Below are 227,620 nucleotides of genomic sequence, written 5' to 3'. Positions count from 1 at the left end.
TCGTCCGCGTCCCCGACGGCCTGTCCCTGGACGTCGCCGCGCCCCTGCTGTGCGCCGGCATCACCACGTACTCCCCGCTGCGCCACTGGAACGCCGGCCCCGGCAAGAAGGTCGCGATCCTCGGCATGGGCGGCCTCGGGCACATGGGCGTGAAGATCGCGCACGCGCTCGGCGCCGAGGTGACGGTCCTGTCGCAGTCCCTGCGCAAGCGGGAGGACGGCCTGCGGCTGGGCGCCGACCACTACTACGCCACCAGCGACGACGCCACGTTCAAGGAGCTGCGGGGCACCTTCGACCTCATCCTGTCCACGGTGTCGGCGCCGCTGGACCTGGACCGGTTCCTGTCCCTGCTGCGGACGGACGGCGCCTTCGTGAACGTCGGCGCCCCCGAGGAGCCCGTCGCCCTGAACCTGTTCTCGGTCATAGGCGGCCGCAAGACGCTCGCGGGCTCCGGCATCGGCGGCATCCGCGAGACCCAGGAGATGCTGGACTTCTGCGCGGCGCACGGCATCGGCGCGGAGATCGAACTGATCGGCGCCGCCGAGATCAACGAGGCGTACGAGCGGGTGCTCGCCAGCGATGTGCGGTACCGCTTCGTGATCGACACGGCGACGATCTGACCGGCCCGGCCTCGATCCCGGTCGCGGGACGCAGGACCCTGGGAGGAGGACCGCCCCCGTCCGGGGACCGATGTGCCGGGACGGGGTGGCGGCCTAGCGTGGCTCGCGGAACGACCGAACCGGTCCCACGAGGAGGCAGCCCGATGACCGTCCGGCTCGACCACACCATCGTCGCCGCGCACGACCAGCAGGCGTCGGCCCGGTTTCTCGCCGACATCCTCGGCCTGGAGGTGGGCCCGCGCTACGGGCCCTTCGTCCCGGTCGCGATCCCGAACGGGGTGACCCTCGACTTCCTGGACTCCCCCGGCCCCGTCACACCGCAGCACTACGCGTTCCTCGTGTCGGACGACGAGTTCGACGCGATCTTCGGCCGGATACAGCGGGCCGGGCTGACCTACTGGGCCGACCCGCACCACCGCCGGCCCGGTGAGATCAACCGCAACGACGGCGGCCGGGGCGCCTACTTCGAGGACCCCGACGGCCACAACCTGGAGATCCTGACGGTCCCCTACGGCGGCGGCTGACACGCAACAGGGAACGGGGGGCGCCCAGCCATGGGCGCCCCCCGTTCCACTGCCGGGAGCTACTTGCCGTAGTAGGCGTTGTAGATCGAGATCGTCGCCTTGTTGCCCTTCTTGTCGGCGACCTTGCCGTGGAAGGAGATCCCCTTGCCCTTGCCGGGGTTCTTCACGGTGATCTTCCCGTTCCTGACGTCGAGCTTCTTCCAGGTCTGCCCGTAGTCGTACGACACGTAGACGTGCAGCGACTTCAGGTTGCGCCCGGCGGCGGCGCCGACGACGGTGACCGGGAAGGTGACCTTCCTGCCGGCCTCGGCCCGGCTGTCCAGCCCGGTCTTCGCGCCGAACCGCACGGTGGAGGCCGGGAGGGCCGCCTGGTCACCGGACGGCTTCTTGGAACGGAACGTCCAGCTCGCGTCGATCCGGGTGGAGGCGGCGGCGACCTTGACGCTCCGCTTCACCGAGGTCGTCAGCCGGTACTCGGCGTCCGCCGCGGGCACCTTGAACGACTCCCCGAGCAGCGGATCGGCGTTGGTGCCGATCCTGGTGCCGTTGCGGTAGAGGTTCGTGGTGACCGAGGTGACGTCGGACGACCCGGCGTGCTTGTTGGCGTCGGCGAACAGCGGCAGGAAGCCGTAGATCTCGTTGCCGGCGCGGAACAGGCCGTATTCCTTGTTGATGTGCGGGCCGAAGACGGCGGTGTTGAACGTCTTCGTGTAGCTCTTGTTTGCCTTGAAGGTCTGCGGGTCGCCGAGTGTGTAGAAGGCGTCGATGATCGGGAGGCCGTCGGCGTCCGTGCCGGAGTGCTGCTCCATGTCGAACGTCCACTGGATCCTGTCGGACGTCGACACGTACAGCGTCCGGGTGCCGGGCAGCTTCTGCTCGACCGGCGTCGCGATCACGACGTCGTCGGGGAGGAAGCCGACGGGCAGCAGCGCGCCGGTCTTGTTCGGCGCGGCGGCGCCGAGCCCGGTGGACACCTTGGCGAGTTCGCCCGCCGTGAAGTGGCGGACCTTGTGCCCCTGGATCTTCTTCACCTTCGCCGAGGTGGCGACGTCGTACTCGGTGGCCGCGCCCTTGGTGTACTGGGCGTTCCAGGTCTGCGTCAGACCGCTCGCGATCTCCGGGCCGAGGTGGGCCATGCGCAGGTCGGCGAAGGAGCCGGCGCCGGCGGCGATGCCGATGCCCGCCGTGTCGTACCAGTAGCTGGAGGCGGCGAAGACCGGCTTGGCCCGCGGGTCGGGCACGGTGATGTCGGCGGACTTCGTGGTGCGCGCGTCGATGGTCAGGGTGGTGTTCCGGGTGACGTTCAGCTTGGGCTGGACCACCCAGTCGAGGCCGCCCTCCACGGTCACCAGGTCCTTGGCGATCCAGGCGTCCATCAGGTAAGTGCCCTTGGGTACGCGCAGCTTGACCGTGCCGGAGGCGGCCGTGGGCACCTGGTAGTAGCGCTCGTTCGCCAGACCGGAGTAGCCGATCAGGGCCGTGTTGTACTCGGGCGCGGGCTTGCCGTCGCGGCCGATGTGCTTGACGGTGACGTCGTACGACTCCACCTCGCGCTGGACCGCGGCGGCCGTACGGACGCTCTGCCCGCCGCCCGTCGCCGTCACGTACGCGGAGTAGGCGCCGTCCAGGGTGCCGCCGAGCCGGGTGTCGACGGTGAAGCCGACCGTGGCCCTGCCGCCCGCCGGGACCGTGACCTGGGTCGCGCCGAGCTTGAAGAAGCCGGCCGGGGCCGCGTGGCCCTTGGGGTCGGTGGACTTCACGGCGAGCTGGAGCGTGACGTCCTTCGTGCCGAGGTTGCGGTACGTCAGCTTCCGGGCGTCCGGCTTGTCGTCGGTGTGCGGCCACTGCTGGGTGCCGAAGCTCACCGACACCGGGTCGGCGATCACGTTCTGCTTGATGGCCTTGTCGACCTGGACGCGGCCCGCGCCCTGCTCGAACGGCGTGTACGCGCCGCCCTTCGCGGAACCGGTCAGCGCGCCCTTCAGCTCGGCGTACGTCCAGTCCGGGTGCTGCTGCTTGAGGATCGCCGCCGCGCCCGCGACGTGCGGGGTCGCCATCGAGGTGCCCTCGATGGTCACATAGCCGGGCGGGTTCTCCCCGACCTCCTGCGCGATGGCGCTGCCCTTGGCGGAGGCGGCCGTGATGTCCACGCCGGGCGCGGTCACGTCCGGCTTGACCGCCCCGTCGCCGGCCCGGGGGCCGGTGCTGGACCAGGGGGCGAGGGCGTCCTTGTCGTCGACGGCGCCGACGGTGAGGGCGGCGTCCGCGCTGCCGGGCGAACCGACGGACTCGGGGCCCGCGTTGCCCGCCGCGATGGTGAACAGCACGCCCTTCTCGGCGGACAGCTTGTTCACCGCCGCCTCCAGCGGGTCCACCTCGGGGGTGTCGGTGCCGCCCAGGCTCATGTTGACGATCTGGGCGCCCTGGTCGGCGGCCCACTCCATGCCGGCGAGGATGCTGGAGTCGTCGCCGTAGCCGTCGTCGTCGAGGACCTTGCCGTTGAGGATGCCGGCGCCGGGCGCGACGCCCTTGTACTTCCCGCCGGACTTGGCGCCGGTGCCCGCCGCGATGGACGCGACATGGGTGCCGTGCCCGACCTTGTCGGTGGTGTCGGGGGCCGGGCTGAAGTTCTTGGCGGCGACCACCTGGCCCTTGAGGTCCGGGTGGGTCGCGTCGACCCCGGTGTCCAGGACGGCGATCTTGACGCCCTTGCCGTCGTAGCCGGCCGCCCACGCCTTGGGGGCGCCGATCTGCGCGACGGACTTGTCGAGGCTGGCCCTGCGGACGCCGTCGAGCCAGACGTGCGCGATACCCGAGGCGGTGCGGTCGCCGTCGGTGAGGGCGTCCCACAGACCGGGGGCGCCCTGGTCGGTGGCCTGCACGGCGTCCGCGTTGAGGGACTTCAGGGTGCGCCGCAGGGTGCCCGCGTCGCGGACGTCCGCCTTGGCGCCGGCGGCGGTCCCCCGGTAGCCGACGATGACCTTCGGGCCCTTGGCGCCGGCGGCGCCGGTGTGCGCCCTCGTCAGCTCGGTGACGTCGAACAGGCGCCGGTCGAGCGTGCCGTCGGCGACCAGCCCGGCCGCGTCGGCCGGTATCACGAGGGTGTGCCCGTGGATCCTGCGTATCTGGACGGGTATGTGGCCGCGCCCCTTCGCCCGCTCCAGGCCGACGACCCGGCCCTTGGCGTCGACCGCGACCCGGTCGCCCGTGATCAGGGTGACGCGGTGCGGGGACGGGGTGGAGGCGGCACCCGGGGGGCGCTGCTCGGGCCGGGCGGACGCGGGTCCGGTCGTTCCCGCGATGAGGGCGAGGGCGGCCGCCGAGGAGACGGCGGCCGCGCATGCTCGTCTGACGTGTCTGCGCAAGTTTCCCCCTTGCAGAAGAACCGGGTGAGTTCCCGGCTCACCCGTCCGGGGGTGGTCTCGTACGCATGCGCGTCGCCCCCCGGAGCACGCAGTATGCCGAGGGGTTGTCTCACGCCTCAAGGGAACGGGGGGAGTTGGCCGGCGTACCGGACGACTGTTACGTGACCGGCCGAACTCCGTTACGCAGTCGCGGGGTCAGGCCTTGGCGTTCTCCTTGACAGTGATGCGTCCCTTGCGGATGGTCGCCACGCGCGGGGCCTTCCGGGCGATCGCCGAGTCATGGGTGACCATGATGAACGTCAGCCCCAGCTCCTGCCACAGGCGTTCGAGCACCTCCATGATCTCGTCGCGCGTCGACTCGTCGAGATTTCCGGTGGGTTCGTCGGCGAGGAGCACCTTGGGCCGTTTCACGAGGGCGCGGGCGACGGCCACCCGCTGCTGCTGCCCGCCGGACATCTCGGACGGCAGATGGGCCAGCCGCTCGCCGAGCCCCACGGAGTCCAGCGCCTCGGCGGCCCGCTCCCGCCGCTCGCGGGCCTTCAGGCCGAGCGGGACCAGCGCGGTCTCGACGTTCTCCTGGGCGGTGAGGGTGGGGATGAGGTTGAAGGACTGGAAGACGAAGCCGATGTTCTCGCTGCGGACCCGGGTCAGCCGGGCCTCGGGCAGCCCCGCCAGATCGGTGCCGTCGAGGACGACCTCGCCGGAGGTCGGCCGGTCGAGGCCGCCGAGCATCTGCAGCAGCGTGGACTTGCCGCCGCCGGTGGGGCCCTGGATGACGAGCCGGTCGCCGTCGGGGACGGTGAGGTCGATCCCGTCGAGGGCGAGGACGGTGTCCTTGCCGCGGGTGTAGCGCTTGGTGACGTTCCTGAGTTCGTACATGGTGGCTCCTGGGTCGGGTTCGGGGTGGTGCGGGTCGTTCCCGTCCGCTACTCGACGCGGCGCAGGGCGTCCGCGGGGCGCAGGCGCGAGGCCCGCCAGCCGCCGAACGCGCCCGCGACCAGGCCGCCCGCCACCGCGAGGCCGACCGCCAGGCCCACCGTGGTGAGGCTGACCGGCGCGGTCAGGGCGACGTCGAGCGTCCGGGCCGCGCTCTCCCGTCCGGGGCCGCCGAAGCCGCCCATGCCGGGTCCGCCCGTGCCGCCGGGGCCGCCGGGGCCGCCGCCGAGCTCCGCCTGGAGCGTCGGGCTGATCGCGGTCACCGCGTAGGCGCCGGCGAGGCCCACCGCGATGCCCAGGACGCCGCCGAGCAGCCCGTTGACGACCGCCTCGCCGACGACCTGCCGGGTCACCCGGCCCGACTTCCAGCCGAGCGCCTTGAGGGTGCCGAACTCCCGCACCCGGCGCGAGACCGCCGAGGAGGTCAGCAGCCCGGCCACCAGGAACGCGGCCACGAGCACCACGACGGACAGCCAGGTGCCGACGCGGGTGGCGAGCGAGGACGCCGTCGACAGGGAGCCGGACACCGTGTCCGCGAGGTCGGCGGAGGTCGTCACCGTCGTACCGGAGACGTTCTTCTGGATGGCCGACTTCACGGAGTCGATGCGCTGGGAGTCGGTGGCCCGCACATAGATGGTGGTCACCTTGTCCTTGGCGTCGGCGAGCGTCTGCGCCCGCTTCAGCGGCATGTACAGGTTGGCGGCCGCGTCCCCGCTGTCGGGGGTGGCGATGCCGATCACCTTGAACTTGGTGCCCTTGACCGTGACGGTGGAGCCGGTCTTGAGCTTCTTCTCCTTGGCGTAGGAGGTGTCGGCGATCACGACCTTGGCGTCGGTCTCCGTCGCCTTGAACGTACGGCCGCTGGTGATCTTCGAGGTGGTCAGCGGGCCGAGGCCGGTCCGGGTGACGTCGGCGCCGTAGACGGAGTAGCTGTTGACGTCGAAGTCGGCGCCACCGCCGCGCACTTCGCCTCCCGGCTGCCCGGTGCCGCCCTGTCCGGGAGGCCCGCCGTTCCCGTCCTGCTGGAACCGGCCGCGGGTGAACTCGCCGCTGACCTTGAGGACTTGCAGGCTGAGCCCGCCGACCGCGTCGGAGACGCCGTCCTGTTCGCCGACCTCGCCGACGGTGGAGGCGGGCAGTGTCTGGAAGCCCTGGACCATGACGCGGTCGCTGGACTGCTCCTCCCCGGAGTCGTCGTCCCGGGCGTCGAAGCGGAAGCGGGGGCGCTCGGACGCGCTCGGCGCGGGCTCGGCGGCCTTGGTGACGGTCATGTCCGTGCCCAGGCCGTACAGGGACTCCAGGACCTTGTCCTGGGCCTTGCTCATGCCGGAGGACACCGAGGTGACCACGATGACCAGCGCGATGCCCAGCGCGAGCCCGGAGGCGATGACGAGGGCCGCCTTTCGGCGGCGGCGCAGCTCGCGCCTCAGGTAGGTGAAGAACATGCGCCGCAAGCTATGAGCGGCGCCTGATGAAGCGATAAGGCCGCGATAAGAGACGGATGAGAAGGCCCCCACGGCCCGTCCGGCACCCCGCACGCCCTCGCGCACGGCCCCCGGAAACGCCGATGCCGCCCCTGGGGGCGGCATCGGGTCGTGCGGGGACGGGGGTGGCTCAGACGGCGGAGCCGGCCTTCCACTGGGCCCAGTCGAGGTTCCAGCCGTTGAGGCCGTTGTCCGGGGCGATGGTCTTGTCGCCGGTGTTCTGGACGACGACGACGTCACCGACGATGGAGTTGTTGAAGAACCAGTAGCCGGCGGTGCCCTTGTCGTTGGCGCCCTTCGTGTCGGACAGGCCGACGCAGCCGTGGCTGGTGTTCACGCTGCCGAAGATCGACTTGGCGCCCCAGTAGTTGCCGTGGATGAAGGTGCCGGAGGTCGACAGGCGGATGGCGTGCGGCACGTCCTTGATGTCGTACTCGCCCTTGCCGTCGTCGTCGGTGAAGCCCACGGTCGCGCCGTTCATGCGCGTCTCCTTGAACTTCTCCGACATCACCATGACGCCTTCGTACGTCTTGTTGTCCGGGGAGCCGGCCGAGATCGGGATGGTCTTGATGACCTTGCCGTCCTGCGTGACGCGCATCTGCTTGGTCTTGGCGTCGACGTAGGAGACCTGGTTGCGGCCGATCGTGAAGTTGACCGTCTTCTGCTGGACGCCGTAGACGCCGTCGGCGCCCTCGACGCCGTCCAGGGCCATCTTCAGGGTGACCGTGGAGCCTTCCTTCCAGTAGTCCTGGGGGCGGCAGTCCATGCGCTTGTCGTTGAACCAGTGGCAGACGACTTCCTGACCGCTGGTGGAGTTGACGGAGACGGCCTTCTGCACGGCGGCCTTGTTGGTGATCGCCTTGTCGAAGTTGATCGAGACGGGCATCCCGACGCCGACGGTGGAGCCGTCCTCCGGCGTGAAGTAGCCGAGGAAGCTGTTGGCCGGGGAGACGGTGGTGAAGGAGCCGTTCTCGTGGGCCGCGAGGCCCTTGGCGTCCTCCGCGGTCACCTGGATCTTGTACGTGGTCGAGCGCTTCAGCGGGCCGCTGGGCTTCCAGCTCGTCTTGTCCGCGGATATCTGACCCTCGACGGCGGCGCCGTCGGCGGTCGTCATCTTCACCTCCGTGAGCGAGCCCTTGCTCACGGTGACGGCCGCGGAGTTGTTGATGGAGGCGTTGTCGGTGCCGTCCTTCGGCGTGATCTTGATCTGCGCCTCGGAGGTCTTCTTGGCGGCGGCCTCGTCGACCTTGGCCTGCGAGGTGTCGCCGCCACCGCCGGAGGCGTCGTCGTCGCCGCCCGAGCAGGCCGAGAGCACCAGGACACCGCCGAGCAGAGCGGACGCGGCCGCCAGGCCCTTGCGCCGCTTGCTTTTCGTCATCACACGCTTCTCCATCGTTCCCGAATCCCCATACGCCCGAGAGTCCCCGTCAAGGATCTTCAACGCTACGACCGGTCCGTCCCGTTCCACATCCCTGTCATGTGTGGGCCACACCACCTCGGCCGTGGCCGGTGGTGCTGATCGCGGTGCGCGCGCCCCATGAGACGACGGAACCCCGGGCGGCGGTTGCCGTCCGGGGTCACGAATTCCCCAAGACGCCTCAGCCGGCCCGCGTGGGCTCTTCGTCGTCGAAGTCCTCCTCGCCATCATCCTCGCCGAGGTCCCACTCGGGCGAATCCGGGTCGTAGTCGATCGACTCGGTCGACCAGGAGGCCTGGGTGAGCTCGATCCCCGGCACCTCACTGACCAGGTCGAACGGATCCACGAGATAGGCCAGCGCCTCCGCAGTGTCTTCCGTCACAGCGGTCTCGGCGTGGGCCCGCTCCTCCTCGGGCAGACCGCCCTCGGCGGCCTCGCCCTCGATGCGCCCCAGCGCGGCCTCCCGCACGGCACCCTCGTCGTCCACCTCCACGACGAGCTCCAGACGAAGACGTACAAAACGCGTGTTTTCCGGTGTACTCATACCCGGAGCGTACGGCTCATTTCTCCCGTGACTTTCCCGTGACCCGCGACTTTCACTACCATCGGCCCACACGGCCAATTCGCCGCTAGCGCAAGGGGATCGATATTCCGTGTCCGCCGCTCACCGATCGTCGTCCACCGCACGCCGATCGCTGCTGACCGCCACCGCCGCGGGAGCCCTGCTGGGCGCCCTGTGGTTCGTACCCTCCGCGAACGCCACGGGCGGGGAACCGGCGAGAACGGAACCCACGGCGACCCCCTCCGTCCAGGTCACCCAGCAGGCGCGCGCGGCCTCCACCAGCACCGACGGCACCGACGGGGCCGCGCAGGGCACCCGGCTCGCCGATACCGGAAGCTTCGACACCACCCCGTACATCGTGGGCGGAACCGCCTTCCTCGCGCTCGGCGCGGGATTCGTCGCCTACTCGGTGCGCCGCGAACATCTGGGTTTCTAAAAGATCTTGACGATTCTTTGACCCGGCCTTCATAGTCCGATCATGAAGAGATCATCGGGCGTGCGTGCAGCCGCCACGGTTGCCGTGAGCGCGCTGTCGCTCGCCCTTGTCACGGGCTGCGGTGGGGGGTCTGACGACGCGTCGAACGCGTCGGACGGACAGGCCGCGAAGACAGAGACGAAGGCCGCGAAGGCGCTCAGCGCCGCGGAATTGAAGAAGGCGATCATCGCCGACGGCGATGTCGAGGGCTACAAGGTGGACGCCTCCGCCAAGCAACTGCCGAAGTCCAAGGACCAGGTCAAGAGCGCCGACGAGAAGTGCGCGCCCATCGCCTACGCCATGGGGGGCATGGCGCCGGGCGACTCGGCCTCGACCGCGGCCGTCATGGTCCAGCAGGACAAGCAGAAGCCCACCGACAACGCCTCCAAGTCCCTGGAGGACCTGACGGAGGGTGAGATCGAGGACTCGCTCACCGACGCGATGAGCCTGGACATGACCGTCGTCGGCCTGTCCTCGTACGACGGTGACGGTGCCGAGCAGACCTTCAAGTCCGTGTCGGACGCGGTGGAGGGCTGCGCGGGCGGCTTCACCCTGACCATCCAGGGCACGGACCAGAAGCTCACCAAACTCACCTCCGAGAAGGCGTCCGGCGCGGGCGACGAGTCGGTCGCCTTCGCGGTGTCGAGCGACGCCGAGGGCGGTGACGTCGCCACGACCCACGTCGAGGTGGTGCGGCACGGTGCGACGATCGCGACGTACTACACGATGAACATCGGCCTGATGATCTCGGACAAGACGTACAGCGTCCCCGCCGCCGTCATAGAGGCGCAGGCGGCCAAGCTGAAGTAACCCTGTACGCCCACACGTCGAGGGGCCCTGTCGCGCGCGGCAGGGCCCCTCTCGCCGTCACGGGGACGGCCGGTGTCTCACTGGAGCGGGCCGGTGACCTTCTCCGCGGCCGCGACCAGCTGCCCGGTGCGCACGAAGGCGTCCGCCGCTTCGAGGTCGGGGGCGAGGAACCGGTCGGGCCCGGCGCCCTGGACGCCCGCCGCCCGCACGGCGCCGATGACCTCGCGGGAGGCCGGCGCCGGGGTGAGCCCGTCGCGCAGCTCTATCGCACGCGTGGCCGCGTACAGCTCGACGGCGAGCACACGCGCGAGGTTGCCGACGGCGGTGCGCAGCTTGCGGGCCGCCGACCAGCCCATCGAGACGTGGTCCTCCTGCATGGCGGACGACGGGATGGAGTCCACCGAGGCGGGTACGGCCAGCCGCTTCATCTCGCTGACCAGGGCGGCCTGCGTGTACTGGGCGATCATCAGGCCCGAGTCGACACCGGCGTCGTCGGCGAGGAACGGCGGCAGCCCGTGGCTGCGGTTCTTGTCGAGCAGCCGGTCGGTGCGGCGCTCGGCGATGGACGCGAGGTCGGCGGCGGCGATCGCGAGGAAGTCGAGCACGTAGGCGACGGGCGCCCCGTGGAAGTTGCCGTTGGACTCCACGCGCCCGTCGGGCAGGACGACGGGGTTGTCGACGGCGGAGGCGAGTTCGCGCTCGGCGACCAGCCGGGCGTGCGCGAGCGTGTCCCGTCCGGCGCCGGCGACCTGCGGGGCGCAGCGCACGGAGTAGGCGTCCTGGACGCGGGGCGCGTCGTCCTGGTGGTGCCCGGTGAGCTCCGAACCCTTCAGCACGGCGGCCATGTTGGCGGCGGAGGCGCCCTGCCCGGGGTGCGGGCGGATGGCGTGCAGCTCGGGCGCCAGCACCCGGTCGGTGCCGAGGAGGGCCTCCAGCGACAGGGCGGCGGTGACGTCGGCGGACTTGTAGAGGGTGTCGAGGTCGGCGAGGGCCATGACCAGCATGCCGAGCATGCCGTCGGTGCCGTTGAGGAGGGCGAGGCCCTCCTTCTCGCGCAGTTCGACGGGCTCGATGCCGTGCGCGGCGAGCAGGTCGCGGGCGGGCCGTACGACGCCGTCGGGGCCCTCGGCGTCGCCCTCGCCCATCAGTGTGAGGGCGCAGTGCGACAGCGGGGCGAGGTCGCCGGAGCAGCCGAGGGAGCCGTACTCGTGGACGACGGGGGTGATCCCGGCGTTGAGGACGTCTGCCATGGTCTGCGCGACCTCCGGCCGTACGCCCGTGTGGCCCGAGCAGACGGTCTTCAGGCGCAGGAACATCAGCGCCCGCACGACCTCCCGCTCCACGCGGGGGCCCATGCCCGCGGCGTGCGAGCGGACGATGTTGCGCTGCAGCTGGGCGCGCAGCTCCGGGCTGATGTGCCGGGTCGCGAGGGCGCCGAAGCCGGTGGAGACGCCGTAGACGGGCTCGGGCTTGGCCGCCAGCGCGTCCACGATCTCGCGCGCGGCGGCGAGGGCCGCGAGCGCCTGCGACGACAGCTCGACGCGGGCTCCGCCGCGTGCCACGGCGAGGACGTCGGACGCGGTGACCCCGGACGTCCCCACCACCACAGTGTGCATATCCATATTCAGGAGCGTACGCAGTGAAGACGAAGATGTCACTACTGGGTGGCCGCTCCACCCCTTACCGCTCCCCCTCGCCGGGCGGCCCCGGTCACGGCACCCGCCCGCGGAACCGCCGCCGCTCCACGGCACCCTCCCCCGAGGGCTCGGCGTCGGCGAGCCGTACCACCGGATCGTCCGGCCCCTCGCGCCCCGCGACGACGGGCCGCTCGGCCCGCACCGCCTTGGCACGGTACTGGGCGGCGTCCGCGAGCCGGAACAGCCGCCGCGCGCTGCGCACCTGGCCGATCGGGTCCTCGGTGGACGCGACCCCGCACGCCACACCCTCACCCAGCTCCAACTCGGCCGCGCGACGGCAGAGTTGGTCGGCGGCCTTCACCACGTCGTCCGCCGGGGAGCCGACGGCCAGCAGACAGAACTCGTCCCCGCCGAGGCGGGCGGCGAGCGCGCCCGGCAGCATGGCACCGCACAGCGACAGCACCGACCCGAACCGTTCCAGCAGCCGGTCGCCGACGGCGTGGCCCTGGGTGTCGTTGACCCGCTTGAGCCCGTTCAGGTCGCACACGACGAGCGAGACGACGACCCCGTCCACGCGATGCCGCTCCACGGCCTCCTCCAGCCGGACGTCGACGGCCCGGCGGTTGGCCAGCCCGGTGAGGGAGTCGGTGAACGCCAGCCGCCGGGCCTCCTCCAGCCGCTCGGTCTGCGCGAGCCCGGCGGCCACCACCGAGGCCAGCACGGTCGCGAAGTCGGCGTCGCCGCGCTCGAAGACGGGCACTCCGGCGGGGCGCGCCACATACAGCTCGCCCCACGCCCGCCCGTGCAGCACGATCGGCGCGACCACACAGCAGCCCCGGCCGCGCCGGCGCAGCGCGGCGACCCGCTGATGGCAGTAGCCGGGGTCGCCCGCGGCGGGCCCCTCGGCGGTCTCCACCCACGCGTCGGGCTCGCCGCCGGCCGCCCACCGCTCGTGCAGGAACTCGGTGATCTCCGGGAACTGGTGGACGGGATACGTCTCCTCGGCGGGGAACTCCTCCTCGCCCCGGGTGCGGTCCCCCACGTTCACGAGGACGCGCAGCCGCCCGAGCTCCCGCTCCCACACCGACAGCGCGGCGAAACTCCCCGCCAGCGCCCGGCACGCCCCGAGTGCCGCCGCCCGCCAGGACTCGCGCGGGGTGTGCGCCGCCGCCATCCCCTGGGCCAACGCGACCACGGCCGCGAGCCGTCTGTCCTCACCCATCACCCCAGGCTAGGGAGCTTTGCCCTTCTTTGGGACATTGGTGTGGCGAACGGGGCGCTCAGCGGTCCGTCGACGCGCCCGTCACTCGCCCGTCACTCGCCCGGCCACTGGGGCTTGCGCTTCTCGTTGAAGGCGGCCACGCCCTCCGCGCGGTCCCCCGAGAACGCCACCGACCGCCAGGCCGCGTCCTCGACCTCCAGCCCGGCCCGCAGATCCATCCCGAAGCCCAGGCGCAGCGCCTTCTTCGCGGCCCGCAGCCCCACCGGCGAGTTGGCGGCCATCCGGGCGCCCAGCGCCAGCGCCTCCTCGCGGTCGCGGCCCTCCTCGACGAGCACGTCGACCAGGCCCAGCTCACGGGCCTCCGGGGCCTCGACCCGGCGCGCGGTGAAGATCAGCTCGGCCGCGCGGGCGGCCCCGACCCGGCGCGGCAGCAACTGCGTGCCGCCGCCCCCGGGGATCACGCCGACCGACACCTCGGGCAGGCCCACCACGGCCGTCGGGTCGGCCACGATCACGTCGCAGGAGAGCGCCAGCTCGAAGCCGCCGCCCAGCGCGAAGCCGTGCACGGCCGCGACCGTCGGCACGGGCAGCTCCAGCACGCCCGTGTACGCGCCGCGCGCCACCGGGCGCTGCCGCACCAGGTCGGCGTCGCTGAAGGAGTTGCGCTCCTTCAGGTCCGCCCCGACGCAGAACGCGCGCTCGTGCGTGGAGGTGACCACCACGACCCGTACGTCACGGTCGGCGCCCAGCGCGGCGCAGGCCCCCGCGATCGACCGGGCCATCTCCGTCGAGACGGCGTTCATGGCCTTGGGCCGGTCGAGGGCCAGCTCCGCGACATGCCCGTCCCCGTGCCGCCGCACCAGGACGAACTCCCCGAACCGCTCCTCACTCATGACACCCTCCGGTTAACGCGGGTTAACAACACTCGCCCCGATCATCGCAGCCCCGCCCCTCCGGGGAAAGGCCCACCACGCACGGGTCCGCACCAGGTCCCGACACCCGTTCGAGTGACATCCCGCCCAAGTCCCGCGCCACCCCTCACAGCACCGCATAACGTGCCCGACACCACGGCGCCTCGGGGGCACAGGCGCGTGGGGGAGGGGTCGCGATGGGCAACACGACGGACAGACCGAAGGACCGGGCACCGGGCCGGATACCGGGGTCGCACGACGGGGAAGCGGGCAGCCCGCACCCGTCCCACGCCACGACCTACGGAACGGGCTCCCCCCGAACCACCCCGGACACCACCCCACCGGGCACCCCGAAGCCGGTCCCCCTGGCGAGGAGGGCACGCCCTTCGGACACGGCGGCTCCGGTCGGCGAGGCCACGGCACAGAACCCGACCGAATCCAAGCCGTCGGGAGCGCCAGAAGGCACGGCCACGACGACTCCGAGTCCGCCCCGGCCGACGCCCCCTGCCGCACCCGGCCGGCCTCCACGGCCCGCCAAGACCACGGCACCGACGCCGACGCGAGCCCAATGGCCGGCCGCAGCCAAGCCGTCGCAGCCGCCCGAGGACACGACCGCCACACCCGAGCGGCCCCGGCCCTCGAAGCCGGTCGCTGCCGGGCCCAGCCAGGAGCGGCCCCGCGCCAAGACTCCGGGACGATCCACAACCGAGGCCCGGCCCTCGCGGGCGCCTGGACACACGGGCACGACACCCGGGCCGCTCCAGCCCACGACGCCATCCGGTGCCGCTGCGGCCGAGCCCGGCCAGAACCCGCGGCCCGCCAACACCACGCCACCGACGCCGACCCCGGCCCCTGCGCGAGGCCAGGGGCCGGCCGCAGCCAAGCCGTCGCAGCCGCCCGAGGACACGACCGCCACACCCGAGCGGCCCCGGCCCTCGAAGCCGGTCGCTGCCGGGCCCAGCCAGGAGCGGCCCCCGGCCAAGACACCGGGTCGCTCCGCAGCAGCCGCCACGTCTCCCCGGCCTTCCAAGACACCCGCCACCGAACCCGCCGGACCGAACCGGGAGCGGCCGTCGGCCGGGACACCGGCTGGCTCCACCGCCGTAGCCATGGCACAGGGTCTGTCCGCAGCCGACGCCAAGCCCTCCCAGTCGCCCGAGGACACGACCGCCACAGCCGAGCCGCCCCGGCCCCCGAAACCGGCCCCTACTGCGGCCAACCGGAAGCAGCCCCCGACCGAGGCGCCCCAGCCGGCCGCCGCCGCAGCCGCCGCCGACGCGCAGCACCCCGCCACCACCGCCGACACCACCGCCGACACCCCTGACGAAGCCGACACGGACGCATACCCCCGGTTCTTCGGCCGTCGGGGGCGGCACCGGCGGCGGCCCCGGCGTGCGGCCCTGCTCGCGGCCGGGGGGCTGGCGCTGGCCGCCGGGGCGTTGAGTCTGGTGCGGCTGGCGCCCGAGACCGGGATTCCGGGGCTGGGGCCGGCGGACCCGACCGACGCGCCGGAGCTTGCCATCGGCGCCGGCGAGCCCGGCACGGACCGCTCCACGGAGGCCGCCGCCACGCTCGCCCCGTCGGCCCGTGCACACCCAAGCCCGTCCGCCACCTCCGCCATGGGCGGCCTGGGCACCACGCCCACCGCCGGCTCGATCCTCGTGCCCACCGCTACCGCTACCGCTGGCGCGACGGCAGGCGCGAGCGAGACGCGGTCCCCCGCGCCCGGCGCGACAGGTGACGCCCCGCCTCCTCAGGCCCCGCCCGCCGCCCAGGAGCCGTCCCGGCCCGCACCCACGACGCCGCAGCATCCCCCGGCGCCCGGCCGCCCCACCCCCTCTCCGACACCGACACCGGCTCCGCAACCGTCGGAGCCCGACGACCGCGGCGTCTGTGTGCCGGTCATCGGGCTCTGCATCGATCTGTTCGGTTCCAGCGGTGGGCGCTGAAGGGGGGTCGAGGAAGAGGCGCTCACTCCTCCCCGGGAGGCGTCCTCCGGGTCAGCAGCCACGGCTCGACGACCCCGAGGCCACGCACGGGGCGCTGCCACATCGGCTGGAGGGCGAACCGGTACGCCGGGGGCTCCTCGCCCTCCTTCTCGGCGGTGGCGGCCGCCTCCGCCGCCTCGGCCTCCGAGGCGGGGGCCTCGCCGGTCCGGATCAGCTCCTCCGCGAACGCGCTGTCCACGAGGACGGCGTCGCGGGGGGCTATGGAGGTCAGCCGGGAGGCGAGGTTCACGGTCGTGCCGAAGACATCGCCCATCCGGGTGGTCACGGTGCCGAAGGCGATGCCGACCCGCAGTTCGGGCATCGTCTCGTCGTGGGCCATCGTCTCGATGAGCCGCAGCGCGATCTCGGCGGCGACGCCCGCGTCGTCGGCGGCGTACAGCACCTCGTCGCCGAGCGTCTTGATCAGCCGTCCGCCGTTCGCGGCGACCAGGTCGGCCGCCGTGGTCTCGAAGGCCTCGACGAGCTCGCCGAGTTCCTCCTCCTCCATCCGGCGGGTCAGCCGCGTGAACCCGACGAGGTCGGCGAAGCCCACGGCCAGCCGCCGGTCGACCATCTCCTCGTCGTCGGCGGCCTGCACGACCCGGCCGGTCGCGGCGGCCAGCTGGCGCCGCCAGACATAGACGAGGAACTCCTCCAGTTCGGGCAGCAGCAGCTCGACCAGCGGATACGTGACCTCGGTACGGGTCATGCCGGGTTCCGGCGGCTCGGTCAGGCCCTCCAGGAAGGAGTCGATCTGCCACTCCGCGAGCCGGGCCGTGGTCTGCCCGGTGGACCGGGCCACCTGCACGGCCATGGCCTCGCTGAGCAGCCCCGCCTCGACCAGACCGGCCAGGCGCCGCAGCGCCAGCACGTCGGCCTCGGTGAGCGCCTTGGCCTGCCCGATGTCGGCGAAGCCCATGGCCCGCCAGAAGCGGGAGGCCAGTTCCATGGAGACCCCGGCGCTGCGGGCCGCCTGGAACGGGGTGTAGCGCCGCTCGGCGCCGAGGATGAGCTGTTCCAGGCGCAGGGCGAGGGGGTCCTCGCCCGGTTCGGCGGCGTGGGGGTCCACGCGGCCGTCCCCGCCGGAGCCCGTGTCGTCGACGGTCACGCCTGCTGCCCTTCCGATCTGCCGCGGTCGAGTAAGCGACCGGCCTTCACTTTACGGCAGGTGTGCGCCAGCTCACTCCGTCGGGGAAAGCCGGTCCTGCCGTACCGCCGCTGGTGGGGTACCCGGGCGGTCGTGTTCCGATCCGGCGCGCGCCGGCCCGTCCCGGCTTCCGCTTGGCGCCCGGGGCGCCCCGTGCGCCCGTACGGCCGCCGTCACGCCCGGCGCAGATGCACGATGTCGCCGGCGCCCACCGGCTCCTGCACGCCCTCCCCGGTCGCGATCACGAGCCGTCCGTCGCCGTCGAGCGCGACGGCCTCCCCGGTGATCGCCCGGTCGCCCGGCAGTTCGGCCCGTACCTGCTTCCCCAACGTCGCACACCCGGCCGCGTACGTCTCCTGGAGTCCGCTGGCCACCGGGTCGCCGTTCGCGGCCCGCCACCGCCCGTACCACTCCTCCAGGGACCGCAGCACGGCCCGCAGCAGGGGGTCCCGGTCGGTGCTGACGGCGCCCGCGAGCGCGAGCGAGCCCGCCTGGGGCACCGGGAGCTCGTCCGCGCGCAGGGTCACGTTGATGCCGACGCCGATGACCACGCCGTCGTCACCGGCCCGCTCGGCCAGGATGCCGCCGGCCTTGCGTTCCTCGCCGCCGACGGTCAGCAGCAGGTCGTTGGGCCACTTGAGTGCCGTGTCCACGCCCGCCGCGCGCGACAGCCCGGTGGCCACGGCGACGCCGGTGAGCAGCGGCAGCCACCCCCAGCGGGTCACCGGCACCCCGGCCGGGTTCAGCAGGACGGAGAAGAACAGCCCGGAGCGGGCCGGTGCCGTCCAGTCCCGGTCGAGGCGGCCCTTGCCGGCCGTCTGCTCCTCGGCGACGAGGACCGCGCCCTCGCCGGCCTCGCCCTTGGTGGCCAGCTCCACCAGGTCGGTGTTGGTGGAGCCGGTGCGCGCCACGATCCGCACGTCGCGCCAGAGTCCGCCCTCGCGGACGAGTCCCCGGCGCAGCGCGGCGGCGTTGAGCGGCGGACGGTCCAGGTCCGACCAACGGCTGTCGTCTGATGCATCTCGCGGCGTCATGCAAGCCACCCTAGGTGTGTGAAACGCCGCACTGCTGATCCCGAGACCCGCCACTACTCTACGGATGAGTAACCGTCCCCCCTTTTGAGCAGGCAGGGAGCCGCGATCCCGATGTCCGAGCCGGAAGAGCAGATCGACATCCACACCACCGCGGGCAAGCTCGCGGATCTCCAGCGCCGCATCGAGGAAGCGACGCACGCCGGCTCCGCACGTGCCGTCGAGAAGCAGCACGCCAAGGGCAAGCTGACGGCCCGTGAGCGCATCGAACTCCTCCTCGACGAGGGGTCGTTCGTCGAGCTCGACGAGTTCGCCCGGCACCGCTCGACCAACTTCGGGCTGGAGAGGAACCGCCCGTACGGCGACGGAGTCGTCACCGGCTACGGCACGGTCGACGGGCGTCCGGTGGCCGTGTTCTCGCAGGACTTCACCGTCTTCGGCGGCGCGCTCGGCGAGGTCTACGGCCAGAAGATCGTCAAGGTCATGGACTTCGCGCTGAAGACGGGCTGCCCGGTCATCGGCATCAACGACTCGGGCGGCGCCCGTATCCAGGAGGGTGTGGCCTCACTGGGCGCGTACGGCGAGATCTTCCGCCGCAACACGCACGCCTCGGGTGTCATCCCGCAGATCAGCCTGGTCGTCGGCCCGTGCGCGGGCGGCGCGGTCTACTCCCCGGCGATCACCGACTTCACGGTGATGGTCGACCAGACCTCGCACATGTTCATCACCGGCCCGGACGTCATCAAGACGGTCACCGGTGAGGACGTCGGCTTCGAGGAGCTGGGCGGCGCCCGCACCCACAACTCGGCGTCCGGCGTGGCCCATCACATGGCGGGCGACGAGAAGGACGCCATCGAGTACGTCAAGCAGCTGCTGTCGTACCTGCCGTCCAACAACCTGTCCGAGCCTCCGGCGTTCCCGGAGGAGGCTGACCTCGCGGTCACGGACGAGGACCGCGAGCTGGACACGATCGTGCCGGACAGCGCGAACCAGCCGTACGACATGCACGCGGTGATCGAGCACGTCCTGGACGACGGCGAGTTCTTCGAGACGCAGGCGCTGTTCGCCCCGAACATCGTCACGGGCTTCGGCCGGGTCGAGGGCCGTCCCGTCGGGATCGTCGCCAACCAGCCGATGCAGTTCGCGGGCTGCCTGGACATCGCCGCCTCGGAGAAGGCCGCGCGGTTCGTGCGCACCTGCGACGCCTTCAACGTGCCGGTGCTGACCTTCGTCGACGTGCCGGGCTTCCTGCCGGGCGTGGACCAGGAGCACGACGGCATCATCCGCCGCGGCGCCAAGCTGATCTACGCGTACGCCGAGGCGACCGTCCCGCTGATCACGGTCATCACCCGCAAGGCGTTCGGCGGCGCCTACGACGTCATGGGTTCCAAGCACCTGGGCGCCGACCTCAACCTGGCGTGGCCGACGGCCCAGATCGCCGTGATGGGCGCGCAGGGCGCGGTCAACATCCTGCACCGCCGCACGATCGCCGAGTCGGACGACCCGGAGGCGACCCGCGCGCGGCTGATGCGGGAGTACGAGGACACCCTGCTCAACCCGTACGTCGCGGCCGAACGCGGGTACGTCGACGCGGTGATCATGCCGTCCGACACCCGTCTGCACATCGTGCGCGGTCTGCGTCAGCTCCGGACGAAGCGGGAATCCCTGCCTCCGAAGAAGCACGGCAACATCCCCCTCTAGTCCCGCTGGGAGCCGTCATGAACATCAAGGTGCTCCGGGGCAACCCGACACCGGAGGAGCTGGCCGCCGCACTGGCGGTGGTCCGCGCCCGCGCCGCGGCGGCGGCAGCCGTGCCGCCCGGCGCACCCGAGCCGCGGGACGGGTGGTCGGACCCGTCCCGCATCGCCGCCCACCGGCTGCCCCAGCCGGGCCCGTCCACATGGGCCCGGACGTACTGGCCCGGTTAGACGGCCGCCGCGACGGCTTCGGCCATCACCTCGTACCCGGCGTCGTTCGGGTGCAGGTGATCGCCGAAGTCGTACGCGGGACGCAGCCGGTCCGGGTCCGCCGGGTCGGCCAGCGCCCGGTTCAGGTCCACGACCGTGTCGTACTCCCCCGAGCCGGCGATCCAGGCGTTCAGTTCGCCGCTGACCCCGGCCGCGTGCGGGCCCCAGTGGTCGGAGCCTCCGAACGGCAGCAGGGTGCAGCCGGCCACCCGCAGCCCGGCCGTCCGGGCCTGCCGCAGCACCTCCCGGTGCCCGGCGATCAGCTCGGCCGTCTCCACCACGGGCGCCGGCTTGTAGGTGGGCTGTTCATCGGTCTCGCTGAAGCCGATGTCGTTCAGCCCGAGCAGCACGACGAGGGTGTCCACGCCCGGCCGTTCCAGCACGTCCCGGCGCAGCCGGGCCACGCCCCGCTCGCCGTACCAGGCGGAGTCGTGGAGCAGCAGGTTCCCGCCGATGCCCGCGTTCAGGACGGGCCGTCCGGTGCGGGCGGCGAGCGCGTCGGACCAGCGCCGGTCGGCGCCCGGCGTGGAGCCGAACCCGTCGGTGATCGAGTCCCCGAAGAGCGCGACGGCGTCCGTGCGCCCGGCGTCGGTCTCCACCGCCGTCAGGAAGTACCAGGAGGCGCTGACCTCGTCGAAGCCCGCCGCTGCGGGGTCCGCCGTCAGATCGCCGGGGCCGCGATGGGCGTCGGCGAAGGCCTGGGCGTGGAACGTGGCGGGGCCGGTGGCCGCCTCGAAGTACAGGGTGACGGTCAGCGACTCCCCCGCGGTGACGGCGAGCGGGACGGCGTCGCTGACGAGTTCCCCGCGCGCCGGTACGGCCGCCTCGGGTGAGCCCCCGAAGGTGAGCCGGGTGAGCGTCCCGGGCCGTACGGCGCCCCCGGGTGCCGTACGGCCGGCGCTCGCGGCCGCGATCCGCACGGGCGAGCTGCCGTACGCGTGCCCGAGCCGTATCCGCAGCCGTTCCCCGCCCGCCGACAGCCGGACGGCCTGCCGCAGCGACTGGCGCCAAAAGCCCTCGCGGGACCAGTTGGGGGTGAAGCCCTCGCTGGGGAGCTGGGGCGCGGCACTCCAGGACGTGGTGAACACGCGAGCCTCCAAACGGAATCGCTGTGCCATTAGTTAATGGAACAGTAGCACCGTTAGCGGAAAGCTGAGTACGCGTACTCAGGCGCCGGGCCCGACGCCCGGCCGACGATGGAAGGCATGCTGTGGTCCGACCCCGAGAACGAGCCGCCCGAGGAACTGCGCGAGATGCAGGACAGGTTGCGGCGGCTGGGCGTTCTCATGGCACTGGCCATGGTCCTGACGATGATCGTGATCGGGCTGAGGTGAGCACGCCCCGGCCCGCCGATACGCTGACGGCATGACTGATCAGCCGCGCCGCCGACTCGTCCTCGCCTCCCAGTCCCCCGCCCGGCTCAACCTGCTGCGCCAGGCCGGGCTGGCCCCCGAGGTCCTCGTGAGCGGCGTCGACGAGGACGCCGTCACCGCCCCCACCCCCGCCGAGCTGGCCCTCGCGCTGGCCGAGGCGAAGGCGTCCGTCGTGGCGGCCAGGCCCGAGGTGCAGGGCGCGCTCGTCATCGGCTGCGACTCGGTCCTCGACCTCGACGGGCAGGCGCTCGGCAAGCCGGCCGACGCCGAGGAGGCCACCGCCCGCTGGAAGGCCATGCGCGGCCGCGCGGGCACCCTCCAGACCGGCCACTGCGTCTACGACACCGCCGCCGGCCGCTACGCCTCGGCGACCGCCTCCACGGTCGTCCGCTTCGGCGAGCCGACCGACGAGGAGATCGCCGCGTACGTGGCCTCCGGCGAACCGCTGCACGTCGCCGGGGCGTTCACCCTGGACGGCCGCTCGGCCCCGTTCATCGACGGCATCGAGGGCGACCACGGCAACGTCATCGGCATCAGCCTGCCCCTGGTGCGGCGGCTGCTCGGCCGGCTCGGCGTCGGGATCACGGAGTTGTGGGCGCCGGCGGAGGCGTGACCGGGGAGCCCCCGTCCGCGGAGCCGTCGCCGTCCCCTCCGGACGGGGCGCCGGCCGGCTTCGCGGGAGCGCCCTGACCGTCGTACGTCATCAGCACCAGCACGATCAGGGCGAACACGACGACCATGAAGAGGAACGCCGTCCAGCCCACCAGGCCCCACGCGAACGCGCCCAGCAGCGCGTGCACCACGGCGGCGCTGATCAGCAGGACACGCCCGAAGCCGGCGGGCGCGCGGTCGCGCAGGGCGACGAGCAGGGCCACCAGACCGCACAGCGCGAAGTAGGCGCCGAAGACGACCCCGCCCACCTTCGACGACACCGACATCACGTCAGGATCCAGACCGGCCAGGGACATGTCCTGGCGGTCGACGACGATGCCGAGGAACCAGTTCAGCGCCGCGACGCCGAGCGCCTCGACGAAGAGCACGACCGCCACGACCCATGCCACCGGCCTGCGCACCACCGGTCCCACCCACTTCCGAGCTCTCGCCGAGCGCCGCCCCGGCCCATCCGGGCGCGGCCGCTGTTACCCCAAGTACGTTTCGAGACATCGCGAACGCTACTAACGGGTAAACCTCGGGACAAGGGTTCGGACGGGGGCAAAGAATCATTGGGCCATTCGTAGGGATTCCACAAAGAAACCGAGTGGCCCGCAGCACGTGATGACAGAGACCTTGACCACAGCGGCGGGCTAGGGTTTTCCGGGAGAGACCTGCGTGCCGAGGCGCGACATGGGATTTCGCAGGGTGGACCGACCCGGAATCACGCTCCGTGTGGGCAAGGTCACCACTGGGGACGGGTCGAAGTGCCGTGTCGGCAGTCCCTAAACTCGGCTTGTTTCAAGGAGGGAGCCTCAATCGTGCGCAAGGTGCTCATCGCCAACCGTGGCGAAATCGCTGTCCGCGTGGCCCGGGCCTGCCGGGACGCCGGGATCGCGAGCGTGGCCGTCTACGCGGATCCGGACCGTGACGCGTTGCATGTCCGCGCCGCGGATGAGGCGTTCGCCCTGGGCGGTGACACCCCGGCCACCAGCTATCTGGACATCGACAAGGTCCTGAACGCCGCCCGCGAGGCCGGGGCGGACGCGATCCACCCCGGATACGGGTTCCTGTCGGAGAACGCCGACTTCGCCCAGGCCGTCCTGGACGCCGGGCTGATCTGGATCGGCCCGCCCCCGCAGGCCATCCGCGACCTCGGTGACAAGGTCGCCGCCCGGCACATCGCCCAGCGCGCCGGCGCCCCCCTCGTCGCCGGCACCCCCGACCCCGTGAGCGGCGCCGAGGAGGTCGTGGCCTTCGCCAAGGAGCACGGCCTGCCGATCGCGATCAAGGCGGCCTTCGGCGGCGGCGGACGCGGCCTGAAGGTGGCCCGCACCCTCGAAGAGGTCCCCGAGCTGTACGACTCCGCCGTGCGCGAGGCGGTCGCCGCGTTCGGCCGCGGCGAGTGCTTCGTCGAGCGCTACCTCGACAAGCCCCGCCACGTCGAGACCCAGTGCCTGGCCGACACCCACGGCAACGTCGTCGTGGTCTCCACCCGTGACTGCTCCCTGCAGCGCCGCCACCAGAAGCTGGTGGAGGAGGCCCCCGCCCCGTTCCTCTCCGACGCCCAGATCGACGAGCTGTACTCCTCGTCGAAGGCGATCCTGAAGGAAGCCGGCTACGTCGGCGCCGGCACCGTGGAGTTCCTCGTCGGCGCGGACGGCACGATCTCCTTCCTGGAGGTCAACACCCGTCTGCAGGTCGAGCACCCGGTCACCGAGGAAGTCGCCGGCATCGACCTCGTGCGCGAGATGTTCCGTATCGCCGACGGCGAGGAACTCGGCTACGGCGACCCGGTCCTGCGCGGTCACTCCTTCGAGTTCCGTATCAACGGCGAGGACCCCGGCCGCGGCTTCCTCCCCGCCCCCGGCACCGTCACCACCTTCGACCCGCCGTCGGGCCCAGGTGTCCGCCTGGACGCCGGCGTGGAGTCCGGCAGCGTGATCGGCCCGGCGTGGGACTCGCTGCTGGCGAAGCTGATCGTCACCGGCGCCACCCGCGAGCAGGCCCTCCAGCGCGCCGCCCGCGCCCTGGAGGAGTTCAAGGTCGAGGGCATGGCGACCGCGATCCCGTTCCACCGGGCCGTCGTCAAGGACCCCGCGTTCGCCCCCGAACTGACCGGATCGGCGGACCCGTTCACCGTCCACACCCGGTGGATCGAGACCGAGTTCGTCAACGACATCAAGCCCTTCACCTCCCCCACCGACACCGACCAGGACGAGGACACCAGCCGCGAGACGGTCGTCGTCGAGGTCGGCGGCAAGCGCCTGGAGGTCTCCCTCCCGGCCTCGCTCGGCATGTCGCTGGCCCGCACCGGCCTCGCCGCCGGAGCCAAGCCGAAGCGCCGCGCGGCCAAGAAGTCCGGCCCCGCCGCCTCCGGCGACACCCTCGCCTCCCCGATGCAGGGCACGATCGTCAAGGTCGCGGTCGAGGAGGGCCAGGAGGTCAAGGAGGGCGACCTGATCGTCGTCCTGGAGGCCATGAAGATGGAGCAGCCGCTGAACGCCCACAAGGCGGGCACGGTCAAGGGCCTGACCGCCGAGGTCGGCGCCTCCCTCACCTCGGGCGCGCCGATCTGCGAGATCAAGGACTGACGCCCCACGGCACCGGAGGCGCCCGGCGGACCCATGGACGGTCCGCCGGGCGCCTCCGCGTCGTACGGGTGGCATTCTTGAGGCACACCGGAGCCGGCGACCAGGAGGCAGGGTGGGCGCGACCTCACGTGAGCGAGCGGGGAGCGAGGACCTCGTGGTGCCCGCGCGCGCCATGCGCGCGGACGCCCGCCGCAATCACGAACGGCTGCTGACGGAGGCCCGCGCGGCCTTCGCCGAGCACGGCACCGACGCGTCCCTGGAGGACGTGGCCCGGCGGGCCGGCGTCGGCATCGGCACGCTGTACCGGCACTTCCCCAACCGGGACGCCCTGGTGAGCGCCGTCTTCGAGGACGCGGCCGGCGAGCTGCTGACCCGCTCGCGCCAGCTCCTCGACGCCCCGGAGCCCTGTGCGGCCCTGGTGACCTGGCTGCGGGAGATGGTGACGCACGCGGGCGAGTACCGCGGGCTGGCCCGCTCCCTGATGGCCGTCTCGGCGGACGGGTCCTCCGCGCTCGCCCGGTGCAGCGACCCGATCCGGCAGGCGGGCGGGGCGCTGCTCGCCCGCGCCCAGCAGGCCGGCTCCGTCCGCGCGGACGTGGCGATCGCCGACCTGCTCCAGCTGACGCACGCGATCGCCCTGGCGGCCGAGGAGACCCCGTCCGACCCGGACCTCGCGGACCGGCTGCTGAACCTGACCCTGCGGGGTCTGAAGCCCTGAGGGCTCAGCGCCGCCGCAGGTCGGCGACCCGGGCCCGCTCGCGCTCGGCGCCCTGCTCACCGAGCATCGTGGCGGCGGCGGGCCGCAGCCCCGGCGGAGCCTGACCCCGGCGCGGTCCCGGCAGCGCGCGCTGCTGCTGCCGGCGCGCCGGGACCTCGTCACCCCCCGACGCCCCGGCCGCCCCGGCCACGGCGATCTGCACCCCCTGGTCGGCGAGGGCCTGGAGCTCGGTGTGGGCCCGGTCGTCATGGGCCGGCGGCTCGTCGGTGACCAGCCGCGTGATGACGTCCGAGGGGACCGTCTGGAACATCGTGTCGGTGCCGAGCTTGGTGTGGTCGGCGAGGACGACGACCTCCGCGGCGGCCTGCACCAGCGCCCGGTCGACGGACGCCGACAGCATGTTGGACGTGGACAGCCCGCGTTCGGCGGTCAGCCCGCTCCCGGAGAGGAAGGCCCGCGACACCCGCAGCCCCTGGAGGGACTGCTCGGCTCCGCTGCCGACGAGGGCGTAGTTCGAACCACGCAGCGTGCCGCCGGTCATCACGACCTCGACCCGGTTGGCGTGGGCCAGCGCCTGCGCCACCAGCAGCGAGTTGGTGACGACGGTCAGCCCGGGCACCCGTGCGAGCCGGCGGGCCAGCTCCTGGGTGGTGGTCCCCGCTCCGACGACGATGGCCTCGCCCTCCTCCACGAAGTTCGCGGCGAGGTCGGCGATGGCGGTCTTCTCGGCGGTCGCGAGATGTGACTTCTGCGGAAAGCCGGACTCCCGCGTGAACCCGCCCGGCAATACCGCACCGCCATGCCGGCGGTCGAGGAGTCCTTCTGCCTCCAGTGCGCGCACGTCCCGCCGTACGGTCACTTCGGAGGTCTGGACGACGCGGGCGAGCTCACGGAGCGACACGGCCCCGTTCGCTCGCACCATTTCGAGGATCAATTGGCGACGTTCTGCAGCGAACACGAAACTGACAGTAACCCCAACGACCGTCTGCTTTCAGCAGTTTGCGCCGAATAACAGAAGTTGTTCGTACGCGGGTACGCGGAGTGGTATAAGGCCTAGTCCCGCCGCCTATGCCGCCCGCATGCCCGGCAACTCCCCGTGACCAGCGGGGAGTCGGATCCGGCCGTCAGAGGTCGGCGCCCGCCTTGCGCGTGTGCAGCTGCCGGGCGACCTCGGCGATCGACCCCGAAAGCGAGGGGTACACGGTGAAGGCGTTCGCGATCTGCTCGACCGTCAGATTGTTGTCGACGGCGATCGAGATGGGGTGGATCAGTTCCGAGGCGCGCGGGGCCACGACCACACCGCCGACCACGATGCCGGTGCCCGGCCGGCAGAAGATCTTGACGAACCCGTCCCGGATGCCCTGCATCTTGGCGCGAGGATTGCGCAGCAGCGGCAGCTTCACCACGCGCGCGTCGATCTTCCCGCCGTCCACGTCGGCCTGGCTGTACCCGACGGTGGCGATCTCGGGATCGGTGAAGACGTTCGAGGACACGGTCTTCAGATTGAGCGGAGCCACCGCGTCACCGAGGAAGTGGTACATGGCGATCCGCCCCTGCATCGCCGCGACCGAGGCGAGGGCGAAAACGCCCGTGACGTCACCAGCGGCATAGACGCCCGGAGCGGTCGTCCGCGACACCTTGTCGGTCCAGATGTGCCCGGACTCACGCACCTTCACGCCGGCCTCCTCCAGGCCGAGGCCCTCGGAGTTCGGGACGGCGCCGACGGCCATCAGGCAGTGGCTGCCGCTGATGACCCGGCCGTCGGCCAGCGTCACCTCCACCCGGTCGCCGACGCGCTTGGCGGCGGCGGCACGCGAGCGCGCCATGACGTTCATGCCACGACGCCGGAAGACGTCCTCCAGGACGGCGGCGGCGTCCGGGTCCTCCCCGGGCAGCACGCGGTCCCGCGACGAGACGAGTGTGACCCGCGACCCCAGCGCCTGATAGGCACCGGCGAACTCGGCACCGGTGACACCCGACCCGACCACGATGAGCTCCTCGGGCAGCTCGTCGAGGTCGTAGACCTGGGTCCAGTTCAGGATGCGCTCGCCGTCCGGCTGGGCGTCGGGCAGCTCGCGCGGGTGACCGCCGGTCGCGATGAGCACGGCGTCGGCGACCAGCGTCTCCTCGCTGCCGTCGGCGGTCCGCACGACGACCTTGCGCGACCCGTCGAGGGCCTGCATGCCCTCCAGCCGCCCGCGCCCGCGCATGACCCGGGCGCCGGCCCGCGTCACCGACGCGGTGATGTCGTGCGACTGGGCGAGCGCGAGCCGCTTCACACGCCGGTTGACCTTGCCCAGGTCTACGCCCACGACACGCGCGGGCGTGTCGATGTGCGGGGTGTCGTCGGCGACGATGATGCCCAGCTCCTCGTACGAGGAGTCGAAGGTGGTCATCACCTCGGCCGTGGCGATCAGAGTCTTGGACGGCACGCAGTCGGTCAGCACCGACGCCCCGCCCAGACCGTCGGAGTCGACGACGGTCACCTCCGCGCCGAGCTGAGCGGCCACCAGCGCCGCTTCGTATCCGCCGGGTCCGCCACCGATGATCACGATCCGAGTCACGTACTCCATTGTCCCGCACGCGATGGGGTGCGACCGCCTGGGGGGCCACCACGAGACACCACCGTTACGACAGTGGCACTGCCGTACCCTTCCCCCCATGTCGCTCTACGCCGCGTACGCCGGCAATCTCGACGCGCGGCTGATGACCCGCCGCGCCCCCCACTCGCCGCTGCGCGCCACCGGCTGGCTCAACGGGTGGCGGCTGACGTTCGGCGGCGAACAGCTCGGCTGGGAGGGCGCGCTGGCCACGCTCGTCGAGGACCCCCTGGAATCGGTCTTCGTCGCGCTCTACGACATCGCGCCGATGGACGAGGACTCCATGGACCGCTGGGAGGGCGTGGGCCTGGGCATTTACCGCCGCCTCCGCGTGCGCGTGCACACCCTGGAGGGCGAGGAACAGGCCTGGACGTACGTCCTGAACGCCTACGAGGGCGGCCTCCCCTCGGCCCGCTACCTGGGCGAGATCGCCGACGCGGCCGAATCGGCGGGAGCCCCCCACGACTACGTGATGGAACTGCGCAAGCGCCCCTGCTGAGAGCTCGGCCTTGTCGGATACGACAAGACAACGATCGCCATCCCGTGAGCTCCGTCATCTACGCGCGTAGGCCCAAACCGGCTACCCTCAGTCGCGTGAACGCATCTCTCCTTCCGGACGACATCCAGGGCGACCCGCACGCGGCCGCCGACGCCGCCGCCGCGCGCCTGCGCGAACTCACGGGCGCCGAGACCCACGACGTCGCCCTGGTGATGGGCTCCGGCTGGGCACCGGCCGTGGACGCCCTCGGCGCGCCCGAGGCCGAGTTCCCGGTCACCGAGCTGCCCGGCTTCCCGCCGCCGGCGGTCGAGGGGCACGGCGGCAAGATCCGCTCGTACCGCACGGGCGACAAGCGGGCCCTGGTCTTCCTGGGCCGTACGCACTACTACGAGGGCCGCGGCGTGGCCGCCGTCGCCCACGGCGTGCGCACCGCCGTCGCCGCGGGCTGCAAGACGATCGTGCTCACCAACGGCTGCGGCGGCCTCCGCGAGGGCATGCGCCCCGGCCAGCCGGTCCTCATCAGCGACCACATCAACCTCACGGCCACCTCCCCCATCGTCGGCGCCAACTTCGTCGACCTCACCGACCTCTACAGCCCGCGCCTGCGCGCCCTGTGCAAGGAGATCGACGCCACCCTCGAGGAGGGCGTCTACGCACAGTTCCCCGGCCCGCACTACGAGACGCCGGCCGAGATCCGCATGGCCCGCGTGATCGGCGCGGACCTCGTCGGCATGTCGACGGTCCTCGAGGCGATCGCCGCCCGCGAGGCCGGCGCCGAGGTCCTCGGCATCTCTCTGGTCACGAACCTGGCCGCCGGTATGACGGGCGAACCCCTCAACCACGAGGAGGTCCTCCAGGCGGGCCGCGACTCGGCCGCCCGCATGGGCTCCCTCCTCGCCCAGGTCCTCGGCCGCCTGTAAGCCGTACGCCCCACGAGCCGCACCCGGCCGTGTGCGCCGTACCCCCCACGGCGGGAGAGCCGCGCGCGGCGGGGAGGGCCCGGGGTGGGGGGTGTCCGCCCGCAGCGGCCGGCGTCAGGGAACAGCACATCCGTTCCCACAGAGCCGCCGGACCGAGGACGGACACCCCCCACCCCGGGCCCGCACCCTTCGAACGCCCCGGCGCTGCAGAAACCCCCACGAGGCGCAACGGGCCGCCGCAGGCACTGGACAGGCATGACGCAACCCGCACCACAAAGACCACGGACCACGAGAGGCTGACCGACGTGCAAGACGACGACCTCATCGCCCGCGCCCAGGCATGGCTCGCCGAGGACCCCGACCCGGAGACCCGCGCCGAGCTGGCCGCGCTCCTGGACGCCGGGAACACCGACGAGCTCGCCGCCCGCTTCGCCGGCACCCTCCAGTTCGGCACCGCGGGCCTGCGCGGCGAACTCGGCGCCGGCCCGCTCCGCATGAACCGCTCGGTCGTCATCCGCGCGGCCGCCGGCCTCGCCGCGTACCTGCGCGAGCAGGGCCACACCGACGGCCTGGTCGTGATCGGCTACGACGCCCGCCACAAGTCCGCGGACTTCGCCCGGGACACGGCCGCCGTCATGACCGGCGCCGGCCTCCGCGCCGCCGTCCTGCCCCGCCCCCTCCCCACCCCGGTCCTCGCGTACGCGATAAGGCACCTCGGCGCGGTGGCCGGCGTAGAGGTCACCGCCAGCCACAACCCGCCCCGCGACAACGGCTACAAGGTGTACCTCGGCGACGGCTCCCAGATCGTGCCGCCCGCCGACGCCGAGATCGCCGCGGAGATCGCCGCGATCGCGTCCCTCCACGACGTCCCGCGCCCCGAGTCCGGCTGGGAGACCCTGGACGACGGCGTCCTGGACGCCTACCTCGCCCGCACGGACGCGGTCCTCGCCGCGGACTCCCCCCGCACCGCCCGCACCGTCTACACGGCGATGCACGGCGTCGGCAAGGACGTCCTCCTGGCGGCCTTCGCGCGCGCGGGCTTCCCCGCCCCCGCCCTGGTCGCCGAGCAGGCCGAGCCCGACCCGGACTTCCCGACCGTCGCGTTCCCCAACCCGGAGGAGCCCGGCGCGATGGACCTGGCCTTCGCGAAGGCCCGCGAGGAGGACCCGGACCTCGTCATCGCCAACGACCCGGACGCCGACCGCTGCGCGGTGGCCGTGAAGGACGACGGCACGTGGCGCATGCTGCGCGGCGACGAGGTCGGCGCCCTGCTCGCCGCGCACCTGGTCGCCCGCGGAGCGCGGGGCACGTTCGCGGAGTCGATCGTGTCGTCCTCCCTCCTCGGCCGGATCGCCGAGAAGGCGAAGCTGCCGTACGAGGAGACCCTGACCGGCTTCAAGTGGATCGCCCGGGTGGACGGCCTGCGCTACGGCTACGAGGAGGCGCTCGGCTACTGCGTCGACCCGGACGGCGTACGCGACAAGGACGGCATCACCGCGGCCCTGCTGATCACGGAACTGGCCTCGGTGCTGAAGTCCGAGGGCCGCACGCTGACCGACCTCCTGGACGACCTGGCCGTGGAGCACGGCCTGCACGCCACGGACCAGCTCTCGGTCCGCGTCGAGGACCTGTCGGTCATCGCGGACGCGATGCGCCGCCTGCGCGAGCGGCAGCCGACCGAACTGGCGGGCCTGCCCGTGACGAACGCGGAGGACCTCACCAAGGGCACGGACAAGCTTCCGCCCACGGACGGCCTGCGCTACACGCTGGAGGGCGCGCGCGTCATCGTCCGCCCCAGCGGCACGGAGCCCAAGCTCAAGTGCTACCTGGAAGTGGTGGTCCCGGTGAAGGACCACGAGTCGCTGCCGGCAGCACGCGCGAAGGCGACGGCCCTCCTGACAGCGCTCAAGAACGACCTCTCCACCGCAGCGGGCCTCTGAGCAGAGCGGGGGTGCCTCGGCAGACCCGAGGCACCCCGCCGAGCCGCAGCACGGAACGGAACGGAACCCGCTCACCCCACGGCGAGCAGGATCACCAACAGCACAGCCCCCGCCACCGCCGGCGCGATGACCTCGTAGGCCCATCGCACACCGACCTCGCCCGCACTCGGCGCGTCACTGCGCGAGGCCCGGTCCTCCCAGCGCGCCAGCAGCTCCCGCAGCTCGTCCATGACCTTGTCGGTCTCGGCGCGCACGGGCCCGTCGGCGACGGCGCCCCGCCTGGTTGTCCCGAGGTCCAGCCCGAGCTCCCGGTCCCCGCCCCCGCCCCGGCGCGCACCGCGCGAGGCGCCGCGCTCGGCGGCCGCCGTCTGCCGGGCCGCCTTCTTGCGGGCGCGCAGCGACACGGGAATGGCCCAGAGCGCGAACTTGGCTCCGGACGCCGTGACGACCTCGTTGGAGTAGCCCGAGCGCAGGGACGCGACCTGGCTCCAGGGCAGTACGACGACCCGGAGAGGGTTGCGGATCCGCAGGCGTTCCTCGTTGGCGTACACGGCCGGGCGCAGCGTGAACGCGGTGATGACCGGCACGATCAGGATGAGCGAGGCGAGGGCCAGCCACGGAGTACGCCCCGTGCCGATGACCAGGGCGTCGATGCCGAGCCACAGGGCGATGGCCAGCACGAGGGCACCACCGAGCATGCCCAGGGGCGAGCGGTAGACCCGGTCCTTCGCGGCGGGGTCGGGGCTAGGAGCAGGGGTCGTCATGCTGCCGATTCTGCCGTACCCATGAAGAACTCAGCCGATCACCTGTTCCCCGGCCGTCCGCCCCCACCGATTCCGCCCCACGGGGTGTACAGCCGCTACGCGCGTAGATATGCTCGTCTGGTGACCATGCCCACCAATGCACCTGCCGCAGCTCACGCACTCAAGGACGTCGCCGCGTCCGACAGCACGCTGCGCCGCTTCCTCCACGGGCTGCCCGGCGTAGACGCGGTCGGCCTGGAGGCGCGGGCCGCGTCCCTCGGCACCCGTTCCATCAAGACGACCGCCAAGGCGTACGCCATCGACCTCGCGATCTCGATGGTCGACCTGACGACGCTGGAAGGCGCGGACACCCCGGGCAAGGTCCGGGCGCTCGGCGCCAAGGCGGTCCGCCCCGACCCGACCGACCGTACGACCCCGTCGACGGCGGCCGTCTGCGTCTACCCCGACATGGTGGCCACCGCGAAGGAGGCCGTCGCCGGCTCCTCCGTGAAGGTCGCCTCGGTCGCCACCGCCTTCCCCGCGGGCCGCGCCGCGCTGTCCGTGAAGCTCGCGGACGTGCGGGACGCCGTGGCGGCCGGCGCCGACGAGATCGACATGGTCATCGACCGCGGCGCGTTCCTCGCCGGCAACTACATGAAGGTGTACGACGAGATCACCGCCGTGAAGGAGGCCTGCGGGACCACCGCCCGCCTCAAGGTCATCTTCGAGACCGGCGAGCTCTCGACGTACGACAACATCCGGCGCGCGAGCTGGCTCGGCATGCTGGCCGGCGCGGACTTCATCAAGACGTCCACCGGCAAGGTCGCCGTCAACGCCACCCCCGCCAACACGCTTCTCATGCTGGAGGCGGTGCGCGACTTCCGCGCGCAGACCGGCATCCAGGTCGGCGTGAAGCCGGCCGGCGGGATCCGCACCTCCAAGGACGCCGTCAAGTTCCTCGTGCTGGTCAACGAGACCGCCGGCGAGGACTGGCTGGACAACCACTGGTTCCGCTTCGGCGCCTCCTCGCTTCTGAACGACCTGCTGATGCAGCGGCAGAAGCTGGCCACCGGCCGCTACTCCGGCCCCGACTACGTGACGGTGGACTGATCACCATGGCTTCCGCATTCGAATACGCCCCGGCCCCCGAGTCCCGCTCGATCGTCGACATCGCGCCGTCGTACGGCCTGTTCATCGACGGCGAGTTCACGGACGCGGCGGACGGCAAGGTCTTCAAGACCGTCTCGCCGTCGTCCGAGGAGGTCCTGTCCGAGATCGCCCAGGCCGGCGAGGCGGACGTGGACCGCGCGGTGAAGGCCGCCCGCAAGGCGTTCGAGAAGTGGTCCGCGCTGCCCGGCTCCGAGCGCGCCAAGTACCTCTTCCGCATCGCCCGCATCATCCAGGAGCGCAGCCGCGAGCTGGCCGTCCTGGAGACGCTGGACAACGGCAAGCCGATCAAGGAGACCCGCGACGCGGACCTCCCCCTGGTCGCCGCGCACTTCTTCTACTACGCGGGCTGGGCGGACAAGCTCGACCACGCCGGCTACGGCGCGAACCCGCGCCCGCTGGGCGTGGCCGGCCAGGTCATCCCGTGGAACTTCCCGCTGCTGATGCTGGCCTGGAAGATCGCCCCGGCGCTCGCGACGGGCAACACGGTCGTCCTGAAGCCCGCCGAGACGACCCCCCTCTCGGCACTGTTCTTCGCGGACATCTGCCGCCAGGCGGGCCTGCCCAAGGGCGTCGTCAACATCCTTCCCGGCTACGGCGACGCGGGCGCGGCGCTGGTCGCGCACCCGGACGTGAACAAGGTCGCCTTCACCGGCTCCACGGCCGTCGGCAAGCAGATCGCGCGCACGGTCGCGGGCACCCGCAAGAAGGTCACCCTGGAACTCGGCGGCAAGGGCGCCAACATCGTCTTCGACGACGCCCCGATCGACCAGGCCGTGGAGGGGATCGTCAACGGGATCTTCTTCAACCAGGGCCAGGTCTGCTGCGCGGGCAGCCGCCTGCTGGTGCAGGAGTCGATCCAGGACGAGCTGCTGGACTCCCTGAAGCGCCGTCTGTCGACGCTCCGTCTCGGCGACCCGCTGGACAAGAACACCGACATCGGGGCGATCAACTCCGAGGAGCAGCTGAGCCGTATCACCTCTCTCGTCGAGCGCGGCGAGGCGGAGGGCGCCGAGCGCTGGTCGCCGGCCTGTGACCTGCCGGAGAGCGGCTACTGGTTCGCGCCGACGCTGTTCACGAACGTCACGCAGGCGCACACCGTCGCCCGGGACGAGATCTTCGGCCCGGTGCTGTCGGTGCTGACCTTCCGCACCCCGGACGAGGCGGTCGCCAAGGCGAACAACACGCCGTACGGCCTGTCGGCCGGCATCTGGACGGAGAAGGGCTCGCGCATCCTCGCGGTCGCGAACAAGCTCCGGGCGGGCGTCGTCTGGTCCAACACGTTCAACAAGTTCGACCCGACCTCGCCGTTCGGCGGTTACAAGGAGTCGGGCTTCGGCCGCGAGGGCGGTCGCCACGGCCTGGAGGCGTACCTCGATGTCTGAGCGCTTGACTGTCCTGAAGACCTACAAGCTGTACGTCGGCGGGAAGTTCCCGCGTTCCGAGAGCGGCCGGGTGTACGAGGTGACGGACTCGAAGGGCAACTGGCTGGCGAACGCACCGCTGTCGTCCCGCAAGGACGCCCGTGACGCGGTGGTCGCCGCCCGCAGGGCCGTCGGCGGCTGGTCCGGCGCGACCGCGTACAACCGCGGCCAGGTCCTCTACCGCGTCGCCGAGATGCTGGAGGGCCGCCGGGCGCAGTTCGTCCACGAGGTCGCCGACGCCGAGGGCCTGTCGAAGTCGAAGGCCGCCGATCAGGTCGACGCGGCGATCGACCGCTGGGTCTGGTACGCGGGCTGGACCGACAAGATCGCCCAGGTGGTCGGCGGCGGCAACCCGGTCGCGGGCCCGTTCTTCAACCTGTCCTCGCCCGAGCCGACGGGTGTGGTGGCCGTCCTGGCGCCGCAGGAGTCGTCGTTCCTGGGCCTGGTCTCGGTCGTGGCCCCGGTGATCGCGACGGGCAACACGGCGGTCGTGGTGGCCTCGGAGAAGGCCCCGCTGCCCGCCCTCTCCCTGGCCGAGGTCCTGGCCACGTCCGACGTGCCGGGCGGAGTGGTGAACATCCTCTCCGGCCGTACGGCGGAGATCGCCGCGCCGCTCGCCGCGCACCAGGACGTCAACGCGATCGACCTCGCGGGCGCCGACGAGGTGCTGGCGAAGGAGCTGGAGATCGCCGCGGCGGACAACCTCAAGCGCGTCCTGCGTCCACAGCCTGTGGACGACTGGTCGGCCGCTCCCGGCACCGACCGGATGACGGCGTTCCTGGAGACCAAGACGGTCTGGCACCCGACGGGTTCGCTGGGCGCGTCCGGCTCCTCGTACTGAGGACCGAGGACGCCCTTCGACCGGAGAGCCGTATCTCCCCTCCGTCCGGGGGAGCCACGGCTCTTCGCCGTGCCGGCGTACGCCCGGCGTGCGGGCCCCGGGATGTGATGCGCGTTTCAACGGCGTCCGCCGGGTCGTCCCGGGGCCGGTGGATGCCTCAGACTGGTGTCCCGTGAGTTCCCCTGCGCCCATACCGACGCGAGTCGTGCTGCTCTGCGGCCCCTCCGGCTCCGGCAAGTCCCTCCTCGCGGCCCTCTCCGGTCTTCCGGTGCTGCGGCTCGACGACTTCTACAAGGAGGCCGGCGACCCGACCCTGCCGCTGGTCCCCGGGAGCTCCGACATCGACTGGGACCACCCCGAGTCCTGGGACGCCGACGCGGCCGTCGCCGCGATCGCCGACCTGTGCCGCACGCGCCGCACGGACATACCGGTCTACGACATCTCGCTGAGCGCCCGCACCGGGCACGAGAGCGTCGACATCGGGCAGACCCCGCTGTTCATCGCGGAGGGCATCTTCGCCGCCGAGATCGTGTCCCGCTGCCGGGAGCTCGGCCTGCTGGCGGACGCCCTGTGCCTGAGCCGCGGCCCGGTGAAGACGTTCCGCCGCCGCTTCCTGCGCGATCTGCGGGAGGGCCGCAAGTCGGTGCCGTTCCTGCTGCGCCGCGGCTGGCGCCTGATGCGCCTGGAACGCTCGATCGTCGCCCGCCAGACGGCCCTGGGCGCCCACGCCTGCGACCGCGACGAGGCCCTGACCCGCCTCACGGCGGCCGCCACGGCGACTCCGGCCCCGACGGCCTGAACGATCCCACCGCCTTCTCCGTCGTAGGCACGACGCGAAGAGCGACGGAGAGGGCGAACGATGAGGCGCGCGGTTCCGCTGGTGACGGTGGCGGTCCTGACGGCGGCCGGGTGCTCGGACGGGGGCGACGGGTCCGGCGACGCGTCCTGCTCGGGCCGGGTGGTCTACGACGGCCGTGACTACCTGCCCACGGACGAGTCCGGCTTCACCGTCGGGAAGCGGCTCGGCACCGCCACCATCCCGGCGTGCGGGGACGTCCCGGTCGACCCGGCGACGCTGCCGGAGGCCACGGCCGGCGTCTACGCGATCGAGGGGACCGACCCCACCGAGGCCGTGGCCGTCGGGGACGACCCCGCCGAGGCGAGGCGCATGACCGCCCGCTGACCGCACACGGAAACGGGGCCGGCGGACCCCCCGGCCCCGGCCCCGCACCGTCGTGCTCCACCGCTTCCCCCGTGGTGGAGCACCCCCCGTTCCCCCGTGGATCCCCCCGGTGGCCCCCCAGCCCCCGTGGGTCCCCCCACTGGTACCGCTCCCCCGAGCGGTCCCCCCTTCACCTTCAGGCGACGAGCTCCCCGAAGGCGTCCTCCTCGTCACGGCCGAAGCTGAGGACCTCGTCCTCGCGCAGCCGGCGGAGCGACCGCCAGATGCTCGACTTCACCGTGCCGACACTGATGCCGAGGATGTCCGCGATCTCCGGGTCGGTGCGGCCCTCGTAGTAGCGCAGGACCAGCATCGTCCGCTGGAGTTCGGGCAGCCGGGCCAGCGCCTGCCACAGGACCGCGCGCAGCTCGGTGCCGCGCATCGCGTCCGTGTCGCCGGGCGTCTCCGGCAGCTCCTCGGTCGGGTATTCGTTCAGCTTGCGGCGGCGCCACGCGCTGATGTGCAGGTTGGTCATGGTCCGCCGCAGGTAACCGCCGACGGCGGCCTTGTCGCTGATCCGGTCCCACGCCCGGTACGTCGAGAACAGCGCGCTCTGCAGCAGGTCCTCGGCCTCGAAGCGGTCACCGGTCAGGTGGTAGGCGGTGGCGTACAGGGAGGCGCGGCGCTCCTGGACGTAGGCGGTGAACTCCGCCTCCGACAGCGAGCGCCGGCTCTCCCCCGAGTCCTCCCCGTACGCGGTTCCCCCGTGCGCCTCCCCCGTGCGGCCGTCGACCACCGTCATGTAACCGGTGTGCTGACGCCCCGTGCCGCGAGCGCACCCCCGCCCCGTCGTCCCCCGGCCCCCGTTCACGTCGTGCAGACGCGTGATCACTGCGCTGGTGCTGGTGCCGTGCAGCGTGTTCATCTCGCGCCCCCCGTCGTGGACTTCCGGTGTTCTTCGGTGCTGTCTTGCCTGTGCCGAGAATCTTGCCGGGCCACTTTCATGGCGCTGTCCGCCGACTGTCACAGACCTGTCACAGGGGTCCGGGACACCCGGGCACTACGCGCGCGTAGCCGAACTGCTCGTACAGGTGTCGAAACACCACCCCCGCATGGGCCAGAATGTGCGGCGTGCCTTCCCTGTTGCTGATCGAGGACGACGACGCCATCCGTACGGCCCTGGAGCTCTCACTGACGCGCCAGGGACATCGGGTGGCCACCGCTGCCACCGGCGAGGACGGTCTGAAACTGCTGCGTGAGCAGCGGCCGGACCTGATCGTGCTGGATGTGATGCTGCCCGGCATCGACGGCTTCGAGGTGTGCCGGCGCATCCGGCGCACCGACCAGCTGCCGATCATCCTGCTCACGGCCCGCAGCGACGACATCGACGTCGTGGTCGGCCTGGAGTCCGGCGCGGACGACTACGTCGTCAAGCCCGTGCAGGGCCGGGTGCTGGACGCCCGGATCCGCGCGGTGCTGCGCCGCGGGGAGCGGGAGTCGAACGACGCCGCGACCTTCGGCAGCCTGGTCATCGACCGCGCCGCGATGACCGTCACGAAGAACGGCGAGGACCTCCAGCTCACCCCGACCGAGCTGCGCCTGCTGCTGGAACTGAGCCGCCGCCCCGGCCAGGCCCTGTCCCGGCAGCAACTCCTGCGCCTGGTCTGGGAACACGACTACCTGGGCGACTCGCGCCTGGTGGACGCGTGTGTGCAGCGGCTGCGCGCCAAGGTCGAGGACGTCCCGTCCTCGCCCACCCTGATCCGCACGGTCCGCGGGGTCGGCTACCGCCTGGACGCGCCTCAGTGACGGACACGCAGGCAGGTCTCCGCGGCTGGGCCGCGGCTCGCAAGGGAGTGTGGTCGAGGCTGCGTCTCACCAGTCTGCGGCTGCGACTGGTGGTCGTCTTCGGCCTGGTGGCGCTCACCGCCGCCGTCTCCGCCTCCGGGATCGCGTACTGGCTCAACCGGGAGGCGGTCCTCACCCGCACCCAGGACGCGGTGCTGCGCGACTTCCAGCAGGAGATGCAGAACCGGGCCGCGCTCCTGCCCGAGCGCCCGACGCAGGACGAACTCCAGCACACGGCGGGGCAGATGGCCAACAGCAGCCAGCGCTTCAGCGTGCTGCTGGCCGCCCAGGACGCCGACGGCAGGCCGCTGTACAGCAGTTCCGGCGCCCTGGACGGCTTCACCCTGGCCGACGTGCCCAAGTCCCTGCGTACGGCGGTCGACGACAAGGTCGGCTCCGGCAAGGCCGAGTACCACCTGTACTGGCAGCGGATCGTGAAGAACGACAAGCCGTACCTGATAGCCGGTACCAGGGTCATCGGCGGCGGCCCGACCGGCTACATGCTCAAGTCCCTGGAGCAGGAGGCCAAGGACCTCAACTCCCTGGCCTGGTCCCTGGGCATCGCCACGGGCCTCGCCCTGATCGGCTCCGCGCTCCTCGCGCAGGCCGCCGCCACGACCGTACTGAAGCCGGTGCACCGCCTGGGAGTCGCCGCCCGCCGCCTCGGCGAAGGCAAACTGGACACCCGCCTGCGGGTGTCCGGCACCGACGAACTGGCCGATCTGTCGCGGACGTTCAACAACGCGGCCGAGGCGCTGGAGAAACGGGTCGCCGACATGGCCGGCCGCGACGAGGCGTCCCGCCGCTTCGTGGCCGACATGTCCCACGAACTGCGCACCCCGCTCACCGCGATCACCGCCGTCACCGAGGTCCTGGAAGAGGAGCTGGAGGCGGGCACCGGCTCGGTCGACCCCATGATCGAGCCCGCGGTCCGCCTGGTCGTCAGCGAGACCCGCCGCCTGAACGATCTCGTGGAGAACCTCATGGAGGTCACCCGCTTCGACGCGGGCACGGCCCGTCTGGTCCTCGACGACGTCGACGTGGCCGACCAGATCACCGCCTGCATCGACGCCCGCGCCTGGCTGGACGCCGTCGAGCTGAACGCCGAACGCGGCATCATGGCCCGCCTCGACCCCCGCCGCCTCGACGTCATCCTCGCCAACCTGATCGGCAACGCCCTCAAGCACGGCGGCTCCCCGGTCCGTGTGACGGTCCGCGAGGAGGACGACGCGGTGGTCATCGACGTACGCGACCACGGCCCCGGCATCCCCGAGGACGTCCTCCCGCACGTCTTCGACCGCTTCTACAAGGCCAGCGCCTCCCGCCCCCGCTCGGAGGGCAGCGGCCTGGGCCTGTCCATCGCCCTGGAGAACGCCCACATCCACGGCGGCGAGATCACCGCCGCGAACTCCCCCGACGGCGGCGCCGTCTTCACGCTGCGCCTCCCCCGGGACGAACCGAAGACGGAGGACTGATGAAGCGTCTCCCGGCCCTCCTCTCCCTGGCCGCCATCATGCTGGCCGGCTGCGGCATACGGTCCACGGAGGTACCGACCAACTTCGGCCCGGCCCCCTCCCGCGTCCACTGCTCGCTCTCCGAACCGGACGCCTCCCCCCAGGCCGGCCGCGGCCTCCCGGTCCAGATCTTCCTGCTCTGCGGCTCCCAGCTGGTCGCGGTCGATCGCACGGTCCGCGTCCCCGACGGCACGGCCGACGCGGCCCGCCGCGTCCTGGTGGCGCAGGGCCTCCTGGACGAACTCCAGGCGCCCCCCTCCCCGACGGAGAAGGAGGCCGGCTACACCACGGACGTCCGAGGCGCCATGGGCGTCACCGGCCCCCGCCGGTCGGACCCGGACGAAACCCTGCGCCTGACGACGCCCCCGGCCGCCCTCACGTCCTACGCCCTGGCCCAGATCGTCTGCACGTTCTCGGACTCCGCGGCTGCCGAGGGCGACGGCTCGGTCATCCTGGGCGGCCCCGCGGACACCCCGCCCCGCCGCTACGAGTGCACGGACGAGGTCCGCACCCGCCCCGGCACCAACGAGCCCCCGTCGACGGAAGTCGCCACCACCTGACGGACGCGCACGGCCCCGTCCCCACCGTGTGGCGGACGACTCACCCCACCCCACCCCCACCCCCCGGAACCGATCCCACCGATAGTCGCGTCTTGGGGTTCGTGCAGCGTCAAGGCTCCATCGGCGACAACGCCGTGATCCGCGTCCGCGCGACAGGAGGCATCCTCCTGGTCGCCCACCTTGCGTTCGTCGCCTGGCTCACGCTGCGCCCCCTGGACGTCCCCTGGGTGATGCCCGCCAACCTCCAGCCCTTCGCCGGCCTTCGCGCCGACCTCGCCCTCGGCTGGCGCGAGGCCACCCGCTGCATCGTCGAGGGCCTCGCCCTTCTGGCCCCGCTCGGCGTCCTGCTGCCGATGGCGCACGGCAGGACGACGTCCTCCCCGCTCGGCTCCCTGGCCCGTACGACGGCCGCCGTGGCCCTGATCTCCCTCGCCATCGAACTGCTCCAGACCGGCGTCCCCGGCCAGATCGTCGACGTCGACTCCCTCCTGCTCAACACACTCGGCGCGGCGATCGCCCACACCGCCGTCGTCCCCGCGGCCCGGGCCCGCCTGCGCCGCGGCGGGCGCCGCGCGCCGGTACCCCAGGAGGAGCCGTCTCAGGGTCGTACCCCGACGATCCCCAGGGTCGGGATGGCCCCGTAGCACGACGCTTCACCCTGTTTGTCCTCGTAGCGTTGAGGTCAGTTGGAAGAGACGACCGACGCTCACGAAGGAGCCACACCATGACCGCGCTCGCCCGACCCACCCACGGCCGCATGATCGGCGGAGTGTGCGCCGCGCTGGCGCGCCGCTTCGGCACCTCCGCCACGACGATGCGCGTGATCTTCCTGCTCTCCTGCCTGCTGCCTGGCCCGCAGTTCCTGCTCTACCTCGCGCTCTGGCTGCTGCTGCCGTCGGAGAAGTCGCAGAGCACGGCCTGGTGACACGACGAACCCCCTGACCGACCAGCGGCCAGGGGGCTCTCTCCACGCGTCAAGCAGCCACCACGACATCCCCCCGCGCCCGAGCCGCCCGCGACCCCACCACGGTGATCGTCACGACACCCAGCACCGCCACCAGCCCGACCCCGACGGTCCCGCCCCACCCCCCGGCGTGGAAGGCGACGGCCCCGACCGTGCTCCCCGCGCTGGAGCCGATGTAGTAGGCCGACTGATACAGCGCGGCCGCCTGCGCCCGCCCGTGCGAGGCCGCCTTGCTGACCGCCGACGACGCCACGGCGTGCCCCGCGAAGAACCCGGCGGTGATCAGCACCAGCCCCAGCAGCACCAGCGGCAGCGCCCCCGCCAGGGACAGCAGCAGCCCCGACGCCGTCGTGGCACCGGCCGCGTACAGGGCGCCCCGCCGCCCGAGCCGGTCCACCAGCCGCCCCGCCGTGGACGCGGACACCGTGCCGACGAGGTACACGAGGAAGATCGAGCCGACGATGCCCTGCGGCAGCGAGAACGGCGCCCCGGTGAGCCGGTACCCGATCACGGTGTAGACCCCGCCGAACACCGTCATGAACAGCGCGCCGATCGCGTACAGCCGCCGCAGCAGCGGATCGGACAGATGGTCGCGCACGGTCCGCGCCAGCACCCGCGGCCGCAGCGACCCGGGCGAGAAGTGCCGCGGCGCCGGCAGCAGCAGCCGGAAGGCGACCGCGCAGGCCACCGCGACGGCGCCGATGACGCCGACCGCCACCCGCCAGCCCCACTCCTGGGCCACCCAGCCGGTGATGACACGGCCGCTCATGCCGCCCACGCTGTTCCCGGCGACGAACAGCCCGATCGCCGTGACGAGCGCCCTGGGCCGCACCTCCTCGGCGAGGTACGCGGTCGCCGAGGCCGGCAGGCCGGCCAGCGCGGCGCCCTGGACCGCGCGCAGGACGACGAGCGAGGTCAGGTTCGGCGCGAACGGCACCACTAGGCCGACGGTGACCGCGACGGCCAGGGACGCCGTCATGACGGTACGGCGGCCGTACCGCTCGGAGAGGGCGCTCATGGGGAGCACGAACAGGGCCAGTCCGCCGGTCGCGGCCGCCACCGTCCAGCTGGCCGCGCTCGCGGGCACGCCGAACTCACCGGAGATCAGCGGCAGGAGGGCCTGCGTGGAGTAGAGGAGGGCGAAGGTCGCGACACCGGCGAGAAAGAGGGCGAGGCTCATCCGGCGGTAACCGGGCCCGCCCGGGGCCATACGGGAGTCGTCGACAGGGGCTGCGGGTGCGGTGGCGGCGACCACGGACGTGGACGCCCCGGTACTGGCGGGAGACATGCTTCGACGCTACGAACACCCGCACTGATCCGTCCAATGCATGGATTCGCCATAATCGTTCCCATGGAGCATCAGCACAGCTCACGACGTCGGCTGTCACCGTCCGGTGACACAGAAGACATGGCCGACATGACACGCCTGCTCGCTCCCCGCCTCGCGTACTTCGCCGGTGTGGCCCGCACCGAGCACGTCACCCGGGCCGCGCACGAGATGGGGGTGCCGCAGTCCACGCTGTCGCGGGCCATGGTCCGCCTGGAGCAGGACCTCGGCGTGGACCTGTTCGCCCGGCACGGCCGCACGGTGTCGCTGACCCCCGCGGGCCGCACCTTCCTCGCCTCCGTCGAGCGCGCCCTCGCCGAGGTGGAGCGGGCCGCCGAGGAGGTCCGCGCCGACGCCGACCCGGCGACCGGCAAGGTCGCCTTCGGCTTTCTGCACACCATGGGCGCGGAGACGGTGCCGGGCCTGCTGCAGGCGTTCCGCGCCGATCATCCCCGGATCCGCTTCAGCCTGGTGCAGAACTACGGGGAGGCGATGCTGGAGGGCCTGCGGGCCGGCGAGCTGGACCTGTGCCTGACCTCGCCGGTCCCGGACGCCCCGGACCTGGTGGCCCGCCGCCTGGACGAGCAGAAACTGCGGCTGGTCGTCCCCGCCGACCACCGGCTCGCCGCCCGCCGGCGCATCCGGCTGGTGGAGGCGGCGGAGGAGAACTTCGTGACGCTGGAGCCGGGCTACGGGCTGCGCCGGATCACCGACGACCTGTGCCGGGAGGCCGGGTTCCGGCCGCGGATCGCCTTCGAGGGCGAGGAGGCGGAGACCCTGCGGGGCCTGGTGGCGGCGGGTCTGGGCGTGGCGCTGCTGCCGCCGCCCGCGGTGCCCCGGCCGGGGGTGAGCGAGCTGACGGTGACGGCTCCCCGGGCGGCGCGCGAGATCGGCGTGGCCTGGCTGGCGGACCGCCCGGACACGCCTCCGGTGGCGGCGTTCAAGAAGTTCCTGCTGTCCCGCAGGGGGACGCTGCTGCCGTGAGGGATCACGACGAGCCGGACGGCACGCCTACCGCCGCAGCGACTTCCCGAACCCCGAGGCGAGCGGCATCCGCAGTCCGAGCGGCGGCGGCGCGGCGAACGCGTCGGCGACCGGCCGGGAGTACACCGTCCCGAACAGCGAGCCCATGACGAAGTCCTCGGAGAGGGCCAGCACTTCGTCCCGGTGCTGGTGCAACCGGTGCCGGTCGGAGTGCACCTCGAACCGGCACACCTCCCGGTTGGCCTTCTTGGCCCGCGCCGCCAGCCGGAAGGACAGTTCGGGGTCGGTGCGTTCGTCGTTCGTGCCGTGCACGATCATCACGCGCCGCCCGGCGAGCTGCTTCACCGGTTCGGGCGAGTCGGCGGTGTCCTCCTCGGGCAGCCACGGGGCGATGGCGAGCACGGAGTTGACGGCCTCGTGGCCGCCCGCGCGCAGCGCCGCCCGTCCGCCCATGTCGAGGCCGGCGAGGCACACGGGCACGTCGCCGTAGAGCCGTACGGCCTCGTCGGCGGCCCACAGGGCGTCGCTGAGGAGGGCGGCCTCGTCGCCGTTCCAGCCGCGGTAGCGGTAGTGGACGACGTGGACGGCGAGCCCTTCCCCGCGCCCCGCCCGGTGGAGCCGGCGGCCGAGTCCCCGGACGAGCGAGGTGGCCAACAGCGGGGCAGGTCTGCGATATGAGGTGGCGTCACCTGGCGGGAGCAGCAGCGCCACGCCGCTCACCGCCGTCGGCTCCGGCCCCATCGCCCTGCCCAGCCGGACCCTGCGCCCCGGCGTCGCTTGCTGTGCCATGACAGAACAGTGGCAGAAGTGAGGGCGTCCGCGACCCGTCCGTGCGGTCACCGTTACGTATCGACGGATGTGTAAAGCGGCGATCCGGACGTGTGCGCGGAGACGCGCTCTCTACGCGCGTAGGCGTTAGAGTGCGGAAATGACGAGCCAGACTGCCCCGAAGGCGCACACCCCGAGCTCGGACCAGATCCGCCGGGCCCCGAAGGTTCTGCTGCACGACCACCTCGACGGCGGGCTCCGCCCCGGCACGATCGTCGAGCTCGCCCAGGAGTCGGGCTATTCCGGGCTCCCCGAGACCGATCCCGGCAAGCTCGGCCTCTGGTTCCAGGAGGCCGCCGACTCGGGCTCGCTGGAACGCTATCTGGAGACGTTCTCGCACACCGTGGCGGTCATGCAGACCCGCGACGCCCTGGTGCGCGTCGCCCGCGAGTGCGCCGAGGACCTCGCGGAGGACGGGGTCGTCTACGCCGAGGTGCGCTACGCCCCGGAGCAGCACCTGGAGGGCGGGCTCACCCTGGAGGAGGTCGTCGAGGCCGTCAACGAGGGCTTCCGGGAGGGTGAGCGGATCGCCCGGGACAACGGCCACCGCGTCCGGGTGGGCGCGCTGCTCACCGCGATGCGGCACGCGGCCCGCTCGCTGGAGATCGCCGAACTCGCCAACTCCTACCGCGACCTGGGGGTCGTCGGCTTCGACATCGCGGGCGCCGAGGCGGGCCACCCGCCGACCCGGCACCTCGACGCCTTCGAGTACCTCAAGCGCGAGAACAACCACTTCACGATCCACGCCGGCGAGGCGTTCGGGCTGCCGTCCATCTGGCAGGCCCTGCAGTGGTGCGGCGCCGACCGGCTGGGGCACGGAGTGCGCATCATCGACGACATCCGGGTGCGGGACGACGGCTCGGTGGAGCTCGGCCGGCTGGCGTCGTACGTGCGGGACAAGCGCATCCCGCTGGAGCTGTGCCCGAGCTCCAACCTGCAGACGGGCGCGGCCGACTCCTACGAGGCGCACCCCATCGGGCTGCTGCGCCGGCTGCACTTCCGCGCCACGGTGAACACGGACAACCGTCTGATGTCCCACACCAGCATGAGCCAGGAATTCGAGCATCTTGTCGAGGCGTTCGGTTACACGCTCGACGACATGCAGTGGTTCTCCGTCAATGCGATGAAATCATCGTTCATTCCTTTCGATGAACGGCTGGCCATGATCAATGACGTGATCAAGCCCGGATATGCCGAACTCAAGTCCGAGTGGCTTTTCCGACAGACGAGCTCCACCAGCGGTTCTCCCGACGAGGAGGACTGACCGACGGCCCTGCGCGCACAGGGACTTCGGACGCCATTCACAATCCGTCCGCAATTCGATGTTTGCGGCCGGACGGCGGGGGTGTTTACGGTCGAAGAACCGCTCACATCCCCGTTTCGAATTCCGAGGTTTTCCATGAAGCAGTCTGCCGCCAAGTCCCTCGGTGTCGCCGCGCTCGGTGCCGCCTTCGCCGCCACGGGCGCGGGTGCCGCGAACGCCGCGCCCGCCGTCCCCGACGCCGGCGCGGCGCTGGACACCGTGACCCGGACGCTCCCGGCCGAGAGCCTGACGCAGGCCGCCCCGAACGCCGCCGAGGGCCTGGCCGGCGGGCAGGAGGCGGTGGCCGCCGGACTGGCCGCCGCGCAGCCGACCGCCGAGCGGACGCTGGCGGGCGCCCCGGCGCTGGCCGCCGCCCCGACGGGCACCGCCACCGGGCTGCTCGGCGGGCTGCCGGTGCAGAGCCTGCCGGCGCAGGGCCTCCCGACGCAGGGCCTGCCCGTGAACGGCGTCCCGCTGGGCTGAGCCCGGAGCACGGCCGCACACCGTCGGGGCGCACCTGTGACATGGGGGTGCGCCCCGCTGCCGTGCCCCGTCCACCTGCGGGTTTCCCGACTCCGGGGGCCATTGTCAGTGGGCTGCGGTAGCTTCCGAAGTGGTGGGGCGCGACGAGGCGTTCCACAGGACGGCCACAGGGGTGGGTGGACGATGAGCGACGGTACGGCGACCACGACGACGGACCTCGACGTCAGGTTGGAGAAGCACCGCGTCGAGCTGACCGGGTACTGCTACCGCATGCTCGGTTCGTCCTTCGAGGCCGAGGACGCGGTGCAGGACACGATGGTGCGCGCCTGGCGCAGCTACGACAAGTTCGAGGGGCGCTCCAGCCTCCGCTCGTGGCTCTACCGCATCGCGACGAACGTCTGCCTGGACATGCTGACCGCGGGCAACAAGAGGGCCCGGCCCATGGACCTCACCGAGTCGACGCCACTCGCGCAGGCCGCGCTCGCCCCGCGCCCGGACCACACCTGGCTGGAGCCGGTTCCGGACAGCCGCGTGCTGCCCACGACGGACGACCCGGCGGAGGCGGCCGTAGCCAAGGAGTCGGTGCGGCTCGCCTTCATGGCCGCCCTCCAGCAGCTGCCGCCGAAGCAGCGGGCGGTGCTGATCCTGCGCGAGGTGCTGGCGTGGAAGGCGAGCGAGGCCGCCGAGCTGCTCGGCACCTCGGTCGCGTCGGTGAACAGCGCGCTCCAGCGGGCCCGGGCCACCCTCGCCGAGCAGCAGCAGCCGGGCGCCGACGCGGCGGTCGCCGATCCGCTGGACGAGGAGCAGCAGAAGCTCCTGGACCGCTATGTCGCCGCCTTCGAGGGGTACGACATGACGGCGCTGACCGCGCTGCTGCACGAGGACGCCATCATGACGATGCCGCCGTTCGACCTGTGGCTGACCGGCGCCGGGGACATCACCGGGTTCATCACGACGCTGGGCGCCCCGTGCGCGGGTTCCCGGCTGGTCCCCGTCCAGGTCAACGGGCTGCCGGGGTTCGCCCAGTACAAGCCGGACCCGGAGGCGGGCGGGTTCACGCCGTGGGCGATCCAGGTGCTGGAGATCTCAGGGGGGCGGATCACCGGGTTCCACTGCTTCCTCGACACGAAGCGCTGGTTCCCGCTCTTCGGGCTGCCGCTCCACCTCGAAGCGGAGACCGACGAGGTCGAGAAGGGCGTCTAGCGCGGGGTCCGGGTCCCGCAGCCGTATCCGGCCGCCGGCCCGCCGGGCGGTGAGCTGGAGCCGGGCCAGCAGATCGACGGTGCCCAGGCCCGGCGGGCCGAGCCCGCCGACGTCGCACACGACCACCCTCGACCGGCCGTCCTCCAGCCGCGCCCGGACGACCGCGCACAGCCCCGTCACCTCACCCCGGGTGACGGGGCCGGCCAGCACGAGTACCGCGGGTGTCATGGCGTCCACGAGCGGTAGACCGGACCCGGCCCGCCAACTCATCGCGGGCGCGTGCCGGCGTGTCCGCCGTCCGGGATCACATTGACCCGGGCGCCTCCCCCACCCGAGGGTTGGGTGTATGCCCCAAGCACCGGCCCCTTCCCGAAGACAGCGTGTCCCGCTTCCCGCGAAGGAGACTCCGTGCAGGGGGTGTTGACGGGGTTCGCGGTGATCGCGGTGGTCATCGCCGTCGGCTATGTGATCGGCCGGCGCGGGTACCTCGGGGAGCACGGCCGGGAGGTGCTCACGAAGCTGGCCTTCCACGTGGCGTCACCGGCGCTCCTCTTCACCACGCTCGCGGGGACCGACCTCTCGGTGATCTTCTCCAGCCGTCTGCTGGTCACCGCGCTGAGCACGGCCGCCGCGGCCGGGGTCTTCGTGGCGGTCGCCGTCGTACGCCGCTGGGGCGTGGGCCGGACCACGATCGGCGCCCTGTGCTCCAGCTACGTCAACTCCGGGAACCTGGGCATCCCGATCGCCGTGTACGTCCTCGGGGACGCGTCGCTGGTCGCCCCGGTGCTGCTGTTCCAGCTGGTCGGGGTCACGCCGGTCGCGCTGACGATCCTCGACCTGTCCAACGGCGGCGCGAAGGGCGGCCCGCTGTCGCACCGCCTGCTGACACCGCTGCGCAACCCGATCGCGCTCGGCTCCCTGGCGGGCGTGGCGGTGTCGGCGGCGGGGGTGCGGGTGCCGGCGCCGGTGCTGGACCCGCTGACCCTGATCGGCGGCATGTCGGTCCCGGCGGTCCTGCTGGCCTTCGGCATCTCCCTGTGCGGCAGCACGATGCCGGGCCGGGGGCCGGACCGGCTCCCCGTGTTCCTGTCGGTGGCGCTGAAGTCCCTCGGCCAGCCCGCCGCGGCCTGGGCGCTGGCGGCCGGCGTCTTCGGCCTGCGGGGCGCTCCCCTACTCGACGTGGTGGTGACGTCGGCCCTGCCCGCCGCGCAGAACCTCTACACCTACGCGTCGACCTACGGCGTGGCCGAACGCCTGGCCCGCGACGCGATCCTGCTGTCGACGGTGCTCTCGGTGCCGGTGCTGGTGGCGGTGGCGGCGCTGCTGGGCTGACGGTCAGTCGACGGGGAACTCACCGGTGTCGATCGTGACGCCGAACGGTTCCGGCAGCGTGATCGGGTCTCCGAACTTGACCGCCCTCAGCACCCGGTAGACGTCGCCCTTCGGCTCCCCGAACAGCGTGGCGGTCGGGCCGCCGGGAGCCCAGCGGTCGATGAGCAGGTAGAGCGGGATGCCGGCGGTGGCGTACGCGGCGGGCTTGCTGACGCGGTCGTGCTGGGCGTTGGACCGGGAGGTCACCTCGACGACGAGTTCGGCCAGGGCCGCCGGGATGTGGGACTCCGCCTCCGCGCACTCCTCCACGGGCGCCACGAGCAGGTCCGGGATGAGCATGCCCAGACGGGACGGCACGGAGATGGCCAGCGTCTGGAAGATTCCCCAGTTTCATCGGGGATCACGGAGTAGAGGCGACGCTGAATACGTTCCGCGATCACGTTGTGGCGGGACGCGGGAGCAGGTGACACGGTGATGATCCCCTCGATGATCTCCACCTTGCTGCCCTCGGGCCATTCCATCTCCTCCCAGAACCGGACGAGGTCGTCCCAGTTCTGGTCGGGGTCCTGGCTCACGGTGAGTGCGCTCAGTCGGGTAGCCGGAGGGCGTTGCCGCCCTCCGGCCCCCTCAGAACCGGACGTGCGGCTGTTCACCGCATCCGGCTCAAGCGGGCCCCTGGAGTCACGCGGGTCGGTCATCTTGCTTGGCCCTTCTGTGGTCGCCGGCGTGCCAGGCGAGCGTTCCGCTGTGATCTCAGCGGCCAGCCGTCCTCGCGCGTTCGGAGTGAGCGCACGTTCCTGGTCGATCCCGGCCGTCCGACGGCCTGTGCTCTGCTGCGTCACCCGCTTCACGCTCACGAGCGTGTTCGAGTGGGAGCGCAGCATGAGCTTCTGCAAGTTTCGGACCTTCTTCAGGTCCCCTTCCTGCGCGGCTGTGAAGATGCGCTGCCTCAGTCGCCTTACCGACGCCTCTGCCTTGGCCCAGTCGATGCTGTGCCAGGTCTGGGCGTGGTCCTCCGGTCCGTTCGCCGTCGTGGGAGGCATCGCCGCCACGGCGGCCACTGCCACACCTTCCTTCGGCATCCAACTTGCCCTTCGGTTCGGGTCTCTTCGCAGTTCTTCTTCACGGGCCTACCTGATCCGCGTGGGCTCCCTTTCGGGCCGAGGCACCGCCTCGTGTCCGACGAGTTATGGGACGCGGCTGAGGTCTCCTCGTCCTTTTCCTCTGGGCTTTCGCCCTGTCGGCGTTCGCTTCTCGGATCATCCTGTCCCGCTGGAGGATTGGTCCTTCGTCGCCTCCGGCTTACCGGGATCACTCCCGGACTCCAACGGGGTTTCCACGTTCCGCTCCCACAAGATGCGACCGGGGTGGGCTCCCTCTTAATCCCGGGCCCGACGGTGTCCTCCCCCTTCGGCACCAATCCTCTGGGGTCGTCGTGCGCTCTTCCGCGCCAGGGCCTGTCTGCCGCCGACAGCTCACCATCGACGCGGCACAGGAGTTACGAGATGTCGTCAAGGGTTCATTTTCATTAGCCCGTCCGGCCTTCCCCTCGCCTGTTGCGGTCCGATGGCCGTGCCGCTCTTGGGCTTGCGCTTCCGGCTTCACACCCCGCCGTTGCCAGCGACGCATGCGGAAGTGGGGACGGACCTTGGACACTGGTCCGAGATGGCCTGCTCATGACCTCTTTTCCTCACACAGACCAACCACTTGGGTGGAGCGACTTCGTGTCGCACTGGCGGTCTCCTATCGGTGCGTCACCGATCCCAGCATGCCGAACGGGACCGGCGGTGGTCCACCGATCCCGTTCACCCGAAAGGGAAACCGCCTGGTCAGGCGATACGTTCCAGCACCACCGGCGACGCCGTGAAGCCGGTGCCGGCCGGGCTGACGTCGTACGAGCCCTCCACCGCCTGGAGCGCGTACTCGAAGCGCTCCGGGGTGTCCGTGTGCAGGGTCAGCAGGGGCTGGCCCGCGGTCACCGTGTCGCCGGGCTTGGCGTGCATCTCGACGCCGGCGCCCGCCTGCACCGGGTCCTCCTTGCGGGCGCGTCCGGCGCCCAGGCGCCAGGCGGCGACGCCGATGTCGTAGGCGTCGAGGCGGGTGAGGACACCGGAGGCGGGGGCGGTGACGACGTGCTGCTCGCGCGCGACGGGCAGTTCGGCGTCCAGGTCGCCGCCCTGGGCGGCGATCATGCGCCGCCAGACGTCCATCGCGGAGCCGTCGGCCAGGGCCTTCGCCGGGTCGGCGTCCTTCAGGCCGGCCGCCGCCAGCATCTCGCGGGCCAGGGCGAGGGTCAGCTCGACCACGTCGGCGGGGCCGCCTCCGGCCAGGACCTCGACGGACTCGCGGACCTCCAGCGCGTTGCCCGCGGTGAGGCCGAGCGGGGTGGACATGTCGGTGAGCAGGGCGACCGTCCTCACGCCGTGGTCGGTGCCGAGGCCGACCATCGTCGAGGCGAGTTCGCGGGCGTCCTCGATGGTCTTCATGAAGGCGCCGGAGCCGACCTTCACGTCGAGGACGAGCGAGCCGGTGCCCTCGGCGATCTTCTTCGACATGATCGAGGAGGCGATCAGCGGGATGGCCTCGACGGTGCCGGTGACGTCCCGCAGGGCGTACAGCTTCTTGTCGGCGGGGGCGAGTCCGTCACCGGCCGCGCAGATCACGGCCCCGGTGGTGTCGAGGACGGACAGCATCTCCTCGTTGGACAGCAGCGCGCGCCAGCCGGGGATGGACTCCAGCTTGTCCAGGGTGCCGCCGGTGTGGCCGAGGCCGCGGCCGGAGAGCTGCGGGACGGCGGCGCCGCACGCGGCGACCAGGGGCGCGAGCGGCAGGGTGATCTTGTCGCCGACGCCGCCGGTGGAGTGCTTGTCGGCCGTGGGGCGGGACAGCGAGGAGAAGTCCATGCGCTCGCCGCTCGCGATCATCGCGGCGGTCCAGCGGGCGATCTCGCGGCGGTTCATGCCGTTGAGCAGGATCGCCATGGCGAGCGCGGACATCTGCTCGTCGGCGACCTCCCCGCGGGTGTACGCGTCGATGACCCAGTCGATCTGTGCGTCGCTGAGCTCGCCGCGGTCCCGCTTGGTGCGGATGACGGAGATGGCGTCCGTCGACAAAACAGCCATGGCTTTCCTTCCGAAGGTGCCAGAAGAGACACGGCCCCTCCGCGGGTCGCGTGAGCGACGCGGAGGGGCCGCACGGGGGTTACTTGCTGAGGTGGTCCGGTCCGAACGCCTGGGGCAGCATCTCCGACAGCGGCAGGATGCCGGCCGGGGTGTCGAGCAGCAGGTCGGGGCCGCCGAACTCGTAGAGCAGCTGGCGGCAGCGGCCGCAGGGCACCAGGGTCCGGCCCTCGCCGTCGGAGCACGCGAAGTGCGTGAGCCGGCCGCCCCCGCTGTTCTGCAGCTGCGAGACGAGTCCGCACTCCGCGCACAGGCCGAGCCCGTAGGAGGCGTTCTCGACGTTGCAGCCGGTGACCGTGCGGCCGTCGTCGACGAGGGCCGCGGCGCCGACCGGGTAGCCGGAGTAGGGGGCGTAGGCGCGGGACATGGCGTCCCGCGCGGCGGCCCGCAGCTTGTCCCAGTCGACGTCGGGGGCGGCGGCCGGGCTCACTTGCCCTGTCCCTTCCGGTACGGCAGGCCGTCCGCCTTCGGCATCCGCAGGCGCTGCGCGGACAGCGTGAGGACGACGAGGGTGACGACGTACGGCGTGGCGGAGACGACCTGGTTGGGCACCTCGTTGGTGGTGGCGTACCAGGCGAACACCAGCGCGCCGACCACGGCGGTGATCATCGACGGGGCGTACTTCTTGCGGATCACCAGGTAGACGGCGCCGATGATCAGCAGCAGGGCGCCGAGCAGCAGCAGCGCGTGGACGTTGGTGGAGCCGCCGCGCAGGTTGAGGCTGTCGGTGTAGCCGAACAGTCCGGCGCCGAGGGCGAGGCCGCCCGGCATCCAGTTGCCGAAGATCATGGCGGCGAGGCCGATGTAACCGCGGCCGCTGACCTGGCCCTCCAGGTAGAAGGGGTTGGCGACGATGGAGAGGAAGACGCCGCCGAGGCCGGCCAGACCACCGGAGATGATCACGGCGATGTACTTGTACTTGTAGACGTTGACGCCGAGGGACTCGGCGGCGACCGGGTTCTCGCCGCAGGAGCGCAGCCGCAGGCCGAAGGCGGTCCGCCACAGGATCCACCAGGTGCCGGGGACCAGGGCGACGGCGATCAGGGTCAGCCAGGAGACGTTGGTGACCAGGCCGCCGAGCAGGCCGGCGATGTCCGAGACGAAGAACCAGCCGTTGTTGTTCAGGTCCCGCAGCCCGTCGGACAGGCCGGGCACGGTGAAGTGGCCGAGGGTCTCGACCGCCGGGGACTGCTTGGCGGAGCCGCCCGCGTGGCCCTCGAAGGCGAGGGGCGCGAGGTAGCGGGTGATGCCGAGGGCGAGGATGTTGAGCGCCACACCGGAGACGATGTGGTTGACCCGGAAGGTGATGGTGGCGATGGCGTGCAGGATGCCGCCGACGCAGCCGCCGGCGATGCCGACGACGACACCGGTCCAGGGGCCCCACTGGAAGCCGGCCCAGGCGCCGAACCAGGTGCCGAGGATCATCATGCCCTCGAGACCGATGTTGACGACGCCGGCCCGCTCGGCCCACAGACCGCCGAGACCGGCGAGGCCGATCGGCACGGCGAGCTGCAGGGCGGTGGACATCTGGCTGACGTTGGTGATGCCGTCGGCGCCGGTGATGATCCGGACGATCGAGGTCAGTGCCAGGGCTCCGGCGATGACCAGCAGCAGCACCTGCCAGGACATCCGGCGGCCGGTCGGCGCCGCGGGCTGCAGCGAGGGCTGGTTGACATCGACCGCTGAGGTCGGGGCAGTCATCGGCCAGCCACCTCCTTCGTGGTGTTGTTGTCGGCGCCGAGGACGTGGCCGGCTGCCAGTTCGGCGCCGACCCGGCGCTGCTGGCGGCGCAGGCCCCACTCGCGGACGGCCTCGTAGGAGACGACGACCGAGAGGACGATCAGGCCCTGCATGATGACCGCGATCTCCTTGTCGTAGCCGTGGAAGTCCAGCTCGGGGGACGCCTTGTCGAGCCAGGCCCACAGCAGGGCGGCGAACGCGATGCCGACGGGGCTGTTGCGGCCGAGCAGCGCGATGCCGATGCCGAGGAAGCCGATGCCGGTGGGGAAGTTCAGGCTGTACGTGTGGGTGTCGCCGAGCAGGATCGGCAGGCCGGCGAGGCCCGCGATGCCGCCGGAGAGCAGCATGGCGGTGAGCACCATGCGCTTGGGGTCGACGCCGCTGGCCGCGGCGGCGGTCTCGGAGGCGCCGGAGGCGCGCAGGTCGAAGCCGAAGCGGGTGCGGTTGAGGACGACCCAGTAGCCGATGCCGAGCAGCACGGCGAGGAAGACCAGGCCGTAGATCTCGCCGGCGTCGCCGACGGGGATGCCGGAGACCCAGCCGGACTCGTGCATCACGCCGGTGGTGTTGTTGTTGCCGACCTTGACGCCGAAGACGTCCGGCAGCCACAGGTAGGCGATCACGGAGGTCGCGATCGCGTTGAGCATGATCGTCGCGACGACCTCGCTGACGCCCCGGGTGACCTTCAGGACACCGGCGATACCGGACCAGAAGGCGCCGGTGAGGACGGCGGTGAGGAGGAGCAGCGGCACCTGGAGGCCGGCCGGCAGGCTGGCGTGGGCGCCGACGACGGCGGCCATCATGGCGGCGAGCTGGTACTGGCCGTCGACGCCGATGTTGAACAGGTTCATCCGGAAGCCGATGGCGACCGCCAGGGCGGCGATGTAGTACAGCGACGCCTGGTTGATGATCAGTACCTGGATGTCCGAGAAGCCGAGCTGCTCGAACATCAGGGCGTACGGCTCGACCGGGCTCTTGCCCGAGGCGATCAGGACGATCGCGCTGAGCACGAAGGCCACGGCGAGCGCGATGACCGGTCCGGCCACCGCGAGGAGCACGCGCTCCTTGTCGAACTTCTTCATCAGCGTGCCTCGTCTTCGCCGGACTCGGGAGACTTGCTCAGGTTCGGAGTCGCGGGGGTGGTGTCGTCGTCCTCGAGGTGCCCGGTGGCGGCACCCGTCATCGCCGAGCCCAGCTGCTCCGGGGTGATGGTGGCCGGGTCGGCGTCCGCGACCAGCTTGCCGTTGTAGATCACGCGCAGGGTGTCGGACAGGCCGATCAGCTCGTCCAGGTCGGCGGAGATCAGCAGCACGGCCAGGCCCTCGCGGCGGGCCTCGCGGATGTGGTCCCAGATCGCGGCCTGCGCGCCGACGTCGACACCGCGGGTGGGGTGGGCGGCGATCAGGAAGCGCGGCTTGTGGCTCATCTCGCGGCCGACGATCAGCTTCTGCTGGTTGCCGCCGGACAGCGAGGCGGCGGTGACGTCGATGCCGGGGGTGCGGACGTCGTACGCCTCGACGATGCGGCGGGTGTCCTGCTGGGCGGCCTTCGGGTTCAGCCAGACGCCCTTGGCGAGGGGCTCCTCGGTGACGTGGCCGAGGATGCGGTTCTCCCAGAGGGGGGCCTCCAGGAGCAGGCCGTGGCGGTGCCGGTCCTCGGGGATGTAGCCGATGCCCTGCTCGCGGCGCTTGCGGGTGGTCCAGCCGGTGATCTCCTCGTCGGCGAGGGTGATCGTGCCGGAGTCGGCGTGCTTGAGGCCGATGAGGGCGTCGACCAGTTCGGTCTGGCCGTTGCCCTCGACGCCGGCGATGCCCAGGACCTCGCCCTCGTGGATGGTGAAGGAGATGTCGTCCAGGAGGGCCTTGCCGCCGGCCGCCTCCAGGCGGAGCCTGTCGACGGTGATGACCGGGCGGTCGGTGACCGTGGACTCGGCGGTCTCCGGCGTGGGCAGCTCACTGCCGACCATCATCTCGGCGAGCTGCTTCGGCGTGGTCTCGGCGGGGACGGCCGTGCCGACGGTGGTGCCGCGGCGGATGACGGTGATCTCGTCGGCGACGGAGAGCACCTCGCCCAGCTTGTGGGAGATGAAGATGACCGACAGGCCCTCGGACTTCAGCTCGCGCAGGTTCTCGAAGAGGGCGTCGACCTCCTGCGGCACGAGGACCGCGGTCGGCTCGTCGAGGATCAGGGTGCGGGCGCCGCGGTAGAGGACCTTGAGGATCTCCACGCGCTGGCGGGCGGCGACGCCGAGCTCCTCGACGAGGCGGTCGGGCTCCACGCCGAGGCCGTAGCGCTCGGAGATCTCCTTGATCCTGCGGCGGGCCTTGGCGCCGATGCCGTACAGCTTCTCGCTGCCCAGCACCACGTTCTCGAGGACGGTGAGGTTGTCCGCGAGCATGAAGTGCTGGTGCACCATGCCGATGCCGCGCACGATGGCGTCGGCCGGGGACGAGAAGGTCACCTGCTCGCCGTCGACCGCGATGGTGCCCTCGTCCGGCTTCTGCATGCCGTAGAGGATCTTCATCAGGGTCGACTTGCCGGCGCCGTTCTCGCCGACGAGGGCGTGCACGGTGCCCTTGCGGACGGTGAGGTGGATGTCGTGGTTGGCCACGACGCCCGGGAAACGCTTGGTGATCCCGGCGAGCTCGACGGCGGTCACCTGACCGTTGACCGCCGCGCCGGCCGGAGGGCTGCTGGACGCGTTGATGGCGCACACTCCTGGGGACGGGGGTCGTCTACGCGCGTAGCGCCCCTATGGCCTGAAAAGGGGCCGGCGTACCGCGACAACGGGGTACGGGGAGCGAGCCTCCCCGTACCCCGTCGAGCGGACGAAACCCCTGGGGTTACCGCTGCTCAGGGTCTGGCTTCACTCAGCTGGTCTTGACCTTGATCTCGCCGCTGACGATCTTCTCCTTGGCCGTCTTGAGGGCTGCCTGAAGCTCGGCGTCGTCCGCGAACTTCGGGTTGGAGTTCGACAGGCTCACCTCACCCGACTTCAGATCGCCACGAACGATACCGGTCTCGGGCTTGCCGTCCTCGACCGACTTCGCCAGGTTGTACACCGCCTTGGCGACGTCCTTCATCGCCGAGGTCAGGATCGAGTCCTTGTACTTGGCGAGCGCTTCCTGGCTGTACTGGTCGGAGTCGACGCCGATGGCCCACACCTTGTTGGCGGCGGCGGCCTCGATGACACCCTGGCCGGACAGACCGGCGGCGGCGTAGACGACGTCCGCCTTCTTCTCGATCTGGCCCTCGGCGGCCGACTTGCCCTTGTCGGGGCTGGAGAAGCCACCCTCCTCCGCGGTCTGCGTGAGGTACTGGGTGAGGACCTTGGCCTTGGGGTTGGTGTCCTTGACGCCCTGCTCGAAGCCGGCCTGGAACTTGTGGATCAGCGGGATGTCCACGCCGCCCACGAAGCCGACCGTGTTCGTCTTGGTGGTCTTGGCGGCGGCGACACCGGCCAGGTACGACGCCTCCTGCTCGGAGAAGACGAGGTCGGCGACGTTCTTCGCCTCGACGGTGGAGTCGTCGACGATGCCGAAGGTCGTGTTCGGGAACTTCTCGGCGGCGCCCTTGACGGCGGCGGCGTAGGCGTAGCCGATACCGACCACCGGGTTGTAGCCCTGCTTGGCCAGCGACGCGAGGCGCTGCTCCTTGTCGGCGTCCGTCTCGCCGTCGGTGGGCTCGACGTCGGCGGTCTTGTAGCCGAACTCCTTCTTCGCCTGCTCCAGGCCCGCGAACGCGGCGTCGTTGAAGGACTGGTCGCCCTTGCCGCCGACGTCGTACGCGATGGCGAGGCCCTTGTCCCCGCCCTTCGAACCCTCCGAGGAGGCGTCGGTGGAGGTGCCGCCGCAGGCGGAGAGAGCGAGGGCCAGAGAGGCGGTCGCTGCGCCTGCGACCGTGATCCGGGAAATCCGGCGCATGTCGTGAGACTCCTGTCGTACTAGCGCCGGGGGGGTACAGCCGAGGGACAGCGTGCAGCAACGGCGCTGGCTTCCGCCGCAGAGTAACGCGCGTAGACCTGCCAGGAAACCCCTTCTGTCCACCTTGTTATAGGCCCGTGCCCAAGCGCACGCGCGGGGCGTGCCGAGGGCGGTTCGCGGCGGCCGGAGGGTGGCCGTGGGTGACCGGCGCGTCACCCGGGGAGCGGGGTGAGGAGGGGGAACGGCGAGCGGGCGGGCACCCGTCGGATGCCCGCCCGCTGAACAGTCGTACGACGAAGGGCCGTACGGCCACTACTACTCCGTCTTGACCTTGATGGAGCCGTCGATGATGCCTTCCTTGGCCTTGGCCACGGCCTCGGTCAGGCCGGGGATCTTCGCGAACTCCGGGTTGGAGTCGGAGAGGCCCACGCCGTCGACCTTGAGGTCGAAGGTCTGCGTGCCGGTCAGCGGCTTGCCGTCGTGGACGGACTTGGCCAGCGTGAACACGGCGCCGCCGACGTCCTTCAGGGCCGAGGTCAGGATCGAGTTCTTGTAGTTGGCGAGAGCCGCCTGCTTGAACTGGTCGGAGTCGACACCGATCGCCCAGACCCTGGCCTTCGACGCGGCCTCGATCACGCCCTGGCCGGAGAGGCCGGCGGCGGCGTACTCGACGTCCGAGCCCTTCTCGATCTGGCCCTCGGCGGCGGCCTTGCCCTTGTCGGGGCTGGAGAAGCCACCCTCCTCGGCGGTCTGCGTCAGGTACTGCGACAGGACCTTCACCTTGGGGTTGGTGTCCTGGACGCCCTGCTTGTAACCGGCCTCGAACTTGTGGATCAGCGGGACGTCGACACCGCCGACGAAGCCGACCGTGTTCGTCTTGGTGGCCTTGGCCGCGGCGACGCCGGCCAGGTAGGAGGCCTCCTGCTCGGCGAAGACGAGGGAGGCGACGTTCTTGCCCTCGACGACGGAGTCGACGATGCCGAAGGTGGTCTTCGGGTACTTCTTGGCCACGGCCTCCATCGCGGGACCGTAGGCGAAGCCGACGCCGATCACCGGGTTGTAGCCCTGCTTGGCCAGCGACGACAGCCGCTGCTCCTTGTCGGCGTCCGTCTCGCCCTCGGTGGGCTCGATGTCGGCGGTCTTGTAACCGAACTCCTTCGACGCCTTCTGCAGGCCGGCGTACGCGGCGTCGTTGAAGGACTGGTCGCCCTTGCCGCCGATGTCGTACGCGATGGCGAGACCCTTGGAGTCGCCGCTGCTGTCGCCGCCGCTCCCGCTGTCGCTGCTGGTACCACCGCACGCCGTGGCAGCGAGCGCGATCGACGCGACCCCCACCGCGACACTGGTCAGTTTGGATGTCCGACGCATCGTGAAGTCCCCATTCTCCAAGCCCCGCAGTGGGTGCTGGGTTCGGCGCACATTAACGCGCGTAGACACTCCTGGGAACGGGGTTTCGCCGTGCCGTTATCCATTCGTGCCGATGGCCGGTTACGTCCTTGTGAACCACCGGATCGAAAGGCACACATGGGGCGACCGCACCCACGGTGCCTTCCGCGCGGCAGCGCTCCGGACCGCCCGCCATCGCCCACACTCCCCCGGCCCCCGGGCGGTCGCAAGCCGAGTGGGCGAGACGGGTGGCGGGGTGCGCCAGGCCGGTCCGCGGGCCCCCCGGTCAGCGGCGGGCGTCGAGCAGGGCCGCCGCCGTGAACAGCTCCACGCCGACCGCGATCGCCGACTCGTCGACGTCGAAGTCGCCCTGGTGCAGGTCACGTCCGATCCGGTCGCCCGGGTGGCGGACGCCGAGGCGGGCCATGGCGCCGGGGACGTGCTCCAGGTACCAGGAGAAGTCCTCGCCGCCGAGGCTCTGCTCGGTGGACTCGACGGAGTCGGCGCCGCGCCGGGCCGTCATGGCCTCGCGCAGCAGGTCGGTGGAGTCGGCGTCGTTGACGACGGGCGGGACGCCCCGCACGTAGTTGATCTCCGACTTGGCGCGGTGCAGGTTGGCGACCTCGTCGATCGCGGCGACGACCAGGTCGGGTGCCTGCCGCCAGGTGTCGAGGTCGAGGCAGCGCACGGTTCCGGCCACCTCGGCGTGCTGCGGGATGACGTTGGGCGCGTGACCGGACTCGACGCGGCCCCAGGTCACCGACAGTCCGCTGCGGGCGTCGGCGCGCCGGGCGACGATCGCGGGCACGTCGGTGACGACGCGGGCGACGGCGGTGACGAGGTCGGTCGTCAGATGCGGGCGGGCGGTGTGGCCGCCGGGCCCGTCCAGGGAGATCTCCAGCCGGTCGCAGGCGGAGGTGATGGCGCCCTCGCGCAGGCCGATCCGGCCCGCGTCCACCTTGGGGTCGCAGTGCACGGCCAGGAACCGGCCGACGCCTTCGAGCACGCCGTTCGCGATGGCCTCGACGGCGCCGCCGGGGAGGACCTCCTCGGCGGGCTGGAAGAGCAGGCGCACCGGCCGGGGCAGCTGTCCGCGCCGCTCCAGCTCGGCGAGGACGAGGCCGGCGCCCAGGACCACGGTGGTGTGCACGTCGTGACCGCAGGCGTGGGCGCGGTCGGGCACGGTGGAGCGGTAGGAGCACTCACTCTTCGTGTCCGGGATGGGGAGCGCGTCGATGTCGCCGCGCAGCGCGAGCATGGGGCGTCCGCCGTCCCACTCGCCGATGTCGCAGACGAGGCCGGTGCCGCTCGCGAGGACGCGGGGCTTCAGGCCGGCCTTCTCCAGGCGGGCCTTGATCGCGGCGGTCGTGCGGAACTCTTGATTGCCCAGCTCAGGGTGTTTGTGGAGGTCGCGCCGGAACTCGATGAGCTCGGCGCGCAGCGCTTCCGGCACGGTGCCGGGCAGGGCTGATTCTCCGGTTTGGTCGGCCTCGGACTCTGCGGACATCTCTTGGTTCACCCTCTGAAGGGTAGGACGCCGAGACGGCCGACTGACCCTCGATCAACAAAAGTTCAACCCGTTCGGGGAAGAAAATCTGGTCGTCCGACGCGTAGGGAGGTGTTCAGGTGGGTAAACTCACGCGCCGCTCACCCAGCCGACCTGGGAGGTCGACGGAGCGTGACGGCGACGCGGGTTGCCCCATACTCCACGGATACCACGCCGACGACAGAACTGTCGGTCGTGTTCACCTGTCGGACCGGGTGCCCAGGCTCAACTCCCGGACACGCCCGCCCGGCAGCTCCTAGAGTCGCGGGGGTGCCAGCCGACTTCCTTGAGGCCACGCGGGCCTCGTACGACACCATCGCCACCGCCTACACCGAGCGGTTCCCCAACCGGCCCTCCGACGGCCATCCGCTGGACCGGGCGCTGATCGGCGCCTTCGCCGGCCTGGCGGGCGCGCACGCCCCGGCCCCGGTGGCCGACCTCGGCAGCGGGCCCGGTTCGGTCACCGCCCATCTGCACGGGCTCGGCCTCACCGTCTTCGGGGTGGACCTGTCCCCCGGCATGGTGGCCCTGGCCCGCCGCACCCATCCCGCGCTGCGCTTCCACGTCGGCTCGATGACGGCGCTGGACCTGCCGGACGGGACGCTGGGCGGGATCGTCGCCCTGTACTCGACCATCCATCTCCCCGACGAGCGGCTGTCCGAGGCGTGCGCCGAGATGGCCCGGGTGCTGCGGCCGGGGGCGCCGGTGCTGCTGGCCTTCCAGTCCGGGGACGCGGAGGCCCGGATGCATCTCGCCGAGCGGTTCGGCCGGGACGTCGATCTCACCTATCACTGGCGGACACCCGAGGCGGTCGCCGCCAGGCTGACGGAGGCCGGGTTGCGGGTGACGGCGCGGACGGTGCGGGAGCCCGTCGGGGAGGAGAGGCGCCCGCGGGCCTTTCTGCTCGCCGAGAGGCCGGACGGGGTCACCTCGCGCTGACCGCGGGGAGCCGGTGGGCGTCGCGGGCGGTGCCGGTGACGTCCGACAGGAAGCCCCGGGCGCGCGGGGAGGCGTGTGCCGTCAGCCAGGCCGGGTCGATGTCGCACACGGCGACCCGGACCCCGGTGCCGGCCAGGGCGAGGGGCAGGGTGTGCACGACGGTCGACGGGAAGCTCAGGACCGTACGGCCGACGGGGCCGCGGCGGGCGATCAGCTCCAGGGGAAGGTCGGGCCGGACGACCTCCAGGCCCGTGCCGACCGCCAGCCGGTGCAGTTTCTCCGCGCTCTCGCGGCGGTGGGCGAAGTAACGCGTGGCGCCGTGCGCCGCGGCCAGGGCCCGGACGGCGTCCAGGTACCGGTCGCCGTCCACGACCCCGGTCTCGACCAGGGACGTGCCGACCAGGTCGGCGCCCTTGGTGAGGCGGGGCGGGCCGAAGCGGTCCCGGGTCCAGGCGAACACGTTCGCCGTGACCGTCACCCCGGGCGGTGTCTCCTCCACCGGCATGGAGGTGAAGACCTCGACGGTCCGCCGCACGCCCGGGGTGAGGCGTCTGCGGGCGGTCGCCGACACCGGTGCGAACAGCAGGTCGCGGGGGCCGGGCCGGCCGCCCTTGCGGTGCCAGCGCACGAGCCGTTCCCCGCGGGCGAGCTGCGCCACGAACTCCATGGTCGCGGTGCCGTCGTCGACGACGACGAGGTCCCCGGCGCCGGTGATCGTCAGCAGGAGCTGCACATACCGGGAGAACGGGTCGCCCAGGACGATCCGCCCGGCGCCGCGCAGCAGGGCCGCGAGACCGCCGATGGTGCGGACGGGGGCCGTGGCGCCGCCGCGGGCCTCCTCCCAGCGGACCGTGTGCCCCTCCTCGCGGGCCAGCTCGGCCATCCGGCGGAGCTGGCCGCGTGTCATGGGATCGGTCGGGGACAGCACGACGAGGGTGAGCGCCGCGCCGGGCGCGCGGGCGTGGGCCCACTCCAGCATGTTGAGGAGCTGCACGGGGCTCTCGACGAACGCGAGGGTGGAGTGGCCGGCGTTCCCGGCGCGGCGGCTCATCGGCGTACGACCGTCCCCTGCCTCGTGGTGTCCGGGCTCAGACCGTGACCGGCTCGCCGGCCGCGGCGGCGATCTCCGCCTCGGCGACGACGCCGGAGACACGGCGGAGCTTCCTCATCGGGCCGAGCTCGGAGTCGTAGACCTTCTTCACGCCGTCGCCGAGGGACGCCTCGATGGTGCGGATGTCCCGGACGAGGCGGGTGAGGCCCTGCGGCTCGACGGAGGCGGCCTGGTCGGAGCCCCACATCGCGCGGTCCAGGGTGATGTGGCGCTCGACGAAGGCGGCGCCGAGGGCGACGGCGGCCAGCGTGGTCTGCAGGCCGGTCTCGTGGCCGGAGTAGCCGATCGGGACGTTCGGGTACTCCTTCTCCAGTGTGTTGATCACGCGGAGGTTCAGCTCCTCGGCCCTGGCCGGGTAGGTCGAGGTGGCGTGGCACATCAGGATGTTGTCGGAGCCGAGGACCTCGACGGCGTGCCGGATCTGGCGCGGGGTGGACATGCCGGTGGAGAGGATGACCGTACGGCCGGTGGCGCGCAGCTCGCGCAGCAGTTCGTCGTCGGTCAGCGAGGCGGAGGCGACCTTGTGGGCGGGCAGGTCGAACTTCTCCAGGAAGGCGACGGCCTCGGCGTCCCACGGGGAGGCGAACCAGTCGATCCCCTTCTCCCGGCAGTACGCGTCGATCTGCCGGTACTCGTCCTCGCCGAACTCCACGCGGTGGCGGTAGTCGATGTAGGTCATGCGGCCCCAGGGGGTGTCGCGTTCGATGTCCCACTGGTCGCGGGGGGTGCAGATCTCGGGGGTGCGCTTCTGGAACTTCACGGCGTCGCAGCCGGCTTCGGCGGCGACGTCGATGAGCTTGAAGGCGTTCTCCAGCTCGCCGTTGTGGTTGATGCCGATCTCGCCGCAGATGTAGACGGGGCGGCCGGGGCCGACCTCGCGCGAACCGAACGTGCGCAGACGGGAGTGGGTGCTCATCAGGGTTTTCCTCACGTGGGCCTACTGGGGGAGGGAGTCGAGGGAGGGGCCGAGGATCCAGCCGGCGATCTCCCGGATCGCGCCGTCGCCACCGGGGACGGTGGTGACCGCGCGTGCGGCGCCGCGGACGACGTCGTGGGCGCTCGCGACCGCCACGGGCCAGCCCACGAGGGCGAAGCACGGGAGGTCGTTGACGTCGTTGCCGACGTAGAGCACGCGCTCGGGCGCGATGCCCTGTTCCTCGCACCACTGCTTGAGTGCGAGGTCCTTGCGGTCGACGCCGTGCAGCACGGGGATCCGCAGTTTGCGGGCGCGGGCGGCGACGACCGGGTTCTGTTCCGTGGAGAGGATCAGCATCTTCAGGCCGCTCCTGCGCAGGGCGGCGATGCCGAGTCCGTCGCCGCGGTGCACGGAGACGAACTCCTTTCCGTCGGCGTCGATCAGCACCCTGTCGTCGGTCTGGGTGCCGTCGAAGTCCAGGACGACCGCGTCGAGGTCGGCGTACGAGGGGAGCGCGCCGGGCCGGGCCGTGTCGAGGAGGGGGGCCAGCGCGCGGGCGCGGGCCAGGTCGTGCGGGTCGTCGATCTCCAGCACGCGGGCGGGGTCGGTGCGCACGAGGTCGGTGCGGCCGAAGAAGCGGTGCCGGTGGGTGCGGAAGCCGGCCGCGTCCATGGCGTAGGCGGCGCCGGTCTCCAGGAGGTCCTGGGGGCGGTCCTGGCGGCGCGGGCGCACGGCCTTGTCGTGGTTGACGCCCTGACCGCCCTCGCCGGGTTCCCCGTTCTCGCCGCTCTCGCGCCAGACGAAGCCGTGGAAGGGCGCCACGGTGACGGCGGTGTCGGCGCCGTCCTCGGCGACCGCGGCGGCGACCTTCTCGATGTCGTCGCGGTCGAGGAACGGGCTGGTGCACTGGACGAGCAGCACGACGTCGACGGGGGTGCCGTGCAGCGCCTCGTGGGTGTCGAGGGCGTGCAGGACCGCCGCCTCGGAGGTGGCGGTGTCCCCGGCGATCGCGGCGGGCCGCGGGACGACCTCGGCGCCGGCCTCCCGGGCGACGGCGGCGATGGCCGGGTCGTCGGTGGAGACGACGACGTCGGTCACCAGCCGGCTCGCCCGGCAGGCGCGCACCGCGCGGGCCACCAGCGGGACTCCGCCGACCGGGGCGAGGTTCTTCGCGGGCACGCCCTTGGAGCCGCCGCGTGCGGGGATCACCGCGAGCACCCGGCGGTTCGAAACGCCGTGGCCCGCTACGGGGTCGGTCATGGGTTCTCCTTGTGCGGGGGGACGTCGGGGCCCGGTCACAGCTCGCCCATCCGCCGGATCACGGGGGCGACGCGCTGGACGCCGTGCCGGTAGGCGCCGCGCGCGGCCCGGCGCACGATCCGCCGGACGGGGCCGGGCGCCGTGCCGGCGGCGGGCGCTCCGGGCAGCGGCAGGCCGTCGGGGCCGAGGTGGTGGCGGGCGAGGACGCCGGGCAGATAGCCGGGCGCGGTCTGCGGGGTGTACCAGGGGGCGAGCGGCGGCAGGCCGCCCGGCCGGTCCAGCAGGCGGGCGACGCGGTCGCGGGCGTGGTCGAACGCCGTGGCGTAGGTGCCGTCGGCGGCCACGCCCTGCCGGGCCAGCCACTCCTCGTCCGGCTCGGGCCGGTGCCCGGCGTCGAGCTGGTCCCAGGAGGCGAGGCAGCCGGAGCCGACGAAGTGGTGGTTGCCGAGGGACTCGCGCACCCCGAGGTCGGTGAGGACGGCGGTCGGGACGCGGCGGTGCAGGGCCTCCAGGGCGGCGGTGGAGCTGACGGTCACGAGCAGGTCGGTGCGGTCCAGCACCTCCCCCATGTGCCCGTACACCAGCCGGAGGTTGGGCGGGAGGTCCCGGCCGCGGGCCAGTCTCTGGTACGGCAGTTCCTCGAGGTGGGTGGTGTGTTCGCCGGGCCGGGAGCGCAGTTTGAGCAGCACCTCGCGTTCGGGGTGTGCGCGGGCGTGCCGGACGAGGCGGTCCAGCAGGTAGGCGCGGTCGCGGCGGTCGCCCGGCACGGAGGGCTGGGCCGCGAACACCACGGTGTACGGCTCGTGTTCGCCGGTGTGCGGGGCACCGCCGAGGAAGGGCAGCGCCACCTCGGTCACCGCCGAGGCGTCGGCGCCGACCCCCTCGTACACCGCGCGGAAACGCTCGGCGTCCTGCCGCGAGTTGGCGAGGACGAGGTCCGCGCCGTGCCGCAGCAGCAGGCCGTCGGCGAGCTTCTCGTAGACGACGCCGACATGGCCGGTGACGACGACGGGGCGTCCGGGGCGGTCCTTCCACACGGCGCGCAGGCCGTGCAGCATCGCCTGCACCCCGCCGCCGACCAGGGCGAGGACGAGGACGTCGTACGGCTCCCGCTCCATGGCGCGCAGGAACTCGGCCGCGGTCACCTCGCGCAGGGAGTCGGCGGGGGCGCCGGTCTCCTGGAGCTGGCGGGCGGTGGGCGTGGCCCGGCCGCGCAGGAGGTAGCCGTCGAGGCGGAGGTCCGCGTCCTCGGGGGCGATGCGGCGCGCGGTGAGCGCTCCCCACTTCCACCGGGTGTCGGAATCCGCGAGCACGGCCGTTCGCCGGGTCTTCGTCGTACGTACTGGCACGTCGAGGACGCTAGGAAGGCTTTCGGAGCACCCGCCCAACCCGAACACAACAAAAGGTGAACAGCGCACCGACGAACGGCGAATCGGGCCGGGTGAGGGCCGGGAGAAAGCCCGGTTCACGGGTTCGCCACACGTCGTTCACCCGCATTCAAGGAAGGCGTCAAGACGAATGCCGGACCGCGCCCTACGGTCTTTCCCGTGGTCAAGCTCTCCGTCATCGTGCCGTTCTTCAATGTGCGGCAATACGCGCCCGACACCCTTCGGAGCCTGCGCGCCAACGCGCGCGACGACTTCGAGTTCATCCTCGTCGACGACTGCTCGCGCGACGGGACCCCGGAGATCCTCGCGCGGGCCGAGCGCGAGCTGCCGGGCGCCGTCCTCGTGCGGCACGAGGAGAACGGAGGTCTGGCGACCGCGCGCAACACCGGGATCGACCGGGCGCGCGGCGAGTACCTGACGTTCCTGGACGGTGACGACTGGCTCGCCCCCGGCCACTACGACCGCCTCGTCGCCACCATCGAGGCGCTGGGCTGCGACTTCGTGCGCACGGACCACGTCCAGTGCACGGGGCGGGCGCGCGCCGTGCACCGGGTGCCGCACGGCCGGCGCGGGGTGGTGCTGCGCCCGCGCGACGCGATCCTGCCCGCCGACCGCTCGACGTCCGTCGACTACGCGTACGCCTGGGCGGGGATCTACCACCGCCGGCTGGTGGAGCGGGGGCTGCTGCACTTCACCGACGGGCTGCGCACCGCGGAGGACCGGCCGTGGATCTGGCGGCTGCACCGGGAGGCGGACTCCTTCGCGATTTCCGGCCTGCTCGGTGTCTTCTACCGGCGCGGGGTCGCCTCTTCCCTGACGCAGATCGGTGACGTACGGCAATTGGATTTCATCCGCGCATTCGACCAGGTCGTATCGGAAACCGCCGCGGACCCCGCGGCGGACGTCCTGCTGCCGAAAGCCGTGCGCACGTATTGCGCGATCATTTCCCATCATCTGGCGTCCATCGAGAGGTTCGAACCGGCGGTGGCGAGAAAACTGAAGGCGATGAGCGCCGGGGCGCTGCGGCGGTTGCCGCAGGACGTGCTGGAGGAGGCGCTGGACTCGATGGACACCGGGCGCGCCACCCGGCTGCGGCGGCTGCGCCGCCGTCCCGCCGTCGTGGGGGCCGCCGCGTGACGACCCAGATCTTCCAGGCGTCCACGCTGTACGGCGCCGCCACTCTGGCCGCCGCCCTGGACGCGGGCTGCTTCGGCCCCGCGGACCGGCGGATCCTGCTGGTCTGCAACAACGCGGCGACCCCGGAGACCACGCCGGGCCTGGAGACCCTGCCGGGCTTCGGGCGGCTGCGCGACCGCTTCGACGACGTGCTGTCGTACAACGAGACGATCTTCCCGTTCCACCCCGGCGGCTGGGCGCCCCGGGCGGACGACCTGCCGCTGTGGGAGCGGTTCGTGCGCCACGAGTGGCGCCTCGGTGACGACGACGTGGCGCTGGCGGTGGAGTCGATCCAGGTCGACCCGTCGCTGGCGCTCGCCCGGATCTTCACGGGCGCCCCGGTGACCGTCTACGCCGACGGCCTGATGACCTACGGCCCGACCCGCAACAGGATCGACCCGCTGGTCGGCACCCGGGTGGACCGGGTGCTGCACGTCGACCTGGTGCCGGGTCTCGCGCCGCTGCTGCTCACCGAGTTCGGCGTCCCGGCGGAGATCGTGCCGGCGCAGGCCCTGACGAAGGTGCTGGCCGACCTCGCGGACGGGGAGGACGGCCTGCCGGACGCCGGGGAGCCGGCGCTGCTGCTCGGCCAGTACCTGTCCGCGCTCGGCATCCTCACCCCCGAGGAGGAGGACGCCCTGCATCTGCGGATGCTGCGGGGCGTGGTGGCGCTCGGGCATGAGCGGGTGGTGTTCAAGCCGCACCCCTCGGCGCCCGCGCGGTTCACCCGCAGCCTGGAGGAGGAGGCGGGGCGGCTCGGCGCCGAGCTCGTCGTCTGCGACCGGCCGGTCCTCGCCGAGGTGCTGTTCCAGCGGACGCGCCCCGCGCTGGTGGCCGGCTGCTTCTCCACCGCGCTGCTCACGGCGTCCGCGCTGTACGGCCTGCCGGTCGCCCGCGTCGGCACGGAACTGCTGCTGGAGCGGCTGACGCCGTACGAGAACAGCAACCGGGTGCCCGTCACGATCGTGGACGCGCTGCTGCCCGCGCTGGAGGACGGGGCGGCGGTCGCCGGGCGGCGCGCGGGCCGGGACGTCGAGGCGCTGTCCGCGCTGGTGCGGGCGGTCGGTTTCGCGATGCAGCCGAGGATCCTGCCGGGCCTGCGTGCGGAGACCGAGCGGTATCTGGCGCTCCATCAGGACGAGGGCACCCTGCGCTACTTCAAGCGCCGGCGGCTGACCTCGCTGGGGCTGCCGGGCGGGCTGCCCGCGCAGCTGGCGTTCATCCCGCGCAACGCCACGGTCCGGCGGGTGGCCCGGCGGGCGCGGGACCTGCGCCGGTCGGCCCGCGGGGGCGCCTCCTGACCGGCGCGCCCCGGGCCGGGGCGGGCGGCGCTCAGCCGATCCCGTAGCGGGCCTCGATGCCCGCGATCACCAGTTCCAGCCCCTCCTCGAAGTGCTGGTCGTAGTCGGCGAAGATCTCGGCGCCGGCCTGGGCCGACAGCGGGTAGTCCGCCATCATCCGGGCGCGTTCCTCGATGTCGTAGCCCTCGCGGCGCTCGCCGGGCAGCGGCTCGACGCCCTGTTCCTCGGTGACGAAGCCGAGCGTGTAGGCGTACGTCGTCGAGGTCGCGCGGACCGCCTGGGCGAGGGTGAAGCCGGCGGCCGTGAACAGCCGCAGGCTGTCCTCCATCTGCTCGGCGTGCACCATGCCGGTGAACCGTGAGCCGCTGAACACCTTCGCGCCGTCGCGGTAGCCGCGCAGCGCCGCGCGCAGCCCGCGGTTCGTCTTCAGCAGCCGCTCGCGCCAGGTGTCGCCGGGGTCCAGGGGGGTCCCGGCGACCATCCGCCGGTACATCTCCGTCGCCATCTCGTCCAGCAGCGCCTGCTTGTCCTTGAAGTGCCAGTACAGGGCGGGCGCCTTCACGTCCAGCTCGCGGGCGATGGCGCGCAGGGTCAGCCCGTCCAGGCCGACCTCGTTCAGCAGTCTCAGGGCGGTGTCGGCGACCCGGGTTCGGTCGAGGGGCGCGCGGCGTTCGGTGCTCACGCTTGACAGTTTAACGCCGTTAAGGGCACGCTCGGCACAGACGGCACTTAACAGCGTTAAGGAGTGACGCGATGACCGAGCATGCCCGTACGACGGACGTCCTGATCGTGGGCGCGGGGCCGACCGGCCTCACCCTCGAAATCGACCTGGCCCGGCGCGGCGTGGACGCGCTCGTCCTGGAGCGCGCCGGGGAGCTCTTCCCCGGCTCGCGCGGCAAGGGCCTCCAGCCCCGCACCCTGGAGGTCTTCGACGACCTCGGCGTGCTCCCCGCCATCCGCGCGGCCGGCGGCACCTACCCGGTCGGCATGGTCTGGCAGGACGGGAAGCGGGCCGGCGAGCACCACATGTCCGAGCCGGCCGTGCCGACCGAGGCATCCCCGTACGAGGAGCCGTGGATGGTGGCGCAGTGGCGGACCCAGCGGATCCTGCACGCGAGGCTGACCGAACTGGGCGGCGAGGTCGCCTTCGGCAGCGAACTGACCGGGCTCACCCAGGACGAGGACGGCGTGACCGCCCGGCTCGCGGACGGCAGCACCCTGCGCGCCCGCTACGCCGTCGCCGCCGACGGCGGCCGCTCCGTGGTCCGGCGGTCCCTGGGCATCGGCATGACCGGCGAGGACGTCGACCCCCAGCCCTGCCTGGTCGCCGACGCCCGGATCACCGGCCTGGACCGCGACAACTGGCACCTCTTCCCGCCCCGCGGGGACGACGCCTTCCTGGCGATCTGCCCGCTCGCCGGCACGGACGAGTTCCAGGTCGTCGCCCGGTTCCCCGAGGACGCCACCGTCGACACCTCCCTGGAGGGCGTGCGCAAGGTCGTCGCCGCGCGCTCGCACCTGCTGCCCGAGGACGTCACCGAGGTGCTCTGGGCCTCCGACTTCCGGCCGCGCATGGCGCTCGCCGACCGGTTCCAGGACGGCCGGGTGTTCCTCGCCGGGGACGCGGCGCACATCCACTCGCCGGCCGGCGGCCAGGGGCTCAACACCAGCGTCCAGGACGCCTACAACCTGGGCTGGAAGCTCGGCGCGGTGCTGCGCGGCGGCGCCGGCGAGTCCCTGCTCGCCACCTACGAGGAGGAGCGGCGGCCCGTCGCCGCGCACATGCTGGGCGTCTCCACCGGCGTGCACCGCGGCGAGGTCCGGCGCGGGCAGGCGACCCGTCAGCTCGGCCTCGGCTACCGGGAGTCGTCCCTCACCCGGGAGACCCGGCCCGAGCCCGGCCCGGTCCGCGCGGGCGACCGCGCCCCGGACGCGCGGGCCGACGGCGTCCGGCTCTTCGACGCGTTCCGGGGCCCGCACTGGACCCTGCTGACCGTCGGCACGGACACCGCGCTGCCCTCGCTCCCCCTGCCCACGGTCCGTATCGGCGCGCACGCCACGTACGGCACGGGCGTCTTCCTGGTCCGCCCCGACGGCTACGTCGGCTGGGCCGGGTCGACCGCCGAGGGGCTGACGGAGTACGCGAAGGAGCTGCGGCTCGCCTGACCCGCTACGCGCTCGCCAGCGACAGCTTCACCGCGAAGCCCAGGAACAGCGCACCCGCCGCCGAGGTCGCCCCGGCCGACAGGCGCCTGCGGCGGCGGAAGGCGGCGGCCAGCCGGGTGCCGCTGAAGATCAGGGCGCTGAGGTAGAGCACGCTGGCCAGCTGCGCGAGGGTGCCGAGGACCACGAAGGAGACGGCCGGGTGGGCGTAGGCCGGGTCGACGAACTGCACGAAGAAGGCGACGAAGAACAGGATCGCCTTCGGGTTGACCAGGCTGACGACCAGGGCGCGGCGGAAGGGCCGCTCCTCGCCGGCCGGGGCCTCGCCCGTGGCCGCGGCGGCCGTCTCGCGGCGGGTCCGCCACATCGCCCAGGCGGCCCGCAGCATGCCGATCGCCAGCCAGGTCAGATAGCCGGCGCCGGCGTACTTCACGATCCCGAACAGCACGTCGTTCGCCTGGAGCAGCGAGGCGACCCCGGCGGCGGACAGGGTCATCAGCACGGCGTCGCCGCACCAGACGCCGGCCGCGGCGGTGTACCCGGCGCGGACGCCGCGCCGGGCGGCCACCGACAGGACGTAGAGCGAGTTGGGACCGGGCAGCAGGATGATGAGGACGAGGCCCGCCAGATAGGTGGGGAGATCGATGACGCCGAACATGGACAGGAGTGTCACACGCGTCCGGGCGCCCGCACCCGGTGTTCCGCAGGGTGGGACGGCCCTGTCCGCCGGCCCCGCTCAGAAGGTCTCGGACGGCTCGTACCGGCCCCACACCTCGCGCAGGGTGCCGCAGACCTCGCCGACCGTGGCGCGGGCCCGCAGCGCCTCCTTCATCGGGTACAGCACGTTGCCGTCGCCGGCCGCCGTCCCACGCAGCGCGGCCAGCGCCGACTCCACCGCCCGCCCGTCCCGTTCGGCGCGCAGCCGGGCGAGCCGCTCCACCTGCCGCGTCTCGATGGCGGGGTCGACCCGCAGCGGCTCGTACGGCTCCTCCTCGTCGAGCCGGAAGCGGTTGACGCCGACCACGACCCGTTCACCGGAGTCGGTCTCCTGCGCGATCCGGTAGGCGTTCCGCTCGATCTCGCCCTTCTGGAAGCCCTGCTCGATGGCCGCGACGGCACCGCCGAGGTCCTCGACCCGTCGCATCAGGTCCCGTGCCGCCTCCTCCACGTCGTCCGTCATCCGCTCCACGGCGTAGGACCCGGCGAACGGGTCGACGGTCGCGGTCACGTCCGTCTCGTGGGCGAGGACCTGCTGGGTGCGCAGGGCCAGCCGCGCCGACCTGTCCGTCGGCAGGGCGATCGCCTCGTCGTAGGAGTTGGTGTGCAGCGACTGGGTGCCGCCGAGGACCGCCGCGAGGCCCTGCACGGCCACCCGGACCAGGTTCACCTCGGGCTGCTGGGCCGTCAGCTGCACGCCGGCCGTCTGTGTGTGGAACCGCAGCATCTGCGACTTCGGGTTCCGGGCGCCGAACTCGTCCCGCATGACCCGGGCCCAGATCCGGCGGGCGGCCCGGAACTTGGCGACCTCCTCCAGGAACGTCGTCCGGGCCACGAAGAAGAACGACAGCCGGGGCGCGAAGTCGTCCACGTCCATGCCCGCGGCGACCGCCGTACGGACGTACTCGATGCCGTCGGCGAGGGTGAAGGCGATCTCCTGGACGGGGCTCGCCCCCGCCTCGGCCATGTGGTACCCGGAGATGGAGATCGTGTTCCAGCGCGGGATCTCGGCCCGGCAGTACCGGAAGATGTCCGCGGTCAGCCGCAGCGAGGGCTTGGGCGGGAAGATGTACGTGCCGCGCGCGATGTACTCCTTCAGCACGTCGTTCTGGATCGTGCCGGTCAGCCGGTCCGCGCCGACGCCCTGCTCCTCGGCGACGAGCTGGTACAGGAGCAGCAGCAGGGCCGCCGGCGCGTTGATGGTCATCGACGTCGAGACCTGGTCGAGCGGGATGCCGTCGAACAGCACCCGCATGTCGTCGATCGAGTCGACGGCCACGCCGACCTTGCCGACCTCGCCGTGCGCGAGGGGCGCGTCGGAGTCGTGGCCCATCTGGGTGGGCAGGTCGAAGGCGACCGACAGTCCGGTGGTGCCGTGCGCGATGAGTTGCCGGTAGCGGGCGTTGGACTCGGTGGCCGTGCCGAACCCGGCGTACTGGCGCATCGTCCAGGGCCGGCCGGTGTACATCGTGGGGTAGACACCGCGGGTGAAGGGGTGGGCGCCCGGTTCGCCCAGGCGTTCGGCCGGGTCCCAGCCCCGCAGCGCGTCCGGTCCGTAGACCGGCTCGACGGGCAGTCCTGACTCCGACTCACGCGCCATGGTGGGGGCCTCTCGCGTCGCTGGGGGTGCCGGGCGCCGGTCCGGCCGCCGTGACTCCTGTGTTCCACCATGCCGCCTGGTTCGCCACCGGTCACGCGCGGGGAACATGTCGAGTGACATCCGGACGGCCGGGGGTGGCCGCGATGAGACGACAGGGGCCTGGATGCGTACCAGGGGCATGGGGCGGACACCGCGCAGGGCACGGGGCGGGCGGGGCGCGCGAACGGGCGGGCTGCGCGCGCCGACGGCCGTGCTGGCCTGCGGTGCGGCGCTCGCGGTGCTCGCGGGCTGCACGGTCGAGGGGCCGGACGGGGAACGGCACTCACCGGTGCGCATAGAGCTGCCGAGCGGCGAGCCGTCACCGGGACCGTCGGCGAAGTCGGCGTCGCCCGACGACAAGCCGAGCGCCCCGGCCGCGCCCGCCGTCCTGTGGGAGCGCGGCGACGAGGGCCGCGACATACGGGAGCTGCAGGCGCGGCTGCGCCAGGTCGCCTGGCTCTTCGACGGGCCGACCGGCGTCTACGACGACCTGACCGAGCGGGCCGTCCGGGGCTTCCAGGGCAAGCGGGGACTGCCGAGGACGGGCAGGACGGACCGGGTCACCTGGGAGCGGCTGCTGAGGATGACGCGCGAGCCCGGCACCTGGGACCTGTATCTGATGGGCGGGCAGCCGGCCGACCCGCCGGACCCGCGCTGTCTGACCGGGCGGGTGCTGTGCGTCAGCAAGAAGAGCCGGACGCTGCGCTGGATGGTGGACGGCCGTACGGAGCTGACGGTGCCGGTGCGGTTCGGCTCGGAGTACACCCCGACCCGGGAGGGCGTGTTCAGCGTCTACTGGAAGTCACGCCACCATGTGTCGACGCTGTACGACTCCCCCATGCCGTACGCGATGTTCTTCAGCGGCGGGCAGGCGGTGCACTACTCGGCGGACTTCGCGGCCCGGGGGTACGCGGGCGCCTCGCACGGCTGTGTGAACGTGGCGGACGAGCCGGCGATCCGGGAGATGTTCGCGCGGGTGCGGACGGGCGACAAGGTCGTCGTTCACCGGTGACGCCCGGCGTGTGGGGCGAGGAGTGTGGGGCGCGGGCGGGACCGGGGGAACGTGTCCCGCCCGCGCCGATGCACGAGCCGTAGGTACGGGGGGAACCCCGGCTCTGTGCGAGGGCCGATGACCAGTCGGCTCACTCTGATCAGCGCCGGGGCGCCCGAAAACGTCACTCCGGGCGCGAAGATTTTTCCGCTGGGCGGGAAAACCGCAGGTCAGCGAGTTGCGACCGAGAGGGACGCGGTGGGGCTCGGGCTGGTGGCGGCACGCGGCGCCCCGCGTCCGGCGGGCCCGTCGCCCTCATGGTGCCGGCCGTCGCCGGAGCCGTCGTCGCCGCGGGTCAGGCCGTTCGGGGCGTCGTCCTCGTCGTCGTGGCGCGTGTCGCCCCGGTCGTTCCAGTCGCCGTCGTCGTGCCGGCCGTCGTCGCCGTGGCCCCGGCCCTTGTCCCGGTCGCGGTCGTCCCCGGCGTCGCCGCCGGCCCTGGCGTCCACGGCCCGCAGGACCTTCTCGCAGTAGGTCCGCACCCGGTCCCGGCCGCCCGCCGCGCCGGTCAGGGCGCGTCTGCGCTCACCGGAGAGCGCCTTGCCGTCCCGGATGTCACGGCAGGAGGCGACGACAGCGCGCCACCAGCCGCCGGAGCCGTGCCGGCCGTCACCGCCGGCCTTGTCGTCCTCGGGGCCGCCGGGCTTCGCGCCTTCGGGCGCGCCGGGGTCCGCGGACGCCACGGACCCGCCGGGTCCGGTGCCCTCCGGTGTGTCCCCTCCCGGGGAGGGCGAGACGAGCGGCTGCTCCGTCGCGGGCGGCGCGGGGACCGTGGCGGCGGGGCGGGCGGGCTCGTCGTCGAACGGCGTCGGCAGGACTCCGGTTCCGGCCGCGACGGCGACACCGCCGACCATGCCGACGGCCAGCGCGGCGGCGAGGGCGAGCCGGACGGGCCGCCCCCAGCGCGGACGGCGCGGACGGTCGCCGGGGCCGCCGAGACACACCAGGCCGACCTCGCCGGCGGCCTGGCCACCGGAGACGCCGGGGGTCGCGGCGGTCGTGTCCCGGCCCGCGCGGGCCGCCCGGAACGCCGCCAACGCGGCGGCCTCTCCGGGGAGTTCTCCGCAGGTCGGGGCCGGTTCGGCGGTCAGGCCCTCAAGGGTCTTGGCGAGCCGTTCGGCCTGATCGCGGTCGGCCGGGTCGACAGCTTCGAGTGGCTCTCCCCGCAGCAAGCGTTCCGCCGTTTCGCGGTCCAGCCACCTGTTCAGCTCGTCGGCCATCACACATCCTTCTGCGTCCGCGTACGCAGATGCGTCACACTCGCGGACGTCACCGCGCGGCGGCGCGGCTCTCGCTGCGGCGGCAGGGCGTCGAGCACCCCGGCCGATTCCGGATCGTCGCCGAGCAGTTCGGCGAGGCGCTTCAGGCCCCGGTGCGCCGCGGTCCGTACGGCGCCCGGGCGCTTGCCCAGCGTCTGCGCGGCCGTCTTGGCGTCGAGTCCCACGACCACGCGCAGCACGACGGCCTCGGCCTGGTCCTGGGGCAGCCGGGCGATGAGGGAGAGGGTGCCGTCGGTGGCCAGGGCCTCGATGGCCTCGCCGGCCGTGTCGGACTCGGCGGCCTTCCCGGTCAGCTCCGTCTCGTCGCCGCCGATCGCGGGGCGGCGTCCGCGCATCCTGATGTGGTCGAGCGCCCGGTTGCGCGCTATCCGCGCGGCCCAGCCGCGGAACCGGTCGGCGTCACCGCTGAACCGGTCCAGGTCGCGCGCTATCTGGAGCCACGCCTCGGAGGCGACGTCCTCGGCGTCCGGGTCGCCCACCAGCGTCCGCACGTATCCGAGCAGCCGCGGGTGCACGGAGCGGTACACAGTACGGAACGCGGTCTCGTCCCCGTCCTGCGCCGCAAGCACCGCGGTGGTCAGCTCCGCGTCGTCCCCCAGCACTGGATACCTCAATTGATGGTTGCGGCACAGGACCGCAGGTCGTTGCGGTGGTCTCACACCCTCCGCGTCCGGCGCGAAAGGCACGTTACGGCCTGAAACCGCTGCTCGTCCATGTCTGTACAACATGCAACCACCCCGTGATTCGGCTGTCCCGCCGTCCGGGTGTGACAGAAAACGCACTCATGGCGCTGTAGAGAGTACGGGCCGCCGCGCGGCCCGTGCCGCGCGACGGCCGGGGCCTCTCCTGTGGGGGGTGGCGGCCCCGGCCGTTGCTTTGGCCGGCGTCGCGCCGCTTCCGGGCGCGGATCAGCCCTTGTTCTTGCCGGGGTTCCCGGAGTTCCCGTTCCCGTTCCCGTTCCCGTCATCGTCGGCGCCCTGTCCCGGCGTGCCCCGTCCGGACTCCGTGCCGCCCTGCCCCGTGCCGCCCTGCCCCGTGCCGCCCTGCCCCTTGCCGGTGGCCGGCGTCCCGGCCGTGCCGTTCCCCGCCGTGCCGTTCCCGGGCCGGGCCGGTGCCGTCGCGAGCCGGTCGGCGCAGTAGGCGGCCACCTCGTCCTCGCCGCCCGCCGCCGCGACGAGCCGCTGCCACGCCGTCGACTCCAGCGCCTTGCCCCGGCCCTCGACCTTGCCGTACGCACGGCACTTGGCCTCCAGGTCGCGGGCGGTGCCCGGGCGGGCGGTGGTCCGGGGTGCGGCGGACGGCGGCGCCGACGGCCGTGCGGAGGACGCGGCCGACGGGCGGGAAGCGCTTTCGGACGGAGACGTCCGGCGCTCCTCCGGAGCCTCCGCCGGACCGGACGAATTGATCGCGGCGACCGCGACCCCGCCCAGCGTGAGACCGGCGAGAAGCAGCGACAGGGTGGCGCGCGCCGACATCGCCAGGCGGCGGCGCTCGCGGGGCCGCCAGTCGTCCCGCCGCCGGGTGCGTGCCCGATGGGCGCCCTCGGCCCGCGCGGCCCGGAACGCGGCGACGGCCCGCTGCTCCCCCACGGCGTCCGGGCGGTGCCCGCGCAGCACGGCGGCGGACAGGAGCGCCTCCAGCGCCGCGTCGTCGAGCACGGCCTGGGGGGCGGACGGGTGACGGGCCGTCATCCGGTCGGGGTGCGCGTGCCGACGGCCGGGCGTCGCACCGCCGCTCTGCCGTTCACCCATGTCCGTTTCCGTTCCCGTCCTCTTCGCCGCGCCGGCTCCCGGCCCGCCGGGCGGATACGCCCCGCGTGGGACAGCCCTGTCCGCGGGAGCCGTAGCGCCTCCACGTCTCCCCTGTCCGTACGTCCCGTCCGTCCGTACGACTCACCCGCGCCCACCGCCCGCGACGCATGTCACGCCGGGCGTCCGCCCGCACAGGTCATGTCGATTCCCCCAGCGTCCCGGGGCCGTCATCCGTCACACCGGCCGCGCCGAGCTGGCCGGCCAGCCGCTTCAGCCCCCGGTACGCGGCCGTGCGCACCGCGCCCGGGCGCTTGCCGAGCACGCGGGCCGCGGCGGGGCCGTCGAGTCCGACGACCACGCGCAGGAGCACCGCCTCGGCCTGGTCCCTCGGCAGTCCGCGGATCAGGCGCAGGGCCTGTTCCGTGGAGATCGACTCCATCGCCCGCTCGTGCGTCCCGGACGGGTCGGGCAGGTCCAGCACGTCCTGCTCCAGCACGGACGACCGGGGCCGTACGCGCTGCCGGCGCAGATGGTCCAGTGCCCGGTGCCGGGCGATCGTCGCGGTCCAGCCCCGGAACCCGGCGCCGTCACCGGTGAACCGGCCGAGGTCCCGGGCGATCTCCAGCCAGGCGTCGGACGCCACGTCCTCGGCGTCGCCGCCGACCAGACCGCGCAGATATCCCAGCAGCCCCGGCTGCACCAGCCGGTACGCGACCGCGAACGCGGCCTCGTCGCCCTCCTGGGCCCGCGCGACGGCCGCGCCCAGTTCCCCGTCGTGCGCGAGCGCGCGCCGGGGTTCCCCTCCTCGAGCCAAGAACTGTCCTCGTCCGTACCGGTTCGTGGCGAATCCGTACCTCGCGGTACGCCCACCCTTGCGCACGCCCCTTCACGCTCAACAGCGCCTGGAACCACGGAAGTGTCACTGGTGACAGCCGTGTCGGTCCTGTCCAAGGACCCGTACAACCCTCTCGGCGCCTCGTGAGTCAGATGCCGCGAGTGAGGGCCGATGCCCCCTCGGCCCCGGCGCACGGGGCGAGGTGTGCCCGCCCCATAAATAACAAGTAAGAGGATGAACACGTCATGGCTACCCATGCCCCCTCCCGCTCCCTCCGCGGCGTCTCCGCCGTCGTCGCTCTGATCGCCGCCGGGGCGGTGGGGTGTTCGGGCGTCTCCGACGCCGTCGACAGCGCCAAGGACGGCGCGAAGAAGGTCGCCCGCCAGCGCTCGGTGTTCTCCCTGGACATCGGTGACTGCTACAACCCGAACGGCAAGGCCGAGGGGACGGCCCTCACCGTGGAGATCGTGCCGTGCGAGGAGGCCCATGTGGGTCAGGTCGTGGGCGAGTTCTCGATCGACAAGGGCAAGGAGTTCCCGGGCGAGGACGGTGTCTCCACGATCGCGGACGACCAGTGCCCGGTCGAGGCGCAGAAGTTCTCCCCGGACACCTGGGCGCTCCCCAAGGGCGTGTCGCTCTTCTACTACACGCCGACCAAGGAGAGCTGGGCGACCGGCGACCGCGCGGTCAGCTGCACGTACACCAAGGAGGACGGCAAGTTCAGCGGCACGCTGAACACCGCCAAGTCCCTCGAGCCCGGGCAGGCCACGTTCCTGAAGGGTTCGAACGGCGTCTACGAGGCGCTGTGGGCGAACCAGTCCGAGAAGGACGCCGTCGAGGACGACCTGGCGGGTTACAAGAAGCAGGCCAAGGCCGTCGCGGCCGCCCTCACCACGCACGTCGACGGGCTGAAGGACGTCAAGGGCGCCGAGGTGGCCAAGCTGCGCGCGACCCTGAAGAAGGCCGCCGCCGACTGGAAGAAGGCCGCGAACGCCGCCGACGCCGACGCGTTCTACATCGCCTACGACTCCGCGTTCGACGGCATCGACCCCAACGCGTCGGTCCCGGCCCGCAAGGAGCTGGGCCTGGCCACCACCGTCCCGGCCGACGAGGCCGAGGTCTGGGCGGGCTGACCCGCCTCCGCCGACGGGGCCGCGTCCACGACGGACCGGCCCCGTCGCCGTGTCCCTCCCGTGCGGCGCCGGGTGACGGTTTCGGCTGTGAGTGCGCTGTGTGTAAACGCCACCTGTGTGACAGGTGTGGCATCCGTGACTGCTCATAGGGGTGGGACAGTTGAGTCCTCGTAAGACTCATGCGTACAGGCCGCTCAGTCTGAAGAGACGTGCGTGGCTGACCGTGGGGGCCGTGGTCGTGAGCGCCGCCGGCGTGGTGACCTACGCCATGGCCGATCCGTCGACGAAGGCCGACGACGCGCGCGAGAGCCGCGGGCCCGCGATCCACACGCTCAAGCTCAAGGACCGCGGCGCGGGGCGCAAGGGCCTGGAGAGGCGGAGCACGGCACGCTTCAGCGCGGTCGTGCTGACCTGGAACGACCCGGAGGCGCAGGCCAAGGGCACGCCCGAGGTGCGCACCCGCGACCTGGACACCGGGAAGTGGTCGGCGTGGCGGCGGATCACGCTGGAGCCCAGCCAGGCGGACGGCGCGGAGGGCGAGCGGGCGGCTCTGCGCGGCGGTACGGAGTCGGTGTGGACCGGTGACTCCGACGGCGTCGAGCTGAGGGTCGTGAACGCGGACGGCACCGAGGCGAAGGGCCAGCCGTCCGGCATGGACGTCAAGCTGCTCGACCCGGGCACGGACCCGCAGGGCGCGCCCCGCCCGGCCGCGTTCTCCGCCGAGGAGACCACGGCCCCGGCGACGCGGACCCCGACGGACCCTCCGACGGACCCCGCGACGACCGACGAGCCCACCGGGACGCCGGCCACGACCGACCCGGTGACCACCGAGGCCCCGGTCCCGGCGGACACGCCGACGGACACCGGCGCCCCCACCGCGTCCCCGTCCCCCACGCCGACCGCCCCGGCGCCCCGGCCCTCCACGGTCGCGAAGCCGCCGATCATCACGCAGGCCGAGTGGGGCGCGTCCACGGACTACGACGGCACGCCGACGTACGCCGAGACGATCAAGGCCGCCGTGATCCACCACACCGGCGTCGACACCGACAACACGGTGTCCTGCGCCGACTCGCGGGCCCGGATGCGGACCATCCAGCAGTCCCACTTCAGCCAGGGCTACTTCGACATCGGCTACAACTTCGTCGTCGACCGCTGCGGCCAGATCTTCGAGGGGCGCAGCGGCGGGATGGACCTGCCGGTCATCGGGGCGCACGACGCCGGGTTCAACACCGACACGGTCGGCATCTCGTACATCGGCAACTTCGAGAGCGCCCAGCCGACCAAGGCCGGCCTGGACGCCATCGCCCGGATCGTGGCCTGGAAGTTCGGGATGTACGGCATCGACCCGACCGGCAAGGTCGCTCTGACGTCCGGCGTCCCGCAGGGGGCCAGCGGCAACAAGTTCCCGCTGGGCGCCTCCGTCACGCTGCCCCGGGTCCTCGGGCACCGGGACACCAACTCCACGGCCTGCCCGGGCGCGAACCTGTACCCGAAGCTGTCCCGGATCGCCCAGCTCGCCGCGACGCCGGGTATCTCGCACGCCCTGCCCACCTCGGACACCGACCGTGACGGGCTGGCCGACCTGGCCGCGGGCACGCCCCGCGCGCTGAGCGGCGGCGGCACCGTCACCGTCGTCCCGGGTGGCACCGCCGGTCCCGTCCTGGCGGCGAAGAGGACGATCAGCCAGAGCAGCACCGGGGTGCCCGGCTCCCACGAGTCCGGCGACGCGTTCGGCACCGCCACGGCGTGGGGCGACGTCAACGGCGACGGCTACGCGGACCTCGCGATCGGCGTGCCCGGCGAGGACGACACCAGCGGCCACGCGGACCGCGGCGCGGTCACCGTGCTGTACGGCCCGGCGCTGGACTCCGGCTTCTCGTACACCACCTCGGGCTCGGTCACGGCCACCGGCGCCAGGCTCGGCTCGACCGTGGCGGTCGGCGACTTCGACGGCGACGGCACGGCGGACGTCTTCGCGGCCGGCACCGGCAGGGGCGGCAACTGGAACGCCCGGCTCACCGGCGGGAAAACCAGCACCGGCACGCTGACCTCGGCCACCGGCGCGATCGCGTACCTGGACGCCGCCACGGGCGACTTCAACCGGGACGGCTACGCGGACGTGGCCCTCAACTACCGTGACACCGGCGGTATCGGCCGGGTGGTCCGCTTCGCCGGTTCGGCGACGGGCCTGACCAAGGCGGGCGTCCTCTCCGTCAAGGGCGGGCGCGCGGTCGCGGCCGGGGACGTGGACGGCAACGGGTACGACGACATCGTCATCGGCCAGCCGTACGTCGCCGAGTCGGGTGCCGCCACGGGCGGCCAGGTGACCATGCTGTTCGGCACCTCCGCCGGGTTCACCACCACCGGTATGAAGGTGATCCACCAGAACACGGCGTCCGTCCCCGGCTCCAACGAGGCCGGTGACGCCTTCGGCGGCTCGGTGTCGGTCGCCGACCAGAACGCCGACGGGTACGCGGACGCCCTGGTCGGTCTGCCCGGCGAGGACATCAGCCGCTCCGGCAACCGGTCCAACGCCGGTATGTCGGTGCTCCTCAAGGGCACCGCGTCCGGCCTGACCGGCGCCGGTTCGGTCGCGTTCTCCCAGGACACGTCCGGGGTGCCGGGCGTCTCGGAGTCCGGTGACACGGCCGGCTCGTCCGTGTCGCTCACCGACCTGACCGGGTACGGCCGGGCCGACCTGGTCATGGGCGTCGAGGGCGAGGACGCCGGCAACGGCATCCTCATGTACGTCCCGAGCGGCGGCGCGGGCCCCGGCTTCGGCAAGACCGTCATCCTCAGCAGGACTCCGCTGGGCACGCCGTCCGGCGCCCACCTGGGGCAGACGCTCACGCCGTGACCCACGGCAGCGGGGCGCCCGGCCGATCGGGCGCCCCGCACCGCCGGGTCAGCGGCGGGCCCCGCCCGTCGCGTCCCGGCACAGCAGGCGCAGCGACCCGTCGCCGGTGAAACAGCGACGGGCCTCGTCGATCGGGTCCCACAGCCGCCCGTCGGGCGTACGGATCCAGTGGTCGCCGCCGGACGTCCACCACTCTCCGCCGGTCCGGCGGGCGATCACCTCACCCGCGTAGGCGCCGAGGCCGCGCAGCACATGGGCCGCGGCGGCCGACGGCGTCCCCTCCCGGCGCAGTCCCTCGATCACGCGGTCGGCCCGCCACAGACTCTGCTCGGAGTAGTCCAGGCGCAGCCGTGCCCCCTCGCGCATCGTCGCCACCATGTCCGCCGCCCACCGGACCGGCTTGGTCGCCGCCGCGGGCCTGGTCTCCTGCTGAGTCGTCACACCCTGGAGAGCGTGCCCGCCCGGCGATCCGTCACGCGTTTCCGGCGACTCCCCCGGACCCGCGCAGGACCGTCGCACGGCATTCCCAAACGGGCACAGGACTCCCTCAGCAAGCGGGGTTTGGGCGCGCCGAGCCCGGCCCGCCGGCCTCAGCCCCGGCCGCGGGCCCGGCGGGAGACCACCGCGCGCAGGACGCGGCGGCCCTCCGTCGAGACCTCCAGGGCGCGGCGCACCCCGCCGGCCCCGTGGCTGTCGAGGAGTTCGAGGACGCTGACCTGGCGGCGCAGTTCGGCGGCGACGAGCGGGGAGACGCCCTCGGGGCGCGCGTCGCCCGCGTCGGCGGCGCGCACCGACTCCAGTGCCCCGTCCGTCCCGTCGTCCTGGCCGGGGTCGAGGAGCCGGTGGATCTGGAGGGACGCGACCGAGCAGGCGTCGGCCCAGGTGCGGGCCTCGGCGGCCGAGCGGACGGCGGGGGCGGCGGCCAGCATCCGGCGGGCCAGCAGCGCGGCCTCGTCCTCGATGTCCTCGTCGTCCACCACCTCGGCGACGCCCAGCTTGGCGCGGACCTGTTCGAGGAGCGCGCCCCAGGCGGCCGGGTCGCCGTCGGCCGCGAGGTTCGCCCACAGCGGCCGCAACACCTCGTCGTCACCGCCGAGCAGCGGCACGCACCGATCCAAACAAGCCAACCCGCTGGCGGCCAGTCCGCGCTCGTCGGCCTGAGCGATCAGTTCCACCAGGCTCATCCACGCCTCCCTAAGCGGGTCATCTCCGAGGATCGGGGCCCCCGCACAGGCCCCAGTCGGGCTCCTTTCTCACGGAGCCCGCACTTCCCCTTACTGCGTGCGACGGCCCGGGAGTGTCACAGCGGGACGACGCCGAGCCGGTCGAGCAGCCGGAAGAAGAGGTTTTCGGCCACGGAGTCCGCTTCGGCGGTCAGTACGTCGAGCACCGCGCCGGCGTTCACCTCGTGCCCGGCCTCGGCGGCCCAGGCGACGGCCCGCTCGGCGGCGTCGGCCGGTTCGAGGAAGTAGTCCTCCAGGGAGGGCCCGTCCTCCCCGGCGCCGAGGAGGCGGGCCGTCGCGGCCCGGGCCAGACAGGTGGTCCAGGCGCCGCTGTGCGGAGCGGCCGCCTCCACGACGACGCAGGCGCTGTCCATCACATAGCCGAACAGCGCGGGGGCCCCGGTCTCGGCGGCCAGGTCGTTCATGCTCGCGATCCCGGCGTCCCCGCTCGGGTACTCCCACACCTGCCAGTTGTCCGGCGCCCGTTCGCGCAGTGTCATCCCCTCGGCGCCGGACAGCGCGTCCCGTTCCGCCAGCGGCCGCTCCCCGCGGCCCACGACGAAGTAACCCCAGTAGCCCATCCGGCGTCCCCCCGGCTGATCGGTGTCGGCTCGGGCCGAATACACCACATTCGTACGGGGGTGCGCAGGCGTTCGGGTCAACTCGCGGGGCGGTCCAGCCGGTCGGCGAGGGCCTTGAACTGCGCCCAGGACAGGTCCGGCTCACCCGGGTCCCACGTCTTCTGCATCATCGCCCGCAGCGGCATCCGGATGCCGTCCGCGACCTGGGCCTGGGTCTGCGCGCTCGCGATGTCGCACCAGACGGCGAAGGAGGCGCCGAGGATCTGGCCGTCGTACTTGGCGGGGACGGCCGTGGTCCCGCGCAGCACACGCGGCGTCCACTGCTGGTAGATCCGCTCGCCCGTCGGATAGACGAAGGTCTGCGGCTCGCCGAGCACGTAGTAGAGGAACTCGTCGTTGTAGTTGATGACCTTGCGTCCCTCGGCGAGGTACTGGTCCGGGGTGCGGGCCCCGATCTCCTTGCCGGTCCAGTACGCCACCTGGACGTCCTTGTCGACCGTGACCTTGGTGTCCCGGAAGAAGCCGTCGTTCCAGGCGCGGGGCGTGCGGTCGTGGGCGCGGACGGTGTCGGCGCGGTCGTTGACCCACGCGGTGGCGAGGTCGGCGACGCCGGCGCCGGCGCCGAAGGCGTCCCGGGCGGCGCGGGCGAGCTGCGGGTAGGACGCCTCGGGGTTGGAGACGACCAGCGCCTGGTACTCGTCGCCGCCGAGGTGCCACTGGTTCCCGGGGAACAGCCCGGCGTACTCGTTGAGCAGGTCGTCGACGATCTCGGCGGCGGCGGGCTTGGAGATGTCCACGGCGCCGCGGGTCGCCACCCCGTTCACGTTGCGCAGCTGGAGGTCGGGGTGGGCGGCGATGACGGCCCCGAGGTGCCCGGGCGAGTCGATCTCCGGGACGACCGTGATGTGCCGGCTCTCGGCCAGCTTCACGATCTTGCGGACCTGCGCCTTGGTGAGGTGCTCCTTGGAGACGATCTCCGGGTGCGAGGTGGACTCGATGCGGAACGCCTGGTCGTCGGAGAAGTGCAGGCCGAGCTGGTTGTACTTGAGGTCGCCCAGCTCCCGCACCCGGTCCTCGATCCAGTCCGCGGTGAAGTGCTTGCGGGCGATGTCGAGCATGAGGCCGCGCACCGGCTTGGCGGGCTCGTCCCGCACGACGCCCTCGGGCGCGGTGCCGCCGCCGTGCACCTCCTGCTTGAGCGTCCGGGTGCCGTAGAAGACGCCGGCCTCGCCGGGTCCGCTGATGACGACCCGCCCGTCGCGGACGGTCATCGTGTACGACTCCGGGTTCGCGCCCTCGTCGTCGTTCAGCGACAGCCGTACGTCTCCGGCGCGGACGTCGTCCTTGCGGCCCGCGTAGTCCATGCCCAGCTCGCCGGCGATGAGCTTGCCCTCGTCGGCGAGCTCGTCGTCGCTGACGACGACGCGGTTCTTGTCGGCGGGCCGCCAGCCGGGCCCGCGCGCGGCGGTGTGCGACCGCACGGCGGGGATCGTCGCGGGCGCCTTGGACAGCGGGTACGTCCGGCTGGGCGAGGGGGTGGCGCCGTCGGACCCGGCCGGGACGCCCTCCGAGGCGCCGGAGGCGGACCGCTGTCCCGATCCGGCCCGGTCGTCGTCGCCGCCGCTCACGAGGAGGGCGATGCCCACGCCGGCGCCGACCGTCACGAGGACCACCGCGACGATCAGCACCCAGGTGTTCTTCAGGGCCTTCTTCGCCGGTGCCCGGCGCCTGTGCTGACTCACGGCGCCAACCTAGGGCCTGCGGACACTGTCAGCCGTCCAGCACACGTTCTGAAACTCTCCCGTTCGGCTGAAATTCGGGCATCGGTCGGACACCTCACGTCCACAGTCGGTAGCGTGGCGCCACGCCTCTCCCAGAATCCCCTGCCGAAACCCACGTGACGCCCACACATCTTCCCGGCCGAGTCGCCATACCGGCGCTGCCCGAACAGACCCGTACACCGCCCCCGGGCGGGCTGGAGCCGTTCAACTCCGCTCCCCCGCACGAGGCCCGGGCCACCCTTCTGACCTGCCTGCACAGCGCCCGCTGGGCCGATCGGGTGGCGGACCACCGCCCCTACCCCGACATCGGCGCCCTGCTGGCCGCCTGCGACGAGGCCGCGTACGACCTGACGCCGGCGGAGCTGTCGCACGCGCTGGCGGCGGAGGGGCTGCCGTTCCTGCCGGAGGACGTCTACTCGGCGGCACACACCGCCCTGAGCGCGGCATACGCCGCGTATGAGGCCAAATTCGGGCATGGGTTCATTATCTGCCTGGACGGCCTGACGCACACCGAGAGCCTGGACCATGTATTGGCAGGCATCCGGTCACGATTGGCAAACGATCCGGAGGAAGAAAGGGTCCTCGCGGCGGAGGAACTACGGCGGCTCGCGAAGGGGCGGCTGGTCAGCCATCTCGCCTGAGACGGGCATCCCGGCGCACAGGCCGCGAATGGACCATCCGCGTGCCAGTTTGATCACACCGCCAGGCCCGGCGTAAGCGCCGCAGGCAACCGTCGCTACGATGCTGGGGGCCGGTGGACCGTACCCGGCCGGGCCCGACCGACAGCACAAGCCGGCAGGCCCCGATACCCCGCTCCCGGAGGGACTTCCGTGCCGGCTGGAACGCTGTACCGCGGCCGGGAAGGAATGTGGTCCTGGGTGGCTCACCGAGTCACCGGCGTCCTCATCTTCTTCTTCCTGTTCGTTCATGTGCTGGACACCGCTCTCGTCCGTGTCTCCCCCGAGGACTACGACAAGGTCGTAGCCACCTACAAGACGCCGATCGTCGCGCTGCTGGAGTACGGCCTCGTCGCCGCCATCCTGTTCCACGCGCTCAACGGCCTGCGCGTCATCGCCGTCGACTTCTGGTCGAAGGGCCCGCGCTACCAGAAGCAGATGCTCTGGTCCGTCGTCGGTCTGTGGCTCGTGCTCATGCTCGGGGCGATCTACCCCGTCCTCGGCCACGCCGCTCGTGAACTGTTCGGGAGCTGACGCACATGTCCACGACTGAAACCACCGCGTCCGGGATCGGCCCGGTCGAGGGCGCCTCGCTCTACAACGTCGACAACCCGGCCCCGCTCATCGAGGCGCCGCGCAAGCGGACCAAGAAGACCCCCCGGTCCACCCGGGGCAACTTCGAGCTGGCCGCCTGGCTGTTCATGCGCCTGTCCGGCGTCGTGCTGGTCGTCCTCGTCATCGGCCACCTGCTGATCCAGCTGGTGCTGGACGGCGGCGTCTCGAAGATCGGCTTCGCCTTCGTGGCCGGCCGCTGGGCCTCGCCGTTCTGGCAGGTCTGGGACCTGCTGATGCTCTGGCTCGCGATGCTCCACGGCGCCAACGGTCTGCGCACGGTCATCAACGACTACGCGGAGCGCGCGAACACCCGGCTGTGGCTGAAGGGCCTGCTCTACACCGCCACGGTGTTCACCATCCTGCTGGGCACGCTGGTGATCTTCACCTTCGACCCGAACATCCGCTAGGCACGGGGCTGAGGTAACCGACCATGAAGATCCACAAGTACGACACCGTCATCGTCGGCGCCGGTGGCGCGGGTATGCGCGCGGCCATCGAGTCGACGAAGCGCAGCCGCACCGCCGTGCTGACCAAGCTGTACCCCACCCGCTCCCACACGGGCGCCGCGCAGGGCGGCATGGCCGCCGCGCTGGCCAACGTGGAGGAGGACAACTGGGAGTGGCACACCTTCGACACCGTCAAGGGCGGTGACTACCTGGTCGACCAGGACGCCGCCGAGATCCTGGCGAAGGAGGCCATCGACTCCGTCCTCGACCTGGAGAAGATGGGCCTGCCGTTCAACCGCACGCCGGACGGCACGATCGACCAGCGCCGCTTCGGCGGTCACTCGCGCAACCACGGCGAGGCCCCGGTCCGCCGGTCCTGCTACGCCGCGGACCGCACCGGCCACATGATCCTCCAGACGCTGTACCAGAACTGCGTCAAGGAGGGCGTGGAGTTCTACAACGAGTTCTACGTCCTGGACCAGCTGATCACCGAGGTCGACGGCGTCCGGAAGTCCGCCGGTGTCGTGGCGTACGAGCTGGCGACCGGTGAGATCCACGTCTTCCAGGCCAAGTCGGTCATCTACGCCTCCGGCGGCACCGGCAAGTTCTTCAAGGTGACGTCCAACGCGCACACCCTGACGGGCGACGGCCAGGCCGCCTGCTACCGGCGCGGTATCCCGCTGGAGGACATGGAGTTCTTCCAGTTCCACCCGACCGGCATCTGGCGCATGGGCATCCTGCTGACGGAGGGCGCCCGCGGTGAGGGCGGCATCCTCCGCAACAAGGACGGCGAGCGCTTCATGGAGAAGTACGCGCCGGTCATGAAGGACCTCGCCTCGCGTGACGTCGTCTCGCGCTCCATCTACACGGAGATCCGCGAGGGCCGCGGCTGCGGTCCCGAGGGCGACCACGTCTACCTGGACCTGACGCACCTCCCGCCGGAGCAGCTGGACGCCAAGCTCCCGGACATCACGGAGTTCGCGCGCACCTACCTCGGCATCGAGCCCTACACGGACCCGATCCCGATCCAGCCGACCGCGCACTACGCCATGGGCGGCATCCCGACCAACGTCGAGGGTGAGGTCCTGGCGGACAACACCACCGTCGTCCCCGGTCTGTACGCGGCCGGCGAGGTGGCCTGCGTGTCCGTGCACGGCGCGAACCGCCTCGGCACCAACTCGCTGCTGGACATCAACGTGTTCGGCAAGCGCGCGGGCATCGCCGCCGCCGAGTACTCCCAGAAGGCCGACTTCGTCGAGCTGCCGGAGAACCCCGCCGAGCTGGTGCTCGAGCAGGTCGAGCGGCTGCGCACGTCCACGGGCACCGAGCGCGTGGCGACCCTGCGCAAGGAGCTCCAGGAGACCATGGACGCCAACGTCATGGTGTTCCGCACGGAGCAGACCATCAAGACGGCGGTCGAGAAGATCGCGGAGCTGCGCGAGCGCTACAAGAACGTCTCGATCCAGGACAAGGGCAAGCGGTTCAACACGGACCTGCTGGAGGCCATCGAGCTGGGCAACCTGCTCGACCTGGCCGAGGTCATGGCGGTCTCCGCGCTGGCCCGCAAGGAGTCCCGCGGCGGTCACTACCGCGAGGACTACCCGAACCGCGACGACGTCAACTTCATGCGCCACACCATGGCGTACCGCGAGGTGGGCGACGACGGCACGGAGTCCATTCGTCTCGACTACAAGCCGGTCGTCCAGACCCGCTACCAGCCGATGGAGCGTAAGTACTGATGGCAACCCCCGTTCTGGACAAGGCCGAGGCGCAGTCCGACGCCTCCCCCTACATCACGGTCACGTTCCGGGTCCGCCGTTTCAACCCGGAGGTCTCGGCCGAGGCGGTGTGGGAAGACTTCCAGCTGGAGATCGACCCCAAGGAGCGCGTCCTCGACGGCCTCCACAAGATCAAGTGGGAGCTGGACGGCACGCTGACGTTCCGCCGCTCGTGCGCCCACGGCATCTGCGGCTCGGACGCGATGCGGATCAACGGCAAGAACCGCCTGGCGTGCAAGACGCTGATCAAGGACATCAACCCCGAGAAGCCGATCACGGTCGAGCCCATCAAGGGCCTCACGGTCCTGAAGGACCTCGTGGTCGACATGGAGCCGTTCTTCCAGGCGTACCGGGACGTCATGCCCTTCCTCATCACGAAGGACACGAACGAGCCCACGCGCGAGCGTCTGCAGTCGGCGGAGGACCGGGAGCGCTTCGACGACACCACGAAGTGCATCCTCTGCGCCGCCTGCACGTCGTCGTGCCCCGTCTTCTGGAACGACGGCCAGTACTTCGGCCCGGCGGCCATCGTCAACGCGCACCGCTTCATCTTCGACTCGCGTGACGAGGCCGGCGAGCAGCGCCTGGAGATCCTGAACGACAAGGACGGCGTCTGGCGCTGCCGCACGACCTTCAACTGCACGGACGCCTGCCCGCGCGGCATCGAGGTCACGAAGGCGATCGCGGAGGTCAAGCGCGCCCTGATCACGCGCCGCTACTGATCACCTGGCATCTGTGCGACCGAGGGCCCCGTTTCCATCGGAAACGGGGCCCTCGTATTGATGCCACACCTACGGGTGAATGCGACGGAGACCGACGTGAGGGCCTTGCCGCCCTACCCTGATGGTCTCGACACCAGCCCTTGGGAGGCACAGCGGCCCCACCACGAGCGTCCGCTGATCGCGGAGGCGATCCACCTCATGGACCGCAATCCGGGCTACAGCGTCGAGATCATCGGGGGCCGGCTCCTCGTGTCCGCCCGGCGAGATCGTGACCCTTCCCGACTCGATCGGAGCCGAGGTCACGCTGGACGTGGCGGCCGTTCTGGAGGCCGGGAGCTGACTCCGCCCCGCAGGTCGAGTGATCGGCGGGGCGAGAGGCGTTGCGGGTGGGGAGGTCAGCCGCGGAGGACGCGGCCTTCCTTGTCGGTGCGGTCGTTGCTGGTGAGGAACAGGATGCCGTCGATCAGAGCCCAGAAGCCGAGGCCTCCGCAGGTGAGGAGCTGCGCGACGCCCACGCCGACGGAGCCGACGTAGAAGCGGCCGATGCCCAGGGTGCCCAGGAAGAGCTGGAGGATACCGGCGACGATCTTGGACTTGTCGGAGTAGGGCCGGCCCATCGGGTCGACGCCGTAGGGGGCCTGCGGGGTGGGGACGGTCATGGCGACTGGCTCCTGTGCTGCATGTCTGAACGGGGAGTGCAGAAGGGACGCATGACGTCGCGAAACGCGCTTTGAGATGTCCGCAGCTGCCGACCGACGCCCTCGCACAGCTCAGCCGTGCCAGGACATCCCCCCTGTGACCGGTGAGCTTAGGTACAGCGGAGGGAAATGGGGGAGAGGTGAAGATCCATCGTTCCTGATCCGTGATCAAACTCAGCCGACGACGTTCCTCAGCACCGTCCACGCCACCGCGATCCCGAGGACGCCGGCCACTCCCTTCGTCCCCAGACGCGGCCGCCAGGCGCGCCCGCGCAGGCCCTCCCACGCCCAGCGGCCCAACAGCGCGAGCGCCAACGGCGAGGCGAGCAACAGGAACCGGTTGTCCAGCCATGCCTGGGCCAGGTGACCGTGCATCAGGTCGTACACCATGCGGGTGCCGCCGCAGGCAGGACAGAGCAGACCGGTGACCAGCCGGAACGGGCACCGCGGAAGCCAGTGACCGGACTCGTGCGGATCGGTGCCGTACAGATACGCGGAGCCGGCCGCACCCGCGGCAAGCGTTGCCAGGGGGGCTGCCGCCGGATGCCGCAAGGCGGCCGGGCACCTCGCGGAGAGGCGCCCGGCGTCAGCCACGCAGGACCCGCCCGTCACTGTCGGTTTTGCCGTCGCTGACCAGCATGACGATGCCGTCGATCAGCGCCCAGATGCCCAGGCCGCCGCAAGTGAAGAGCTGGGCGAGGCCGATACCGACATGGCCGATGTAGAAGCGGCCGACGCCGAAGCTGCCCAGGGTGAGCTGGAGGACGCCCGCGACGACCTTCGACTTGTCGGAGTAGGGGCGGCCCAACACGTCGTATCCGTAAGGGGCCTGGGGGTCGCCGGTGAAGGAACCGGGGGGGATGTATCCGTAACCGGGCTGGGCGTAGCCGGGGTACGGGGGCTGGCCGTAGCCGGGGTAAGGGGGCTGGCCGGGTTGGGGATACCCGTAGGGCCCGGGGTTGCCGGGCTGAGGCCCATGGGACTGCGGCCCATGGGACTGCGGCCCATGGGACTGCGCCTCATCGGGCTGGGGCTGCTGTGGCGTTTCGGACAAGGCGAGTTCCCCCGAAGTCTGTCAATCGGATCATCCGCAGGCGAATGGATGCAGGACATCTTGCAGCAGGAATCCCGCCACGCGCGGACCGGGGTGCCCTTCACCGGATTTCCGGGTCGCGGCGCCTACTATCTGACGGCATGTCAGACGATTCTTCGTACGAGCTGCTCGGGTTCGACAACGTGCTGCTGCCGGTCGGCGACATCGCCGAGGCCGTCGGGTTCTACGAGCGGGCCGGGTTCACCGTCGGGTTCCGGCTCGACGATGCCGGGATCGCGCTGCTGAAGGTGGGGGGCGAGACGCCGGGCATCCTGCTGCGGCACGAGGACGGGTTCGGGCGGCGCACCCCGCCGTGGCCGTCCGCGCGCGTGTGGCTGGAGGTGCCGGACGCACGGGCGGCGGCGCGGATCCTGCGGGACGCGGGGACGCAGCCGCTGGACGAGCCGTTCTCGACGGCCACCGGCTGGACCGTGGAGATCGCCGACCCCTGGGGGAACGTCATCGGTCTCACGGACTACACCAAGCGTCCGGAACTGGGCCGAAGGCCCTGACGGGTAGGGCCTCCTGACGGCGTGACGCACGCCTCACGCCCGCGAGTTGAACGTGTTCAAACACAGGTCTACTGTCATCCGTGTCAGAGATTTGAACACGTTCAAGAGGGGGTCGGGCCATGGACCGCACGGTCATCGCCTATGTCATCTACCTGGCCGTCAGCATCGGGCTCACCGTCTGGGTGGCCCGGACGCTCAGCCGCAACGGGCGGATCTTCCTCGCCGACGTCCTGCACGGCAACGAGAAGCTCGCGGACGCCGTGAACCACCTGCTGGTGGTCGGCTTCTACCTCGTCAACCTCGGCTTCGTCGCGCTGTATCTGAGCGACGACGGCACCGTCGCCGACACCCGCGGCATCTTCGAGGCCCTGTCGACCAAGCTCGGCGTGGTCCTGCTCGTGCTCGGGTTCATGCACCTCGCCAACGTCTACGTCCTCAACAAGATCCGGCGGCGCGGGGTGATGGAGCGCGAGCAGCTGCCGCCAGTCGCGCCGCAGGGCTGGATCGCCCCGTCGGCCGAGGCCTGAGCGGGGCCCGGCATGCCAGCCGAGACGCCTGAGAGGGCCGCCGCGACACCGGTCCGCGCGCTGACCGTCCTGTACGACCCCGAGTGCTCCCTGTGCACCTTCGTCCGCGACTGGCTCGTACGGCAGCCGAAGTGGGTGCCGTTGGAGACGGTGCCTGCCGGGTCCGCCGAGGCCCGCCGGCGCTTCCCCGGCCTCGACCACCGGGCCACGCTCGACGAGATCACCGTCGTCGGGGACGCCGGGCAGGTGTACCGGGGCGCCGCCGCCTGGATCGTCACTCTGTGGGCGCTGCGCAGGCACCGGACGCTGGCGCACCGCCTGAGCACCCCGAGCGGGGCGCGGCTCGCCCGGGGGGCCGTGCTCGCGGCCGCCGCGTGGCGCGGGGCGCAGGGCCGCGGACGGACGCGGCCGCAGGGCCAGGGATGGGTCTACGACCGGACGGCGGGCTGGACCTACCACCCGCCGGGCTGTGCCGACGGGGAGTGCGCGACCCCCTCGTGAACCGGGGACACGAGGGGGCGCGTACCGCCCGGAGGCGGGACGGGTTCGGCATACGGCCTTCACGGCCCGTACTTCGGCGCCGACGCGCAGAACCTCTACCAGGCGGCGCAGTCCTCCTGATCGGCACTGGTTAGGCTCGTTCCGTGCCCTCGAAGAACGACCGCCCCGAGCCGGGCGACACGCCCAGCAAGTCCGAGCAGACCCGTGCGCTGATCCTGGAGACCGCCATGCGGCTGTTCCAGGAGCGCGGCTACGACAAGACGACGATGCGGGCGATCGCCCAGGAGGCCGGGGTCTCCGTCGGCAACGCGTACTACTACTTCGAGGGCAAGGAGCACCTGATCCAGGGCTTCTACGACCGGATCGCCGCCGAGCACCAGGCGGCGGTCCGGGACATCCTGGCCCGGGAGACGGACCTGGAGGCGCGCCTCGCGGGCGTGCTGCGGGCCTGGCTGGACATCGCCACGCCGTACCACGAGTTCGCCGTGCAGTTCTTCAAGAACGCCGCCGACCCCGACAGCCCGCTCAGCCCGTTCTCGCAGGAGTCGGAGCACGCGCGCCAGGAGGCCATCAGCATCCACCGGCAGGTGCTGGCGGGCGCGACCCGGACGAAGGTGCCGGAGGAACTGCGCGAGATCCTGCCGGAGCTGATGTGGCTGTCCCAGATGGGACTCGTCCTGTACTGGATCTTCGACCGGACCGAGGGCCGTGAGCGCAGCTACCGGCTCGCCGAGCGCGGCGCCCGGCTCACCGCGCGCGGGGTCTCCCTGGCCCGCTTCCGGGTGCTGCGCCCCCTGGTGCGCGAGGTGCACGACCTGTTCACGGACTTCCTGCCGGGGATGACCCGGATGATCCCGGACCCGGCGAAGGAGTCCCCGGGGGCGCCCGCCCGCGACGAGCGCCCCTGAGGGATCGCCGGGTCAGTTGACGGCGTCGACCTCGTCCCCGGTCAGTTCGACGTCGTGCACCAGCGGCCCGTCCGCCACGACGACGTGCGCGGCGCGTGACCCGTACGCCGGTGCGCTCGCCGCCAGCAGATAGGTGCCCGGCGCCGGCACCGAGAGGATGTACGACCCGTCGGCCAGGGACGTCACCCGGTCCAGCTGCCGTCCGCCCTTGCTGAGCAGCGTCACCGCGGCGCCGTCGACGGGTTCGCCGTCGGCGGTGAGGACGAAGCCGTGCACGACCGAGGTGCCGGCCGGGCCGTCCGGCGCGGGCGCGGCCGGAGCGGGCTCCTCCGCCGGTTCGACGGCCAGGTGCGGAAGCCGCTTCTCCATCCACTCGGGCAGCCACCAGTTGGCCTTGCCGAGCAGGTGCATCGCGGCCGGCACCAGCGCGGTCCGCAGGATGAAGGCGTCCAGCGCGACGGCCGCCGCGAGGCCGATGCCGGCCATCGCGCCCTCCATGTCGCCGCTCAGGACGAACGCGCTGAACACGCAGATCATGATGAGCGCCGCCGAGTTGATGACGCGGCTGGTCTCCGCGAGGCCGACGCGCACCGCGCGCGCGTTGTCCTTGGTGTGGACCCACTCCTCGTGCATCCGGCTCACCAGGAACACCTGGTAGTCCATGGACAGGCCGAACAGCAGGGACAGCATGATGACCGGCAGGAACGAGGTGATCGGGCCCTCCTTGCCGACGCCGATCAGCTCCGTGCCCCAGCCCCACTGGAAGATGGCCACCAGGACGCCGAAGGAGGCGGCTGCCGCGATGAGGTTCATCAGGGCGGCCGTCAGCGGCACCACCAGCGAGCGGAACGCGATCAGCAGGAGCAGGAAGCCGAGCGCGATGATCGTGGCCACGAAGTACGGCAGCCGGTCACCGGTCACCGACGCGAAGTCCTTGAACACGGCCGTCACCCCGCCCACATGGGCCTCGGCGCCCGACTCCGGGATCACGTCGTCCCGCAGCCGGTCGATCAGGGCGTCGGTCTCCTCGGACTGCGGTGAGGTGTCCGGCACCACCTGGATCACGGTGACCCCGTTGGCGGGCGGGACGGGCGCGACCTGCGCGACGCCCTCGGTGCCGCGGATGCCGTCGACCAGACCGGCGGGCGCCTCGCCCTCGACGACGACCTGGAGCGGCCCGTTGAAGCCGGGGCCGAAGCCCTCGGCGAGCAGGTCGTACGCCTGCCGGGTGGTCGTGGACTCCTGGTGGTTGCCCTGGTCCGTGGCGCCGAGCCGCAGCGACAGCACGGGGATCGCGAGGACGGCCATGACGACGACGGCCATGGCGACGACCGGACGCGGACGCCGCTGGACGTACGCCGACCAGCGTGCCGCGAGCCCGGCGATCTCGGCGGGCTCCGGACCGGCCGCGGCGAGCCGGGCCCGCTGCCGCCGGCTGAGCACCCGCATGCCGAGCAGGCCCAGCAGGGCCGGCAGCAGCGTGATCGCGGCGAGCACGCTCAGGACGACGGTGAGCGAGGTCGCGATGACCACACCGTCCAGGAACCGCATGTTCATCACGAGCATCCCGGCGAGCGCGATGCACACCGTGCCGCCCGCGAACAGCACCGCGCGCCCGGAGGTGTTGAGGGCGGTCACGGCCGCCTCCTCCGGCTTCATCCCGCGCAGGATGCCGCGCCGGTGCCGGGTCACGATGAACAGGGCGTAGTCGATGCCGACGCCGAGACCGATGAGCGAGCCGAGCAGCGGGGCCACCTCGGGCACGTCGGTGACGTGGCTCATCAGCATCGTGGCGATCATGCCGGTGCCGACGCCCGCGACGGCCACCACGATGGGGAGCAGCATCGCGAACAGCGAGCCGAACGCGAGGAACAGCACCACGGCGGCGGCGAGGATGCCGACGGCCTCGGCCGTGCCCTGCGGGGGCTCCTGGGTGCGGGCGATGGCCTGCCCGCCGAGCTCGACCCGCAGGCCGTCCCGCTCGGCGGCCTGAGCGGTGTCCACGACGTCCTCGATGAGTTCCTTGGGGACGGCGTTGGCCTGCTCGGTGAAGGTGACCTGCGCGTACGCGATCCGCCCGTCCCGGCTGATCTGCGCGGCCCCCTGCTCCGCGTACGGGTCGGTGACCTCGCCGACGCCCTTCATCCGCCCGATCTCCTTCAGGGCGGGTTCGATCCGGGAGCGTACGGAGGCGTCCCGTACGGATCCCTCGTCCACCTTCCACACCACCGTGTCGGTGTCGCCGGCGCGCTCCGGGAAGGCCTTCTCCATCAGGTCGTACGCGGTCGCCGAGTCGGTGTCCGGGAGGGAGAAGACGTTCGCGTAGTTCGTGCCCGCCCCCGAACTCGCCGCGCCCAGGCCGAACAACGCCCCCAGCCAGAGCAACAGGACCACCAGCCGGTGCCGATAGCACCACCGTGCCAATGCCGCCACGCTCAACGCTCCTTAGTCGGTCGGATGGTCCCCCAGGTCCTGCGCACCAGCATTGGGTGCGCGCCCGCCCTCGCGGCAGGCGACGGCCATGACTCTCAAGGAACTCCAAAGACGCAACCGGCCCGGCCGCGCGCGGGCCCGCCGATACTGGGGGCATGACGACGGCTTCAGGCACCGTGCTGGTCGTGGAGGACGAGGAGAGCATCGCCGACGTCCTCCGGATCGCCCTGCGCTACCACCGGTTCGAGGTGATGACGGCGGGCACCGTCCGCGACGCGGTCGCCCTCGCCGAGCACACCCGGCCGGACGTGGCGCTGCTCGACGTCATGCTCCCGGACGGCGACGGGCGCGCCCTCGGCCGTGAACTGCGGCGCACCCGGCCCGAGCTGGCGCTGGTCTTCCTCACCGCGCGGGACGCCCCGGCGGAGATCGTCGGCGCGCTCGGCTTCGGCGACGACTACATCACCAAGCCGTTCGACGTGGACGTGGTCGTCGCCCGGATCACGGCGGTGCTGCGCCGCACCCGCCCCGCCGACGTCCTGCCGCAGCGCCCGCCGCTGCGCTACGGCGACCTGGAGCTGGACGAGACGACGTACTCGGTGCGCCGCGCGGGCCGTACGGTCGAACTGACCCCGACCGAGTACGCGTTGCTGCGGTTCCTGGTGCGCAACGGCGGCCGGGTCGTGCCCAAGGAGCAACTCCTGCGCCACGTCTGGCAGTACGAGCACACTCCGCCGGAGTCGACCGTCGTCGAGACGTACATCAGCTATCTGCGGCGCAAGCTGGACGCCCTGGGGCCCCCGGTGATCACCACCCGGCGCGGCGTCGGATACGGGCTGGCATGAGGGCCCGGCACCTGCTGGAGCGGTGCCGGCGCCGCGGCATACGCTCGCTGCGCGGCAAGCTGACCCTGGTGAACGTGGCGCTGCTGGCCGCGGGCATCGTCGTCGCGACCGCCGTCAGCCTGATGACCGCGCGGTTCTATCTGCTCGACAAGGTCGACACCGAGCTGAAGAGCGCGCGCGGCACGCTCGGCCAGGCCGGGTTCACGCTGCGCCAGATCGAGTCGCTGAGCGAACTGGGCATCGCCCTGGACCGGTTCAGCGGGGACGGCGCCACCGACACCGACCCGCTGCCCACCCCGTCCATGGTCTACGTCGCGGTCGACCCCACCGGCGAGCCGGTCGCCCTGGGCCCGCTGCGGCCCACTCCCCGCCAGCACGCCCTCGCGTCGTCCGTGTCCGACCCGCGGGCGCTGGCCGCGGACGAGGAGCCGCGCGACGTCACCGTCGAGGGCGAGCGCTACCGGATGGCCGGTGCCCGGCTGACGGACGGCACGGTCGTCCTCATCGCCATGCCCACCGAGGGCCTGCACGAGGGCATGGGCAAGGCGCTCAAGATGGACCTGGCCGTCGGCACCGGCCTGCTGGCCCTGCTGGGCTGTCTGACGATGTTCGGCGTGCGCCGGCGCATGCGGCCGCTGGAGGACATGGTGGAGACGTCGTCGGCCATCGCCGAGGGCGATCTGACCCGGCGCGTCCCCTCCAGCGGCAACGCCACCCTGGAGGTCGAGCAGCTGCGGCTGGCTCTGAACTCGATGCTGCACCAGGTGGAGTCGGCGTACCGCACACGCGAGCGCAGCGCGGCCCAGCTGCGGCGCTTCGTCGGCGACGCCTCGCACGAGCTCCGCACCCCGCTGTCCGCGATCCGCGGCTATCTCCAGCTGTACGACAAGGGGATGCTGCCGGACCAGGCCGAGCGCAAACGGGTCTGGGACCGGATGAACGGCGAGGTGGACCGGATGGGCCGGCTCGTCGACGAACTGCTCACCCTGGCCCGCCTCGACCAGCGGCCCGCCCTGCGGTTCCGCAACGTGGACCTGAGCCGGCTGGTGCGGGAGGCGGCGGAGGACCTGCGGGTGCAGCAGCCCGAACGGCCGCTGACCGTGGGCGCCGAGGGGTCGCTCCTGGTGCACGCCGACGAGTCGGGGCTGCGTCAGGTGCTGGGCAATCTGCTGAGCAACGTCCGCACGCACACGCCCGCCGACGTGCCGGTGCGGCTGGAGGTGGAGCGGGACGACAAGGCCGTACGGCTGTGTGTGCGCGACCGGGGGCCCGGTCTGTGCGAGGAGGACGCGGCCCGCGTGTTCGACCGGTTCTTCCGGGCCGGCGGGGGCGCGGGCAGCGGTCTGGGCATGGCGATCGTGCAGGGCGTGGTGGAGGCGCACGGCGGTCAGGTCGCCGTGCGGACGGCGCCCGGTGAGGGGCTGGCGGTCACGGTGACCCTGCCGGCGGTGCCCGTCTCCTGACACCGCCGGCCGGGTGGTCCCGTGTCAGATCCAGCCGAGGCTCCACAGCCGGAACACGCCGGTGCCGTCCGACAGGTACTGTCCGCCGCCGACGTCCTCGGTGGTGACGACGTACTCCTTGGCCTGCCACAGCGGGATCAGCGGCACGTCCCGGGCGACGGCCTCCTGCATGTCCCGGAAGTCCCGGGTGGCCTGCGCGCGGTCGGCGTACTGCTGGCTGGCGGTGATCAGCCGGTCGACCGTCTTGTCGCTGTAGCCGGTGTTCATGGTGCCCTTGGTGCCGACGAGGGGGCCGCCGTAGGTGTCCGGGTCGGGGAAGTCGGCGACCCAGCCGACCGCGTACGCGTCGAGCTTGCCGCCCGCCCAGCGCTTCTGGAAGTCGGTCCACTCGTAGCCCTTGACGTCGACCTTGAACAGGCCGCTCGCCTCCAGCTGCTGCTTGATCTCCTCGGCCTCCTCGCCGCCGGAGCCGCGGCCGGTGGCGAAGCCGTAGGTGAAGCGCACCGGCAGGGTGATCCCGGAGTTCTCCAGCAGGGCGCGCGCCTTGGCGGTGCTCTGCTTCGGGTAGGCGTCGAAGTACGAGGTGGTGTGGCCGGTGATGCCGGTCGGGATCAGCGAGTACAGGGGGTCGACGGTCCCCTTGTAGACGGTGGCGGCCAGCTTCTCGCGGTCCAGCAGCCACGCCATGGCCTTGCGCACCCGCACGTCGTGCAGCGGGGAGGAGGCGCGGGTGTTGAGGTACAGGTTGCGGACCTCGGAGCTGTCGGCCTCCGACACGCGCTGGTCGCTGTCGGCGGCGTTGAGGCCGGCGAGGACGCGGGGCGGCAGCGTGCGCGTGGCCACGTCGATCCGCCGGTCGGTCCAGGCGTCGCCGAGGGCGTCCGCGTCGGAGTAGTAGCGCAGTTCGACCGGGGTGGCGCCGCCGCCGACCGCGCCCTTGTACCGGGGGTTGGGGTCGAGCCGGGCCTGCTTGCCCTCGCTGTAGCCGGACAGCGTGTACGGGCCGGTGCCGTCCACGGAGTCACCGGTGCGCAGCTCGCCCGCCGGGTACTTCTCCCGGTCGACGATGGCGCCCGCGCCGGTGGCGACCTTGAGCGGGAACGTGGCGTCGGGCGACGACAGCCGGAAGGTGACGGTACGGCCCTTCGCGCGCACCGAGCCGAGCGTGTCGAGCAGCGAGGCCGGGCCGACGTCCGAGTTGATCCGCTTGACCCGGTCGAAGGAGAACCTGACGTCCTCCCCGGTCATCTCCCGGCCGCTCGGGAACCTGAGGCCCTCGCGCAGCTCGCACCGGTACGTCCGCAGGTCGTCGCCGACCCAGCCGCAGCTCTCGGCGGCGTCCGGGACGGGTGTCACACCACCGGCCTCGAAGGTCATCAGCGACTGGAAGACGTTGCTGAACAACGCCCAGGAGCCGGCGTCGTAGGCGCCGGCCGGGTCGAGCGAGGTGACGGCGTCCGTCGTGCCGACCGTGATGGTTCGTTCCTGGTTCTGCTGTGACGGCAACAACTGCCAGCCACCCACTCCCACGGCCGCCAGCACGAGCAGCGTCGCGAGAATCCGCATGCGAACCGTACGCATGGGTGTGCCCTCTCCCCAGGCCCCGAAGGGCCCCCGCGTGAAGCTGTTTATTTTTCAGCCACTCCCCTAAGTGGCGGGCACACCTAATCACACGGGTTTCATCGGGCGGAAGGGGATTCTGCCGACATGAGAAAGAACTTACCTACGGGCGTTTCCAGCAGGTTTCACAATTCGGTCACCTCACGGGCACACGCAGGTCAGGCCTGACGGGACGCCAGCTCGATCACGGTGATGTCGGACGGGGCGCCCACACGCGTGGGCGGGCCCCAGGCGCCCGCGCCCCGGCTGACGTACAGCTGGGTGTCGCCGTAGCGCTCCAGTCCGGCCACGGTCGGGTTCGCCAGCTCGGCGATGAGGCTGCCCGGCCAGAGCTGACCGCCGTGGGTGTGCCCGGAGAGCTGGAGGTCGACGCCGTGCTCGACGGCGTCGTGGATCTGGACCGGCTGGTGGGCCATGAGCACGCACGCGCGTGCCGTGTCGCGGTCGCCGAGCGCCCGCGTGAAGTCGGGGCCCTGCCCCTCGTCCTCGCCCGCCACGTCGTTGACGCCGGCCAGGTCGAAGTGGGGCAGTTCCGTGCGGGCGTTCTCCAGGGGGCGCAGGCCCAGGCGGCGTACCTCGTCGACCCATTGCGCGGCGCCCGAGAAGTACTCGTGGTTGCCGGTGACGAAGAAGCTGCCGTCGCGTGCCCTCAGTCGCGCGAGGGGGGCGGCGGCCGGGCCCAGGTCCTTGACGCTGCCGTCCACCAGGTCGCCGACGACCGCGATGAGGTCGGGCTGGGTGCCGTTGATCGTGTCGACGACCTTCTGCGCGAAGCCCCGGCCGAGGACCGGTCCGAGGTGGATGTCGCTGACGACGGCGATCCGGTAACCGTGGGCCGCGCGTGGGAGCTTGGCGAGCGGCACGGTGACCCGCTTGACCCTCGGGCCGCGCAGCACGGTGCCGGTGCCGTAGCCGACGGTGCCGACGGCGGCCGCCGCGGCGGTGCCGGCGACGACCCGGGAGACGAACAGGCGGCGGCTGGGCTCGGGCCGGGGGGCGTCCTGGCCGTCGGGGCCGGCCGGGGGCGGGTCGGCGGTGAGCGCCGCCGCGCGGCCCGTGGCCGGGGACGCGCCCCGGGGGCCGCGCGGGGCGGCCGCCGCGGTGGCCGGGGCGGCGGCCCCGGCGGTGTCCGGCCCGGGGTGCGCCGCGGCCGCGCCGGCGCCCGCCCGCCGGTCGAGCCACCGGCGCAGCAGCGGCCGTACGAGCTCACCGGCCAGGAGGTACAGCAGCAGGTACAGCGACAGGGCCAGCCACAGGAAGCCCGGCCAGGCCAGGGTCCGCTGGAGCCAGAAGGGCGCTCCCGCGCGCTCGGCGACCAGGGCGCCGACCGTCAGCGCCCAGCCACCGGCGATCACGGCCACGCCCACACGGCGCACGGTCCCGGGAGCGCGGGTCGTGTCGCGGAAGAGGCGGCGCCACACCCACCAGTTGCCCGTCACCAGCACGGACAGCACGAGCAGTGCGACGAGCGCGAAGACGATGACCACGCCGGCGTTCCCTTTCCCTCACGTGCCCGGTGAACGTCCGGCCCGGTGGCCGAGTTCCTATGACGTCCGGCGCAGTGCGCGCACTCCGCGCAACCCGATGGCCCCGACGACCGTCCCCAGTACGAAGGAGACGACGGCGAGCAGCAGATGCACCCAGAAGTACGCCGTGGGCTGCCCGTCCTCGAACGCGAGCCCGCTGCTGTCCTTGATCAGGTTTTTGACGAAAGTGACCCAGATGACCCAGCTCCACACTCCGAAGGCGAGCAGGAACCAGGAGACGGGGCGGCTGAGCTTCATGTCCTCAGTATCGCCGTCCCCCGCCGGGTGCACGGAGCGGGGTGGGGGCGGGAACGGGACTTCCATGGGAACGCCCTGTACGTTTCCGCTCGTGCCCGCACCTACGAAGACCGCCAGGCGTGGCCTGCTGGTCGCCTCCGCCGTCCTGTCGTCCCTCGCGCTGACCGTGCCCGTCGCGCACGCGGCCCCCCGGCCGTCGCCGAGTACGAGCCCTTCGGCCACACCCCCGGCGGACATGTCGACGGTGGGCGGGGAGCTGCTGGGCCGGCCCGGCACCCAGGTGAACCTCGCGGGCGGCGCTCCCGTCCTGCCGAAGGACCTGTCGGCCCGCTCCTGGATCGTCGCCGACGCCGAGTCCGGCGACGTGCTCGCCGCGCACAACGCGCACTGGCGGCTGGCCCCGGCGAGCACCATGAAGATGCTGTTCGCCGACACCGTGCTGCCCCGCTTCCCGAAGAGCACCGAGCACAAGGTGGCCGTGTCCGACCTGGCGGGCGTCGGCGCCGGCTCCAGCGTGGTCGGGATAAAGGAGAACGAGACGTACTCGGTGCACGACCTGTGGCTCGGTGTCTTCCTGGCCTCCGGGAACGACGCCGTGCACGTGCTGTCCGCGATGAACGGCGGCGTCGACAAGACCGTGCGGGAGATGAACGAGCACGCCGAGGAGCTGCAGGCCCTCGACACGCACGTGGTCTCCCCCGACGGCTACGACGCGCCGGGTCAGGTGTCGTCGGCGTACGACCTGACGCTGTTCGCGCGGTCCGGGCTGCAGAAGAAGGACTTCCGGGAGTACTGCTCGACGGTCACCACGAAGTTCCCGGGGGCGACGAAGAAGAGCAAGGGCAAGTCGGTGCGCGGGTCCTTCGAGATCCAGAACACCAACCGGCTGCTGCGCGGCGACTACGACATGTCGGTCTATCCGGGCATCGCCGGGGTGAAGAACGGTTACACCACCAACGCCGGTCACACCTTCACCGGCGTCGCCGAGCGCGACGGCCGGGTGCTGCTCGTCACCGTGATGAACCCGGAGAAGAAGGAGCACAACGAGGTCTACAAGGAGTCCGCGCGGCTGTTCGACTGGGGCTTCGAGGCGGCCGGCAAGGTGCAGCCGGTGGGTGAGCTGGTGGCGCCGAAGAGCGCCCAGGGCGCCGCGCAGCCCGGCGCGGGCACGTCCGGGGAGGCCGGGGGCGCCAAGGGCGCGGAGAAGTCCGCCAAGCCCGCCGTGGGCGCCTCCGCGGCCGGCGGGTCGGGGGGCGTCGGGGTCGCGCTCGGCATCGCCGCGGGCGTCCTCGCGCTGCTCGGCGCGGGCGTCTTCCTGGTCAACCGCCGGTGGCCGCTGCCCGACCTGGTGCGCCGCCGGGGCCGTTCCTGACCCCTGGTCCGCCGGACGGGTCCGGGCCGCCGGAGGTCTCCGGCGCCGCGGACCCGTCCACCGGTTCGGCCTCCTTGCTGCCGGTCGCCGTCCAGGCCGCGCAGAACACCACCAGTTTCGACGTGAAGTTGATCCACAGCAGCAGGGCGACGGGCACGCCGAACGCGCCGTACATGCTCTTCGTGGCCACGCCCTGGATGTAGCCGCTGAGCAGCAGCTTCAGCAGTTCGAAGCCGATCGCGCCGATCAGGGCGGCCACCAGCAGCCGGCGGCGCGGCGGTTCGACGCCCGGCAGCAGGGTCAGCACGTACAGCAGGACCAGGAAGCCGGCGAGGACCGCGACCAGGAAGGCGGCGGCCCGCAGCAGGACCCCGCCCCAGCCGGCCTCGTCCACACCGAGCTGACGGGTCGTCCAGCCGACCGCCGCGGAGGCCACGGTGGACGCGAGGACCGTCACCAGGATCGCGCCGCCCAGGCCGACCAGGACGACGGCGTCCTTGGCCTTGTGCAGCAGCGGGTTCTCCTCCTCGTCGGGCAGCTCCCAGACCGCGCGCAGGCACTCGCGCACCGAGCCCACCCAGCTGATGCCGGTGAGCAGCAGGGCGGCGCCCGCGATGAGGCCGACCGTGCCGGCGTTCTGCACGAGGGTGTTGATGTCGAGCTGGTCGGAGATGCCGGGGACCTGTTCGGCCAGCTTGTCCTGGAGCGTGTCCTGCTGCTCCTTGCTGAGCGTGGCGGCCGCGATCGCCGCCGCCACGGTGAGCAGCGGGAACAGCGCGACGAAGCTGACGAAGGTCATCGCCGCCGCCAGCCGCGTCCACTTCACCCGGTCGAGGCGCTCGTAGGACCGCCACGCGTGCGTGGTCATCAGCCGGGCCACCCAGGGCCCCACGACGGGGAGTCTCTTCAGCCAGTCCACGATCCGACTCTCCCCTCCGCACGGAACACCCATGTCCGTGTGCCCCAGAACCGCAGGACCGTAGCCAGCGCCATGCCGACGACCGCCCCCGAGACGGTGTCCGCGCGCTGGGAGGTGAACCCGAGCCCGTAGTGGCTCACGGCCAGGCAGAGCAGCTGGACGGCGGCCCCGGCGGCGTTCACCACGAGGAACGCGGCGTAGGGGCGCGGCCCGCGCGGGCGGGTGTGCCGGTAGGTGCCGAGGGCGTTCCCGGCGTAGGCGACGCTGCAGCCGGCGAGGAAGGACAGGCTCTTGGCGGTGAGCGGGCCGAGTCCGGCGGGCCCGCGCAGGGCGGTGAACAGCGCGAGGTCGACGGTGTAGGCGGCGAGCCCGGCGGCGGCGAACCCCAGGATCTCGCGGCGGGCGGGTCGCGGCCCTACCAATTGGCCACCGCCAGCGCGTACATCGTCATCCACACCACCCCGATGACCGCCAGGGCCCGGTCGCGCAGGACCACCTCCTCGGGCTCGCCCGCGGTGCCCCGGTCGGCGAACACGGCGTACCGCAGGATCGCGAGGACGAAGGCGACCATGGACAGCTGCCGCCAGGGCAGCACGCTGGCGTGCGGCACCCCGCCCTCCTCCAGGGCCCACAGGCAGTAGCCGAGCACGGCGACGCCGGCCGCGAGCTGCCAGACGAAGCGCAGGTAGCCGGGGGTGTACTCGGTGAGCAACGCGCGCGTGGCGCCCGCCTTCCCGGCCATCTGGACGGCCTCGGAGTACCGCTTGGCCGCCACCATGAACAGCGCCCCGAACCCGGTGGTGATGAGGAACCAGCGCGAGAGCGGGATGCCGAGCGCGAGCCCGCCGGCGACGGCCCGCATCAGGAAACCGGTCGTGACGACCGCGAGGTCGGCGACGAGGACGTGCTTGAGCCGTACGCAGTACGCCAGTTGCATGCCCAGGTAGGCCACCAGCAGGGCCGCGACGGCCGGGGAGGCCAGCCAGGCGGCGAGGGCGGGCCCGAGGACGGCGAGGACGCCTCCGGCGGCGTACGCGACGGGGACGGGCACCTGTCCGGCGGCGACCGGGCGGCGGCGCTTGGTGGGGTGGGCGCGGTCCGCGTCGGCGTCGCGGGCGTCGTTGACCAGGTAGACGGCGGCGGCGCAGGCGGTGAACAGGGCGAAGACGAGCGCCACTTGGGTCAGGGCGTGCACCGAGAAGAGCCGGCCCGCGGCGGCCGGGGCGGCGACGACCAGGACGTTCTTGACCCACTGCTTGGGACGCGCGGTCCTGAGCAAGCCCGTCACCACGCCTCGCGGGCCGCGCCCGCCGGAGGACGGCTCGGTCCGGGGCGCCGGCCGGCGCTGCTCGTGGAGCGTCGCCTCCCCGGCGCGTCCGGTGCTCGTCAGGGGCCCGGCCTCAGCCATGGACGCCTCCCTTGCCCATCCAGCGTGCTCCGAGGCCCGCCGTGAGCGCGCCGAGGGCGGCGCCCGCGGCCACGTCCGAGGGGTAGTGCACGCCGACGACGAGTCGGGACAGGCACATCGCGGCGGCGAGGGGCGCGATCGCGGGCACGCCGAGCGCCCCGAACGCGACGGCGGCGGCCGTCGCGGAGGCGGCGTGGGAGCTCGGGAAGGAGTGCCGGCCGGCGGTGCGCACCAGCGGTTCGACGTGCGCCGGGCGCGGGCGGCGCACGACCCGTTTGACCGCCATGCTGACGAGGTGCGCCCCGGCCGTGAGCGCCGTGCCGCGCAGCCAGGCGCCGCGCCGCCCGCCGTCCACGGCGGCACCCGTCAGGCCCGCCGCCAGCCACAGCGCGCCGTGTTCGCCCGTCCAGGACAGGGCGCGGGCGGCGCCGGCGACCCTCGGGTCGCGGGCACGGGCGTGCAGGACGGACAGGATGCGGTGGTCCGCGCCCCGAAGGCCTTGCCGATCGATGGCGTCGAGGTGGTCCATGTGGACCCACTGTTCACGCCCACGAGGCCGTCATTACGGCAATATTGAGCGACATCCCATTAATCACCCATTTCGGGGAGGGGTGGGATGTTTCAGAAGTAATGCCGCACAAGCGGGCGCTACGGTCGCCGACATGCCTGCCGACACCGTCTCCGTCACGGGATGGGGCCGCACCGCCCCCACCACCTCCCTGCTGATCCGCCCGCGGACCTACGAGGAGGCCGCGGCCGCGGTCCGCGCCTGCGGGGCGCGCGGCGGGATCCCGCGGGGCCTGGGACGGGCGTACGGGGACGCGGCGCAGAACGCCGGGGGCACGGTCATCGACATGACCGCCCTGGACCGGGTGCACGCCGTCGACGCGGCGGGCGGGGTCGTCTCGTGCGACGCGGGCGTCTCCCTGCACCGGCTCATGGAGGTGCTGCTGCCACTCGGCTGGTTCGTGCCCGTCACCCCCGGGACCCGCTATGTGACGGTCGGCGGCGCGATCGGCGCGGACATCCACGGCAAGAACCACCATGTGTCCGGCTCCTTCTCCCGGCACGTCCTGTCGCTGGAACTCCTCACGGCCGACGGCGAGATCCGCACGGTCCCGCGCGGCACCCCCCTGTTCGACGCCACCACCGGCGGCATGGGCCTGACCGGTGTGATCCTCACCGCCACCGTGCAACTCCAGCCGGTGCGGACCTCGCTGATGACGGTCGACACCGAGCGGGCCCGCGACCTGGACGACGTGATGGCCCGGATGACGGCCACCGACGACCAGTACCGCTACTCGGTCGCCTGGATCGACCTGCTGGCACGCGGCGCCTCGACCGGGCGCGCGGTGCTCACCCGCGGCGACCACGCCCCCCTGGACGCGCTGCCGAAGGGCACGCGCGCGCGAAGGCACCCGCTCGAGTTCCGGCCCTCCCGGCTGCCCGCGGTCCCCGCCGTCCTGCCCGAGGGGCTGCTGAGCCGCCGTACGGTCGGCTGGTTCAACGAGCTCTGGTACCGCAGGGCGCCCCGCGCGCGGACCGGCCAGCTCCAGAAGCTGTCCGCCTTCTTCCACCCCCTGGACGGGGTGCCGCACTGGAACCGGATCTACGGCCGGAGCGGCTTCGTGCAGTACCAGTTCACCGTCGGGCACGGCCAGGAGGACACCCTGCGCCGGATCGTGCGGCGGGTCTCCGAGCACCGCTGCCCGTCCTTCCTGGCCGTCCTCAAGCGGTTCGGGGACGCCGACCCGGGCTGGCTCTCGTTCCCGCGGCCCGGCTGGACCCTGGCCCTGGACATCCCCGCCGGACTGCCGGGCCTCGGTGCCCTCCTGGACACGTTCGACGAGGACGTGGCCACGGCCGGCGGACGGGTGTACCTCGCCAAGGACTCCCGGCTGCGGCCCGAACTGCTCGCCGCGATGTACCCGCGCCTGGACGACTTCCGCGCGCTGCGCGCCCGTATGGACCCGCGCGGCGTCCTCGTCTCCGACCTGGCCCGCCGCCTCGACCTCTGACCCCGGCTTCCCATTCCCCCCAAGGAGTTGTCGTGAAGGACGCCTTCGGCCTTCCCCAGTCCCTGCTCGTCCTCGGCGGCACATCCGAGATCGCGCTGGCCACCGCCCGCCGGCTGATCACGCGCCGCACCCGCACCGTCTGGCTGGCGGGCCGCCCCTCACCCGCCCTGGACCGGTCCGCCGCAGAGCTCGGGGCCCTCGGGGCCGACGTGCGCACGGTCGCCTTCGACGCGCTCGACCCCGAGTCCCACGAGGCGGTGCTCGGCAAGGTGTTCGCCGAGGGCGACATCGACATGGTGCTGCTCGCCTTCGGCATCCTCGGCGACCAGGCGCGCGACGAACGCGAGCCGCTGAACGCGGTCCGGGTCGCCCAGACCAACTACACGGGTGCCGTCTCCGCCGCCCTGGTCAGCGCCTGCGCCCTGCAGTCCCAGGGGCACGGCTCACTGGTCGTGCTGTCGTCGGTCGCCGGCGAGCGGGCGCGCCGCGCCAACTTCATCTACGGCTCCAGCAAGGCCGGCCTGGACGCCTTCACACAGGGACTGGGCGACGCGCTGCACGGCACCGGCGTGCACGTCATGGTCGTACGCCCGGGGTTCGTGCGTACGAGGATGACCGCCGGCCGCGAGGAGGTGCCGTTCGCGACCACCCCGGAGGCGGTCGCCACGGCGATCGAGGTGGGGCTGCGGCGGCGCTCCGAGACGGTGTGGGTGCCGGGCACGCTCCGCGTGGTGATGTCGGCGCTGCGGCACGTCCCGCGCGCGGTCTTCCGCCGGCTGCCCGTGTGAGGACGGCGGCTACGACGCCGGGATGGACCCGCGCTCGACGCGGCCGGCCTGCGGGGGCACCACCGGACCGCCGAAGGTGAAGTCCCGCAGCCTGCGCCAGACGCCGTCGGCGCCCTGCTCGTACAGGGCGAAGCCGGTGCAGGGCCACTCGGCCCGGTAGTCGGCCAGCTCCTCGAACGCGCGGTCCATCGACTCCTCGTCGATGCCGTGGGCGACGGTCACATGCGGGTGGTACGGGAACTGCAGCTCGCGCGCGACCGGCCCGGAGGCGTCCCGGACCTGCTTCTGCAGCCACGTGCAGGCCTCGGCGCCCTCGACGACCTGGACGAAGACGACCGGCGACAGCGGCCGGAAGGTGCCCGTGCCGGACAGCCGCATCGGGAAGGGACGCCCGTGCGCCGCGACCTCCGCCAGATGCGCCTCGATCGCGGGCAGCAGCGAGGCGTCGACCTCGGTCGGCGGCAGCAGGGTGACGTGCGTGGGGATGCCGTGAGCCGCGGCGTCGCCGAAGCCCGCGCGCCGCTCCTGGAGCAGGCTGCCGTGAGGCTCCGGGACCGCGATCGACACGCCGATCGTTACGGTCCCCACGTCGTCTCCTGTCGTTCGTCGGTGAGTCCGCCGTCGCGGAGCTCGTGCCCATCGGGTGAGCGCGGGTGACGGCCCATGCCGTCACCCGTTATCGACTGTACGGCCACGGCCCCGCCGCGGGCAGGCGCAACCGAAGTGATGTGCAGCGCTGTGCGGTGGTGCGTCCGGCGCACCACCGCGTCCCGCCGCCCCCGGTGGGGCGGGGTCAGTGCTTGGCGGGCAGGAAGCCGACCCTGTCGTACGCCTGGGAGAGCGTCTCCGCGGCGACGGCACGCGCCTTCTCCGCCCCCTTGGCCAGGATCGAGTCGAGCGTCTCCGGGTCGTCCAGATACTGCTGGGTGCGCTCCCGGAAGGGCGTCACGAACTCGACCATGACCTCGGCGAGGTCCGTCTTGAGCGCACCGTAGCCCTTGCCGTCGTACTTCTGCTCCAGTTCCCCGATTCCCGTACCCGTGAGGGTCGAGTAGATCGTGAGCAGGTTGCTGACGCCCGGCTTGTTCTCGGCGTCGTAGCGGATGACGGTGTCCGTGTCGGTGACCGCGCTCTTGACCTTCTTCGCGGTGGCCTTCGGCTCGTCCAGGAGGTTGATCAGGCCCTTCGGCGTGGACGCCGACTTGCTCATCTTGATCGACGGGTCCTGGAGGTCGTAGATCTTCGCCGTCTCCTTGAGGATGTACGGCTTCGGGAGCGTGAAGGTCTCGCCGAAACGGCCGTTGAAGCGCGTGGCGAGGTCACGGGTGAGCTCGATGTGCTGGCGCTGGTCCTCGCCGACGGGTACCTCGTTGGCCTGGTACAGCAGGATGTCCGCGACCTGGAGCACCGGGTACGTGAACAGGCCGACCGAGGCGCGGTCCGCGCCCTGCTTGGCGGACTTGTCCTTGAACTGGGTCATGCGGCTGGCCTCGCCGAAGCCGGTGAGGCAGTTCATCACCCAGGCGAGCTGGGCGTGCTCGGGGACGTGGCTCTGCACGAACAGCGTGCAGCGGTCCGGGTCGAGGCCGGCGGCCAGCAGCTGGGCGGCGGCGAGCCGGGTGTTGGCGCGCAGCTCGGCCGGGTCCTGCGGGACCGTGATCGCGTGCAGGTCGACGACCATGTAGAACGCGTCGTGGGTGTCCTGGAGCGCCACCCACTGGCGGACGGCGCCGAGGTAGTTGCCGAGGTGGAACGAACCGGCGGTGGGCTGGATCCCGGAGAGTACGCGCGGGCTGCCCGGCACGGCGGAACCGTTCCCCTGCGGGTGGTCGTGGGCGGCGAGGGGGCGATCAGTGGCCATGCCCCCCATTCTCTCAGGTCCCGGGGGGCGGTCCGGAACGGGCCACGACGGGTCGGGAAACGGGTCACGACGGGTCTGAAAACGGGTCACGACGGGATGGGAACCGATCCGGCCCGGGCGGTGTACCAAAGATGTGAGGACGCGGGAGGGGGGCCGCATCGTCGATGAGGCCGCGGTGATCGCACGCGTACGCGCCGGGGAGCCGGAGGCGTACGCGCAGCTGGTGCGGGCTCATACGGGTATCGCGCTCAGGGCGGCCGCCGCGCTGGGCGCGGGTGCGGACGCGGAGGACGTGGTGCAGCAGGCGTTCGTCAAGGCGTACTGCTCGCTGGGCCGGTTCAAGGACGGCTCGGCCTTCCGGCCGTGGCTGCTGTCGATCGTGGCCAATGAGACGAGGAACACAGTGCGGGCGGCGGCCCGCCGGCGGACCCTCGCCGGGCGCGAGGCCGCGCTGGCCGAGGCGGACCCGCTGATACCGGCGTCGGCGGACCCGGCAGTCGCCGCGCTGGAGCGGGAGCGCCGGGCCGCGCTCCAGGCCGCCCTCGGCCGGCTGAGCGAGGAGCACCGGCTGGTCGTCACCTACCGCTATCTCCTGGAGATGGACGAGACCGAGACGGCCCAGGCACTGGGCTGGCCCCGTGGCACGGTGAAGTCCCGGCTGAATCGGGCGCTGCGCAAGCTCGGGCGGCTGCTGCCGGAGTTCGAGCCTCGGGAAGGGGGTGAGGGGCGTGGGTGACGGACGGGCGGCCGGCGAGGGCCGCGATCACGGCGGGGAGCGCTCCGGCCTTCCCGAGGAGCTGCGGGCGCTCGGGCGTTCCCTGGACGCGCGCGGCGGGCCGGACGGCGCCGAGACGATGGTCGAGCGGGTGCTGACCGAGATACTCGCCGGGCATCTGTCCGCCACCGCGCCCGAACCGCCGGGCCCTCGCCAGCGGCTGCGCGCCCTGCGGCGCTGGGTCCGGCGGCGGTGGCGTGCGCTGACCGCCGCGCTGTGCGGTCTGGTGGCGGTGCTCGTGCTCACGCCTCCGGTGCGGGCGGCCGTCCTCGACTGGTTCGGCTTCGCGGGCGCCGAGATCCGGTACGACCCGTCGGCGACGCCTTCGCCCGGCGCCCGGGTCCCCGGCTGCGGGGGATCGGTGCCGCTCGCCGAGGCGGAGCGCCGCGCCGGGTTCGCCCCGGTGGTGCCCGCGCGGCTCGGGGCCCCGGACGCGGTCGCCGTGACCCGTGAGCCGCGCGACCGGTTCCTGATCAGCCTCTGCTGGTACGACGACGGGCGCACGGTCCGGCTGGACGAGCGGCGGGCCGGGCTCGACGTCCGCTTCGGCAAGACCGTCCCCGTCCAGCCGCGGTGGATCACGCTCGGGCCGGAGGGGACGGACGGCGACGCACCCGAGACGGCTCTGTGGTTCGACCGGCCGCATCTGCTCACCGTCTGGCTCACGGACGCGCACGGCGCCTTCCAGCGGGAGGTCCGCCCGGCCGGTCCGACGTTGCTGTGGACGCACCAGGCCGGGGCCGAGACGGTGACGCTGCGGCTGGAGGGCGTCGAGGCGGTCGGGCGGGCGACCGAGATCGCCCGGTCGCTGGAGGACTGAGGGCGGGTCGGTCGGAAAAGCCGGGCCCGGGATGGGAACCGGGAGGGGTCGGGCGGTGTACCAGAAGTGACATGCGGCTCGGGGACGGGCCGCGAGGGGACCGCTCGGGTTGGGGGTTCGGATGTGGGGAGTGGGAGAGGGCCGACTGCGGGGCGTGGGGCGCCGACTCGCGGGCATGGGCGGGGCGTTGCTGGCGGGCTGTGCCCTGCTGCTGTGGGGAGCGGCGCCGATGGCGTCCGCGGGCGGGCCGACCAGCGTGCTCCTGGCGGCACCGGGGAACCAGCGGACGGCGGCGCTGTACAACTCCGACCGTGAGTACGCCGCGCTGGAGAGGCTCCTCGGCACCCCGGCCAGGGGATCCCGGGAGCAGCCGCCGGACGAGGAGCTGATGGCGGCCGACCAGATCAACGTCACCTGGATGGTGCACGACGTGATGCCGTGGCGCATCGACCGGGTCCACCGCATGGCCCGCGGCAAGGACGTGTGGATATTCCGGACGATGGACGTCGAGCGGCAGACCCGGGGCTCCTGGTACCGGGCCGCCCGTCCGGACGAGCTGCGCGCCCTGTTCGACGATCTCGACCTGACGGGCGGGCCGACCTCGACACCGGGGGCGTACGAGGAGACGCGGGACGTCCCGACGGGACCGGCCGCCGATCCCTCCGGAGCCGGCGCCGGGCCCTCTGAGGCCGCTGCCTCGGCGCCGCCCGCCGCCGGGGCGTCGTCCGGGCCGGGTGCCGGTACGGGGTGGTGGTGGGCCGGGCCGGGCGCGGTGGCCGGAGCGGTCCTGGCGCTGGTCCTGCGCCCGTGGGTGAGCCGGCGCCCCTGGGACCGGCTGCGCGGTGAGCCGGGGCCGCGTCAGGAGCTGCGGGACGTGTGAGCGGCGAGGTCCGGGCATGCCGGACGGGGAGTGGGAGTCATGTGGGCGAGGGAAGCGGCGAGGGACGCGGGGCGCGGCCGGTGGGGAGGGTGGCGGCGGTGGGGTGCGGGCGATTCGGGACGGGCGGGGGCTGCGGTGGTGCTCGTGCTGGTGTCGGGGGCGCTGGTCTGGGGGCCCGTGGCGGGCGCTGCGGCGGCGCCGGTGCGGGTGCGGAACGTTCCCGATGTGGCGGTGGTCGTCGCGGGCACCGGTGGGCGCACGACGGCACTGCACTCCGGCGACCGGGACTTCGCCCGGCTGTGGCAGCTGTTCCAGCCCGCGTACACGGGGACCGAGCGGGTGCCGGAGGCGTGGGTCGAGGGGCGTCATCCGCCGGTCCGCCTGACCGTCCTCTGGGGGCTGACCGGTGTCGGCGGCTGGCCGCAGACGGACCGGGCGCCGGGCGGGGACGTGGCCCTGCGGCGGCAGGACCAGCTGTTCGTGGCCGGCGACGGCACCCCCTGGGTGCGCTCCGACCTCGCACCGGACGTCGAGGACGACGACATCCGCTGGCATCGCGCGCCGCGGTCCGTTCTCCAGCGGCTGGAGCGGGGGCGGCTGCTGGGCGGAGCGGAGGGCGGCCCGTCGGAGACGGGGGCCGTGGCCGGGGGCGGGGAGAGCTCGGGACCGGGTGCGGGTGACCTGGGGTGGGCGGCGGCGGGGCTCGCCGTCGGGGTGGCGGCCGGGGCGATCGGGACCGGGCTGATACGCCGCGCGGCGGCCCGGCAGGGAGCCGGACCGCCGCGGGAGGAGCCGCGCCAGGAGCTGATCGACCTGGACCGGTGAGGCGGGCCCGAGGCCGGGTGACCGGGGCGCTCCGCCGGGGGGGGTCAGCCCAGGTCGACCTGCGGGTACAGCGGGAAGCCGGCCACGAGGTCGGTGGCCCGGCGGGAGATCTCGTCGGAGACCTTCGCGTCGAGGACGTGGGCCGCCTTGGAGGGGGCGCCCGACTTGGTGGTGCCCGGCTCGGTGGTGGTGAGGACGCGGTCGATGAGGGCGGCGACCTCGTCCATCTCGGCGGTGCCCAGGCCACGGGTGGTCAGGGCGGGGGTGCCGATGCGGATGCCGGAGGTGTACCAGGCGCCGTTCGGGTCGGCCGGGATGGCGTTGCGGTTGGTGACGATGCCGGAGTCGAGGAGCGCGGCCTCGGCCTGGCGGCCGGTGAGGCCGTAGGAGGAGGCGACGTCGATCAGGTTCAGGTGGTTGTCGGTGCCGCCGGTGACCAGGGTCGCGCCCCGGCGCGTCAGGCCCTCGGCCAGCGCGCGGGAGTTGTCCACGATGCGCTGGGCGTAGTCCTGGAAGGCGGGCTGCCGGGCCTCGGCGAGGGCGACGGCCTTGGCGGCCATGACGTGCGGGAGCGGGCCGCCGAGGACCATCGGGCAGCCGCGGTCGACCTGGTCCTTGAGGGAGTCGTCGCACAGCACCATGCCGCCGCGCGGGCCGCGCAGCGACTTGTGGGTGGTGGTGGTGACGATCTGGGCGTGCGGGACCGGGTCGAAGTCGCCGGTGAGGACCTTGCCGGCGACGAGACCGGCGAAGTGGGCCATGTCGACCATGAGCGTGGCGCCGACCTCGTCGGCGATCTCGCGCATGATCCGGAAGTTCACGAGACGGGGGTACGCGGAGTAGCCGGCGACGATGATCAGCGGCTTGAACTCGCGGGCGGAGGCGCGCAGGGCCTCGTAGTCGATCAGGCCGGTGGCCGGGTCGGTGCCGTAGGAGCGCTGGTCGAACATCTTGCCGGAGATGTTCGGGCGGAAGCCGTGGGTGAGGTGGCCGCCGGCGTCGAGGGACATGCCGAGCATGCGCTGGTTGCCGAAGGCGCGGCGCAGTTCGGCCCAGTCGGCCTCGGAGAGGTCGTTGACCTGGCGGACGCCGGCCTTCTCCAGGGCGGGGGCCTCGACCCGGTCGGCGAGGACGGCCCAGAAGGCGACGAGGTTGGCGTCGATGCCGGAGTGCGGCTGGACGTAGGCGTGCCGGGCGCCGAAGAGCTCCTTGGCGTGCTCGGCGGCCAGGGACTCGACAGTGTCGACGTTGCGGCAGCCGGCGTAGAAGCGGCGGCCGACGGTGCCCTCGGCGTACTTGTCGCTGAACCAGTTGCCCATGGCCAGCAGGGTGGCCGGGGAGGCGTAGTTCTCGGAGGCGATCAGCTTGAGCATCTCGCGCTGGTCGGCGACCTCCTGGCCGATCGCGTCGGCCACGCGGGGCTCGACGGCGCGGATCACGTCGAGGGCGGCACGGAAGGCGGTGGACTCGGGAGAGAGGGACTCGGCTGGCATGGGGACCTCCGGACGTCGTGTGCAGCGTTCACGGGACGGCCCAGGCGCACGGCACTCGGTCTGGACGGGTCCAGGGGCCGCTCCCCGATGGTTGGTCCATCCCAGCGCGCCAGTCACGGCCCGTGAGCCAGCCTACCGGGCGGTCCGGGGCGCGGGACCGCACGTCCACGATGCGGGCCGGGCGCCGGGGGCCGCCCGGCGCGGGCTGCCGGGCGGGGGCGGGGTCACGGCTGTCAGAGGATCACGTGCGGGAGGAAGCGGGCGTACTCGTCGGTGATCAGCCCGGAGGACTCGCGGATGCCGAGTCCGGCGGGCTCGTCCTCGACCACCCAGGCGCCGAGGACGACGTGGTTGCCGTCGAACGTGGGGAGCGGGGCGAGCTGCTGGTAGCAGCAGGGCTCGTCGCGCACCTCGGCGGGCGCGCCCTTCTCGTGCACGGTGACGCCGGCGCCCTCGCGGCCGAGCAGGGGCTTGGCGACGTAGCCGGTCGTGCCGGCCAGGTCGCGGGGGCCGTCGAGGTGGGCGGGCAGCAGGTTGGGGTGGTCAGGGAAGAGGTCCCACAGGACGGCGAGGAGGGCCTTGTTGCTGAGGAGCATCTTCCAGGCGGGTTCGATCCACAGGGTGGTGCCCGTGCCGCCGCCGTTGTCGAGGGTGTCGAGGACGTGCCCGGCGAAGCGGTCGGTGGTCAGCCACTCCCACGGGTAGAGCTTGAAGCAGCTGCGGATGAACCGGAGCCGGGTGTCGACGAAGCGGCCCGAGAGGGGGTCCCAGCCGATCTCCTCCATGGAGATCCAGCCGGTGTCCAGGCCGGCCTGTTCGGCCGTCTCCTTCAGATAGGCGACGGTCATCAGGTCCTCGCCGAGTTCGTCGGCGGAGGAGTACGCGAAGTACAGGGGGCTGCCGGGCGGGAGCCGGCCGGCCTGGTTCCGCCAGGCGTCGACCAGGCGTTCGTGGAGGGAGTTCCACTGGTCGGCGCCGGGGAAGCGCTCCTCCATCCAGAACCACTGGGGTGAGGCGGCCTCCACGAGCGAGGTCGGGGTGTCGGCGTTGTACTCCAGCAGCTTGGCGGGGCCGGTGCCGTCGTAGCGCAGGTCGAAGCGGCCGTACAGCGAGGGGAGTTCGGCGCGGCGGCGCCAGGACTCGGCGACCGCGTCCACGACCCGCGGGTCGGTGATGCCGAGGTCGGCGAAGCGGTCCGCGGCGACAATGTGGTCGGCCGCGGCGAGGCACATGCGGTGCAGTTCCGAGACGACGTCCTCCAGCGCCTCGATCTCCTCCAGGGAGAAGACGTAGTAGGCGCTCTCGTCCCAGTAGGGGCGCAGGGAGCCGTCGGGGTGGCGGGTGAGGGGGTAGACGAGGCCCTGCTCCTCGACCGTCCGCTGCCAGCCGGGGCGGGGTTCGACGGTGCGACGCTGCATCGGGGCGGCCCCGCTCAGCCGCCGCCGCTGCCGGAGCAGCCGAAGCCGCCCCGGTCGACGGCCTCGCTGCGGCTGAAGGTGCCGTGGTCGGCGCGGCCGCGGGACACGTCGGCGTCGTAGTACCAGGCGGCGTCGGCCCGCCCGGACGTCTTGCGGCCCTTGCCGGAGGAGGAGCCCGACGCGCAGTTCTTGTCCGCGACGACCTTGTAGCCCTCGTAGGTGTAGCTGTCCCGGTCGACGCAGCGCCGGTCGGGGTCGGAGCCGCAGGAGGTCAGCGCCGCGGCGATGACCCCCATGCCTCCGAGCACGACCGTGCTGGAGCGCAGCCGCCGTCGTCCTTCCGCCATGTGTGCCTCCCCCGTGGAAATGCCTGCCGCCATTGTCCGTGGCTCGTCAGGCAGACAGCGTAGAGACCGGGTGGACGCGTCGGCAGCGTGGGGCCGTCGATCTTCACCTCCCCTGGAGTCGCTTTGTGCTGTTGGGGAGGATGTGCGCGTTGGGTGCGGCCGTCTGCTTCGGAGCGGCGACCGTGCTCCAGGCCATGGCCGCGCGGACCGCGAGCGCTCTCGCGGTCACCGGGGTCGTCGCGGCCCGGCTGCGGCTGGCTGAGCCGCGCCGAGTGGGCGCGGTGGTCGTGGTGTGCGCCGGTCTGGCGATGCTGGGCCTCACCTCGGGGACGGAGGGCGACAAGGGGGGCCGGACGCCCTGAGGTTCGCGATGCTCGGGGTGGCGCTGGCCGTGCTGGGCGTGGGCCTGGTCGGGGCCGGCTGCGGGAGCGGGGGCGCGGGCTGGTGCTGGGGCTCGCGGCCGGGTTCGGCTTCGGTGTGGGGCGGGCGGCCGCTCAGGGCAGCACCCGGCACAGCGCCTCCAGCGTGCCCGCCCACGCGTGGTCCGGTGGGGTGCCGTAGCCCACGACGAGGGCGTCCAGGGGGTCGGCCAGGGCCTCTTCGTGGCGGTAGAAGCCGAGGCCGTGCAGGGCCAGGTTCTGCCAGGCGGCCGCCTGGACGACCGTGCCCTCGGTGCCGGGCGGGAGGCGCAGGACGGCGTGCAGGCCGGCGGCGATGCCGGTGACGGGGATGTGCGGGGCGTGGACGGCGAGGGCCCGCACCAGGGCGTCCCGGCGGCGCCGGTAGCGCAGTCGGGCCGCGCGGACGTGCCGGTCGTAGGCGCCGGAGGTGAGGAACTCGGCCAGGGTCAGCTGGTCGAGGACCCCGCAGGTGTCGGAGCCGCCCTTGGCCTCGACCACCTCCTCGACCAGCGCGGGCGGCAGCACCATCCAGGCCAGGCGCAGACCGGGGGCGAGGGACTTGCTGGCGGTGCCCAGGTACACGACACGGCCGGGGTCCAGGCCCTGGAGGGCACCGACGGGCTGGCGGTCGTAGCGGAACTCGCCGTCGTAGTCGTCCTCGAGGACCAGTCCGCCGGTGCGGCGCGCCCACTCCACGACGGGGGTGCGGCGGCTCTGGTGCAGGGGCACGCCCATGGGGAACTGGTGGGCGGGGGTGAGCAGGACGGCCCCGGCGTCGTCGGGCACCCCCGCCGGGTCGGTGCCGCGGGCGTCGAAGGGCAGGGCCGGGATGGCCAGCCCGGCCGCCGTCAGCTGCCGCCGGTGCGGGGCGAGGCCGTACGACTCCACGGCGACCGTGCGGACGCCGCGTGCCCGCAGCACCCGGCCGAGCAGGCGCAGGCCGTGCAGGAACCCGGAGCACACCACGATGTGCTCGGGGTCGGCGCGTACGCCCCGGGCGCGGGCGAGGTAGCCGGCGAGGGCGGTGCGCAGTTCGGGCCGGCCGCGCGGGTCGCCGTAGCCGAGGGCCTGGTGGGGTGCGGCGAGGAAGGCCCGGCGGGCGGCCCGCAGCCACTCCGTGCGCGGGAACGCGGCGAGGTCGGGGGTGCCGGGGACCAGGTCGTGGGCGGGGCGGGGGCTCTCCGGGCGGGGTGGGACGGGGGTGCCGGGCGGCGGGATCACGGGGCGGTCGGCGACGCGGGTGCCCGATCCCTGCCGTGCGGTGAGCCAGCCCTCGGCGACCAGGTCGGCGTAGGCGTCGGCGACGGTGTTGCGGGCGATGCCGAGGTCCCCGGCGAGGGAGCGGGAGGACGGCAGCCGGGTGCCGGGCGCGAGCCGGCCGGTGCGGACGGCCTCGCGCAGGGCGTCGGTGAGGCCCCGGCGCAGCCCGGGGCCCGCGGGGTCGAGGTGCAGGTCGATGCCGAAAGTGGCCCAGCGTTCCGCCATGGGAATGGACCATACTCCTGGGCTGCCTCGCTCCTAGGGTCGAAGCATGACGACCACGACGAACACCACGCCCGCCCCGGCCACCCCCGCCGCCGACTCCTACGCCGCCGAGCACCCCGCCCGTCTGGAGTGGGTCCGGCACTCCCCCGAGGTCTACAAGGCGATGGTCCGCCTCGACGCCGCCGCCCGGAAGGGCCTCGACGCCCGGCTGCTGGAGCTGGTGAAGGTCCGCGCCTCCCAGCTCAACCACTGCGCCTACTGCCTGGACATGCACTCCAAGGACGCCCTCGCGGCCGGCGAGAGCGTCGAGCGGATCGTGCAGCTCGCCGCCTGGGAGGAGTCCCGGCACTTCTACACGGAGAAGGAGTGCGCGGCGCTGGAGCTGACGGAGGCCGTCACGGTCCTCACGGACGGGTTCGTGCCGGACGAGGTGTTCGAGCGGGCCGCCGCGCACTTCGAGGAGGCGGAGCTGTCCCAGCTGATCGCCGCGATCACGGTGATCAACGCCTGGAACCGCTTCGGCGTGACCTGCCGCCTGACGCCGGGGCACTACCAGCCGGGTCAGCACGGCTGAGCCGCGAGCGGCCGAGGCCCGGCCTGATGCCCCCTGACGGGATCAGGCCGGGCCTCGGCCGGTGCGCGGGTGCCGTGCGGATCAGGGCAGCCACTTCCTCCAGTCCGCCTCGTGGCGGTCCACCCACTTCTTCGCCGCCTCCTCGGGGGACAGCTTCTGCTCGGCGATCAGCAGGGAGACCTCGTTCTGGTCCTCGGTGGTCCACTTGAAGTTCTTCAGCAGGGCCGCCGCGTCACCGCCGCTCTTCGCGAAGTCCGCGTTGAGGTACTTCTGGAGCGGGGTGTGCGGGTAGGCGCAGGCGACCTTCTCCGGGTCGGCGTCGCAGCCCTCCTTGTACTCGGGCAGCTTCACCTCCGTCATCGGGACCTTCTCGAACAGCCACTGCGGTTCGTACCAGTACGTCAGGAAGGGCTTCTTCTCCTTGGCGAACTGCTTGATCTGGGTGATCTGCGCCGCCTCGGAGCCGGCGAACACCACCTGGTAGTCCAGGTCGAGGTTCTTCACCAGCGCCTTGTCGTTGGTGACGTAGGACGGTGAGCCGTCCATCAGCTGGCCCTTGCCGCCGCTCTCCGCCGTACGGAGCTGGTCGGCGTACTTGTTCAGGTTCTTCCAGTCGGTGACGTCCGGGTGGGCCTTCGCGAAGTACGTGGGGACGTACCAGCCGATGTGCCCGGTGACCCCGAGGTCGCCGGCGTTCACGATCGTCTTCTTGTCCTGGACGTACCGCTGCTCCTCGTCCGGGTGCCCCCAGTCCTCCAGGAGGGCGTCGACCCGGCCCTGGCTGAGCGCGTCCCAGGCGGGCACCTCGTCGATCTGCACGGTGTCGACGCGGTAGCCGAGCTCGTGCTCCAGCAGGTACTGGGCGACGGCCACGTTGGCCTGGGCGCCCACCCAGGACTGCACGGACAGCGTGACCGTCTTCGCGCCCTTGGCGTTGGCGAACGGCGACGCCTGCTTGGTCATGTCGGCGGCGCCGCAGCCGGTGAGCAGCGCCAGCGAGGACGCCACGGCCACGGCGGCCGTCGTACGGATGCGCAGTCGCATGTCAGGCTCCCTTCCTCGCGCGGCGTTCGGTCGGCTGGGTCACCCGGTCGAGCATCAGGCCGAGGCAGACGATCGCGGCGCCGGCCACCAGTCCGGTCGCCAGGTCGCCCTGCGCGAGGCCGAAGACGACGTCGTAGCCGAGCGCGCCTCCGCCGACCAGGCCGCCGATGATGACGACGGCGAGGACCAGGACGACGCCCTGGTTGACGGCGAGCAGCAGCGCGGAGCGGGCGAGCGGGAGCTGGACCTGGCGGAGCTGCTGGCCCGGGGTCGCGCCGAGCGAGCGCGCCGACTCCAGGGCGGCCGGGTCGACCTGGCGCAGGCCCTGCGTGGTGATGCGGACGACGGCGGGCAGCGCGTAGACGACGGCCGCGGCGACCGCGGGGGCGCGGCCCACGCCGAACAGGGCGACGACCGGGATGAGGTACACGAACTGCGGCATGGTCTGGAAGACGTCCAGGACGGGCCGCAGCAGGCGTTCGAGGCGGTCGCTGCGGGCGGCGGCGACCCCGGTCGCGAAGCCGATGACGAGGGTGACGGCGACGGCCGTGAGGACCTGGGAGAGCGTGTCGAGCGACGGCTTCCACACACCGAGCACGCCGATCGCGGCCATCGCGAGGACGGCGGTCAGCGCGGTCCGCCAGGTGCCGATCAGCCAGGCGAGCGCGGCGACGATCAGCAGGACCGCCCACCACGGCAGGCCCTGCAGGCCGGCGCGCACCGGGTCGAGGACCCAGGTGGTGAAGTGGCCGGCCCAGTCGGCGGTGCCGCCGACGACGGGCACCCCGGAGTAGAGGTGCGCGGTCATCCAGTCGACGGCGCGGTTGACGGGCTCGGCGATGTTCAGGACCCAGGCGTCGGGCCAGTCGAGCCGGCCGACGAGGCGTCCGGCGACGGCCACCGCGACCGTGCCGGCCAGGGCGACGAGCCACAGCCGCCGCCCGTGCGGGTGCGGTTCCTCGCCGAGCGCCTCCCCGGCGGCGCCGGTGACGCGGTCGAGGACGACGGCGAGCAGCACGATCGGGATGCCGGCGGCGAGCGCGGCACCGACGTCGACGGAGGCCAGCGCCTGGTAGACGCGGTCACCGAGGCCGCCCGCGCCGATGACGGAGGCGATGACGGCCATCGACAGCGCCATCATGATCGTCTGGTTGAGGCCGAGCAGGAGTTCCTTGCGGGCCAGCGGGATGCGGGCGGTCAGCAGGCGCTGCCGCGCGGTCGCGCCGAGCGACTCGACGGCCTCCAGGACCTCCTTGTCGGCGCCGCGCAGCCCGAGGGCGGTGAGCCGGGCCATCGGCGGGGCGGCGTAGACGACGGTGGCGAGGACGGCGGCGGGCACGCCGATGCCGAAGACCAGCACGACGGGCAGCAGGTACGCGAAGGCGGGCAGCACCTGCATGGTGTCCAGGACGGGGCGCAGGACCTTCTCCGCCCGGTCGGACAGGCCGGCGGCGAGCCCCAGCAGGGCGCCGACGACGACCGAGGCGAGGACGGCCACGACCATCAGGGCGAGGGTCTGCGTGGTCGGCACCCACATGCCGAGGAGCCCGCAGGCGAGGAACGCGGCGCCGGTCCCGGCGGCGAGCCGCCACCCGGCGACGCGCCAGGCGACAAGGGCCGCGGCGGCGGTGACACCGGCCCAGCCCGCGGCGAGCAGCACGAGGTAGACGCCGCGTACGGCGAGCACGACGGCGTTGCTGATGTGCCCGAAGAAGTAGAGGAACAGCGGGTGGCTGTCGCGGTTGTCGATGATCCAGGTGCTGGTGTCGGTCAGCGGCCCGGACACGTCGACGGTGAGCGCGGCCGGCCAGCTGCCGCTGGACCAGCGGGCGTGGGCCAGCGGCACCAGGATCGCGGCGCCGACGGCGAGCACCGCGAGCTTGCGGACGGCGGGGCGCGCGAGGAGGCCCGGCGCGGCGGGGCGCGGGGCGGCGGCGGTGACGGTCGCCATCAGACCGCCCCCTTGGGCTGCTCCGTTCCGGCCACGACGCCGAGAAGCCGTTCGTGGTCCACCACCCCCAGGCAGCGGCCGTCCTCGACGACCCGGGCCGCGGAGCCGGTGCGGGCCACGGCCTCGATCGCCTCGGACACCGTGGCGTCGGGCGCGAGGGCCGGTCCGCTGCCGGTCTCGTCGGCGGAGGCGGGACGCATGGCGGTGCGGACCGTCATGACCTGTTCGCGCGGGACGTCGCGGACGAACTCGCGGACGTAGTCGTCGGCAGGGGAGCCGACGATCTCCTCGGGGGTGCCGAGCTGGACGACCCGGCCGTCGCGCATGAGCGCGATGCGGTCACCGAGCTTCAGGGCCTCGCTGAGGTCGTGCGTGATGAAGACCATCGTGCGGCCCTCCTCGTGGTGCAGGCGGACGACCTCCTCCTGCATGTCCCGCCGGATCAGCGGGTCGAGCGCGCTGAACGGCTCGTCGAAGAGCAGCACCTCGGGGTCGACGGCGAGGGCGCGGGCGAGCCCGACGCGCTGGCGCTGACCGCCGGAGAGCTGGCCGGGGCGGCGGTGCTCCATGCCCTCCAGGCCGACCTTGGCCACGACCTCGGCGGCCCGCTCGCGGCGCGCGGCCTTGCCGAGGCCCTGGATCTCCAGCCCGTACGCCACGTTGTCGAGGACGGTGCGGTGCGGGAGCAGGCCGAAGTGCTGGAAGACCATAGCGGCGCGGTGCCGGCGCAGTTCGCGCAGCCGGCCGCGGTCCATGGCGCGGACGTCCTCGCCGTCGATGGCGATGGTGCCGGCGGTCGGCTCGATGAGCCGGGTCAGGCAGCGCACGAGCGTGGACTTGCCGGAGCCGGACAGGCCCATGACGACGAAGACCTCGCCCTTGCGGACGTCGAAGGAGACGTCCCGTACGGCCGCCGTGCAGCCGGTGCGTTCCCGCAGTTCGGCGGCCGGGAGCGCGGCCAGTTCCGGGTCGGCGGGGACCCGGTGCGCCTTGGGGCCGAAGACCTTCCACAGGCCTTCGACGGAGAACACCGGCTCGCCGGCCGGGGGTTTACGGGTCTCGGGTGTCTCGTTCCGAGGCGTCAGGGGAGCGGTGGTACTCATCACGCCTCACCTCCCATCAGGTCCGCCGCCTTCTCCCCGACCATGAGCACCCCGATCATCGGGTTCACGGCGGTCATGGTCGGGAAGACGGAGGCATCGGCTATTCGGATGCCTTCGAGGCCGCGGACCCGCAGTTCGGGGTCCACGACGGCCAGTTCGTCGTCGGCGGCGCCCATACGGCAGGTGCCGGCCGGGTGGTACACGGTGTGCGCGACCTTGCGCGCGTACTCGCTCAGCTCCTCGTCGCCGGTGATGTCCGGTCCGGGGCAGACCTCGCGCTTGAGCCAGTGCGCGAGGGGCTCCGACTTCGCGATCTCGCGGGCGATGCGGATGCCGTCGACGAGGGTGCGGGCGTCGTAGTCGTCCTCGTCGGTGAAGTACCGGAAGTCCAGCGCGGGCTTCACGGACGGGTCGGCACTGGTCAGGTACAGCCGGCCGCGGCTCTTGGGCTTGGGGATGTTCGGGGTCATCGAGACGCCGAACTCGGGCCGCTGGTAGCCCAGTCGCTCCGGGTTGTCCGTGAAGGGGATCTGGTAGAAGTGGAACATCAGGTCGGGGCCCTGGTGTTCGGGGTCGCGCCGCACGAAAAGGCCCGCGTCGGAGTCCATCGCGGAGTTGTCGGGGATGGGTCCGTTCGTCTCCCAGACGATCACGGACTCGGGGTGGTCGAGCAGGTTCTCGCCGACGCCGGGCAGGTCGTGGGCGACCGGGATGCCCAGCTTCGTCAGGTCCCGCTCCGGGCCGACGCCGGAGTGCAGCAGCAGCCGGGGGGTGTCGACGGCTCCGGCGCACAGGACGACCTCGCGGCGGGCCCGGATCAGCGTCTCCCGGCCGTCCTTGGCGCGCACGTGCACGCCCTCGGCGCGGGTGCCGTCCAGTTCCAGCTTGTACGCCCACGTCTCCAGCAGGATCGTGAGGTTCTCCCGCTCGTCCATCACGGGGTGCAGATACGCCACCGACGCCGAGGAGCGCTTGTTGTTCTCGGGGTGGTAGGCGAGGTCGAAGAAGCCGACGCCCTCGGTGAACGGCTTCTTGTTGAAGCCCTCGACGCGGGGCACGCCGAGCGTGTCCTGGGCCGCGTCGACGAAGTCGCGGGCGATGGCGTTCCGGTCCTTCTCGTCGACCGGGACGATGTTGTTCTTCAGCCGGGCGTAGTACGCCTCCATGGGCACCGCGCCCCAGCCCTCGGCGCCGGCCGCCTCCCACTCGTCCCAGTCGGACGGCAGCGGCTTGAAGGCGATGAGGGTGTTGTGCGAGGAGCAGCCGCCGAGGACGCGGGCCCGGCTGTGCCGGATGTGGCTGTTGCCGCGCGGCTGTTCGGTGGTCGGGTAGTCGTAGTCCAGTTCGCCGCCGAGCAGGCCCATCCAGCGGCGCAGGGTCAGGACGTCGTCCCGGCCGACGTCGCTGGGGCCGCCCTCGATGACGGCGACGGTGACGTCCGGGTTCTCGGTGAGCCGGGAGGCGATCACGGAACCCGCGGTGCCGCCTCCGACGACGACGTAGTCGTAGACAGGGGTGTTCTCGGACATGAGCGGGGTACTCCAGGGATCTCGCGAAGTCGTGAGCGGTGAGCGAAGTCGTGAGCGGTGGGGAGAGGGCGATGTCAGCCGGAGAACCAGCGGACCGGCCGCGGCGCCAGGTTCTGGTAGACGTGCTTGGCCTCCCGGTACTCGGCGAGCCCGGCGGGGCCGAGTTCGCGTCCCACACCGCTCTTGCCGAAGCCGCCCCACTCCGCCTGCGGGAGGTAGGGGTGGAAGTCGTTGATCCAGACGGTGCCGTGGCGCAGCCGTCCGGCGACCCGGCGGGCCCGGCCCGCGTCGGCGGTCCACACGGCGCCGGCGAGGCCGTACTCGGTGTCGTTGGCGAGGGCGACGGCCTCGTCCTCGGTGCGGAAGGTCTCGACGGTGAGGACCGGGCCGAAGACCTCCTCGCGGACGACGCGCATCTCGCGGTGGCAGTGGTCGAGGACGGTCGGCTCGTAGAACCAGCCGCTCGCCGGGCGGTCGGCGGACGGCTCGGGACGCCGGCCGCCGGAGCGCAGCACGGCGCCCTCCTTGAGCGCGGACTCGACGTACGCCTCGACCTTGTCGCGCTGCTGCTCGGAGACGAGCGGGCCGCACTCGACGCCGTCGGCTGTGCCGCGGCCGAGGCGGATCTTCTGCGCCCGGCGGGCGAGTTCGCCGACGAAGCGGTCCCGGACGGACTCCTCGACGATGAGGCGGGAACCGGCCGAGCAGACCTGGCCGCTGTGGATGAACGCGGCGTTGAGGGCCTGGTCGACGGCGGTGTCGAAGCCCTCGTCGGTGGCGCAGGCGTCGGCGAAGACCACGTTGGGGTTCTTGCCGCCGAGTTCGAGCGCGACCTTCTTGACGGTGGGTGCGGCGGCCCGCGCCACCTTGGTGCCGCTGGCCAGGCCGCCGGTGAAGGAGACGAGGTCGACGTCGGGGTGCTCGGAGAGCCGGGCGCCGACGGAGTGGCCGGGGCCGGTGACGATGTTGGCGACACCGGTGGGCAGGCCCGCCTCGACGAGCAGGTCGATCAGGGCGATCGTCGTCAGCGGGGTGATCTCGCTGGGCTTGACGACGAAGGTGTTCCCGGCGGCGAGCGCCGGGGCGATCTTCCAGCTGGCCTGGAGCAGCGGGTAGTTCCACGGCGTGATCAGCGCGCAGACGCCGACCGGCTCGTGCACGACGACGCTGTGGATGTCGGGGGAACCGGCGTCGACGACCCGGCCGGGGGCCTCGGCGGCGACCAGGTCGGCGAAGTAGCGGAAGGCGTCGGCGACGCAGTCGATGTCGACGCGCCCCTCCTCGACGGTCTTGCCGGCGTCGCGGCTCTCCAGCAGGCCGAGCTTGTCGCGGTCGCGCGTGAGGAGGTCGGCGACCCGGCGCAGCAGGGCCGCGCGGTCGGCGACCGGGGTTTGCGGCCAGGCGCCCTGACCGCCGTCGAAGGCGCGCCGGGCGGCCTCCACCGCGAGGTCGACGTCCTGTTCGTCACCCTCGGCGACCACGGCGAACGGCGCCGCGTCCGCGGGGTCGAGGATCTCGCGCGTCGCGCCGGAGACGGCGCCGCGCCATGCCCCTCCCACGTGGATGGTGCCGCGTGCCGTCAGTTCCGTACTGTCCGCCATGATCGGTGTTGCCTTCCGTTCCTGTCTCGAACCCATGCGTCACACAGGGGTCACTCACGGGACCGAGTGCACCTGCCCGCGCCCCTCGCTTACATGCGCGATCGGTGAACGAAAGTGCGCCGGGTCACTGAAGATCCGCCCATAACCGGACATAAACCCCGAGCGAAGTCGAGGTCGAGGGACCCGTCGCCGCGGGGAAGGTGAGAGGAACCGGGCCGCTCCGGCGGCGCCTCAGCTCGGGGTGAAGGCCTGCCTGGCGTTCCGCAGGGTCTCCTGTGTGGCGGGCCAGTCGTCCGTCGTGCCCCGGACGACCATGGCGTACAGACGGCCGTCGTCCGTCCGGAACACCCGGTCGACGGCCTTGACCCGCTCGCCGAGGTCCTTGCTGTCGTACTCGTAGACGAGCTCGCTCGCGTCGGTCTCGTCGGCGACGGGCCCGCGGCTGATCTCGGTGAAGCCCGGCTGTCCGGAGAGGCTGTCGTCGGCGACGTCCAGGGCCTCGGCGGGGGTGAAGCCCGGCTCGATCACCTCGAAGATCTGCAGCAGGCCGCTCTTGTCGGGCGCGGTGTAGAAGACGACGGCGCCGCCGTCGCGCTCGCTGCGGCTCCAGTCCTCGGGGACCACAGTGGTGAAGCCCGAGGGGTCCTCGACCAGGCGGTGACCGGCCGGTACGTCGGGTGACTCGGACGCCGCGCCGTAGGTCGGCTCGTCCACGCCGGTCGTGGGGTCCGAGGGTGGTGTCCGGCTGTCCACCGAGGTGGCGGCCGTGCTCGACGGCGGGCCGCCCGCCTTGTCGTCGCCGTCGTCCCCCGGGCCGCGGACCGCGAGCCAGGCCGCCAGCGCCGAACCGGCGACCGCCGCCACGACCGCGACGACGATCACTTGACCGCGCCGGCCGCCCGGCGCCCCCGGCGGTGAGGGGGGCGGCTGCGGCCACTCGGGCGGAGCCGGCGGCGGCCACTCCCCCGGCGCCCCGCCGCCGGAGCCGTCCGCTCCGGCGGCCGTCCCGGGGTGCGCCACGGGACCCTCGGGCGGCGGAGGCGGGGCGCGGTGACCGTCCGCCGCGCCCACCGGCTCCCAGGACTGGGTCTCCTTGTTCCACCGGACCTCGCCGGCGCCCCCGCCCGCCATCGTTCAGCTCCCGATGAGTTCGGCCACGGCCGTGCCGAGGGCCGTCGCGGACGTGATCGCGCCGAGGACGCCGCCCGCCGCGTCGAGGGCCGTCCGGAGCCGGGTGAGGACGCCCGGCTGGGCCTCGCCGGTGGTGGTCACCTGCCGCTCGGTCTCCTCCAGGCTCGTGGAGAGTTCCGCCGTCTCCGGCGTCACCGGGTATCGCTTCAGGTCCTCGCCGAGCTCACGGACGGCCTGGAGCAGCACCTGGTACGACTCGTCGGCCGGAGCCGACGTCGACGTGTAGCTGGCGCTGGCTCCCGCGCCGACCGCGATGCCGTTGCCGGTCACGGACCCCCCGACGTACGTGCCGGAGCCCTGGGCGTCGCCCGCCGGTGGCTGGTTCATGTCGTCCTCCCGTCGTCCGATGCCGCTTCGGCATCCGTTGCTACTGCGAGGCGCCGCCGGACCGTGCCGGGGAGGTCCCGGACGGTGTGCCCGGCGCCACGGTGGCCTTGCTGTCCTTGCCGATGGCGATCCCGTTGCCCTGGACGGAGCCGGCGACGAAGGTCCCGCTGTTGTTGAACACGTTGGTGACCTTCTGCTCGAACTCCGCGATGTCGTACCCGGCGTTCCACAGCGCCTGGCGGACCCCGCCCGCGATCCGGTCCTGGATCGACTTCAGATAGCGGGCGACGTCCATCTCCTGGAAGAGGGTCGCCCGGTCGTCCGCGCCCAGTTCCCGTACGGAGGCACCCGGCCCGTCCGGCAGCGTGTCCGCGTGGACTCCGGTGAGCCGGCGCCACTGCTGGGCGACGGCGCGGACCAGGATGCGCAGGGCGTCGCCGGTGGCGGCCGGGACGCGCAGCAGCGCGACGAGGTAGCGGCCGGCACCGCGCCGGTGCAGATGCTCGTGGGCCATCCTGTCGGCGGACGCGAACAGCGGGTTGACCGGCGGCAGTACGTGCGGCGCGACCTCCAGCATCAGCATCCCGCCCTGGGTGTGGACGCGGACGAACACGGTGACGACGATCTCCTCGTCCCAGCCGCCGACCCGGACGCGCAGGAAGTGCCGCCGCTGCTCGCCGCCCTCCTCGACGGCGTCGGCGCGGTGCATCGCGTACGCCTCCGGCGTGAACGGGAAGGCCATCCGCCCCGGCAGCCCTTCCGCGGGCAGGAACACGCACTCGTCCACGACGAGTTCCCGCAGTCGGTCGAGCACGGCGTCGGCCGCCTCCGGCGAGGTGCGGGGCGACGGCTCGCGCAGCTCCTCCAGCAGCGGCCTGATCTTCTTCAGGACCGTGTCGTTGTCGATCGGCTCCGCGCGCGTGGGCGTCGCCGCGGGCTTGGTGAGGGCGTCACCCGCCTCGCGGGGGCGCAGCTCGATCGAGAGGGACCACGGTTCGAACGGCACGCCCGCGCCGCGGAACGGATCGGACTTCGCGTAGAGGATCAGGGGCGCGTGCTGCTCCTGGCGGATGCGGCGGCTCAGTTCCCGGAACCGCGGCGCGGTCGCGGCCTCGGCCGGGTCGCCGGCGACGTCCGGGAAGCGCTGCTTGGACAGCTCGCCCGCGATGGTGCGCGCGAACTGACCGCGCTGCCCCACGCTGAGCAGGGCGACCAGCAGCGGCAGGGCCAGCAGGCACCCGGCGGTGAAGCGGTTGAGGTCCGCGACGTCGCCCGACAGCAGGTCGAAGAGGGGGCCCAGGGCGTCGGTGTCCGACGGCTCGAGGAAGCCGGCGCCGGAATCGGTGAACGAGCCGGAGGAGGCGTACCCGCGGGACGTGTCCTCCTCCTGACCGGCGATCAGCACCCGGAGGAGGACGACGTACGCGCCGAACAGCGTGATCCGCCCGTACCAGCGCAGGGTGAACGCCGCCAGGCGGCGGACCAGGGCGTACTGCTGGGGGAACTGCGTGTCGATGGTGCGGCTGCCGCCGAGCCCGCGGCCCAGCGCGATCAGGAGGATCGGGAAGATCACCATGAGGATCAGCCACTTGGTGAGGACCGCGGTGATCACCCACAGGCCGGTCATGGCGGCCGCCCAGGCCACCTCCTGCCGGTGGGCACGCAGGGCGTGGGCGAGGACCCGGGCCGCGTCGAAACCGTAGGAGGGAGCGGCGAACCGCTCGCGGTGCACATACAGCTCGTCGATCACCGCGTCCCGGTAGCCGACGTGCAGATACGTCCCCGCGCACAGCAGCCGGCAGGCGTCGCTGCGGGCCGGATCGACCGGACGGCGTTCCCCGGTTCTCGGCTCCGGCGCCCGCTGGGGCGGGAGCTGCGGCTGGGTCATGGATCGTCCCCCCGACGCGAAACCAGTCGTTGCGGTCTGTGATGCCCTGGCCATGGATCAACTGCGGTATGGCGCAAGGGAGTTGACCAGGCCAAGGCCGACCAGCATAGGACACTGCTGTGACACCAGTCACCTGAAGCCGACACCGGTGCCTCACACACGACACCGGTCCCCGGGCGGCCGCTGCCGCCCGGGGACCGGTGGTGGTGCGTGGGGGTCGTACCCGTCAGATGAGGCCGAGGGCGCGGACCGCCTCGCGCTCCTCCTCGAGCTCCTTGACGGAGGCGTCGATACGGGCGCGGGAGAACTCGTTGATCTCCAGGCCCTGGACGATCTCGTACGCGCCGTCCTTCACGGTGACCGGGAAGGAGGAGATGAGGCCCTCGGGGACGCCGTAGGAGCCGTCCGACGGGATGCCCATGGAGACCCAGTCGCCCTCGTCCGTGCCGTTGACCCAGGAGTACACGTGGTCGATGGCGGCGTTGGCGGCGGAGGCGGCCGACGAGGCACCGCGGGCCTCGATGATCGCGGCACCGCGCTTGGCGACGGTCGGGATGAAGTCCTCGGCCAGCCACTTCTCGTCGTTGACGACCTCGGCGGCGTTCTTGCCGGCGATGGTGGCGTGGAAGATGTCCGGGTACTGGGTGGCGGAGTGGTTGCCCCAGATGGTGAGCCGCTTGATGTCGGCGACCGTCGAGCCCGTCTTCTTCGCGAGCTGGGTCAGCGCGCGGTTGTGGTCCAGGCGGGTCATCGCGGTGAAGCGCTCGGCCGGGACGTCCGGGGCGGCGGCCTGCGCGATGAGCGCGTTGGTGTTCGCCGGGTTGCCCACGACCAGGATCTTGACGTCGTCCGCGGCGTGGTCGTTGATGGCCTTGCCCTGCGGCTTGAAGATGCCGCCGTTGGCCTCCAGGAGGTCACCGCGCTCCATGCCCTTGGTGCGGGGGCGGGCGCCCACGAGCAGACCGACGTTGGCGCCGTCGAAGGCGACGTTCGGGTCGTCGGTGATGTCGATGCCCTGGAGCAGCGGGAACGCGCAGTCGTCGAGCTCCATCGCGGTGCCCTCGGCGGCCTTGAGCGCCGGGGTGATCTCCAGCAGGCGCAGCTTGACCGGCACGTCGGCGCCGAGCAGCTGGCCGGAGGCGATGCGGAAGAGCAGGGCGTAACCGATCTGGCCGGCCGCGCCGGTGACGGTGACGTTCACGGGAGTGCGGGTCATGGCGTTCTCCGTAGGACAGCTGTCGGTGGGTCGTCCCCGCCCCGGGGTGCGGGACGTCAGGATGATCGATCTCTTGGCGTCGAGAGATCCACCGGTCAGGCTATCGCGCATCCGGGAGCGCGCACGGCCGGGTCCCTGTGGCCCGGCCCACAGCGTCACCGGGATGGCGTGGAAGTGCCGCAGGGCGGGGAGAAGGGAGGCGGCCACCGGTCCGGGAGAGCGGGACCTGGCGGCCGCCGGGTGGGGGTACCGATGCCGGACTCCCGTGGGGGTACCGGTTCGCGTGCCCAGGAATCGGGCCCGCATTCCTGCCCCGCCGGATTTCTTCACGGGCCCTGGTGGGGCCGGGAAGCCGGCGGGGCCGGGTGCCCCGCTACTTCGTGCAGCCGTCCTGTCCGGCGGGCAGGGTCACACAGGCGACGGCCTCGCCCGCGTCCTTCACGGCCACCATCGGCGTGTAGGCGATCGTGTCGCCGGTCGCCGTGATCGAGCCGGTCTCCTTGGCCTTGCCGACCTCGACCGAGACCTCGGCGCCCTGCGACGCCTGGGTGACCCGGCCCCACGCGGCACCGCACGTCTCGCTGTAGCGCACCTCGACGACGGCCGTGCCGACCGTCGCGGTCTTGGCGGTGGTCACCAGGTCGCCGCTGCACCCCATCGCCTCGGCGTCCTTGCCGGTGCAGGAGTCACCGCTGCACTTCACCCCGGCCGGCAGGTCCTGGTCGGTGGTGGCGCTCGGCGAGGGCGTCCGGGCGGCCTCGTCGTCCTTCGTCCCGCTGCCGCTGGAGGTGAGGTAGAAGGCCAGGCCGATGACGACCAGCACACCGACGACGCCCGCGAGGAACATCGTCACCCGCCGCTTGCCCGCGCCGGCGGCCGCGGGGGCCCGGCGGTCGGCCCGGGGTCCCTGCGGCGGCTCGCCGAACTCCCCCGGGGCGCCGGGCGGGTACGGGGACGCGCCGGGTGCCGCCGGGGCACGTCCGGCGCCGGTCGGCGCGGGGCCCCGATAGCCCGCCACGCCCCAGGAGTTGCCGCCGGAGGACTCGGCGTCCCGCGACGGGCCCGGACGGCCCGAGGAGTCCGGTACGTCGGGGGCGGACGGCTGGACCGGCACCGTTGGGGACACACCGGCCGGACCGGCCACACCGGGGGTCGCCGTGGCGCTCCCGCCCCGGCGGGCGGCCCTGCCCGTCTTCGTGGCGCCCTTGGCGCCTGCCGGCGGCGGGCCGAACTCGCTCAGCGCCGCGCGGGCCTGGGAGATCCGGATGGCCTCCATGGTCATGTCGTGGCGCATCTCCGAACGGCTCCAGGCACGCTCGGCCAGCTCCCACATCGTCGTCAGGTGCACCGGGTTGGTCCCGGTGACCTCGGCGAGCGCCACGATCGCGCCCTTGGGCGCGAGCAGCCGCCCGTTCAGATACCGCTCCCAGGACGTCTTGCTGTAGCCGGTGCGGTCGGCGAGCGCGGCGATGCTCAGACCACTGCGGTCCACGAGCCTGCGCAACTGGCTCGCGAACTCTCTGACCTGCGGATCCATCTCATCCGGCAAGTCCTTCCAACGAGGCATGCTCCCCCCTCTTCCCCCGGTTGGTGCTGGTGTTACTCGCGATTCCCCCGCGCGTGGTGCCCTCCGCCGAGTCCCCGGTGTGGCTACCCACAGGGATGCGCCCACTAAGGATCTCAGTTCCCGGGGTGGGGGCGCACGGGAGCATCGGGACCGTGGCATGCACCGTCGCACGCCCGTCTGGTCGCGTCCAGTGTTCCACCGGCTTCCCCGGCCAGCCCACGCAACCCTGGTAGTAAGCCCTTGCCGCCCCCCGACGGTCCCTCGGGATGCCCCGGACCGTCCCAGGGGAACACGCTAGCCCGCCCGTCGAACGACTTCCTCGTACATGCGCGATTTTGTCAACACATCGACACACGGACCGCACATGAACGATCACTCGGGTCGCACGCGGCGTTTTCGGACACACCCGCGAGCGCTCACCCCGGCGGGCACGGGAGCACGCGGAGGCCCCCCGGTGTCCGGCTCAGCCGAACGCGAGGGCGCCGATCAGCGCGGCCAGGGCCAGGAGGGCGGCGAGCACCACGGCCGCCGTCAGCAGCCGCCGCGACGGGGACGGACGGGCCGGCAGGGGCGCGTCCCACCAGGGGAGGGTCGGGTCGTCCTCGTAGCCGTCGCCGGGATCTTGCCCGGTGGCGGCGGGCGCCTCCTGGAGCGGAGGCCCGGCGTCCTCCTGCTTCCCCGGGGGCGCCGGCTGCTTCGGCCACACCTTGACCGCCAGCTCCCAGCGCACCCCGAAGCGCTCGGCCTCCTCCGCCCCGGTGCCGGCGACCCGGCACAGCGCGACGACGGCCTGCCGGGGCGGCGGCTGCGTGGCGTTGAGATAGCGCTGCCAGGAGGACTTGCTGTACGCGGTGCGCGCGCCCAGCGCGACCAGGCTGAGGCCCGTGCGGTCCTTGAGCAGCCGTAACTGCTCCACGAAGTGCCGCACCTCGGGCGGCAGACCCTCGGGCAGCGGCTGCCACGCACCCATCGCTCACCTCCGAACGGACTCGTTCGGGTGACGACACGACGGCGTTCCTTGGTTCCCGGTGCGCGGGGCGTAGCGGAACGGTCACTTCCGTGCCACAGCGCGCGGACAGGCGTTGAACAGCGACTCCGCCGTGCCCGAGGGTTGACATACGACGACGGCCCGTCCCTCTTCGGGGGAGGGGACGGGCCGCCGTCGTACGCGAGGTCTCAGTTGTCGACCGTGAAGTGCAACGCGTCCTTGAAGAACGGGACCGTCAGCAGTGGCTTCGGCTGGGCCATCAGCGCCAGCAGCACGATCGCGAGCCCCAGCACGCCGTACGTCACCATGTCGGTGAAGCGGGAGCGCACGGCGAGCATGCCGACGCTCGGCAGGACCCAGCGCAGCACCGCGCCGACCAGCAGCGCGCTTCCGATGAGCAGCGTGCCGGCCCGGAACACGTCGAGCGCGGTGATGAGCAGGCCCACGGCGACCAGTCCGCAGACGAGCAGGATCGGCCACTGCCGGGCGGGGGCCGGCGCGTCACCGGGCGCCGCCCGGCCGCCGCCCTCCGGGCGGGCCGTGTCCCGGGTGAACAAGGGGAAGCGCCGGGTGGTCCGCCGGGGCGTGCCGTCCGCGTCCGGCGCGCTGATCGGATCCCGGACCTCGATGTCGTCCGCGCCGTCGGCGCCCTGCTCAGCCGGCACTGCGCTCCGCCGCCTCCACCACGTTGACCAGCAGCTGCGCCCGGGTCATCGGGCCCACACCGCCGGGGTTCGGGGAGATCCAGCCGGCCACCTCGGCGACTCCGGGGTGGACGTCGCCCACGATCTTGCCCTCGGCGCTGCGCGAGACGCCGACGTCGAGGACGGCCGCGCCGGGCTTGACGTCCTCGGGGCGGATCAGGTGGGCGGAGCCCGCGGCGGCGACGATGATGTCCGCGCGCTTGAGGTGCGACGACAGGTCCCGCGTCCCGGTGTGGCACTGGGTGACGGTCGCGTTCTCGCTACGGCGGGTCAGCAGCAGCGGCATCGGGCGGCCGATGGTGACACCGCGGCCGACGACCACGACCTCGGCGCCCTTGATCTCCACGCCGTAGCGGCGGAGCAGGGTGAGGACGCCGTTGGGGGTGCAGGGCAGCGGGGCGGGCTCGTTGAGGACGAGACGGCCCAGGTTCATCGGGTGCAGGCCGTCGGCGTCCTTGTCCGGGTCCATCAGCTCCAGGATGCGGTTCTCGTCGATGCCCTTGGGCAGCGGGAGCTGCACGATGTAGCCGGTGCAGGCCGGGTCCTCGTTGAGCTCGCGGACGACCGCCTCGATCTCCTCCTGCGAGGCGGTGGCGGGCAGTTCACGCTGGATGGAGGCGATGCCGACCTGCGCGCAGTCGCGGTGCTTGCCGGCGACGTACTTCTGGCTGCCGGGGTCGTCCCCGACGAGGATGGTGCCGAGGCCGGGCGTGACGCCCTTCTCCTTCAGCGCCGCCACGCGGGCGGTCAGGTCGGACTTGATCGCGGCTGCGGTGGCCTTGCCATCGAGAATCTGGGCGGTCATGCCCCCCATCCTCCTTGATGACGCCCCCAGTCTTCCAATCCGGGTCCCGCGCGGGGCCTCCGGCGCATCTCCGGGCGTATGCGTCCATGATCAGCGATGTTGCACTTGCACAACACATAGGGAATGCGGCTGGACAAGTAAGAGTCGTCTAAAGAACGATGTGACTGCAGTGCCGCGGGCAGTACCGGGGGGACGAACCGCATCAGTCACATCTCCTCCGCACCGTGCCGCGCGTCCCCGCACTCGGACAACGGAGGAAAGACCGCCATGAGTTTCGGCGACCCGAACAACCCTTACGGCCCGCCGCCGCAGCAGCCGCCCGCCACTCCCGGTTACGGCTACCCGCAGCAGGCGCCGCCCGGAGTCCCGCCCCAGCAGGGCTACGGCTATCCGCAGCAGCCGGCATACCCTGGCTACCCGGGTGGCAATCAGATGGTGCCCCAGTCGATGCCCGGCCTGCTCGTCACCGCGCGCGTCTTCCTGTTCATCATCTCGGCCGTCCAGATCCTCGCCGGTCTCGCCTGGCTCTACGTCGCGGCCATCGCCAACGACGTCTCCGACGCCGCGGACGAGCTGAGCTCGTCTTCCGACGACCCGTTCAGCGCGATCAGCGACGGCGGCGACATCGCCACCGGCGCCCTTCTGTTCATCGCGCTCATCGCCCTCGGTCTCGCGGCGCTGTCCATCACCCTCGGCGTCAAGTTCAGCAAGGGCGGCCAGGGCATCAGGATCACCACGGTGATCTACGGGGCGCTGGGCACGATCCTCGGCCTCATCTTCCTGTTCGTCGGCATCGACTCGGGCATGGCGACGGCCGTCATCTTCCCGCTGCTCTGGGTCGTCTTCGGCGCCATCATCACGGCGGCGCCGGTGGTGCGCAGCGGTACGGAGTGGTTCGGCCGGCCGCGGTACTAGGCCGCCCCGCGATCACGCACACCCGACTGGCCTGGGGCCCCTTCGTTCGAGGGGCCCCAGGCCAGTCGGCCTTGCGGTGACCTAAGGCCACGACTCCCCGCACGCACCCTGTCACTTGCCGTATTGCCTTGGCCAATGATTGACTCGGGTCTGCCGCGCAGTCGACCAGCGCGCGGCCGACGGCTCTGACCAGGCCGTCGACGCTTTTCTTCGGGGGCGGGCGCGCACGACCCTCCCCCGTAAAACGGGAGACCACACTTGAATACGTTCACGCCGCGCACTTTCCGCACGGGCGTTCTGGCCGGCACATCCGTTCTCACGGCTGCCGCCCTGCTGGCCACGGCATCCCCGGCCCTGGCCGATCCGACGGGCACCGAGGTGGCCAGGGCCGCCTCCCTGGTGGAACGGGCCACCGGGACGCAGGACTTGGCCCCGTCGACCGCAGCCACCGGCAGTGCGGCCCGAGCCGTCACCGCGACGGACGCGGGCTCGGTGACGGTGACAGCACCGGGCGACTCCCGCGGCTACGTGGAGGCCACCACAGGCACCGGCGCCCGGTTCCGGATCCACCTGCCGCAGACGAAGAAGGTCGACGGCGTCAGGACCGGAGCGGGCACGATCGTCTATCAGGACGCCGCCAAGTCCGCAGATCTGGCGGTGCAGCCGACCGACGACGGCGGCGCACGCGCACTTGTCACGCTGAAGGACAGCACCGCATCCGACGAGTACCGTTTCGACCTCGATCTCCCGTCCGGCTCTTCGCTCACGCCTGACGGCGATGGCGGTTACCTGATCACCAGGTCCGGGGACCGAGGCACGACCGTGCTGGGTTCCGTGGACGCACCGTGGGCGAAGGACGCCGACGGACGTCCCGTGCCGACCACCTACCGCCTGGAAGGCGGCACGCTCGTCCAGACGGTGAAGACCAGCGCCGACACCGCTTTCCCCGTGGTCGCCGACCCCAAGGTCAGCTTCGGGTGGAACATCTACATCAAGTTCACAAAGGGCGAGGTCAAGGCACTGAACAACAAGGTGCAGTACGCGGACACCTCGACGGCGGCGTGTGCTCTGCTCGTCAACCCGGTGGCCGCGGTCGGGTGTGCGGGCCTGTCCCTGACGGTGATCAAGAAGATCCAGCGCGTCTGGCAGTACGCCAAGGATCACAAGCGCTGTGTGGAACTCTCCCTCACCTACGCGGGTCTCTTCGCCGATGTGAAGCACTACAAGTGCTGACCTGTCGGCGTGACGTGAACGAGCCGTAGGCACCAGCAGTCGAGGGCCGAGCCGCACCGCCAGCCGGGCGGTGCGGCCCGGCCCTCGGCCGTTCCCGTCCGGTCTCCGGGCCCCGGCGTCACCGCCCGGCAATGAACACCCGTTCAACACTGCCCGGTTGTCCACCCGTTCTTGTCAGTGCCTTCCGGCAGGATGGTCAAGCGGCTTGTGGCGCACGGGGGTTGGGGAGAGGCACGCGTTCTCCCGCGTCCGGTGTGCCGTGCTTCGTCGTCGAGCCGCGGTCCCTGTCTCCCGCACGGAAGGTCGACCTGTGAGAACGAACCGCATCGCCCTGGCCCTCGTGGCAAGCGCTCTCGCCCCGGCGCTCCTCGCGTCCGCCCCGGCCTTCGCCGCCGACGCGGCGCCGTCGTCCGCCGTCACGGCGGCGGCCGCCACGGACGACCCCGGCACGCCGGTGGACGAGATGTCGGAGGAGGAACTGCGCGCCGCCATCGCCGCCATCCTGGCCGACCCGGACTCCGGCAGGGGCGTCGAGCGGGAGGCGAACGAGGCCCTCGCCGGCACCGTGGACGACATGCGCGAATTCCTCAGGACCGGCTACCGCCTCGCGCAGTACGAGGACGACAAGGTCGCCCTCTTCACCATCCTCGGCAAGCCCTACGCCGGAAAGCGCGTCAAGCAGGAGATCTACGCCCTCCTCGACGCACCCACCCCCGAAAAGCTCCGCACCTGGCTCGAGACCGGCTACCGCCTCGCCCAGTACGAGGACGACAAGGTCGCCCTCTTCACCATCCTCGGCAAGCCCTACGCCGGAAAGCGCGTCAAGCAGGAGATCTACGCCCTCCTCGACGCACCCACCCCGGAGAAGCTGCGCACCTGGCTCGACAGCGGCTACCGGCTCGCCCAGGCCGAGGACGACCGCGTCGCCGTCGCCCGGCTGCTGGCCGACCCGGACATCAGCGACGCGCTCCGCGCGGCCGCGGAGAAGGTCATCGACGGCACGCCGGAGGAACTGCGGTACTTCCTGGAGACCGGGCAGTACGAGGTGGACAAGTAGGACTGACTCCGTCCGCCCGGCCGACCGTAGCGGTGGCCGGGCGGACGGACCCGTCAGTGGAAGAAGTGACGCGTCCCGGTGAAGTACATCGTGACGCCCGCCTTCTTCGCGGCCTCCACGACCAGCTCGTCACGGACCGAACCGCCGGGCTGGACCACGGCCTTCACGCCGGCCTCGATAAGGATCTCCAGGCCGTCCGGGAAGGGGAAGAACGCGTCGGACGCGGCGTACGAGCCCTGGGCGCGCTCGGCACCGGCCCGCTCCACCGCCAGCTTCGCGGAGTCGACACGGTTGACCTGGCCCATGCCGACGCCGACCGACGCGCCGTCCTTGGCGAGCAGGATGGCGTTGGACTTCACGGCCCGGCACGCCTTCCAGGCGAACGCGAGCTCGGCCAGCTCCTCGGCGGAGAGCGCCTCGCCCGTCGCCAGGGTCCAGTGCGCCGGGTCGTCGCCCTCGGCCTGCAGACGGTCGGTGACCTGGAGGAGGGCGCCGCCGTCGATGGGCTTGACCTCGACCGGGTTGCCGGGGCGCTCGGGGCAGCGCAGCACGCGGATGTTCTTCTTCTTGGCGAGGGCCTCGAGGGCGCCCTCCTCGTAGTCCGGCGCGACGATGACCTCGGTGAAGATCTCGGCGACCTGCTCGGCCATCTCCTTGCTGACCGGCCGGTTCACGGCGATCACACCGCCGAACGCCGACAGCGGGTCGCAGGCGTGGGCCTTGCGGTGCGCCTCGGCGACGTCCGCGCCGATCGCGATGCCGCACGGGTTGGCGTGCTTGATGATCGCGACGCAGGGCTCGGCGTGGTCGTACGCGGCACGGCGCGCGGCGTCCGTGTCGGTGTAGTTGTTGTACGACATCTCCTTGCCGTGCAGCTGCTCGGCCTTGGCCAGGCCGCTGCCGGTGCCGTCGACGTACAGCGCGGCCGGCTGGTGCGGGTTCTCGCCGTAGCGGAGGGTGTTCTCCCGCTCCCAGGTGGCGCCGAGGAAGTCGGGGAACTGCGACTCGTCCACGGGGGCGTAGGAGGACGCGAACCAGCTCGCCACGGCCACGTCGTAGGCCGCCGTGTGCTGGAACGCCTCGGCCGCGAGCCGCTTGCGGGTGGCCAGGTCGAAGCCGCCGTCGCGGACGGCGCCGAGGACGTCGGCGTACCGGTCGGGGCTGGTGACGACGGCGACCGACGGGTGGTTCTTGGCGGCCGCGCGCACCATCGACGGGCCGCCGATGTCGATCTGCTCGACGCACTCGTCGGGCGACGCCCCGGACGCCACGGTCTCGCGGAACGGGTAGAGGTTGACGACGACCAGGTCGAACGGCTCGACACCCAGCTCGGCCAGCTGCTCGCGGTGGCTGTCCAGCCGCAGGTCGGCGAGGATGCCGGCGTGCACGCGCGGGTGCAGCGTCTTCACCCGGCCGTCCAGGCACTCGGGGAAGCCGGTGAGCTCCTCGACCTTGGTCACGGGGACCCCGGCCGCGGCGATCTTCGCGGCCGTGGAGCCGGTGGAGACGAGCTCGACACCCGCCTCGTGCAGGCCGCGCGCGAGGTCTTCCAGACCGGTCTTGTCGTAGACGCTGACGAGCGCCCGTCGAATGGCCCGCTTGTTGCTCTCGGCGGTCACTGGATAACTACCTTTCGTCCCTCAATGCGATAGCCGTTGCGGGCGATCCGCCCCACGACCTCGACGAGCAGCCTTCGCTCGACTTCCTTGATGCGCTCGTGCAGAGCGCTCTCGTCGTCCTCGTCCCGGATCTCGACCACGCCCTGAGCGATGATCGGCCCGGTGTCGACGCCGTCGTCGACGAAGTGGACGGTGCAGCCGGTGACCCTGGCTCCGTACGCGAGGGCGTCACGGACGCCGTGGGCGCCGGGAAAACTGGGCAGCAGGGCGGGGTGGGTGTTGATGAACCGGCCGCCGAAGCGCGCCAGGAACTCCTTGCCCACGATCTTCATGAAACCGGCGGAGACCACGAGGTCGGGCTCGTACGCGGCGACGGCCTCGGCGAGCGCGGCGTCCCACTCCTCGCGGGTGGCGTGGTCCCTCACCTTGCGGACGAAGGTCGGCAGCCCGGCGCGCTCGGCCCGGGCGAGCCCCTCGATGCCCTCGCGGTCGGCGCCCACGGCCACGATCTCGGCGCCGTACGCCTCGGATCCGACGGCGGCGATCTCGTCGAGCAGCGCCTGGAGGTTGGTGCCGGATCCGGAGACCAGCACGACGAGGCGCTTGGCCACGGGCTTGGCGGCCACGATGAGCCCTTTCTCGGGGGTGCGTTCTTCGCGGCCGGCGGCACGAGCGGCACCACGAGCACCGCTTGTGCGTTCATACGAATGCGTCGCGCCCCGGGATACGGGGAAGTCTACGAAGCAGCCGACCGCCAGCAACGATACCGGCACCCCGGGTGCGGCCCCCATGGGACGGGGGCCCGGCCGGGAGGTAGCGTCTGTGCCGGGGCGGCCCGGGAACGCGCGCGATGTCCGGTGCGTTGAGGAAGTGACAGCTCAGACAGCTCCAGACAGCCCGGACGGTCCCGCGGTCCGGGCAGCACGGCCCGAACAGCCCCGGACCCCGTCCCGTCCAGCCGACCACAGGGAAGACGCTCGATTTGATGCCGGACCGCAGCCTGCGACTCCACACGCTCTCCTCGCATCCGGTGCAGGGAGGGGTGCACAGCGGCGTGCTGCTGCGGGAGCGCCCCTCCACGCCGCCCGACGCGCCCTCCGGTGGACAGGGCGGCGACGAGCGGGGCGACGGCCGGAAGCAGGACGACAACCCCTTCGCACCGCCCCCCGAGGGCACCCCGGACCAGCCCTGGCAGCCCCGCCACCCCTCGGGCGGCGGCGATGACGACGGGCAGGGCCGCGGCGACGGCGGCGAGTCCCCGTGGGGCAGCCAGTGGAGCGACCGCCAGCCCGGCCGCTCGTCCGGCGGAGGCTTCGGAGAGCGCCCGCGCGGCGACCGCCCCGAAGGCCCCGGCCAGGGCGGCTCCCCCGGCTCGAACATGCGCTGGGACCCGACGGACCCGGCGCAGCGCCGCGCCCGCTACGCGCTGCTCTCCGGAATGTGGGCCTTCTTCTTCGCCCTGTTCAGCTGGCCCTACGTGGCCCTGCTCCTCGGCGCGCTCTCCCTGTACTGGGGGATCAGCAGCCTGCGCACCAAGCCGCGCACCCCGGACCCGGACAGCCCGGCCCCCGCGCGGGCCGGCGGCCGCCCCCAGACGACCGCCGCGGTGAGCGGCCTGGTCACGGCGTCCCTCGCGCTCGCGGTGGTCGCCGCCGGGTTCACGGCGCAGATGGTCTACAGCGACTACTACACCTGCCGCAGCGACGCGCTCACCAGCGAGGCCGAGCAGTCCTGCAAGCAACTGCTCCCGGAGGAGCTGCGCGGGGTGCTCGGCAGCACCGAGTGACCCGTCCGGCCGGTCCACGCTCCCGTCAGGAGGCGGCGGCGCCCGGGTGCGGGGGGCTGGGGGGCGTCTCGGGGGCGGTGTCGGGTCGGGGGTCGGGTGCGGCGTCGCCCGTGGCTTCGGGTGTGGGGGCGTTTGTGGCTTCGGGTGCGGGGTCGGCTTCCGTCGGGGTCGCGTCTGCCGGCTTGGCGTCTGTCGGCTTGGCGTCTGTCGGCTTGGCGTTTGCCGGCGGGGCGTCTGTAGCGTTCGCCGAGTCCTCGTCGGGGGTCGATTCCTTGGCCGAGCCCTTGGAGTCCGGTTCCTTCGGGTCCGGCTTCTTCGGGTCCTGCTTCTTCGGGGTGGGGCCGGTGGGCTCGAGGTCGTCCGGCTGGTAGCCGTCCGGCTCGAAGGTCGTGTCGTGGTCGTACGCCCCGTACGGCACCTCCTCCACCGCTTCGTAGGCGTCGTCCCCGTCGTACCGGGCCGCCGCGGCTGAACCGCCGGGCCGGCCGTCGTTCTGCTGCGGCACGGGCTGGTCCTTCACCAGGGCCGTGAACGGGCTCTTCCGCTCGCCCGCCGGGACCTTCTTCCGGGCGCCGGTCGACGTGTCCGCCGTACGCGGCGAACCGATCGCCGCCGCCCTGGGCTCCGCGTCCCTCCGGGTGGCGTGCGCCAGGCACCGCCAGCCGCGGACGACCACGGCCACCGGGACACCCACCAGCGCGACCCACACGAGGGTCGCCGCACCCGCCTGCCACCACACCGGACCGAACTCCGCCAGGGCACTCCGGCCGAGCGGCCCGCCCGACAGCCCGGCCAGCACGGCGACCAGACAGGCGCAGATGACGGAGGCCAGCAGGGCGGCCGCGGCCGTCCGCAGCGGCGACCAGGTCGGCGTGGCCGGCGGCCGGGCCGGGGACGGCGCGTTCCTCCCGCCCCGCGTCTGCGGCCCGGAGTGCGCCCGTCCGCCCCTGGTCCTGGTCCTGCCCGTCCAGGTGGCCGTGTCGCCCCGTACGCCAGGGTCGACGCCGGAGCCCCACCGGGCCGCGCCCCGCCCCAGGACCACACCGGCCACCACCGGGACCGCCGCCACCGCCCACTGGAGCGGTCCGACGATGCCGGCCGACGGCACGGCGTCCAGCAGCGGGAAGGGCGGCAGGGGCGGGGGCGGTGCCGAGGCCAGCGGGGCCACCACATGCCCGGCGCCGAGCACGAAGCCGGGGCCGAGGGCGTAGGACGCCGCCCACACGGCCGCGTTCGGCACCAGGGAGGCGCACAGCAGCAGGACGCCGACCCGGCCCGACCAGCCCTGGGTCAGTCCGGCGAACGTCTGGCGGGCGTCCACGCCGTGCCACACCAGGGACACGGCCACCAGCAGCGCACCGCCCCCGACCAGCGCCGCCGCGCCCGCTCCGGCCGCGCGGGCCGCCGCCGCGAGCCGGGCCGGCGCGTCCGGTCCCTGCGCGAGCCTCCGCGCGCGGCCGGGGAGCGCGCCGAGCAGCCCGCGCGCCGCCTCGGGACGGCGCTCGCACGCCGTCCACACGCCCACCCCGGCGACCACCATCACGACGAGGGGCACGCACAGCACGGCCGACGGCCAGGACGGCTTGAGGACACCGCCGGCCGCGTACAGCGCCGCGGCCGTCGCCACGCCGAGGTAGCCGAGCACGACGCCCGCCCAGGCCGTGGGCCCGTGCACGGGCGGGGCGTCGTCCCCGCCGTCCGCCGCCGCGTCCCGGGCCGCCCGGTGCACCAGGCAGACCGGCAGCACGAACAGGAGCAGCGGGGTGACCCCGACCGGCACGGAGGCGCCGGAGAGGGTGTCGGCGCGGACCAGTTCGGCGCCGTGGCCCAGCAGCCAGAGCACGGCGGCGATCCGCAGGGCGCCGCCGGGCCCGCTGTCCGGATACGGCGAGACGACCCAGAGCACCATCACCAGGAACACGAGGGCCCCGAGCCCGAGCGCCGCGGCGAGCGCCCCGTTGAGAAGGCTGGCGCTCAGCCCCGGGGTGCGGTGACGCAACCGTGTGAGCAGGGACGACAGGGGCGTTCGGCGAGCAGTCATCTCGATCACGCGGCCATGCTCCCAACGACACGCGCTCAACCCTCGCAACAGGCGAACCTCCGAAGTGTCGCCCAATATACGTTTATGTACTTTTTCACACGGAGGGGTGCACTGTGACGCAGAGCCCGGCAACGCCGCTTCCCCCGCCCACGGAGCGCCGACGCCTGCGCGAGGCCGGGTCCTTGACGCAGGCTCAGGTCGCGGAACGGGTCGGCGTCAGCCGCCGGACGGTGCGCGCGTGGGAGACCGGCCGCGCGGCTCCGTCGGGCCGGGAGGGCGAGGCGTACCTGGATCTGCTGAGGACCCTCGAGGAGCAGAGGGAGGATCAGGAACGGTCCGCGGACGTTGACGTGACGGAACATCACACGGCGGCCGGCATCGAGGGCGAGTCCGGGACCGCGACCGCGACCGAGGGGAACGACGGTCTCGCCGGGGACGCCGCGGCCGACCCCACCGGCCCACGGCCCGGCCGACCCCTCACTCCCGCCCAGGCGTTCGACGCGCTCTACGCCTTCTGCGCCCCCGCCCTCGTACGGCAGACCTACCTGCTCACCGGGCGGCGGGAGCTGGCGCGGGAGTCCGTCGAGCGGGCCTTCGAGATCGCCTGGCAGCGCTGGCCCGAGGTCGCGCGGGACCCCGACCCGGCGGGCTGGGTGCGGGCGACGGCGTACGACTTCGCGCTGTCGCCCTGGCACCGGTTCCGCCCCCGCTACCGGCACCCCGAGCCCCCTCCGGCCGACACCGCCGACCGGCTCCTGCTCGACGTCCTGCTCGACCTCACCCCGTCGCAGCGCCGCACCCTGCTCCTGTACGACGGTGTCGGCCTCGACCTGCCCGAGACGGCGGCCGAGACCGAGGCGACCACCCCGGCCGCCGCCAACCGCATCCTGACCGCCCGGGCCGCCGTCGCCACCCGGATGCCCACCCTCGCCGACCCGGACGATCTCCACCGCCGGCTGGCCGAGCTGGCCTCGGCGGAACGTCTGCGGGCCTCCGCCGCCCCGGCCGTCCGCGAGGGCGGCGAACGCCGGGCCCGCTTCTGGACGCGCGCGGCGATCGCGTTCACCGTGGCGCTGATCGGCACGACCGCGCTGACGCTGCGGACCGCCCCCACCCGGTACGAGCCGCCGGTGCCGCCGGGGGCGACGGTGCACGGGGTACCGCCACCGGTGGCGCCGGGGCCGCTGTCGCACAAGGAGCAGAAGCTGCGCGACAAGCTCCGCTCCGAGCCGCACGCCGGCCCGGAGCGGCTCGCGCCCCAGCCGTTCTAGCGGCCGTGCGGAAAACCAGTGGCCGTGCGGAGAACGCCGGTGGGCCCGCCCCCTACGGGGACGGGCCCACCGGCGTTTCGGCGCGATGCCGGGGCTGGTGTCAGCCGCCCAGGATCTCGCGGGCGAGCTTCGCCGTCTCGGTCGGCGTCTTGCCGACCTTGACGCCCGCGGCCTCCAGGGCCTCCTTCTTCGCCTGGGCGGTGCCGGACGAACCGGAGACGATGGCGCCGGCGTGGCCCATGGTCTTGCCCTCGGGCGCGGTGAAGCCCGCGACGTAGCCGACGACCGGCTTGGTCACGTTCTTCGAGATGTACTCCGCGGCACGCTCCTCGGCGTCGCCGCCGATCTCACCGATCATGACGATCAGGTCGGTGTCGGGGTCGGCCTCGAACGCGGCGAGCGCGTCGATGTGCGTGGTGCCGATGATCGGGTCGCCACCGATGCCGACGGCCGTCGAGAAGCCGATGTCACGCAGCTCGTACATCATCTGGTACGTCAGCGTGCCGGACTTCGAGACCAGGCCGATGCGGCCCGGCTTCGTGATGTCGCCGGGGATGATGCCGACGTTCGAGCCGCCCGGGGTGATGATGCCGGGGCAGTTCGGGCCGATGATCCGGGTCTTGTTGCCCTTCTTGCCGGCGTACGCCCAGAAGGCGGCCGAGTCGTGCACGGCGATGCCCTCGGTGATCACGACGGCCAGCGGGATCTCGGCGTCGATGGCCTCGACGACCGCGTCCTTCGTGAACTTCTCCGGCACGAAGATGACGGTGACGTTGGCGCCGGTCTTCTCGATGGCCTCCTTGACGGTCCCGAAGACGGGTACCTCGGTGCCGTCGAAGTCCACGGTCTGACCCGCCTTGCGCGGGTTCACGCCGCCCACGACGTTGGTGCCGTCACCGAGCATGAGCTTGGTGTGCTTCATGCCCGTGGCGCCGGTCATGCCCTGGACGATGACCTTGCTGTCCTTGTTGAGCCAGATAGCCATGGTGTGTTGTGTCCTCGTCCTGAGTGCTTACTTGGCGGCGTGGGCCAGCTCGGCGGCCTTGTCGGCCGCGCCGTCCATGGTGTCGACGCGCTGCACCAGCGGGTGGTTGGCGTCGGTGAGGATCTGCCGGCCGAGCTCGGCGTTGTTGCCGTCGAGACGAACGACGAGCGGCTTGCTGACGTTCTCGCCGCGGTCCTCGAGCAGCTTCAGGGCCTGGACGATGCCGTTGGCGACCTCGTCGCAGGCGGTGATGCCACCGAAGACGTTGACGAAGACGGACTTGACGTCCGGGTCGCCGAGGATGATCTCGAGGCCGTTGGCCATGACCTGGGCGGAGGCGCCACCGCCGATGTCCAGGAAGTTGGCCGGCTTGACGTTGCCGTGCTTCTCACCGGCGTACGCGACGACGTCCAGGGTGCTCATGACGAGACCCGCGCCGTTGCCGATGATGCCGACCTCGCCGTCGAGCTTGACGTAGTTGAGGTTCTTCTCCTTGGCGGCGGCCTCGAGCGGGTTCGCCGCGGCCTTGTCGTGGAGCTCCTCGTACTCGGGGTGACGGAACTCGGCGTTGTCGTCGAGCGACACCTTGCCGTCCAGGGCGAGGACCTCGCCGGAGGCGACCTTCGCGAGCGGGTTGACCTCGACGAGGAGGGCGTCCGACTTGATGAAGGTGTCCCACAGCTTGATCAGGACGTTGGCGACCTTGTCCGCGACCTCGGCCGGGAACTTGGCGGCCTCGACGATCTCGCGGGCCTTGGCCTCGTCCACGCCGTCGATGGCGTCGATCGCGATCTTGGCGACGGCCTCCGGACGGGTGGCCGCCACCTCCTCGATCTCCATGCCGCCCTCGACGGACGCGATGGAGAGGAAGGTGCGGTTGGCACGGTCGAGGAGGAAGGAGACGTAGTACTCCTCCAGGATCTCCGGGGCCGTCTCGGCGATCATCACCTTGTGGACCGTGTGGCCCTTGATGTCCATGCCGAGGATGTCGGTCGCACGGGCCACGGCCTCGTCCGCGCTCGCGGCCAGCTTCACGCCGCCGGCCTTGCCGCGGCCACCGACCTTCACCTGGGCCTTGACGACGGACTTGCCACCGAGACGCTCGGTGGCTGCGCGGGCCGCCTCAGGCGTGTCGATGACTTCACCGGCCAGCACCGGTACATCGTGCTTGGCGAAGAGGTCCCTCGCCTGGTACTCGAACAGGTCCACGCGCTTCCGTCCCTATCAGTGATCTCGCGGTTCGTTGGATGCGTGGGCGTGCCGCGAAGGGCAACGTGACGTCCGCTCTGTCACAAGGGAGGCGCACACGGTGTCCGAGCGCGCGGCATGTCCGTCTCGCAGGTTATCGCCGCATGGGGGGAGCCTCTAAATCGCGGGTCACACGTGAGCGGTGATACCTGTCACATGATGCCGCGATCGGTGGATATCACTGGCACGGCGTGCCGAACGCGTGGACGAGGGGGAGGCGCCGCATCGGGTTGGGGTTGACCCGATGCGGCGCCTTGAACAGCCCGGAAGCGGCGGAAGAAGGCCGCTTCGGAGGGCCCTGGCCGGGGTGATCCCCACCCCAATGGGGATCACCCCGGCCGGTTCGCGGGGTCCGGACCCGAACGCCCGACGGCTTTCGGCCGTCCGGGTCCGTCCACCCGCGAGTCGGATGGCCGGCGTTGTCGATGACGCCGGGGGCTGCGCGGGGTGCTGCCGAGGTGCTGCGCAGGCGGGGTGCTGCCGGGTGCTGCGCCGGCGGGGTGCTGCCGGGGTGCTGCGCCGGCTTCGCGGGCCGGGGGCTGGTGCCGGCCGGCCGGCGGGCTGGCGCGGGGTCTGGGTGCCGGTGCCGGTGTCGGCTTGGTGCCGGTGCCGGTGCCGGTGCCGGTGTCGGCTTGGTGCCGGGGGCACGGGCAGGCGTCAGGGGGCGTGGCGGCCGGTACGGGTGGTGCGAGGTGCGAGCACCGGCGAGGTCGTGCCGGTCGGCGATCGGTCCTGCGGGCCGCGGTGCCGTCGACGATCGGTACCGCGGGCCGCGGGCCGCGGGCTGTGACGCGGTGCGGCGGCGAGGTGGCTCGGCGACCGGGAGGGCCCGGGGAGACCGGCGGGCCGTGCGGCGTCGGCTAGGCGGGCGACACCGGGACGTCCCCGTACCGGTCCCGTGTCTCGTCCGCCTCCGCCCGGACGGCGGCGCCGGGCACCAGTCGCACCGGGATCCGGCCGTACTCCACGGACACCGCGTGGGCGTCCGCGCACCGGGGACCGTTGTTGTCGCCGCTCGAACGGTTGCCCGGCACCCCGGCCGGGTCGTCCGGCGGTCCCTGCCGCACGGGGCCGTACCCGAACCGCGCGTCCGGCTGCGCGGCTACGGCGTCCATGGCGCCGGACGCCGTGCCGTCGGCGCCGGTCCCGACGCCGGCGGCGAGTGGCCGGGCGCCACGCGGGTCGCCCCAGGGGCCGTACGCACCGGTCGATCCCTCGCCGGTACATGGCGTGCGGTCCCGGTGATCCCCCGGCTCCTCCGCGGCGGGCTTGGGCGCCGGCGCGGTGTCGCGGGGGGCGGGCAGCGCCGGCAGGCCCGGGCCGCCAGGACGGCCGGGGACGTCGGAGAGGTCGGGGACGCCGGGGAGGGCGGGCGGGCTCGGCGGTTCGGGCGCGGGTGGAGCCGGCAGGCCGGGCACCTCCACGCCGGGCCAGTCCGGCATCCCGGGCGGCGTCGGTGCGGGTGCCGGTGACATGACCGGCGGTGCGGGCGGCGGGGGCAGTTCCTTCCGCACCTCGGTGAGTACGCCGGAGACCGTCTGCCCGACCGTCCGCGTCACGTCCTCGGTCACGGTCCGGACGAGGTCGCGCACCGGCGGGACCACCGACGTCGCGGGCGGAGCAACCTCCCGGCTCACCGCCGGCAGCGGCGCCTTGTCCCCCGCACCCTCCGCCGCCTCGGCCCGCTCCCCGCAGAGGAGACCGAGCACGAAGAGACCCCCGACGAGCAGCACCAACTGGAGCACGCGCGGTGCGGCACCCGGTGAGGCGGCGGGCCGGGACACGGTGGTGGTCCTCCCGTGGGGTGGGCGAGGGACAGGGGGCGCCGGGGTGTATGCGCTTACGGAACACGCCACACCGCTGACGGGACGCCGATCCTCGCACGCCCCTCCCGAGGTCGCGCAAGCCCTCTGTGACCGATGGGCACTCATGTCCGTTTTGCTGCACGGCGTCCACGGGCAACCGCCTCCCGTCCTGCCGATGGCGGCCCGCCCCACCACCGGTGACGGACCGTCAGGGAGTGTCCGGCACCGGGATCGGCCGCTTCTCGATGGCCGCCGCCATCACCTCCGGGAACAGGTCGGGCGTGCAGGCGAAGGCCGGCGCGCCCAACGCCGCCAGCGCCGCCGCGTGTTCACGGTCGTAGGCGGGCGCCCCCTCGTCGGACAGCGCCAGCAGCGCCACGAACTGCACTCCCGACGCCTTCATGGCCGCGACCCGCTTGAGCATCTCGTCGCGTATGCCGCCCTCGTACAGGTCGCTGATCAGCACCACCACCGTCTCGGCGGGCCGGGTGATCTGTGACTGGCAGTACGCGAGCGCCCGGTTGATGTCCGTGCCGCCGCCGAGCTGGGTGCCGAAGAGGACGTCGACGGGATCGTCCAGCTGGTCGGTCAGGTCGACCACCGCCGTGTCGAAGACGACGAGCCGGGTGTCGATGGACCGCATGGACGCCAGCACGGCCCCGAACACCGACGCGTACACCACGGACGCCGCCATCGACCCGGACTGGTCGATGCAGAGGACGACCTCCTTCTTCACCGACTGCGAGGCCCGCCCGTAGCCGATGAGCCGCTCCGGCACGATCGTGCGGTACTCGGGCAGGTAGTGCTTGAGGTTGGCCGCGATCGTGCGGTTCCAGTCGATGTCGTGGTGGCGTGGCCGGTTGATCCGGGCGCTTCGGTCGAGGGCGCCGGTGAGGGTCGCGCGAGTGCGGGTGGCGAGCCGCTTCTCCAGGTCCTCGACGACCTTGCGCACCACGGCCCGAGCCGTCTCCTTCGTGGTCTCCGGCATGGCCCGGTTGAGCGAGAGCAGCGTGCCGACGAGGTGCACGTCGGCCTCGACCGCCTCCAGCATCTCCGGTTCCAGCAGGAGCGTGGACAGGCCGAGCCGGTCGATGGCGTCGCGCTGCATGACCTGGACGACGGAGGACGGGAAGTAGGTCCGGATGTCCCCCAGCCAGCGGGCCACCGAGGGGGCCGACGCCCCGAGCCCCGCCGAACGGTCCTTGCCGGTCTGCTTCTTGTCCCCTCTGCCGTAGAGGGCGGTGAGCGCTCCGTCCATCGCGGCGTCCTTGCCGGAGAGCGCGCATCCCGTGCCGTCGGCGTCGTCCCCGCCCAGCACAAGCCGCCAGCGGCGCAGCCGCTCGCTCGCCGGGTCCCTCAGTTCGGTCGTCATCAGCGTGTCCCCCTTCGACACCGTTCCCGCCACCGGTTCCTCCGCGGGCTCCCCTCGCGGACCCCGCGCGCCGCCCCCTGTGTCATCGCCTCGTTCCCTCGCGGCTCTCGTACGCCGGCACCCGACTCCGTCACGCCCCCTCGTGCTGCCGCCGCTCCCACAGCGGCATCACCGGCACCGTCCGGGGCGTCGCCGCCCTTCGCTGGGCCGGGGTAAGGCGCGGCAGCCGCGCCGCACTCGTCGTCCCGGGGCCGGCGCGCTCGCCGCGCTTCAGCAGTCCCTCGGTCGTCATCCCGTCGCCCCCACAAGGTCACCGGCGGCGGGGCGGCCGCGCCCGGCGGCCCCGTCCTCCGTCCCGTCCAGTCCCAGCAGCAGGCGTACGACCGGCACCACCGCGTCCGCCCGCTCGCGGTCCAGCTCGTCGGCGAAGCCGGGTATGCCGGCCCCGGCGGTGCCCACGCCCTGCCGCTCCCCCGGTCCGCGCCGGACCAGTTCGCCCAGCGTGCGCCGGACGCCCGGCTCGTACGCCGAGAAGGTGCGCCGCAGCAGCGGCAGCACGTCGGTGAACGCCTCCGCCGGTACACCCGTCAGCCAGGTGTCGACCAGGCCGAGCAGCCGCTCGTCGTGCACGAGGAGCATCCCGCCACCGGATCCCCCGCCGACGAAGCCCTCGATCCACGCCGCCGCGTCCCCCGGCGGAGTTCCCGGCGACAACGCCAGCCCCATCAGCCGCGCGGCGTCCTCCTGGCGCAGCTCCCCGTCGTCGAGGAGCAACCGCACGGCGCGGCCCCTGATGACGCCGGGCACGGTGTCCCGGCCGGACAGCACCCGCAGCACTCCGTGCCAGCGCGGCCGCATCCCGGTCACCGCGTCCCCGAGCAGCCCCAGGGCCCCGTGCACCGCGTCGACATGGCGCCGCATCTCGTCCGCCGCGTCGGTGTCGAGGCCGACACAGGCCGGGGGCAGGCCGACGAAGACCCGCTCGGCGAGTCCGGCAGCCACCTCCGCGAGCGCGCCGGTGTCGGTGCCGCGGACGTCGCCGTACCGCAGGGAGCGCACCAGCGCCGGCAGGGCCTGCGCGAGATGCCCGACGTCCGCGTCGAGTGCCGCCCGTTCGGCCAGGACGTCCATCACCACCGGCAGCGCGTCCGGCAGTTCCGCCAGCAGGCAGCGCTCGGCGAGCGCCGTGACGTCGGCGAGCCCCTGCGCGGCGACCGCGTCGGCCTCGGCCCTGGCGGTGGCCGCGGCGAGCACCGTGGTCCCCCACACGCCGGCCTCGGCGACCCGCACCGCCAGCTCCGGCTCCCAGCGCAGCCGCCAGGTCTCCCGGAACGTCCCGGTGCTGCCCCGCGACGCGACCGGCTCGCCCCACGCCACGCCGAGCAGCCGCAGCCGGTGCAGCAGCCTGCTGCGCTCGGCGTCGTTCTCCTTGCGCAGGTCGAGCTCCAGCTCCCGCTCGAGCGCCTCCGGCCTCAGCCGCAGCCGGCGCTGGACGCGGTCCAGGTCCCGCTGGAGCGGCACGGCGGGCGCCGCCTCCGGCACCTCCCCCAGCACATCGCCGACGATCAGCCGGTCCCGGATCAGCTCCAGCGGCACGTCGGAGCCCTCGCACATCACCGCGCGGATCGCGTCGGTGGTCTCGCTCAGCCCCGGCAGCGGGCGGCCGCGCATCACCGCCAGCGTCTCCGCGAGACGGACCGCCTCGATGACGTGCGCCGAGGAGACGATGCGGTCCTCCTCGCGCAGCAGTCCGGCCACCTTCGTCATCCAGCGCTCGACGGGCCGGTCGGGCGCGCCGAACAGATGCCCGTACCATCCCGGCGAGTCGATGCCCGCGCCGTAGCCGCTGGCGCGGGCCAGCCTGCGGTGCGTCCACGGCACCCAAGTCATCTCGGTCTTGACCTTGGGCAGCCCCTTCAGCAGCGCCTTGTCGGCGGCGACCGTGCTCTTCCGCCGCAGCGCGGGCACATGCCAGGCACCGCACACGACGGCCACGTCGTCCCCGAACTCCCGCTGGGCGGCGCGCACCTGGAGGCGCATGTACGCCTCGCGCACCAGGTCCCGGTCGTGACCACCGCTGCCGTACACCTCCCGCAGGGCGGACATCGCCTCCTCCAGCCCCTGGAAGGGGGCGAACACGTCCCCGCCGGCCGTGCCCCGGTGCTCGACGACGTCCTCCCACCAGCGCTCGGGATCGTCGTAGCCGGCGGTCTCGGCGAGCACGGCGAGGGGGTCGACGCGGACGTCGGCCGCCAGGTCCCCGTCGTCCCCCCTGTCTTCGACGTCCTCCGCGTCCTCCTGCTGGGCGGTCGGTCCGGAGTCCGTCTCGCCGTCCCTGCTCCACGCCAGGGTGTGTGTGGCGGGCAGGTCGATGAAGCGGGCCGGGACCTGGTGTTCCAGGGCCCAGCGGAGGGCCACCCACTCCGGGGAGAACTCGGCGAGCGGCCAGAACGCCGACCGGCCGGGCTCGTCCACGGCGTGGGCGAGAAGGGCGACCGGCGGCCGCATGGTCTCGTCCCCGGCGAGCGGCACCAGGGCGTCGGCCTCGGGAGGCCCCTCGATCAGCACGGTGCGCGGCCGCGCCGCGTCCAGGGCCGCGCGGACCGCCCGCGCCGACCCCGGCCCGTGGTGCCGCACCCCGAGCAGCAGCGGCCCGGCGGGCCGGGCCCCCGACCCCGCCCGCGCGCCGTCGCTCGCGGTCTCCTCAACGCCTGTCACTTCGACCCCCTCGCTCCGTGCACCCGTCTGTCCCCCGTTCACACCGCGCCCCGCCCCTCCGCCGCCGCTCACCCGGCCTGCGCGGCTCGCGGCGTCGTCCCTCGCGTCGCCCGGCGGCCGCCGGACCCCGGCCGGCCGGACGCGCCGCCCGGTTTCGATCCCCCGCCCGGCTTGGAACCCCCGCCGGGGCGACCCCATCCGAGGTCGTCGCTCACGCGCTCACCTCCCGGCAGGCGCGGTAGAAGTCCGTCCAGCCGTCCCGCTCCCGGACGACCGCCTCCAGGTACTCCTGCCAGATGACCCGGTCGGCGGCCGGGTCTCGGACGACGGCGCCGAGGATGCCCGCGGCGACGTCCCCCGGCCGCAGCACGCCGTCGCCGAAGTGGGCGGCCAGGGCGAGGCCGTTGGTGACGACGGAGATCGCCTCGGCCGTCGAGAGCGTGCCGCTCGGCGACTTCAGCTTCGTCCGGCCGTCGGCCGTGACCCCGTCGCGCAGCTCACGGAACACGGTGACCACCCGGCGGATCTCGTCGATGCCGTCGGGCGACGCCGGCAGATCGAGGGAGCGTCCGATCTGGTCGACGCGGCGGGACACGATGTCCACCTCCGCGTCGGCGCTCTCCGGCAGCGGCAGCACGACCGTGTTGAAACGGCGGCGCAGCGCGCTCGACAGGTCGTTGACCCCGCGGTCCCGGTCGTTGGCGGTGGCGATCAGGTTGAACCCGCGGACGGCCTGCACCTCCTGCCCCAGCTCCGGTATGGGCAGGGTCTTCTCGGACAGGATCGTGATCAGCGTGTCCTGCACGTCCGCCGGGATACGGGTCAGCTCCTCGACCCGCGCCGTCATCCCCTCCGCCATGGCCCGCATCACCGGGCTGGGCACCAGCGCGTCCCGGCTGGGGCCGTGCGCGAGCAGCCGCGCGTAGTTCCAGCCGTAGCGGATGGCCTCTTCCGGGGTGCCGGCCGTGCCCTGGACCAGCAGCGTCGAGTCACCGCTGACCGCGGCGGCCAGATGCTCGGAGACCCAGGTCTTCGCGGTGCCGGGCACGCCGAGCAGGAGCAGGGCGCGGTCCGTGGCGAGCGTCGTGACGGCGACCTCGACGATGCGGCGCGGGCCCACGTACTTCGGGGTGATCACCGTGCCGTCCGGGAGAGTGCCGCCGAGAAGATAGGTGGCCACGGACCACGGCGACAGCTTCCAGCGGGCCGGGCGCGGACGGTCGTCCTGCGCGGCCAGCGCGGCCAGTTCGTGGGCGAAGGCGTCCTCGGCGTGCGGTCGCAACGCCTGGGCCTCCTCCGTCGCCCCCGTGTCGACGGACGTCGGCTCAACGGACACAGTCATGGCAAAGTCCCCCTCCAGCTCAGCCGGTTCGGATCTGGGTCCCACCCTGCACCACCGCACTGACAACGCGTCCTGACCTGCGAGAACGCGGTCACGGGCCGTCGGGCCGGACCGATTGTCAGTGGCGGGATCTACGGTCGGAGACATGACTCAGCAGGGGGTGCGCTGGACCGCGGACCAGGTGCTGGCACTGGCACCTGACGCCGCATCACGCAAAGCGGGAAGCAAACTCGGGGCGGCGGGGCCGTGGTCCGAGGCGGGGAATTCCGACGAGGGGACGGTGTGGGGACTGTGCAAGGGCAGTGGCAGCAAGCCGTATCAGACGGTGATCGACCTCGCGGACGCGTCCGGGCCCGCGTACAAGTGCAGTTGTCCCAGCCGTAAGTTCCCGTGCAAGCACGCGCTCGGGCTGCTGCTGCTCTGGGCGGGCGGGGACGGGGTCGTGCCGGAGGGGCAGGCGCCGGACTGGGCGGAGCAGTGGCTGGCGGGCCGGCGGCAGCGCGCCCAGGAGAAGCGGGCGGCGGGCCCGGCCGGCTCGTCCGGGGCCGCCGCCGATCCCGAGGCGGCGCGGCGCCGGGCCGAGCGCCGGGCGCTGCGGGTCACCGCGGGGGCGACGGAGCTGGAGCAGCGGCTCGCCGACCTGCTGCGCGGCGGCCTCGCGGGCGCGGAGCAGGCGGGGTACGGGCTGTGGGAGGAGACGGCGGCCCGGATGGTCGACGCCCAGGCGCCGGGGCTGGCCGCGCGGGTGCGGGAGCTGGGTGCGATACCGGCATCGGGCCCCGGCTGGCCGGTGCGGTTGCTGGAGGAGTGCGCGCTGGTGCACCTTCTCGACCAGGGCTGGCTGGGCCGTGAGCGCCTGCCCGGCGAGCTGGCGGAGACGGTCCGCTCCCGGATCGGCCTGCCGTCCTCGGCGGACGGTCCGCCGGTGCGCGACCGCTGGCTGGTGCTCGCCCAGTACGACACGGCGGACGTGAAACTGACGACGCGCCGGATCTGGCTGCACGGCGCCGACTCGGGCCGTACGGCCCTCCTCCTCTCCTACGGTGCGGCGGGCCGCGCCCCGGAGCTGTCGCTGCCGGTGGGGCTCGCGCTCGACGCGGAGGTGGCGGCGTACGGGGGTGCCGGGCAGGTGCGGGCGGCCCTGGGCGAGCAGTTCGCGCCGCCGGCGCCCACGGAGGTCCGGCCGCCCGGGGTGACGACGGCGGAGGCGGCCGCCCGGTACGGCGAGGCGCTGCGCCACGATCCGTGGCTGGACTCGGTGCCGGTGACCCTGGACCGGGTGGTGCCCGTCCCGGACGGCGACGGGTGGCAACTGGCGGACGCCGACGCGGACTCGGCGCTGCCGCTCACCGCGGCCGCCCGCTCCCGGCCCGGGCTGTGGCGGCTGGTCGCGCTGTCGGGGGGCGCACCGGTCACCGTGTTCGGCGAGTGCGGCCACCGCGGTTTCACACCGCTCACCGCCTGGGCGGAAGGGACGGGAGAGGCGGTGCGCCTGTGGTGACGGCCCGTCGGCGCCGGTCCCGCGACGCGCGCCCATCACGCCCCGCCGGCCCCCGGCACGACGGCCCCGGCATCGGCATCGGCATCGGCATCGGCAGAGAGGGTCGAACGACATGAACAGCCCTTCCCTTCCCGTGGACTCCCCGGCGCCGGACGCCTGGGAGGAGCTCGTCACGGCGGCGCTGCTCGGCACGGACCGGCGCACCCCGCCGGATGGCCCGCCCGGCCAGGAGGCCCCGGTCGCGCTGCTGGACCGGGCGGCCGTGGAGACCGTCCGCAGACGGGCCGGGCTGCGTCCCGCGCGCGCGGCGGACCGTCCGGGGCCCGCGCCCGAGGATCCGCGTCCGGCGCTTCCTCCGGCGGCGGCCCGCCGGCTGGCGCTGTTGCTGGCGGACCGTCCGGGTGCGGGCGGTGGCCGCCGGGGTTCGGCGCCGGATCTCATGGAGCTGCTGCCGCAGTGGCTGGCCGCGGCGAACGAGCGGGGCTTCGCCCCTCCCGCGCAGGCGCTGCCCGCCCTGCTGGACGCCGCGCGGGGACGCACGGATCTCCGGCCGGCCGCGCTGACCTTCGCGGGCCCGCGCGCGGTGTGGCTGGCCCGGCTGAACCCGGACTGGCGGTTCGCGCTGCGCACGGCACCCGGCGGGGGCACCGCGCTCCCGTCACTGGAGGACCCGGCGCAGGTGGAGCAGTTGTGGCAGGAGGGGCTGTTCGCGGAGCGCGTCGCCCTGCTCGCCGCGATCCGCGCACGGGAGCCGTCGGCCGCGCGCGAGCTGCTGACCACGACGTGGGCGACGGAGCGGGCCGAGGACCGGCTGATGTTCCTGGACTCGCTGCGAGCCGGGCTGGGTCCGGGGGACGAGCCGTTCCTGGAGCAGGCGCTCGGCGACCGCAGCCGCAACGTCCGTTCCACGGCGGCCGAGTTGCTGTCCGCCCTGCCGGGCTCGGCGCTCGCGGCCAGGATGGCGGTCCGGGCCGGGGCGTGCGTCGCCGTGGACCACACCGGGGACGCGCCGACGCTCACCGTGGAGGCACCGCACGAGTGCGACGCGGCCATGGAACGCGACGGCGTCGTGGCCAAGGCACCGGCGGGCCGGGGTGAACGGTCGTGGTGGTTCGGTCAGTTGGTGGAGGCGGCCCCGCTGGACACCTGGACGGGACGGCTCGGCGGGCGGACGCCGGAGGAGATCGTCGCCCTGCCGGTGGCGGACGACTGGCAGGGCGAGCTGCACGCGGCCTGGTGCCGGGCGGCGGTACGGCAGCGGGACGCCACGTGGGCGCGGGCGCTGCTGGGCTCACCGGCGGCACCGGAGGCGGGCGGTCCGGGCGCGGTGTCCCTGGCGGAGCGCGCGAAGCTCCTGGCCACACTGGACGGGGGCGAACGGTCCGCATGGGTGGCCGGCTTTATCGCGACGCACGGTCTGTCGGAGGCGTTCCAGCTGCTGGGCGTGTGCGCGGTGCCGTGGAGCGGGCCGCTCGGACGCGCGGTGGTCGACGCGCTCAACATCGCGCGGGACGCGGGGAGTTACCCGTGGTCGTTCAGCGGGGTGATGGGCCTGGCCGAGCGCTGCCTCGACCCGTCGGAGGCGACCCGCCTCGACGGCCTGCTCGCCATACCGGACGAACCGGAGGACGCCTCCCCCGGAGCGACGGGCTACTGGGCGGAGTCCTTCCAGCGCCTGGTGACGACGCTGCGACTACGCGCCACGATGATCGCCGAACTGGACGGCGGGGAGGCGGCCCAGGGCTGAGGGCACGGGGGTGCGGGCGGCCCGGCCCGCACCCGGCCCGGCCCGATGGGACGCGAGCCCGGGGAGGCGGTTCCGAAACGACTGCCCGTAGGCAACAAGCCCCAGCAGCGGGCCGGGGTCGGCCTGCCCGGGGCCCGGCCCCGGCCCGGTTGGACCCGGGCCCGGCCCCGCCTCAGGGGCCCGGCCCCGCCTCAGGGCCTCAGGGCCTCAGAGCCTCAGAGCCTCAGGGCCTCAGGGCCTCAGGGCGCTGTCACCCACCGGCAGCGGCCGCAGGGCACCGCCACCCCGGCAACGGCCACCCCCAGCCGGCGGCGCCAGCCAGGCAGCCGCGCTCCAGACCGCCGCCCTCCAGACCGCCGCCCACCAGGCCACCACCCACCCACCAGACCGCCGCCCACCAGGCCACCACCCACCCAGGCATCCGCCCACCAGGCAGCCGCCCACCAGGCCACCACCCAGCAAGCCAACTCACCCCAGGCCGGCGCCGGCGATCACGCCCCCGCGGGCTGCCGTACGTTCTCGCGGACCCAGTCCACGATCGACTGCGTCGTGGCGCCCGGGGTGAAGATCTCCGCGACGCCCTTCTCCTTCAGCGGGGCGATGTCGGCCTCCGGGATGATGCCGCCGCCGAAGACGAGGATGTCCTCCGCCTCGCGCTCCTTGAGCAGGTCGATCACCGCGGCGAACAGGGTGTTGTGGGCGCCGGAGAGGATGGACAGGCCGATCGCGTCGGCGTCCTCCTGGATCGCCGTGTCGACGATCTGCTCCGGGGTCTGGTGGAGACCGGTGTAGATGACCTCCATACCGGCGTCGCGCAGCGCCCGCGCGATCACCTTCGCCCCGCGATCGTGGCCGTCGAGCCCCGGCTTGGCGACGACCACGCGGATCGGACCGGCTGCCACACCCATCACTGCCTCCATGAAGCGACTACATCCATCCGTACCGACACGTACCGCTCATCCATGAGGTATGCCGTGCTCGGCCTACATGTCATGCATGGCGCACGTATCGCACTGTCCGTCACCCGCTCCGGCCCGTACCGCGCCGGACGTGCGACGAACGAACGGACGCCCGGGCCACGCTGCCCGGAAGTGAACGCACGTTATCTCCAGCATCCCGCAACCGGCAGTTTCGCGGTGCTGACCGAGGGGGAAATCACACGTGGGACACGTTCGCCGCGCAGGTTCCACGCATCGCGGCACACGCGCCGCGTCGATGACCGGTGCGCGCGTCGCGGACGGGACCCCGCGCACAAGGAGCCGCAACGAGGTCGTCGCACCACCGCGCCACCGGACGGCGCGCCGTGGTGATGCGACACGCCGGCGGTGGCACGAAGGGCACACAGGGCAGGTAAGGCACGACAGCGGGAGTTCGTCGCCCCACCGGCAGCAAGCCCCCGGAACGTCGATCGGCGCCGCACGGCCGCCCGGGCCGGCGCACCTCTCACGCCTCGCTCACCCCCGCTCCCCTTCCGCTGCCCACCCGCCGGCCGCCTCCGCCGCGACTTCCCACGAGGGCACACGGGGGCCGGAGCCGTTTCCTGCGTGCCACAAGGAGGTCGGCCATGAAGGTCACCGGGGCACTCCCCCTTCTCCCGCTCTGCCGACGCCTGCTCCCCAGCGGGCTCGCCGGCCTCTCCCTCACCCTGCTGAAGGCGACCGCCCTGGAGATCGCGATCCTGGCCGGCCACGTCCTGCTGTATCCATCCGGCATCGCCCAGGAGCGCCGCTCACCCGGCACGCTCCCCGCGCGGGACACCGCCCGGCTGCCGGCCGAGAAGGCACCGCCCGTCGTCCTGCTGCACGGCTTCATCGACAACCGCTCGGTGTTCCTCCTGCTGCGCCGCAGTCTCGCCCAGCACGGCAGGCACCAGGTCGAGTCGCTCAACTACTCCCCGCTGACCTGCGACATCCGCACCGCCGCCGAGCTGCTCGGCCGGCATGTCGAGGGCATCTGCGAGCGCACCGGCAGCAGCCGGGTCGACATCGTGGGGCACAGCCTCGGCGGGCTGATCGCGCGCTACTACGTGCAGCGGCTCGGCGGCGACCTCCGGGTGCGCACACTGGTCACGCTCGGCACACCGCACTCCGGCACCAGCGTGGCCCCGCTGGCCAACGCGCACCCGATCGTGCGTCAGATGCGCCCCGGCTCGGCCCTGCTCGAGGAGCTGGCCCGGCCCGCGCCCGGCTGCCGTACGCACTTCGTGAGCTTCTGGAGCGACCTGGACCATCTGATGGTCCCGCTGGAGACGGCCTGTATCGACCACCCCGACCTGCTGGCGCAGAACGTGCGCGTCACGGGCATCGGCCATCTCGCACTGCCGGTCCACCCGGCCGTGGCGACGGGCATACGGGAGGCCCTCGACACCGCCCACACGGACGCGGGGACGCCCCGGGAGGCCGGCGGTCTGACGGTGGCGTGAGCGGTCGGGCGCCGGCCGATCACGCTGCGTGGAGCGCCAGGCCCCGCCCCATCCGCCTCAGGACCGCCCAACGACCCCCAGGAACACCCACTCGGCCTCGAACAGCCTTCGAACACAAGGCCAAAGTCGCGCCCACTGACCGCCAAAACACGGCCGAATGCCCGTTTCCTGCGCGCCCAAAACCTGGCGAAGATTGTCGCGCCCACGTACCGCCGGGTACAGTCGCCGCACTGCTCTGGCAGCCCCTGTTGTCGAGGCGAGAGAGAAGTTGGTGAACGATCGTCACCCGTCGGGGACCATGACCTCCCCGGTCTCGGCCTCCGATGCCGCCTCGGCGCACTACGCGTCGTACGGCACTCAGGAAGCGCCCTACGGTGACGCGAGCGCGTACGGCACCTACGACGCCACCGGCTATGCCGCCGGCCACGCGACCACGACGTTCGACGCTGATCCCCTCTTCGGCAGCCTCCCCGGTGACGGCACGGGCGCCTACGACGCCACGCAGTGGTCCACCGGTACCCACTCCACGCAGTACGACACCTACGCGGGCGATCAGCAGCACACCGCGTACGGCACCGGCGCGTACGACACCGGCGCCTGGACCGGCGAGCACGAGCGTCTCGACTTCGTCCCGCAGCAGGCCAACGGCCATGACGTGTCCGGGCAGTGGGACGCGCAGGCCTGGCTCCAGCCCGACCCGACCGGCGCCGCCCCGGCCGACCCCACCCAGCAGTGGGAGTGGGGCACGCAGACCTATGACACCGGCGCGTACGACGCCACGCAGTGGAACTCCGACGGCGGCGGCGCCGCTCCGGCCGCCGACGAGTACGAGTCGGCAGCAGAATCCTTCGACCAGCAGACGCCCGCGCACTTCGAGCAGGTCGAGCACGCGCCCTACGACCCGGCCGCCTACGACGAGCAGGCCGCGTACCAGGACCCGGCGGCGTACGAGGACGAGTCCGGCTACGACGAGCAGGGTCAGGACGCCTCCGACCCGGCCTCGACGGGCCGGCTCCCCGTCGTCGAACCGCTCCTGGACGACCAGGAGGAGATCGCTCCGGCCCCCGCGCCGCGTGCCGCCTCCCGCGGCGGGGCGCGCTCCCGCCGCCGTACGCCTCCCAAGCGCTCCGCGCTGCTGACGATCGCCGTGCCGTCGGCGTGTGTGATGGGGGTGGCGGGCATCGCCGCCGCGTCCGTCGGTGACTTCTCCGACGAGAAGGAACCCACCACGCTGGCCGCCGAGGGCGACGCGGTGAAGCCGTCCGCGGCGAACAACAAGCTGGACAACCAGCTCGAGAGCCTGTCCGCCGGCGCCGACGACTTCGCCGACCGCGCCAGCCGGACGCAGGAGCGCATCGACCTCAAGGCCCAGCAGGCGGCCGAGAAGCGGAAGGCCGCCGAGGAGGCGGCCCGCAAGGAGCGGCTGCGCCCGAAGTTCGCGATCCCGGTCGCGCAGCACGGCCTCAGCGCCTACTTCGGCCAGGCCGGCATCAACTGGATGTCCGTCCACTCCGGCATCGACTTCCCGGTCTCGTACGGCACCACGGTGCTGGCCGCGACCGACGGCACCGTCCGCACGCAGTGGAACAGCGCCTACGGCAACATGATGATCGTGACCGCGAAGGACGGCACGGAGACGTGGTACTGCCACCTCTCCACCTACCGCGTCGCCTCCGGTACGACCGTCAAGGCCGGCGACCCGATCGCGTACTCCGGCAACTCGGGCAACTCGACGGGCCCGCACCTGCACTTCGAGGTCCGGCCCGGCGGAGGTTCGGCGATAGACCCCCTGCCGTGGCTGCGCAGCCACGGCCTGGACCCCTCGTAGGACACCCGCCCGGCGAAGCCGGCACCTGAACGAAATGCGGCCCCCGCGCCTTCCGGCGACGGGGGCCGACTCGCGTCCGGCGACGTGCGCTACAGCTTCTCGACCGGCGCGTACCGCAGCAGCAGCCGCTTCGGCTTGGTGTCGCCGAAGTCGATCGTCGCCTCGGCGTTCGCGCCCGTGCCCTTCACGGCCATCACGGTGCCGAGGCCGAACTGGTCGTGCGTGACCCGGTCACCCACCGCCAGCTGCGGGATCGGCTTCTCCGAAGTGCGCCGCGTCGCGAAGCCGGACGCGCCCGACGCCGAGGAGCGTGAGCGGGACGAGGACAGCGACGCCGCCACACCGGAGGCGGGACCGGACGACAGGGGCGAACTCCCGCCCTTGCGCTTCCAGTCCACGTGCGCGGGCGGGATCTCCTCAAGGAACCGGGAGGGCGGGTTGTACGACGGCTGGCCCCAGGCGCTGCGCATCGCCGAGCGCGTCAGGTACAGCCGCTCCCGCGCGCGCGTGATGCCGACGTACGCGAGCCGCCGCTCCTCCTCCAGCTCCTTGGTCTGGCCGAGGGCGCGCATGTGCGGGAAGACGCCGTCCTCCATGCCGGTGAGGAAGACGACCGGGAACTCCAGGCCCTTGGCGGTGTGGAGGGTCATCAGGGTGATGACCCCGGAGCCGTCCTCCTCCTCGTCCGGGATCTGGTCGGAGTCGGCGACGAGCGCGACCCGCTCCAGGAAGGCGGCGAGCCCGCCGGACTCCTCGCCCTCGGCCGCCTCCTGCTCGAACTCCAGGGCGACGGCCGCGAGTTCCTGGAGGTTCTCGATGCGGGTCTCGTCCTGCGGGTCGGTGGAGGACTGCAACTCGGCCAGATAGCCGGTCCGTTCCAGCACGGCCTCCAGGACCGTCGCCGGGCCCGCGCCGGACTCGACGATCGTGCGGAGCTCCTCCATCAGCGCGTTGAACCGCTTGACGGCGTTCGTCGACCGGGCGGCCATGCCGTACGCCTCGTCGACGCGGCGCAGGGCCTGCGGGAAGCTGATCTTCTCGCGCTGCGACAGGGCGTCGATCATGGCCTCGGCGCGCTCGCCGATGCCGCGCTTGGGGACGTTCAGGATGCGGCGCAGCGGGACGGAGTCCTCGGGGTTGGCCAGGACGCGCAGGTAGGCCAGGACGTCCCGGACCTCCTTGCGCTCGTAGAAGCGCACACCGCCGACGACCTTGTACGGCAGTCCGACGCGGATGAAGACTTCCTCGAAGACACGGGACTGGGCGTTCGTCCGGTAGAAGACGGCGACGTCGCCGGCCTTCGCCTCCCCGGCGTCGGTCAGACGGTCTATCTCGTCGGCGACGAACTGCGCCTCGTCGTGCTCGGTGTCGGCGACGTAGCCGGTGATGCGCGCGCCGGCGCCCGCGTTGGTCCACAGGTTCTTGGGCCGGCGGGACTCGTTGCGCTCGATGACGGCGTTGGCGGCGCTGAGGATGGTCTGCGTGGAGCGGTAGTTCTGCTCCAGCAGGATCGTCGTCGCGTCCGGGTAGTCCTCCTCGAACTGGAGGATGTTGCGGATGGTGGCGCCGCGGAAGGCGTAGATCGACTGGTCGGCGTCGCCCACCACGCACAGCTCGGCGGGCGGGACCTCGGCCTCGGGCGGTACGTCGACGGGGTGCTCGGAGGTGCCGACCAGCTCGCGGACCAGGGCGTACTGCGCGTGGTTGGTGTCCTGGTACTCGTCCACCAGCACATGCCGGAACCGGCGGCGGTAGTGCTCGGCGACGTCGGGGAAGGCGCGCAGCAGGTTGACCGTCGTCATGATCAGGTCGTCGAAGTCGAGGGCGTTGGCCTCCCGCAGCCGCGACTGGTAGAGCGCGTACGCCTGGGCGAGGGTCTTCTCGAAGCCGTCGGTGGCCTGGGCGGCGAAGTCCTCCTCGTCGATCAGCTCGTTCTTCAGGTTGCTGATCTTGGCGCTGAACGACTTGGGCGGGAACCGCTTCGGGTCGAGGTCGAGGTCCCGGCAGACGAGCGCCATCAGCCGCTTGCTGTCGGCGGCGTCGTAGATCGAGAACGACGAGGTGAACCCGAGCTTCTTGCTCTCGCGGCGCAGGATGCGGACGCAGGCGCTGTGGAAGGTCATCACCCACATCGCGTTGGCGCGCGGTCCGACGAGCTGCTCGACGCGCTCCTTCATCTCGCCGGCGGCCTTGTTGGTGAAGGTGATCGCCAGGATCTGGCCGGGGTGCACGTTCCGCTCGCCGAGCAGGTACGCGATGCGGTGCGTGAGCACACGCGTCTTGCCGGACCCGGCTCCGGCCACGATGAGCAGCGGGGTGCCGGAGTGGACGACGGCCGCGCGCTGGTTCTCGTTGAGGCCTTCCAGCAGCGCGGCGGCGTCGAGGGCGGGGCGCGGGGCGCCGTCGCGGTAGTACGCGTCGCGGTCCGGCGGCACGTCGAACTTCCCGCCGAACAGATCGTCCGGAAGCGACTCCGGAGTGTGATCGACCTCGGGCGGTGGCGGGGGCTCTTCCCCGTGGGCCCGTGGGGCCTGGAGGTCCGCCAGGAAGCTGTCGTCAAAGAGGCTGCTCATCGCTCTCCGAGTCTAGGCGGCCCCACCGACAACCGGCCGCCACCTCGAGAACATCACACCGTCCGGTCCGGCGTCCCGGCCGCCCGGTCACGGTACGAAGTCATCCCATCACGCCACACATCGCTCGGGGAGATCATGCGATGCCGCCACATCCCGCGCATACGGGACTGACCGCATCAGGACGGCACCAGCCACCCGCCCGATCCCCCTCCACCCCCTCCCCTGACCGAAGGTCACGAAAATGTATCGGGCATATCGCACATCAACCTTCACAGCGGCCACACCGGTTGGCTACCGTGCCGGGCAGGCCGTACGACCCCCACCGGCGAACGACGCCGGGCCGCACGGCCTCCGCCGAGTCCGGAGCGTCCGGAGCCGGGGACCCACCGAACTTGGGGTGAATCGGCCCGACCTCCCCTCCGGGGAGCGGCCGTAGGGCAACCCTTCCGAACCACCCGCCCGAACCCGACAGCTAACTCGGCAGGCGGAGCATGGAAGGAGTCGCCTCCCTTGGCGTCGCACCGCAAGTCGCGTCCCTCCAGCACGCGCGTGGCAGGCATACGGACCCCCGCGCTGGCCACCGCGGCCCTCACCTCCGTGGCCCTGCTGTCCCAGACGGCCCAGGCGAGCCCGTCCGCCGACGACCGGCCGAGCCTCGAAGAGGTCGAGAAGAAGGTCGACGACCTCTACCGCCAGGCGGAGTCGGCCACCGAGAAGTACAACGCGGCCAAGGAGAAGACGACCAAGCAGCGCAAGCGCGTCGACACCCTCCTCGACGACGTCGCCCGGCGCACGCAGAAGCTCAACGACGCGCGCGAGGAGCTGGGGCGCAACGCCGCCGCCCAGTACCGCACCGGTGCCGCCGCCCCGGACACCGCGACGTTCCTGCTCGCGGACACGCCCCAGGACTACTTCGACCAGTCCCAGCTGATGAACCGTATGACGGGACGTCAGAAGCAGTCGGTCGACGAGTACTTCACCGAGCAGTCCGCGACGATGAAGAAGCGGCAGGAGGCCACGCGGAGCCTCGAGACGCTCACCGAGTCGCAGAACGACCTGCGGACCGCCAAGTCGACCGTCCAGAAGAAGCTCGCGGACGCGCGCCGGCTGCTGTCCGAGCTGACCGCGCAGGAGAAAGCCCGCCTCGCCGCGATCGAGAAGCGCAAGCAGGCGGAGGCCGCCCGCAAGGCCGAGGAGCTGGCCCGGCAGCAGCAGGCGGAGGCCGAGCGCGAACGCGAGGAGGCCGCGCAGCAGCAGGAGCAGGGCGGGCAGGAACAGGGCGCCACCGCCCCGGACGGGTCGTACGCCACGAAGGCCGAGAAGGCGTTGTCCTTCGCCCGCACCCAGATCGGCAAGCCGTACGTCTGGGGCGCCACCGGCCCCGACTCCTACGACTGCTCCGGGCTCACCCAGGCCGCCTGGAAGGCCGCCGGCGTCGACATCCCGCGCGTCACCTACGACCAGGTCAACGCGGGCACGACGGTCCCCGTGTCCAGCGCCCAGCCCGGTGACCTGGTCTTCTTCTACGACGACGTCACGCACGTGGGCCTCTACATCGGCAACGGCATGATGATCCACGCCCCGAAGCCCGGCGCGTACGTCCGCGAGGAGTCGATCTACTATGACGGCGAGTCGGCGATCCACAGCGTGGTCCGTCCGGCGTGACGGGCGGGCGGGAGCCGGGCGGAGGAGAGGGACACGTGTCCATGACGGGGGTCGTGACGGCGGTCAGCAGGAACGAGGCGTACTCGTTCACGAAGCCGAACCGGGAGAGCGTCACGCTGCTGACCGGCCTGGGGGTGGACGGCGACGTCCACGCGGGGGTCACGGTGAAGCACCGCTCGCGGGTCGCCCAGGACCCCACGCAGCCGAACCTGCGCCAGGTGCACCTCATCCACGAGGAGCTCTTCGCCGAGCTCGCCGGGGCCGGCTTCCGGGTGGCGCCCGGCGAGCTCGGCGAGAACGTCACCACGCGCGGCCTGGACCTGCTCGGTCTTCCGGTGGGCACGCTGCTGCGCATCGGCGCCGAGGCCGTGGTCGAGGTCACCGGGCTGCGGAACCCGTGCCTGCAGATCGACCGCTTCCAGGACGGGCTGCTCAAGCAGGTCGTGAGCCGTGACGAGGCCGGCCGCCTCGTGCGCAGGGCCGGGATCATGGGTGTCGTCGCGGAGGGCGGGGTGGTCCGCCCCGGCGACACGATCGAGGTGGAGCTGCCGGACGGACCGCACCGGCCGCTGGACCGCGTCTGAGGGACGGCCCCGGGGGGCGTCGGCGCGTCCGGCTCCCCGGGCCGCACGGGCCGCCGATTCACCCACCCCCCGCGCGCGCCCCCACCCGCACGCCGGTGCCGTGCTCCTTAGCATCGGCCCATGCCCGCCGCCACACCCGCGTCCGCGTCCCCCCTGCCCGCCTGGTGGGCGCGACGTCCCCCCGCCGCCGGCGCCTCGGTCATGGCCACCGGCATCCTCTCGGTGGCCCTGCACCAGTCGGGCCACGCGATCCTGTCCCGGATCGCCCTCGCCCTGGCGTGCGTCGCCTGGCTCGCGCTCGCCTGCGACTTCGTCGCCCGGCTCCTGTGGCACCGCTCCGCGTGGGTGAGGGCGGCGGCCGGCCCGGCCTCGCTCTGCGCCGTCGCCGCGACCGCGATCCTGGGCACCCGCTTCGCCGTGGGAGGCCGGCAGACCCTCGCCGAGGCCCTGCTGGCCCTCGCCTTCGCGCTCTGGCCGGGCCTGCTGTACGTCGTCCTGCGGCACTGGCGGCACGGGATGCCGGGGCCCGTCTTCCTCGGCTGCGTCGCCACGCAGGGGCTCGCCGTGCTCGCGGCCACGCTGGCCGCCACGGCGGGGGCGGCCTGGCTCGCGCACGCGGCCCTGGTGCTGTTCTGGCTCGGTCTGCTCCTGTACGCCGTGGCCCTGACCCGCTTCGACCGGCGGGAGGTCGTCCGGGGCGCGGGCGACCACTGGGTGGCGGGCGGCGCGCTCGCGATCTCGGCGCTGGCCGGCGCCCGGCTCCTCGCGGCCGACGGGCCCGTCCCGTTCCTGTGGAACGACGACGACTCCCAGGCGCTGCGCACGGTGACCTACGCGCTCGTCGCCCTGGACATGGCCTGGTACGTCGTCCTGCTGGTCGCCGAGATCGCCCGGCCGAGGACGCGCTACGACGTGCGCCGCTGGTCGACCGTCTTCCCGATGGGCATGTCGGCGGCGGCGATGCTGTCGGTCTCCGCCACCCTGGACGTCCCGTGGCTGGAGGTCCCCGGCGAGGTCCTGCTGTGGATCGCGGTGGCGGTGTGGCCGGCGGTCGCCATCGGCGCCGTGCGCCGGCACCTCGCGGCCGGCGGCCGGGCCGTTGTCACGTCCAGAGCACGGCGATGAAGATGTTGGCCAGGGTCAGCAGACCCACCAGGCCGAACAGCTTCGCGTCCACCTTCTCCTCGTCCCGCTTCACATAGACGAGTCCGAGGATCACGACGAGCAGCGCCAGCTTCACGCCGATCTTGACGTTGTTCACCGACTGGTCGTCCGCCTGGTTCAGGCCGACCAGGATCACCCCGGTGACCAGCATGGTCAGCGCGCCGTGCAGCATCCCCGGCACGAACCGGGCGGTGCCCTGGCCCATCGCCTTCATCTGGGTGAGGAATCCGCCGAGCAGCGCGGCGATCCCGACGATGTGCAGGCCCACGAAGAGGTGGATGAGTACGTCCATGGGGCCGGAGCCTAACGACCGGCCCGCCCGGCGCCGTCACCGGGTGTGCGACCGGCCCGGCCCGGGCGCCGGTGCATATATGCGTCGCATAGCACCCCGTCCCTCCCCTCGCTCCCCGAACCCGCACATCGGTCACCACAGAGCGTGAACAAGACGCCGCTTCCCCGACGTTCCGCTCACTTACGGTCACGCCCGGTCCTCTCCCGGCACTTCCGCACAACGCGTTACCGACTCGACACACAGCGGCTTAGCGTCCTCCCCCAGGTGACCGGCTCCCCACCGCCGCCCGGGCCAGGGGCGGCCGTCGGTCACCACCGCCGAGAAAAGGTCCGGCGGCGGTCCGCTCCCCCTGTGCGGGTCGCCGCCGGACGCGCGAGTCCCCCCGTACGGAAGGACGTGCAGTCCACGTGGCAGCGCACCGGAAACCCCGCTCGAGAACGACCGCAGGCGGCGCGACCCGCACGGCGCGGACGGCCTGGACGATCGCGCTGGCGGGCGCGGCGACGGCGACGGGGTTCGACGGGACCGGGCACGCGGAGCCGCAGCTGACCCCGGCGCAGGTCAAGGCGAAGGTGGACAAGCTGTACCAGGAGGCGGAGGTCGCCACCGAGAAGTACAACGGGGCGCGGGAGAAGGCCGAGGCGGCCCGCAAGCGCATCCGCACGCTGCAGGACGAGGCCGCGCGCAAGACGCAGAAGCTCAACGCGGCCCGGGACGCCCTGGGTTCGATGGCGGCGGCCCAGTACCGGGACGGCGGCATGGACCCGGCGTTCCAGCTCGCGCTCTCCTCCGACCCGGACCGCTATCTGGACGGCGCGGAGTTCGCCGAGCGGGCCGGCCACCGGCAGGCGGCGTCCGTCGCCGAGGTCCGCCGGGAGCTGCGCGAGATCGAGCAACTGCGCGGCGCCGCACGCGTCGAGCTGAAGTCGCTGACGTCACGCCGGGCGGAACTGCGGCGGCACAAGAAGACGATCACCGGCAAGCTGGACGAGGCCCGCGCGCAGCTGGCGCGGCTGACCGGCGGTGAGCCCTCCCCGGGCGACCGCGCCGACCGCTCCGCCTCGGGTGACCGCACCGCCCTCGCCGCACCCGGGTCGGCGGCGGCGCAGGCCCCGAACGCACGGGCCGCGGCCGCCGTCTCGTACGCCTACAGCAAACTCGGCAGCCCCTACGTCTGGGGGGCGACCGGCCCGAACGCCTTCGACTGCTCGGGCCTGACGCAGGCCGCCTACCGCGCGGCCGGGGTCTCGCTGCCCCGGACGACCTACAGCCAGATCGGCGCGGGCCGCAGGGTCTCCCGCTCCGAACTGCTCCCCGGGGACCTGGTGTTCTTCTACTCCGGCATCAGCCACGTCGGCCTGTACATCGGCAACGGGCAGATGATCCACGCCCCCAACCCGTCGGCGCCGGTGCGGGTGGCCCCGCTCGACGAGATGCCGTTCGCGGGGGCCACCCGCGTGGCGTGACGGCCGGGGCCGGGGTCAGACCAGTCGCCGGGCCGTCGCCCACCGGGTCAGCTCGTGCCGGTTGGACAGCTGGAGCTTGCGCAGCACCGCCGAGACATGCGACTCGACGGTCTTGACGGAGATGAAGAGCTGCTTGGCGATCTCCTTGTACGCGTAGCCGCGCGCGATGAGGCGCAGCACCTCGCGCTCGCGCTGCGTGAGCCGGTCCAGGTCCTCGTCGACGGGCGGCGCGTCCGTCGACGCGAAGGCGTCCAGGACGAACCCGGCGAGCCGCGGCGAGAACACCGCGTCGCCGTCCTGGACGCGGAAGACCGAGTCGACCAGGTCGGTGCCGGTGATCGTCTTGGTGACGTAGCCGCGCGCGCCGCCCCGGATCACGCCGATGACGTCCTCGGCGGCGTCCGAGACGGACAGCGCGAGGAAGCGGACGGGCCGCTCGGCGTCCGCCATCAACGGGGCGCAGCGCCGCAGCACTTCGACACCGCCTCCGCCGGGCAGGTGCACGTCCAGGAGGACGACCTCGGGGCGGGTCGCGGTGATGACCGTGACCGCCTGGTCGACGTCGGCGGCCTCGCCGACGACCTCGACGCCGGTCTCCTCGGTCCGGCCGATCTCGGCCTGGACGCCGGTACGGAACATGCGGTGGTCGTCGACGAGGACCACGCGCACCCGCCGCTCCCCCGCGCTCCCCCCGGTGGACTCCACGGGCTCGCTCGCCTCGGTCGGGTCGCTCATGACGTCTTCTCCGCCCTCTCCATCTCCAGCTCGACCTCCGTGCCGCCGTCGGGCACCGCCCGCAGCCGGGCCGTGCCGCCGTTGCGCTCCATGCGGCCGATGATCGATTCTCTGACGCCCATGCGGTCGGCGGGTATCGCGTCCAGGTCGAAGCCCGGGCCGCGGTCCCGGACGGAGACGAAGACGGTCCTCCCCTCCACCTCCGCGTAGACCTGCACGGCGCCGCCCTCGCCACCGTACTTGGCGGCGTTCACCATCGCCTCGCGCGCGGCCTGCATCTGTGCGGCGGTCTTCTCGTCGAGGGGGCAGTCGCCGACGACGACGACCTCGATGGGGACGCCGTGCTTGTCCTCGACCTCCGCCGCGTTGCGCCGGACGGCGTCGGCGAGGTGCGTCGGTTCGTCCGCCTCGTCCTTGCCGGTGCCCTCGGGTTTGTACAGCCAGGTGCGCAGGTCGCGCTCCTGGGCGCGGGCGAGGCGGCGGACCTCGTTCGCGTTCTCCGCGTTGCGCTGGATCAGGGTCAGGGTGTGCAGCACCGAGTCGTGGACGTGGGCGGCGACCTCGGCGCGCTCCTGGGCGCGGATGCGCATCAGCCGCTCCTCGGAGAGGTCCTGGGTCATCCGCACCAGGTACGGGCCGGCGAGGAGCGTTATCCCGACCAGGACAGCGAGCGCGGCCTGGAGGATCGAGCCGAGGTGGGCGGCGGAGCCCTGGAGCACGAAGATGCCGGAGACGCCGGTCGTGACGAGGACGACGCCGGCGGCGGCGCGCAGCAGGGTCAGGGTGCGCCGGCGGCGGCCGACCTCCATCCAGCGGGCCCGGCGCGCGTTGTCCGCCTGGCGCCACACGAGGGCGACGCCCGCGCCGACGAGCACGGCGGGCAGGAGGTACGCCTTGGCGCCGTTGCCGACGTCCACGCTGCCGACGAAGACCACGGCCACCACGACCATGAGGAGCAGCGCGACGATCTGCCCCTTGTCCGGTTTGCGGGCGACGAGTCTGCGGCGGCCGTCGGCCGCGGTCTCCGTGGTGAACGCGGACGTGCGCTGCGCGCCGACGCCGCCGACGCCGAGCGGGACGAAGAACCAGAACGCGGCGTACAGCAGGGCGCCGAGGCCGTCCGCCATGAACAGGCCGACGAAGACGAGCCGCACCCAGATGACGGGCAGCCCGAGGTGCCCGGCGAGCCCCCGCGCCACGCCCCCGAGCCAGCGTCCGTCACTGCTGCGGTAGAGCTTGCGCGGAGGCCGCGGGTCGGCGAGTGGCGCTGCTGCGGCTTCCGGCATGCCATCGATGGTCACACGGGCGGCCCATCAGGGCATCAGGGTCGGCCCCCTAGACTCCCCTGATCTTCGGTCCGGGCCGGCTCGAACGCTTCCCCCGGCACCGCCTCGGGGCGATATCAGGGTCCGACCAGGGTCGTCCCGACTCCCGCCACGCGGACCCGCCCGTCACCATGGACCCATGACAGATCACCAGCACGCCGCGGACTCCGGGCCCGAGCCGGACGCCGTGCCCCCCGCGGGCACCGCGTCCGGCCGGGCGTCCACGGGTGCCGCGGGTGCCGCGCGTGAGGAACCGCGCGCCCGCACGGGCACGCGGGAGGCGGGGGGCGAGGCGGCGGACGCGGCCGCGGCGCCCGGGCCGCCGCACCGGTTCCGGCGGGACCGGCCGCACAAGATGCTGGCCGGGGTGTGCGCGGGTCTGGGACGGCAGTGCGACATGGACCCGGTGATCTTCCGGATCACCCTCGCCGTGCTCTCCGCGACCGGCGGCATCGGCCTGATCTTCTACGGCTTCGCCTGGCTCCTCGTCCCGTACGAGGACGAGGACGAGAACGAGGTGCGCAAGCTGCTCACCGGCCGCGTCGACGGGCACGCGCTGACGGCCGTGCTGTTCGCGCTGGTGGGCTGCGGTGTGTTCCTGACGATGCTGAAGAACGGCGGTGTGCTGGCCTTCGCCGTCGTCCTGTCGTTCCTCCTGGCGGGCGCCGGCTACTGGTCGCGGCATCGCGGCGCCCCCGACCCGGACCCGCTCGCCGCGCAGGCGGTGGCGGACGCCCCGCCGGAGGCGCAGGCGCCGCCGGTCCCGGCCGCCTACCCGTCCTGGTGGCGGGACCCGATCGTGAAGGACGGCACCCACGAGGGCGGCACCGGCTATCTGTGGGGTCCGCAGGACGCCCATGACCGGGACCTGGCGGCGGCCGCGAGCGGCGGCACCTGGAGCAGCCGGGAGCAGATACGGGCGCGCCGCCCGGCCCCGCCCCGGCCGCGCGGTCCCCGCCGGATCGGCGGCTGGGTGTTCCTGCTGGCCCTGGGCGCGGGGGCGGCGGGGACGGGCGGCACCTGGCACGACCAGCCGCTCGGCACCAGTCTGCAGACCGGACTGGCCTGTGCCCTGGCCGTGTTCGGCCTGGGCATCGCGCTCAGCGCGTTCCTGGGCCGTACGGGAGCGGGCACCGTCTTCCTCGCGGTCGTGACGGCGGGTCTGCTGGCCGCGTCGGCGGCCCTGCCGAAGGACATCGGCACCCGCTGGGTCGAGACGACGTGGCGTCCGGCGACGGTGGCGGACGTACGGCCCGAGTACGACCTGGGCACCGGTGTCGGCACCCTCGATCTGAGCGGGGTGGCGTTCGAGCCGGACGGCACGGTCGGCACGCGGGCCGACGTGGGCGTGGGCCGGCTGAAGGTGATCGTCCCGAAGGGGGTCACGGTGGAGCTGAGCGTGGACGTCGGCGTGGGCGACATCCAGTTGCCGGGCGACGACAGCCGGGACGTGGACGTGGCGCCGGGCAAGCACAAGGAGCTGACGCTGGAACCGGCGAAGGGCGTCAAGAACGCGGGCACGCTGGACCTCGACCTGAGCGTCGGGATCGGGCAGGCGGAGGTGAGCCGTGCTGCGTCATGAGTTCCAGCCGGGCCGGCTGGTCGCCGGTGGCTTCCTGACCGCCGCGGGCGCGGTCTTCGCGGGGGACGCGGCCGACGCCTGGGAGACGCCGTGGTTCGCGGTGATCCCGCTGGTGGTCGGGGGGCTGTTCCTGGCGGGCGCGGTCGGGCTGGTGGCCCGGGCCGCCCGTCGTCACCGCACCCCGCCGGGCCAGGCGTCCCGCCCCTGACCCGGGCGGGAGGTCACCGCAGTGCCAAGCGCTCCCGCCGGCGTGCGCGGAGGAGGGCGTCGAGGGAGAACACCGGCGCGCCCGCCAGCACGAGCGGCAGCCAGGCCATCAGATAGACCAGGTCGTTGCCGTAGTAGTAGGGGTCGGAGGCCCAGCTGACCGTGAGCCAGAGGCTCAGCGAGATCAGCGCGCCGCCCAGGGCCGCCAGCCGGGAGAGGAGTCCGACGAGGATGCCGAGCCCGACGGCCAGTTCACCGAAGGCGATGGCGTAGCCGAAGGCCACGGGGGCGTCGAGGGCCATGTCCACCATGGCCGGGATCGCCGCCGAGTCCCGCACGGCGCGCATCATGTCCCCGATGGACCCGGCCCCGGAGTCCTTGAGGAAGGCGCTGTCCGTCAGCTTGTCCAGTCCGGCGTAGACGAACGTGACGCCGAGGAAGACGCGGAGCGGAAGCAGTGCGTAGCGGGTGGCCGTCTCCCGCCATCCGCCGGAGGTACCCGTGTGCGTTCCGTACGTCATCGCCCGTCGCCGCCTCTCGCCCGCCGTGATCCCCCGCCCGACCATACGGAGGGAACTGCCGCAGCGCTCAGCCGCGCGGCACCCCGGCATTCTCCGCCGCATCCTGTCCAAACTTCAATCACTGGACACGGTCAAGTGGCCGGACGGCACCGGTCAGTCGGTGACGTCGATGGCGTAGCGGTTGGTCTCCACGCCGGCCGCGGTCACCACCTGCACCTCGGCCCGGCCCGGCTCCACGTCGGCGGGCACCGGGACCGTGAGCACGGTGTCGGTCGGGTTGCTGAACCCACCGCTCACCGGGACCAGCGGCACATGCACGTGCACCGCCCCGATGCGGACGACCATCCGCGCCAGCCGGTCGGCCCGCTGCGCGCCCGGCGGCACGAACCCGGCACCCCGGATCTCGATGTCGTCGCCGGTGCGGATCGGGGCGTCGAGGTCCCCGGCCTCCCGCGCCCGCACCACGGAGAGGATCACCGGGCGGCCGCCCTCCGCGTACTTCCCGGCCAGATAGGTCGCCGCCGAGATCAGCACGACGACCGCGAGACCCCAGGGCAGGTCGGGCAGCTGGTCGGGCCGCCGCCCCAGCCGGACCGCGGCGAACAGCAGGGCCACGGCACCGATCACCATGTACTGGATGTCGGCGAACGTCCCCCGCCCCGAGTCGTCCGTCAGCAGGTCGGCGGCCCGGGGCCGGTCCGCGGGCACCTTCTGCAGCCGCTGCCCGAGGACCCGGACCCCGACGACCCGCCGCACCAGCACCGCGATCCCGCACACCACGGCGAGCACGGTCACCACCCCGGCGCCGCGCCGCAGTTCGAGCCCCTCGATCAGCGCGTCGCGCTCCGCGTGGCCCGACGCGGCGGCGAGCCGCCCGGCCAGGACGAGCACGGCGTACGCCACGAAGAGGACCCAGGCCCCGGCGACGGCACGCGAGGTGGACAGCCGGTTGTCCTCGCCGATGACCGGCGCCAGGGCGCCGCCACGCGCCCGGTGGAACCAGGACGCCGCCGTGAGCGCCGCCGCCGTCACGACCGCCGCGAGCAGCCCGGCCGTACGGGCCGCCGTCCAGCCCGCGCCGATCGCCGTGAGCGCCTGCGCCAGGAGCAGCGCCACGACCAGTCCCCAGACGGTGCAGGCGGTACGCCACCACAGGCGCCCCAGCCAGGCCTCGCCCTCGGCCCGGCCGCGTTCGGCGACCTGTTCCGCGGACTGCGTCAGCTCCTCGGACACCCACTGGCGGGACGCCGAGGCCGAGTGGGCCACGGCCGCCGGGAGCCCCTGCCCGGCGGCGAACTCGTCCCGCTTCACCAGGAATTCGGCCACCGCCCGCCGGTGTCCCGCACGCGCCCCGTGCGGGCAGTCCCCGCACGTGCAGCCACCCCCGTGCGGGCGCTCCACCGCGCCGCTCCGCCCAGCCTCCTGCACCGCCACGCCCGACGCCCGCCTTCCCGACGACCTGATGCCCCGCCCGCCCTGCGGCGCCACGGGTGTTCCCGGGAGACCCGAGCCGCCGCGCCCGGCCCGCAACTCCCGTCCGATGACGACGAATTGTGCCGTACTCCCCCCGCCACCCACCCACCGCCCACCCGACGGGCCCGGTCGGGACGGGTGAGCGCGGTCCCGGTGTGTTGACCCGGCTGCGAGAATTCCCATATGGCCGAGATCAGCCAGCGTGACGGGACCTGGGCCTTCGACGGCACCACCGTCCGGATCACGCCGGGCCTCCACCGTTCCGTGCCGCTGTTCCGGCGGACGTACGGCGAGATCGCCGTGCCCCTGGAGGCGGTCGCGGGCGTCGCGTTCGAACCGGACCGCAGGCGGGGCCGGCTGCGGATGCGGCTGCGCGAGGGGGCCGATCCGCTGCTGCAGGCGACCGGGGGCCGGCTGCCGGACGCCTCGGACCCGTACCGGCTGGCGGTGGACACCGACCGGACGGGGACGGCCGCGTATCTCGCCGAGGAGATCCGCGGCGCGCTGCTGCTGGACCGGGTGCCGAAGGAGCCGGTCGCGGCCTATCTGCTGCCGGGCCCCGCGGTGCCGGTCTCCGTGCGCTCGTCGGACGGCACGGTCTCCTTCGACGGCGGCCGGGTGCGCATCGACTGGTCGGACGCCTCGGAGCGGGTCAAACGGGCGGCGGGCCCGCGCGTCATCGACGTCGACGACCTGGTGCGGGTCGAGTGGGTGCCCAACTCCGGCTCCGGGGACGGCTGTCTGCGCTTCGTGACCCGTCAGACGGTGTTCTCCGCCCTGCCGCCGGATAAGGACCCGTACGCCCTCGATCTGTGGGGCAGCGCGCGCCGCGATCTGCTCACCGCGCTGGTGGCCACGGCGGTCACGGCACGCCTGCCGCATCCGTCCACGCGGCCGGGCACGGCTCCCCCGGCCGGCGGAACGCTGCCCGCGGTCCCGGCGCCGCCCGGCCATCACGACGTCCTGCTGCGCCGGCTGCGCGAGTTGGGCGACCTGCACCGCGAGGGCGTGCTCACGGACGAGGAGTTCGCGCGGACGAAGGCGGCGGTGCTGCGCGGGTTCTGACCGCCGGGCCCTCGTCAGCTCAGCAGATCGGGTTCGCCCCGGGTGATGTCCTGCCACATCGGCTGGTAGTTGATCCAGGCCACCAGGTCGCCGCCCAGCTGTTCGCGGGTGGCGACGGCCATCCGGTGGTCGATCAGGACCGGCCGGCCCGCGGCCCGGGCCGTCAGCTGCACCTGGCAGGAGCGCTCCATGGACAGGAACCACCAGGCGGCCGCGTCCACCGAGTCGCCGACGGTGAGCAGGCCGTGGTTGCGCAGCACGAGGGCCTTGTGGGAGCCGAGGGCGGCGGCGATCCGGCGCCCCTCGGCCGCGTCGACGGCGACGCCGCTGTAGGCGTCGTAGAGCGCGTGGTCCTCGTAGAAGGCGCAGCTCTCCTGGGTGATCGGGTCGAGCAGCTCGCCCAGCGCCGCGAGGGCCCGGCCGTGCACGGAGTGGCAGTGGGCGACGGCGACGACGTCCGGGCGGGCGGCGTGGACCTGGGAGTGCACCGTGAACGCGGCCTGGTTGACGTGGTAGCGGCCCTCGACGACCTGGCCGTCGGAGTTGGCGAGGACGAGGTCGCTCACGGTGACATGGCCGAAGGGCAGCCCGAACGGGTTGACCCAGAAGCAGTCGGTGAACTCGGGGTCGCGTGCGGTGATGTGTCCGGAGACACCGTCCTCGAAGCCCATCCTGCCGAAGATCCGCAGCGCCCCGGCGAGCCGTTCCTTGCGGTGCCGGCGCTCGTCCTCGACGGACTCGTGCATCGGCGGCATGGCGAACCGCAACTGATCGGTGGGCAGCGGCGGGGGCGGAGTGGGCCCGGCGGGCGTCCCGTGCATGAGTCCTCCGGCACTGTGGGGTCGTACGGGGCGGAAGGTACCTCCGGTCGGCGTGGGGACAACAGGGCCGCGAGGTAACGATGCCGTGCACAACCCTTTCGTGACACCGGTGGTCTGTGCTCCGGAACGACCCACCCACCGATCGATTTCAGTCACACCGGAGTCCCCGTTGAGCGCTGCCGAACGTCATCTCAAGTACCTCATGCGCCTGATCTCGAACCAGGACGACGTCGAACTGGTCACGCCCGCCTCGGACCGCAAGAGCGCCGGCGCGCTGGTGTACGTGGCCGAGTGCTTCGGCTTCCGGTACAGCGGGGTCCGGCTCGTGGGCCGGTACAAGAACCTGCACGTACGGCTCGTGCGCTCCACGGACCCGGCGGACCGGCAGCGCGCGGCGGCCAACCTCGCCGCGTTCCCCGGCGTCGGCCAGGGCGGGAACGTGCCGGGCATGTACCAGGCGTCGCTCACCCCGGTCCCCGAGGCGCAGGCGGACGTGGCCCTGCTCAACGAGCTGATCATGTACGACGCGCTGGTGCAGGCCGGCAACCGCAGGCAGTTGCTGGGGATGGCCTGGGCCTCGGGCGGTGTCCTCCTGCTGCTCGCGCTGGTGACCGCCGCGTACGCCGTGCTGCTGCCGCTGGCCATGCTGATGCCGGCCATGCTGGTCGGGGCGCTGCGGATCAACGCCGCCCGCCGGGCGAAGATCGCCGAGCGGCTGACGGCGGCGGGCTGCGCCAGGGTCCAGGACGACGCGGGCCGGGACCGCTACGTACGCCCGGTCCCCCAGACCGGCTGACCGCACCCGGCGGCCGGGCTCCGCGAACCGGATGACATCCCCCGCCCATCCGGCGAAACCGGACAGAGGATGTCGGGTATGGCCGTCAGACTCGGCGGCATGACAGCGAACTGGTCCGCCTTCGCCGCCGCCGATCCCGGCTTCGCCCGGCTCGTCGAGGAGCGCTTCGGCGCGTTCACGCACCACGTCCTGGCCACCCTGCGCCGGGACGGCTCCCCGCGCACCTCCGGCCTGGAGGTCCGCTTCCTGGACGGCGAGCTGTGGCTCGGCATGATGCCGGACTCGCTCAAGGCCCTCGATCTGCGCCGCGACCCGCGCTTCGCGCTCCAGGCGAACCCCGGGGAGGGGCAGTCCATGGGCGGCGGCGACGTACGGATCGCGGGGCGCGCCATCGAGGTGGCGGACCCGGCGCGCAAGGCCGCGTACGCGGAAGAGGTGGAACCGCCGGAGCCGTTCCACCTCTTCCGCACCGAGCTGACGGAGGTCGTGCGGACCTCCGTGGAGGACGAGAAGTACCTCGTCGTCCGGATCTGGAAGCCCGGTCAGCCGGTGCGCACGATCAAGCGCACCTAGGGCGCGGGGAGCGTAGCGTCACTCCCACTCGATGGTGCCCGGCGGCTTCGAGGTGACGTCGAGGACGACGCGGTTGACGTCCTTGACCTCGTTGGTGATGCGCGTGGAGATCTTCGCGAGGACGTCGTACGGCAGCCGCGACCAGTCGGCGGTCATGGCGTCCTCGGAGGACACCGGGCGCAGCACGATCGGGTGGCCGTAGGTGCGGCCGTCGCCCTGGACGCCGACGCTGCGGACGTCCGCGAGCAGGACGACCGGGCACTGCCAGATGTCGCGGTCGAGGCCGGCCGCGGTCAGCTCCTCGCGGGCGATGGCGTCGGCCTCGCGCAGCAGGTCCAGGCGCTCCTTGGTGACCTCGCCGACGATGCGGATGCCGAGGCCGGGGCCCGGGAAGGGCTGGCGCTGGACGATCTCCTCCGGCAGGCCGAGTTCCTGGCCGACCATGCGGACCTCGTCCTTGAACAGCTGGCGCAGCGGCTCGACCAGTTCGAACTCGATGTCGTCCGGGAGCCCGCCCACGTTGTGGTGGGACTTGATGTTGGCCGTGCCCGTGCCGCCACCGGACTCGACGATGTCCGGGTAGAGCGTGCCCTGCACGAGGAACGCGACCTCGGGGCCGTCCTCCTGCATGATCTCCAGCTGCGCCTGCTCGAAGACGCGGATGAACTCGCGGCCGATGATCTTGCGCTTCTCCTCGGGGTCGGAGACCCCGGCGAGCGCCTTCAGGAACCGCTCCTCGGCGTCGACGACCTTCAGCTGCACGCCGGTCGCGGCGACGAAGTCCTTCTCGACCTGCTCGGTCTCGCCCTTGCGCATCAGGCCGTGGTCGACGTAGACACAGGTCAGCTGGGAGCCGATGGCCTTCTGGACCAGCGCCGCCGCCACGGCGGAGTCGACGCCGCCGGACAGGCCGCAGATGGCGCGCTTGTCGCCGACCTGCTCACGGATCGCGGCGACCTGCTCGTCGATGACGTTGCCGGTGGTCCAGTCGGGCTTCAGGCCGGCGCCCCGGTACAGGAAGTGCTCCAGCACCTGCTGGCCGTGCGTGGAGTGCATGACCTCGGGGTGGTACTGGACGCCGTAGAGCTTCTTGTCGTCGTTCTCGAAGGCGGCGACCGGGACGACACCGGTGGAGGCCGTCACCACGAAGCCCTCGGGGGCGGCGGAGCAGGCGTCGCCGTGGGACATCCACACGTGCTGCTCGGCCGGGGTGCCCTCGAAGAGGGTGGAGGACGGCTTGGAGACCCGCAGGTCGGTACGGCCGTACTCGCGGGCGCCGGTGTTGTCCACGGTGCCGCCGAGGACCTGCGCCATCAGCTGGAAGCCGTAGCACATGCCGAAGACCGGGACACCGGCCTCGAACAGCTCACGGTCGAGGCGGGGGGCGCCCTCCGCGTACACGGACGAGGGGCCGCCGGAGAGGATGATCGCCGCCGGGTTCTTGGCGAGCATCTCGGCGACCGGCATGGTGCTCGGCACGATCTCGCTGTAGACCCGGGCCTCGCGGACACGACGGGCGATGAGCTGGGCGTACTGCGCACCGAAGTCGACGACCAGGACGGTGTCGGGGGCGGCGGCGGGGTTCGCTGATGACACGGGTTGCCTTCCGGCGGTGAGCGAGGTGTGTGTGCGCCCGAGTCTACCGGGCGTCGCGCGGCCGCCCCGGGGCCGAAGCCCGTCTCACGATGCGAACCGGCTTGGACACCCTCGGCGAGCGCGGCATACTGGCGGCATGCTCACGCACCCGACCTTCCTGTTTACCTATGGCATCCGGCCCGCCGGCTGCCATGGTCGTGCTGCTTGAGCAACTGACAAGCGACTTCCCAGGCGCCCCGGGCCGACAAGGCCCGGGGCGTCTGCCGTCTCCGGGTCCTGCCGCTCCGGGGCACCTCCCACCGACGAGGAGCCCCCGATGACCGCCACGCACGTGACCCCCACCGAGGTGACCGGCGCCCGCACCCCCGAGGCCGCGGACGTGATCACCGGTGCCCGTGAACGCATCGACGCCCTGGACGACCGGATCATCGGGCTGATCCAGGAACGCATGGCCGTGTCGGCCGTCATCCAGGAGGCCCGGATCACCTCCGGCGGCCGGCGGGTGAACCTGTCCCGCGAGATGGAGATCCTCGGCCACTACAGCGAGGCGCTGGGCAAGCCGGGGACGGCCCTCGCGATGACGCTGCTCGAACTGTGTCGCGGTCGCATCTGAGTTCGGCACCCCTCTCACCCGGTCGGAGCGTGACGCCGCCCGGACCGCTTCGTTGGTACCGGTGTCCGTGCCAGCCAGGGGCGGGCCCGAATGAACCACGCGTGGCTCGCCGGAGCGTTGTGGTGTACGGATCGCCGTACGCCGTGGGACCTCGCTCCGGGTGAGTGACCGGACGGCAGGGGACAGCAGCCCGGTCACCCAAGAGAACGGCCGGCTCCGGGGACGCCCGGGGCCGGCCGGCGGAAACACCGACGGAGTACGGGGCGGGCCCCAGCGGTTGCCGCGCCCCGGCCCGTCCCGCACGATGCGAGAGACCCTTTCGGCGGCGCACTCCCCCGGCGCCGCTCCCCCAGGCACCGGCGCGCCCTGACGCTGGTGCTGACCACAGAAGGGCCCCGCGGCCCCGCACCGCGGGGCCCTTCTCATGCCCCGGGCCGCTCTCGTGCCCGCGGCCGCTCTCATGCCCGCGGCCACGAGGGCGTCAGGTGCGGCTGACGACCCGGCACTCCTCGTGCCGGTCCTCGGTGATCTTCTTGCTGCGGTCGTACGGGTCCGTCGTCGGGCCGGTGGGGGCCTCGCCGACGGGCGGTCCCGAGTCGAACTGCGGGTGCAGATAGCCGTCGTAGGAGTCGCAGGCCGAGTTGCCGATCTCCTGGTCGTAGCGCACGACGGCGATCTTCCCCGGGGTGACCCGGTACCGGGCGGGATCGGAGACCTCGACCTCGAGGGCGCGCCGGACGATGGTGCGGGCCACCTCGTCGGAGCCCTCGCGGACCAGCGGGTAGACGAAGGTGTAGTCGGCGTGCACGACGACGGAGGCGTGCTCGCCCTTCTCGAAGGTCATGCGCCCGCGCGTCTTCACGACGTCCCCGGCGAGCTTCACCTCGTGCGGGTCGAAGCGGCTGAACATCCAGAGCGGGTCGTGCTTCTCGTCCGGCTTGCGCAGCGCGGTGGTCAGCAGGTCGAGCAGGTCCTTCTGGCGCGGCTCGATGACGCCGAGCGCGGTCTCGGGGCGCTCGCCGCGCAGGGTGGCCGGGTCGAGGTTGGCGTCGACGAGGAGCTTGCGGGTCTGGCGCAGTGCCTGTTCCACCTGGGCCTTCGACAGGCTGCCGACGGGGGTGGCCTGCGGCGTGGTGATGCCGGCCTCGCCGTCCGCCCAGCGCGCCGCGGGCGATCCGGCGAAGGGCCGGGCCAGGGTCGGGGTGTCCGGGTCGGCCGAGGCGGGCGGGGCCGTGGGCGCGGCGGTCTCGGCGGGCAGCGGCGAGGGGGTGGCGGTCTCCCGGACCGGGGAGGCGGCGGTGCCGAAGGGGTCGCCGGGGATCAGGGAGGGCCGTACGGCGACGACGGCCACGGCGACGGCGAGCGGCACCCCGAGGATCGCCCACAGCCGGCGGCGCCGGGTGGCGGTCCCGTTCATCTCCTGCCAGGCGGGACCGGTGCGCCACCCGGGAGGCAGCTCACCGCGGGCGTCCTGCCGGCGCAGCCGCTCGGTGACCATCCGGGCCCGCGCGGACGGCTCCTTCGGGGCGGAGGAGCGGTCGCGTCCGGCGTCCTGGAGGAACTTCTGCAGCTCCTCGTCGGAGAAGGACGGCGTGGAGGGCTGTGCCTCGTCGTCGGATGCGGAGGGGGTCCCGTCGGACGGTCTGCCGGCCATGGCGATGTGAACGCTTTCTCTCGAACTCCGGTACGGGCGCCGAGAGTACGGCAGGGAGACGGTCCATGATCCAGCGGATGTGACCCAAGCCACATAAATATTCTGTCAGGTCACGCACAACCTTTCCCGGCCCTCGGTGATCAAAGTCTGCGAACCAAGGGCCACACCCGCGCCCCACACGCGGAGGCCTCCCGATACCTGTGCCGCGTCCGGCGGCACAACGGACTTTCGAGGTCTTCATGAAGCTTCGCCGTGCCCTGGCCGCCGCAGCGACGACGGCGGTCATAGCACCGATCGCCCTGCTGTCCGCGCCGGCCGCGTTCGCCACGGACGAGACCACCGCCCCGGCCACCTCGGAGACCACGCCGGCCGCCGGCGACACGACGCCTCCGGCCGACGAGGAGACGACGACTCCGGCGGACGAGGAGACGACGGCCCCGGCCGACGACGAGACGACCGCTCCCGACGACGAGACGACGGCTCCCGACGACAGCACCACCGCTCCGGCGCCGAGCACCTCGGCCACCGACTCCGCGAGCCCGTCGCCGAGCACCTCCAGCCCCGAGGAGACGGAGGAGCCCGACCCCGAGGAGTCCGTCTGTGAGGACACCAAGGTCGACGTCAGCATCTCGGGTCTGCCGGGCAAGATCAGCGCGGGCAGCGGCTGGCACAAGTTCTCGCTGAGCGTGCTCAACACCTCGGACTCCACGCTCGAGGACCTCGACTTCTTCGCCGGGGCGTCGTCCGACGCGGACGGCATGGACCTGTTCAAGAGCAAGCAGGTCGAGATCCAGGCCTGGGACCCCGAGGACGAGGTCTGGGTGACCCTCGACGAGGACGGCTACGCCGTCGGCTACGTCGGTTACACGGACGAGCTCAAGCCCGACTACGTGGTCGACATCCCGATGCGGGTCAACGTGAAGTCCAGCGCCCCCGCGGGTGCCGGCTTCACGCTCGGCGCCACCATCTACGGCGACACCGACGGCGACTGCGTCGGCTTCGGCGACGTCGCGTACAAGTACCAGATCGTGGCCGCCGGCACGGACACGGACGGCACGAAGCCGCAGGAAGGCGGCAAGGCCCCCGTCACGGACGAGAAGCCGGGCAGCGACACCCCGCAGGTCACCGGCAGCCTCGCCGAGACCGGGTCCAGCTCTCAGCTGCCCGTCATCGGCACGGTCGGCGGTGTCGCGATCCTCGCCGGTGCCGGCGTGATGTTCGCGATGAAGCGTCGTCGGAGCGGTGCCGAGGCCTGAGCCTTTGCCGCCTGACGCACCACACGGAAGGACCTGCGCTCGGAGGGGGGCGCAGGTCCTTCCGTGTTTTCCGTGTCCGCGACGTGTCCGCTACTTCTTCGGCGGCACCGCCGGCATCCCCAGGAACGGCAGCTTCAGCGCGCCGAACGCCTCCGCCGGCACCACCGGCGCCTGCGGCTCGACCGGCTTCAGCCGCTCGTAGGCCGCGCCCTGCGCCGGACGCGGGTCCGCCTCGCCCTTGTTGGGCCAGAAGGACATGGCCCGCTCGGCCTGCGCGGTGATCGTCAGCGACGGGTTCACGCCCAGGTTGGCGGAGACCGCCGCCCCGTCGACGACCGAGATCCCGGGGTGCCCGTACAGCCGGTGGTACGGGTCGATCACACCGGTCTCCGGGGAGTCCCCGATCGGGCAGCCGCCGAGGAAGTGCGCGGTGAGCGGGGTGCCCATCAGCTCGCCGACATTGGAGCCGGGGAAGCCGTTGATGTCGGCGGCGATGACGGAGGCGGCCTCCGAAGCGGCCTTGATCTGCTTGGGGTTGGGGGCGCCATGGCCCTGCCGCGCGGTCAGCAGCCCCTTGCCCACGCCGTCCGGCTTCAGATACGTCGTCAGCGAGTTGTCCAGCGACTGCATCACGAGCCCGATGATGGTCCGCTCCGACCAGCGCCGGTTGGACAGCGAGCGCAGCACCAGCAGCGGGTGCCGGGCCGCGTTGGCCAGCCAGGCGCCGACGCGGGACCTGCCCTCGGCGTAGGGGACCTGGAGGATGGACAGGCCGCCCATCGAGTTGGAGCCCTTGCCGTAGCGGACCGGTTCGATGTGGGTGTTCTCGTCCGGGTGGATGGACGAGGTGATGGCGACACCCCGGGTGAAGTCGACCTTGGGGGCGCCGGTCAGCTTGCGGTAGCGCCGGCTGTCGGTCTGCGCGCCCACCAGCGCCTCGGAGTTGGTGCGGGTCAGCTCGCCGAGCTTGGCGGAGAGGTGCGGCAGCTGGCCGCCGGCCTTCATGCGGTGCAGCAGGGTCTGTGTGCCGTAGGTGCCGGCCGCGATGACGACCCGGCGGGCCTTGAACAGCCGCCCCTCGCCCTTCTTCCGCCGGTCGGTCGGCACGGTGGCGATCGCGTAGCCGCCCTGGGAGTCGTCGGTGACCGAGACGACCGTGGTCAGCGGGTGCACGACCGCGCCCGCCTTCTCGGCCAGGTACAGGTAGTTCTCGTTGAGGGTGTTCTTCGCGCCGTGCCGGCAGCCCGTCATGCACTCGCCGCACTCCGTGCAGGCCCGCCGGGACGGTCCCGTGCCGCCGAAGTACGGGTCGGCGACCTCCTCGCCGGGGCGTGCCTTCGCCGTGCCCTCGGCGTCCTTGCCGTCGCCGAAGAACACGCCGACCGGCGCCATGTGGAAGGTGTCGCCGACGCCCATCTTCTCGGCGGCCGCCTTGAGGTGCACGTCGGAGGGGGTCATCGTCGGGTTCAGCCGGACGCCGAGCATGCGCTGGGCCTGGTCGTAGTACGGCTTCAGCTCCTGCTCCCAGTCCGTGATGTCACGCCACTGGGGGTCCTCGAAGAACGGCTTCGGCGGGATGTACAGCGTGTTGGCGTAGTTGAGGGAGCCGCCGCCGACGCCCGCGCCCGCCAGCACCATCACGTTGCCGAGCAGATGGATGCGCTGGATGCCGTACATGCCGAGCTTGGGGGCCCAGAGGTAGTTCTTCAGGTCCCAGGAGTTCTTGGGCAGGGTCTGACGGGTCCAGCGGCGGCCGGCCTCCAGGACGCCGACGCGGTAGCCCTTCTCGGTCAGGCGCAGCGCCGTGACCGAGCCGCCGAACCCGGACCCGACGACGATGACGTCGTAGTCGTACCCGGAACCGTCGTCCTGCGCGGGGGCGGAGTTCTCCTGTGACACGTGCTCTCCTCGTCGAAAGCGGTGGTGCGGTGGCCTCGGAACGGGGCCCGGTACCTAGCGGAAACGGAACGCCTTCATCACCCGCAGGCTCCGGCTCATGAACCGCGCGTACGTCTCGTCGTCCATGCCCAGCGAGGGCGCCATCGGCAGCAGCCGCTGGTGGGCGACCGTCTGGGCCTCCGTGTACTTGAGGATGCCCTCGGAGCCGTGGCGGCGGCCGAGGCCGGAGTCCTTCATGCCGCCCATCGGCGACTGGACGCTGCCGTAGGCGGGGGCGTAGCCCTCGTTGACGTTCACGGTGCCGGTGCGCAGCCGGGCCGCGACCGCCCGGCCCCGGCGCCCGTCCTTCGTCCACACCGAGGCGTTGAGCCCGTACGGCGTGGAGTTGGCCCGCTCGATGGCCTCGTCGTCGCTGGAGAAGCGGTAGAGGGAGACGACCGGGCCGAACGTCTCCTCGGTGCAGACGGCCATGGGGGCCTCGACGCCGTCGAGGATGGTCGGCTCGAAGAAGTACGGGCCGATGTCGGGGCGGGCCACCCCGCCGGCGACGACCTTCGCGCCCTTGGCGACGGCCTCCTCCACATGCCGGGTGACCGTCTCCAGTTGGCGCTCGCCGACCAGGGAGCCCATGTCGGCGCCGTAGGCGAGGGACCGGCCGAGCCGCATCGCCTTGGTGCGGGCGGTGAAGCGCTCCAGGAAGGCGTCGGCGACGGACTCGTGGACGAACAGCCGCTCGATGGAGATGCAGAGCTGGCCGGCGGAGGAGAAGCAGGCGCGGACGGCGCCCGCGGCGGCCTTCTCGATGTCGGCGTCGTCCAGGACCAGCATGGCGTTCTTGCCGCCGAGTTCGAGCGAGACGCCGACCAGGCGGGCGGCGGCGCTCTGCGCGACCTCGCGGCCGGTGCGGGTGGAGCCGGTGAAGGAGACGTAGTCGGCGTGCTTGACGACCTCGGGGCCGACGACGGGGCCCTCGCCGAGCACGACCTGGAAGACGTCGGCGGGCAGGCCGGCCTCGATCAGCAGGTCCCGTGCCCACAGCGCGGTCAGGCAGGTCTCGGTGTCCGGCTTCATGACGACCGCGTTGCCCGCCACGAACGCGGGGAGCGCGTCGCCGACGGACAGCTCCAGCGGATAGTTCCAGGGGGCGATCTGGCCCACGACCCCGCGCGCGTGGCGCAGTTCGGTGACGCGGGTGAGCGTGGGGATGGCACCGGTGTGCCGCTTGGGCTTGAGGTAGGCGGGGGCCTTGCGGCCGTAGTGGCGGGCCGCGACGGCGACGGCCTGCACCTCCTCGTGCGCGTGCAGCCGGGCCTTGCCGGTCTCCAGCTGGATGAGGTCCAGCACCTCCGCCTGCCGTTCCAGCACCAGGTCGTGGAAGCGCAGCAGCACGTCGGCTCGCCGGCGCACGGGGACCTGCTCCCAGACGGCCTGGGCCGCGCGGGCCGCCTCGAACGCCTCGCGGACGTCGTCGGGCGTCGACTCGGGCAGGTCGGCCAGCTTCTCGCCGGTGAACGGCGTGTGGTTGGCGGTACGGCCGGACCCGGCCACGCCCTTGGTGAGCTGGGCGACCAGCTCGGGCGTGACCACGTCGGCCGCGGTACGGGCGCCCTCCGGGGCGGGGGCGAGGGGGTTCGTGCCGGTCTGGGCCGGGGCCTGCGCGTCCGTCATGAGGCGCAGGGTATGCCGCGCCGGGGCCTTTGTGTACCCGTCGGTAACGGGGATTCACCGACTGCTCACACACTGCCAGTGGACACTGGCAACGAATGCGCTGATCAGGGCGTTGCCGTGAACCAGCCGGGCGCCCGGTCTCGAGTCGGTCACGGGCGCCGGCGCTTAGAGCTTGTCGATCTCCAGGTGGTCGATCGCGGTCTGCGCCACCTCGCGTCCACGCTGCGTGAAGTCGCCCTTGCCGGGGTAGGCGACGGACAGCTTGTACATGTCGCCGGCCGACGTCCGGTAGTAGAAGAGGCGCAGTTCGCGCGGCCTGGGGTTCTGACTGTCGGTGGTGTCGTAGGTGAGCGTGTTCTCGGCGGACCGCTCTCCCTGGTACGTGGTCTCCCTGGGCTTCGTCTTCGGGTTCTGCGGCATGCTGATCCGGTAGTCGCCGCTCTGCCGGTAGTCGCCGTCCTCGTCATACATCTGGGCGGCGGCGGACCCCTTGATGTCGTTGCCGGTGTCCTCGGCCTTCTTCTCCAGCTCCAGGCTGATCCAGACGGCACCGCTGAGGTCGGTGTACGTGACCCAGTGGCCGTCGTCCGTCTTCTCGGGGCCGGTCCGCTTGTACGCGTCCGGCACGAGCAGCGTCGCGCCGAGGGCCTTCTCCTCGCGCGTCTTCCAGCCCTCCGGCACCGACCCGGCGAACGGGTCGGCGATCACCAGGTACGCCGTCACCGCGGCCGCGACGGCCGCCGCCGCGATCCCGAGCAGCGTCTTCGGCCCGAGCACGATCCCCCGCCGTACGCTCTGCGGGAGCCGTACGGGCTGGGTGGGGGCCGGCTGCGGCGGGTCGGCCGCCTTCTCCAGCAGGGCGCGGGTCCGCGCGGCGTCCGGGCGGCGCGAAGGGTCCTTCTGGAGCAGGCCGTTGATGGCCTCGGCGAGCGGGCCGCGCGCGGCGGCGGGCGCCGCGGGCTCCGCGTTGAGGACGGACTGGAGTGTCGCCGGGGTGTTGCTGCGGCGGAACGGCGAGACGCCCTCCGTCGCCGCGTACAGGACGACCCCGAGCGACCACAGGTCGCTGGCGGGTCCCGGGCGCTGGCCGAGGACCCGCTCGGGCGCGATGTACTCCGGCGAGCCGACGAAGCCGCCGGTGTCGGTCAGATTGGTCTCGCCCTCGATCTGGGCGATCCCGAAGTCGGTGAGCACGACCCGGTCGTGGCGCCCGAGCATGACGTTGTCCGGCTTGACGTCCCGGTGCAGGATGCCCGCCGCGTGCGCGGCCTCCAGGGCGCCCAGCACCTCCAGCCCGATCCGCGCCGCGTCCCGGGCGCCGAGGGTGCCCTCCTGCAACACGGCGCCGAGCGAGCGGCCCTGCACCAGTTCCATGACGATCCAGGGCCGGCCGTCCACGACGGCGACGTCGTGCACGTTCACGACGGCGGGGTGGTCGAGCCGGGCGGCGGCGCGGGCCTCGCGGCGCATCCGCTCGTAGGCGTTGGCGCGTTCCCGCTCGGGAAGGTGGTCCGGGACGCGGGGTTCCTTCACGGCGACCTCGCGGTCCACCGTCTCGTCCTTGGCGCGCCAGACGGTGCCCATGCCGCCGTGCCCCAGCTTGGCGAGCAGCCGGTAGCGGCCCGCGATGAGCCGGCCGGTGCCGGGGTCCGGCGGGGACGCGGCGGGCCCGGCGGAGGGCGCGGGTCCGCCGGGCGGGCCGGCCTGGGTGGCCGGGGCCGGTGCCGGTGCCGGCTGCTGCGGCACGGGCGCGGCGGGCGTCGCGTACGGGTTGTCCGGGTGCGGCACATGGGCGAGCGGCGCCGGCTGCGGAGGCCGCAGTTCAAAACTCGTCGGCTCGTCGGGCCGTTCTGGGAATCCCCCGTTGTTGCTCATGGATCCATCCATATCGCGCCGGACGGCCGGGGATCCAGGGGCGGTGCCCTCGGTCACACAGCCGTGACGCGGGGTGCTCCTTATCTCCGGTTCGTCCCGGACGGGGACGGGTCGGCCGACGGGGACCCGGGCGAGGGGGAGCCGTCGGACGCGGTGGACCCGCCGGGCGGCGCCACCGTGCCGGCCGTCTCCGCGGGCGGGCTCGCCGAGCTGGTCGGCACGTCGTGTCCGCCGCCGCCCCCGTCGGCCAGCAGCACCGCCGCCGACGCCCCGGCCACCGCCGCCACGGCGGCCAGCACCACGGCCGCCGCCACCTTGTGGGTCGTCCACGGCCGCTCCGCCCGCCTGCTGAACCGTTTCGGCACCAGATCCTCGCCGGTCACCAGGAACTCCCGCAGCATCCGCTCCGCCTCCGCCGCGTCCAGCCGGGCGGCCGGGTCCCGCTCCAGCAGGCCCTGGACGACGGGCAGGATCGGCGCCGCCCGCTCGGGCGGCCGTACCTCCTCGGAGACCACGGCCAGCACGGTGCCGCTCAGCGAGTCCCGCCGGAACGGCGACTCACCGCTCAGCAGCGCGCACAGCAGCGCCCCCACCGACCACAGGTCGGAGGCCGGACCGGTCCGCGCCCCCGACATCCGCTCGGGCGCGGTGTACTCGGGCGACCCCACGAACGACCCCGACTCGGTGAGCGTGCCGGTGCCGGGCACCCGGGCGATGCCGAAGTCGGTGAGGACGACCCGCTCGGTGCCGCGCTCCACGAGCACGTTGGCCGGGGTGATGTCCCGGTGCACCACCCCGGCGGCGTGCGCGGCGCGCAGCGCGTCCAGCAGGTCGGCGCCCACCCGGGCGGTCTCCCGGGCGTCCAGCGGGCCGTGCTCGGCGAGCCGGTCGGCGAGCGACTCCCCGTCGATCAGCTCCATGACGATGTACGGGCGCTCGTGCTCCTCGATCACGTCGTGGACGACGATCACGTGCGGGTGCCGCAGCTGCGCCACCGCCTGCGCCTCGCGCAGCCACAGCGCACGCTGCCGCCGTGCCTCGGACGCGGTGAGCGTCTCGTCGACCGGGATCTCCTTCACGGCGACCCGTCGCCCGAGCAACTGGTCGGTCGCCTGCCAGACGACGCCCATGCCACCCCGCCCGACCTTCGCCTCGAGACGGTAACGCCCCGCGATCACACGGAAGTTGGCCCCCTCGGTCCCCATGCGACTCATCATGCCCCACCGGACGCCCGGGCTCCGGACAGCGATCGGCCAACTGTGCACAGCAGCAAAGCACGTCAAAAGCCGCCGACCGTACGGGAGTTCCGGCGGGTCAGCCGGTGCGCCAGCCCCGCAGCACCGCCGAGAACTGCGCGCGCGCCTCGGCCCAGTCCTTCTGCGGCGCGGACATGTAGATCGCGTACTCGGTGCCGTCCCGGTCGATGTACCCCTGGTCGATGGCGCGGCGCGGCCCGGGGAAGGGCGTGTCCTTGGGCTGCGCGTCCCAGGTGTACTCCCACACGGAGCCCGCGCGGTCGCGGTACTGGTTCTCCTTGAGCGACAGGAACCTGTAGCCGATGAGCCGCCCCTTGACCTGCTCCTCCAGGTCGACGAAATGGTCGTGGGCGGTCGCGAAGTCGGGGGAGACGTCGACGGAGATCCGCACGAAGTGCTCGCCGCCGTCCGGCGAGTAGTCGACCTGCTGGAGTCCGTCGACCTCCTCGCCGACCACCTTGCGCTTCCAGCCCTCGGGCAGATACAGGCTGAAGCCCAGGGGGTCGTCGACGCGGTTCCAGGAGGACGGCACACCGCTGACGTCCGCCTCCGCCTCCTCGGTGGCCGATTCCTTCGTGGCGGGCGTGGACGGGGGCGTGGAAGAGACGGACGAACCGCCGCCGCCGGGGCCCCACTTCTGCAGGGCCACGGCCGTCCCCCCGCCGATGAGGGCGGCCAGGGCCACGACCAGGGCGACCGAGCGCAGCCGGCGCCGCCGGGGCGCGGGGGCGGGCGGCACGGTTCCGACGGGGTGCCCGACGGGCGGGCCGAACGCCGTCGGCCCGGTCGTCGGGGGGTACGGCGTGGCGCTGTGGACGCCGGCCTGGCCGGGGGCGGAGCGCGCCTCCGGCTCGTACCGGTTCAGCTGGGTGGGCACATAGGCCTGCGCCCCGCTGGGCCTGCGGCCCTCGGCCGCCTCGGCCAGCAGCTGCTCCGCCTCGGCGGCGTCGGGCCGGGTGTCCGGGTCCTTGCGCAGCAGGGCGGCGATCACGGGGCCCAGCGGCCCGGCGTGCCGCGGCTCCCCCGCGTCCTCCTCGACGACCGCCTGCATCGTGCTCAGCGGAGAGGTGCGGCGGAAGGGCGAGCGGCCCTCGACCGCCGTGAAGAGCGTGGCCCCGAGCGCCCACAGGTCGGACGCGGGACCCGGGTCGTGCCCGCGGATGCGCTCGGGGGCCAGATAGTCGACGGAGCCGACGACCTCCCCGGTGCGGGTGATCGTCGTGTCGCCCTCGATCTGGGCGATGCCGAAGTCGGTGAGCAGGACCCGGCCGTCCTCGGCGAGCAGGACGTTGCCGGGCTTGATGTCGCGGTGCAGTACGCCGGCGGTGTGCGCGGCCCGCAGCGCCCGCAGCACCCACAGGCCGACCCGGGCGGCCTCGGCGGGCTCGACGCGCCCCTCCTCCTTGACCGCGTCGGCCAGGGATCGGCCCTCGATCAGCTCCATCACGATCCAGGGGCGCCCGTCGTGCTCCAGGACGTCGTGCACGGTGACCACGGCGGAGTGGTTGATGCGCGCGGCGGCCCGCGCCTCGGCCCGTGTCCGGGCGAGGAGACGCTCCTGGTCGCTCTCGGAGACGTAGAGCGCGGCGGTGAGTTCCTTGATCGCCACGGCCCGGTGGAGCACTTCATCGTGCGCACGCCAGACGCGGCCCATACCGCCGCTGCCGATGGCCTCGGTGAGCCGGTAGCGGCCCGAGACGAGCTGGCCCTGCATCTTATTCACGTTGCCCCGCAATGTTCTTGACACCGTCAGGTTAGGGACCGGGGTATGCGACCGGAACCGCGGGGGTGCCAAGGAGACCGCACTGTGACAGTTCTCGCCTTCCGTTCGTCGAAGCAACCCCAACGCCGTTGTCACACACGGTTTTCGGGCCGCCTCACCTGGTGATGCGGTACGTCGCCGACGCCTGCTCGAACAGGCGCGTGACCTCGTCCCGCTCGGCGTCCGGACCCCGTACCTGGACCACGTGGTACCGCCCGTCGGCGAGGATCGCCAGATTCCGTACGAACAGCTCGCGTCCCTGGGCGTCGGTCCAGGTGAACTGCCCCTCGGCCATCTTGCGTTCGCCGACCTGAATGGTCTTCAGGCCGCCCGAGGACGCCCAGCTGGAGTCCCGGTACGGCTGCAACTCCCTCTCGTGCTCCCGCTGGTAGACCATCGGGTCGCCGCCGTACTGCTGCGCGGTGTCCCGGCCGGGCACGACGATCAGGTCGAAGCCGCCGTGCGCGTAGACGACCTGGCCGCGTCCGCTGCCACCGCTGCGGCTCCAGCCGTTGGCCACGGCGACCTCGAAGCCGGCCGGGTCCTTGCGGACGGTGAAGCCGTCGGGGACGTCGGGCCCGGTGGTCTGCGTCTCCTCGGAGCCGGCCGAGTCCGGGGAGCCGTCGCCGGGGGACGGGGAGGTCTGCTCGGGGCGCGGCTCGCTGCTGGCGTCGGCGGACCGCTCGGGCGGCGCCTGGCCCGCGGCGGGGGTGCGCCCGGCGTTCGCGCCGGTGCCGGTGTCCCGGTCGTCCCTGGGCATGAACAGCATGGCGTACGCGATCGCCGCGGCCATGCCGAGCAGGACGAGGAGCAGCAGGGTGCGGCCGAGCCGGCGCGGTGAGCGCGTCTCCTGCCGGGCGCGCTTGTGCCGGCCCTGGTGGGCGGGCAGCCGGGCGCCCCGCCGTCTGCGCACCAGCTCGCCGCGCCGCCGCACGATGGGCAGGCGGTTCGCGTCGACGGGCGGGGCGGCGACGACGTGCGCGCCGGCCTCCGGTTCGGGCGCCGACCGCACCAGGGAGCGCAGCCAGCCGCGCAGCTCCTCGAAGTCGGGCCGCTCGGTGGGGTCCTGACGCAGCAGCGACTCCACGACGGGCCGCAGCGGGCCGCACTCCTCGGCGAACGCGGGCGGTTCCGCGCACACCATTTGCACCAGCTCGGCCGTCGACTCCTCCGGATAGGGCGCGTGCCCCTGCACGGCCCGGAAGAGCAGCGCGCCGAGCGCCCACAGGTCGGTCGCGGGCCCGATCGGCGCGGCGAGCTGCCAGTTCTCGTGCACGGGCCCGGCCTGTTCCGGGGCCCACCGCTCGGTGACGGGTCCGACGACGGCCATCCGGGCCTGCCGGGCCCGCTCGGCGGCCAGCGCGGTGCTGGGCCCCTTGCGGGCGGCGGAACCGGACACCAGTTCGTTCCAACGGGTCCCCGTACGTGCCGAGGGCACCGCGGCCGGGCCGCCCGCGACGGACGCGCCGTCGTCCCGGGGGGCGAAGCCCGGCTGGGAGCCTGCGGGCGGGAGCGCGGCACGGGCGCTGTCGGTGCCGGTGGAGGCGTCGGCCGAGGCGTCGGTGGGGGCGCGCCCGGTGCCGGGCCGGGGGACCGCGCCCTGCCAGGACGCGGCCCGCACCCCGTACGGGTCGGCGATCTGCCCCGGCGGTGTGCCGCCCGCGCCGCCGGACAGATACGGCTGGGGCTCCCGGCCCTCCGGGGCGCTGCGGGCGCCGGGCAGGGCGGCGCGTTCGCTCTGCTGGGCCTCCTGCACCCGGGCCGCGGCACGGGCGCCCGCCCGGTAGGCGGCGATCGCCCCGGCCCGGGCGGCCCGGATGTCGGCGCCGGTCTCCAGGGCGCCGCCCGGCGCGGTGCCGGGGCCGTCGGTGCCGGGGACCGGCCGGGTCCCGTTCGAGCGGGCCTCTATGGCGGCCCGCCGGGCCGCCTCGGGGTCGGCGCCGGGACGGGGAAGGGTGCCCGGGGGGCCGTTGCCCGCGGAGGGTGCCGGGCCCGGGTCGTCACCGTCCTCGGCGGGCACGGGGTCGTAGCCGCACAGCGCCTCCTCGGCGGCGCCGACCGCGAGCCCGGTGAGCATCACCCGGCCGTCGTCGCAGACCAGGACCGTACGGGCGGTGATGTTGCGGTGCACCCAGCCGTGGGCGTGCAGGACGCGCAGCGCCATGAGGACGTCGGAGGCCACCTCGGCCGCCCGGTACGGCGACAGCGGCTGCTCGGCGAGCAGCGCGGCGAGCGGCCGGGCCGCCACCAGCTCGCTGACTATCCACAGCGAACCGCCCTCGGCGAACACGTCGAAGACCTGGTCGAGCCGGGGGTGGTCGGGTATGCGGGCCGCGGCCTGGGCGGCCTCGACCGCCCGGCGCACAGCGGGGTCGGCGGGCCGGCGGCCGGTGTCGCGGGCCCGTGCGTCCCGGGCGGTGAACCCGTCGGGCAGCCCCTCGGCGTCCAGCACCTCGGCCTCGACGACCTCGGGCAACGGCACCTGCCGGACCAGGACTTCCTGCCCGCTGTAGGTGTCGAAGGCGCGGCTCTCGGTGAGTTCGTACGCGTCGGAGGGCGGCAGCGGCAGGCGGTAGCGGTCGGCGAGCACCCGGCCCGCGTAGTCGTCCACGTTGCCTCCCCCGGCCGCCCGGTCGGTCAATTCCGTTCGCCTCGTGTCGCGTTCCGGACGTCTGAGTGGATGCGTACGGTCCGCGGGCTTTCACGATACGTGCCGGAGGCAATTCGCAAAGAGAGGTTGCCGTATCTCACGGGGCAATCCCCGTGGGCTCCCCCCGGAGGGGAAGCCCCCGCTTCACGCCTTCGGCTCGAACGTGCCCGTGAGCGCCTTCCATGTGCCCTTGCGCAGATCGCTGTCCCAGTCCGCGGCCTTCGCGGTGTACATCAGGGCGTACCCGGAATGGCCGTTCACGACGAACCCGCGGTCGATCGTGCGGTACTCGGTGCCGCCCTCGACGTAGGTGAACTCCCAGTCGGCGGTGTTCCAGCCCCGGTAGTCCACCTGCTCTATGCGGATCTTCTTGTACTGGGAGCGCACCATGTAGCGCTCCTGGCTCTTCCAGTCCGCGACCGGGTCGCCCTTGGGCGTCGACGTCCAGGCCACGAGCAGCTTCTGCCCCTTCGGCCCGGTGAACCGGTCGCCGGCCGAGCCCGTGGACTGGAACTTCCAGCCCTTCGGCAGCCCGATCGAGTACCCCTGGGCGCCCTTGTGGGTGGAGTCCACCCCGGCGCCGCCGGAGCCCTGTCCGTCACCGCCGCCGCCACCGGCGCTCTCGCTGGAACCGGCGCTGGGCTCGGTCCCGCCGCCCTTGCCGGAGCCGGAGCCGGAGCCCGCGGTGGACGTGGAGTCGTCGTCCCCGCCCTTGGTGCCGCCGTCGTCGTCGCGCTTGGTGTCCGGGGTCTCCTTCGACGCGGCCGAGGAGCCGGCGCCGCCGCCGTTCCCCGAGGCCTCGGAGCCGCCGTCGTCGCCCAGCGTCAGCGCCAGCACCACACCGAGGACGGCGACCAGGACGACGACCGCGATGATCAGCAGCGTGCGCTTCGGGACGACGTCGGTGAGCGGGGCGCGCGGGACGGGCCGCGCGGGCAGGTCCGGCGGCGTCATGACGGGCCAGCCGGAGCTGGGGCCCGAACCGGCGTCGCCCACCGTCTTGGCGTCCTTCTCGGCGGCGTCCGCGCCGGACGCGGACGTTCCGCTCGCCGCGTCGGCCCCGGCCTTCCCGTCGCCGGACGCGGTGCGCGCCGCACCGGCCGCACCGGCCGCACCCGCCCCGACCGCGGCCTTGCGCACCGAGCGCAGCGCCCCGCGCAGCCGCTCGCCGGCCTCCTCGGCCTTCTTGCCCGCGGCACCGGCGCCCGAACGCCCCTTGCGCGAGGCCGCGTCGGACTGCGACGGCAGCGGTACGACCTTGGTGGCGTCCGGCGCCTCGGCGGCCGTCTCGGTCCGCGGCGCGTGGAGGACGGCGTTGAGCATCCTGCGCGCACCGGCGTCGTCGAGCCGCTTCTCGGGGTCCTTGGTGAGCAGGCCGTAGATGACGTCCCGCAGCGGGCCGGCGTTCTTCGGCTCCTCCAGCGGCTCGGTCATCACGGCCGTGAGCGTCGCGATCGCGGAACCCTTGTCGTACGGCGGCACGCCCTCGACGGACGCGTACAGCAGACCGCCGAGGGACCACAGGTCGGCGGCGGGGCCGGGCTTGTGGCCGCGCGCCCGCTCCGGGGAGATGTACGAGGGGGCGCCGACGAGCATGCCGGTCGAGGTGATGGACGGGTCGCCCTCGACCTGGGCGATCCCGAAGTCGGTGAGCACGACCCGGTCGGTGTCGGACTCCAGCAGCACGTTGGACGGCTTCACGTCCCGGTGCAGGATGCCCTCGCGGTGCGCGGAGCGCAGGACGTCGAGCACGGCGAGGCCGACCTGGGCGGCCCGCTCGGGCTCCAGCAGGCCGTCCTCCCGGATGACCTCGGCGAGCGACTTGCCCTCGACGAGCTCCATGACGATCCAGGGCCGGTCGTCCTCGTCGACGACGTCGTACACCGTGACCGCGCTGTTGTTGCGGATCCGGGCGATCGCCTTGGCCTCGCGCAGGGTGCGGGTGATGAGCCGCCGCTTCTCCTCCTCGTCGATGTTCGACGGGAAGCGCAGCTCCTTGACGGCGACGGTCCGCCCGAGCGTCTCGTCGACGGCACGCCAGACCGTGCCCATGCCGCCCCTGCCGAGGACGCCTCCCAACCGGTACCGCCCCGCGAGGAGACGCTCGTGGTCGTCCTGACGAGTCTCCTGACGAGATGTGCCCGCCCGCTCCGCCTCCGACATGCGTCCCCTCATGCAACCCGCCCTGACAGAGCCTCCATTGTCCCCTACGCGACAACCGCCCGACGCCCAGGGGGCCCCTCGTGGCGCAACATGTTCGATTCCACCTGGGGGCCGGGAGCCGAGGGCTCCGGGGCGCCGCGCGGCAGGGGTTCACCCCGCACGGCGGGGCGGCGCCGGCCGGGATGGCCGGGCCGCCCAAGACAGGGAGCGACAGGGGGACTTGGGGCCCGGGGCCCCCTCCCCCGCCGCTACCGCGGCACGATGTCCGGCGCGCCCAGCCGGGCCGCGTCGGCGGTCAGGTCGTCGGGCTGGCGCTGGGACTCGCGTTCGGCCTCCACCCGCTTCTGGTAGTGCTCGACCTCGCGCTCGACCTGCTCCTTGTCCCAGCCCAGCACCGGTGCCATCAACTCGGCGGCCTCACGGGCGGATCGGGTGCCCCGGTCGAAGGTCTCGATGGAGATGCGGGTGCGCCGGGTCAGCACGTCGTCCAGATGCCGCGCGCCCTCGTGGGAGGCGGCGTAGACGACCTCGGCCCGCAGGTAGTCGTCGGCGGACTGGAGCGGTTCGCCGAGGCTCGGATCGGCGGCGATGAGCTCCAGGACCTCCTCGGTGAGCGCCCCGTACCGGTTCAACAGGTGCTCGACGCGCACCACGTGAAGGCCCGTCCGCTCCGCGATGCGCGCTCGCGCGTTCCACAGGGCGCGGTATCCCTCGGCGCCCACCAGCGGAATGTCCTCCGTGACACAGTCGGCGACCCGCATGTCGAGGCCGTGCACCGCCGCGTCCACGGCGTCCTTGGCCATCACGCGGTACGTCGTGTACTTGCCGCCGGCCACGACGACGAGGCCGGGAACGGGGTGGGCGACGGTGTGCTCGCGGGAGAGCTTGCTGGTGGCGTCCGACTCACCGGCGAGCAGCGGGCGCAGTCCCGCGTACACGCCTTCGACGTCGTCCCTGGTCAGGGGGACCGCCAGCACCGAGTTCACATGGTCGAGGACGTAGTCGATGTCGGCGCTGGACGCCGCCGGGTGGGCCTTGTCGAGGTCCCAGTCGGTGTCGGTGGTGCCGACGATCCAGTGCCGCCCCCAGGGGATGACGAACAGCACGGACTTCTCGGTGCGCAGGATCAGGCCGGTGGTGGAGTGGATGCGGTCCTTGGGCACGACGAGGTGGACGCCCTTGGACGCGCGGACGTGGAACTGACCGCGCTCCCCGACCATCGACTGGGTGTCGTCGGTCCACACGCCGGTGGCGTTGACGACCTGCTTGGCGCGGATCTCGTACTCGCCGCCGCCCTCGGCGTCCTGGACGCGGGCCCCGACGACCCGCTCGCCCTCCCGCAGGAACGAGGTGACCCGCGCGCGGTTGGCGACCTTCGCGCCGTAGGCCGCCGCGGTGCGCACGAGGGTGGCGACATAGCGGGCGTCGTCCATCTGGGCGTCGTAGTACTGGAGGGCGCCGACCAGCGCGTCCTTCCGCAGGGCGGGGGCCACGCGCAGGGCTTGACGGCGGGTCAGGTGCCGGTGCAGGGGCAGGCCCCTGCCATGGCCGCGGGCCATCGACATCACGTCGTAGAGGGCGACGCCCGAGCCGGCGTACAGGCGCTCCCAGCCCTTGTGCTGCAGCGGGTACAGGAACGGCACCGGCTTCACCAGGTGCGGGGCCAGCCGCTCCAGGAGCAGCCCGCGCTCCTTGAGGGCCTCGCGCACGAGCGCGAAGTCCAGCATCTCCAGATAGCGCAGCCCGCCGTGGATGAGCTTGCTGGACCGGCTGGAGGTCCCGGACGCCCAGTCGCGGGCCTCGACCAGCCCGGTGGACAGTCCGCGGGTCACCGCGTCGAGTGCCGTTCCGGCGCCGACCACTCCTGCGCCCACGACCAGCACGTCCAGCTCGCGCTCCGCCATGGCCGCCAGGGACGCGGCCCGCTCCTCCGGCCCCAGTGTCGCTGTCCTCACCGCTGCCTCCCGATGATCGGTCGGTAAGCCGCACCCGTCGGGCGAAGCCCGTCTCGTACCCCCCTGCTCAGAATTCTGACCGGGTTGCCCGAGTTCAGCCACCACGTACCCCCAGCCTGTGGACAACACTCCTGGAAACGCGATCATTCAATGCGGCAAATCGGTCATATTTACTCCTAGTCTGACATTGCGCTCCCTCGTCCTGTCCACCGGGGTTGCGCACCAGCCCCACGTCGGTTACTGGGAAGGACGGCCCACGTATGCCCGCAGATCTCGCCGTCATCGGACTAGGCCCGTACGGCCTGCCCCTGGCCAAGGCCGCCGTCGCCGCCGGCATCCCCACACTCGGTTACCGCACCGGTCCGGAGGCCGCCTCTCTCAGTCCCGCCGAACTGCGCCGGATGCTCTCGGGGGGCTTCCGGCACGCCACCGGCCCCGCCGAACTCGGCCGGGTCCGCACCGCCGTCATCTGCTCGCCGACGCCGCTCGGGGCGGACGGGACGCTCGACCTGAGCGAGATGGAAGCCGCCGCGCGCGACCTCGCGGCCCGGCTGCGGCCGCACTCCACGGTCATCCTGGAGTCGCCGGTCCCGCCCGGCACCACGGAGAACGTGCTGCGGCCCCTGCTGGAGGAGGGCTCGGGGATGCGCGCCGGGCGCGACTTCCATCTGGCCTACTCGCCCAGCCGCGTCGACCCCGGCAACCGCGACTTCCACCCCGCCAACACCCCCAAGGTGATCGGCGGGCTCACCCCCGCCTGCACCGAGTCGGCGGCCGCCTTCTACGGCCGCCTCACCGACAAGGTGGTCCGCGCGCGGGGCCTGCGCGAGGCGGAGACCGTACAGGTGCTGGAGACCAACTTCCGGCACGTGAACATCGCGCTCGTCAACGAGATGGCCGTGCTCTGCCACGACCTGGGCGTCGACCTGTGGGACGTCGTGCGCTGCGCCGAGACCAAGCCGTTCGGCTTCCAGGCGTTCCGCCCCGGCCCCGGCGTCGGCGGCCACGCCGTCCCGCAGGGCCTGACCGCCCCCACGGGCCGCTCCCTGCGCATGGTCGAACTGGCTCAGCAGGTCAACAGCCAGATGCCCCGTTACGTCGTCCAGCGCGCCGCCACCCTGCTCAACGAGCACGGCAAGTCCGCGCGCGGCGCCCGCATCCTCCTCCTCGGCGTCACCTACAAGCCGGACCTCGCCGACCAGCAGTCCACCCCCGCCCAGGAGGTCGCCGTCCGCCTGCTGGAACTGGGCGCCTCCATCAGCTACCACGACCCGTACGTGCCGTCCTGGAGCGTCCTCGACCGCCCGGTCCCCCGCGCCGACTCCCTCTACGAGGCCGCCGCCGACGCCGACCTGACGATCCTCCTCCAGCAACACCGCACCTACGACCTCCAGGGCCTCTCGGTCAAGGCCCAACTCCTCCTCGACACCCGGGGCGCGGCCCCTACGGGGGCGGCGCATCGGTTGTGAAGGGGGGCGCACGGACGGACGCCGCCTCACGGCTGGTGGCATGCGGCCGACGGCCCGGGTACCTTACGAAAACAGGTGGAGCCCACCGCAGGGGGCACTGCGGCAGGCTCCAGGATGGATCACGGAGTGTCCGCCCCTAGTTGCCTTGGGGGCGGCCGCTCACCATCCGAAAAGGCGCAAGATCCACCTCCTGCGGCACTTCACCGTCCACAGACGGATCCGGTCCCAGCGGGTGGGCTTGCGATGGCGACCCATCGGCGCCCCCTTCCACGACACCGCCCAGTAGCCCGGTGGACGGTCCGTCGGAATCGGGCCGGGCCCCGAGGGTGGGGGTCCGGAACGGCTCCTTGGAAGGGGGCGCCGGCGCGCAGTTGCGTTCACGTCAGATTCGGCCTGGTCAGGTCGTTTCAGGGCATGCGAAAGGGGCCGGTCCGAGGACCGGCCCCTTTCGTGCGGCTGGGTGTCAGCGCTGGTGCTGGGAGTCCGCCACCGTGACCTCGACGCGCTGGAACTCCTTGAGCTCGCTGTAGCCGGTCGTGGCCATGGCGCGGCGCAGGGCGCCGAAGAAGTTCATGGAGCCGTCGGGGGTGTGCGAGGGGCCCGTCAGGACCTCCTCGATCGTGCCGACCGTGCCCAGGTCGACCTTCTGCCCGCGCGGCAGCTCCGTGTTCACGGCCTCCATGCCCCAGTGGCAGCCGCGGCCCGGCGCGTCCGTGGCACGCGCCAGCGGGGAGCCCATCATCACGGCGTCGGCACCGCAGGCGATCGCCTTGGGCAGGTCGCCGGACCAGCCGACCCCGCCGTCCGCGATGACGTGGACGTACCGGCCGCCGGACTCGTCCATGTAGTCCCGGCGGGCCGCCGCCACGTCCGCGACCGCCGTGGCCATCGGGACGCGGATGCCGAGGACGTTGCGCGTGGTGTGCGCGGCGCCGCCGCCGAAGCCGACCAGGACGCCCGCCGCGCCGGTGCGCATCAGGTGCAGGGCCGCGGTGTACGTCGCGCAGCCGCCGACGATCACCGGGACGTCGAGCTCGTAGATGAACTGCTTCAGGTTCAGCGGCTCGTGCGAGGACGACACGTGCTCCGCGGAGACCGTCGTGCCGCGGATGACGAAGATGTCGACGCCCGCGTCGACGACCGCCTTGGAGAACTGGGCGGTGCGCTGCGGGGAGAGCGCGGCGGCCGTGACCACGCCGGAGTCCCGCACCTCCTTGATGCGCTGCCCGATCAGCTCCTCCTTGATCGGAGCGGCGTACACCTCCTGCAGGCGGCGCGTGGCGGCCTCCGTGGGCAGCTCCGCGATCTCGTCGAGCAGCGGCTGCGGGTCCTCGTACCGGGTCCACAGGCCCTCGAGGTTCAGCACGCCGAGGCCGCCGAGCTCGCCGATGCGGATGGCGGTGGCCGGGGAGACGACCGAGTCCATGGGGGCGGCCAGGAACGGCAGCTCGAACCGGTAGGCGTCGATCTGCCAGGCGATCGAGACCTCCTTCGGGTCCCGCGTACGGCGGCTGGGGACGACGGCGATGTCGTCGAAGGCGTACGCCCGGCGGCCGCGCTTGCCGCGCCCGATCTCGATCTCAGTCACGTCTGTGGCCTTTCCCTGATGCGTTGCAGCGTCTACCAGTATCGCCGACGGGCACGACGAGGGCGGCCCCGGATACGCCCGGGGCCGCCCTGTCGCGGGAGCCGACGGCTACTTGTTGCTGTAGTTCGGCGCCTCGACCGTCATCTGGATGTCGTGCGGGTGGCTCTCCTTCAGGCCCGCCGAGGTGATGCGGACGAAGCGGCCCTTGGACTCCATCTCGTCGATGGTGGCCGCGCCGACGTAGCCCATGGTCTGGCGCAGGCCGCCGACGAGCTGGTGCAGCACGTTGGCCAGCGGGCCGCGGTAGGGCACCTGGCCCTCGACGCCCTCGGGCACCAGCTTGTCGTCGGAGGAGACCTCCGCCTGGAAGTAGCGGTCCTTCGAGTACGACTTGCCCTGGCCACGGGACTGCATGGCGCCGAGCGAGCCCATGCCGCGGTAGGACTTGAACTGCTTGCCGTTGATGAAGAGCAGCTCGCCCGGGGACTCCTCGCAGCCCGCGAGCAGCGAGCCCAGCATCACGGTGTCGGCACCGGCGGCGAGCGCCTTGCCGATGTCACCGGAGTACTGCAGGCCGCCGTCGCCGATCAGCGGGATGCCGGCGGGCCGGGCGGCGAGGGACGCCTCGTAGATGGCGGTGACCTGCGGGACGCCGATACCGGCGACGACACGGGTCGTACAGATGGAACCGGGGCCCACACCGACCTTGATGCCGTCGACACCGGCGTCGATCAGGGCCTGCGCGCCGTCACGGGTGGCGACGTTGCCGCCGATCACGTCGACCGGCACGGCGGACTTGATCTTCGCCATCCAGCTGAGGGCGTTGCTGTTGTGCCCGTGGGAGGTGTCCACGACGAGGAAGTCCACCCCGGCCTCGGCGAGCGCCTGCGCCCGCTCCAGCGCCTCGGGGCTGGCGCCGACGGCGGCACCGACGAGGAGGCGGCCCTCGGCGTCCTTCGCGGCGTTCGGGTACTTCTCGGCCTTGACGAAGTCCTTGACCGTGATCAGGCCCTTGAGCGTGCCCTCGTCGTCGACGAGCGGCAGCTTCTCGATCTTGTGCTTGCGCAGCAGCTCCATGGCGTCCACGCCGGAGATGCCGACCTTGCCCGTGACCAGCGGCATCGGCGTCATGACCTCGCGCACCTGGCGGGAGCGGTCCGACTCGAAGGCCATGTCGCGGTTGGTGACGATGCCGAGCAGCTTGCCGGCCGGGTCGGTGACCGGGACACCGCTGATGCGGAACTTGGCGCACAGCGCGTCCGCCTCGCCGAGCGTCGCCTCCGGGTGCACCGTGATCGGGTCGGTGACCATGCCGGACTCGGACCGCTTCACCAGGTCGACCTGGTTCACCTGGTCCTCGACGGACAGGTTGCGGTGCAGTACGCCGACGCCGCCCAGACGGGCCATCGCGATCGCCATACGGGACTCGGTGACCTTGTCCATGGCGGCGGAGAGCAGGGGGATGTTGACCCGAACGTTCCGGGAGATGCGGGACGAGGTGTCGACCGCGTTGGGCAGGACCTCGGAGGCGCCCGGCAGCAGCAGCACATCGTCGTAGGTAAGCCCGAGTGTCGCGAATTTGGCGGGCACTCCGTCGACGTTGGCAGTCATGACACCTTCCCCAAATGGCCTTGATCGGTGCGGATGTCCATGCTAACGGGAAGCCGGGGTGTCACATTCCACGGTTCCGGGCGGCCGCCGGCTTCGTATGTTCGTACGGGAGCGGGGCAACCCCCGTTCACCCGCTGGGACTACTGCTCGGCGAGTGCCCGCAGTCTGCTCAGGGCCCGGTGCTGGGCGACCCGGACGGCCCCGGGTGACATTCCCAACATCTGGCCGGTCTCCTCGGCGGTCAGCCCCACCGCGATCCGCAGCAGCAGCAGCTCCCGCTGGTTCTCGGGCAGGTTGGCCAGGAGTTTCTTGGCCCACTCGGCGTCGCTGCTCAGCAGCGCGCGCTCCTCGGGGCCGAGCGAGTCGTCCGGCCGCTCGGGCATCTCGTCCGAGGGGACGGCCGTGGAGCCGGGGTGCCGCATCGCCGCCCGCTGCAGGTCGGCGACCTTGTGCGCGGCGATGGCGAAGACGAACGCCTCGAAGGGGCGGCCGGTGTCCTTGTAGCGCGGCAGCGCCAGCAGGACGGCGACGCAGACCTCCTGGGCGAGGTCCTCGACGAAGTGCCGGGCGTCCCCCGGCAGACGCGACAGCCGGGTGCGGCAGTACCGCAGGGCCAGCGGGTGGACATGCGCGAGAAGGTCGTGGGTGGCCTGCTCGTCCCCGTCCACCGCGCGATGGACGAGTGCACCGATCGCCCCTGCGGCGTGGGCCGCCTCGTCGTCGCGCATCGGTCCATGGTGCCCTGCGGCCGCGGCGCGCGCGTCATCGCCGCCGTCGTTGTGCACCGAAGCGTTATGAGCAGGTGCGCCGGAACTCATCTCCTGCGCCCTCCCCTTCCGCTCGACCGACTCGTCCCCGAGAGACTCCACACCTCAAGGATGCGGCATCCGCGGCGAAACGAGCACCGGGCACCGATCGGACCCGTTGCCCGGCCCCGAAGCCGCGCCCCTGTGGGGGCGCGGGCCGAGACATGGTGCGGCCGGGCCGCGCGCACGCGACCAGCCACGACGAACCCGGGGCGACCGGCCGGCACGGCGCGGGCCCCACGGCGGGGACGCTCAGCGCACCAGGCCCCAACGGAACCCGAGCGCCACCGCGTGGGCCCGGTCCGAGGCGCCGAGCTTCTTGAACAGCCGGCGGGCGTGCGTCTTGACCGTGTCCTCGGAGAGGAACAGCTCGCGGCCGATCTCCGCGTTGGAGCGGCCGTGGCTCATGCCCTCCAGCACCTGGATCTCCCGCGCGGTCAGCGTCGGCGCGGCGCCCATCTCGGCGGAGCGCAGCCGGCGCGGGGCGAGCCGCCAGGTCGGGTCGGCGAGCGCCTGCGTGACCGTGGCCCGCAACTCGGCGCGCGAGGCGTCCTTGTGCAGATAGCCGCGGGCACCGGCGGCGACCGCGAGGGCCACGCCGTCCAGGTCCTCGGCGACGGTGAGCATGATGATGCGCGCGCCGGGGTCGGCGGACAGCAGCCGCCGTACGGTCTCCACGCCGCCCAGACCGGGCATGCGCACGTCCATCAGGATCAGGTCCGAGCGGTCGGCGCCCCAGCGGCGGAGGACTTCCTCGCCGTTGGCCGCCGTCGTCACGCGCTCGACGCCGGGCACGGTCGCGACCGCGCGGCGGAGCGCCTCTCGGGCAAGCGGGGAGTCGTCGCAGACGAGGACGGATGTCATGGCCGCCCTCCGCAGCTGATGCACGTCACCTTGAGCCTCCAGGCTGGTACGAAATGTCACCTGTGCGGTCGACCGTCTCGGACGCCTGCCCGAGCGCTTCTTCTTTCAACCGCCTCCGCCCTCTCAACGACGGTCACTCGAAAGAGTTACGGGGGCATGTGCCGTCTTCGGCACTCTACGTGAGGGGACGGACACGGGGCAGACATGAGGGGCGGACCCTCCCCGTTTCATCACAAGCCGTGCCCCATTTAGCCCTTTTTCTTCCTGTTTCACGGCGTTTGGGGCTAGATTCGCAATGAGTCATATTTTCATCTTCTTAGATCGTAGATGTACGGTCGTAGACACCGTATCCGCCCAGAACGGCTACAAGGGGTCACGCAATGGCAGATTTCTCCCGCCTTCCCGGACCGAACGCGGACCTGTGGGACTGGCAGCTGCTGGCTGCATGTCGCGGGGTGGACAGCTCGCTCTTCTTCCATCCGGAGGGCGAGCGCGGGGCGGCCCGGAGCGCTCGAGAGAACTCGGCCAAGGAGGTCTGCATGAGGTGCCCCGTGCGCGCGCAGTGCGCGGCGCACGCGCTGGCGGTACGCGAACCGTACGGCGTATGGGGCGGCTTGACCGAGGACGAGCGCGAGGAGCTCATGGGGCGGGCACGCAACCGGCTGGTGTCGGCGTCGACCACCGGCGGGGACGCGGGTCCCGACCGCTGAAGGAACGTTTCTCCAATCAGGGCACGCAAGGCGTGCCCTTCCTCATGCGGCGGCGCGGGCGAGCTGGTCCAGGGTCGCGGCCACGGCCGGCACCTGGGCGAGGTCGGGCAGCGTGAGGGCGACGATCTCGCGGCGGACCGCCGGTTCCAGCGCGACCATGCGCACCCCGCGCGGCCGTACGGACTCCACGGCCAGCTGCGGCAGGACGGCCACGCCGAGACCGGCGCCGACCAGGCCGACCACCGCCGGGTAGTCGTCGGTGGCGAAGTCGATGCGCGGGGTGAAGCCGGCGCTCGCGCACACCTCCACCAGTTGCCCGCGGCAGCGCGGGCACCCGGCGATCCACGGCTCGGCCGCCAGATCGCCGATGGCGACCGACGCCGGTGACCCCGCGCGGGCGAGCCGGTGCCGCTCCGGGACCAGGCCGACCAGGCGGTCGGTGAGCAGCGGGCGGACCACGAGGTCCTCCCACTCCTCGGCGCCGGCGGCGCTCTCGTACCGGAAGGCCAGGGCCACGTCGCACTCGCCCTCGCGCAGCATCTCCACCGACCTCGGCGGCTCGGCCTCCTCCAGGGAGACGCGGGTGCCGGGGTGGGCGGCGCGCAGGGCGGCGAGGGCGGTCGGGACGAGGGTGGAGCTGCCGCTGGGGAAGGAGACGAGCCGGACCCGTCCGGCGCGCAGGCCGGCGATGGCGGCGACCTCCTCCTCGGCGGCGGTGAGCCCGGCCAGGATGCCGGTGGCGTGCCGCACGAGCGCCTCACCGGCCTGGGTCAGCCGCATCACGCGCCCGGTGCGGATCAGCAGCGGGGTGCCGACGGCCGTCTCCAGCGCCTTCATCTGCTGGCTCACGGCGGGCTGGGTGCAGCCCAGCTCGCGGGCGGCCGCCGAGAAGGAGCCGGTGGTGGCGACGGCGCGCAGGACACGGAGATGACGGGCTTCGAGCACGTCATCGAGCATAAGGCGCGCTTGGGGAGCACGCTGAATATCGCGTCGACACTTTGACCGGCGGTCGCCTACCGTGCCGCCATGAAGCTTCTGTCAGTGAATCTCGGCCGCGCCGAGGCGGTGCCGTACACGGACCACCCCGAGGGGGTGACCGGCATCGACAAGCGTCCCGTCGAGGGCCCGGTGCGGGTGACGGCACCCGGCCCGAAGGGCGTCGGCGGGAGCGGTCTCGCCGGGGACGCGGTGTGCTCGAAGCAGCATCACGGGGGCGACGACCAGGCCGTGTACGCGGTGGCGCGGGAGGACCTCGACGCCTGGGAGCGCGAGCTGGGGCGCCCGCTGCGCGACGGAGTGTTCGGCGAGAACCTCACGACGTCCGGGGTGGACGTGTCCGGGGCGCTGATCGGCGAGCGCTGGCGGGTGGGGCCCGATCTGCTGCTGGAGGTCACGAGCGGCCGTATCCCCTGCCGCACCTTCCAGGGCCATCTGGGTGAACGGCAGTGGGTCAGGCGGTTCACCGCGCAGGCCGCGCCGGGGGCGTATCTGCGGGTGATCGAGCCGGGCGAGATCCGGGCGGGCGACGCCATCGAGGTCGTCCGGCGGCCGGACCACGAGGTGACGGTGGCGTTCCAGTTCCGGGCGGTCACGACCGAGCGGTCGCTGCTGCCGCGGCTTCTGGCGGCGGCCGAGTGGCTGCACCCGGAGGCGGTGGAGACGGCGGAGAAGTACGTGGCGAAGTACGGCTCCTGACGCGAGGCCGAAGAGCGCGGGGCGTGGGCGCGTTGCCGTCGGGGGCGGCCGGAGCGGGTGTCCACTGGCCGGCCGCGGAGCGGAACGGGGCGCTCCGGACCCCTAACCTTGCGCCATGACAACGGCATTGATCACAGGATCGACCGCGGGCCTGGGCGCCGCGTTCGCGCGACGGCTGGCCGCCGACGGACATGACCTCGTCCTGGTGGCCCGGAACACCGAGCGGCTGCGCGAGCAGGCCACCGAACTGCACGACCGGCACGGCGTCGAGGCGGAGGTGCTGACGGCGGACCTCGCCGAGGACGCCGGCATCGAGGCGGTCGCCGCCCGCCTCGGCGACCGCCGCAACCCGGTCGACCTGCTGATCAACAACGCGGGGTTCGGCAACAAGGGCCGCTACCTCGACGTGTCCATGGCCGACGAGCTGCGGATGCTGAAGGTGCACTGCGAGGCGGTGCTGCGGCTGACGTCGGCGGCGGCCGGGGCGATGCGCGAGCGGGGCCGGGGCGGGGTCGTGAACGTCGCCTCGGTGGCGGCGTTCGTGCCGCGCGGGACGTACGGCGCGTCCAAGGCGTGGGTCGTGCAGTTCACCCAGGGCGCGGCGCGGGACCTGGCCGGGAGCGGGGTGCGGCTGATGGCGCTGTGCCCGGGGTTCGTACGGACCGAGTTCCACGAGCGGGCCGGCATGGGCACGGACAACATCCCCGGGTGGATGTGGCTGGACGCCGACAAGGTGGCGGCCGCCGCGCTGGAGGACCTGGCGCGGGGGCGCGCGCTGTCCATCCCGGACCCCCGGTACAAGGTGCTGCTGGGCGCGGCGAAGCTGGTGCCGCGGGGCATGCTCGGCACGATCTCGTCCCGGACGGGCCGCAAGTACGGCCCGCGGTAGAGGGCGGTCCGGACGCGGAGGAGAATGAGCGTGTCCAGCCGCACCCAGGGGGGCCGGGAGGCGCCGGCGCCATGACCTTCGTACAGCTCATCGACTGCAGGACGGACCGGTTCGACGAGATGAACCGGCTGATGGACAGGTGGGTCGAGCAGACCAAGGGGAAGCGGACGGCCACGCACGACCTCATCGGCCGGGACCGGTCCGACGGCTCGCACTTCGTGGAGATCGTGGAGTTCCCGTCGTACGACGAGGCGATGCGCAACTCGCACCTCCCCGAGACCGGCCGGATCTACGAGGAGATGGTGGCCCTGTGCGACGGGCCGCCGGTCTTCACCGATCTGGACGTGGTGCGGGACGAGCAGCTGAACCTCCTCGCCGCGCGGGCCTTCTTCACCGAGCTGGGCCGCAGGCCTCCGGAACGCATCCTCGAGCACGTCACGGACGACTACGTGGACCACGACCCGTCCTATCCGCGCCCCGTCCAGGGCCGGGACGAGATGCGCGCGGTGCTGGAGGGCTGGTACGGCGCCTTCGACCTCACGTTCCGCGTCGACGACCAGATGGCCGAGGACGACCGGGTCTGCACCCGCTGGACCGTGACCGGCCACCACAAGGGCGACTTCCTGGGCATCCCGCCGACCGGCCAGGACGTGAGCATGCAGGGCATGACCTGGCAGCGCTTCCGCGACGGCCGCGTCTGTGAGGGCCACTGGATCTACGACCGGGCGGGTCTGATGGAGCAGTTGGGGGTACTCGCCGAATGACCGCGAAGGGGAAGGCCCCGCTCCCGTCCAGCCGAGGGAGCGGGGCCTTTGTCCGTCCCGGTGCCGCAGCCGGGTCGGTCGTCCAGGTCGGCCTGGCGGCAGCCGAGCGGGTCAGGGCCGACGGCTTCCCGGCCGAGGTGACGTATGCGACGGACCCGGTGTGCGGGGCGCGCCGGCATGTCTGGGACAGGACGTCACCGTCGCGCGGGCGGGCCCGGCCGTATGTGGAGGGCACGGGATGAGTGCGCGGGTGGCGCCGTCAGTCGCCCCCGCCTCCCCCGTCCCCTCCGCCGTCTCCCCCGTCTCCGCCGCCGCCGTCTCCGCCGTCTCCGCCGTCGCTGCCCCAGCCGTCCGCGGCGCCCGAGTCGTTGTCGTCGTGGCCGGTGCCGAGGTTGCTGAACCAGGGCAGTTCCCAGGTGGTGTCGGTGTCGTCGCCGGGGCGGGCGCGGAAGCGGGCCGAGCCCGTGGTGTCGCCGAGGCCGAAGGACGCCGCGACCGCGTGGGCCATGACGGCGTCCAGCGGGTCGGGGCTCTCGTGGCGCACGGCCGGCAGGGGCGCCAGGACCGTGCCGGGGGCGAGGTCGGGGCGGCGGGGCGGGCGGGTCAGGAGGGCGACCCGGGCGTCGTCGCGCAGCAGCCAGGAGCTGGTCGCGTCGGCGCGGCGTAGCGTCCACCGGCGGCCGGGGAGTTGGATCTCCACGCCGCGCTTGGACTTGCGGAGCGTCCTGCGCAGGGACAGCCGCGCGTACTGGTCGCCGACGGTCAGCACCAGGCCGGCGCCCGGCGAGGAGGAGTCGCCGGTATAGCCGTGGGGTGCGCGCAGCCGTACGGCCGGGGCGTGCGGGCCCCAGACGTCGACGCGGACCAGGCGCCGGTCCACGGCGACGGCCACCGGTCCGGCCGGGCCCGGCGCGTACCGGCGCGCCATCCACAGCGGGACGTCCTCCGCGCGGGCCCGTTCGGCGAGGGCGGCCACGGCGGCCGGTCCGCCGCACACGCGCACGGACAGTTCGCCGAGGGCCCGCGCGAACTCGGCGGCCCGGCGGACCTTCAGCGGGGTGCTGGTGCCGGTGACCCGGGTGACGGGGACGGTCCCGGCGTCCTGCGGCAGCCGCCCGAGCGGGCGTTCGGTGCCACCGCCGCCGAGCCACTGGCCCCGCAGGAACGCCTCCGCCATGGCGCCGAGGTTCAGCTCGGCGAGCGGTGTCGTACGGCCGCCTCTGCGCAGTCCGTCCCCGGTCAGTTCCACGGTCCGCGCGAACGGGTTCCGGGACCGTTCGCCGTAGAGCACCTGGCTCATCTCGCACCCCCTGTTGTCCGGACGTCGCCCTGAGGGTACGGCGAGGGCCCGGCACCCCCGTGACGGGGATGCCGGGCCCTCGGCGTCTTACGGGGAACCGCTCACTCAGTGGGCGTGGCCGTGCCCGTGGCCACCGGCGGCGGCCGGCTCCTCCTCTTCCTTCTTCTCGACGACCAGGGTCTCGGTCGTGAGCAGGAGGGAGGCGATGGACGCGGCGTTCTCCAGGGCGGAGCGCGTCACCTTGACCGGGTCGATGACGCCGGCCTTGACCAGGTCGCCGTACTCGCCGGTGGCGGCGTTGAAGCCCTGGCCCTTGTCGAGCTCGGCGACCTTGGAGGTGATGACGTAACCCTCCAGGCCGGCGTTCTCGGCGATCCAGCGCAGCGGCTCGACGGCGGCCTTGCGGACGACGGCGACACCGGTGGCCTCGTCGCCGGTCTTGCCGAGGTTGCCCTCGAGGACCTTCACGGCGTGGACGAGCGCGGAGCCACCACCGGAGACGATGCCCTCCTCGACCGCGGCGCGGGTCGCGGAGATGGCGTCCTCCAGACGGTGCTTCTTCTCCTTCAGCTCCACCTCGGTGGCGGCGCCGACCTTGATCACGCACACGCCGCCGGCCAGCTTCGCGAGGCGCTCCTGGAGCTTCTCGCGGTCCCAGTCGGAGTCGGTGTTCTCGATCTCGGACTTGATCTGGGCGACGCGGCCCTGGACGTCCTCGGACTTGCCGGCGCCGTCGACGATCGTGGTGTCGTCCTTGGTGACGGTGACGCGGCGGGCGGAGCCGAGCACGTCGATGCCGACCTGGTCGAGCTTGAGGCCGACCTCCTCGGAGATGACCGTGGCGCCGGTGAGGGTCGCCATGTCCTGCAGCATCGCCTTGCGGCGGTCACCGAAGCCGGGGGCCTTGACCGCGACCGCGTTGAAGGTGCCGCGGATCTTGTTGACGACCAGCGTCGACAGGGCCTCGCCCTCGACGTCCTCGGCGATGATCAGCAGCGGCTTGGAGGCGTTGGTCTGGATGACCTTCTCCAGCAGCGGCAGCAGGTCGGCGATGGAGGAGATCTTGCCCTGGTTGATGAGGATGTACGGGTCCTCCAGGACGGCCTCCATGCGCTCCTGGTCCGTCACGAAGTACGGCGACAGGTAGCCCTTGTCGAAGGCCATGCCCTCGGTGAAGTCCAGCTCCAGACCGAAGGTGTTGGACTCCTCGACGGTGATGACACCGTCCTTGCCGACCTTGTCCATCGCCTCGGCGATGAGCTCGCCGACCTGCTGGTCCTGGGCGGACAGCGCGGCGACGGCGGCGATGTCGGACTTCTCGTCGATCGGGCGCGCGGTCGCGAGGAGGTCCTCGGACACGGCGGCGACGGCGGCGTCGATGCCCTTCTTCAGCAGCGCCGGGGAGGCACCGGCGGCGACGTTCTTCAGGCCCTCGCGCACGAGCGCCTGGGCGAGCACGGTGGCGGTGGTGGTGCCGTCACCCGCGATGTCGTTGGTCTTGGTCGCCACCTCCTTCACCAGCTGGGCGCCGAGGTTCTCGTACGGGTCCTCGACCTCGACCTCACGGGCGATGGTGACGCCGTCGTTGGTGATGGTGGGGGCGCCGAACTTCTTGTCGATGACGACGTTGCGGCCCTTGGGGCCGATCGTCACCTTCACCGTGTCGGCAAGCTTGTTGACGCCGCGCTCGAGGGCGCGACGGGCGTCCTCGTCGAACTTCAGGATCTTCGCCATGACAGCGGGAGCCCTCTCGGATTCTGTGGGTTCTCAAAAAAGACACTGCGCCCCGGGCGCCCGGTTCTCATGTGGTCGCGGGGGCCAGGGGCGCAGCTGAAGACAAGAGCTTCGAGGCGTCTACTTCTCGATGACCGCGAGCACGTCGCGGGACGAGAGGACGAGGTACTCCTCGCCGTTGTACTTCACCTCGGTGCCGCCGTACTTGCTGTACAGCACGATGTCGCCGACCTTCACATCGAGCGGAAGGCGCTCGCCGTTCTCGAAGCGGCCCGGACCGACGGCGAGGATGACGCCCTCCTGGGGCTTCTCCTTCGCGGTGTCCGGGATGACCAGGCCAGAGGCGGTGGTCTGCTCGGCGTCGAGCGGCTGGACCACGATGCGGTCCTCGAGCGGCTTGATGGCAACCTTGGAGCTGGTGGTCGTCACGATCCGACCTCCCCCTTCGGAGATCTCACGGGGTTAACTGTCTGAGGTGGCGACCAGGTCGATCCGTCGTCGCGGGTGCCGGACCTGCCCGTCGCGTGGTTGGCACTCTCCAGTGGGGAGTGCCAGAGCCGAGACTATGACCGCGATTAGCACTCGGTCAAGCGGAGTGCCAATTCGCCGTGGCGCGGCGCGCCGCGGACGGCCCCTCGGAACACCCGAAGCCGCCCACGGGACGTCTCAGACGTAGTCCTCCAGGCGGCCCACGGTCAGCCCCCGCTCCTGGACCGCGCGCAGCAGCAGGGTGGTGCGCTCCCGCAGCGACAGCCCGCCCGGCTCGGCGGACGGCACGGAGACGACGTCGCCGGGACGCAGGCGCGCGGGCCCCTTCGCGTACGTCAGCCGGCCGTCGCCCGTCATCGTCGCGCGCCACAGCACGACGGCGCCGATCCCGCAGTCGTCGGCGGCGCGCAGCGTGGTGCCGTCGTAGGTGCCGTAGGGCGGCCGGAAGAGCCGGGGGCGGACGCCGAAGCGGGCGTGCAGCTTGTGCTGCTGGCCGCAGATCTCGGCGCGCTGGCCGGCGTAGGGCAGTCCGCGCAGGGCGGCGTGGTCGAGGGTGTGGTTCTGCAGGGACGCGCCGACCGCGCGCAGCCGCGCGAAGTGCGCGTAGCCGGGGCCGACCACGCTGTCCGTGAGGAACATGCTGACGGGCAGCCGCAGTTCACGGACCATGCCGACGAAGCGGGGGTCCTTCTCGGCGCCGTCGTCGTAGGTGAGGAAGACGACCCGGTCGCGGGTGGGGACGCGGCGCAGGACGGGCGGCGGTCCACCGGGGGGCCGGGCGACCCGCCGGGCGGGCGGCGGGGGCGGCGCGGGCAGCGGGTCGCTCAGGCCCCAGCGGCGGTACGGCTGCGCGGTGTGCGTGGCGTTCTTCGCCGCGCGCGTCGCCTCGTGGCCGGTCCCGGCGCGGGGGCCGGTGGCGGCGGTCCCGGCGCATCCGGCGAGCAGGACGGTCGCCAGGGCCACGGCGACGGACGCGCGTGACCCCGGCGGCGGCGTCACAGGTAGTCCTCCAGCCGGGCGACCGCGAAGCCCTCGGCCGTGACCTTGTCCAGGAACCGGCGGATCATGTCGGGCATTGTGCCCTTCCACTCGTCCCGGCCCCGGAAGTGACTGAGCACGATGTCACCCGGACGGATCCGCCGGTCCTCCTCCCGGTAGTCCCAGCGGTCGACGAAGACCTCCTCGTTCCACAGGGCGACGTACCGCACGCCGCAGGACCGGGCCGCGCGCAGGGTGTCCCGGTTGTAGTTGCCGAAGGGCGGCCGGAACAGCACGGGCCGCTCGCCGAAGCGCTCCTCCATGACGTCCTGCATGCCGCAGATCTCGTACTGCTGGCCCCGGTAGGACAGGCCGGGCAGATAGCGGTGGTGGAGGGTGTGGTTGTTCAGCCCGGCCCCCGCCCGCTGGAGCTGCCGGAAGTAGCCGTAGTCGTCCTTGATGACGTAGTCGCTGAGAAAGGCGGAGTACGGCACCTTCAGGTCGCTCATCATGCGCAGGAACGCCGGGTCCTTCTCGGCGCCGTCGTCGATGGTCAGGAAGACGACCTTCTGGTTCGTGGGGACGGTCGTGAAGACCGGGGGGAGGCCCGGTTCGTCGGGCCCGTCGACCTCGAAGCCCTTGCGGGTGGTGATCCGGGGCTTGACCTCGGGCGGCGGCGGGGGCACCAGGGGGACGCGGGCGAGCCGCCAGCGCCGGGCCGCGGCGACCCGGGCCGCGTGGGCCTCCTGGGCGGACGGGGGCTTCCTGCCGTCCGGGGCACGGGTGCCGCCCGGGGTCCGCGTGCCGTCCGGAGGTGACGCCGGCGCGGCCGAGCGGCTCGGCACGGGACCGGCGGCCGGGGAGGAGCCGCCCGCCGGACCGGATACGGCACCCTGCGCGCAGCCCGAGGCGACGGCGGCGACCGCGAGCCCGGCGACGGCTCCCCGCAGCCGCGCACGCCGGACCGCACGGACGACGGGACGGCCCCAGGACACGATCCCGGCGATCCCGGTGCTCCCCGCGATCCCGGCGATCCCCAGAGGCCCCTTTTTGTCATTTTGTCCTACAAGTCGCATGGGGCCGGATCCTGGCAGGCACCCCCGCCCGGAACGGGCCGACAGCGCCGCCGTGGAGCGGACCATCCTCCGACTGGCCGACAATGACCCGGTGAACGACCACCTCGACGCCTTCACCGCCCTGCTCGCCCCCGAGGGCCGCGCCCTCCTCGACGCCGTGCGCGACACCGACCCCGCCGACGAACTCGCCGTCGCCACCCGGCTGCGCCGCGAGCACCCGGCCGGACTGGTGTCCGCGGCCCTCGGGCAGGCCCGGCTGCGGCAGCGGGCGGCGGCGAAGTTCGGCGCCGGGGACGCGGGGCGCATGTACTTCACGCCGAACGGGGTCGAGCAGTCGACGCGGGCGAGCGTGGCGGCGTACCGGGCGGCCCGGATGCGGGAGCTGGGCATCGGCTCGGTGGCCGACCTGTGCTGCGGCATCGGCGGCGACGCGATCGCGCTCGCGCGGGCCGGCATCCGGGTGCTGGCCGTCGACCGGGACCCGGTGACGGTCGCGGCGGCCCGGGCCAACATGGCGGCGCTCGGGCTGGCTGACCTGGTCGAGGTGCGCGAGGCGGACGTCACCGAGGTCGCGACCGGCGGATTCGACGCCGTGTTCGTCGACCCGGCCCGGCGCGGCGGCCGCGGCCGCGTCTTCGACCCGGAGGCGTACTCGCCGCCCCTGTCCTGGGCCGTCGAGGCGGCCCGCACCGCGCCCCACGCCGCCCTGAAGGTCGCGCCCGGCATCCCGCACGAGGCGGTCCCCGGCGACGCGGAGGCCGAGTGGATCTCGGACGGCGGGGACGTCAAGGAGGCGGTGCTCTGGTTCGGGACGGCCCCCGGGGCGGTCCGCGCCACCCTGCTGCCGGGCCCGCGCCCGCTGCTCGGCCGCGGCCTGCCCGACCCGGCGGTGCGTCCCGTCGGACGCTATCTGTACGAGCCGGACGGCGCCGTCATCCGGGCCCATCTGGTCGCCGAGGTCGCCGAGTCGCTGGACGGCGGGCTCGTCGACGCGACCATCGCGTACATCACCGCGGACGAGCTGCGCCCCACGCCGTTCGCCGCCGCGTACGAGATCACCGACCGGTTGCCGTTCAACGTGAAGCGGCTGAAGGCGCTGCTGCGGGAGCGCGGGGTGGGCACGCTGACCGTGAAGAAGCGCGGCTCGGCGGTCGAACCGGAGGAACTGCGCCGCAAGGTCAAACCGCAAGGGCCGAACGCGGCCACCGTGTTCCTGACCCGGGTGGCGGGGGCCCCGACGATGCTGGTGGGACACCCCGCCTAGTGCCGTGCCGGGCGCCGCGAGCCGGTGAACTTTTCCGGTCACAGCACTAGCCGAACCGGATGTCCGCCGCGCGTCTGCGCAGCATCTCCCGCTCCGGCCCGTTGCGCGTCAGCGCCGCCGCTCGCTCGAACTCCGCCCGCGCCTCCGCCGTACGGCCGAGGCGCAGCAGCAGGTCGCCGCGCACGCTCGGCAGCAGGTGGTAGTCCCGCAGCGCCGGTTCTCCCGCGAGGGCGTCGACGATCTCCAGGGCGGGCCCGGGGCCCTCGGCCATCGAGACGGCGACCGCCCGGTTCAGCTCCACGACCGGCGACGGCGACCGGGCGGCGAGCAGCCGGTACAGCGTGGCGATGGTCCCCCAGTCGGTGTCCTCGTAGCGGTACGCGTGCGCGTGGCAGGCGGCGATGGCGGCCTGGAGGGCGTACGGGCCGGGGGCGCCCGTGGCCGTCGCGCCCGCCCGGTCCAGGGCGGTGATGCCCCGGGCGATCAGCATGCGGTTCCAGCGGCGCCGGCTCTGATCGCGCAGCAGGACGGGCGTGCCGTCGGGGGCGGTGCGGGCGGCCGTACGGGACGCCTGGAACTCCAGGAGTGAGGCCAGGGCGTGCACCTCGGGTTCCTTCGGCATCAGCGCGGCGAGCTGCCGGGCCAGCCGCAGCGCGTCCTCGCACAGCGCGGGGCGCAGCCAGTCGTCGCCCGCGGTCGCCGCGTACCCCTCGTTGAAGATCAGGTAGATGACGTCGAGGACGGAGCCGAGCCGAGCCTCCCGGTCGGGCCCGTACGGCACCTCGAAGGCGACGTTCCGGGTGGCGAGGGTGCGCTTGGCGCGGACCACGCGCTGGGCGACCGTGGCCTCGGGCACCAGGTAGGCGCGGGCGATCTCGGCGGTGGTCAGACCGCCGACGAGGCGCAGGGTGAGGGCCGTGCGGGCCTCCGGGGACAGCACGGGATGGCAGGTGGTGAAGACGAGCCGGAGCAGGTCGTCGTCGATGGCGTCGGGGTCGGCGGGCTCCGGCGGCGGCACGTCCTCCAGGGTCCGGCCGATCTCCCGGAGCTTGCGGGCGTAGTTCTCCCGGCGCCGGACCAGGTCGACGGCGCGGTGCCGGGCGGCGGCGGTGAGCCAGGCGCCCGGCCGGTCGGGCACGCCGTCGCGCGGCCACTGCTCCAACGCGGCGACCAGGGCGTCCTGGGCCAGCTCCTCGGCGATGCCGACGTCCCGGACGATCCGGGTGACGGCGGCGACGACACGGGGGAACTCGAGGCGGAACACGGTGTCGAGGGCGGACCGGGTGTCGATGCTGCGCGGTGTCTCCACAGCCCACCATCGAACACCCTGCCCGTCCGGCGGCCCAGCGGGCGCGGTCACCCCTCGGCGATCTCCCGCACCTCGCAGGTGACGGTCCAGAACTCCTCGTGGACCTTCAGGAACCGGGTGGTCCACTCGATGGCCTCGGCCTTGTCCTTGCACTGCATGATCGCGTACCCGCCGACGACCTCCTTGGCCTCGGTGAAGGGCCCGTCGGTGACGGAGATCCGGCCGCCCTCCCAGTGCACGCGGGTGCCCTGCGCGGACGGCAGCAGCCCGGCCGTGTCGAGCATGACGCCGGCCTTGGTGACCTCCTCGATCAGCTCGCCCATGCGCCGCATCAGTTCGGGGCTCGGGCCCTCGGCGGGGGCGGACGCCTCGTCGATCTTCACGAGCGACAGGTATCGGGGCATGGTGACTCCTCGTGCTGCGGTGGCCGGGCCCTTCCCGGCCTCTCACCCCTGCGTCGAACGGCCGGGCGCCGGATCGACACGTCCTCGAGGATTTCCCGGAAAAGCTTCTTTCAGCGCAGCGACTTCCACAGTTCGCTCGCCTCCGGCTCGTCCGCGACCACCCGGTTGTGGTTGGACGGCGCGGGCACGACCGGCATGGTCAGGGTCTTCACGCCGTCCGACGCCAGCCCCCGCAGGCTCTGCCCGAGGCCGGTCAGCTCGCTCAGCGAGTCCAGCCCCGTGTCCGTGGTCAGGGCGCCGGTGACCGCGTCGGCGACGCGGTAGAGCCGCGCGGGGTCGGTGAGCAGGTCGGTGGCGGAGATCTGGTCGAGCAGCGCCTTCACCAGCTTCTGCTGGAGCTCGATACGGCCCAGGTCGCTTCCGTTGCCGATGCCGTGCCGGGTGCGGGCCAGCGCCAGCGCCTGCTTGCCGTCGAGGTGGTGGGTGCCGGCCGCGAGGTCCAGGTGGCTGTCGTCGTCGTGGATGTCCTCGTCCGTGGTGACGGTGACCCCGCCGAGGGCGTCCACCAGCTTCGCGAACCCGGAGAAGTCGAGCTCGACGTAGTGGTCCATCCGCACACCGGTCAGCGACTCGGCCGTCTTGACCGCGCAGACCGGACCGCCCAGCGCGTAGGCGCTGTTGAACATGGCCTGGTACGCCTTCCGGGTCGAGCCGCCCGACGGCAGCGGGCAGGACGGCCGGGTGACCAGGGTGTCGCGCGGGATGCTCACGACCGTGGCCGTGGTGCGGCCGGCGTCGATGTGGAACACCATCGCCGTGTCCGAGCGGGCGCCCCCGCTGTCACCGCCGCCGAGCTTCTTGTTGGCCGCGCCGCTGCGCGAGTCCGAGCCGAGGACCAGGATGTTCAGCGCCTCCGTCGGCAGCGGTGACGCCGACGGCGACGGGGTCGTCATGACCCGGGGCGGACGGTCGTCGCCCAGCGCCTGGTCGATGTCGACACCGGTGATGTTGTCGTCGAGATGCCGGTAGGCCCAGGCCGCCGCCCCGACCGCCAGGGCCAGTAAGGCCGCGAGGGCGATCCCCGCCCTGCGCCACACGGTCGCCCGCCGGCGTCCGCGTCCCCCGTCGTCCCCACCCGATCCCCGCCCGCTTCCCCTCATGGACAGGAACGTACGTCCGAATTATTACGGCCAGACAGCCCAGGGCGGCTTTTCTCGCGAAATTCTCAGACTTCTCTCAGGGGGCAGCCGAATGTTTCGCGCCGGGTGTCACCGCTGGGGTGCCGGGGCCGTGCTGCTGCGCACCACCAGGCTCGTCGCCAGGTCCACCCTGGTCGCCGTGGGCTGCTCCCTGGCCAGGTCCAGCACCAGCTTGGCCGCCGCCTCCGCCATCTCCGTCAGCGGCTGCCGCACGGTGGTCAGCGGCGGCCCGACCCAGCGCGCGACCGGCAGGTCGTCGAACCCGACGACGCTGAGGTCCTCCGGCACCCGCAGCCCGAGCTCCCGCGCGGCCTCGTACAGACCGAGCGCCTGCAGGTCGTTGCCGGCGAAGACCGCGGTGGGCCGGTCCGGGCGGCGCAGCAGGTCCAGGCCCTCCCGGTAGCCGGTCTCGTGGTGGAAGTCGCCGGTCCTGATCAGGTCCTGGTCGACCGTCAGCCCGGCGGTCTCCAGGGCGGCGCGGTAACCGTCGAGGCGGGCGCGGCTGCACATCATCCGGGACGGCCCGGTGATCGCGCCGATCCGCCGGTGCCCGAGCTCGATGAGATGGCGGGTGGCGGCGAGGCCGCCCTGCCAGTTGGTCGCGCCGATGGACGGCACGTCGGCGCCCGGGTCGCCCGCCGGGTCCATCACCACGAACGGGATGGAACGACTGGTCAGCAGCGCCCGCTGGGGCTCGTCGAGGCCGGACAGCACGAGGATCACCCCGTGCGGGCGGCGCGCGGCGACCTGGTCGGCCCAGGTCCGGCCCGGGGTGTGGCGCCCCGCGCTCTCGCTGAGCACGACGCTCAGCCCCGCGTCCCGGGCCACGTTCTCGACGCCCCGGATGACCTCCATCGCCCAGGCGCTCTCCAGTTCGTGGAAGACCAGGTCGATCAGGGGCGAGCGGCCGGTCTCGGCCCGGCGGCGGCGGTAGCCGTGGGTGCGCAGCAGCTCCTCGACGCGGCTGCGGGTGCCCGGGGCGACGTCCGCGCGTCCGTTGAGGACCTTCGAAACAGTCGGGGCCGAGACGCCGGCCTCGCGGGCGATCTCGGCGAGCGTGGCCGTCCGCCCGGACCGGCCGGTCGTCGGGGCCGTCGGCGGTGCCGGCCGGTTGTCCGGCTCGGCCGTCCGGGATGCGGCGGTCTCACGGGCTGTCATGGCGGCGATCGTAACCCCGCCCGGCCCGAGGACGAACCCCCTCCGGCCCACTCCCTTCACCGGAACATTCGAAACCGGGAACGAAACCTTCGATCCGGGATGGTCGCGGGGGCGGCCCCCTCAGTCGCCGGACCGGCCGGAACCCTCCGTGCCGAGCGACTCGAACCGCCACCGGTGCACGGCCCGGGTGACCAGCTCGCCGTCGGGTTCCGGCAGTTCCGGGACGTCGGCGTCGGCGGCCGCGTCCCACCACGTGACGACCAGGACCCGGTCCTGCGCGGCCCGGAAGGTCTCCCGGCGCAGCGGCGGCCGGGGCAGCTCCTGCGCCCGCGCCCAGGCGAGCAGGTCCTCGCCCCGCCCGGGCACCGCCCGCGCCTCCCACATCAGGGCGACGGTCACGAGTACAGGTTCTCCTTGCTCACCTCGTGCACATGGTCGTGCCCGGTGCCCGGCACATGCGGGTCCGTGACCGGCAGCGAGGAGTCCGCCGACAGGTCCCAGTCGGACGCCGCCCGGTTGCGCGCGACCATCTCGGCGCCGAGCGCGGCGACCATCGCGCCGTTGTCCGTGCACAGCTTCGGCCGGGGCACCCGCAGCCGGATGCCGGCCGCCTCGCAGCGCTCCTGGGCCAGCGCCCGCAGCCGGGAGTTGGCGGCCACGCCACCGCCGATCATCAGATGGTCGACGCCCTCGTCCTTGCAGGCCCGTACGGCCTTGCGGGTCAGCACGTCGACGACCGCCTCCTGGAAGGACGCCGCGACGTCCCGCACCGGCACCTCCTCGCCGACGGCCCGCTTCGCCTCGATCCAGCGGGCGACGGCGGTCTTCAGGCCGGAGAAGGAGAAGTCGTACGCCGGGTCGCGCGGGCCGGTCAGACCGCGCGGGAAGGCGATCGCCTCCGGGTCGCCCTCGCGGGCGTAGCGGTCGATGACGGGGCCGCCGGGGAAGCCGAGGTTCAGCACGCGGGCGATCTTGTCGAACGCCTCGCCCGCCGCGTCGTCGATGGTCGCGCCCATCGGGCGCACGTCGGAGGTGATGTCGGAGGACAGCAGCAGCGAGGAGTGCCCGCCGGACACCAGCAGCGCCATCGTCGGCTCCGGGAGCGGCCCGTGCTCCAGCTGGTCCACGCAGATGTGCGAGGCGAGGTGGTTGACGCCGTACAGCGGCTTGCCGAGGGCGTAGGCGTACGCCTTGGCCGCCGACACGCCGACCAGCAGCGCGCCCGCGAGGCCGGGACCGGCCGTGACGGCGACACCGTCGAGGTCGCGGGCGCTGACGCCCGCCTCCTTCAGCGCCCGGTCGATGGTCGGGACCATGGCCTCCAGATGGGCCCGGGAGGCGACCTCGGGCACGACACCGCCGAAGCGGGCGTGCTCGTCGACGCTGGAGGCCACGGCGTCGGCGAGCAGGGTGGTGCCGCGGACGATGCCGACGCCGGTCTCGTCGCACGAGGTCTCGATGCCCAGAACGAGGGGTTCGTCCCGCGAGTCAGCCATTGATCTCAGTTCCTTGTACGGAGTCGTCACCCGCGGCGCTGCCGCTGTCGGGCGCTGTGGTCAGTCGCATCACCAGGGCGTCCACGTTCCCCGGCTGGTAGTAGCCGCGCCGGAAGCCGATGGCCTCGAAGCCGAAGCGCTCGTAGAGCTTCTGCGCGCGGACGTTGTCCACCCGGCACTCCAGCATCACCTCGGCGCACTCGAACTCGGTGGCCGCGCGGAGCAGTTCGGCCAGCAGCCGGCCACCGAGTCCGGTCCCCCAGTGGTCGCGGGCGACGGCGATGGTCTGGACGTCGGCCAGGTCGCCGGCGGAGGCGAGCCCGGCGTAGCCGACGAGGCGCCCGTCCCGCTCGGCGACGACGTAGCGGCGGGTGGCCTCGGGCCCGCGGGAGTGGGCGAGTTCGGACCAGAACATGCCCCGGGACCAGGCGTCCTCCGGGAAGAGTTCCTTCTCCAGCTCCAGCACGGGGTCGATGTCCCACCAGCGCATCTCGCGCAGGGTGGGGCCCTCGGCTCCGCCGGTGGCGGTCTCGGGTCCGGTCACTTGGGGGTGACCACCTTGTAGTTCTTGGGGACCTGGGCGTCGGGGCGGCGCAGGTACAGCGGCCGGGGCGCGGGCAGCTCCTCCCCCGCGGCCAGCCGTTCGGCGGCCAGCGCGGCCAGGGCGGCCGCCGACACGTGCTCGGGCTCGTGGGCGCGCGGGAACGTGTCGGGGTAGAGCAGGGCGCCGGCGCCGACGGCGGGCAGTCCGGCCACCTCGGCGGCGATGTCGGCGGGCCGGTCGACGGCCGGGTCGGTCAGCCGGGTGCGGGAGTCGGCGTACCGGGCCCAGTAGACCTCCTTGCGCCGGGCGTCGGTCGCCACGACGAAGGGGCCCTTCTCGATGTCGGCGGCGTAGGCGAGGCCGTCCAGCGTGCACACGCCGTGCACGGGGACGCCGAGGACGAGCCCGAAGGTGTCGGCGGTCATCAGGCCGACCCGCAGTCCGGTGTAGGGGCCGGGGCCGATGCCCACGACGACGCCGGTGACGGCGTCCAGCTGCACACCGGCCTCGGCGAGGACCCGGTCGACGGCCGGCAGCAGCAGCTCGCCGTGCCGGCGCGCGTCCACCTGGCTCGAGGAGGCGATGACGTCCGTGCCGTCGTGCAGCGCGACGGTGACGGCGGGGGTGGCGGTATCCAGAGCGAGCAAGAGCACGCGAACAGCCTACGGCGCCCGGGCCTCCGGAAGTGCCGCCCCGGTCGGGCGGACGGTGACTGCTACGGTCGGCTTGATCACGTGGCGCGAGCGAACGCTGAGGTGGTGACGGTGGCGGGCAGCAGTTCCGGATTCGTCGTGGGCCTGACCGCGGCCGCCCTCGTGGCGGTCGGCCTCCTCACCTTCCAGGCCGCCGCGAACATGCCGCCCGACCTGGGCGAGCGCCCCGGCGGCTCGCTTCGCGCCGTCACCTCCGAGGCCGCCCGGGACGACCGAGACCCCGAGGCGCTGCCCGCCCTGTCCGGCACCGGCGAGCGGGTCGTGTACGCCCTGGGCGACGACCGGGTGTGGCTGGTCGGGGACGGCGACAAGGTCAAGCGGACGTTCCGGGTGACCCCCGGATCGGTCGACCCCGCGCCGGGCACCTACACGGTCGGGTCGCGCTCCAGTTCGGTCACCGGGACCGACGGGCTGCCCGTGGAGCACGTGGTGCGGTTCGCGACGGTGGACGACGTGACGATCGGCTTCAGCGCGGCCGTGCCGGGCGGCACCCCGCAGCCGGACCCCACGGCACGGACGGGCGGCATCCGCGAGTCGCGCGGCGACGGCACCGCGATGTGGGAGTTCGCGACGATCGGCCGCACGGTGGTCGTGGTCCCCTGACCGCCCGGGCCGGGCCCTCGGGTCAGGCGGCCTCGGGCCGCGGCTCGGCGGCCGGACGGGGCTCGGGTGCGCGCGGGGGTGTCGAGACGATCCACGCGGCGGCGTTGGCCGCCAGCAGGTCGCGCACGGACAGCGGGACGCCATGGGCCGGCGGGTGGGGCCGCGCCTCACCGTGGGCCGTGTGCTCCGGTGCCGGCATGGACGCCTCCTGAGGTCGGGGGCGGGCGTGGTTAGGCACGCCTAACCACGGACTGGCTACCATGTGACCACGCCCACGACCACGAACGCAACGTTTTCCCGACACGTTGTCGGAACGAGGCGCGGCCGGCCCCGGCCCGCGGGACGTCAGGCGGACAGCACGCTGAGGTCCGCGGCCGCCCAGCGCGCGCCGAGCCCGGTCACCGTCACCTGCCGCACCTCGTCGGTGGTGTCGCCGACGGCCCGGTGGATCACGACCTGGAGCCGCTCCTCGGTCAGCTCCTCGACCTTGCCCTCGCCCCACTCCACGACGACGACCGACTCGGGCAGCGAGACGTCCAGGTCGAGGTCCTCCATCTCGTCCAGGCCGCCGGACAGCCGGTAGGCGTCGACGTGGACGAGCGGCGGGCCGTCGCCGAGCGACGGGTGGACCCGGGCGATCACGAAGGTCGGGGACGTCACCGCGCCCCGGACCCCCAGGCCCTCGCCGAGCCCCCGGGTCAGCGTCGTCTTGCCCGCGCCGAGCTCCCCGCTGAGCATCAGGAGGTCGCCGGCGCGCAGCAGCTTGGCGAGTCGCCGGCCGAGTTCCCGCATCTGCTCGGGGGAGGTGACGGTCAGCTGAAGGTCACCCGCGTTGTGCGGTGCTGCTGGTGCTTCCATAGCCACTAACCGTAGCCCCTGCGGGCACCGCGCCCGCGCGGGTGAGCAGGTCCGCGAGGCGGTCGGTGACCACCTCCGGGTGCTCCAGCATGACCAGGTGCCCGGCGTCCGGCACCAGCACCAGTTCGGCCTCCGGCAGCAGGTCGGCGATGGCCTCGCTGTGCTCGCTCGGGGTGACCAGGTCGCCCACGCCGGCCAGCACGAGGACCGGCATCCCGGTGAACAGGGCGAGCGCCTCGGTCTTGTCGTGGTCGGCGAAGGCCGGGTAGAACTCCGCGACCACGTCGATCGGCGTCCCCTCGATCATCCGCTCGGCGAACCGGGCGATGGCCGGGTCCACGTCCCGCGACGAGAACGAGTACCGCTTGATGATCCCCGCGAACAGGTCGGCGGTGGCCCGCCGCCCCTTCTCCACCAGCTCGGCACGCTGCCCCAGCGCCTTGAGGACGCCCGGCAGCACACGGCGCACGGCGTTCACCCCCGCGACGGGCAACCCGAAGTTGACCTCGCCGAGCCGCCCGGACGACGTACCGACGAGAGCGGTGGCGACGACGCGCTCGCGGATCAGCTCGGGGTACTGGTCGGCGAGCGCCATCACGGTCATCCCGCCCATGGAGTGCCCGACCAGCACGAGCGGTCCCTCGGGCGCCGCCGCGTCGATGACGGCCTTCAGGTCCCGGCCGAGCTGCTCGATGTCGACGTGCCGGTCCTCCTGCGTCTGGGCGACCCCGCGCCCGGACCGCCCGTGGCTGCGCTGGTCCCAGTGCACGGTGCGCACGACGCCCCGCAGCGCGGCCCGCTGGAAGTGCCAGGAGTCCTGGCTGAGGCAGTAGCCGTGGCTGAAGACGACGGTGACGGGGGTCGGCGCCTTGCGCCCGAACAGCCGGCGACGGCGGGGGCTGAGCGCGGGCGCGGCCTCGGGGTCGACGTCGTCGACCTCGTAGTACAGCTCGGTGCCGTCGTCGGCGTACGCCTTGCCGGGGGTGCCGCGCAGCGAGCCGTAGGGTCCCGCCGAGTCGAGGGCGAGGCGTGCCTTCTGGCGCATGCCCCGGCCCACGGTCATCCGCTCTATGGCGACACCGGCGGCCGCGCCGGCCGCGATCACGCCTATCGCGGCGCCGGCGAGACCGGTCGCCCTGCGCCAGCTCGCGGCCGCCCCCGAGGCGGAGGCGACGGCCGCGACGGCGGCCTCCGCGCTGCTCTCGCTCACGTACCGCTCCTCTTCGCTGGGTCCGGTGCCGGTGTGACGACGGTGGTGGACGGTGCCCGTGGTGCGAGCGGGGTCCCGCTACGGGTTACCCCTCTCGTTCCTCTTTCACATGAATGTACTCACTGGTAGCAACCGCGTGGCGGCACACACCGCGGTTCGCCCCGGAACCGGCGGCCCCGGCTACCGGCTCTCGTCCACATAGACGCGGGGAACGCGTCCGGAGATGCGCGTGACGACCTCGTACGCGATGGTCCCCGCGGCCTGCGCCCAGTCCTCGGCCGTGGGCTCCCCGCCGTCGCCGGGGCCGAACAGCACGGCCCTCGCGCCCGCCTCGGGCTCGTCCCCGCCGAGGTCGACGACGAACTGGTCCATGGCGACCCGCCCGGCGACCGTCCGCCACTTGCCGCCGACCAGGACCGGCCCGGCGCCGGAGGCGTGCCGCGGGATGCCGTCGGCGTACCCGAGCGGGACGAGACCGAGGGTGGTCTCGCCCGGGGTGACGTAGTGGTGCCCGTAGCTGACGCCGTGCCCGCCGGGCACCTGCTTGACCAGGGCCAGGGACGCCGAGAGCGTCATCACCGGACGCAGCCCCAGGTCGGCGGCGCTGCCCAGCTCGGGGCTGGGCGAGATGCCGTAGACGGCGATGCCGGTGCGGACCAGGTCGAAGTGGCTCTCGGGCAGCGTGAGGGTGGCCGGGGAGTTCGCGATGTGCCGCACCTCGGGGCGCGCGCCCCGCTCCTCGGCGTACGCGGTCATCTCTCGGAAGCGGTCGAGCTGGGCGGCGATGGAGGGGTGGCCCGGCTCGTCGGCGCAGGCGAAGTGGGACCACAGCCCGGTGATCCGGATCAGGCCGTCGGCCTCGGCGCGCAGCGCCTCACGGACCAGCTCGGCCCAGTCGTCGCCGGGCTGGCAGCCGCCCCGCCCGAGACCGGTGTCGGCCTTG

At 72.8% G+C, this 227,620-nt stretch carries 204 protein-coding genes, 3 pseudogenes and 2 riboswitches (2 of these 209 only partly in view); of the genes and pseudogenes, 83 read left to right on the top strand and 124 right to left on the bottom strand.

Features of this window, described 5'->3' with window-relative positions:
* Positions 1 to 620, top strand: partial view of an NAD(P)-dependent alcohol dehydrogenase gene (locus F8R89_RS22275; RefSeq protein ID WP_151785589.1) — the 3' portion only. The gene continues 421 nt to the left of window position 1, outside the view; only the last 620 of its 1,041 coding nucleotides appear in the window; its start codon lies beyond the left edge, outside the window; the stop codon is at positions 618 to 620.
* 143 nt (positions 621 to 763) lie between these two features.
* The gene (locus F8R89_RS22270) at positions 764 to 1,144 is read left to right on the top strand and encodes a VOC family protein (protein WP_151785588.1); all 381 of its coding nucleotides are present in this window, start codon (positions 764 to 766) and stop codon (positions 1,142 to 1,144) included.
* Positions 1,145 to 1,203: 59 nt separating this feature from the next.
* Here F8R89_RS22270 and F8R89_RS22265 read toward each other — a convergent pair whose 3' ends face one another.
* The 5 genes from F8R89_RS22265 to F8R89_RS22245 all read right to left on the bottom strand — a co-directional run bounded on the left by F8R89_RS22265 (position 1,204) and on the right by F8R89_RS22245 (position 8,890).
* Positions 1,204 to 4,509, bottom strand: a complete 3,306-nt coding sequence (locus F8R89_RS22265) for a S8 family peptidase (RefSeq protein ID WP_151785587.1) — start codon at positions 4,507 to 4,509, stop codon at positions 1,204 to 1,206.
* A gap of 195 nt (positions 4,510 to 4,704) precedes the next feature.
* Positions 4,705 to 5,388: an ABC transporter ATP-binding protein gene (locus F8R89_RS22260; RefSeq protein WP_151785586.1), complete on the bottom strand. Its 684-nt coding sequence runs from the start codon at positions 5,386 to 5,388 to the stop codon at positions 4,705 to 4,707.
* A gap of 47 nt (positions 5,389 to 5,435) precedes the next feature.
* Positions 5,436 to 6,890: an ABC transporter permease gene (locus tag F8R89_RS22255; protein ID WP_151785585.1), complete on the bottom strand. Its 1,455-nt coding sequence runs from the start codon at positions 6,888 to 6,890 to the stop codon at positions 5,436 to 5,438.
* Positions 6,891 to 7,059: 169 nt separating this feature from the next.
* Entirely contained in the window at positions 7,060 to 8,307 is a 1,248-nt protein-coding gene (locus F8R89_RS22250; RefSeq protein WP_151785584.1) for a L,D-transpeptidase, read from the bottom strand.
* Between the two features lie 220 nt (positions 8,308 to 8,527).
* Positions 8,528 to 8,890 carry a hypothetical protein gene (locus F8R89_RS22245; protein WP_151785583.1) on the bottom strand — a complete coding sequence of 121 codons (363 nt, stop codon included), beginning with the start codon at positions 8,888 to 8,890 and terminating at the stop codon, positions 8,528 to 8,530.
* Between the two features lie 109 nt (positions 8,891 to 8,999).
* On the opposite strand from F8R89_RS22245, the gene F8R89_RS22240 reads away from it, so the two are divergent.
* Both F8R89_RS22240 and F8R89_RS22235 read left to right on the top strand, forming a co-directional pair.
* Positions 9,000 to 9,344 carry a hypothetical protein gene (locus tag F8R89_RS22240; protein ID WP_151785582.1) on the top strand — a complete coding sequence of 115 codons (345 nt, stop codon included), beginning with the start codon at positions 9,000 to 9,002 and terminating at the stop codon, positions 9,342 to 9,344.
* 42 nt (positions 9,345 to 9,386) lie between these two features.
* Entirely contained in the window at positions 9,387 to 10,193 is an 807-nt protein-coding gene (locus F8R89_RS22235) for a hypothetical protein (protein WP_192806192.1), read from the top strand.
* Positions 10,194 to 10,270: 77 nt separating this feature from the next.
* Here F8R89_RS22235 and hutH read toward each other — a convergent pair whose 3' ends face one another.
* The 3 genes from hutH to F8R89_RS22220 form a co-directional block, all read right to left on the bottom strand.
* Positions 10,271 to 11,809: a histidine ammonia-lyase gene (hutH, locus tag F8R89_RS22230; RefSeq protein ID WP_151788243.1), complete on the bottom strand. Its 1,539-nt coding sequence runs from the start codon at positions 11,807 to 11,809 to the stop codon at positions 10,271 to 10,273.
* 94 nt (positions 11,810 to 11,903) lie between these two features.
* On the bottom strand, positions 11,904 to 13,052 hold the full coding sequence (locus tag F8R89_RS22225; protein ID WP_151785581.1) for a sensor domain-containing diguanylate cyclase: 1,149 nt from the start codon (positions 13,050 to 13,052) through the stop codon (positions 11,904 to 11,906).
* 92 nt (positions 13,053 to 13,144) lie between these two features.
* Entirely contained in the window at positions 13,145 to 13,945 is an 801-nt protein-coding gene (locus F8R89_RS22220; RefSeq protein WP_151785580.1) for an enoyl-CoA hydratase/isomerase family protein, read from the bottom strand.
* A gap of 1,127 nt (positions 13,946 to 15,072) precedes the next feature.
* Here F8R89_RS22220 and F8R89_RS22215 point away from each other — a divergent pair.
* Positions 15,073 to 15,912, top strand: coding sequence for a hypothetical protein (locus tag F8R89_RS22215; RefSeq protein WP_225994461.1), 840 nt, complete (start codon positions 15,073 to 15,075; stop codon positions 15,910 to 15,912).
* 22 nt (positions 15,913 to 15,934) lie between these two features.
* Here the strand turns inward: F8R89_RS22215 and F8R89_RS22210 are convergent, their stop codons facing one another.
* Entirely contained in the window at positions 15,935 to 17,059 is a 1,125-nt protein-coding gene (locus tag F8R89_RS22210; protein WP_151785579.1) for an adenylate/guanylate cyclase domain-containing protein, read from the bottom strand.
* Between the two features lie 212 nt (positions 17,060 to 17,271).
* Complete coding sequence (locus tag F8R89_RS22205) at positions 17,272 to 18,132, bottom strand: biotin--[acetyl-CoA-carboxylase] ligase (protein WP_151785578.1); 861 nt, start codon at positions 18,130 to 18,132, stop codon at positions 17,272 to 17,274.
* Positions 18,133 to 18,243: 111 nt separating this feature from the next.
* Here F8R89_RS22205 and F8R89_RS22200 point away from each other — a divergent pair, with 111 nt between their 5' ends.
* Positions 18,244 to 19,830: an acyl-CoA carboxylase subunit beta gene (locus F8R89_RS22200; RefSeq protein WP_151785577.1), complete on the top strand. Its 1,587-nt coding sequence runs from the start codon at positions 18,244 to 18,246 to the stop codon at positions 19,828 to 19,830.
* Positions 19,831 to 19,847: 17 nt separating this feature from the next.
* Entirely contained in the window at positions 19,848 to 20,057 is a 210-nt protein-coding gene (locus tag F8R89_RS22195; RefSeq protein WP_151785576.1) for an acyl-CoA carboxylase epsilon subunit, read from the top strand.
* Here the strand turns inward: F8R89_RS22195 and F8R89_RS22190 are convergent.
* Complete coding sequence (locus F8R89_RS22190) at positions 20,054 to 21,184, bottom strand: SGNH/GDSL hydrolase family protein (RefSeq protein ID WP_151785575.1); 1,131 nt, start codon at positions 21,182 to 21,184, stop codon at positions 20,054 to 20,056. The two genes, F8R89_RS22195 and F8R89_RS22190, sit on opposite strands and share 4 nt — an antisense overlap.
* A gap of 117 nt (positions 21,185 to 21,301) precedes the next feature.
* Between F8R89_RS22190 and mmpB the strand changes: the two genes are divergently transcribed.
* Entirely contained in the window at positions 21,302 to 21,430 is a 129-nt protein-coding gene (mmpB, locus tag F8R89_RS37120) for a morphogenic membrane protein MmpB (RefSeq protein WP_086869350.1), read from the top strand.
* Between the two features lie 31 nt (positions 21,431 to 21,461).
* A complete protein-coding gene (locus F8R89_RS22185) occupies positions 21,462 to 22,082 on the top strand; it encodes a Maf family protein (RefSeq protein WP_151785574.1) in 621 nt (206 codons plus the stop codon).
* Here F8R89_RS22185 and F8R89_RS22180 read toward each other — a convergent pair.
* Positions 22,051 to 22,545, bottom strand: coding sequence for a hypothetical protein (locus F8R89_RS22180; protein ID WP_151785573.1), 495 nt, complete (start codon positions 22,543 to 22,545; stop codon positions 22,051 to 22,053). The genes F8R89_RS22185 and F8R89_RS22180 overlap by 32 nt on opposite strands.
* Before the next feature lie 396 nt (positions 22,546 to 22,941).
* Between F8R89_RS22180 and F8R89_RS22175 the strand changes: the two genes are divergently transcribed.
* Both F8R89_RS22175 and F8R89_RS22170 read left to right on the top strand, forming a co-directional pair.
* Complete coding sequence (locus F8R89_RS22175) at positions 22,942 to 24,714, top strand: acetyl/propionyl/methylcrotonyl-CoA carboxylase subunit alpha (RefSeq protein ID WP_151785572.1); 1,773 nt, start codon at positions 22,942 to 22,944, stop codon at positions 24,712 to 24,714.
* Between the two features lie 172 nt (positions 24,715 to 24,886).
* Positions 24,887 to 25,432 carry a TetR/AcrR family transcriptional regulator gene (locus F8R89_RS22170; RefSeq protein WP_086866347.1) on the top strand — a complete coding sequence of 182 codons (546 nt, stop codon included), beginning with the start codon at positions 24,887 to 24,889 and terminating at the stop codon, positions 25,430 to 25,432.
* 4 nt (positions 25,433 to 25,436) lie between these two features.
* On the opposite strand, the gene F8R89_RS22165 is transcribed toward F8R89_RS22170, so the two are convergent.
* Both F8R89_RS22165 and F8R89_RS22160 read right to left on the bottom strand, forming a co-directional pair.
* A complete protein-coding gene (locus tag F8R89_RS22165) occupies positions 25,437 to 26,390 on the bottom strand; it encodes a DeoR/GlpR family DNA-binding transcription regulator (RefSeq protein ID WP_079034502.1) in 954 nt (317 codons plus the stop codon).
* Positions 26,391 to 26,556: 166 nt separating this feature from the next.
* Complete coding sequence (locus F8R89_RS22160; protein WP_264158890.1) at positions 26,557 to 28,095, bottom strand: NAD(P)H-quinone dehydrogenase; 1,539 nt, start codon at positions 28,093 to 28,095, stop codon at positions 26,557 to 26,559.
* Between F8R89_RS22160 and F8R89_RS22155 the strand changes: the two genes are divergently transcribed.
* From F8R89_RS22155 to F8R89_RS22145, 3 genes are all read left to right on the top strand, one after another.
* Positions 28,094 to 28,531 (top strand): gamma-glutamylcyclotransferase, encoded by a 438-nt coding sequence (locus F8R89_RS22155; protein ID WP_151785570.1) that lies wholly within the window; start codon positions 28,094 to 28,096, stop codon positions 28,529 to 28,531. The two genes, F8R89_RS22160 and F8R89_RS22155, sit on opposite strands and share 2 nt — an antisense overlap.
* 95 nt (positions 28,532 to 28,626) lie before the next feature.
* Complete coding sequence (locus F8R89_RS22150; RefSeq protein ID WP_151785569.1) at positions 28,627 to 29,451, top strand: purine-nucleoside phosphorylase; 825 nt, start codon at positions 28,627 to 28,629, stop codon at positions 29,449 to 29,451.
* Between the two features lie 305 nt (positions 29,452 to 29,756).
* Positions 29,757 to 31,391 carry a phospho-sugar mutase gene (locus tag F8R89_RS22145; protein WP_151785568.1) on the top strand — a complete coding sequence of 545 codons (1,635 nt, stop codon included), beginning with the start codon at positions 29,757 to 29,759 and terminating at the stop codon, positions 31,389 to 31,391.
* 71 nt (positions 31,392 to 31,462) lie between these two features.
* Here the strand turns inward: F8R89_RS22145 and F8R89_RS22140 are convergent, their stop codons facing one another.
* On the bottom strand, positions 31,463 to 32,155 hold the full coding sequence (locus tag F8R89_RS22140; RefSeq protein ID WP_151785567.1) for a PH domain-containing protein: 693 nt from the start codon (positions 32,153 to 32,155) through the stop codon (positions 31,463 to 31,465).
* Positions 32,156 to 32,281: 126 nt separating this feature from the next.
* On the opposite strand from F8R89_RS22140, the gene deoC reads away from it, so the two are divergent.
* The 5 genes from deoC (at position 32,282) to F8R89_RS22115 (ending at position 36,749) form a co-directional block, all read left to right on the top strand.
* A complete protein-coding gene (deoC, locus tag F8R89_RS22135) occupies positions 32,282 to 33,244 on the top strand; it encodes a deoxyribose-phosphate aldolase (RefSeq protein WP_151788241.1) in 963 nt (320 codons plus the stop codon).
* A 5-nt stretch (positions 33,245 to 33,249) separates the two neighbouring features.
* Positions 33,250 to 34,686, top strand: a complete 1,437-nt coding sequence (locus F8R89_RS22130) for an aldehyde dehydrogenase family protein (protein WP_151785566.1) — start codon at positions 33,250 to 33,252, stop codon at positions 34,684 to 34,686.
* On the top strand, positions 34,679 to 35,566 hold the full coding sequence (locus F8R89_RS22125; protein ID WP_151785565.1) for an aldehyde dehydrogenase family protein: 888 nt from the start codon (positions 34,679 to 34,681) through the stop codon (positions 35,564 to 35,566). The genes F8R89_RS22130 and F8R89_RS22125 overlap by 8 nt, the downstream gene beginning before the upstream one ends.
* A gap of 172 nt (positions 35,567 to 35,738) precedes the next feature.
* On the top strand, positions 35,739 to 36,365 hold the full coding sequence (locus F8R89_RS22120) for a uridine kinase (protein ID WP_225994460.1): 627 nt from the start codon (positions 35,739 to 35,741) through the stop codon (positions 36,363 to 36,365).
* A 60-nt stretch (positions 36,366 to 36,425) separates the two neighbouring features.
* Complete coding sequence (locus F8R89_RS22115; protein ID WP_151785563.1) at positions 36,426 to 36,749, top strand: DUF6281 family protein; 324 nt, start codon at positions 36,426 to 36,428, stop codon at positions 36,747 to 36,749.
* A gap of 175 nt (positions 36,750 to 36,924) precedes the next feature.
* On the opposite strand, the gene F8R89_RS22110 is transcribed toward F8R89_RS22115, so the two are convergent.
* Positions 36,925 to 37,653 (bottom strand): SigE family RNA polymerase sigma factor, encoded by a 729-nt coding sequence (locus tag F8R89_RS22110; protein WP_151785562.1) that lies wholly within the window; start codon positions 37,651 to 37,653, stop codon positions 36,925 to 36,927.
* 206 nt (positions 37,654 to 37,859) lie between these two features.
* Between F8R89_RS22110 and afsQ1 the strand changes: the two genes are divergently transcribed.
* The 5 genes from afsQ1 (at position 37,860) to F8R89_RS22085 (ending at position 41,575) form a co-directional block, all read left to right on the top strand.
* On the top strand, positions 37,860 to 38,537 hold the full coding sequence (gene afsQ1, locus F8R89_RS22105; protein WP_037886857.1) for a two-component system response regulator AfsQ1: 678 nt from the start codon (positions 37,860 to 37,862) through the stop codon (positions 38,535 to 38,537).
* Positions 38,534 to 40,051: a sensor histidine kinase gene (locus F8R89_RS22100; RefSeq protein WP_151785561.1), complete on the top strand. Its 1,518-nt coding sequence runs from the start codon at positions 38,534 to 38,536 to the stop codon at positions 40,049 to 40,051. The genes afsQ1 and F8R89_RS22100 overlap by 4 nt, the downstream gene beginning before the upstream one ends.
* Complete coding sequence (locus tag F8R89_RS22095; protein WP_151785560.1) at positions 40,051 to 40,650, top strand: hypothetical protein; 600 nt, start codon at positions 40,051 to 40,053, stop codon at positions 40,648 to 40,650. Before F8R89_RS22100 ends, F8R89_RS22095 begins: the two co-directional genes overlap by 1 nt.
* Before the next feature lie 101 nt (positions 40,651 to 40,751).
* Positions 40,752 to 41,294 (top strand): VanZ family protein, encoded by a 543-nt coding sequence (locus F8R89_RS22090; protein ID WP_151788240.1) that lies wholly within the window; start codon positions 40,752 to 40,754, stop codon positions 41,292 to 41,294.
* An 80-nt stretch (positions 41,295 to 41,374) separates the two neighbouring features.
* Complete coding sequence (locus F8R89_RS22085; RefSeq protein WP_151785559.1) at positions 41,375 to 41,575, top strand: PspC domain-containing protein; 201 nt, start codon at positions 41,375 to 41,377, stop codon at positions 41,573 to 41,575.
* A gap of 49 nt (positions 41,576 to 41,624) precedes the next feature.
* Here the strand turns inward: F8R89_RS22085 and F8R89_RS22080 are convergent, their stop codons facing one another.
* Positions 41,625 to 42,902, bottom strand: coding sequence for an MFS transporter (locus F8R89_RS22080; RefSeq protein ID WP_151785558.1), 1,278 nt, complete (start codon positions 42,900 to 42,902; stop codon positions 41,625 to 41,627).
* Between the two features lie 63 nt (positions 42,903 to 42,965).
* Here F8R89_RS22080 and F8R89_RS22075 point away from each other — a divergent pair, with 63 nt between their 5' ends.
* On the top strand, positions 42,966 to 43,925 hold the full coding sequence (locus F8R89_RS22075; RefSeq protein WP_151785557.1) for a LysR family transcriptional regulator: 960 nt from the start codon (positions 42,966 to 42,968) through the stop codon (positions 43,923 to 43,925).
* A gap of 27 nt (positions 43,926 to 43,952) precedes the next feature.
* On the opposite strand, the gene F8R89_RS22070 is transcribed toward F8R89_RS22075, so the two are convergent.
* Positions 43,953 to 44,714: an alpha/beta hydrolase gene (locus F8R89_RS22070; protein ID WP_151785556.1), complete on the bottom strand. Its 762-nt coding sequence runs from the start codon at positions 44,712 to 44,714 to the stop codon at positions 43,953 to 43,955.
* Between the two features lie 139 nt (positions 44,715 to 44,853).
* Between F8R89_RS22070 and F8R89_RS22065 the strand changes: the two genes are divergently transcribed.
* From F8R89_RS22065 to F8R89_RS22055, 3 genes are all read left to right on the top strand, one after another.
* Positions 44,854 to 46,017, top strand: a complete 1,164-nt coding sequence (locus F8R89_RS22065) for an adenosine deaminase (RefSeq protein ID WP_151785555.1) — start codon at positions 44,854 to 44,856, stop codon at positions 46,015 to 46,017.
* A 135-nt stretch (positions 46,018 to 46,152) separates the two neighbouring features.
* The gene (locus tag F8R89_RS22060; protein WP_151785554.1) at positions 46,153 to 46,539 is read left to right on the top strand and encodes an ATP-binding protein; all 387 of its coding nucleotides are present in this window, start codon (positions 46,153 to 46,155) and stop codon (positions 46,537 to 46,539) included.
* Between the two features lie 183 nt (positions 46,540 to 46,722).
* A complete protein-coding gene (locus F8R89_RS22055) occupies positions 46,723 to 47,742 on the top strand; it encodes a sigma-70 family RNA polymerase sigma factor (protein ID WP_151785553.1) in 1,020 nt (339 codons plus the stop codon).
* On the opposite strand, the gene F8R89_RS22050 is transcribed toward F8R89_RS22055, so the two are convergent.
* Positions 47,626 to 48,012, bottom strand: coding sequence for an STAS domain-containing protein (locus F8R89_RS22050; RefSeq protein WP_151785552.1), 387 nt, complete (start codon positions 48,010 to 48,012; stop codon positions 47,626 to 47,628). The genes F8R89_RS22055 and F8R89_RS22050 overlap by 117 nt on opposite strands.
* 138 nt (positions 48,013 to 48,150) lie before the next feature.
* Here F8R89_RS22050 and F8R89_RS22045 point away from each other — a divergent pair, with 138 nt between their 5' ends.
* Positions 48,151 to 49,074, top strand: a complete 924-nt coding sequence (locus F8R89_RS22045; protein ID WP_151785551.1) for an AEC family transporter — start codon at positions 48,151 to 48,153, stop codon at positions 49,072 to 49,074.
* Between the two features lie 3 nt (positions 49,075 to 49,077).
* On the opposite strand, the pseudogene F8R89_RS22040 reads toward F8R89_RS22045, so the two are convergent.
* From F8R89_RS22040 to F8R89_RS21995, 10 genes and pseudogenes are all read right to left on the bottom strand, one after another.
* A pseudogene (locus tag F8R89_RS22040) lies at positions 49,078 to 49,664 on the bottom strand (Uma2 family endonuclease).
* A gap of 141 nt (positions 49,665 to 49,805) precedes the next feature.
* Positions 49,806 to 50,156: pseudogene (locus F8R89_RS22035) on the bottom strand (reverse transcriptase N-terminal domain-containing protein); the annotation flags it as partial.
* Between the two features lie 747 nt (positions 50,157 to 50,903).
* Positions 50,904 to 52,196 carry a thymidine phosphorylase gene (locus tag F8R89_RS22030; RefSeq protein ID WP_192806191.1) on the bottom strand — a complete coding sequence of 431 codons (1,293 nt, stop codon included), beginning with the start codon at positions 52,194 to 52,196 and terminating at the stop codon, positions 50,904 to 50,906.
* A gap of 79 nt (positions 52,197 to 52,275) precedes the next feature.
* Positions 52,276 to 52,683, bottom strand: a complete 408-nt coding sequence (locus F8R89_RS22025) for a cytidine deaminase (protein ID WP_151785550.1) — start codon at positions 52,681 to 52,683, stop codon at positions 52,276 to 52,278.
* Positions 52,680 to 53,954 carry an ABC transporter permease gene (locus F8R89_RS22020; RefSeq protein ID WP_151785549.1) on the bottom strand — a complete coding sequence of 425 codons (1,275 nt, stop codon included), beginning with the start codon at positions 53,952 to 53,954 and terminating at the stop codon, positions 52,680 to 52,682. The genes F8R89_RS22025 and F8R89_RS22020 overlap by 4 nt, the downstream gene beginning before the upstream one ends.
* Positions 53,951 to 55,075: an ABC transporter permease gene (locus F8R89_RS22015; RefSeq protein ID WP_151785548.1), complete on the bottom strand. Its 1,125-nt coding sequence runs from the start codon at positions 55,073 to 55,075 to the stop codon at positions 53,951 to 53,953. Before F8R89_RS22015 ends, F8R89_RS22020 begins: the two co-directional genes overlap by 4 nt.
* Positions 55,075 to 56,652 (bottom strand): ABC transporter ATP-binding protein, encoded by a 1,578-nt coding sequence (locus F8R89_RS22010; RefSeq protein ID WP_151785547.1) that lies wholly within the window; start codon positions 56,650 to 56,652, stop codon positions 55,075 to 55,077. The genes F8R89_RS22015 and F8R89_RS22010 overlap by 1 nt, the downstream gene beginning before the upstream one ends.
* 211 nt (positions 56,653 to 56,863) lie before the next feature.
* Entirely contained in the window at positions 56,864 to 57,916 is a 1,053-nt protein-coding gene (locus F8R89_RS22005; protein WP_151785546.1) for a BMP family lipoprotein, read from the bottom strand.
* Between the two features lie 315 nt (positions 57,917 to 58,231).
* Positions 58,232 to 59,284 (bottom strand): BMP family lipoprotein, encoded by a 1,053-nt coding sequence (locus F8R89_RS22000; RefSeq protein ID WP_151785545.1) that lies wholly within the window; start codon positions 59,282 to 59,284, stop codon positions 58,232 to 58,234.
* Between the two features lie 304 nt (positions 59,285 to 59,588).
* Positions 59,589 to 60,809, bottom strand: a complete 1,221-nt coding sequence (locus tag F8R89_RS21995) for a M20 family metallopeptidase (RefSeq protein ID WP_151785544.1) — start codon at positions 60,807 to 60,809, stop codon at positions 59,589 to 59,591.
* A gap of 309 nt (positions 60,810 to 61,118) precedes the next feature.
* Between F8R89_RS21995 and F8R89_RS21990 the strand changes: the two genes are divergently transcribed.
* Positions 61,119 to 61,787: a class I SAM-dependent methyltransferase gene (locus tag F8R89_RS21990; protein ID WP_192806190.1), complete on the top strand. Its 669-nt coding sequence runs from the start codon at positions 61,119 to 61,121 to the stop codon at positions 61,785 to 61,787.
* On the opposite strand, the gene F8R89_RS21985 is transcribed toward F8R89_RS21990, so the two are convergent.
* The 4 genes from F8R89_RS21985 to F8R89_RS21970 are packed head-to-tail and all read right to left on the bottom strand — an operon-like array spanning position 61,774 to position 66,423.
* The gene (locus F8R89_RS21985; protein ID WP_151785543.1) at positions 61,774 to 62,838 is read right to left on the bottom strand and encodes a hypothetical protein; all 1,065 of its coding nucleotides are present in this window, start codon (positions 62,836 to 62,838) and stop codon (positions 61,774 to 61,776) included. The genes F8R89_RS21990 and F8R89_RS21985 overlap by 14 nt on opposite strands.
* A gap of 37 nt (positions 62,839 to 62,875) precedes the next feature.
* On the bottom strand, positions 62,876 to 63,814 hold the full coding sequence (locus F8R89_RS21980; protein WP_151785542.1) for an N-acetylneuraminate synthase family protein: 939 nt from the start codon (positions 63,812 to 63,814) through the stop codon (positions 62,876 to 62,878).
* A gap of 21 nt (positions 63,815 to 63,835) precedes the next feature.
* Positions 63,836 to 65,074 (bottom strand): N-acylneuraminate cytidylyltransferase, encoded by a 1,239-nt coding sequence (locus F8R89_RS21975; RefSeq protein WP_151785541.1) that lies wholly within the window; start codon positions 65,072 to 65,074, stop codon positions 63,836 to 63,838.
* Positions 65,075 to 65,109: 35 nt separating this feature from the next.
* Complete coding sequence (locus tag F8R89_RS21970) at positions 65,110 to 66,423, bottom strand: DUF6716 putative glycosyltransferase (RefSeq protein ID WP_151785540.1); 1,314 nt, start codon at positions 66,421 to 66,423, stop codon at positions 65,110 to 65,112.
* 198 nt (positions 66,424 to 66,621) lie between these two features.
* Here F8R89_RS21970 and F8R89_RS21965 point away from each other — a divergent pair, with 198 nt between their 5' ends.
* Both F8R89_RS21965 and F8R89_RS21960 read left to right on the top strand, forming a co-directional pair.
* Complete coding sequence (locus F8R89_RS21965; RefSeq protein ID WP_151785539.1) at positions 66,622 to 67,599, top strand: glycosyltransferase family 2 protein; 978 nt, start codon at positions 66,622 to 66,624, stop codon at positions 67,597 to 67,599.
* Positions 67,596 to 68,939 carry a polysialyltransferase family glycosyltransferase gene (locus F8R89_RS21960; RefSeq protein ID WP_151785538.1) on the top strand — a complete coding sequence of 448 codons (1,344 nt, stop codon included), beginning with the start codon at positions 67,596 to 67,598 and terminating at the stop codon, positions 68,937 to 68,939. The genes F8R89_RS21965 and F8R89_RS21960 overlap by 4 nt, the downstream gene beginning before the upstream one ends.
* 31 nt (positions 68,940 to 68,970) lie before the next feature.
* Here the strand turns inward: F8R89_RS21960 and F8R89_RS21955 are convergent, their stop codons facing one another.
* Positions 68,971 to 69,621, bottom strand: a complete 651-nt coding sequence (locus F8R89_RS21955; protein WP_151785537.1) for a TetR/AcrR family transcriptional regulator — start codon at positions 69,619 to 69,621, stop codon at positions 68,971 to 68,973.
* A 71-nt stretch (positions 69,622 to 69,692) separates the two neighbouring features.
* Here F8R89_RS21955 and F8R89_RS21950 point away from each other — a divergent pair, with 71 nt between their 5' ends.
* Positions 69,693 to 71,105 (top strand): FAD-dependent oxidoreductase, encoded by a 1,413-nt coding sequence (locus F8R89_RS21950; RefSeq protein ID WP_151785536.1) that lies wholly within the window; start codon positions 69,693 to 69,695, stop codon positions 71,103 to 71,105.
* A gap of 4 nt (positions 71,106 to 71,109) precedes the next feature.
* Here F8R89_RS21950 and leuE read toward each other — a convergent pair whose 3' ends face one another.
* Positions 71,110 to 71,760 carry a leucine efflux protein LeuE gene (leuE, locus tag F8R89_RS21945; RefSeq protein ID WP_151785535.1) on the bottom strand — a complete coding sequence of 217 codons (651 nt, stop codon included), beginning with the start codon at positions 71,758 to 71,760 and terminating at the stop codon, positions 71,110 to 71,112.
* 78 nt (positions 71,761 to 71,838) lie between these two features.
* Positions 71,839 to 73,419 (bottom strand): methylmalonyl-CoA mutase, encoded by a 1,581-nt coding sequence (locus F8R89_RS21940; RefSeq protein ID WP_151785534.1) that lies wholly within the window; start codon positions 73,417 to 73,419, stop codon positions 71,839 to 71,841.
* 163 nt (positions 73,420 to 73,582) lie between these two features.
* On the opposite strand from F8R89_RS21940, the gene F8R89_RS21935 reads away from it, so the two are divergent.
* Entirely contained in the window at positions 73,583 to 74,470 is an 888-nt protein-coding gene (locus F8R89_RS21935) for a L,D-transpeptidase family protein (protein ID WP_151785533.1), read from the top strand.
* 209 nt (positions 74,471 to 74,679) lie between these two features.
* Here F8R89_RS21935 and F8R89_RS21930 read toward each other — a convergent pair whose 3' ends face one another.
* The 4 genes from F8R89_RS21930 to F8R89_RS21915 form a co-directional block, all read right to left on the bottom strand.
* Positions 74,680 to 75,726 (bottom strand): hypothetical protein, encoded by a 1,047-nt coding sequence (locus F8R89_RS21930; RefSeq protein ID WP_151785532.1) that lies wholly within the window; start codon positions 75,724 to 75,726, stop codon positions 74,680 to 74,682.
* Positions 75,726 to 76,388 (bottom strand): RNA polymerase sigma factor, encoded by a 663-nt coding sequence (locus F8R89_RS21925; protein WP_086868168.1) that lies wholly within the window; start codon positions 76,386 to 76,388, stop codon positions 75,726 to 75,728. The genes F8R89_RS21930 and F8R89_RS21925 overlap by 1 nt, the downstream gene beginning before the upstream one ends.
* Positions 76,389 to 76,694: 306 nt before the next feature.
* Positions 76,695 to 77,537, bottom strand: coding sequence for a hypothetical protein (locus F8R89_RS21920; RefSeq protein ID WP_151785531.1), 843 nt, complete (start codon positions 77,535 to 77,537; stop codon positions 76,695 to 76,697).
* A gap of 196 nt (positions 77,538 to 77,733) precedes the next feature.
* The gene (locus tag F8R89_RS21915) at positions 77,734 to 78,351 is read right to left on the bottom strand and encodes an RNA polymerase sigma factor (RefSeq protein ID WP_151785530.1); all 618 of its coding nucleotides are present in this window, start codon (positions 78,349 to 78,351) and stop codon (positions 77,734 to 77,736) included.
* 266 nt (positions 78,352 to 78,617) lie between these two features.
* Between F8R89_RS21915 and F8R89_RS21910 the strand changes: the two genes are divergently transcribed.
* On the top strand, positions 78,618 to 79,505 hold the full coding sequence (locus F8R89_RS21910; RefSeq protein WP_151785529.1) for a septum formation family protein: 888 nt from the start codon (positions 78,618 to 78,620) through the stop codon (positions 79,503 to 79,505).
* A gap of 268 nt (positions 79,506 to 79,773) precedes the next feature.
* On the top strand, positions 79,774 to 82,362 hold the full coding sequence (locus F8R89_RS21905) for an N-acetylmuramoyl-L-alanine amidase (RefSeq protein WP_192806382.1): 2,589 nt from the start codon (positions 79,774 to 79,776) through the stop codon (positions 82,360 to 82,362).
* Positions 82,363 to 82,410: 48 nt separating this feature from the next.
* Here the strand turns inward: F8R89_RS21905 and F8R89_RS21900 are convergent, their stop codons facing one another.
* The 4 genes from F8R89_RS21900 to F8R89_RS21885 all read right to left on the bottom strand — a co-directional run bounded on the left by F8R89_RS21900 (position 82,411) and on the right by F8R89_RS21885 (position 85,908).
* A complete protein-coding gene (locus tag F8R89_RS21900; protein WP_151785527.1) occupies positions 82,411 to 82,803 on the bottom strand; it encodes a hypothetical protein in 393 nt (130 codons plus the stop codon).
* 149 nt (positions 82,804 to 82,952) lie between these two features.
* On the bottom strand, positions 82,953 to 83,546 hold the full coding sequence (locus tag F8R89_RS21895) for a hypothetical protein (RefSeq protein ID WP_151785526.1): 594 nt from the start codon (positions 83,544 to 83,546) through the stop codon (positions 82,953 to 82,955).
* Between the two features lie 116 nt (positions 83,547 to 83,662).
* The gene (locus F8R89_RS21890; RefSeq protein ID WP_151785525.1) at positions 83,663 to 84,166 is read right to left on the bottom strand and encodes a hypothetical protein; all 504 of its coding nucleotides are present in this window, start codon (positions 84,164 to 84,166) and stop codon (positions 83,663 to 83,665) included.
* A 77-nt stretch (positions 84,167 to 84,243) separates the two neighbouring features.
* On the bottom strand, positions 84,244 to 85,908 hold the full coding sequence (locus tag F8R89_RS21885; protein ID WP_225994459.1) for a beta-N-acetylhexosaminidase: 1,665 nt from the start codon (positions 85,906 to 85,908) through the stop codon (positions 84,244 to 84,246).
* A gap of 155 nt (positions 85,909 to 86,063) precedes the next feature.
* On the opposite strand from F8R89_RS21885, the gene F8R89_RS21880 reads away from it, so the two are divergent.
* From F8R89_RS21880 to F8R89_RS21860, 5 genes are all read left to right on the top strand, one after another.
* The gene (locus F8R89_RS21880; RefSeq protein ID WP_151785524.1) at positions 86,064 to 86,588 is read left to right on the top strand and encodes a 2-oxo-4-hydroxy-4-carboxy-5-ureidoimidazoline decarboxylase; all 525 of its coding nucleotides are present in this window, start codon (positions 86,064 to 86,066) and stop codon (positions 86,586 to 86,588) included.
* Positions 86,589 to 86,777: 189 nt separating this feature from the next.
* Positions 86,778 to 87,158: a succinate dehydrogenase, cytochrome b556 subunit gene (sdhC, locus tag F8R89_RS21875; RefSeq protein WP_078504082.1), complete on the top strand. Its 381-nt coding sequence runs from the start codon at positions 86,778 to 86,780 to the stop codon at positions 87,156 to 87,158.
* 5 nt (positions 87,159 to 87,163) lie between these two features.
* Complete coding sequence (locus tag F8R89_RS21870; RefSeq protein ID WP_151785523.1) at positions 87,164 to 87,646, top strand: succinate dehydrogenase hydrophobic membrane anchor subunit; 483 nt, start codon at positions 87,164 to 87,166, stop codon at positions 87,644 to 87,646.
* A 23-nt stretch (positions 87,647 to 87,669) separates the two neighbouring features.
* A complete protein-coding gene (sdhA, locus tag F8R89_RS21865) occupies positions 87,670 to 89,424 on the top strand; it encodes a succinate dehydrogenase flavoprotein subunit (RefSeq protein ID WP_151785522.1) in 1,755 nt (584 codons plus the stop codon).
* Positions 89,424 to 90,185 carry a succinate dehydrogenase iron-sulfur subunit gene (locus F8R89_RS21860; protein WP_151785521.1) on the top strand — a complete coding sequence of 254 codons (762 nt, stop codon included), beginning with the start codon at positions 89,424 to 89,426 and terminating at the stop codon, positions 90,183 to 90,185. The genes sdhA and F8R89_RS21860 overlap by 1 nt, the downstream gene beginning before the upstream one ends.
* A 395-nt stretch (positions 90,186 to 90,580) precedes the next feature.
* On the opposite strand, the gene F8R89_RS21850 is transcribed toward F8R89_RS21860, so the two are convergent.
* The 3 genes from F8R89_RS21850 to F8R89_RS21840 form a co-directional block, all read right to left on the bottom strand.
* Positions 90,581 to 90,844: a TM2 domain-containing protein gene (locus F8R89_RS21850; protein ID WP_151785520.1), complete on the bottom strand. Its 264-nt coding sequence runs from the start codon at positions 90,842 to 90,844 to the stop codon at positions 90,581 to 90,583.
* Between the two features lie 213 nt (positions 90,845 to 91,057).
* Positions 91,058 to 91,435, bottom strand: a complete 378-nt coding sequence (locus tag F8R89_RS21845) for a DUF2752 domain-containing protein (protein ID WP_225994458.1) — start codon at positions 91,433 to 91,435, stop codon at positions 91,058 to 91,060.
* A gap of 34 nt (positions 91,436 to 91,469) precedes the next feature.
* Positions 91,470 to 91,937, bottom strand: coding sequence for a TM2 domain-containing protein (locus tag F8R89_RS21840; protein WP_151785518.1), 468 nt, complete (start codon positions 91,935 to 91,937; stop codon positions 91,470 to 91,472).
* A 140-nt stretch (positions 91,938 to 92,077) separates the two neighbouring features.
* On the opposite strand from F8R89_RS21840, the gene F8R89_RS21835 reads away from it, so the two are divergent.
* The 4 genes from F8R89_RS21835 (at position 92,078) to F8R89_RS21820 (ending at position 94,424) form a co-directional block, all read left to right on the top strand.
* Entirely contained in the window at positions 92,078 to 92,488 is a 411-nt protein-coding gene (locus F8R89_RS21835; RefSeq protein ID WP_151785517.1) for a VOC family protein, read from the top strand.
* 119 nt (positions 92,489 to 92,607) lie between these two features.
* Positions 92,608 to 93,015, top strand: a complete 408-nt coding sequence (locus F8R89_RS21830; RefSeq protein WP_151785516.1) for a hypothetical protein — start codon at positions 92,608 to 92,610, stop codon at positions 93,013 to 93,015.
* 12 nt (positions 93,016 to 93,027) lie between these two features.
* Positions 93,028 to 93,516, top strand: coding sequence for a thiol-disulfide oxidoreductase DCC family protein (locus F8R89_RS21825; RefSeq protein ID WP_151785515.1), 489 nt, complete (start codon positions 93,028 to 93,030; stop codon positions 93,514 to 93,516).
* A 143-nt stretch (positions 93,517 to 93,659) separates the two neighbouring features.
* Positions 93,660 to 94,424, top strand: a complete 765-nt coding sequence (locus F8R89_RS21820; protein WP_151785514.1) for a TetR/AcrR family transcriptional regulator — start codon at positions 93,660 to 93,662, stop codon at positions 94,422 to 94,424.
* Between the two features lie 12 nt (positions 94,425 to 94,436).
* Here F8R89_RS21820 and F8R89_RS21815 read toward each other — a convergent pair whose 3' ends face one another.
* The gene (locus F8R89_RS21815; protein ID WP_151788236.1) at positions 94,437 to 96,848 is read right to left on the bottom strand and encodes an MMPL family transporter; all 2,412 of its coding nucleotides are present in this window, start codon (positions 96,846 to 96,848) and stop codon (positions 94,437 to 94,439) included.
* A 164-nt stretch (positions 96,849 to 97,012) separates the two neighbouring features.
* Here F8R89_RS21815 and F8R89_RS21810 point away from each other — a divergent pair, with 164 nt between their 5' ends.
* Both F8R89_RS21810 and F8R89_RS21805 read left to right on the top strand, forming a co-directional pair.
* The gene (locus tag F8R89_RS21810; RefSeq protein WP_151785513.1) at positions 97,013 to 97,702 is read left to right on the top strand and encodes a response regulator transcription factor; all 690 of its coding nucleotides are present in this window, start codon (positions 97,013 to 97,015) and stop codon (positions 97,700 to 97,702) included.
* A complete protein-coding gene (locus F8R89_RS21805) occupies positions 97,699 to 99,165 on the top strand; it encodes a sensor histidine kinase (RefSeq protein ID WP_151785512.1) in 1,467 nt (488 codons plus the stop codon). Before F8R89_RS21810 ends, F8R89_RS21805 begins: the two co-directional genes overlap by 4 nt.
* A gap of 24 nt (positions 99,166 to 99,189) precedes the next feature.
* Here the strand turns inward: F8R89_RS21805 and F8R89_RS21800 are convergent, their stop codons facing one another.
* From F8R89_RS21800 to F8R89_RS21790, 3 genes are all read right to left on the bottom strand, one after another.
* The gene (locus F8R89_RS21800) at positions 99,190 to 100,746 is read right to left on the bottom strand and encodes an ABC transporter substrate-binding protein (RefSeq protein ID WP_151785511.1); all 1,557 of its coding nucleotides are present in this window, start codon (positions 100,744 to 100,746) and stop codon (positions 99,190 to 99,192) included.
* A 197-nt stretch (positions 100,747 to 100,943) separates the two neighbouring features.
* The gene (locus F8R89_RS21795) at positions 100,944 to 102,272 is read right to left on the bottom strand and encodes a metallophosphoesterase (RefSeq protein ID WP_151785510.1); all 1,329 of its coding nucleotides are present in this window, start codon (positions 102,270 to 102,272) and stop codon (positions 100,944 to 100,946) included.
* A gap of 57 nt (positions 102,273 to 102,329) precedes the next feature.
* Positions 102,330 to 102,569, bottom strand: coding sequence for an SCO4848 family membrane protein (locus F8R89_RS21790; RefSeq protein WP_062664383.1), 240 nt, complete (start codon positions 102,567 to 102,569; stop codon positions 102,330 to 102,332).
* A gap of 91 nt (positions 102,570 to 102,660) precedes the next feature.
* Here F8R89_RS21790 and F8R89_RS21785 point away from each other — a divergent pair, with 91 nt between their 5' ends.
* On the top strand, positions 102,661 to 103,941 hold the full coding sequence (locus F8R89_RS21785) for a D-alanyl-D-alanine carboxypeptidase family protein (protein ID WP_413251266.1): 1,281 nt from the start codon (positions 102,661 to 102,663) through the stop codon (positions 103,939 to 103,941).
* On the opposite strand, the gene F8R89_RS21780 is transcribed toward F8R89_RS21785, so the two are convergent.
* The 4 genes from F8R89_RS21780 to F8R89_RS21765 are packed head-to-tail and all read right to left on the bottom strand — an operon-like array spanning position 103,889 to position 106,797.
* Complete coding sequence (locus tag F8R89_RS21780; protein WP_225994457.1) at positions 103,889 to 104,860, bottom strand: YihY/virulence factor BrkB family protein; 972 nt, start codon at positions 104,858 to 104,860, stop codon at positions 103,889 to 103,891. The genes F8R89_RS21785 and F8R89_RS21780 overlap by 53 nt on opposite strands.
* Positions 104,848 to 105,282, bottom strand: a complete 435-nt coding sequence (locus tag F8R89_RS21775; protein ID WP_151785507.1) for a GtrA family protein — start codon at positions 105,280 to 105,282, stop codon at positions 104,848 to 104,850. The genes F8R89_RS21780 and F8R89_RS21775 overlap by 13 nt, the downstream gene beginning before the upstream one ends.
* Positions 105,276 to 106,268 (bottom strand): decaprenyl-phosphate phosphoribosyltransferase, encoded by a 993-nt coding sequence (locus F8R89_RS21770; protein ID WP_151785506.1) that lies wholly within the window; start codon positions 106,266 to 106,268, stop codon positions 105,276 to 105,278. Before F8R89_RS21770 ends, F8R89_RS21775 begins: the two co-directional genes overlap by 7 nt.
* A complete protein-coding gene (locus F8R89_RS21765; RefSeq protein ID WP_151785505.1) occupies positions 106,261 to 106,797 on the bottom strand; it encodes a phosphatase PAP2 family protein in 537 nt (178 codons plus the stop codon). The genes F8R89_RS21770 and F8R89_RS21765 overlap by 8 nt, the downstream gene beginning before the upstream one ends.
* Positions 106,798 to 106,930: 133 nt before the next feature.
* On the opposite strand from F8R89_RS21765, the gene F8R89_RS21760 reads away from it, so the two are divergent.
* Together F8R89_RS21760 and F8R89_RS21755 are read left to right on the top strand one after the other, a co-directional pair.
* Positions 106,931 to 108,286, top strand: a complete 1,356-nt coding sequence (locus F8R89_RS21760; protein WP_151785504.1) for an FAD-binding oxidoreductase — start codon at positions 106,931 to 106,933, stop codon at positions 108,284 to 108,286.
* Positions 108,287 to 108,318: 32 nt separating this feature from the next.
* Positions 108,319 to 109,074, top strand: coding sequence for a decaprenylphospho-beta-D-erythro-pentofuranosid-2-ulose 2-reductase (locus F8R89_RS21755; RefSeq protein ID WP_151785503.1), 756 nt, complete (start codon positions 108,319 to 108,321; stop codon positions 109,072 to 109,074).
* Between the two features lie 9 nt (positions 109,075 to 109,083).
* Here F8R89_RS21755 and F8R89_RS21750 read toward each other — a convergent pair whose 3' ends face one another.
* On the bottom strand, positions 109,084 to 109,662 hold the full coding sequence (locus F8R89_RS21750; protein ID WP_151785502.1) for a 2'-5' RNA ligase family protein: 579 nt from the start codon (positions 109,660 to 109,662) through the stop codon (positions 109,084 to 109,086).
* Positions 109,663 to 109,867: 205 nt separating this feature from the next.
* A complete protein-coding gene (trpS, locus tag F8R89_RS21745) occupies positions 109,868 to 110,935 on the bottom strand; it encodes a tryptophan--tRNA ligase (protein ID WP_225994456.1) in 1,068 nt (355 codons plus the stop codon).
* A 133-nt stretch (positions 110,936 to 111,068) separates the two neighbouring features.
* Between trpS and F8R89_RS21740 the strand changes: the two genes are divergently transcribed.
* The 4 genes from F8R89_RS21740 (at position 111,069) to F8R89_RS21725 (ending at position 114,235) form a co-directional block, all read left to right on the top strand.
* Complete coding sequence (locus F8R89_RS21740) at positions 111,069 to 111,671, top strand: RNA polymerase sigma factor (protein WP_192806189.1); 603 nt, start codon at positions 111,069 to 111,071, stop codon at positions 111,669 to 111,671.
* A complete protein-coding gene (locus tag F8R89_RS21735) occupies positions 111,655 to 112,530 on the top strand; it encodes a hypothetical protein (RefSeq protein WP_413251265.1) in 876 nt (291 codons plus the stop codon). Before F8R89_RS21740 ends, F8R89_RS21735 begins: the two co-directional genes overlap by 17 nt.
* Positions 112,531 to 112,684: 154 nt before the next feature.
* Positions 112,685 to 113,410 (top strand): hypothetical protein, encoded by a 726-nt coding sequence (locus F8R89_RS36255; RefSeq protein ID WP_225994455.1) that lies wholly within the window; start codon positions 112,685 to 112,687, stop codon positions 113,408 to 113,410.
* Positions 113,411 to 113,545: 135 nt separating this feature from the next.
* Positions 113,546 to 114,235, top strand: coding sequence for a hypothetical protein (locus F8R89_RS21725; RefSeq protein ID WP_413251264.1), 690 nt, complete (start codon positions 113,546 to 113,548; stop codon positions 114,233 to 114,235).
* A gap of 44 nt (positions 114,236 to 114,279) precedes the next feature.
* On the opposite strand, the gene F8R89_RS21720 is transcribed toward F8R89_RS21725, so the two are convergent.
* The 3 genes from F8R89_RS21720 to F8R89_RS21710 form a co-directional block, all read right to left on the bottom strand.
* On the bottom strand, positions 114,280 to 115,728 hold the full coding sequence (locus tag F8R89_RS21720; RefSeq protein WP_151785499.1) for a glycine hydroxymethyltransferase: 1,449 nt from the start codon (positions 115,726 to 115,728) through the stop codon (positions 114,280 to 114,282).
* Positions 115,729 to 115,759: 31 nt separating this feature from the next.
* A riboswitch (ZMP/ZTP riboswitch) is annotated at positions 115,760 to 115,855 on the bottom strand.
* Positions 115,856 to 115,961: 106 nt separating this feature from the next.
* Positions 115,962 to 117,146: a glutathionylspermidine synthase family protein gene (locus F8R89_RS21715; RefSeq protein WP_151785498.1), complete on the bottom strand. Its 1,185-nt coding sequence runs from the start codon at positions 117,144 to 117,146 to the stop codon at positions 115,962 to 115,964.
* Between the two features lie 14 nt (positions 117,147 to 117,160).
* Positions 117,161 to 117,493 carry a hypothetical protein gene (locus tag F8R89_RS21710; RefSeq protein WP_151785497.1) on the bottom strand — a complete coding sequence of 111 codons (333 nt, stop codon included), beginning with the start codon at positions 117,491 to 117,493 and terminating at the stop codon, positions 117,161 to 117,163.
* A 140-nt stretch (positions 117,494 to 117,633) separates the two neighbouring features.
* Here F8R89_RS21710 and F8R89_RS36820 point away from each other — a divergent pair.
* Positions 117,634 to 117,991 (top strand): annotated as a pseudogene (locus F8R89_RS36820) (hypothetical protein); the annotation flags it as partial.
* Here the strand turns inward: F8R89_RS36820 and F8R89_RS21700 are convergent.
* A complete protein-coding gene (locus tag F8R89_RS21700) occupies positions 117,988 to 119,379 on the bottom strand; it encodes a PLP-dependent aminotransferase family protein (protein ID WP_151785496.1) in 1,392 nt (463 codons plus the stop codon). The pseudogene F8R89_RS36820 and the gene F8R89_RS21700 sit on opposite strands and share 4 nt — an antisense overlap.
* A 46-nt stretch (positions 119,380 to 119,425) precedes the next feature.
* Between F8R89_RS21700 and F8R89_RS21695 the strand changes: the two genes are divergently transcribed.
* A complete protein-coding gene (locus tag F8R89_RS21695; protein ID WP_151785495.1) occupies positions 119,426 to 119,953 on the top strand; it encodes a carboxymuconolactone decarboxylase family protein in 528 nt (175 codons plus the stop codon).
* Positions 119,954 to 120,034: 81 nt separating this feature from the next.
* Here the strand turns inward: F8R89_RS21695 and F8R89_RS21690 are convergent, their stop codons facing one another.
* The 13 genes from F8R89_RS21690 to F8R89_RS21630 all read right to left on the bottom strand — a co-directional run bounded on the left by F8R89_RS21690 (position 120,035) and on the right by F8R89_RS21630 (position 135,867).
* On the bottom strand, positions 120,035 to 120,997 hold the full coding sequence (locus F8R89_RS21690; RefSeq protein ID WP_151785494.1) for an ABC transporter substrate-binding protein: 963 nt from the start codon (positions 120,995 to 120,997) through the stop codon (positions 120,035 to 120,037).
* Between the two features lies 1 nt (position 120,998).
* On the bottom strand, positions 120,999 to 122,948 hold the full coding sequence (locus F8R89_RS21685) for an ABC transporter permease (RefSeq protein ID WP_151785493.1): 1,950 nt from the start codon (positions 122,946 to 122,948) through the stop codon (positions 120,999 to 121,001).
* Positions 122,948 to 124,051 carry a quaternary amine ABC transporter ATP-binding protein gene (locus tag F8R89_RS21680; RefSeq protein WP_225994454.1) on the bottom strand — a complete coding sequence of 368 codons (1,104 nt, stop codon included), beginning with the start codon at positions 124,049 to 124,051 and terminating at the stop codon, positions 122,948 to 122,950. The genes F8R89_RS21685 and F8R89_RS21680 overlap by 1 nt, the downstream gene beginning before the upstream one ends.
* The gene (locus F8R89_RS21675; RefSeq protein ID WP_151785492.1) at positions 124,051 to 125,580 is read right to left on the bottom strand and encodes a GMC family oxidoreductase; all 1,530 of its coding nucleotides are present in this window, start codon (positions 125,578 to 125,580) and stop codon (positions 124,051 to 124,053) included. Before F8R89_RS21675 ends, F8R89_RS21680 begins: the two co-directional genes overlap by 1 nt.
* 74 nt (positions 125,581 to 125,654) lie before the next feature.
* Positions 125,655 to 127,181 carry an aldehyde dehydrogenase family protein gene (locus F8R89_RS21670; RefSeq protein WP_151785491.1) on the bottom strand — a complete coding sequence of 509 codons (1,527 nt, stop codon included), beginning with the start codon at positions 127,179 to 127,181 and terminating at the stop codon, positions 125,655 to 125,657.
* 231 nt (positions 127,182 to 127,412) lie between these two features.
* On the bottom strand, positions 127,413 to 128,312 hold the full coding sequence (locus tag F8R89_RS21665) for a hypothetical protein (RefSeq protein ID WP_151785490.1): 900 nt from the start codon (positions 128,310 to 128,312) through the stop codon (positions 127,413 to 127,415).
* Between the two features lie 3 nt (positions 128,313 to 128,315).
* Complete coding sequence (locus F8R89_RS21660) at positions 128,316 to 128,699, bottom strand: hypothetical protein (RefSeq protein ID WP_151785489.1); 384 nt, start codon at positions 128,697 to 128,699, stop codon at positions 128,316 to 128,318.
* Between the two features lie 40 nt (positions 128,700 to 128,739).
* The gene (locus F8R89_RS21655; protein ID WP_151785488.1) at positions 128,740 to 130,587 is read right to left on the bottom strand and encodes a hypothetical protein; all 1,848 of its coding nucleotides are present in this window, start codon (positions 130,585 to 130,587) and stop codon (positions 128,740 to 128,742) included.
* 226 nt (positions 130,588 to 130,813) lie between these two features.
* Complete coding sequence (locus F8R89_RS21650; protein WP_151785487.1) at positions 130,814 to 131,803, bottom strand: malate dehydrogenase; 990 nt, start codon at positions 131,801 to 131,803, stop codon at positions 130,814 to 130,816.
* Positions 131,804 to 132,176: 373 nt separating this feature from the next.
* The gene (locus tag F8R89_RS21645) at positions 132,177 to 133,370 is read right to left on the bottom strand and encodes a helix-turn-helix domain-containing protein (RefSeq protein ID WP_151785486.1); all 1,194 of its coding nucleotides are present in this window, start codon (positions 133,368 to 133,370) and stop codon (positions 132,177 to 132,179) included.
* Between the two features lie 463 nt (positions 133,371 to 133,833).
* The gene (locus tag F8R89_RS21640) at positions 133,834 to 134,340 is read right to left on the bottom strand and encodes a helix-turn-helix domain-containing protein (protein WP_151785485.1); all 507 of its coding nucleotides are present in this window, start codon (positions 134,338 to 134,340) and stop codon (positions 133,834 to 133,836) included.
* A 206-nt stretch (positions 134,341 to 134,546) separates the two neighbouring features.
* A complete protein-coding gene (locus tag F8R89_RS21635) occupies positions 134,547 to 135,023 on the bottom strand; it encodes a DUF3017 domain-containing protein (protein WP_151785484.1) in 477 nt (158 codons plus the stop codon).
* Positions 135,013 to 135,867, bottom strand: coding sequence for a bifunctional methylenetetrahydrofolate dehydrogenase/methenyltetrahydrofolate cyclohydrolase (locus tag F8R89_RS21630; protein ID WP_151785483.1), 855 nt, complete (start codon positions 135,865 to 135,867; stop codon positions 135,013 to 135,015). Before F8R89_RS21630 ends, F8R89_RS21635 begins: the two co-directional genes overlap by 11 nt.
* A 267-nt stretch (positions 135,868 to 136,134) precedes the next feature.
* On the opposite strand from F8R89_RS21630, the gene F8R89_RS21625 reads away from it, so the two are divergent.
* The 3 genes from F8R89_RS21625 (at position 136,135) to F8R89_RS21615 (ending at position 139,072) form a co-directional block, all read left to right on the top strand.
* Positions 136,135 to 136,782, top strand: coding sequence for a hypothetical protein (locus F8R89_RS21625; protein WP_151785482.1), 648 nt, complete (start codon positions 136,135 to 136,137; stop codon positions 136,780 to 136,782).
* Positions 136,783 to 137,040: 258 nt separating this feature from the next.
* Positions 137,041 to 138,015, top strand: a complete 975-nt coding sequence (locus F8R89_RS21620; RefSeq protein WP_151785481.1) for a hypothetical protein — start codon at positions 137,041 to 137,043, stop codon at positions 138,013 to 138,015.
* A 310-nt stretch (positions 138,016 to 138,325) separates the two neighbouring features.
* Positions 138,326 to 139,072, top strand: coding sequence for an ALF repeat-containing protein (locus F8R89_RS21615; RefSeq protein WP_151785480.1), 747 nt, complete (start codon positions 138,326 to 138,328; stop codon positions 139,070 to 139,072).
* 53 nt (positions 139,073 to 139,125) lie between these two features.
* Here the strand turns inward: F8R89_RS21615 and purH are convergent, their stop codons facing one another.
* Positions 139,126 to 140,691: a bifunctional phosphoribosylaminoimidazolecarboxamide formyltransferase/IMP cyclohydrolase gene (gene purH, locus F8R89_RS21610; protein ID WP_151785479.1), complete on the bottom strand. Its 1,566-nt coding sequence runs from the start codon at positions 140,689 to 140,691 to the stop codon at positions 139,126 to 139,128.
* Positions 140,688 to 141,317, bottom strand: coding sequence for a phosphoribosylglycinamide formyltransferase (purN, locus tag F8R89_RS21605; protein WP_151785478.1), 630 nt, complete (start codon positions 141,315 to 141,317; stop codon positions 140,688 to 140,690). The genes purH and purN overlap by 4 nt, the downstream gene beginning before the upstream one ends.
* Positions 141,318 to 141,676: 359 nt before the next feature.
* Here purN and F8R89_RS21600 point away from each other — a divergent pair, with 359 nt between their 5' ends.
* Complete coding sequence (locus F8R89_RS21600; RefSeq protein WP_151785477.1) at positions 141,677 to 142,477, top strand: hypothetical protein; 801 nt, start codon at positions 141,677 to 141,679, stop codon at positions 142,475 to 142,477.
* Between the two features lie 25 nt (positions 142,478 to 142,502).
* Here F8R89_RS21600 and F8R89_RS21595 read toward each other — a convergent pair whose 3' ends face one another.
* Positions 142,503 to 144,518, bottom strand: a complete 2,016-nt coding sequence (locus F8R89_RS21595; protein WP_192806187.1) for a DUF6350 family protein — start codon at positions 144,516 to 144,518, stop codon at positions 142,503 to 142,505.
* Positions 144,519 to 144,631: 113 nt separating this feature from the next.
* Here F8R89_RS21595 and F8R89_RS21590 point away from each other — a divergent pair, with 113 nt between their 5' ends.
* Positions 144,632 to 145,789 (top strand): helix-turn-helix domain-containing protein, encoded by a 1,158-nt coding sequence (locus F8R89_RS21590; protein WP_151785476.1) that lies wholly within the window; start codon positions 144,632 to 144,634, stop codon positions 145,787 to 145,789.
* A gap of 100 nt (positions 145,790 to 145,889) precedes the next feature.
* On the opposite strand, the gene sucD is transcribed toward F8R89_RS21590, so the two are convergent.
* From sucD to F8R89_RS21560, 7 genes are all read right to left on the bottom strand, one after another.
* A complete protein-coding gene (sucD, locus tag F8R89_RS21585) occupies positions 145,890 to 146,774 on the bottom strand; it encodes a succinate--CoA ligase subunit alpha (RefSeq protein ID WP_151785475.1) in 885 nt (294 codons plus the stop codon).
* Positions 146,775 to 146,801: 27 nt separating this feature from the next.
* The gene (gene sucC, locus F8R89_RS21580) at positions 146,802 to 147,983 is read right to left on the bottom strand and encodes an ADP-forming succinate--CoA ligase subunit beta (protein WP_151785474.1); all 1,182 of its coding nucleotides are present in this window, start codon (positions 147,981 to 147,983) and stop codon (positions 146,802 to 146,804) included.
* 899 nt (positions 147,984 to 148,882) lie between these two features.
* Positions 148,883 to 149,806, bottom strand: a complete 924-nt coding sequence (locus F8R89_RS21575; RefSeq protein ID WP_151785473.1) for a hypothetical protein — start codon at positions 149,804 to 149,806, stop codon at positions 148,883 to 148,885.
* A gap of 229 nt (positions 149,807 to 150,035) precedes the next feature.
* Positions 150,036 to 151,199 (bottom strand): VWA domain-containing protein, encoded by a 1,164-nt coding sequence (locus F8R89_RS21570; protein ID WP_151785472.1) that lies wholly within the window; start codon positions 151,197 to 151,199, stop codon positions 150,036 to 150,038.
* Positions 151,200 to 151,329: 130 nt separating this feature from the next.
* Positions 151,330 to 151,491, bottom strand: coding sequence for a hypothetical protein (locus F8R89_RS36245; RefSeq protein WP_192806186.1), 162 nt, complete (start codon positions 151,489 to 151,491; stop codon positions 151,330 to 151,332).
* Positions 151,488 to 153,917: a DUF5682 family protein gene (locus F8R89_RS21565; protein WP_151785471.1), complete on the bottom strand. Its 2,430-nt coding sequence runs from the start codon at positions 153,915 to 153,917 to the stop codon at positions 151,488 to 151,490. The genes F8R89_RS36245 and F8R89_RS21565 overlap by 4 nt, the downstream gene beginning before the upstream one ends.
* Before the next feature lie 211 nt (positions 153,918 to 154,128).
* Positions 154,129 to 155,259 (bottom strand): ATP-binding protein, encoded by a 1,131-nt coding sequence (locus F8R89_RS21560; protein WP_151785470.1) that lies wholly within the window; start codon positions 155,257 to 155,259, stop codon positions 154,129 to 154,131.
* 145 nt (positions 155,260 to 155,404) lie between these two features.
* Here F8R89_RS21560 and F8R89_RS21555 point away from each other — a divergent pair, with 145 nt between their 5' ends.
* Complete coding sequence (locus F8R89_RS21555; RefSeq protein WP_151785469.1) at positions 155,405 to 156,760, top strand: SWIM zinc finger family protein; 1,356 nt, start codon at positions 155,405 to 155,407, stop codon at positions 156,758 to 156,760.
* A gap of 112 nt (positions 156,761 to 156,872) precedes the next feature.
* Positions 156,873 to 158,507: a DUF5691 domain-containing protein gene (locus tag F8R89_RS21550; protein ID WP_151785468.1), complete on the top strand. Its 1,635-nt coding sequence runs from the start codon at positions 156,873 to 156,875 to the stop codon at positions 158,505 to 158,507.
* 491 nt (positions 158,508 to 158,998) lie between these two features.
* Here F8R89_RS21550 and F8R89_RS21545 read toward each other — a convergent pair whose 3' ends face one another.
* Entirely contained in the window at positions 158,999 to 159,415 is a 417-nt protein-coding gene (locus F8R89_RS21545) for a cobalamin B12-binding domain-containing protein (protein ID WP_062663918.1), read from the bottom strand.
* Positions 159,416 to 160,071: 656 nt separating this feature from the next.
* Between F8R89_RS21545 and F8R89_RS21540 the strand changes: the two genes are divergently transcribed.
* Together F8R89_RS21540 and F8R89_RS21535 are read left to right on the top strand one after the other, a co-directional pair.
* The gene (locus tag F8R89_RS21540) at positions 160,072 to 160,929 is read left to right on the top strand and encodes a lipase family alpha/beta hydrolase (RefSeq protein ID WP_151785467.1); all 858 of its coding nucleotides are present in this window, start codon (positions 160,072 to 160,074) and stop codon (positions 160,927 to 160,929) included.
* A 298-nt stretch (positions 160,930 to 161,227) separates the two neighbouring features.
* Positions 161,228 to 162,757, top strand: a complete 1,530-nt coding sequence (locus tag F8R89_RS21535) for a M23 family metallopeptidase (protein WP_225994647.1) — start codon at positions 161,228 to 161,230, stop codon at positions 162,755 to 162,757.
* An 89-nt stretch (positions 162,758 to 162,846) separates the two neighbouring features.
* Here F8R89_RS21535 and pcrA read toward each other — a convergent pair whose 3' ends face one another.
* Entirely contained in the window at positions 162,847 to 165,330 is a 2,484-nt protein-coding gene (gene pcrA / locus F8R89_RS21530; protein WP_151785465.1) for a DNA helicase PcrA, read from the bottom strand.
* Positions 165,331 to 165,672: 342 nt separating this feature from the next.
* Positions 165,673 to 165,832, top strand: a riboswitch (cyclic di-AMP (ydaO/yuaA leader).
* Between the two features lie 8 nt (positions 165,833 to 165,840).
* Between pcrA and F8R89_RS21525 the strand changes: the two genes are divergently transcribed.
* The 3 genes from F8R89_RS21525 (at position 165,841) to F8R89_RS21515 (ending at position 168,704) form a co-directional block, all read left to right on the top strand.
* Positions 165,841 to 166,995, top strand: a complete 1,155-nt coding sequence (locus tag F8R89_RS21525; protein ID WP_151785464.1) for a C40 family peptidase — start codon at positions 165,841 to 165,843, stop codon at positions 166,993 to 166,995.
* A 41-nt stretch (positions 166,996 to 167,036) separates the two neighbouring features.
* A complete protein-coding gene (locus tag F8R89_RS21520) occupies positions 167,037 to 167,579 on the top strand; it encodes an MOSC domain-containing protein (protein WP_192806380.1) in 543 nt (180 codons plus the stop codon).
* Positions 167,580 to 167,699: 120 nt separating this feature from the next.
* A complete protein-coding gene (locus F8R89_RS21515) occupies positions 167,700 to 168,704 on the top strand; it encodes a tellurite resistance/C4-dicarboxylate transporter family protein (RefSeq protein WP_151785463.1) in 1,005 nt (334 codons plus the stop codon).
* Here the strand turns inward: F8R89_RS21515 and F8R89_RS21510 are convergent.
* Entirely contained in the window at positions 168,682 to 169,035 is a 354-nt protein-coding gene (locus F8R89_RS21510) for a hypothetical protein (RefSeq protein WP_151785462.1), read from the bottom strand. The genes F8R89_RS21515 and F8R89_RS21510 overlap by 23 nt on opposite strands.
* Positions 169,036 to 169,442: 407 nt before the next feature.
* Between F8R89_RS21510 and F8R89_RS21505 the strand changes: the two genes are divergently transcribed.
* Positions 169,443 to 170,501: an NlpC/P60 family protein gene (locus F8R89_RS21505; RefSeq protein ID WP_151785461.1), complete on the top strand. Its 1,059-nt coding sequence runs from the start codon at positions 169,443 to 169,445 to the stop codon at positions 170,499 to 170,501.
* Between the two features lie 15 nt (positions 170,502 to 170,516).
* Here the strand turns inward: F8R89_RS21505 and F8R89_RS21500 are convergent, their stop codons facing one another.
* Positions 170,517 to 171,236: a LuxR C-terminal-related transcriptional regulator gene (locus F8R89_RS21500; protein ID WP_151785460.1), complete on the bottom strand. Its 720-nt coding sequence runs from the start codon at positions 171,234 to 171,236 to the stop codon at positions 170,517 to 170,519.
* Positions 171,233 to 172,522, bottom strand: coding sequence for an ATP-binding protein (locus tag F8R89_RS21495; RefSeq protein WP_151785459.1), 1,290 nt, complete (start codon positions 172,520 to 172,522; stop codon positions 171,233 to 171,235). Before F8R89_RS21495 ends, F8R89_RS21500 begins: the two co-directional genes overlap by 4 nt.
* 178 nt (positions 172,523 to 172,700) lie before the next feature.
* Here F8R89_RS21495 and F8R89_RS21490 point away from each other — a divergent pair, with 178 nt between their 5' ends.
* Both F8R89_RS21490 and F8R89_RS21485 read left to right on the top strand, forming a co-directional pair.
* Positions 172,701 to 174,143, top strand: coding sequence for a PspC domain-containing protein (locus tag F8R89_RS21490; RefSeq protein ID WP_151785458.1), 1,443 nt, complete (start codon positions 172,701 to 172,703; stop codon positions 174,141 to 174,143).
* Positions 174,130 to 174,351 carry a hypothetical protein gene (locus F8R89_RS21485; RefSeq protein ID WP_151785457.1) on the top strand — a complete coding sequence of 74 codons (222 nt, stop codon included), beginning with the start codon at positions 174,130 to 174,132 and terminating at the stop codon, positions 174,349 to 174,351. Before F8R89_RS21490 ends, F8R89_RS21485 begins: the two co-directional genes overlap by 14 nt.
* 13 nt (positions 174,352 to 174,364) lie before the next feature.
* Here the strand turns inward: F8R89_RS21485 and F8R89_RS21480 are convergent, their stop codons facing one another.
* Both F8R89_RS21480 and F8R89_RS21475 read right to left on the bottom strand, forming a co-directional pair.
* On the bottom strand, positions 174,365 to 174,871 hold the full coding sequence (locus F8R89_RS21480; RefSeq protein ID WP_151785456.1) for a DoxX family protein: 507 nt from the start codon (positions 174,869 to 174,871) through the stop codon (positions 174,365 to 174,367).
* A 153-nt stretch (positions 174,872 to 175,024) separates the two neighbouring features.
* Entirely contained in the window at positions 175,025 to 176,305 is a 1,281-nt protein-coding gene (locus tag F8R89_RS21475; protein ID WP_151785455.1) for a hypothetical protein, read from the bottom strand.
* Between the two features lie 222 nt (positions 176,306 to 176,527).
* Here F8R89_RS21475 and F8R89_RS21470 point away from each other — a divergent pair, with 222 nt between their 5' ends.
* The gene (locus F8R89_RS21470) at positions 176,528 to 177,409 is read left to right on the top strand and encodes a DUF4429 domain-containing protein (RefSeq protein WP_151785454.1); all 882 of its coding nucleotides are present in this window, start codon (positions 176,528 to 176,530) and stop codon (positions 177,407 to 177,409) included.
* Positions 177,410 to 177,423: 14 nt separating this feature from the next.
* On the opposite strand, the gene F8R89_RS21465 is transcribed toward F8R89_RS21470, so the two are convergent.
* Complete coding sequence (locus tag F8R89_RS21465; protein WP_151785453.1) at positions 177,424 to 178,230, bottom strand: class II aldolase/adducin family protein; 807 nt, start codon at positions 178,228 to 178,230, stop codon at positions 177,424 to 177,426.
* Positions 178,231 to 178,399: 169 nt separating this feature from the next.
* Between F8R89_RS21465 and F8R89_RS21460 the strand changes: the two genes are divergently transcribed.
* Together F8R89_RS21460 and F8R89_RS21455 are read left to right on the top strand one after the other, a co-directional pair.
* Positions 178,400 to 179,026 carry a hypothetical protein gene (locus F8R89_RS21460; protein WP_151785452.1) on the top strand — a complete coding sequence of 209 codons (627 nt, stop codon included), beginning with the start codon at positions 178,400 to 178,402 and terminating at the stop codon, positions 179,024 to 179,026.
* A gap of 99 nt (positions 179,027 to 179,125) precedes the next feature.
* A complete protein-coding gene (locus F8R89_RS21455; protein ID WP_151785451.1) occupies positions 179,126 to 179,599 on the top strand; it encodes a pyridoxamine 5'-phosphate oxidase family protein in 474 nt (157 codons plus the stop codon).
* Between the two features lie 18 nt (positions 179,600 to 179,617).
* On the opposite strand, the gene guaA is transcribed toward F8R89_RS21455, so the two are convergent.
* Positions 179,618 to 181,195, bottom strand: a complete 1,578-nt coding sequence (gene guaA / locus F8R89_RS21450) for a glutamine-hydrolyzing GMP synthase (protein ID WP_151785450.1) — start codon at positions 181,193 to 181,195, stop codon at positions 179,618 to 179,620.
* A gap of 316 nt (positions 181,196 to 181,511) precedes the next feature.
* Here guaA and F8R89_RS21445 point away from each other — a divergent pair, with 316 nt between their 5' ends.
* Complete coding sequence (locus tag F8R89_RS21445; RefSeq protein WP_151785449.1) at positions 181,512 to 181,808, top strand: chorismate mutase; 297 nt, start codon at positions 181,512 to 181,514, stop codon at positions 181,806 to 181,808.
* 481 nt (positions 181,809 to 182,289) lie between these two features.
* Here F8R89_RS21445 and F8R89_RS21440 read toward each other — a convergent pair whose 3' ends face one another.
* On the bottom strand, positions 182,290 to 183,462 hold the full coding sequence (locus F8R89_RS21440; RefSeq protein WP_151785448.1) for a hypothetical protein: 1,173 nt from the start codon (positions 183,460 to 183,462) through the stop codon (positions 182,290 to 182,292).
* A gap of 239 nt (positions 183,463 to 183,701) precedes the next feature.
* Here F8R89_RS21440 and F8R89_RS21435 point away from each other — a divergent pair, with 239 nt between their 5' ends.
* On the top strand, positions 183,702 to 184,718 hold the full coding sequence (locus F8R89_RS21435; RefSeq protein WP_151785447.1) for an LPXTG cell wall anchor domain-containing protein: 1,017 nt from the start codon (positions 183,702 to 183,704) through the stop codon (positions 184,716 to 184,718).
* Between the two features lie 90 nt (positions 184,719 to 184,808).
* Here F8R89_RS21435 and F8R89_RS21430 read toward each other — a convergent pair whose 3' ends face one another.
* The 8 genes from F8R89_RS21430 to F8R89_RS21395 form a co-directional block, all read right to left on the bottom strand.
* Positions 184,809 to 186,617, bottom strand: a complete 1,809-nt coding sequence (locus F8R89_RS21430) for a GMC oxidoreductase (protein WP_151785446.1) — start codon at positions 186,615 to 186,617, stop codon at positions 184,809 to 184,811.
* Between the two features lie 54 nt (positions 186,618 to 186,671).
* Positions 186,672 to 188,285 (bottom strand): succinic semialdehyde dehydrogenase, encoded by a 1,614-nt coding sequence (locus F8R89_RS21425; RefSeq protein WP_151785445.1) that lies wholly within the window; start codon positions 188,283 to 188,285, stop codon positions 186,672 to 186,674.
* Between the two features lie 165 nt (positions 188,286 to 188,450).
* Positions 188,451 to 190,160: a serine/threonine-protein kinase gene (locus F8R89_RS21420; RefSeq protein WP_192806184.1), complete on the bottom strand. Its 1,710-nt coding sequence runs from the start codon at positions 190,158 to 190,160 to the stop codon at positions 188,451 to 188,453.
* Between the two features lie 80 nt (positions 190,161 to 190,240).
* Positions 190,241 to 191,365, bottom strand: a complete 1,125-nt coding sequence (locus tag F8R89_RS21415) for a serine/threonine-protein kinase (protein WP_151785444.1) — start codon at positions 191,363 to 191,365, stop codon at positions 190,241 to 190,243.
* Positions 191,366 to 191,474: 109 nt separating this feature from the next.
* A complete protein-coding gene (locus F8R89_RS21410) occupies positions 191,475 to 193,130 on the bottom strand; it encodes a serine/threonine-protein kinase (RefSeq protein WP_151785443.1) in 1,656 nt (551 codons plus the stop codon).
* 163 nt (positions 193,131 to 193,293) lie between these two features.
* Positions 193,294 to 195,789, bottom strand: a complete 2,496-nt coding sequence (locus tag F8R89_RS21405) for a protein kinase (protein ID WP_151785442.1) — start codon at positions 195,787 to 195,789, stop codon at positions 193,294 to 193,296.
* A gap of 183 nt (positions 195,790 to 195,972) precedes the next feature.
* A complete protein-coding gene (locus tag F8R89_RS21400; protein ID WP_151788230.1) occupies positions 195,973 to 197,991 on the bottom strand; it encodes a serine/threonine-protein kinase in 2,019 nt (672 codons plus the stop codon).
* Between the two features lie 248 nt (positions 197,992 to 198,239).
* Positions 198,240 to 199,946 (bottom strand): glycerol-3-phosphate dehydrogenase/oxidase, encoded by a 1,707-nt coding sequence (locus tag F8R89_RS21395; RefSeq protein WP_151785441.1) that lies wholly within the window; start codon positions 199,944 to 199,946, stop codon positions 198,240 to 198,242.
* Positions 199,947 to 200,206: 260 nt separating this feature from the next.
* Between F8R89_RS21395 and F8R89_RS21390 the strand changes: the two genes are divergently transcribed.
* Positions 200,207 to 201,415: a nucleotide sugar dehydrogenase gene (locus F8R89_RS21390; RefSeq protein WP_151785440.1), complete on the top strand. Its 1,209-nt coding sequence runs from the start codon at positions 200,207 to 200,209 to the stop codon at positions 201,413 to 201,415.
* 463 nt (positions 201,416 to 201,878) lie between these two features.
* On the opposite strand, the gene F8R89_RS21385 is transcribed toward F8R89_RS21390, so the two are convergent.
* The 4 genes from F8R89_RS21385 to F8R89_RS21370 form a co-directional block, all read right to left on the bottom strand.
* Complete coding sequence (locus F8R89_RS21385; RefSeq protein ID WP_086867705.1) at positions 201,879 to 203,003, bottom strand: GuaB3 family IMP dehydrogenase-related protein; 1,125 nt, start codon at positions 203,001 to 203,003, stop codon at positions 201,879 to 201,881.
* Positions 203,004 to 203,111: 108 nt separating this feature from the next.
* Positions 203,112 to 204,614 (bottom strand): IMP dehydrogenase, encoded by a 1,503-nt coding sequence (gene guaB / locus F8R89_RS21380; RefSeq protein WP_151785439.1) that lies wholly within the window; start codon positions 204,612 to 204,614, stop codon positions 203,112 to 203,114.
* Positions 204,615 to 204,754: 140 nt separating this feature from the next.
* Positions 204,755 to 205,342: a sigma-70 family RNA polymerase sigma factor gene (locus F8R89_RS21375; RefSeq protein WP_055622496.1), complete on the bottom strand. Its 588-nt coding sequence runs from the start codon at positions 205,340 to 205,342 to the stop codon at positions 204,755 to 204,757.
* Between the two features lie 330 nt (positions 205,343 to 205,672).
* Complete coding sequence (locus F8R89_RS21370; RefSeq protein ID WP_003948568.1) at positions 205,673 to 206,284, bottom strand: response regulator transcription factor; 612 nt, start codon at positions 206,282 to 206,284, stop codon at positions 205,673 to 205,675.
* Positions 206,285 to 206,664: 380 nt separating this feature from the next.
* On the opposite strand from F8R89_RS21370, the gene F8R89_RS21365 reads away from it, so the two are divergent.
* Positions 206,665 to 206,994: a WhiB family transcriptional regulator gene (locus F8R89_RS21365; protein WP_055622497.1), complete on the top strand. Its 330-nt coding sequence runs from the start codon at positions 206,665 to 206,667 to the stop codon at positions 206,992 to 206,994.
* A 42-nt stretch (positions 206,995 to 207,036) separates the two neighbouring features.
* Here F8R89_RS21365 and F8R89_RS21360 read toward each other — a convergent pair whose 3' ends face one another.
* Positions 207,037 to 207,939: a LysR family transcriptional regulator gene (locus F8R89_RS21360; RefSeq protein WP_151785438.1), complete on the bottom strand. Its 903-nt coding sequence runs from the start codon at positions 207,937 to 207,939 to the stop codon at positions 207,037 to 207,039.
* Between the two features lie 81 nt (positions 207,940 to 208,020).
* Here F8R89_RS21360 and F8R89_RS21355 point away from each other — a divergent pair, with 81 nt between their 5' ends.
* The 3 genes from F8R89_RS21355 (at position 208,021) to F8R89_RS21345 (ending at position 210,342) form a co-directional block, all read left to right on the top strand.
* Positions 208,021 to 208,689: an MOSC domain-containing protein gene (locus F8R89_RS21355; RefSeq protein WP_151785437.1), complete on the top strand. Its 669-nt coding sequence runs from the start codon at positions 208,021 to 208,023 to the stop codon at positions 208,687 to 208,689.
* Positions 208,690 to 208,804: 115 nt separating this feature from the next.
* Entirely contained in the window at positions 208,805 to 209,578 is a 774-nt protein-coding gene (locus F8R89_RS21350) for an SDR family NAD(P)-dependent oxidoreductase (protein ID WP_151785436.1), read from the top strand.
* 71 nt (positions 209,579 to 209,649) lie between these two features.
* The gene (locus F8R89_RS21345; protein WP_151785435.1) at positions 209,650 to 210,342 is read left to right on the top strand and encodes an ester cyclase; all 693 of its coding nucleotides are present in this window, start codon (positions 209,650 to 209,652) and stop codon (positions 210,340 to 210,342) included.
* A 259-nt stretch (positions 210,343 to 210,601) separates the two neighbouring features.
* On the opposite strand, the gene F8R89_RS21340 is transcribed toward F8R89_RS21345, so the two are convergent.
* The 5 genes from F8R89_RS21340 to F8R89_RS21320 form a co-directional block, all read right to left on the bottom strand.
* Entirely contained in the window at positions 210,602 to 211,642 is a 1,041-nt protein-coding gene (locus F8R89_RS21340) for a hypothetical protein (protein WP_151785434.1), read from the bottom strand.
* A gap of 105 nt (positions 211,643 to 211,747) precedes the next feature.
* Positions 211,748 to 213,376, bottom strand: a complete 1,629-nt coding sequence (groL, locus tag F8R89_RS21335) for a chaperonin GroEL (RefSeq protein ID WP_151785433.1) — start codon at positions 213,374 to 213,376, stop codon at positions 211,748 to 211,750.
* 120 nt (positions 213,377 to 213,496) lie between these two features.
* The gene (gene groES / locus F8R89_RS21330) at positions 213,497 to 213,805 is read right to left on the bottom strand and encodes a co-chaperone GroES (protein ID WP_013001368.1); all 309 of its coding nucleotides are present in this window, start codon (positions 213,803 to 213,805) and stop codon (positions 213,497 to 213,499) included.
* Positions 213,806 to 214,042: 237 nt separating this feature from the next.
* On the bottom strand, positions 214,043 to 214,864 hold the full coding sequence (locus F8R89_RS21325) for a polysaccharide deacetylase family protein (protein ID WP_225994453.1): 822 nt from the start codon (positions 214,862 to 214,864) through the stop codon (positions 214,043 to 214,045).
* Positions 214,861 to 215,919: a polysaccharide deacetylase family protein gene (locus tag F8R89_RS21320; protein WP_151785432.1), complete on the bottom strand. Its 1,059-nt coding sequence runs from the start codon at positions 215,917 to 215,919 to the stop codon at positions 214,861 to 214,863. The genes F8R89_RS21325 and F8R89_RS21320 overlap by 4 nt, the downstream gene beginning before the upstream one ends.
* Between F8R89_RS21320 and F8R89_RS21315 the strand changes: the two genes are divergently transcribed.
* Entirely contained in the window at positions 215,918 to 217,183 is a 1,266-nt protein-coding gene (locus F8R89_RS21315) for a THUMP-like domain-containing protein (RefSeq protein WP_151785431.1), read from the top strand. The two genes, F8R89_RS21320 and F8R89_RS21315, sit on opposite strands and share 2 nt — an antisense overlap.
* A 46-nt stretch (positions 217,184 to 217,229) precedes the next feature.
* Here F8R89_RS21315 and F8R89_RS21310 read toward each other — a convergent pair whose 3' ends face one another.
* The 8 genes from F8R89_RS21310 to tsaB form a co-directional block, all read right to left on the bottom strand.
* Positions 217,230 to 218,492 carry an RNA polymerase sigma factor gene (locus F8R89_RS21310; RefSeq protein ID WP_192806183.1) on the bottom strand — a complete coding sequence of 421 codons (1,263 nt, stop codon included), beginning with the start codon at positions 218,490 to 218,492 and terminating at the stop codon, positions 217,230 to 217,232.
* Between the two features lie 47 nt (positions 218,493 to 218,539).
* Positions 218,540 to 218,896 carry a YciI family protein gene (locus F8R89_RS21305; RefSeq protein ID WP_151785429.1) on the bottom strand — a complete coding sequence of 119 codons (357 nt, stop codon included), beginning with the start codon at positions 218,894 to 218,896 and terminating at the stop codon, positions 218,540 to 218,542.
* 110 nt (positions 218,897 to 219,006) lie between these two features.
* The gene (locus F8R89_RS21300) at positions 219,007 to 220,056 is read right to left on the bottom strand and encodes an LCP family protein (protein WP_151785428.1); all 1,050 of its coding nucleotides are present in this window, start codon (positions 220,054 to 220,056) and stop codon (positions 219,007 to 219,009) included.
* Positions 220,057 to 220,164: 108 nt separating this feature from the next.
* Positions 220,165 to 221,253 carry a LacI family DNA-binding transcriptional regulator gene (locus F8R89_RS21295; RefSeq protein ID WP_151785427.1) on the bottom strand — a complete coding sequence of 363 codons (1,089 nt, stop codon included), beginning with the start codon at positions 221,251 to 221,253 and terminating at the stop codon, positions 220,165 to 220,167.
* A 120-nt stretch (positions 221,254 to 221,373) separates the two neighbouring features.
* Positions 221,374 to 221,652: a hypothetical protein gene (locus F8R89_RS21290; protein WP_151785426.1), complete on the bottom strand. Its 279-nt coding sequence runs from the start codon at positions 221,650 to 221,652 to the stop codon at positions 221,374 to 221,376.
* Entirely contained in the window at positions 221,649 to 222,749 is a 1,101-nt protein-coding gene (tsaD, locus tag F8R89_RS21285) for a tRNA (adenosine(37)-N6)-threonylcarbamoyltransferase complex transferase subunit TsaD (protein WP_108708281.1), read from the bottom strand. The genes F8R89_RS21290 and tsaD overlap by 4 nt, the downstream gene beginning before the upstream one ends.
* Complete coding sequence (gene rimI / locus F8R89_RS21280; RefSeq protein WP_151788228.1) at positions 222,742 to 223,239, bottom strand: ribosomal protein S18-alanine N-acetyltransferase; 498 nt, start codon at positions 223,237 to 223,239, stop codon at positions 222,742 to 222,744. Before rimI ends, tsaD begins: the two co-directional genes overlap by 8 nt.
* 50 nt (positions 223,240 to 223,289) lie before the next feature.
* Positions 223,290 to 223,946 (bottom strand): tRNA (adenosine(37)-N6)-threonylcarbamoyltransferase complex dimerization subunit type 1 TsaB, encoded by a 657-nt coding sequence (gene tsaB, locus F8R89_RS21275; protein ID WP_151785425.1) that lies wholly within the window; start codon positions 223,944 to 223,946, stop codon positions 223,290 to 223,292.
* 111 nt (positions 223,947 to 224,057) lie between these two features.
* Between tsaB and F8R89_RS21270 the strand changes: the two genes are divergently transcribed.
* The gene (locus F8R89_RS21270) at positions 224,058 to 224,609 is read left to right on the top strand and encodes a hypothetical protein (protein ID WP_151785424.1); all 552 of its coding nucleotides are present in this window, start codon (positions 224,058 to 224,060) and stop codon (positions 224,607 to 224,609) included.
* Positions 224,610 to 224,631: 22 nt separating this feature from the next.
* Here the strand turns inward: F8R89_RS21270 and F8R89_RS36240 are convergent, their stop codons facing one another.
* The 4 genes from F8R89_RS36240 to alr form a co-directional block, all read right to left on the bottom strand.
* Complete coding sequence (locus tag F8R89_RS36240) at positions 224,632 to 224,808, bottom strand: hypothetical protein (protein WP_192806182.1); 177 nt, start codon at positions 224,806 to 224,808, stop codon at positions 224,632 to 224,634.
* A gap of 146 nt (positions 224,809 to 224,954) precedes the next feature.
* Positions 224,955 to 225,467, bottom strand: coding sequence for a tRNA (adenosine(37)-N6)-threonylcarbamoyltransferase complex ATPase subunit type 1 TsaE (gene tsaE / locus F8R89_RS21265; RefSeq protein WP_151785423.1), 513 nt, complete (start codon positions 225,465 to 225,467; stop codon positions 224,955 to 224,957).
* On the bottom strand, positions 225,433 to 226,677 hold the full coding sequence (locus tag F8R89_RS21260; RefSeq protein WP_151785422.1) for an alpha/beta fold hydrolase: 1,245 nt from the start codon (positions 226,675 to 226,677) through the stop codon (positions 225,433 to 225,435). The genes tsaE and F8R89_RS21260 overlap by 35 nt, the downstream gene beginning before the upstream one ends.
* A gap of 180 nt (positions 226,678 to 226,857) precedes the next feature.
* Positions 226,858 to 227,620, bottom strand: partial view of an alanine racemase gene (gene alr, locus F8R89_RS21255; RefSeq protein ID WP_151785421.1) — the 3' portion only. Its footprint extends 404 nt past the window's final position; only the last 763 of its 1,167 coding nucleotides appear in the window; the start codon falls outside the window, past its right edge; it ends in the stop codon at positions 226,858 to 226,860.

This window comes from Streptomyces sp. SS1-1 (assembly GCF_008973465.1).
GTDB lineage: Bacteria > Actinomycetota > Actinomycetes > Streptomycetales > Streptomycetaceae > Streptomyces.
Note: the sequence above shows the minus strand (reverse complement) of the source record. Positions and strands in the feature narration are given on the sequence as shown.

Coding starts and splice junctions, on each gene's coding strand:
- F8R89_RS22270 (WP_151785588.1), top strand. CDS start 764: ATGACCGTCCGGCTCGACCACACCATCGTCGCCGCGCACGACCAGCAG.
- F8R89_RS22260 (WP_151785586.1), bottom strand. CDS start 5,388: ATGTACGAACTCAGGAACGTCACCAAGCGCTACACCCGCGGCAAGGAC.
- F8R89_RS22255 (WP_151785585.1), bottom strand. CDS start 6,890: ATGTTCTTCACCTACCTGAGGCGCGAGCTGCGCCGCCGCCGAAAGGCG.
- F8R89_RS22250 (WP_151785584.1), bottom strand. CDS start 8,307: ATGACGAAAAGCAAGCGGCGCAAGGGCCTGGCGGCCGCGTCCGCTCTG.
- F8R89_RS22245 (WP_151785583.1), bottom strand. CDS start 8,890: ATGAGTACACCGGAAAACACGCGTTTTGTACGTCTTCGTCTGGAGCTC.
- F8R89_RS22235 (WP_192806192.1), top strand. CDS start 9,387: ATGAAGAGATCATCGGGCGTGCGTGCAGCCGCCACGGTTGCCGTGAGC.
- hutH (WP_151788243.1), bottom strand. CDS start 11,809: ATGCACACTGTGGTGGTGGGGACGTCCGGGGTCACCGCGTCCGACGTC.
- F8R89_RS22225 (WP_151785581.1), bottom strand. CDS start 13,052: ATGGGTGAGGACAGACGGCTCGCGGCCGTGGTCGCGTTGGCCCAGGGG.
- F8R89_RS22220 (WP_151785580.1), bottom strand. CDS start 13,945: ATGAGTGAGGAGCGGTTCGGGGAGTTCGTCCTGGTGCGGCGGCACGGG.
- F8R89_RS22215 (WP_225994461.1), top strand. CDS start 15,073: ATGGCACAGGGTCTGTCCGCAGCCGACGCCAAGCCCTCCCAGTCGCCC.
- F8R89_RS22205 (WP_151785578.1), bottom strand. CDS start 18,132: ATGACGCCGCGAGATGCATCAGACGACAGCCGTTGGTCGGACCTGGAC.
- F8R89_RS22200 (WP_151785577.1), top strand. CDS start 18,244: ATGTCCGAGCCGGAAGAGCAGATCGACATCCACACCACCGCGGGCAAG.
- F8R89_RS22195 (WP_151785576.1), top strand. CDS start 19,848: ATGAACATCAAGGTGCTCCGGGGCAACCCGACACCGGAGGAGCTGGCC.
- mmpB (WP_086869350.1), top strand. CDS start 21,302: ATGCTGTGGTCCGACCCCGAGAACGAGCCGCCCGAGGAACTGCGCGAG.
- F8R89_RS22185 (WP_151785574.1), top strand. CDS start 21,462: ATGACTGATCAGCCGCGCCGCCGACTCGTCCTCGCCTCCCAGTCCCCC.
- F8R89_RS22170 (WP_086866347.1), top strand. CDS start 24,887: ATGCGCGCGGACGCCCGCCGCAATCACGAACGGCTGCTGACGGAGGCC.
- F8R89_RS22155 (WP_151785570.1), top strand. CDS start 28,094: ATGTCGCTCTACGCCGCGTACGCCGGCAATCTCGACGCGCGGCTGATG.
- F8R89_RS22160 (WP_264158890.1), bottom strand. CDS start 28,095: ATGGGGGGAAGGGTACGGCAGTGCCACTGTCGTAACGGTGGTGTCTCG.
- F8R89_RS22140 (WP_151785567.1), bottom strand. CDS start 32,155: ATGACGACCCCTGCTCCTAGCCCCGACCCCGCCGCGAAGGACCGGGTC.
- deoC (WP_151788241.1), top strand. CDS start 32,282: ATGCCCACCAATGCACCTGCCGCAGCTCACGCACTCAAGGACGTCGCC.
- F8R89_RS22130 (WP_151785566.1), top strand. CDS start 33,250: ATGGCTTCCGCATTCGAATACGCCCCGGCCCCCGAGTCCCGCTCGATC.
- F8R89_RS22125 (WP_151785565.1), top strand. CDS start 34,679: ATGTCTGAGCGCTTGACTGTCCTGAAGACCTACAAGCTGTACGTCGGC.
- F8R89_RS22115 (WP_151785563.1), top strand. CDS start 36,426: ATGAGGCGCGCGGTTCCGCTGGTGACGGTGGCGGTCCTGACGGCGGCC.
- F8R89_RS22110 (WP_151785562.1), bottom strand. CDS start 37,653: ATGAACACGCTGCACGGCACCAGCACCAGCGCAGTGATCACGCGTCTG.
- F8R89_RS22095 (WP_151785560.1), top strand. CDS start 40,051: ATGAAGCGTCTCCCGGCCCTCCTCTCCCTGGCCGCCATCATGCTGGCC.
- F8R89_RS22085 (WP_151785559.1), top strand. CDS start 41,375: ATGACCGCGCTCGCCCGACCCACCCACGGCCGCATGATCGGCGGAGTG.
- F8R89_RS22080 (WP_151785558.1), bottom strand. CDS start 42,902: ATGTCTCCCGCCAGTACCGGGGCGTCCACGTCCGTGGTCGCCGCCACC.
- F8R89_RS22075 (WP_151785557.1), top strand. CDS start 42,966: ATGGAGCATCAGCACAGCTCACGACGTCGGCTGTCACCGTCCGGTGAC.
- F8R89_RS22070 (WP_151785556.1), bottom strand. CDS start 44,714: ATGGCACAGCAAGCGACGCCGGGGCGCAGGGTCCGGCTGGGCAGGGCG.
- F8R89_RS22065 (WP_151785555.1), top strand. CDS start 44,854: ATGACGAGCCAGACTGCCCCGAAGGCGCACACCCCGAGCTCGGACCAG.
- F8R89_RS22060 (WP_151785554.1), top strand. CDS start 46,153: ATGAAGCAGTCTGCCGCCAAGTCCCTCGGTGTCGCCGCGCTCGGTGCC.
- F8R89_RS22055 (WP_151785553.1), top strand. CDS start 46,723: ATGAGCGACGGTACGGCGACCACGACGACGGACCTCGACGTCAGGTTG.
- F8R89_RS22050 (WP_151785552.1), bottom strand. CDS start 48,012: ATGAGTTGGCGGGCCGGGTCCGGTCTACCGCTCGTGGACGCCATGACA.
- F8R89_RS22030 (WP_192806191.1), bottom strand. CDS start 52,196: ATGGCTGTTTTGTCGACGGACGCCATCTCCGTCATCCGCACCAAGCGG.
- F8R89_RS22020 (WP_151785549.1), bottom strand. CDS start 53,954: ATGACTGCCCCGACCTCAGCGGTCGATGTCAACCAGCCCTCGCTGCAG.
- F8R89_RS22015 (WP_151785548.1), bottom strand. CDS start 55,075: ATGAAGAAGTTCGACAAGGAGCGCGTGCTCCTCGCGGTGGCCGGACCG.
- F8R89_RS22005 (WP_151785546.1), bottom strand. CDS start 57,916: ATGCGCCGGATTTCCCGGATCACGGTCGCAGGCGCAGCGACCGCCTCT.
- F8R89_RS22000 (WP_151785545.1), bottom strand. CDS start 59,284: ATGCGTCGGACATCCAAACTGACCAGTGTCGCGGTGGGGGTCGCGTCG.
- F8R89_RS21995 (WP_151785544.1), bottom strand. CDS start 60,809: ATGTCCGCAGAGTCCGAGGCCGACCAAACCGGAGAATCAGCCCTGCCC.
- F8R89_RS21985 (WP_151785543.1), bottom strand. CDS start 62,838: ATGAGCCGCCGCGCCGGGAACGCCGGCCACTCCACCCTCGCGTTCGTC.
- F8R89_RS21980 (WP_151785542.1), bottom strand. CDS start 63,814: ATGAGCACCCACTCCCGTCTGCGCACGTTCGGTTCGCGCGAGGTCGGC.
- F8R89_RS21975 (WP_151785541.1), bottom strand. CDS start 65,074: ATGACCGACCCCGTAGCGGGCCACGGCGTTTCGAACCGCCGGGTGCTC.
- F8R89_RS21950 (WP_151785536.1), top strand. CDS start 69,693: ATGACCGAGCATGCCCGTACGACGGACGTCCTGATCGTGGGCGCGGGG.
- leuE (WP_151785535.1), bottom strand. CDS start 71,760: ATGTTCGGCGTCATCGATCTCCCCACCTATCTGGCGGGCCTCGTCCTC.
- F8R89_RS21940 (WP_151785534.1), bottom strand. CDS start 73,419: ATGGCGCGTGAGTCGGAGTCAGGACTGCCCGTCGAGCCGGTCTACGGA.
- F8R89_RS21935 (WP_151785533.1), top strand. CDS start 73,583: ATGCGTACCAGGGGCATGGGGCGGACACCGCGCAGGGCACGGGGCGGG.
- F8R89_RS21930 (WP_151785532.1), bottom strand. CDS start 75,726: ATGGCCGACGAGCTGAACAGGTGGCTGGACCGCGAAACGGCGGAACGC.
- F8R89_RS21920 (WP_151785531.1), bottom strand. CDS start 77,537: ATGGGTGAACGGCAGAGCGGCGGTGCGACGCCCGGCCGTCGGCACGCG.
- F8R89_RS21910 (WP_151785529.1), top strand. CDS start 78,618: ATGGCTACCCATGCCCCCTCCCGCTCCCTCCGCGGCGTCTCCGCCGTC.
- F8R89_RS21905 (WP_192806382.1), top strand. CDS start 79,774: ATGGCCGATCCGTCGACGAAGGCCGACGACGCGCGCGAGAGCCGCGGG.
- F8R89_RS21895 (WP_151785526.1), bottom strand. CDS start 83,546: ATGAGCCTGGTGGAACTGATCGCTCAGGCCGACGAGCGCGGACTGGCC.
- F8R89_RS21890 (WP_151785525.1), bottom strand. CDS start 84,166: ATGGGCTACTGGGGTTACTTCGTCGTGGGCCGCGGGGAGCGGCCGCTG.
- F8R89_RS21870 (WP_151785523.1), top strand. CDS start 87,164: ATGTCCACGACTGAAACCACCGCGTCCGGGATCGGCCCGGTCGAGGGC.
- sdhA (WP_151785522.1), top strand. CDS start 87,670: ATGAAGATCCACAAGTACGACACCGTCATCGTCGGCGCCGGTGGCGCG.
- F8R89_RS21860 (WP_151785521.1), top strand. CDS start 89,424: ATGGCAACCCCCGTTCTGGACAAGGCCGAGGCGCAGTCCGACGCCTCC.
- F8R89_RS21850 (WP_151785520.1), bottom strand. CDS start 90,844: ATGACCGTCCCCACCCCGCAGGCCCCCTACGGCGTCGACCCGATGGGC.
- F8R89_RS21835 (WP_151785517.1), top strand. CDS start 92,078: ATGTCAGACGATTCTTCGTACGAGCTGCTCGGGTTCGACAACGTGCTG.
- F8R89_RS21830 (WP_151785516.1), top strand. CDS start 92,608: ATGGACCGCACGGTCATCGCCTATGTCATCTACCTGGCCGTCAGCATC.
- F8R89_RS21825 (WP_151785515.1), top strand. CDS start 93,028: ATGCCAGCCGAGACGCCTGAGAGGGCCGCCGCGACACCGGTCCGCGCG.
- F8R89_RS21810 (WP_151785513.1), top strand. CDS start 97,013: ATGACGACGGCTTCAGGCACCGTGCTGGTCGTGGAGGACGAGGAGAGC.
- F8R89_RS21805 (WP_151785512.1), top strand. CDS start 97,699: ATGAGGGCCCGGCACCTGCTGGAGCGGTGCCGGCGCCGCGGCATACGC.
- F8R89_RS21800 (WP_151785511.1), bottom strand. CDS start 100,746: ATGCGTACGGTTCGCATGCGGATTCTCGCGACGCTGCTCGTGCTGGCG.
- F8R89_RS21790 (WP_062664383.1), bottom strand. CDS start 102,569: ATGAAGCTCAGCCGCCCCGTCTCCTGGTTCCTGCTCGCCTTCGGAGTG.
- F8R89_RS21770 (WP_151785506.1), bottom strand. CDS start 106,268: ATGGCTGAGGCCGGGCCCCTGACGAGCACCGGACGCGCCGGGGAGGCG.
- F8R89_RS21765 (WP_151785505.1), bottom strand. CDS start 106,797: ATGGACCACCTCGACGCCATCGATCGGCAAGGCCTTCGGGGCGCGGAC.
- F8R89_RS21760 (WP_151785504.1), top strand. CDS start 106,931: ATGCCTGCCGACACCGTCTCCGTCACGGGATGGGGCCGCACCGCCCCC.
- trpS (WP_225994456.1), bottom strand. CDS start 110,935: ATGGCCACTGATCGCCCCCTCGCCGCCCACGACCACCCGCAGGGGAAC.
- F8R89_RS21720 (WP_151785499.1), bottom strand. CDS start 115,728: ATGCCAGCCGAGTCCCTCTCTCCCGAGTCCACCGCCTTCCGTGCCGCC.
- F8R89_RS21715 (WP_151785498.1), bottom strand. CDS start 117,146: ATGCAGCGTCGCACCGTCGAACCCCGCCCCGGCTGGCAGCGGACGGTC.
- F8R89_RS21710 (WP_151785497.1), bottom strand. CDS start 117,493: ATGGCGGAAGGACGACGGCGGCTGCGCTCCAGCACGGTCGTGCTCGGA.
- F8R89_RS21700 (WP_151785496.1), bottom strand. CDS start 119,379: ATGGCGGAACGCTGGGCCACTTTCGGCATCGACCTGCACCTCGACCCC.
- F8R89_RS21695 (WP_151785495.1), top strand. CDS start 119,426: ATGACGACCACGACGAACACCACGCCCGCCCCGGCCACCCCCGCCGCC.
- F8R89_RS21690 (WP_151785494.1), bottom strand. CDS start 120,997: ATGCGACTGCGCATCCGTACGACGGCCGCCGTGGCCGTGGCGTCCTCG.
- F8R89_RS21685 (WP_151785493.1), bottom strand. CDS start 122,948: ATGGCGACCGTCACCGCCGCCGCCCCGCGCCCCGCCGCGCCGGGCCTC.
- F8R89_RS21680 (WP_225994454.1), bottom strand. CDS start 124,051: ATGAGTACCACCGCTCCCCTGACGCCTCGGAACGAGACACCCGAGACC.
- F8R89_RS21675 (WP_151785492.1), bottom strand. CDS start 125,580: ATGTCCGAGAACACCCCTGTCTACGACTACGTCGTCGTCGGAGGCGGC.
- F8R89_RS21670 (WP_151785491.1), bottom strand. CDS start 127,181: ATGGCGGACAGTACGGAACTGACGGCACGCGGCACCATCCACGTGGGA.
- F8R89_RS21665 (WP_151785490.1), bottom strand. CDS start 128,312: ATGGCGGGCGGGGGCGCCGGCGAGGTCCGGTGGAACAAGGAGACCCAG.
- F8R89_RS21660 (WP_151785489.1), bottom strand. CDS start 128,699: ATGAACCAGCCACCGGCGGGCGACGCCCAGGGCTCCGGCACGTACGTC.
- F8R89_RS21655 (WP_151785488.1), bottom strand. CDS start 130,587: ATGACCCAGCCGCAGCTCCCGCCCCAGCGGGCGCCGGAGCCGAGAACC.
- F8R89_RS21650 (WP_151785487.1), bottom strand. CDS start 131,803: ATGACCCGCACTCCCGTGAACGTCACCGTCACCGGCGCGGCCGGCCAG.
- F8R89_RS21645 (WP_151785486.1), bottom strand. CDS start 133,370: ATGCCTCGTTGGAAGGACTTGCCGGATGAGATGGATCCGCAGGTCAGA.
- F8R89_RS21640 (WP_151785485.1), bottom strand. CDS start 134,340: ATGGGTGCGTGGCAGCCGCTGCCCGAGGGTCTGCCGCCCGAGGTGCGG.
- F8R89_RS21630 (WP_151785483.1), bottom strand. CDS start 135,867: ATGACCGCCCAGATTCTCGATGGCAAGGCCACCGCAGCCGCGATCAAG.
- F8R89_RS21625 (WP_151785482.1), top strand. CDS start 136,135: ATGAGTTTCGGCGACCCGAACAACCCTTACGGCCCGCCGCCGCAGCAG.
- F8R89_RS21600 (WP_151785477.1), top strand. CDS start 141,677: ATGCCGGACCGCAGCCTGCGACTCCACACGCTCTCCTCGCATCCGGTG.
- F8R89_RS21595 (WP_192806187.1), bottom strand. CDS start 144,518: ATGACTGCTCGCCGAACGCCCCTGTCGTCCCTGCTCACACGGTTGCGT.
- sucD (WP_151785475.1), bottom strand. CDS start 146,774: ATGGCTATCTGGCTCAACAAGGACAGCAAGGTCATCGTCCAGGGCATG.
- F8R89_RS21570 (WP_151785472.1), bottom strand. CDS start 151,199: ATGACGACCGAACTGAGGGACCCGGCGAGCGAGCGGCTGCGCCGCTGG.
- F8R89_RS36245 (WP_192806186.1), bottom strand. CDS start 151,491: ATGACGACCGAGGGACTGCTGAAGCGCGGCGAGCGCGCCGGCCCCGGG.
- F8R89_RS21560 (WP_151785470.1), bottom strand. CDS start 155,259: ATGACTGTGTCCGTTGAGCCGACGTCCGTCGACACGGGGGCGACGGAG.
- F8R89_RS21555 (WP_151785469.1), top strand. CDS start 155,405: ATGACTCAGCAGGGGGTGCGCTGGACCGCGGACCAGGTGCTGGCACTG.
- F8R89_RS21550 (WP_151785468.1), top strand. CDS start 156,873: ATGAACAGCCCTTCCCTTCCCGTGGACTCCCCGGCGCCGGACGCCTGG.
- F8R89_RS21545 (WP_062663918.1), bottom strand. CDS start 159,415: ATGGGTGTGGCAGCCGGTCCGATCCGCGTGGTCGTCGCCAAGCCGGGG.
- F8R89_RS21540 (WP_151785467.1), top strand. CDS start 160,072: ATGAAGGTCACCGGGGCACTCCCCCTTCTCCCGCTCTGCCGACGCCTG.
- F8R89_RS21535 (WP_225994647.1), top strand. CDS start 161,228: ATGACCTCCCCGGTCTCGGCCTCCGATGCCGCCTCGGCGCACTACGCG.
- pcrA (WP_151785465.1), bottom strand. CDS start 165,330: ATGAGCAGCCTCTTTGACGACAGCTTCCTGGCGGACCTCCAGGCCCCA.
- F8R89_RS21520 (WP_192806380.1), top strand. CDS start 167,037: ATGACGGGGGTCGTGACGGCGGTCAGCAGGAACGAGGCGTACTCGTTC.
- F8R89_RS21515 (WP_151785463.1), top strand. CDS start 167,700: ATGCCCGCCGCCACACCCGCGTCCGCGTCCCCCCTGCCCGCCTGGTGG.
- F8R89_RS21510 (WP_151785462.1), bottom strand. CDS start 169,035: ATGGACGTACTCATCCACCTCTTCGTGGGCCTGCACATCGTCGGGATC.
- F8R89_RS21500 (WP_151785460.1), bottom strand. CDS start 171,236: ATGAGCGACCCGACCGAGGCGAGCGAGCCCGTGGAGTCCACCGGGGGG.
- F8R89_RS21495 (WP_151785459.1), bottom strand. CDS start 172,522: ATGCCGGAAGCCGCAGCAGCGCCACTCGCCGACCCGCGGCCTCCGCGC.
- F8R89_RS21490 (WP_151785458.1), top strand. CDS start 172,701: ATGACAGATCACCAGCACGCCGCGGACTCCGGGCCCGAGCCGGACGCC.
- F8R89_RS21480 (WP_151785456.1), bottom strand. CDS start 174,871: ATGACGTACGGAACGCACACGGGTACCTCCGGCGGATGGCGGGAGACG.
- F8R89_RS21470 (WP_151785454.1), top strand. CDS start 176,528: ATGGCCGAGATCAGCCAGCGTGACGGGACCTGGGCCTTCGACGGCACC.
- F8R89_RS21465 (WP_151785453.1), bottom strand. CDS start 178,230: ATGCACGGGACGCCCGCCGGGCCCACTCCGCCCCCGCCGCTGCCCACC.
- F8R89_RS21455 (WP_151785451.1), top strand. CDS start 179,126: ATGACAGCGAACTGGTCCGCCTTCGCCGCCGCCGATCCCGGCTTCGCC.
- F8R89_RS21445 (WP_151785449.1), top strand. CDS start 181,512: ATGACCGCCACGCACGTGACCCCCACCGAGGTGACCGGCGCCCGCACC.
- F8R89_RS21440 (WP_151785448.1), bottom strand. CDS start 183,462: ATGGCCGGCAGACCGTCCGACGGGACCCCCTCCGCATCCGACGACGAG.
- F8R89_RS21435 (WP_151785447.1), top strand. CDS start 183,702: ATGAAGCTTCGCCGTGCCCTGGCCGCCGCAGCGACGACGGCGGTCATA.
- F8R89_RS21425 (WP_151785445.1), bottom strand. CDS start 188,285: ATGACGGACGCGCAGGCCCCGGCCCAGACCGGCACGAACCCCCTCGCC.
- F8R89_RS21420 (WP_192806184.1), bottom strand. CDS start 190,160: ATGAGCAACAACGGGGGATTCCCAGAACGGCCCGACGAGCCGACGAGT.
- F8R89_RS21415 (WP_151785444.1), bottom strand. CDS start 191,365: ATGGGGACCGAGGGGGCCAACTTCCGTGTGATCGCGGGGCGTTACCGT.
- F8R89_RS21410 (WP_151785443.1), bottom strand. CDS start 193,130: ATGCAGGGCCAGCTCGTCTCGGGCCGCTACCGGCTCACCGAGGCCATC.
- F8R89_RS21400 (WP_151788230.1), bottom strand. CDS start 197,991: ATGTCGGAGGCGGAGCGGGCGGGCACATCTCGTCAGGAGACTCGTCAG.
- F8R89_RS21390 (WP_151785440.1), top strand. CDS start 200,207: ATGCCCGCAGATCTCGCCGTCATCGGACTAGGCCCGTACGGCCTGCCC.
- guaB (WP_151785439.1), bottom strand. CDS start 204,614: ATGACTGCCAACGTCGACGGAGTGCCCGCCAAATTCGCGACACTCGGG.
- F8R89_RS21375 (WP_055622496.1), bottom strand. CDS start 205,342: ATGCGCGACGACGAGGCGGCCCACGCCGCAGGGGCGATCGGTGCACTC.
- F8R89_RS21370 (WP_003948568.1), bottom strand. CDS start 206,284: ATGACATCCGTCCTCGTCTGCGACGACTCCCCGCTTGCCCGAGAGGCG.
- F8R89_RS21365 (WP_055622497.1), top strand. CDS start 206,665: ATGGCAGATTTCTCCCGCCTTCCCGGACCGAACGCGGACCTGTGGGAC.
- F8R89_RS21355 (WP_151785437.1), top strand. CDS start 208,021: ATGAAGCTTCTGTCAGTGAATCTCGGCCGCGCCGAGGCGGTGCCGTAC.
- F8R89_RS21350 (WP_151785436.1), top strand. CDS start 208,805: ATGACAACGGCATTGATCACAGGATCGACCGCGGGCCTGGGCGCCGCG.
- F8R89_RS21345 (WP_151785435.1), top strand. CDS start 209,650: ATGACCTTCGTACAGCTCATCGACTGCAGGACGGACCGGTTCGACGAG.
- F8R89_RS21340 (WP_151785434.1), bottom strand. CDS start 211,642: ATGAGCCAGGTGCTCTACGGCGAACGGTCCCGGAACCCGTTCGCGCGG.
- groL (WP_151785433.1), bottom strand. CDS start 213,376: ATGGCGAAGATCCTGAAGTTCGACGAGGACGCCCGTCGCGCCCTCGAG.
- F8R89_RS21315 (WP_151785431.1), top strand. CDS start 215,918: ATGGGGCCGGATCCTGGCAGGCACCCCCGCCCGGAACGGGCCGACAGC.
- F8R89_RS21320 (WP_151785432.1), bottom strand. CDS start 215,919: ATGCGACTTGTAGGACAAAATGACAAAAAGGGGCCTCTGGGGATCGCC.
- F8R89_RS21305 (WP_151785429.1), bottom strand. CDS start 218,896: ATGCCCCGATACCTGTCGCTCGTGAAGATCGACGAGGCGTCCGCCCCC.
- F8R89_RS21300 (WP_151785428.1), bottom strand. CDS start 220,056: ATGAGGGGAAGCGGGCGGGGATCGGGTGGGGACGACGGGGGACGCGGA.
- F8R89_RS21295 (WP_151785427.1), bottom strand. CDS start 221,253: ATGACAGCCCGTGAGACCGCCGCATCCCGGACGGCCGAGCCGGACAAC.
- tsaD (WP_108708281.1), bottom strand. CDS start 222,749: ATGGCTGACTCGCGGGACGAACCCCTCGTTCTGGGCATCGAGACCTCG.
- rimI (WP_151788228.1), bottom strand. CDS start 223,239: ATGCGCTGGTGGGACATCGACCCCGTGCTGGAGCTGGAGAAGGAACTC.
- F8R89_RS36240 (WP_192806182.1), bottom strand. CDS start 224,808: ATGCCGGCACCGGAGCACACGGCCCACGGTGAGGCGCGGCCCCACCCG.
- tsaE (WP_151785423.1), bottom strand. CDS start 225,467: ATGGAAGCACCAGCAGCACCGCACAACGCGGGTGACCTTCAGCTGACC.